Source organism: Thermaerobacillus caldiproteolyticus (genome assembly GCF_013761245.1).
Lineage (GTDB): Bacteria > Bacillota > Bacilli > Bacillales > Anoxybacillaceae > Thermaerobacillus > Thermaerobacillus caldiproteolyticus.
In genome coordinates this window covers 1-230,686 of the sequence record NZ_JACDUT010000003.1, presented here as the reverse complement: position 1 = coordinate 230,686, position 230,686 = coordinate 1, and the positions used below count along the sequence as shown (strand labels likewise).

The window sequence follows — 230,686 nt, the reverse complement described above, 5'->3', positions numbered from 1 at the left end:
TTTAATAAATGTATAGTCTTGAACGGTTTCACCGAACTGTCCAAGCAACGCCTCTAGTTCTTCCTGTGTGAGGTTGTACCGCATAAGCAGTTCATTTAAGTTTTCTTCTGTAATCGGTGTTCCAAGCCGTTCTTTTAGCTTTTCTAATGTTGCAAAATCGTTGATCGTCATGTCGTAGTCGGCCAAGTAATGCTGTAAATCTTCTATCGTCCAGCCGAAACTGCTGACATATTGCTGGAGCTCTTTTTCATTAATTTGGGCAAATGCACGATCATCAACATTTATCGTATTCAAAAATAGGCAGATGACAGCAACGAAAAGAAGTTTTTTCATCGCAATTTCCTCCATTGTCAAAATTCATACAATGGTAGTATTTTCCGACTGTCATGTTCTTATGTATAAAAAATACATCCACTCTCTTTTTACAGAGAGTGGATGTGAGATGAAAAGTATGCTTCATACAATGCACGAACAGCTTCCTTGACAACTTCTTCTTTCACGCCAAACATCATGCTCACTTCGGAAGATCCTTGATTAATCATTTCAATATTAATGTTCGCTTCAGCAAATGCCGCTGTCGCTTTCGCCGCTACCCCGACGGTTCGCTCCATTCCTTCACCGACGACCATAACAAGGGCTAACCCGTGTTCAATGTGGACTTCATCTACTTGAAGCTCGGTTTGAATGCGGTCGAGAATGCGCTTCTCTTTTTCCCCTTCTAATTGGTTCGCTCGCAAAATAACAGACATATTATCAATTCCTGATGGGACATGTTCATAAGAAATCCCTTCGTCTTCTAAAATTTGCAGCAGTTTTCGCCCAAAGCCAATTTCTCTGTTCATTAAATATTTGCTAATGTTAATACTGCAAAAACCGACATCGCTAGCAATACCGGCAACCGGTTCATCGTTATGGTTTCTCTCTGCGACAATCCATGTTCCCGGTGCTGCTGGATTATTTGTATTTTTGACACATACAGGAATCCCAGCCTTATAGACAGGCTCTAACGCTTCATCATGAAACACGGAAAAGCCCGAATACGAGAGTTCCCGCATTTCCCGATATGTCAGTTCTTTCAACTGACGTGGATGATCTACAATGGCCGGGTTCACGCAGTAGATCGAGTCAACATCGGTAAAGTTTTCATAGACGTCTGCTCCTACTCCGGCGGCAACAATCGAACCGGTAATATCCGAACCGCCGCGCGGGAATGTCACGATATGACCGGTTAAGGAATAGCCGAAAAATCCCGGGATTACTAACACCCCATGTCGTTTCCGTAAATCTTTTAGTTTTTCATATGACTCTGGTAAAATTTGCGCATTGCCCGGCTCATCGGTCACGAAAATTCCCGCTTCACGCGGGCTTACATAATGAGCCTCTAATCCTAAACTATAGAGATAAAACGCCATCAATCTAGCATTATGGTCTTCTCCGCTTGCCTTTATGGCATCCATAAGCCGATCAGGGGCGTCTCGGTATGTATCAATTTTTTGTTGCAAATCATCCGCGATGTGCGAAATGAGCGACGAAACAGACAGCTCAAGACCTCTCGCAATCTCTTCATAACGTTTTACGATTGCTTCTAGGACACTGTCATACGGTTCATCATGTATCGCGGCATCCGCTAGCTGAATTAATAAATCTGTGATTTTCACGTCGCCCTTATACCGTTTTCCCGGCGCAGAAACGACAATAATGCGGCGCTCCACATCAGAACATACGATATCAGCCACTTTTCGAAACTGCTCAGCGCTTGCCACAGAGCTTCCCCCGAATTTCGCTACTTTCATGGTCCATAACCCTTTCTCTTGAAAAATCATTTTATATCTTGTTATGATACCACACTTTTATCAAAGAGGAAGCAATTATTTTTTATGAATTCTGACAAATCCCAGCACTGTTACGATCGTCCAAGCCTGCTTCTATTGTTGAGCCACGTTTCCACTACGGACATTGGCGATGCCTTCTTTACATACCCCATACGGAAGCCATGAACAATTCGCACATAAATGCTCTAAATCATCGGGACGAACTTTACGCGCTGTTAATTGCACAAGCTCCGATTTTAAATACACCCCATTTTCTTCAATTCCAAGGTGTTCAATCACTCTTCGATCCATGGATGTCACATGTTCATTCGAATTTGGATCGGCTTGACATGTCGATTCGCCGTGGTGCGGGCATGTAAAACAGGCATCATCAAGCGCCACCACCACTTGAATCGGGAAATCTTTTTCTTCGTTGCGGATATCTTTAACAATCTCCCACATTTTTTCTACAAATGACGGACTGTAGCCCATTCCCCGAAACCCATGTACACACAATAAATGATGTCCCCTTAACCGCAATGGTTTCACTCTTTTTCTCTCCTCTTCCTTTTATACATTTCAAGAAAAACGCAATAAGCAGTTAATTCATAAGAAAAGCCGAAATATTTAGCGATTATTTATTTCCATCTTAACGGATGAGTGTTCATTCCTACAACTGTAAAAAATGGGATAAGAGACTATACATTGTATCTTGCCGTTGACTTATGGCGACTAAAAATGGCATTCTAAATGTAACATGGCATACGAATTCGAGAAAGAAAGGGACTAAACACAATGAAAATCACAAAAGAAGAGGTTGCACAAGTATTATCTGTTTTGCTTGACCAGCTTACTAGCCAGTGGACAAAAGAAAAAGTCCATTCCGACGTCACAGAAGTCATTATGAAAATGCGCGTTCAGGCAGAACATGACGATGAATATCTCCAACTATTGCTAGCAAACATCGCATTTGCAACCGAATCAACCTATGCGCTCCAACAAGTGTTAGACGTGATTTTAACAAAAAAGTCCTTTCCTTCTGCGGCGGCAGTCGAAGCAATGATGAAGGAAGCACAAACGCGCATTCATGAACGACTTGCAGAAATCACCGAGCAATACAATACGCATTTTGCTCAAATCAGCGATGAAACTGAACGTAAACAGCAACTTGAGCGCTCCTATTGCGCCATTCTTGTCGCCAATCGTATTAAAACTGATTTTATTCTTAGTTTTATTCATAAAAGTAACCAAGAGATGATGAAAGGATTTTTCGCCGCGGATCCGCGCGATGTACTTGAAGCATTTCATCACTTAACAGGTGTCTATGCTAGCATGTTGTTAGATGGGCTTGATCTTGAGTATTAACGAGAAAATGGAGATAGTCTGCCTATCCCCAATTTGCGTAATCACAGAAAATGCTCTACGATTCCTTTAAAAAACTCTGACTGCAATTACTTTTTTCATTCTTTCAAGTTCGCTTCTACTTGCACGTTTTTATAGAGCAACATCAAAAATCGATAGCATATATAACCAAAGCGATGAGTATAATAAATTCGCGGGCATAGATTAATAGTTTTATTTTGACAAAAACATCATACCATGTTAATATCAGAATTGTGAGAAATTTTTCACAAAATAACTGTATGCGTTTACAAACAAGCGCATACGAATGAAAACAAAGGGGGAATTGGAATGATTTATGCTCAGCCTGGACAGCCTGGCTCACTTGTCACTTTCAAAAAACGTTATGAAAATTTCATTGGCGGCAAATGGGTCCCACCGGTTGATGGAGAGTATTTCGAAAACATTTCTCCTGTGACGGGGCAGGTTTACTGCGAAGTACCGCGCTCCAAAGCGGCTGACATCGAACTTGCGTTAGACGCAGCTCATGCAGCAAAAGATGCTTGGGGACGCACTTCCGCAGCAGAACGGGCCCGCATTTTAAACAAAATTGCCGATCGCATGGAAGAAAACTTGGAAATGCTAGCAGTCGCAGAAACATGGGAAAACGGGAAACCGGTTCGTGAGACACTAGCTGCTGACATTCCACTCGCGATCGATCATTTCCGCTATTTCGCCGGTTGCATTCGCGCTGAAGAAGGCACTTTAGCAGAAATCGATCATGATACCGTTGCTTACCACTTTAAAGAGCCACTCGGTGTTGTCGGACAAATTATTCCTTGGAACTTCCCGATTTTAATGGCGGCATGGAAACTCGCTCCAGCGTTAGCGGCTGGAAACTGTGTCGTCTTAAAACCTGCAGAACAAACACCAACATCAATCCTTGTTTTAATAGAATTAATTCAAGACCTCGTTCCTCCTGGTGTCATCAATATTGTTAATGGATTTGGCCTCGAAGCCGGAAAACCGCTTGCTTCAAACAGTCGCATCTCTAAAATTGCTTTCACTGGCGAAACAACTACAGGACGATTAATTATGCAATACGCATCTCAAAACATTATTCCAGTTACATTAGAGCTTGGCGGAAAATCACCAAACATTTTCTTCGAAGACGTGGCGGAAAAAGATGATGAATTTTTTGATAAAGCCCTTGAAGGTTTTACAATGTTCGCTTTAAACCAAGGTGAAGTATGTACATGCCCTTCCCGTGCCCTCATTCAAGAATCGATTTACGAAAAATTTATAGAACGGGCGTTAGAGCGTGTGAAACAAATTAAACAAGGCAATCCATTAGATACGGAAACGATGATTGGCGCACAAGCTTCCTCTGAACAATTGGAAAAAATTTTATCTTACATTGATATCGGTAAACAAGAAGGAGCAGAACTACTCATCGGCGGCGAGCGCAATTTCCTCGAAGGAGACTTAAACGGCGGCTATTATGTAAAACCGACAGTATTTAAAGGTCATAATAAAATGCGTATTTTCCAAGAGGAAATTTTCGGGCCAGTCGTCTCTGTCACAACGTTTAAAGACAAAGATGAGGCGTTAGCGATCGCTAATGAAACATTATATGGATTAGGCGCTGGTGTATGGACGCGCGATATTAATACCGCTTACCGTTTCGGTCGCGGCATTCAAGCGGGACGCGTCTGGACAAACTGCTATCATGCGTATCCTGCCCATGCGGCATTCGGCGGTTATAAACTGTCCGGAATCGGCCGCGAAACACATAAAATGATGCTTGAACATTACCAGCAAACGAAGAACTTGCTTGTTAGCTATTCTCCAAAAAAACTCGGCTTCTTTTAATCCATAAATTCACAGGCAGCGAGCGAAAAAGCACGCTGCCTGTTTTATAAAGGGGGAATTGCTTTGAGCGAACAAAAGAAAGTCATTGCGACCGAAGCCGCGTTACAGTTGATAGAAAAATTGAAAGCCAAATACGGGCCGCTAATGTTTCACCAATCCGGCGGTTGTTGTGATGGAAGCTCACCCATGTGCTATCCACAAGGGGATTTAATCATCGGTGACTCCGATGTGCTCCTTGGAGAAATTGGCGGCTGCCCATTTTATATCGCAGCGGCCCAATACGAGTATTGGAAACATACACAACTTATTATTGATGTTGTTCCCGGCCGCGGCGGGATGTTCTCGCTGGAAGGGCCAGAGGGAGTCCGTTTCCTTACCCGGTCAAAAGTATTTGAGTAATCGAAAGGGGTTCACGTTCCGTATGGAAGTGAACCCCTTTTATACTCCCCCGTTTAACTTGCCGCTTTCTCCGCACGCCGTTGATCGGTAAGCTTGATTTTCCGCAATGCAAACACGAACACGACACCGCAGATCACAAACACAAGCCCAACCATAAAGACCGAATGAAGAGAGTCAACGAGCGAATGTTTTAAAATCGGAATAAGCATCTCCTTAAATTGTGGCGGCATTTTTGCTAATGCTTCAGGGCTAAGCAAAGCAGAATATAATCCTTGTGGATCATCGTGAATCATATGAGCAAACTGATTGGCCATTCCTTTTGCTTGTGCTGGGAGCGATTGTAACACCGGCATTAAACGATCCTCTAGTAAATTACTTGATCGATGGTTCATAACTGCCCCTAAAATCGTCATCCCGAACGTTCCGCCAATGGAACGGAAAAATTGGCTTGAAGAAGTGACAACACCGAGTTCAGACTTCGGAAAACTTTCTTGTAGCGCTAACGTAAGAATCGGCATAACTAAACCGACTCCGAGACCTAGAACAATCATGTAGAATGTTGCCGTCCATTTCGTCGTTTCCATATCCATCGTTCCTAATAAACCGAACCCAAGCGCCATAATCAACATGCCGATAATCAATTGCGACTTAACACCTATCTTATAAACGATTCGTCCGCCAATGATGCTGCCAATGATCATCGTAATCATCATCGGTGTCATAATCGTTCCGGATTGCGTCGCACTCACGCCGACGACCCCTTGCATAAATAACGGAACAAACATAATAGCACCAAACATGCCAATACTCATTAAAAAGCCAATGCCGTTTAACACCGTAAACGTTCGATTTTTGAAGAAATGAACTGGTAATATCGGTTCTTCTGCCTTTGATTCAACCCAAGCGAAGAGTGCTAAGAATAAGATAGCGACAGCGAACAAGCTAATGATTTGCCATGACGTCCAAGCGTACTTATCGCCGCCAAACGTAAGGGCTAAAAGCAAGCTGACCACACCAACCACCATGGTGAACATTCCAGCTATATCAAATTTAACAGGGCCTTTCGCCTGATGCTTGCTTAATCCCATCGCAATAAAAATCGTCGCTAAAATTCCAACAGGAAGGTTAATGTAAAATACCCATTTCCAATTTAAATGGTCGACAATCCATCCACCAATTTGTGGACCTAACACAGAAGCAAGACCGTAAAGCCCTCCAAAAACCCCTTGCCACTTGGCGCGCTCTTTTCCGGTAAACAAATCACCGATAATAATCATCGCCATCGGCATCATAATGCCTCCGCCAATGCCTTGCAGACCGCGGTAGATAATGAGCTCCGTCATATTATTCGCCATTCCGCAAAGAGCAGAACCAATCATAAAAATGACTAAGCCGGAAACATAAACGACTTTTCTCCCTAATAAATCTGCCAACTTCCCGGCAATCGGCACAACTGTTGTCGATGTTAACATGTAAGCCGTCGTCAACCATGTCATCAAACTTAATCCGCCCAGCTCGCCAACGATCCGTGGCATAGCTGTTCCAACAATCGTCCCATCTAAAGCGCCAAATAACATGGCAATAATTAATCCGGTAATTAAAATGTTGCGATGTTTAATCATACTTGGTTGCATTTCCAACGCATTTACTTCTGTCATCTTCTCGTCTCCTATCTATCATTTGTGATATACTCATGAACAATCTCTGTTAATGAAGCCAAATCGTTCGATAACGGTTGTATTTTTTGGCTTTCGATATATAACAATATTCCTTTCACGACATATTCCCTTGGAGCTGATTGTTCGTTTGTCAGTTCCGCTTCTAACGTGTCTAAAGCGGAGTGAAGCTGATGGTGAGTTTTTTTGTCCAACGAAATCGATGATAATGTTTCCTTTAGACGCGCAATGTGAGCGACGATTTGTTTTTTTCGTTCACGCCGTTCCCGCTCTTCGATTTCAGTAAAATAACAGATCATTTCTTTTTTTAAAAGCGGCGATTCATGCGGCTCAAAACTATCCACAATCGCATCGAGCCGACGCACAATAAAACGAGCGATTTCCTCGGAACGTAATTGTAACATATTTGGATTGAACAAAATATAAAATATATATTCTCGAATCATTCCGATTAGCATCGTCACTACATCAAACACATAGTGCTCCACTTTTTCACCGTATACTTCTATTAGTCGTTGACAATACCAATTAAATATTCGAACGCGTTGCTTGAATAAATATTGATGAATGTCGTGGCTAATTTTCGGAAGTTGCTCCGCCATCATCATTTGCACAAATTCTTTATGTTTATGCGAATGCATACCCTCAAATTGAAGCGTAATTTGCTTCACTAACATTTCTTTTTCGGACTCATTCTCTTGCTTGACATTCATAAATGCAGAATGCAGCATTTCAAAATGATGCTTCACAATAGAAAGCATTAAATCTTCTTTCGATGAAAAATGATGGTAAAAAGCCCCTTTCGAAATGCCCCACGCCTCGACAATGTCTTGAATCGATGTGGAATGATAGCCTTTTTCTGCAAATAACTTCATTGCCGTTTCGATAAATTGGGTTCTGCGCTCATTCGCCATCCCTTCCATCTCCTATACTGATGAAACTTCCTGAGCAGACAGTTCTATTTTTGTGGATGAACGTTTGTATACCGAGAGCTCCGCACGTGGCTTTGCAATTTCCGCATGCACTCCGCACTTTCGCAATTCCTCAATCAATCGTTCATAATGCTTTTGTTTTGTACGCTTCCCCATTGGCACGCACTCCTATTCATCCGATAAACGGAATTTTATGACCGATTGGTCAAAACTATTATAAACTCACGTTCAATTTTTATCAACATTTTTATAAACAAATTTATGAATGATGTTCAAAAAATATACTGACCAATTAGTCAAAGCGTTTTCATAAAAAACGACCACTTCCGTTACGTGTCATTACGCAACGAATGGTCGTAATTTCGTTTCCTACTGCTTATCAAGCGCCTGTATTGCTAATGCAAGCGCTCCGCAAATGCCAGCGTTATCCCCTAATCCCGGCGAGACGATATACTCATCTATATGCTGCAAAATCGTTTCATGTTGCACATATCCATGGAGAAAGTCGATGACATGGCGGCGAATGTTCGGCAATAACTGTTCCTGCTTCATAACACCACCGCCAATAATAATTTTTTCTGGTGATAGAATGAGGATATAGTTGGCGATGGATTGGGCTAAATAAAACGCTTCCAACTCCCATACTTCGGTGCGGCCTGCTAATTCCGCTCCCTTTTTCCCCCAACGCTTTTCAATAGCGGGACCGGACGCCATTCCTTCTAAACAATCACCATGGAATGGACAGTTCCCAGGAAATGGATCATCTGGGTGGCGACGAATAAGAATATGCCCCATCTCCGGATGCGTCAGGCCGTGTAAAAGCTGATTTTCGACAATCGCACCAACACCAATTCCCGTTCCAACGGTGATATAAATGCAGCTATCTAACCCTTGAGCCGCTCCCCATAAATGTTCACCGAGGGCCGCCGCATTGACATCGGTATCAAATCCGATCGGAACGTTGAGATGCCGTTTCATCTCGCCAACGAAATTAAAATTCGCCCACTTTTGTTTCGGCGTACTTGTAATATAGCCATATGTCGCACTGTTTCGGTTCAAATCAACCGGTCCAAATGAACCGATTCCAAGCGCCGATAAATCATACTGCCGAAAAAAGTCAATGACATGACGCATCGTTTCCTCTGGCGTCGTTGTCGGGAACGTCACCCGTTCACGTACGTTTCCGTTACGGTCGCCAACGGCGCAAACAAATTTCGTGCCGCCTGCTTCAATCGCTCCAAGATACACGTTCTTCGCCCCGCTTCCTTCATTTTCTACGTTCATTATTTTAACATATATTGGTATATTAACCTTTAACCGATCCGGCTAATAAGCCGCGAACGAAGTATTTACCGAGAAAAATATAGACGAGCAACGTCGGCAATGCCGCTAAAAGAGCTCCTGCCATTTGCACGTTCCATTGCACAATTTGGCTTCCCGACAAATTTTGCAATGCCACCATAATCGGCTGCTGGGCGGAAGTCGTAATCGTTACCGCAAATAAAAACTCATTCCATATGTTCGTAAATTGCCAAATGGCCACAACAACAAATCCAGTTAAAGAAAGCGGAATCATAATATAGCGGAAAATGCGTAGAAATCCTGCCCCGTCAATTTTGGCAGATTCAATCATTTCATCAGGAATCGCTGCATAGAAATTGCGAAACATTAACGTCGTAATCGGGATTCCGTACACGACATGCACGAATACAAGACCCGAAATCGTGTTATATAGGCCAATCTCCCGCAAAAATTGAATCAAGGGAATTAAAATACTTTGGTATGGAATAAACATTCCGAACAAAATTAACGTGAAAATCGTGTCTGCCCCTTTAAACCTCCATTTCGACAGAACATAGCCATTTAACGACCCAAGCAACGCCGATAAAAGCGTCGCCGGCACAACTAAATAAAGCGAGTTGAGAAAGTTTGGTGCAAGCTTCGCAAAGGCGGTCGTGTAGCTGCTGAAATCAAACGTCGTCGGAAGCTTCCACATATCCGCTAATGTCACTTCATCCAGCGGTTTTACACTCGTCACAAGCATGACGTATACCGGCATCAGGAAAAATAAACTGGCAATGATACAAATGACATAAAGCACCGCCTGTGACATCGTTCTTTTTTTCATCACGACTCACCCTTTCGACTCGAAATCAAGTACGGAACGATAAAAAGCGCAACAGAAAGAAGCATAATGATCGCAATTGCTGCTCCGTTTGCATAGTAGTTACCGCGGAACGTTGTTTCAAACATATACACCCCAGGTACGTCCGTTACAAAATTCGCGCCCGGTCCTGTCATCGCATAAATGAGATCAAAAATTTTCAATGAAATATGAGCCATAATAATGATGACACTCACCGTGATCGGCCGCAGGAGCGGAATAATAATTTTTCGATAAATTTGAAACTCCGTTGCTCCGTCCATGCGAGCAGCTTCTCTCACTTCATCAGGGATTGCGCGCAGCCCTGCTAAATACATCGCTACCGCAAAACCGGTCATTTGCCATACGGCTGCAATGACAACGGCAATCATCGCGACCGGCACACCGAACTCGATTTTTCCCCAATGGAGACTGGCCAAAATATTCGTATCTGTATACCATTTCGATTCGAATCCGATTTTCTTTAAAAATAAGTTTATGCCTGTTGACGGGTTTAAGAGCCACTGCCAAACAACCCCAGTGACAACAAAAGATAATGCCATCGGGAAAAAGAAAATGTTGCGGAAAATCGATTCGCCGCGCAATTTTTGATCAAGCAAAATCGCTAAAAACTGACCGAGTATAATGACAACACTGATAAACAGGATGGTAAACACAAGAGTATTGCGCAAATCGGCTTGAAAGCGAAAATCGCTGAATAAATACGCATAGTTTTTCAATCCTGCAAACGAAAAATCAGGCACAAGCGAATTCCAGCTGCTTAGCGATACATAACCAGTCCAACCGATAAACCCATATACGAAAATAAATATAAGTACAATGGATGGCAATAAAAATGAAAAAGCAAACCAATGATCAGCTGTCAACTTCCGCTTTTTTCGCGTTGCCGGTACAACTGTAGCTTTCGTTTCCGCCGTTACTTTCACCGTTTCCATAAAATCAATCCCCCTATTGTAAAACGAAAAGGGGAAGAGAATGGCTCCCGTCCCCCCTTTCCGTTTCTTACTTCTTTAACTCTGCTGAAGCAGATACAAGCGTATCAATAAACGATTTGACATCTTTTTGCGTGACGAAAATGTTCACCGCTTGGTTCACTTTTGTGACGAAGCCTTCTGGAGCAGCAGAGCCATGTGCTAAACTTGGCGCGAGTTTTGCCGTTTTAAAGTCTTCAATCGTTGCTTTTCCGTATTCGTCATATTTGGACACGTCTGCATCGATGCGGGCTGGAATGGACCCTTTCAGTGGGTTAAATGCATCTTGTCCCTCAACAGAACCGAGCACCGCTAAGAATTTTTTTACATCATCCGGATTTTTTACACCTTTTGGCAATCCAAATGTATCAGTGATAACCATAAATTGTCCGTCCGTATTCGGCGTTGGAACATAGCCGAAATCTTCATTGACTTTCAATTTTAAGTCATTCACAAAGTATCCTTTTACCCAGTCCCCCATAATGTTCATCGCCGCTTCACCTTTGGCGACTAATTGCGCCGCGTCTTGCCAGTTGCGGGAGCTATGATCTTCATTGATATAATTCAACATTTTCTTAAATGTATTGACAGCCTCTTTTACTTTTGCATCGTCAAAAGACAGTTCTCCTGTCCAGAGCTTTTTATAGTCATCTACCCCTAACGTCCCTAACAGAACAGTTTCAAATATATGCGTAGCTGCCCATGGTTCTTTATCGCCTAATGCAAGCGGTGTAATTCCTTTTGCTTTTAATTTGTCAGCAACTTGGAAAAATTCATCAAATGTTTTTGGTGGCTGAAGACCGTTTTCGTCAAAGATTTTTTTGTTATACCAAAGCACATTGCCGCGATGAATATTCACTGGTACAGAATAAATTTTGCCGTCTTTGCTGACCATGTCGATGAGTGATTTTGGAAATTTATCCATCCATCCTTCTTTTTCGTATAAATCATTGAGCGGCTCCATTTTTCCAGCAGCAACCCAACCTGCATTCAATTCCGCACCGCCATGGACTTGGAATGTCGCAGGAGGATCGTTTCCTTGCATGCGGCTAGCCAGCACGGCTTTTGCATTCGTACCGGCACCACCCGCTACGGCTGCGTTCTCAACCGGAATGTCTGGATATTTTTCTTGGAACAACTTAATGAGCGCTTTTAATCCGTCTTCTTCGCCGGCTCCGGTCCACCAGCTAAAAATCTCTAGCTTTTCTTTTCCTTTTTCTCCTCCGCTTCCGCTTGTATTCTTCGAAGCGGAATCAGAATTACAGCCGGTAAGCGCTAAGCTGAAGGTAAGTGCTAATGACAACCATAACCCCTTTTTCTTCACACCATCTTCCCCCTTCTTCCTGTTTTGAAAACCCTTTCATATACACTGTAGCATGTTTCTTTTTCTCTCGTGCCGCCAACTTCCTTCACTTTTTTGCGATATTCTTCACTTTTTTGCCAAGAAAAGCGGAGGCACACGCCTAACGCCGAAGGAAAATGTTCTTCCGACGAGAAATGCCTGGGAAGGTTATGTTCCACTAGCTGCGCCTGCGATTACTCGGCGCATGTCAACGAAGAAGTTGATTCAAGCACTAGACACGTTGCGAGCCGATCTAATTGTTCAAAATTTATAAAAAACCACATCGCTGTCATCATAGAGCGATGTGGAGCGTCTTTCGATATTCCGTCGGAGATAGTCCCGTTTGTTTTTTGAACACGCGGCTAAAATAGTTTGGATCATTGTATCCGACAAGAAAGCAAACTTCTTTTAAGCTTTTTTTCGGATCGCGCATTTCTTCTTTGGCTCTCTCGATGCGTACTTCAGTTAGGTAATCAATGAACGTCATTCCGAAACGGTCTTTAAACAATTTGCTGAAGTAATAAGGACTTAGCCCGACATGTTCGGCAACCTCCTCTAACGTCAATGGCCGGTCATAATAAGCGGCAATATACTCTTTGGCTTTTCCGAGTTTTCCGTTCGCTTGCTGGTGGCGCCATGCTTGCACATGGTGTACCATTTGCCGAAGCTGCTCAGTCGCCATTCTCTTCAGCTCATGAATAGTGGAACATTGATGAAATGTGTTCGCTCGCTCATAAAGAATCCCAAGGTCAGATAACATTCGCTCCAGCAAAATAAACGTTTCTTCGAGCGATTTCGTCACAGCTTCATATTGGTTCTTTTTTGCAACGATGATGTCGTCCATATACAATTGGAACTGTTGAAGCGCCTGTGCCATATCCCCTTGACGAACGGTATCAAACAACTGTTTTTCTTTCTCTGTTTTATCAAACGCAACCGGAACTAACGCAGCCTGTTTCGGAAGAAAGCCGCTTTTTGCTTTTTGATGGGCTGCATAATACTGCAAGGCAGAGAGCGCTTCATAATAGGAATGGCGCAAGTGGTCCATGTTAAATGCCGGAGTGCCGATTCCAATGTATAACTCTCTTCCTTTATGCTCTTGTTGAAACAGCTGGACAAGGAGATGAGCCAGCTTTTGCGCACGAACTTTTAATTCATTTACATCGTTGTTCGTTTTCGAGAATAGCAATACCGGCACTTGATCATCGATCATTTTTCCTATCACATAATCGATCTTCATCCTTGTCGCGATCACATTATCAAGCCATTCCCTTCCTACTTCTTTTGGCTCATGCGGCGGAAATTTAATGACAATAAATACACCTGCTTCGATGGAAAATGGGAGTAACTTTCTCCATTGTTCGAGCTCGGTTGGTGACACTTCCTCAAGCATAAGCACGGATAGCCATTCCTTTTCCACCAGCTTTTGCAACCGTTGAACCCGCTCTTGCAGCTGCCGGTTTTCCTGCTCTTTTTTTCGCTCTTCCATCATTTCTGCATAGACGCGTTGAAGCGCACCGATCACTTCTTCCTTTCGGCTCGGTTTCAACAAATATTCTTTGACGCCCTGCTGCATGGCTTGTTTCGCATATTCGAATGCATCAAATGCAGACACGATAATAAACTTTATGTTCGGGTGCTGCTTTCGAATGAGACGAACCGCTTCCAGCCCGTCCATCCCCGGCATTTTAATGTCCATGAGCATGACATCAGGCTTATATTCATTTGCCACTTCTACTGCGGCTCGCCCATTCGCTGCTTCAGCGACAACGTCCGCTTGCGGGAGATGCTCACGAATCATTTTTTTCAGTGCTTTCCTCTCCAATGCTTCATCATCTACAACCGCGATTTTCAACGTTACGAACCTCCTCTTTTGTCATCGGAAGTAAAAGGCGAATGGTTGTCCCCATCCCAACCGAGGATTCAATCTCGACTACATTGCGTATGCCATAAAACAGCTGAAGACGGCGAATGACGTTTCGGACTCCGATACCTGTGGAATGACCATGACCTTTTTCACTTTGAAACAATGACTCTCCTTCTCCTTTCGCGAACGAAAGCAATTTTTCCTTCGTTTCTTCGTTCATCCCAACACCGTTATCGCTGACTTCGATGATGACGCGATTGCCTTTTTTCAGCACTTTTAGCATAAGCAGCGCTCCTTCTTCATACGACTCGATTCCGTGAATAAACGCATTTTCAATCAACGGTTGCAACGTAAGCGGTGGAATCGGAAGATCAAGACATGCTTCATCGACCTCTGTAAAAAATTTAATGCGGTCAAAAAAGCGCGTTTGTTGAATAAAGAAGTATTCACGCGCAATATGAACCTCATCGGCTAACGTCACTGTACGCTGTAAATCGCCTAAGTTATACCGTAAAATGAAAGCCACTGCCTCAATGAGTCGCGATGTTTGATTTGCTTCTTCTAAATACGCCATTTTCGCAACGGTGTTTAATGTATTAAATAAAAAATGGGGATTGATTTGACTTTGTAAACTTTTTAACTCCAGTTCTTTGACGAGCCGATCCAACTCGGATTTCTGTTTGATTTCTGCTACTAAATTACGAATATTGCGACGCATTTCGTTAAACGTTTCCGTTAATAGTTTTAATTCGTCATTTGTCGTCATTGCTACATCATCGCCATCAAGTTTGCCGCTCGCAATCTCTCTTGCGGCGCGGGAAAGACGTTCAATCGGCTTCGTAATGCCACCGGAAAACCATAATGCAAGCAGCGCTCCAAGCATTAACGTTGTAACAAATAGACTCATCCCCATGTAGCGGAAATATCGATTTCGCTCCTCAACCTCGTTGTAAAAGCGCTGATACGCAGTCAGTTCCTCGTTCACTAGCGAGAGGGTCGTCTCTTGGATGAACGAAGCGATTTTCATAGCTTCGTGAAGATGAATAGAATACAGCCCTATATTTCCTGCTTGAAAATGATAAACTGTTAGTGCTCCCTCCTCTAGAAAACTTTCCATCATATGTTCATAGTTTTCTACTAAGAGAGAGTTTCGTTGATTGGAAATAAACTCTTCGACTTGCGCCCGATTTTGCTGTAACCAACGGCTTTGCTGCTCATATTCGCGCAAATAACGCGCATCTTTTTCTGCTAAATAAGCGTTTAATTGCTCGACTGCTTCATTCGTGTGCTGTGAGACTTCGTTTAATAATAAAAGTCGGCGTAAACTATAATCGTATTCATTCACAATATCTTCGCTACTTTCATATAAAAAGAACGTTACTCCATTTAATAACAGAATAAAAATCATGAAGTAAATAAATAGTTTCGTACGAATTTTAATCATGCCTCACCTCGTAGTTGCGTGCCGGCCGCAACGGTAGATCTTGTTTACGAATCACCCTTGTTTCCGTATTATTGATCGATGGAACATGATTTCCTTCAATGATATCAACCATCATTTTCACAGCACGATACCCCATTTCATACGGCTCTTGCACAACCGTTGCTTCAATTGTTCCTTTTTCTAAGTAATGAATGGTCTCCGGAAGCGTGTCAAAGCCGATGACATATGTTTCACGCTCACGATGAAACTGTTCGATCACTTTCGCAATCCCGATCGCATCTAACGCGCTCGTACCATAAAATGCGTTCACTTCTGGATGCTCTTTTAAGATTTTATACGCTTTTTCCGCCGCTTGAACACGTGTAATGTCCGATTCTTCGATGGCAATAATGTGGATGCCTTTTTCGTGTTTCGCCGCATCTTGAAACCCTTTCACGCGCAACTGCTGGTGAGATGCTTCAAAACTTCCAGTAATGATCGCGACATTCGCGTTTCCGCCCGTATCTTCCACAAGCGCGCGTCCCGCAATAAATCCGGCATAATAGTTGTCCGTGCCGATGTATGCCGTTCGCCTGCTTGTCGGCGCATCTGTATCAATCGTAATGACGGGAATATTCTTTTCAACAATGCGGTTAATGATGGGCGTAAATTGCTGTTCTGTCAGCCCTTGTGTCATAATGCCGTCCACTTTCGAAGCAGCCGCTTTCTCGAGAATCTTTACGTGCTCTTCAATGTTTGCTTGCCGCGGTCCGATATACTCCAGTCGCACCCCCATCTCCTTCGCCGCTGCTTTTGCCCCTTTTTCTACTAACCGCCAATAATCGTTATCGAGCTCTTCAGGAACGAGAACAAAATGATACGCTTTTTTTCTGTCCGCTATCGCCGGCTTCTCCTCCGGCTGATGATACATATACACTTTCCACGCACAATACACTGTAAAGGAAGCGCTTCCAGCAAATACGCTCATTCCCCCTATATACACGGCCCACTTCCACCATCTTCTCATCGGAAAAGACCTCCTTTCTCCCTCTATCCTCTATTGTAACGAATTTTCAAACAATAACAGAGTTACTTGCTTCATTGTAGCATGGAAAAACCGATCCTACTCATGTCAAAAAGGAAGATCGGCCACTATCATTAGGTGCTTTCGCTAATGAAATTGTATAATGATGATAAGTAAAATCCTATTCATTTTTGAGGTGTCGCTATGTTTACACCTGAACAACTTTCTTCGTTTTCTGACTTAGAATATATGATTTACAACTATGTCACAACGCATGCAGATAAAGTCGTATTGATGAGGATACGAGAATTAGCAGAAGCGACTCATGTTTCACCAACGACCATTCTCCGCTTTTGTAGAAAACTAGGCTGTGACGGTTTTTCCGAATTCAAGACAAAGTTAAAGTTGTATCTTCAAGAAACAAATCATCCATTCATCACAAGTGCACAAGATTCATTATTTGAGTTTTTTGAACGCACGTTGAAAACCGATTACGAGCAGACCATTCAAACAGTCGCTAAGGTTATTGCTGAAGCGGAGCATGTCATTTTTGTCGGGGCAGGCAGCTCCGGGATTTTAGCAGAGTACGGTTCTCGTTATTTTTCAGCTTTTAAAAAATTCTCGCTCCATATTAAAGATCCGTTTTTTCCGATTTACGGTCACTATTTGAGAAAAAGCGTATCCATTGTGCTGTCAGTATCAGGCGAAACCCCCCATACTCTGTCACAGGCCCATCGCCTGAAAGAGGAAGGAAGCATCATCATTAGCATTACCAACCGGAAACATTGCTCGTTAGCCCAAATGTCTGACTACAATATCGCATACTACGTAAACATGGAATTTGTAGAACAGGCGAATATCACCACACAAATTCCGGTTGTATACCTTTTAGAAAGCCTTGCAAAAGAAACATATCGTATTGTGAACCAAAAATAAAAGGGGAAATCCTCCCCTTTTTCTTCACGATCGGTGAATCGCTTCCCCATTTGACGCAATCACTTGTTTATACCAATAAAAACTTTTCTTCTTAATGCGGCGTAAATCTTTTTCTGATTCGTCATCCCGGTTGATATATACAAAACCGTATCGCTTTTGATAGCCGTTCAGCCAGCTGAGAAGATCGGTAAACGACCACGTACAATACCCTAATACTTCGACGCCATCGCTAATCGCCCGCTGAATTTCGTAAATATGACTGCGGAGATACTCGATGCGGTAGTCATCGCTGACAACATCTCCTTCTTCCAGATTATCAAATTCGCCAAGGCCGTTTTCCGTAATGAGAATCGGTAATCCATAGCGATTGGCAATGCGGCGCAGGCCGATATGAAGACCAACCGGGTCAATTTCCCAATCCCAGTTCGTCGCTTCTAAGTTCGGATTGCGAATCGTTTTAAACAATCCCGGAATTCCTGTGTCGGTCGATGTTCCTTTTTTTCCTGTCGTATTCATGACTCCTTCGCCGACACCATCAAGCGGATTTTTTTCGATCGTCATCGTCCGATAATAGTTGACCCCCATGAAATCCGGCTTTGCCGACTGAAGAAGTTCCCAATCCCCGTCGTGAATCGTTGGCGTCAGCCCTTGCTTTTCGAGGTAATTCCATATAACTTTCGGATATGTTCCCCATGCATATACATCCATCCACCAATGATTATGGAACTCTTCCGCATTTTCAAAGGACAACACATTTTCTGGCCGACAATCGTATGGATACATCGGAGAATACGCAAAACTTGGCCCAATTTTCCCATCGGGTACATATTTCCGAAACGATTGAATCACTTTTGCATTGGCCAAATTGGCGATATGGTTCGCCTCATACATTCGTTTCAAATCTTTCACACCCGGCGGATGAACGCCTAAACGATACCCAAGGCCGATAAAAATATTTTGCTCGTTCAAGGTCACCCAATATTTTACGCGATCGCCAAAGCGCTGAAAGAGAGTCACCGCATAGTTGTTGAAATCATTAATGATTTGCCGCGATTCCCATGCACCGTATTCATCCATCAATGCTTGCGGAACGTCCCAATGATACAATGTGATAATCGGTTCAATGCGATACTTCAAAAGCTCGTTAATCAAGTTGTCGTAAAACTGCAACCCTTTTTCATTGATTTCCCCTCTTCCGTTTGGAAAAATGCGGCTCCATGCCACTGAAAAACGATAAGCTTTTAACCCCATTTCAGCCATTAAGGCAACATCTTCTTTATAGCGATGATAATGGTCGACCGCGACATCCCCGTTCGTGCCTTTAAATGTCGTTCCTTCTTTTTTTGCAAACACATCCCAGACCGATAACCCTTTTCCGTCTTCGTTCCAAGCTCCTTCTACTTGATACGCCGCTGAAGCGGACCCCCATAAAAAACTGCTTGGGAACGGACGTAATTGCTTGTGTTCCATAGCGTCCTCCTCCAAATGTTCTGACTAGTTTTCATACTTTAAATAAACGTTTTCGGAGACAAAAAGTAAATACATTTGGAATGTTTAGTAATATGTACAAGCAAGAAAGAATTTGTTTCATTCCGGTAACAGAGTGTTACATAACATACAAAATGACGTTCTTTTCTCTTCCATCCTTCTGTGGAAGAGCACATAGCTAAATGTTCGAATTAAATCTGTAAAAGCATCAGGGCCAACGGAAATTTGCAACGAGCAGCATAGACGTAAGGCTCTTTTGTTGCAACTATACTTTTAGCTTCGGATAAATAATTTCAAAATTAACTGAAAAAGGATTCATTTCATTAGTCTAAGGCATCGGAGCGATAGATAATCGTTTCCCCGTTGGCTATCCAATGTTTGTCCGATTTCCATTTTCGTCGTAACGGTACGTTTCAGATGCAATTTTTTCACCATCCGCCGTACTGACCGAAAAATTTCTTACTCAGTTTCTTTATCAGTTTACGAATTAGGAAAAGTGGAGTATCTTTATCCATAGCTGCTGGTGTACTCGGGCAAAGAAGCAATGACGCACATAGCACGGAGTCTCAAGTTGCGTCCTATCTGGGAGCATTCGACAATGATTCTGTATTGCAGGTGCTTTTTATTAAAACGATTATAAAAGGAGAAAAAACAATGAACTTTACACGAATCCATCATATTGCGATCATTTGCTCGAATTACGAACGGTCTAAGCATTTTTACGTGAACATCCTTGGGCTTAACATCATTCATGAACATTATCGCGCGGAACGAAATTCATACAAATTAGACTTACAAGTAGGAGAACATACGCAAATTGAGCTGTTTTCATTTGAACATCCACCAAAACGGCCAAGTTATCCAGAAGCGTGCGGATTGCGCCACCTTGCTTTTGAAGTGGACGACATCGATGCCACGATCGCTCATTTACAGAAGCACAAGATTGCGGTCGAACCGATTCGTATCGACCCTGTGACGGGAAAACGATTTACATTTTTCCACGATCCGGATGATTTGCCAATTGAGTTGTATGAAAGGTAAAATAAGAGAAGTCGTTTCAAGTTTCTTAAGGAAGCATCGTCCATAAGGAGGAATTCATGATGATCAAATTCGCCACAATCGGAACGAACTGGATTACCCAAGAATTTATTAAAGCGGCAAAAGAAGTGTCAGACTTCATATTAACAGCGGTCTACTCGCGAACAGAGGAGAAAGCAAAAGAATTCGCTGAAAAAGTCGGGGCTTCACTCACATTTACGAGTTTAGAAGAGATGGCGAAAAGCGATGCTATCGATGCAGTTTATATCGCTAGTCCAAACTCATTTCACGCTGAGCAAGCGATTCTGCTTATGAACCACGGCAAACACGTCTTATGCGAAAAGCCAATTGCGTCCAATACGGCAGAATTACAGGCGATGATTGAAGCAGCGAAGCGAAACAATGTCGTCTTGATGGAAGCGATGAAAACGACACTGCTGCCGAATTTTCAAGCGATTCGGGATCATGTACATAAAATTGGAAAAGTCCGCCGCTATTTTGCAAGCTATTGCCAATATTCGTCACGCTATGATGCCTATAAACAAGGCACGATCTTAAATGCCTTTAACCCTGCTTTTTCCAACGGCGCATTAATGGATATTGGCATTTACTGTCTGTATCCGATGGTTGTATTATTCGGAAAACCTCTTAGCATAAAAGCAAACAGTACCATGCTTGAATCCGGTGTTGATGGAGAAGGCAGCATCATTCTTGATTATGGCGACATGGATGCGGTGGTCATGTACTCTAAAATTACGAATTCGTACATTCCTTCGGAAATCCAAGGGGAGAATGGAAGCATTATCATCGACGCCATCCATACACCAACAAAGGTGGAAATTCGCTATCGTGACGGCCGCGTAGAAGATATTACCCAATCACAAACACATCATCCGATGTACTATGAGGCAAAAGAATTCATCGAACTTATTCAAATGGGAAAAAAAGAATCGGAAACGAATTCCCATTACCATTCTCTGACCACGATGGACATCATCGAACAAGCGCGAAAACAGACAGGGATTATCTTCCCGGCAGACAAATAAGACAGGCACTTTGGTTGCTCAGCAGGCTGATCGATGTCTTTCGGTCAGCCTGCTGTTCTTACGTATCCAGCAGCTAGATAGACAATTCAATGGCGGGGTTGGACAGAACGCCTTATTCGTAAGGAAAGATGGACAACCCATAAGGCCAAGGCGGCCCCTGTCGCATCAATTAACACATCCGACGCTAACGCCGTTCGCCCCGGTTCAAACGATTGATGCCACTCATCTGTAGCGGCATACAAAACGGCAAAACTCCATGCACCAATATAGGCAAAACGGTGCGGAACAAGCACCTTCCATACAAGAACTGCCAACACGCCAAACGCTGAAAGATGAGCAAATTTCCGAATGACGAAATTCAATGAAAAACTCGTATCATTCCCTTCCGCTCCAGCAAACGACAAATCTTTTATCATATGGCGAATGATATGTTCCGTATTTTCTCCTGTGAAAAAGGAAAATTCACTAAAACAATAAATGACCGCACACCATAAAACAACTAAGCTCCACCAAAATAATTTGCTTTTCATCTTCATCACCTATCCTCTACCATAATATCTTTCTTTATAGATAGCAACACCTCTTTCCGATATTCATCCAGAAGAAGGCGGTAATGTATATTTAAATATGCTACTCACAGAAAGAATAGTAGATTTCTTCGAGACAGTGTTTCTCTCTTCATCCGCATTCTCCATCAACTTTCCACATGCAGCAGCAGGGAAAGTTGCATCACTTCTCGGACGGTGACAATTGGTGCGAGCCTTCAAAAATTAGAGAAAAATACTTATACAGAAGACAACACCTTCTGTCCTTACATAGACAGAAGGTGGTTTATCACATCAATTTCCTTTTACTAACTCCAACGGCACTGGAATAAATTTTTCCACTTTTTCACCTTTTAGTACCTTCAAGGCTGTTTTTACCGCACTTTCTCCAATCAGCTCCGGCTTTTGTGCTACCGTTGCCGCCATTTTTCCGTCTTTTACTGCCTTGACAGCGTCCTCTGTCGCGTCAAAACCGACTACGATCACATCTTTCATCCCACGGGCTTCAAGCGCTTCCAATGCTCCTAAAGCCATTTCGTCGTTATGAGCGAACACCGCCTTAATATCGCTATGGCTTTGCAAAATGTTTTCCATGACAGACAGTCCTTTTGCGCGGTCAAAATCCGCTGCTTGTTTCGCAACTACTTTAATATTGCTCGTCTTATCGATCACTTGATGGAACCCTTCCCCGCGCTCACGTGCCGCAGATGAGCCGGGGATTCCTTCTAATTCCACAACATTTCCACCATCTTTTAGCTTTTCAATTAAAAATTCTCCTGCCATCTTACCTCCAGTGACGTTATCGGAAGCAATATGGGTAACAACTTTGCCACCATCTGCACTGCGGTCTACTGTGATGACTGGGATGTTCGCGTTATTCGCCGATTCGACGGCGGATGTAATTGCGCTTGAATCAGTTGGATTTACTAAAATCAAATCAACACCTTGCTGGATTAAATCTTCTATATCATTAATTTGTTTCGCCGAATCGTTCTGGGCATCTACTACGATTAATTGCACGTTTTCTTCTTTCGCTGCTTTTTCGGCCCCTTCTTTCAATGTGACAAAAAATGGGTTATTTAACGTGGAAATCGATAAGCCAATTTTCATATCACCGTCTTTCTTTGTTCCTTCTTTTTTGTCACCTGTCGTCGTACCATTTTCTAAAGAACAACCAACTAATACCCCTGCTAACAACAGCAACGACATTACCATACTGACCAGTTTCTTCATCAATCTCTCCCTCTCCTTTAATAATAATAATTTTGTCTATCAAACTTCTTTACGGCGATCTAAAATGACCGCAAGAAGAATAACAACACCTTTGATAACCTGTTGATAAAATGAAGATACGTTCAATAAATTCAACCCATTATTCAACACACCAATAATCAGTGCACCAACAAAGGTACCGAAAATCCAGCCGCGTCCGCCCGATAAACTCGTTCCGCCAAGTACAACAGCAGCAATCGCATCTAACTCATAAGCAGTTCCTGCCGTTGGTTGCGCTGAATTCAAACGAGAAGTTAAAATGATTCCCGCTAACGCGGATAATCCGCCCGTTAGTGAATAAATCCAAATTTTTAATCGGTCGACACGAATACCAGATAAACGGCTTGCTTCTTCATTACCGCCAATAGCATATGTATGGCGGCCAAATGTCGTTTTCTTTAAAACAAAGTACAACGCAATATAAACGACGATCATAAACACGACTGGAACTGGAATTCCGAGAAAATAACCTCTCCCCATCATTTGGAACAAAATATCATTAGAAAACCCAGTGATTGGGCGACCGTCTGTATATACTAACGTTGCACCGCGAAACATCGTCATGGTTGCTAGAGTCGCAATAAATGGGGCAACGCGTCCTTTAGTAATAATCGCACCGTTAAGTGCCCCCATGAAGAGTCCGGCAAGTAATCCTACGAGAATCGCGGCCAATCCTCCCATACCGTTGGCCATCATGCCAGCTGTAATCGCACTAGAAAGCGCTAACACCGAACCAACGGATAAATCAATTCCGCCCGTTAAAATGACAAATGTCATTCCGAAGGCAATCAATGCGTTAATTGATACTTGGCGCAGAATATTTAACCAGTTATCCATGGTTAGGAAATTATCACTTAAGATAGATAGCACAATACATAACAATAAAAAGCCGATGAGCGGGCCCAGTTTCTTGATATCAAAACTCCAACCTTTTCCCATTACACGTTCCCTCCTGTCGCCGCGCGCATAATCATTTCTTGGTCAACGTTTTTATTGTCAAAAATGGCACTTACCTTGCCTTCATGAACAACCATAATGCGATCACTCATCCCCAATACTTCTGGGAGCTCCGATGATACCATAATAATGGCCGCGCCTTGCGCAGTGAGTTCATTCATAATCTCGTAAATTTCTTTTTTTGCCCCAACATCAACACCGCGCGTCGGCTCATCTAAAATCAGGATGCGTGGTTCCATTGCTAACCATTTTCCAAAAACTACTTTTTGTTGGTTGCCTCCGCTCAATGCTTTTACCTCTAATTCCGGTGAAGCTGTTTTAATGTTTAATTTCGCTATTAATAAGGAAATTAAATCTCGTTCTTTTGTCTCTTGAATGACACCAGCAACAGCCAATTGTTCCGATTTCGGCAAGGTTAAATTTTCACGCACACTCATATTTAAAATAAGACCTTTTCTCTTTCGATCTTCTGTAATCAAAGCGATACCATGCTCAATGGCTTGTCGCGGGGACTTAATATTGACGAGTCGGTTATCAATATAAATAGCTCCCCCATGCACCTTTCTAACTCCAAAAACCGCTTCCATAATTTCTGTACGCCCTGATCCCATTAACCCAGCAACGCCAAGAATTTCTCCGGCACGTACAGAAAAGGAAACTTCCTCAAATACCCCTTTTTGTGTCAATCCTTCTACTCTCAGCCGTTCTTTACCAATGTTTGTTTTTCGCTTTGGAAAGCGATCACCAATTTGCCTGCCAACCATCATATGAACAATTTCATCAAAGTTCGTTTCTGGTATATGTTTTGTGCCGATAAATTGCCCATCTCTTAGCACCGAAATCCGATCACAAATCGCAAAAATTTCTTCCATTCGATGCGAAATATAGACAATGGCGACTCCTTGCTGTTTTAGCGTGCGAATCACTTCAAACAACGTTTGAATTTCTCGTTCAGTTAAAGCGGCTGTTGGTTCATCCATAATTAAACATTTGGCATTCGTTGATAACGCCCTAGCAATCTCGACAATTTGCTGTTTACCCACTGATAAATTTCCAGCGATTTCATTAGGAGCAATTTGAACCCCAAGCTTCTGCAAATACTTTTCTGCTTGTTTTTCCATGTCCTTACTACGAATAATTCCTGTATAGCCTATTGTTCTCTCGCGCCCTAAAAAAATATTTTCGGCTACTGTCAACGTCGGAATGATATTGAGTTCCTGATGTATCACAGAAATTCCATCTATCTCGGCTTCTTTTGGATGCCGGTAATGGACTTCCCGCCCGTCTACCATGACTGTACCCGCATCCCGTTCATAAATCCCTGTTAATACTTTCATTAATGTCGATTTTCCGGCGCCGTTTTCCCCCATCAATGCATGCACTTCACCGGCACGCACTTCGAAGTCAACACCATCTAATACGACATGCTGTTGGAAAGCCTTCTTAATCCCTTTCATTTCAATGAACGGCCTTGTCATATTTCTCCCCCCCTTTTTTAAAGGTGAAATTTAAGAAAAATTGACACCTGAGTGAAGAATCACATTCGCATAAGGAGTCGCTTCTCCTGTACGGATGATGGCTTTTGCTGATTTTGTCATTTCTTTCAATCGCTCATGAGAAACGAATTGTTCTGGGACGGTCTTCAATCGCTGATGAATTTCTTCATACATCTTGATATTGTTCGTTTTAATTTCTTCTGCAAGTGTAACCGCTTCAATCTCCAACTCTTCTAAAATCGCATCTAATACAGACAGAAACGGCGGGAATCCCTTCACAAGCGATAAATCAATTCGTACAACATCATCGGGAATCGGTAATCCACAATCAGCAATGACAATCGTATCCGTATGTCCTAGAGAAGCTAAAACCGTGTTTAATTCTCGATTTAAAATGCCATGCTTTTTCATTCCAAACATCCTTTCTTTGTTTTTAGAAACTGACGAACTTCGTCTTCTGTCGGCATCCCTGTTTGCGCTCCCAATCTTGTCACAGACAACGCTGCCGCAGCATTACCAAATAAACATGCTTCTTCTAAACGCATCCCTTTACTTAAAGCTACCGCAAGCGCACCATTGAACGTATCCCCTGCTCCTGTCGTATCTACAACAGGAACGCTAAAACCCGGTATTAACGTCGGCTGTCCGTTTTTCATCATCGTTACGCCACGTGCTCCTTCCGTGACAACTAATTTATGAGCAAATTGGCTTACATCCATTCCGCCAAAAATAACGTCGCGCTCATGTTCATTTGGTGTCAGAATATCGACTTGCTCTACTAATTGTTGTGGTAGCGGCTGTGCTGGCGCTGGATTTAGAATGACGCGGACATCGTGCTTTTTCGCTAAACAAGCGGCTTTTTCAACAACGGACAACGGAATTTCCAACTGTAATAAGCAAACATCACTTTGAGCAATAATTTCTTCGCAATGTTCTATATCTTCCGGACAAAGAGCATGATTGGCTCCAGGAACAACAATGATTCGATTATCGCCATCTGATATTGTGATCGAAGCAATTCCCGTTTCTACATATGTAACCGGTTTCACATTATCGATGCAAACACCTTCCTGTTCCAGAGAGTGAAGAAGCTCCTTTCCAAATGTATCCGTACCGACCGCACCAATCATGTGAACCCTCGCTCCTAAACGAGCGGCTGCCACCGCTTGATTCGCCCCTTTTCCTCCAGGAATCAGGTGAAACTGTTCTCCGAGAATCGTTTCACCTTGTGAAGGAACACGGTTTGCTATCGTTACAAGGTCCATATTAATGCTTCCAATGACAGTAACCACTGGCTTTGTCATTTCCTTTCCCCCTTACGCGTCGATTGTCTTTCAATAAGTTCGACAGGCAGCACATAATGAATTTGCTCAAGCGGCTTCCCTTCAATTTTCTTGACTAAAATTCTTGCCGCAATCGCTCCCATTTCATAAATGGGTTGCGAAATCGTCGATAGTTCAGGCGTTGTCATCTCTGTCAGCGGAATGCCATCATAGCCGATAATTGCAACATCTTCCGGCACGCGAAGTCCAAGCTGCTGAACAGCTTTCAGAGCACCAACCGCCATCGCGTCATTTCCGGCAAAAATCCCATCAATATCATATTCTTTCAAAGCTTGTAATACCGCTTCCTTCGCTTGTTTCAGCTGATAGTTTCCAAGAATAACTAGACGTTCGTCCCAAAGACCTAACTCCTTCATTTCATCACGATAACCATTAAAACGTTCTACTGCATTGACAACGTGCGAAGGACCTTGAATATGGGCAATCCTTCGACAGCCGATTTCATATAAATGTCGCGTCGCTAGCCGCGCTCCACCGTAATTATCTGCAATCACAGATGGAAATGAATGGTTTAGTGGTCGATCCAAGACAACAACTGGAACATTGATTTCAGACACTTCATCTAGTTCCAATTGATTGGTTGTTAAAATAATGCCATCAACGTATTTCTGCTTCAATACTTCCATATATTCTTTTTCTTTTTCATTCTTCTCATCAGAATTACACAAGATCACAGTGTAATCATAAATATTCATGACATCTTCAACCGCGCGAACAAGCTCTGGAAAAAAAGGGTTTGAAATGTCCGGAACAATTAATCCGATTGTTTTTGATGTCTTTTTAAAAAGCGTCCGCGCTACTTCATTCGGTTTGTAATTTAATTTTTTAATCGCCTGTCTCACACGTTTTTCCGTTTCTTCATTTACATAACCGTTTTGATTCAACACTCGCGAAACTGTTGCGACAGAAACACCTGCTAACTTAGCAACATCTCGAATCGTTGCCATATTCATTCTCCACCTTATTTCATGTAACCGGTTACATGAAGTATATCAAAAAATATAAAAAATAATCAAGTAAGTTAATCTGCATATTTCTGAGATTAGCACATAAAAACTGTGAATATCGATGTATTAGAAACCAAAAAACTCACCCAAATTGGCAGAAACACAACTGCAATTGGAAATAGAAGCCCAATAAATTTTAGTTAATCTTTCCGTTTGACAAAAAATCTTAACATCGCCTTGTCAAAAACATCATAAAAGACGAAAGATCATGAACTTGCCCCGCATTGACCATGTGGCTACAATTTGTCCTCTAATTATGAACGGGCCAAAGCACTTTTACGTTCATATCCTTGGACTCAACATCATTCCTGAGCATTGCCGCGCGGAGCGAAAATCGTACCAAATTAGGCTTACAAGTGGGGGAACTTGCTATATAAAGCAGATTAACCAATAAAAATAACAGTAGCAAAAAAGCACTTAAACCGCTATTTATTTTATTTCTTATTCAGCTAACAGGTACGTTAATGCAACAAGGGACAAAAAATGAACACTTTCAATTTGAAGGTTTTTAATAATCCTAAAATCAACATCAAACGATAACAGAGCCAAGTATTTATAAAGCTTCCTCATCAATTTTCAACAAACTGCTTACACCTCTTTTCTCAAAAAACTCCATAACATTACAAATTTAATTACAAAATCAAATTTCACATTACATATACATCATGCAAACCAATTATTTTAACCATTCAGTTCATAAACCGTCTTTCTTTTATGCATTTTTCTTAGAGTTTTGGTAAAACTTCATTTTCTCATTCGCTATTTCTCTAAATATATCAGTTGACTACTTCAGTAAATCATGCAATAATCAAAACGTAATGTAACGTTACATTACTAATTTAGTAATCTTTCTTTTCTGATTACAAATTCATTACAAATGCATTCTAAAAAATCAGAAAGGAGAGAGGTAAATGAAGAAAAACTTTCTTAAGAAATTAGCAGCAGGATTTTTAACATCTATTTTGCTCGTTGGAACGATAGGATGTTCAAATGCATCAGATTCTGCAAATTCCAATTCATCTAAAAACGGAAAAGTGGAATTAAAAATCGGAACATGGGCTGGTGCACAAGAACTAAAAGAATTTCAAGCGATCGTAGATAAGCTTAATAAAGAATCGAAGGACTATCATTTAACCATCCAAAGCATCCCTGCTGATTACTACAAAAAAATTCAAACAATGGCAGCTGCGAAACAGGCACCTGATTTATTCTGGTTATCTCAAGAATACATACCAATGTATGCCGAGTTAGGGGTAATCGCTCCACTTGATGACTACATTAAAGGAAATCCTAAAGTAAATCTTAATGACTACTTTGAAGGTCCGTTACAAGTTGGAAAAGTCAATGGAAAACTTTACGGCTTACCTTGGATTAACCAACCTGTGATGCTTTACTATAACAAAACACTCTTTGAAAAATCGGGTGTTGAACTTCCAAAACCAGACTGGACATGGGAAGACTTTGAAAAAGCGGCAAAAGCTTTAACAAAAGATACGAATCACGACGGGAAAGTAGATCAATTTGGAACGGTTATCGATGGCTGGCCACCAATTGCAACATGGGTTTGGACATATGGCGGAGAAATTATTGATAAAAATGGGAAAGTTCGCATCGATGAGCCAGAAGCCATTGAAGGTATTAAAATGTTGAATAAACTCATTAATGTGGACAAGGTAACACCTACTAAAACTCAAGCACAAAATACGGGCGGTCCAGAAATGTTTAAAACAGGAAAGGTCGCCATGTTCTTCGGTGGTGCTGGCGACGATTTCGAAAAACAAGTCGGAAATGCTTTCGAAATCGGCATGACAAAAGTGCCTCATGCCAAAACAGAAGCAACTTTCAGTTGGATTGCCCACACAGTCATGTCGAACAATACAAAGAACAAAAAAGTCGCCGCGGAAGCATTAGTTGACTTGACAAATGCGATTCACGATTGGAAAATACTTCCTCCTACAAAATCAGACTTAGAAAAGGTAGAAAAAATTCGTCCAGATAAAAAATATGCGGTTGATATCATCAAAGAAAGTGCAAAAATGGCACGCGGCTTCAATAACCAGAAGCAGCAAAACGAACTTGATAACGCCATTTGGCAAGAATTATACGAGCCAATTCTTCTAGGCAAAAAATCCCCAGAAAAAGCAGCAAAAGACGCTGCAGAAGCACTTCGCAAAATCTTAGGTCAATAATATCCCCTTACGTAAGAATAAGCTGATGAAAGTCAGCTTATTCTTACTTTACTGAGTTAAAAAGAGGTTGATAAAAATGAAGAAGTTGTTAAAGAAATACGAAGGATTGCTGTTTATATCACCATGGATCCTTGGATTTTTCATCTTTACATTGTTTCCAATATCGTTTGCCTTTTATATCGGATTTACCGATTGGAACTCCTTCACCGCACCGAAATTTATTGGTTTAGACAATTATATCAACCTATTTAAAGATCCCAATTTCCTAAACTCGCTGAAAGTCACCGCTTTATATGCTATATTTGCTATTCCTTTAGGAATCATATCTTCCTTAACCATTGCCGCCATTGTGAATGTGAAAGTAAAAGGAATCTATTTGTTCCGTACAGCCTTATATCTTCCCGCCGTTGTATCTGGCGTATCCATTGCTCTTTTATGGAGATGGATTCTCGATCCTGATTACGGTTTGATTAATTTACTATTATCATACATTGGCATCTCTGGACCGAACTGGCTTGGCGATCCGTCTTGGGTTTTACCTTCCTATGTGATGATGGCCATTTGGGGAGCCGGCGGCGGAATGCTAACATACCTTGCAGGATTACAAGATATCCCCCGCAGTTTATATGAATCAGCGGAAATTGACGGGGCAAATTGGTGGCACAAATTCCGCCATATTACCCTTCCGATGCTGAGCCCAGTAATTTTTTACAATCTCGTCATGGGAATTATCGGCTCATTCCGGAAGTTTAATGATGCTTATATTATTGGCGGTGCTGAAAATCAAGGAAAATTTTATATGGTCTATTTATACGAAAATGCCTTTAATTTTTATAAAATGGGATACGCGACAGCGATGGCATGGGTCCTTTTTGTCATCATCTTGCTTTTAACGTTGCTTGTTTTTAAAACATCACCTTTATGGGTTTATTATGCCGGTGAAATTCAAAGCTCAAAATCAAAAAAGAAAAAGACATTCGAGAAAAACGTATTCAAAGGTTACGAAATCAACCGTTTAAAAGGTGCGGAAATCAATGGTTTAAAAGGTTCAGAAATGAATCGTTTAAAAGGGACGGAAATCAACGGTTAAGGAGGGGAATCCTCTTGACATTTACGTTAACAAACCCACAGCGAAAAAAAATTCAAGCCTTTTTTGTCTATCTGTTTCTGATCATCGCATCTGCGGCAACGGTATTGCCATTACTTTGGATGATCTCCACCTCATTAAAATCCGGAGACATCATCTTTCAAATTCCGCCAAAATGGCTTCCTGATTCTTTCTATTGGGAAAACTATCGCCGTGCCGTCACCGATATTCCATTTTTTCTATATTTAAAAAACACAGTTATCATTACAGGATGTCGAGTATTTGCCGAAGTATTTATTTCTGCCCTTGTTGCTTATGGGTTCGCTCGCTTCGACTTCCCAGGTAAAAATATTTGGTTTATGATTCTTTTATCGACAATCATGCTGCCTGGAGAAATTACGATGATTCCTGTATTTATGATGTTTGAAAAACTTGGATGGATTAACACATTCAAACCTCTCGTCGTCCCTGCCTTTTTCGGTGGGCAAGCCGTGTTTGTGTTTCTGTTGCGTCAATTCTTTTTAACGATACCAAGGGAATTAGAAGAAGCCGCCTTAATCGACGGGGCAACAAGATTCCAAATCTTTTATAAAATCTTTCTCCCATTATCCAAGCCTGCTTTAATCACCATTGGATTATTTTCCTTCCAAGGTTCGTGGAACGACTTACTAGGACCATTAATGTACTTAAATGATTCGAACAAATTTACATTACAATTAGGTCTCGCGATGTTTAACGGAATGACAAAAGTCGAGTGGGGCCCATTAATGGCCGCTTCCATTTTAGTATTATTGCCTACACTTCTCCTTTTCTTCGCGATGCAAAAATACTTTGTTGAGGGAATTTCTCTTACTGGAATTAAAGGTTAATGCGGGATTTAAAGGAGAATTCCTTTAAATCCTCTATACTTATCTTTAAAGGATTGAGGTCGGTTCTGATGCTTCCAACAGCTGATTTACAAGATAATATGTTTTACCGAATCATTCTTTATACTTACTGGTTCATCTTATGTAATGTGTACTTTTTCCTCTTATGTATCCCTGCATCCTTATTTCTGCTCTTTCAGTGGGATTACTCCAATCTATTCACGTGGTTGATCTTATTTCTTGTTACGATTCCAATGGGACCTGCCCTTACTGCATCCTTTAGTGTCATGGGGAAATTAGTGAAAGAAAAACAAGTAGAAATAACGAAAACGTTTTTTAAGAGCTTGAAAGTAAATTTCGTTCAATCCGCTCTCTTCTTTTCAATTCAGTGTATTCTTATTACAATATTAATTGCTGATATCGCATTTTTAAAAAACTATCCAATCGGTCATTATATTCTTCCACTATTATATTCACTTTTAATCATGAATGTATTAGTAGGATTATATGTATATCCTTTGCTCTCTCGTTTTTTCATTACCAATAAATCGGTGTTAAAATTATCAGTATGGTGTTCATTCACGAAATGGAAAACAACATTATTGCTACTTGCTTTGCTTTTATTTACAGGTTTCATCCTTTATTATATTCCTAAGGTATCTGTATACTTCTTAATTGGTCCTTTCTGCTTTGCTGTCATGTTGATTATCAATGACCTATTTCAAGAAATCGAGACCATGTTTCAACCGCATCATTAAACACTTGGTGCTGAGGTCTATTAGAATAGTAGGTGTTGCCATATGAAAAAGAAAGTAACGATGCAAGATATTGCCGATCAATTAAATATATCGAAGAATTCGGTATCGCAAGCCTTAAGAGGAAAAGAAGGCGTGAGCGAAGAAACTCGGGAGCGAATTAAACGTGTGGCTGAGGAAATGGGCTATCAATATCCAGGAGCACGAAAGCAAAAGAAACCAGGAAGGACAGGGAACATCGGATTAATCGCTTCCGATTTTGCATTCTCCTTTAAAAATTTTTTTGGAGAAATTTATTTGAGCATTGAAAAAGAAGTCGTAAAACGGGGCATGAACTTACACATTCAATCGATTAATCGCGATCAAAAAGAAAACCTTATTTTACCTTCGTTCATCGAAAATAAGATGGTGGATGGAATCTTAATTCTTTCGCACATCAGTACCGAATACATTAATAAAGTCATCTCTACCGATATTCCGACTGTGCTTGTTGACTACCATCACCCTAATATTCATGCAGATGCCGTGCTAACCAATAATCGCTTTGGTGCTTATCTTGCGGTACAACATTTAATTGAATTAAATCATCGTGACATCGCTTTTGTCGGCAATGTGAAATATTTGCCTAGCTATGAAGAACGTTATGAAGGATATTTGCTCGCGTTGCGGGAATATGGCATCGAACCAAACGAGGAGTTTATTTTCAAAAATGCGGAAGAAAAAGAAGAAGTCATTCTCCAGTATATTCAGCAATTAGAGCAGCAACCAACTGCTTGGTTTTGCGCTAATGACAGGTTAGGATTTTTAGTCAACTCGGGCTTAAAACAACAAGGCATTCAAGTTCCTGATCAAGCATCCATATGCAGCTACGATAATGGTCAATTATCAAAAATCTCTACGCCGAAAACGACGACGGTTGATATTGATTTGGAACTTTACGGTAGAAGAGCGGTCGAACTGCTTTTCTGGAGAATGGAAAACAAAAACGAACCGTTCCAAGAAATTCTCCTCTCTTCTAAACTCATTAAAAGAGAATCGACCGCCTTGGCGCCAAAACGATCATGAAAATACGCATCGCAAATAACATCAAGGGGCTGTCCCAACACTTTTGGGATTCAGCCCTTTCTTCATTTCATCGGCAAAAAAGAATATCAATGCAATCCTATTTTAGCCTGTTATCAGAAACAAAGACAACAGTAGAAAAGATTGAAGATATTCGAGAAAATTATGATCGCTTAGTTCAAAAAGAAATAAAAAGGAAAACCAGCTATGGGGAGCTGTTTAGAAAACAGCCTGTCGATGGAGTAAGTACTACTAATAAAATCATCCATCGAGGCGTTTACCCGGAGGAATCAATTAAGATAAAACTGTGACAGCTCATCCCCTCCTAATGCCCCCCATCGCCAATGTTACTTTCCGCACTTTTCGCGTACAGGCTACCTATTTTAAGTTGCCCGGAACAGATTTAGAAAGTCTTCCTGAGTTAGATGCTGCGATTGGGGATACAGCTGGACGCAAAATACGCATCTTTCCACCTCCTTTCTTAGTAAGTAAAAAAATTCACTGTCAAGAATTTAAAAACACTTTGTAGCGCAAAATCATCGCATCACCGTTAGTTACTTTGTTTCAGATTGTTGTGCATGAAGTAAGCGCAACACTTGTTTAATTTTTCGTTTTTCATAAGGGCAAGGACGCTTTCCTTTACGTATGCGATACAATGGGCAATGATTCCCTTGACATGCAGGACGAAAAAAGCACGCCTGACAATGTTCATCTTGTTCTTCTCCTGACGTGACCCATAAGGCTAATTTATCGAAATCAACGTCCATTGTTCCATCGGCATGAAGCCGCCCAACATGGTTATATTCCTCCTGAAGGAAACAAGTACATTTATACACTTGACCATCGGCGCCAATGACAAACGAATGTGGCTTTGCCGCATAACAAACCGCCCCAGTAGGCATTAACATCGACTCAATGATCGAACTCATATTTAACCCACGATTTATGCCAAATTCCGTAAACTCCCATATTTTCGTTTCTGCTGTACGATTGTCACATATCGGTAATCCTTCATCGTTTGCTCCCCCCCATTTACCAACAGGGCGACAGAAAATTTGAAAGCGCGAGTCTCCCGCAAAATAACAAGCTAACTCTTCTAAAAAATGCGGAATGTGTGAAAGGTTGTCTTCATCAAAATTAATGCGCAGGTAAATTTCAAACGAATCATTTAATGTTTGTATATCTTTCAAATGGTTAAGTATCGTTTCATACGTAGGTCCTCGATTCGTTAGTGCTCGGCGCGAATCATGCACGTCTTTGCTTCCATCGAGTGTCACCATAAAACGATTCACTTTATATTTCAATAACGTTTGCAGTGTTTCTTTTGATAAATAATAGCCGTTCGTTGACATTTCCGCTTGATAGGTTACGCCGTGCCGATCGGTCCATTCTACTATCGTTTCGCTTAATTCTTCGATGATATCAAGCGCTAATAGAGGCTCTCCACCAAACCAACTGACCGTAAGATGTTCCAATCTAGGAATTTTATTTTCAAAAAAATGTTTTAACCCATTGATGACATCGCGGCTCATGTTTCCGCGCGAAAAATCTTGATAACAGTATGTACAACGAAAATTACATGCTTCTGTAGGAAGTACAATAAGGTGCATCGTATCCGTCCGATGTAACGTTTGATGCAAAAATTGGGCACGCTTTTCCTCGTTCACTTGCTGTGAAACAAGAAACCCGCATTCGGCAAGCGTTTTTTCAATAGGCAGTAAGTCTCGATCAATGCCGCTCCGCTTTAATGCTTGCAACACAGTTTTTTTCTCTTCCTCTGTCACAACACCGATTGCCCCTGTATAACTATTGTAAAGAATGAGTTCACCACGTTCTGTTTGTGAAATCGCATTAAATCGAGATGGAATCCATTTCATACTTCTCATTGCTCCTACACCCTTTTTATAAAATCATATAAAGACATACACCTTTTGGCTGTTACGTAACAAGCACCCTTTTGACCACTATAGCTGTCGCTACTGAATTATTGTAAAGAAATAAACAAGTATGAACCCATCGTGGTCTTGAACGTTATATGAACATTTTTCTAAAAAAAATTGACAATGAACAAACGAAATGGAGCGTGTTTACGCTCCATTTCGTTCCAAAAAGACATCGATCTCGCTTGGCTATCCTTTCAGTGATATCGACACCTCGGTTCATTAATGCATCAAAATAATTAATGTTCAACATATGCGAAACGATGAGGAAACAGCATCTTCCATCAGAGAAAGGCAAGAATACCAAAAACGGAGAGATGAACAATTCCCGAACCACAAAATTCCTCGAAAAAAAAAGACTCCCTATTATTGCTTATAACTTTCGAGGAGTATCTCTTTATTTTTTGCTAATGTAACACTGTTGATAAACTATATACTAAACAAGGCTGCCCCTATACCTTGGGGGCAGCCTCCCGTTTTACTATTCATCTTTGTTATCTTTATCGTTCACATCTTTCTGGTCTTCAATTGGATCTTCTCGGTCTGGGACGTTATCGTTTTCATCATCGCCAGGTCCGTTGTTCGTGTCGTCTCCTGGAGGTACATTCGTGTTGTTGTTGTCATTGAGATTTTTGTCATTGAGATTATTGTTATTGTCGACGTCATCGTTTTGGTTGATATCATCAGCCGGGTTCATATCCGTATCGTTGACGTCTTGATTTTGTGATGGCGGCGGCGGATTTTGGTTGTTATCATTGTCATTGCCCCAATTACAACCAGATGCAAGCATAATCGCGACTAGTGAACCAAATAGCTTCAATAAAAGCCATTTTTTATTCATGTTTCCTTCTCCTTTCCATACATAATAAAGTGACCTATGTAAAAACCGGTCCTTGTTTATGTTGCCCAGAAAGAAGAATTTCATGCAAAAAAACCCCTCTTTCCTTAATTTTGCGGAAAGAGGGCAGACGTCTTCACCTATAATCTCATTATTTGTCTGAAATCCTTGATTTCAGTTTTCTGCTTGAGGAAGCGGAAAGAAAGAGATTCGATCATACATTCATGCCGTTCAAGTTCTTCGTTTCATTCACCGTATCGTTCAACTATATGGTTTATGATTTAATCAAAATAAGCAGCTCAACTATCAATGACATTTTTAAATAGCAGATGAACCGTTTCTTCTAGCCCCTTTTTCTCTTTTTATCAGGAAACGCACACTTTTGACAAAATTCCCCCTTTCCTCGACAGCAATAAAATGTTCCTTGGAAAGGGGGATTTGGTTAGGCGTCTTTCTTTTCTCCAAGAGCAAACATAATTTCTGTTTCGCAGACAAGTTCCCCATCGACGGTAGCGATACCTTTTCCTTTGCCGATCGGACCTTTAGCGCGGATGATTTCAACTTCGAGACGAAGCTGATCACCCGGTTTCACTTGCTTTTTAAATCGGCAATTATCAATGCCTGTGAAAAAGGCAAGACGACCGCGGTTTTCTTCTTTTTTCAACATCGCTACTGCACCAACTTGTGCCAATGCTTCAACGATTAACACACCGGGCATCACCGGATATTCCGGAAAATGACCAACAAAAAATTGTTCATTCGCGCTGACGTTTTTAATACCGACCGCACGCTTTCCTTCTTCGATTTCTAAAATACGGTCGACTAATAAAAATGGATAACGGTGTGGAATAATGTCTTGAATTTGTTGAATATCAAGCATATGTAAGCCTCCTTTGTTTTTGTACCTTTCCAATGGAGTAAATATAAAAGGAAGGTGAGAAAAATGGAAGAACGGTTAATACAGTTCGTGTAAGAAATGCGTGAATTCCGCTCGGAAGTAAGTGAGAGATTCAGTAACCTTGAAAATGCCTTCAACAAGTTAATCACCGATTGAGTAACGCCGAAAACTATTTAAGTCAATCATTGGCTTGATCATATTGAAAAATCGTTTAATAAATGTCAAACAACAGCTTGATAACTGTTGAATTTGATTAAAAGAAATAAAAAATGCATTGAAACATCACACAATGTTGAGGATTGACCCTCCAAATATAAGAAAGGACATCAGAACTGTCACAAACGATACAGACAGATATCGATCTTCTGTTTAGAGAAGTAGAAACTGTTAAGGGACAAACGAATAAAATCGCGCAACGACACTTGCTAAGTAACATTTGTTCAGTCAAACATAGGCCGTTTCTTTACAATAAGCGATGAATAACAGAAAAAAAGAAGGCATGTACCTTCCTATTCCCTGTTATTGACCTTTTCCATCTTTCTCGACAATATCAACAATCCGCTGCCATGTCGACGGTTTGAATACGTCGAACGGTTTGCCATCGCCAATGACGCCGTAGCCAATCATCGCGCCGAGCACAGTGCTTATGATCATGAGAAAAACGACAATAACGAGGCGAAGCCAGATCGGGATTAAGCGGGTACGCTGCCATGTCCAGCGCTGCTTCTTCTGTTCTGTTTGTTTTTCCTCTTGGCGTTCTTCATTCATCCCCACTTCTCCCTCACTACGAGCGAATTCCATTAATTAAGCCGAGCATTTGATCGGAAATTGAAATTGATCGGGCGTTCATTTGATACGAGCGTTGTGTAATCATCATATCAGTTACTTCGGTCGATAACTCAACGTTCGATTGCTCGAGCGCGCCTTGCTCCATACCAATTTGTTGACGTAAATTACCAGTCATATCGACTATTACATCTGCTTCATTGACATTGAGTGCATTTAAGTTCGGAAGAGCGAACAAATTCTCCCCAACGGACTGCAATAATTGCGGACGCAGGATAGTTGTAATACCAAGATCGACTGTTTGAGTGACTCTTCCGTTTGGATCAGTGACAGTCAGCGTTCCTGTGTTAGAAATGGTGATATTTTTAAACCCGTCTTGAATGAAGATGGGTTCATTGTTGCTGTTGAGAACAGGATGACCATCGCTTGTGACAAGCATGAGTTCATTCGGATTGTTAGCCGATGGACTCAAATAAAAAGCGCCGTCCCGAGTATAGCGGATCGCCCTCGTTCCATTGTCCTCTTGGACAAGGACGCGGAAAAATTGTCCTTCTTTTGTCAGAGCGACGTCTAAAGACCGCCCCGTTTGCATAATCGGACCTTGCTTGAGAACGAGATTTGTTTCCGCTAGCTTTGCACCAACACCGAGTCGTACCCCGTCAGGAGTCAAGCGATTTACCTGTTCGCGCGGCAAGTTATTAAACTGCTGCACAAGCAGTTCACCAAAACTTGCTTCACGACGTTTAAATCCGGTGGTATTGCTATTGGCAATATTGTTACTAATCACGTCAAGCTGTTGTTGCAGTTGATTCATTGTATTCGCTGCAGTAATCATTGAACGTAGCACGTAAAATCCCCCTAAGCTCGTCTCCGTTATTTGAGGCGACCGATTTCATTGACAGCCTTGTCCATGCTTTTATCGTACGCTTGTAATATTTTTTGGTTTGCCTCAAAAGCACGGTACGCAGACATCATATCAGTCATAGTGCGAGAAATATCGACGTTCGAGCGTTCGAGAAAACCTTGCTTAATTTGATATGTCGCATTTGGATTGTTAACCGCGCTTGGTAATCTACCATTTTCGCTGCGGAAAAGACCATTTCCTTCTTTCACAACCGTATTGGGATTGGCAGCAAACGCAATATCGAGCCGAGCAATACGATTGTTATTGGCAACAATCGTTCCGTCTGAAGTCACAGTAAAGTCAGCACTTGGCAACTGAATACGCTGTCCATTTTCATCCAATACGTAAAAGCCCTCGTTCGTCGTTAAAAAGCCTTGTGCATCCAATGTAAAGTTACCATTTCTTGTATAGCGAATGTCGCCATTTTCATTTTCGACAACAAAAAAGAGCGCACCTTTTGTTCCTGTTGCCGCATCAACCGGCAGTATGCCGTCAACAAGGGCGAGGTCGGTTGCTTGTCCTGTCTCTTTTATGTCACCCTGCCCAAAATTTGGAATGAGTTCTTGCATATAAACGCCAGTGTTAATGGCTCCAAGCGTTGGTCGCAGTGGAAAAGACCTCGGTTCTTTTGTAGGAATCGTTGTTTGATCTAAACGTGCGAGAAGCATTTCTGGAAACGCCCGCAATGTTGATTGGTCAGCTTTATATCCCGGTGTATTTGCATTGGCCATATTATTCGTTAGCATTTCCACGCGCCGTTGCTCAGAAAGCATGCCAGCGGCAGCTGTATAGAACCCTCGTAACAAGGACCGTCACCCCGCTTGATATTGTACACTTTTTGTCTACTCTCATTATAAGGCAAAAATCGGAAAAATGCGAATAGGTACCATTTCCATACTTACGATGAAGGCATAAGCGAGTGGTAAATTTATCACCACTTATCAGAGAAGCGGTTAATTATAGGCGATAGCCAGCAGCCTCCCTGCACACCCTGTGTCCGCTCTAAGATGATCATTGTGATCGAACTTTGTTTAGCGGTATTTGAAGTTAAATGAGGTGGCGATTAGGTACCCGGTCAATATTGTCGAGCATAATCCCTGTTCCAATGGCAACGCAATCCATTGGGTTTTCCGCCACTAATACCGGAACCTTTAACTCTTCGGACAACAGCTGGTCAATGCCGTGCAACAGTGCACCGCCTCCTGTTAAAATAACACCGCGATCGATAATATCTGCGGACAGCTCAGGTGGTGTACGTTCTAATACGCTTTTAGCAGCTTGTACAATCAGAGCGACCGGTTCACGAAGCGCATTCTCAATTTCTCTAGAACGAACGGTAATCGTTCGCGGCAACCCCGTGACAAGATCGCGGCCACGAATATCAATTTCTTCATCACGTGCGCCTGGGAATACAGTTGCGACTTTAATTTTAATTTCTTCAGCAGTACGTTCACCAATAAGCAGTTTATATTCGCGCTTAATGTAATTCAAAATTTCCATGTCGAACTTGTCCCCAGCCATTTTAATGGAAGAGGCGGTGACAATATCGCCCATGGACAGAACGGCAACATCTGTCGTGCCACCGCCAATATCGACAACCATATTTCCACTCGGCTGAAAAATATCCATGCCCGCACCGATAGCCGCTACTTTTGGTTCTTCTTCTAAGTATACTTTTTTGCCGCCGCTTTTTTCTGCTGCCTCTTTAATCGCTTTTCGTTCAACGGATGTCGTGTTCGTTGGGCAACAAATTAAAATGCGCGGTTTGGCGAAAAAGCCTTTTAAATCCAGTTTGTTCAAAAAATGTTTTAACATCGCTTCGGTGATGTCAAAATCGGCAATGACACCATCTTTTAGTGGCCGAATGGCAACGATATTCCCAGGAGTACGTCCTACCATTCGTCTTGCTTCTTCGCCGACAGCTAATACTTTGTTCGTATTTTTATCAATCGCAACAACGGACGGCTCATTTAAAACAATACCTTTTCCTTTTACATAAATCAGTACGTTCGCTGTACCGAGGTCGATACCAATATCCCTTGCAAACATATATGTTCCTCCTTGCATTCACCCTGACATTACTCCTAATTGATTATTTTACCATATTAAGAATAGGAGTAGGATACTATTTTTTTGGAAAGATGTGACGCAAGGAAGAGATTTTTTATTGAATCGTTTCTTTTTTATATTTTTTCTTTGTTGCTTCACCTCCACGCAAATGACGAATTGATTTATGATAATCAAGAATTTCTTTAACCTCGCTTGCTAGCTCCGGATTAATTTCGGGGAGCCGCTCGGTTAAATCTTTATGAACGGTACTTTTGGAAACGCCAAATTCTTTCGCGATAACGCGAACGGTTTTCCTCGTCTCCACGATATACTTTCCAATCTTGATAGTACGCTCTTTGATGTAATCGTGCACACCACTCGCCCTCCCTAAGTTGGATGTGAGAAGTGTGAAATGAGACTCGCTTCGTTGATGATAAAAAGCTCTTCCACTTGTTCATTTCGAAAGCATCTCGGACTCCATTCTTGCTGTTACAGACGATCCCCACCTCAAACACTCTCGTTGTTGTTAAGTTTGTAACATTTTATTAGACAAATGGTTCATATATGCCAGAAATATCAAGGAGGACAAGAGATTTTCCATAATTTTTTTGTAACAAGATAAAAATGGGAACGACTATAGATAGAAAGGAGTGAATCATGATGGGAAAAGGGCGAATCATTGGATGGTTGGGATTGTTTGCTGGTCTAGCCGCAGTAGGGGTGTTTTTTACTTCAAACAGCATGATGAAATCGGAGGCAAAAGATACTCCCCCGCAAAAGCAACCGCAGCATCATCACGGTGGAATTGTCGCAGGCACATTACAACCATCGCTTGTATATGAAAAGAAAAACAATCGATATGTGTTTACGTTTATGGTGAAAAATCAAACGGAACGCGTGCAAAAAATCACATTTACAAGTGGAAAAAAATATGACTACATTTTGTATCGCGATGGGAAAAAGGTCAAGCAGTTCAGCGAAGGAAAAGCGTTTATCCAAATTTACGAAGAGCGCCCATTAAAACAAGGGGAGGAACTTGTCTTTACGGAAACGTTCGAATCATTACCGAAAGGTCACTATACGCTCGAATGGTGGCTTGCCGACCCAAATTGGCCGAATGCAAAGGCCAAAGTGACGTTTACGGTGGAATAAGAAAAGCTGTGGTCATCGCTTTAACGCTGAAAGCAACGTCTGTCCCCGGCAAAGGTACGTACCGCCTCAAGAATGAAGATTAGTTTTCAACAAACATTGCGGGATAAAAAAGCGGAATGTCTTACTGATTCACATAACATTGCATTATTAAGGTTATGAAAACCTGCCTTGATGTAAAAGGCAGGTTCGTTTTTTCGTTCAACCCTTTATGCTTTTTTCACCAAACTACCAAGCAGCAACCATTCCGTCAGTACGGGCTTCTGTACCTCCAGCCAACACTCCTGTATGCGGATCGCGCCAAATAATTTGTCCGCGTCCGAATGCACCTGAATCGAGGGCGACGTGAATGTCGTGTCCTTTTCGGGCTAAGGCCTGAGCGATGTCGTGAGGAAAGTGATGCTCGACGAGAATCTTTTTCCCTTCTATCCATTGCCATCTTGGTGCATCTAACGCCGCTTGCGGGTTTAAATGAAAGTCGATCGTATTCATCACCACTTGCAAATGCCCTTGCGGCTGCATAAAGCCGCCCATGACACCGAATGGCCCTATCGGTTCCTTTCCTTTTGTAAGAAATCCCGGAATAATCGTATGATACGTTTTCTTTCGCGGTGCTAACCGATTATCGTGTGTCTCATTGAGCGAAAAATTATGTCCGCGGTTTTGCAAAGCGATTCCTGTTCCCGGCACGACTAGACCGGAGCCAAAGCCCATATAGTTGCTTTGAATAAAGGAAACCATATTGCCTTCTCGATCAGCTGTTGCTAAATAAACCGTCCCCCCTTTTGACGGCGTCCCCGGTTCAGGAAATAACGCTTCTTCGCCAATCAGCTTTCGTCTTGACCGGGCAAATTCCTCTGATAATAGCTCATCGACAGAGTGCTTCATGTAACGAGCATCGGTAATGTATGTTTGTCCATCTACAAAAGCCAGTTTCATCGCTTCGATTTGTTGATGGTATGTCTCTATTGTTGGGATATTAGGAATGTCAAATTCCTTCATGATATTCAATGCCATTAACGCAATCAATCCTTGCCCGTTAGGGGGAATCTCCCATACATCGTAACCCCGATAATGAACGGAAATCGGTTTGACCCACTCGACTTCGTATTCGGCTAAATCATCGAAAGATAAAAAACCATGATATTGTTTTGAATACGCAGCAATTTTTTCTGCTAATTCTCCTCGGTAAAAACTTTCGCCCTCTGTTTTTGCGATGGAACGCAATGTATCAGCATGGTCTTTCGAAGCCCAAACTTCCCCGATTTTCGGCGCTCTCCCTCGAGGAGCAAATATTTCAAACCAGCTTGCAAATTCGGGCCCCTTCAGATAAGTTTGAAACTCACGAAACGCGTAGTTCCAGTACTTCCCTAATATCGGTGAAATCGGATAACCATTTTCTGCATATTCAACGGCTGGTTTTAATACTTCCGTTAGCGGCAGTCTTCCAAACCTCTTTGACAAAGCGACCCAAGCCGCCGGGGCTCCCGGAACAGTCACAGGGACCCATCCATGTTTTGGCATTTCATTATATCCCCGTTCTTTTACCGCTTCAATCGATATTGCTTTTGGCGAATAGCCGCTTGCATTCAATCCATGAAGTTCCCCGTTCACCCAAACAAGTGCAAATGCATCGCCGCCAATTCCGTTTGAAGTCGGCTCAACAACTGTCAAACATGCCGCGGTGGCAATCGCCGCATCAATGGCATTGCCGCCTTTTTTTAAAATATCCAGCCCTGCTTGAGCTGCTAACGGTTGCGACGTAGCGACCATTCCATTGGCGGCAAACGTCGTCATCCGTTGTGAAGAATATGGGTAGTGCAAATAATCAAGCTGCAGCATCGTCTCCTCTCCTTTTTCTTCTCATCATCCTACTAAACAACATAGTGATTTTTCCCGTTTATGATTGGACATCGCGTATGGAATACCGACATCCTTTTGGCGGACTCACTAGATGACCTAGTTGCTTTTTCGTTTATATACCATTCCTTATTCGACTCGCGAAATGTTTTTCCTTTTCTATTTTGAGTATGTATGTTATGAAAAAAATCACCTACCCCTTCTTCATTTACGAGAAGGAGTAGGTGATTCTTTTTTGAATTAAAAATTACGCTCTTGCCATTCCAATGGAAGCGTCTGGCGTTTTAGAAGAAGATGGCTCTTGTTCATTTGGTGCTGTTGTTGTATTCTCATCTGTTGATTGATCTTTCGATTGAGTTTCTTCGTCAGATTGTGATTGTTTATCTGTTTGAGATTGTTCATCTGTTGTTTGCTCACTGTTTTGGTCAGTTGCGTTTTGCTCTCCAGCCTTTTGTTCAGTTAAAGCAGTGACCGGTTTATCAAAGTAATCGATTGGGTTTACCGGCTTGCCGTCTTTGCGAATTTCAAAGTGGGCATGAATGCCTGCCTCTTGATTAAATTGGCTTTGTCCCGCTTTGCCGATGACTTGTCCTTGTTTAACGCTATCACCAGATTTAACTTTTAGGTCTGCAAGAGATTGATAAACAGTCGTAACGCCTTTGTCATGCTCAATCTCCACCACATAACCTAAAATCGGGTCCTTTTCTGCCTTTGTCACAGTACCGCTTAAAGAGGCGGTAACATCAAATGTTTTGCCGTCCTTCGTGGCAATGTCGATCCCGCGGTTTGGATGATACGTATTATTATAAAAGACAAGGGCTGCTTCCTGTTCTTCTTTTGATGCGGTGTCATCATAGAATGGTTTTTGAATTTCGACAGTGTTTGGATCAAGGACTGGCATCACAAAATTTTCAACTGCTTCATTAACTGGGACGGCTGGATCATTGTGATGAGATGTTCCCGGAACGTCTTGGCTATATTCATACTCATCTTTTGCCACTTTTCCGTCATTTTTGTTTTGGAACCAAAGTACTCCTGCTAAAATTAACGCAGCACTCGTTAAATAAATGGCTGGAAACACCCAACGCTTTCTGAGCAAACGCTGTAAACTTGGTCTTGTCGGAGAAGTTTGTTTCTTTTCTTCCTCTCTCATTATTCATCACCTCAGCAACCATTTTGAACAGAAAGAGGAAAATATATACATGATCAAACTATTTTTTCATTTATTTTTTGAAAAAAGGGTGATTTTATGCAAAAAAAAGAGGCGGAAATACGCCTCGCTCTACTTTTTCACGGTGAGTTTGTTTAAAAAAGCTGTTGCTGAGGAAATATTCACGCCTTGATAGTAGTACTTTACAATTTGATCATATGTTTTTCCTTCCTTTGCCATAAAATTCGCTCCGTATTGACTCATACCAACACCGTGTCCATATCCTTTTGTTGTAATGACAATTTCATCCCCTTTACGTACCCATGTAAAATCCGTCGACTTTAAATCTAGTTTTTCACGCACTTCTCTTCCCTTGAACCGCTTTCCATTAATTTCAACAACATCCACACGTTTTCCCGGTGTTCGTGAAATGACAACACCGACGGACCCGTCTTTCGGCAAAGTGACTCCTAATTTTTGTTGAAATTCAGCAACCGACATAACTGTTTGGTTGTAAAATTTCGGCGACTGTTTATCCCACGGACTCGCTACACTTTTTAAGTAAGGGAATTCATTTTCCCAATATGCTTCTGAGTTCTCCGTAAAGCCGTTGCTTGTCGAGAAAAACGAAGCTTCAATAGGAACATTATTATACGTCAAAATCTGTCCACGAGTTGCTTCCACCGCTTCGGTGATTTTTTTTATTTTCCAGTCGTAGTCATTTCCCCAAAGCTGTTTTAACTCTTCATTGCTGTAATAGACTTGATGCATGATTGTATCGGTGACATTGGCTCCTTTTGGCAAACTAATTGGTTGATCATTAAGCATTTGTTTGACAATATAGGTTCTTGCTGTTAGTGCTTGCGCCTTAAGTGCCTCCATTTCAAATTCAGCCGGCATTTCCGCTGCGACGACACCGATCACATACTGCTCAAGCGGAATATGCTCAATACGTTTTTCTTTGCTGCGGTACACTGCTACCTCTACAGCCGGTCCCCTTTCTTGCGTTTTAGCTTTGACCGTCTGCACTGCCTGCTGCTTACGAAGCTCTTCAGCTAGTTTCCCGTCCTCTTTGTCGCTAAACGGAATGACTAATAGAGTCGGGATAAGTAATACAACGAAAAATAAAAAAGAAACTAGTACGATGAGTGGTTTTACACGTTTCATAGTCCGAGCCCCCAATATGAATTTTTCAAGCGCAAGCATAAGGACGAAATCATCCTTTTTCCGGCGATCTTGCAGGCGCGGTCATATGTGCTTGCATAAATAAACGGTCGCCATCAGAGTAATGGCTGCCGTTTCGTTATTACATAGTTATGGGCTTGGACAAGTATATATGACAACTTCTTTTAGTGATCTATCAATAGGATGGAAAGAACAAAAAGAACTTCTCTTTGAGTTCGTACTTCCTACTGAATTCTCGCTGCGACCAGCTCTATCACTTCCCAATACTGCTCGCCCACTTTTTCTGCATGTTTGAAACAGCTTCTCACCTCAATTCGCGTATTTCAAATTCTCTTTCTTTTATTAATCTGCCATATAATAAAAGACCGATTCCTGACGCATTCCGTGATATTATGTAGCTAATGCGCTGGGATATGACTTGCTGTTCTTCCGCTAGTAGACTAATTTCTTAGCGTTTCTTCAGTACTTATTCGTTAATATCGTCAGCACATCACTGACTGTTATGCTACTATACATTAATGTCCGTTCTTGTTCTTCTCTTAAACTTTTTCTAATACATTTAACCGAATTTCTACATTGTTCAATCAGCCAAATCTTTCATCTGCACCATAAATAAACCGCTTCAAAGGCTCTTCTATCCATTCAACCTTCTTTCCAACATAAATTGTTTTTTATAACTGTATCACAACTCTTCTTCTCTTGGCGAAAACAAACGGAAAATTAAAAACGACCATTCACTACTGTTTTTTACGTAGTTGACGGTCGTTTTTCTTTGTCTTAGAGGTTGAGATCCTTTACCTTGGCATCCTCGACAGCAATATTGCTTTCTTCATTGATACGCTCGATATCAGCACCAAGAGCAGCTAATTTTTCATGAAAACGAACATAGCCGCGATCAAGATGCTTCAACTCCGTTACACGGGTGTACCCTTCTGCAGCTAATCCTGCTAAAATTAACGCAGCCGCTGCACGCAAATCAGTCGCTGCTACTTCGGCCCCTTGTAGGTTACAAGGTCCGTTAATGATAACAGAGCGCCCTTCAATTTTAATGTCTGCGTTCATACGACGAAATTCTTCGACGTGCATAAAACGGTTTTCAAATACCGTTTCCGTAATCATGCTAGTTCCTTCTGCTTTTAACAATAATGCCATCATTTGTGATTGCATATCAGTTGGAAACCCTGGATGCGGCATCGTTTTGATGTCGACGGCTTTTAATTTTTCTGGGCCGATGACGCGTAAACCGTTCTCTTCCTCAATAATGGTTACACCCATTTCTTCCATTTTCGCAATTAGTGAGCTCAAATGCTCTGGAACAGCACCTTGAACAAGGACGTTTCCTCCTGTAATAGCTGCCGCTACCATGAACGTACCTGCTTCGATGCGATCAGGAATGACAGTATGTGTTGTGCCGCTTAACTTTTCTACCCCTTCAATACGAATTGTTCCTGTTCCGGCACCGCGCACTTTCGCTCCCATTGCGTTTAAAAAGTTGGCCAAATCAACAATTTCTGGCTCTTTAGCACAGTTTTCAATGATAGTTGTTCCTTCTGCCAACACGGCAGCCATCATGATATTTTCTGTTGCTCCCACACTTGGAAAATCTAAGTAAATCTTTGCCCCGCGAAGTTTCCCGTTTACTTCCGCATCAATAAAGCCGTTCCCGACTTTCACGGAAGCGCCCATCGCTTCAAACCCTTTTAAATGTTGGTCAATCGGACGTGAACCAATCGCACAACCGCCTGGCAAGGCCACGCGGGCACGACCATTTCTTGCAAGTAACGGACCCATTACAAGAACAGAAGCACGCATTTTGCGTACATATTCAAACGGGGCTTCTAGCTTTAGCTCTCGTGATGCATCTACAGTGATTTTATTTTCGTCTATCATTACTTCTGCGTTTAAATAACGCAGTACCTCACTGATCGTATACACATCGGAGAGAGCAGGTACATCATGAATGACACTTTTTCCTTCACTCGCTAATAAGGTTGCGGCGATGACAGGCAAAACGGCATTCTTCGCTCCTTCGACTTTTACGGTGCCGCTTAACCGGTTTCCGCCACGGACGATGATTTTTTCCAAGGTATTCCCCTCCGCGTCCAATTTCTCTATATTAATATTCAATCGTAATGATTGGGGTTCCAACTACAACCGTAGTCTTTTGGCCCAATCCTTCCTTTCGTAATGCAAGCTGAATATTCATCGGATGTCTGTTGGTCGGAAGAGCGTTCTCCCACTGCCTAGTATATGCAGATACGGAGACAAATGTCTCTTCCCGCAATGCTTCAATTGGTGTGGCTTGAAATTCATGTAGAAGGTGATAAGCTTGTTTTAACAAAACACCTTTCATCTTATCACTGAATTCCCCTTTTACACAAGAGAAAAATGTAGGCTGTTTCGTAAAGAGTTGAAATGTTGTGTTTTTTACGATTCCGCTCGCTTCTCTTCGAGTTTTTTCGCTCCAATTTAATCCCTTGACCTCATAGAGGATATACGTTTGGGGCTGTTCGTTTGTGACGGTAGTAACAAGTTGAATTTTTTCTTGAATGGAGGAATGTTTATACAACCCTGTTGCTTTACGAATGTCGTGTTCTGTTTCTAACGTCCATCGAAATTGATTATTTTGTTTCTTTAGCTCGTTTAACTTTTTCAAAAAAGCCTGATCATTTTTCACGGTTGGGATATACTCTCTTGTGTAAATGGTCCATTCTTGAATATGCGCACCGTTTTTTTGTAATACATGAGCCATTTTTTCTATTTCTTGCAGCGGCTCTTTCCCTTTAGCCTCGCCGAAGGAGTATTGACACATCACAATAATGGTCAATAAGATTGCCAATATTATCAGTTCTCTTTTTTTCATCTTCATACCGTTTCACTTCCTCTCCTTATTGTTAGTGTTGCCAGATTGGAAGTGAACATACGCGAAAAAACTCGACAAAATCAGAAAAAAGATGAGGGGTTTTTGCGTTTATTTCGGTTCAACATCATCAGCAAAAAAGGCGAGCCAATTTTTTACTCGCCTCCGAATATAAATGGCAACTGCTTCGCCCAAGATAAGTAGTCCAAGAAAAAATTGCCGACTGTTGAACCAATAGCAATCGTCAATAAAATATAGAACAGGCGTGCTTGAAATACACGGTTCGGCTTTAAAATTTTTTCAATATGCACCCCTTGCAGCGTCCACCATGTTAACGCAATAAAAACAAGGTGGGCCATAATGCTTACTAATGCTTGTTGACCAAGGCTTGGCAGCATGATGTATGACACTCCTTTCGACCGATGAAAAAAGAAGGGGGAAGTTTGCCCCTTCTATATATATTGTAACGTTACTGAAGAAAATCGCCAAAATGTTGAAATTGATCTAAAAAGTTATAGGCCAGGCTTGGGATAATCCCAAATAAAATGGTACCAACAGCGCAAACAATAACCACAATGGTTACACCAAGCGGCAACTTGATAGGCTCATGCTCAGCTGTCGCGCGGAAAAAGATTTGGGTAAATAATCCAAAGTAATATACATAGGATACGACTGTTGTGGCAATCATAATAGCAGCGAGTACATAGTGAGCTGGTTCTGTCATGAACGCCCCTAAAAAGATATTTACCTTTCCAATAAAGCCTGCGGTTCCCGGTATACCGGCAAGAGACAGTAAGAAAATGCCCATTGTCATTGCCATGAACGGATTTCGTTTATAAAGCCCCGCAAAATGGCTGATATCTTCTGAACCTGACTGATCTGAAATCACTTGTAAAATCGCAAAGGCACCAAGATTCATGAGCAAATAAGCAACGAAATAAAACCATATTGAGTCCACCATCACCCATGACATCGCTGCAAAGCCGACTAAGACGTAACCGGCATGGGCGATGCTTGAATAGGCGAATAGACGCTTGACATTTCGTTGTTTTAACGCAATCGTATTTCCGATAATCATCGTCGCTCCTGCTAAAAAGGCAATATAATCTTGCATAGATAACAACATTGATGACGGGTCTTTTCCATGCGATGGAGCAGCCGCAAATATTGTAATAAATAGGCGCAAAACAATGACAAATCCAGCTGTTTTGGACACAACGCTTAAAAAAGCCGTAACCGGAGTCGGTGCTCCTTGATACACATCGGGCGCCCACATGTGAAACGGAACAGACGCAAGCTTAAACGACAGTCCAACGAATAAAATGAGAAAAGCAAGCGCAAGCAAATATTGTTGACCACCATCAGTGAGCGTACTTAATTGCACTGCGATCTTTTTTAAGTTCGTCGAACCGGTTAATCCGAATACATAACTCATGCCAAATAACGTCATCGCTGTTGAAATTCCGCCATTAATGACGTATTTCATCGCTGATTCATTCGACAGTCTATATGTTTTCCTTAGCCCCGCCAAGATATAAGAAGACACGGATAAAAGTTCCAAACCTACAAATAACGTTATTAAATCTCCGCTTGATGTCATCATCATCGCGCCGAGTAAGGCTGTTAAAAATAAATAATAAAATTCGCCGCGATACTTTATCCCCTCTTTTGGCTTATAATCAAGCGCCAGCAACAAAACAAGCGCCGCTCCTGCTAATAAAAGGAGCTTAAAGGCTTTTGCAAATGCATCAAGGCGAAACGTATCGTATAAAATGGATGCCGTCTTAGCTGGAAGAAGTCCAATAACAGAAACAAACGCAATCGCAACTCCCACGAACGCAAACCATGCAAGCAGCCGACGATCTTTGCCTCTTGGCATGAATAGGTCGATGAGCGAGAGAATGGTCGCCACACCAAGAATGATGAATTCTGGTGTCATCATTCCCCATTTATACTGAACTAAAGTCTCCCACTTCATTTCTCTCACCCTCCTAACCCGTCTAGCATCGTTTCAATCGTTGCTTGCAATGGATGCGCTAAAATATGTGGGTATACACCAATGAAAATAATAAGCCCTAAAAGCACTAGTACAGGAACGATTTCAATCACTTGAATATCGACAACTTCTCTGTAGTCACGCTTTGCTGTGCCGTACGTAATGTTTAATACCGCACGCAATAAATAAGCAGCTGTCATAATAATGCCGATTGTACCAATAGCAGCAATGATAGGCGCTACTTTAAATAGACCTAAGAACGCGGTGAACTCACTAATAAATCCAGACATTCCTGGCAACCCGAGCGAAGCCATCGCTCCCGCTAGCAAAAATCCAGCTGTTAGCGGCATCGCTTTTGCCGCTCCCCCTAAATTCCCTAGCATGGTCGTATGAGCTCGCTCGTAAAAGATGCTTACAAGCAAGAACAGTAAAGCAGAAATGAATCCGTGTGACACAACTTGGAAAATCGCACCTTGGATTCCGGCTTCATTGAGCGCTCCTAACCCGATTAAGACAATGCCCATATGGGAAATACTTGAGTAGGCAAGTACCATTTTAAAATCATCTTGAGTGAACGCTAAAAATGCTCCATACAGCAAATTCACAACACCTAAAATGGCAATGAATAACGCAAAATGTCGAAATTGCTCGGGAAATAGTCCAAGTCCAAAGCGAATGAGACCGAATGCCCCGATTTTCAATAGCACCCCTGAGTGCAACATAACAATCGATGGTGGCGCTTGAACGTGAACGCGCAACATCCAACGATGAAGCGGTACAATGGGTAATTTTACCCCAAATGCCACCAGTAGCGCGATAAATAAACCATATTGCAAATCATTAGAAATCGGTGCAATCAGTTGTGCCTTTGCAGCCGGATTATGTAGCATCTCTTTCAATAATGAAATGTTCGATGTGCCGGTCCGAGCAAATAAAATTAAAATGACAATTAATAAAATGGCGGAACCAATTCCGTTATAAATTAAGTAGCTATACGCTGCTTTTTCTTTTTCGAAATATCCCCATTTCCCTATTAAGAAAAACATTGGAATTAAAGTAATCTCAAAGAAAATGAAGAACAACAGTAAGTTTCCAGCAGCAAATACGCCGAGCATGCCGATTTCTAAAAGAAGAAACAGCATGAAATACCCTTTCCATTCTTTTTTAATATGAATGGAGGCTACCGCTGCAAGTGTTGCCAAAAGGGCCGTAAGCACGATCATCACAAGGGCGAACCCGTCAACATTCAGCTCGTAGTCAACAGCAAACGTTGATTCTGTGAGAAACGAAAACTTCCCAAAATGAATCCAATTATGTTTTTCCGCTAACCGGTTAAGATCATAACCCCGTAAATATTGGACGAAGGCAAATAACGCTAATATGAGCGAAGGCAATGTTGCCAAAAAACCGAGTAATTTAATTGTCTGCTCTTGCGTCTTTGGTACAAATGCTAACAATATAATGCCAAGCAGCGGGGAGAAAATGATCAGCGAAAGAAAGTACGTTCCATTCATTATAAATACCCCCCTGTGAAAGCAAGAATGACGACAAGAATCGTCAAACCGATCAACGTCACCGCTCCATACATTTGTACTTGCCCGTTTTGCAGTCGTGCACCGAATGCTCCGATCGCTTTTGTTATTGCGGCAATGGCAACTGCAATCCCTTCCACCACAAAGCGATCGATGTATTTGCATAATACACTAATGAATTTCGTCACATAGCCGAACGTCATTGCATAAAACTCATCAATATAATATTTGTTGAAAAGTACATTGTATGTGAGTGGAGCTCTTGAGCTGAGCCAATCTCTTGCTAAAGAACGTCTGCCGTACATAAGCCACGCTAATAAGATCCCAAGCAGTGAGACAACCGTCGCCACAACCATAATCCAACTTGGCGCTTCTTCATGAGCGAATCCCTCATCCGTAAGCCAGTCGCCGAGAAATGTGCCAAACCACGGTGTATTGATGTATCCAGAAAAAATGGCCAAAACAGAAAGCACGATCATCGGAAACGTCATAACGGCCGGTGATTCATGAACCTCTTTCGCCTCGTGACGCCCTTCCCCACTAAAGACAAGGAAGAATAAGCGGAACATGTAAAATGCGGTAAAAAACGCTGCCAAAACGGCAATCCAAAATAATACCGAATGCCCATGCGTCCATGCCGCCACCAAGATCTCATCCTTACTAAAAAATCCCGATAGAAGCGGCACGCCGCTAATCGCTAATGTTCCAATAAGAAATAGAGGCGCTGTCAGCGGCATTTTTCGCCAAAGACCGCCCATTTTCTCAATATCTTGCGTCTGAACCGCATGAATGACACTTCCAGCTGCTAAAAACAGCAAAGCTTTAAAAAACGCATGCGTCGTTAAGTGAAATATACCTGCCACATATCCTCCAGAACCAAGAGCAAGCATCATATAGCCAAGCTGGCTTACCGTAGAATATGCTAAGACGCGTTTAATATCCGTTTGTACCAAACCGATAGAAGCAGCAAAAATTGCGGTAAAACCACCTACTATGGCAACCGTCAACATTGCTGTTTCGCTTGCTTCATAAAGCGGAAAGAGCGCGGCAACAAGGTATACACCGGCTGCGACCATCGTAGCAGCGTGAATAAGTGCCGAAACTGGCGTCGGACCTTCCATCGCATCCGGAAGCCATGTATGAAGCGGAAACTGACCAGATTTACCCACCGCTCCGATAAAGATCAAAATCGCTGATAGCGTAATCATGGTTTGTGAAACGTTTCCTGCTTTGACTGCTGCGAAAATATGATCATATTCAAAGCTACCCGCTTGCCAAAATAATAGAATCATTCCGATCAGCAAGCCGACATCGCCGATGCGCGTCATAATAAACGCTTTTTTCGCTGCCGCTTTTGCTTCCTCTTTGTAAAAGTAAAAACCGATTAATAAGAATGAACCGAGACCGACAAGTTCCCAAAATACATATGTTTGCAACAAGTTTGGTGACATGACTAGACCAAGCATTGCAAACGTAAACAGGCCTAAATAGGCATAAAATACTGAAAACCGATCATCCCCGTGCATATATCCTTTTGAATATATATGTACAAGAAAACTGACAAGCGATACAACGACAAGCATGAGCGCATTCAGTGCATTCACTTCAAAACCAGCTGTGATTTTGATGCTGCCAATGGTGAACCATACTTGTTCTGCTTTATACGTCGGTGCATCAAGCCGTTCCAAAAGCACTGCTACAGCACCGATAAACGAAAGAAACGTCATGATAATGCCGACATAAGCACTGGTTTCTTTCATTCTCTTGCCGACAAGAAGTAAAATCAAAAAGGAAAAGAGCGGAAAAAGCGGTATAAGCCAAGCATTTTCCATCATTGTATCACAATCCCCTTTTTATAAAGAGCGATCTCTTTTAGTATTAGTAAGAGAACACCCCTTTTTCATTTTCGATATACCGAACTCGTTTTTATAAAAATCCCCCATATATATGGATAGCTCCTCTATCTGACCATCTCCATTAATGCTTCATCGAATCGATTTCATCGATACGAACTGTTTTTCGATTGCGGTAGAGCGCTATTAAAATGGCTAGTCCTACCGCTGCTTCAGCTGCGGCCACTGTAATCGTAAATAGTGAAAAGATTTGTCCTGTAATGCTCGGATTTCCCCCGTATTTGCTGAAGGCGACTAAATTAATATTGACTGCATTGAGCATTAACTCAATACAGATGAGCACAATGACTGTATTTCGTTTTGTCAGTGCTCCGTATAACCCGATACAAAATAACACTAAAGCCAGCACAAGATAGGCGGATAACGGAACAGAGCTCGTCATTTTTGCGCCTCCTCATCTTCTTTTTTCGCTAACACAATCGCCCCGACAAGTGCGACTAATAGAATGACCGACGTAATCTCAAATGGAATGATATATTTCGAGTATAAGGCGACTCCGATTTGTTCCGTATTTTTTTCATGAAGGTGTGTGGCCTGCTCGCCAAAATCCAAACGATAGATGCCGATATAGACAGCAATGCCAAACGCGAACACAGCTAACGCCGTTAAGGCTTTTCGCCAAAATCCCCCTGTCGTTGTTTCCTCTTCGTCTTGATGACGCGTTAACATAATTCCAAATAACATGATGATCGTAATCGCTCCGGAATAAATGAGTACTTGGACGGCAGCGACAAATTCTGCCGATAAGAGAACATAAAGACCGGCGATGCTTACAAATGTAAACACAAGCGCAACAACCATATGCACAACTTTCGTTAAATTGAGCATCATAACTCCACCGGCAATGGCGACAAGCGCGAGCCCTAAAAATGCGAGATATTCTCCGCTCACGGTTTATTCTCCTTTCTCACATTCGTATCATTTTCGTCAAGCCACGCTAAGTCTTTAAATAGAGCATCGCGACTATATTCTGCCAACTCAAAGTTATTCGTCATCACAATTGCTTCTGTCGGACAGACCTCTGTGCAAAGGTCACATAAGATGCAAATTTCAAAGTTGATATCATACGTATCAATAATTTTTCCCTTTTTCGTTGGATCAGGGTGTTTTTTTCCTGTCAATTGAATACAGTCCGTCGGGCAAATGTTGGCGCATTGATTACAGACGATACATTTTTCTGGGTAAAACTTTTGAATACCGCGAAATCGCTCAGGAAGTGCAAGTGGCTCGTTCGGGTAATCATAGGTGACTTTTTGCTTCGTTAAATTTTTTAGGGTATACGTTAAACCTTTTGCCAAGCCTATCATGTTATGCTCACCTCATTTCATTAGAAAAATAGACCCTTTATGAGCGCGGTAATAAAAATGTTGGCCAATGCTACTGGAAGTAATACTTTCCAACCAAATTCCATTAACTGATCGGCTCGCAGACGCGGAAATGTAACCCGGAACCAAATTAGCAAAAAAACAACCGCGCTAAATTTTAATGAAAACCAAACAGCACCAGGAATAAAATCAAGGAGCATAACAGGCTGCCAGCCGCCTAAAAACAATATAGTTGTAAGTGCCGCCATTGCGAAGAAATACACGTATTCAGCGAGCATAAAGAATGCCCAACGGAATCCTGAGTACTCGACATGGAATCCAGCGACAAGCTCGGACTCCGCTTCTGGCAAGTCAAACGGTGTTCGGTTTAACTCAGCGACCGAAGCGATGAGAAAGACGAGAAAGCCGATTGGTTGAACAAAAATGTACCAAACGTGCTTTTGAGCTTCAACAATATCGTTTAAATTTAGACTGCCAGCTAACAAAACGACACCAAGCACGGACATAACGAGCGGAATTTCATATGAAATCATTTGTGCTGCTGCCCGCATGCCACCGAGCAGTGCATATTTATTGTTCGATGCCCACGCTCCAGTGACAACGCCTACCGTCGTTAATCCGGAAACAGCAATATAGTATAACAAACCGACGCCGATATCAGCAAACTGAAGCTCATCTGTAAACGGCAATGTTGCTAGCACCATAAACGCCGGCGCAAAAGCGATTACGGGCGCTAAAACAAATAATGGTTTGTCTGCTGCTTTAGGAATCGTATCTTCTTTAAGAAGCAATTTTAAGACGTCAGCTACGGTTTGTAATAATCCCCAGCGACCACCGACTTGATTTGGACCATAACGTCCCTGCATAAATCCCATCACTTTTCGTTCCGCTAAAATCCCGTATGTGACAAAGCCGAGCACAACGAGTAAAAGAGCGGTCCCAAGTCCAAAAAAGATAGCTAAGTTCGTCCAACTTGGAGCAGAATGCAATAATTCCTCCATTATCCATCGACCTCCCCGAGCACAATATCAATCGCCCCTAGAATCGCAATTAAGTTAGCAATATTTTCTCCTTTTAATAATTTTGGGAGTATTTGCAAGTTGTAAAACGATGGTCGACGGAATTTGAGACGATACGGTTCTTTTTTTCCATCGCTGGCAATATAACAGCCGATTTCACCACGTGGAGATTCAATACGGACAAACGCTTCTCCCGGCGGTGCTTTAATAATGCGCGGCACCTTCGCCATAATTTCCCCTTCTTTCGGGAATTGTTCACACGCCTGTTCAATAATTTTTAGCGACTCCTCAATTTCGGCAAGCCGGCACTCATAACGCGCAAAGCAGTCACCGGTATCGCGTACGGGCACATCGAAATCAAAGCGATCATAAATGGAATACGGCTCGTTTTTCCGCAAATCCCACTTCACACCTGTACAGCGAAGGTTAACACCGCTTAACGAATAGTTTATGGCCTCTTCTTTTGTATATTTCCCAACACCGATAACGCGCTGACGGAAAATTTCGTTCCCTGTGACAAGCTCATGGTATCCTGCAAGCTGCTTGCGCATATAAGGAACAAACTCTTTCACCTTTTCAATCCAACCGTCCGGCGCGTCCCATTTGACGCCACCGACACGCATATAGTTAAACGTGAGACGTGCTCCTGACAGTTCATTTAGTAGATTAATAATCATTTCCCGCTCGCGAAACGCATACAAAAACGGACTTACTGCACCAATATCCAATAAGTACGTTCCCCACCAAACAAGGTGGCTGGCGATGCGCCCGAGCTCCATGGCAAGGACGCGCAAATACTCTGCTCGTTCCGGAACTTTGATGCCCATCATCGTTTCGACAGCGTGGCAAATGACATAGTTATTCGTCATCGCTGACAAGTAGTCCATCCGGTCTGTATACGGAATGATCTGCGTATATTGCAAGTTTTCCGCAAGTTTTTCCGTGCCGCGGTGAAGATAACCAATGACAGGTGTAGCCTCTTGAATAATTTCCCCATCGATTTTTAATACGAGGCGAAAAACGCCGTGCGTACTTGGATGCTGCGGCCCTACATTAAGAAGCATTTCTTCCGTTCGAAGCATAAGCTACACCTCCACATCATACGGTTCGTAATCTTTTCGGAGCGGATGACCAATCCAATTTTCTCCTAAAAAAATGCGAATTAAATTTGGGTGTCCTCTAAAGCGAATGCCAAGTAAATCATACGCTTCGCATTCCGGCCAGTTCGCTCCTTGCCAAAGCGGCACAAGCGAATCAATTTCTGGATGGTCTCGATCAAGCTTCACTTTTAGGGCAACTGACTGATGATTTTTGTACGAATACAGGTGAACATACACTTCCATATGCGTTTCAAAATCGGTTCCATGTAACTCCGATAAATAGTCAAACCCAAGCTGTTCATTGTATTTTAAAAACTCTGCGATTTTGTAATATGTATCTTTTTTTGCCACAAGAGTAGGAACATCTTTAGAAAGACGATTAATATAAGCATCTTCTAACACGTCATCGCCGAGATGCTCTTTAATGACTTTCACATATTTATCGAGCAACGGTTGGTTAGGTGATGGCGTTTCCTCCCGTTCTGGCGATTCCGCCCCGCCTGCGTTTGCGGCTTTCGCCTTTGCCGCCGCTGCTGCTTTTGCCTTCGCCGCTGCAATCGCCTTCGCTTTGGCTTTTGCAATTTCATCATCACTTGCAGCTGTACCGCTTCCCTCTTGTTGTTTCGCGAGTGCTTCCGCCTTCGCTTTCGCTTTGGCAGCGGCAATCGCTTTTTGTTTCGCTATGTCATCATCCGTTTCTTCATTTGCCGTTTCTTTTGCTTTTTGTTTCGCAAGAGCGGCGGCTTTTGCTTTCGCTGCTGCGGCCGCTTTTTTCTTTGCGAGATCTAGGTCATCTTCACTTCCCACTGATGACTCGGTTTGTTCTGCTTCTTTTGCCCTCTGTTTCGCCAGCGCCGCGGCTTTTGCCTTTGCTGCTGCCGCGGCTTTTTTCTTTGCCAGTTCTAGGTCGTCTTCTTGTTCGCTGGTCTCTTTTTCAGAATGGGCCGATGTTTCTTCGAGCGTCTGTTCAGTTTGCTCGGCGGCTTTTTTAGCAGCTATGCGTTCACGAGCTAATTGTTTCGCTCGTTCTGCTGCTTCTTTTTTTTGCTGCTGTAAATCTTTTTCATCGCTCATCGACTACAGCACCTTCTTCCCTGTCTTTGCTTCATAACGAATCTTTTCTTTTAACTTATTAATTCCGTAAATCAATGCAGCCGGGTTCGGAGGGCATCCTGGAATATATACATCGACTGGCACAATTTGATCGACACCTTTCACGACCGAGTAGGATTTGATGTATGGCCCTCCCGCTGTTGCACAGGACCCCATCGCAATGACCCATTTCGGTTCTGGCATTTGATCATATAAGCGGCGAACAATCGGGGCCATTTTTTTCGTTACCGTTCCCGATACAATCATAACATCTGATTGACGCGGAGAGGCTCGGAAGAAGGAGCCGAAACGATCTAAATCGTAATGAGAAGAACCAACGCCCATCATTTCAATCGCGCAACAGGCTAACCCAAACGTCAATGGCCATAACGAGTTGCTGCGCGCCCAAGCTTTCAATTGTTCTAATGTTGTCAAAAAGACATTGCGTCGCAGTTCTTCCATTTCTTCTTCCGGTACGTTCAACAATTTTACATCCATTTTAACACCTTCTTTTTCCAAGCATAAACGAGACCAATTACCAACATAAGAACAAAAATGAGCATTTCGACCAGAGCGAATAATCCAAGCCGATCGTAAGCAACTGCCCACGGATATAAAAATACAGTTTCTACATCGAAAATGACGAATAAAAGCGCGAAAATATAGTAGCGAACATTAAATTGAATACGTGAATCATGGAATGGTTCGATTCCGCTTTCGTATGACGTCTGTTTCGCATCACTCGGTACATTCGGTCGTAAAAAACGCCCTGCCGTTAACGCAACAACAGGAAGCAAAATCCCCAAGCATAAAAACACAAAAACGATTAAATAGTTATTTAAGTATACATTGAGCACCCCTATGTCCGCCCCCTTTGCCATCTATTACCTTAAATTTTTTAAAAATATCAAATAATTATGACATGTAATCGATATCATTATAACATTTATATCCAGAAGTGTCGACAGAACGCTATTCCCTTATCTTATAAGGAATATATTGATATTGTTTAACTTTCATGAATAATAAAAGCAGAGACGATCCATTAAATGAGATGAGCAAATGTTCTTGCCTCGGAGAAGTGCTTGTCACTTCAAAACGGGCCGGTTGGCACAGAAGGGCCAGCCGCCGAACTAGACAGTTTTCTTTTCGGACAAATAAAAAAGAACGGGAGAAACCATTCTCTCCCGTTCTTTTGGATTTATTTTGTTCCAGCTACATTTAAACGATTGATTGCCCGTTTTAAAGCAAGCTCTGCACGTTTAAAATCGATGTCGTCTTGTTTGCCTTGCAAACGTTGTTCTGCGCGTTCTTTCGCCGCTCTTGCGCGAACGACATCAATATCTTCTGCTTTTTCTGCTGCTTGTGCTAAAACGGTCACTTTATCTGGACGAACTTCAAGGAATCCGCCACTTACAGCAATCAGCTCTGTTTTCCCATCCTTTTTTAAGCGTAATGCCCCGATTTCCAGTGGAGCTACTAACGGAATGTGCCCCGGTAAAATTCCGAGCTCTCCGCTTTTTGCTTTCGTGCTAACCATTTCGACGTCCGCTTCATATACCGGGCCATCAGGAGTAACGACACTGACTTTGATCGTTTTCATCATAAAATCCTCCTAGGTCCCTAAATTAAACTTCTACGCCCATTTGCTTCGCTCTTTCAACGACCTCTTCAATGCGTCCTACTAAGCGGAAAGCATCTTCAGGAATATGGTCGTATTTACCTTCAAGAATTTCTTTGAAGCCGCGAACTGTTTCTTTAACAGGCACGTAAGAACCAGGTTGACCTGTAAATTGCTCCGCAACGTGGAAGTTTTGTGATAAGAAGAATTGGATACGACGAGCGCGCTGAACGACAAGTTTGTCTTCATCAGAAAGCTCATCCATACCAAGAATCGCAATAATATCTTGCAATTCTTTGTAACGCTGTAATGTTTGTTGTACTTTACGTGCAACTTGGTAATGTTCTTCGCCAACAATTTCTGGTGAAAGCGCACGAGATGTGGATGCAAGCGGGTCTACCGCAGGGTAAATCCCCATCTCCGACAATTTACGCTCTAAGTTAGTTGTTGCATCTAAGTGCGCGAATGTTGTCGCTGGCGCTGGGTCTGTATAGTCGTCCGCTGGTACGTAAATCGCTTGAATAGACGTGATAGAACCAACAGCTGTTGAAGTGATACGCTCTTGTAATTGACCCATTTCTGTCGCAAGCGTTGGTTGGTAACCTACCGCAGATGGCATGCGTCCTAATAGCGCAGAAACCTCAGAACCTGCTTGCGTGAAACGGAAAATGTTGTCGATAAAGAGCAACACGTCTTGTCCTTGTTCGTCACGGAAATATTCCGCCATTGTTAAACCTGTTAATGCCACACGCATACGTGCTCCAGGTGGCTCGTTCATTTGTCCGAACACCATTGCCGTTTTGTTAATAACGCCGGAGTCTTTCATTTCATGGTAAAGGTCGTTACCTTCACGAGTGCGTTCACCGACCCCAGCAAATACAGAGATACCGCCGTGCTCTTGAGCAATATTGTTAATCAATTCTTGGATAAGAACTGTTTTACCTACACCTGCACCACCGAAAAGACCGATTTTTCCACCTTTAATGTATGGCGCAAGCAGGTCTACAACTTTAATTCCTGTTTCTAAAATTTCTACCTGCGTAGAAAGTTGCTCAAATTTTGGTGCTGGCTTATGAATTGGATCGCGGCGTACATCCGCTGGAATGTCGCCATCTAAGTCAATCGGTTCGCCTAATACGTTGAATACGCGCCCAAGCGTTACTTCACCTACTGGAACGGAGATTGGCGCACCTGTATCAATGACTTCCATTCCACGAATGAGACCGTCTGTTGATGCCATAGCAATGGTACGAACCGTGTCATCACCAAGGTGAAGGGCTACTTCTAATGTTAAGTCGATATCGATTTCGTTTTCGTTGCGCGCTTTGTGCTGAATTTTAAGGGCGTTGTAAATCGCAGGAAGATGTCCGTTTTCGAACTTTACGTCTACAACTGGACCCATAACTTGAATAACGCGTCCTTTTGCCATCGTTTTCCCTCCTAACTTGCTACTTGCAAAGCTTTTGGGTCATAAAACGCTGATTGTATGTCTGTTCCAAAAGCTTTTTCCGTGTTGAAGTTCCATTTGTCACATTATTGCAACGCATTCGCTCCTGCCACGATTTCTGTAATTTCTTGTGTAATCGCTGCTTGACGAGCGCGGTTGTATGAAAGGGTAAGCGTGCGAATGAGTTCCTTCGCGTTGTCGGTTGCGTTTTTCATTGCTGTCATGCGCGCGGCATGTTCGCTCGCCTTCGCATCCAATAACGCTCCGTAAATTAAGCTTTCTGCATACTGCGGCAAAAGCACTTCTAAAATCTCTTCTTGTGAAGGTTCAAATTCGTACGATGCTGACTTTTTGGTTGTCGCTAAATCGGTGAGCGGCAATAATTTTTTCTCTGCCACATCTTGCTGGATCGCACTCACAAAATGGTTGTAATACATGTACAGTTCATCAAATGTTCCGTCGGCAAACATATTGACAGTTTGGCTGGCAATCGCTTTAATATCAGCAAATGACGGTTGGTCAGGTAGACCGGTAATATTTAAAACGACGGGAATGTTGCGTTTGTTGAAAAAGCTTAAACCAATGCGTCCAATCGCGATGACAGCATACTCATCAGGCGACTGGTGGCGCTGTTGAATCGTTTGATAAACAGCACGAAGAACGTTACTGTTGTATGCCCCGGCTAGACCGCGATCCGATGTAATGACTAAATATCCTGTCTTTTTCACCGGCCGTTTTATTAGCATCGGATGCGTAGCATTAGAGCTTCCGAGCGCGATGTTGGCAACGACTTCTTGAATTTTTTCCATATACGGAACAAACGATTTCGCATTCATTTCAGCACGGTTTAACTTAGAAGCCGAGACCATCTCCATCGCCTTTGTAATTTGACTCGTTTTCTTTGTCGAGTTAATGCGTGTTTTAATGTCACGTAATGATGCCAAAGGTTTTCACCACCTTTTTAGCGCTGATTCTGTTTTCAAATATGAGGAATAGACAAGGAACAGAAGCATCGCGTCCCTTCTGTTCCGTTGCCATTGTTATTCAGAAACGACAAACGTTTTCTTGAAGTCTTCGATCGCTTTATTGAAATCTTCTTCGTTTGGAAGGTCTTTTGTTGTGCGAATATGCTCAAGCAAGTCTTGACGATTTTGATCGAGCCATTGGAAAAATTCTTTCTCAAAGCGACGAATGTCTTCAACTGGAATATCGTCTAAGAATCCACGCGTTAATGCGTAAATGATTGCCACTTGTTTTTCGACCGGAAGCGGCTGGTGTAAATCCTGTTTTAATACTTCTACCGTACGTGCACCGCGTGCAAGTTTCGCTTGTGTCGCTTTATCAAGGTCGGAACCGAACTGTGCGAACGCTTCAAGCTCACGATAAGCCGCTAAGTCAAGGCGAAGCGTACCAGCTACTTTTTTCATCGCTTTGATTTGCGCTGCACCACCGACGCGAGATACGGAAAGACCTGCATTAATCGCTGGGCGCACGCCAGAGAAGAATAAGTCAGATTGCAAGAAAATTTGTCCGTCTGTGATCGAAATGACGTTCGTTGGAATGTATGCAGAAATGTCGCCAGCTTGTGTCTCAACGAATGGCAATGCCGTTAATGAACCAGCACCTTTGGCATCGCTTAATTTTGCCGCACGCTCTAAGAGGCGAGAGTGCAAGTAGAACACATCCCCTGGATACGCTTCACGGCCTGGTGGACGACGTAATAATAGAGACAGCTCACGATAAGCCGCAGCTTGCTTGGATAAGTCATCGTATACGACAAGCACATGTCGCCCTTTGTACATGAAGTATTCGCCCATGGATACGCCTGCATATGGAGCTAGGAATAAAAGCGGAGCTGGTTGGGATGCAGACGCCGTAACGACGATCGTGTAATCTAATGCTCCGTGTTTACGCAATGTCTCAACAACGTTGCGAACGGTCGATTCTTTTTGTCCGATCGCAACATAAATACAAACCATGTTTTGATCTTTTTGGTTGATGATCGTGTCAATCGCAACAGATGTTTTACCCGTTTGGCGGTCCCCAATGATTAACTCACGCTGACCGCGACCAATTGGCACAAGCGCGTCAATCGCTTTAATCCCTGTTTGCAGCGGTTCGTGAACGGATTTACGGTCCATAACGCCAGGAGCTGGACTTTCGATTGGACGCGTTTCTGTCGTTTCGATTGGTCCTAGCCCGTCCACAGGTTGTCCTAATGGGTTCACAACGCGGCCGATTAATGCTTCTCCTACAGGCACTTCCATGATACGACCTGTACGGCGCACTTCATCGCCTTCTTTAATGTCTGTATATGGTCCTAAGATAACGATACCGACGTTATTTTCTTCAAGGTTGAGTGCCATTCCCATGACACCGTTTGCAAACTCAACAAGCTCCCCCGACATGACATTGTCAAGGCCATGAGCGCGCGCGATACCGTCACCAACTTGGATTACTGTACCTACATCGCTCACTTGAATTTCAGACTGATAATTCTCAATTTGCTTTTTTATCAGCGCGCTAATTTCTTCAGCTCTGATGCTCATGCATTTCACCCCTATCTACAAATCTTTAGCCAATAAGTTGACGCTGTAGTCGTTCTAATTTTCCGCTCACGCTTCCGTCATATATGCGGTTACCGATGCGAAGCTTCACACCGCCGATCAAGCTTGGATCAACGACATTATGGATACGGAGCGCCACTTTCCCGACTTTTTTCGCAAATACATCGGAAAGTGCCTGTTTTTCCTCTTCCCGTAACGGACGAACCGAGTACACAGTCGCCTCCGCTACACCGCGCACCTCGTTGGCAAGGGCAATAAATTCGTTTGCCAGCTGTGGGACGATGTCAATGCGATGGCGGTCAAGCAACAGCAGTAACGTATTTTGCAAAGGTGTTGATACCGACGCGAACGTTTCTTGAATGAGTGCCTTTTTCTTTTCCAGTGATATCTTCGGATGATTTAATACGGATAAAAACGCTTCATTGTCCGCAAACACTTGTCGAACGACGCGAATTTCCTCTTCTAACTGATCAAGGAGCTGCTGTTCTTTGGCGATTTGAAAAAGAGCTAACGCATATCGTTTGGCTACAACTTCTTTATTCATCGCCCTTCTCCTACCTCTTGAATGTACTCACTGATCAGCTTCGCTTGATCTTGCTCGCTCAGTTCTTTTTCAATCACTTTTGAGGCAATCAATACGGATAAAGACGCCACTTGCTCACGCAACGCAGCCACCGCTTGCTCTTTTTCGCGCTCGATTTCTTTTTTCGCCGCTTCTTTTAAGCGCTCCGCTTCCGCACGAGCCGCAGCGATAATTTCCTCTTTTTGCTCTTCGCCAAGCTTGCGTGCATTTTCGATTAATTGCTGTGCTTCTTGACGAGATTTTTTCATTAACTCACGTTGCTCTTCAGCAAGTTTTTTTGCTTCTTGATGATGCTTTTCTGCTTGTTCAATTTCATTAGCAATGTGCTCTTCGCGTTGCTTCATGATGCCCATTAGTGGACCGAACGCGTATTTACGGAGCAATGCTAATAAGATTAAAAAGATGAGTAATTGAAAGATAATATCACCGCTGTTAATGCCTGTATGATGTTCGGCAGCGCCTAACACCAACGTGTTCATGCTTATTAACACCGCTTTCACTCCCTTCAACAGCTGTCCTCTAAAACGCCAACCTTATCGCTTATGCGATGAACGTGAAACCCATCACAAGCTTCTCACATAAGGCGTTCACAGACGATCTTCCATCGTTTTTGAAAAGTACATAAAGGAATGGCGAAGGTGATTGTCTACACGAACTTCGCCATTATAAATGAGTTATTTCATTATCTGTTCATGACGATAAATGAGATAACTACGCCAATAATAGGCAACGCTTCGACTAACGCTACCCCGATGAACATTGTTGTTTGAAGTACAGGACGTAATTCTGGTTGACGAGCAATTCCTTCTACTGTACGACCTACGATAAGACCGTTACCAATACCAGCACCAAGTGCCGCTAAACCTACTGCAATCGCAGCTGCAATTAAATTCATTGTGAATATCCTCCTTCTACCTATTTGCATTTTTATATTCAAATTTTTTATGTTTAATGGTCTTGGCTAACTTTATGGGCCATATAAACCATTGTTAACATCGTGAAGATGAATGCTTGGATACAGCCGACAAAAATACTGAATGCTTGCCATACCATCATCGGGATCGCAGCGCCAATAGCACCGAAAACGCCGCCATTGGTAGCAAGCCCTGCTAGTAACCCCAGCAAAATTTCTCCAGCAAAAATATTACCGTATAGACGCAAGCCTAACGTTAAGGTATTAGCAAATTCCTCAACGATTTTTAAAGGGAATAAAAACTTCATTGGTCTAAAGTAGTCAAGGGTATATGCCTTAAATCCTTTCATCTTAATGCCATAGTAGTGGGTTAACCCAACGACCATGACTGCGAGAGTCAGCGTGATCGTGGCATCCGCCGTCGGAGATTTCCACCAAAGCTCCTCCCCTACGCGAACGGAAAACGGTAGACCAAGCATATTTGCCACGAAAATGTACATGATGAGCGTTACACCTAACGTTAAGAAGCGGCCACCCGTTTGCCAATCCATCGTACTATTAATGATCCCTTTCACAAAATCAAAGACCCATTCCAAGAAGTTTTGCATTCCTCGTGGACGAAGCTGAAGAGATCGCGTTGCGGCAATCGCAATGATGAATACGATCAAACTCGTGACCGTCGTCATTAAAACATTGGATAAGTTAAAAGTAAGCCCTAAAAACTCATAAATAGGTGCCTTGTGTTGCAACCGTTCTTCACCTCTCTTTCATACATGATATCCATTTTTTTGAAATTTTTGCAGAAGGAAATCTATTATAATGACAATATAGGATGTCATTAATCCCAGCACAACAGGAACAATGGAAAAATATTGCGGATACTGGATGGCAATGGCGGCTGCAAGAGCAGCAGCTGCTAGACGGGAGAACGTACCAATTGAGCGAACCTTCTTCCCATGAGCAACCGCTCGTCCGAATTTTTCGATTTTCCGGACTAAACTCCATAACATGAACAGGCTAACAACGGTTCCAAGAATAAGACTTAAAAACAACGTTTTATATTCCGTAAATCCCCACCCTAATGTATAAAGGGACAATAAATAAAATATGTATTTTTGCTGTCTTAGGAACATTTGTTGGAATTTTTCCATGTGGCTACTCCTCTGGGAAGTATTGACGGATTAAACGCATCATAGCGTATACCCCAGTTGCTAGTCCGAGCAGCAGACCAACAATGAGAAAAACGGGTTCGGTATGAAGTTTCTCATCAACCCATCTTCCTCCGAAAATCCCTACCAAAATCGAACCGACTAGCTGAGAAACAATGGCAGACATTAACGCCATTGCTTGAAAAGGGTGGCGTTGTTTAGGACGCATAGACATACATCCCTGTATAAAAATTTTTTTATTTCCACTTTATGAAAACCTTATCATTATATCCCCTGTAAGCATACAATAGGCACCGGTCAATGTCAATGTATTTTCAGTGAAAAAGTCAATAATTAGACGAAATTATTAATAATTTGTGACATTTATTAATTTCTTTTTCACTCTATTAGTGTATAATGATATGTTTACTTTTTTCACTATGTATTTTTTACCTTTCAAAATAAAAAGACGAATCACCTCGGTAAAGCGATCCGTCTTTTAGTATTCCCACTATTTTGTTCCAAACAAACGGTCTCCGGCATCTCCAAGTCCCGGAACGATATAGCCGTGGTCGTTTAGTTTTTCGTCTAAAGCCGCAATGTAAATATCTACATCAGGATGAGCTTGTTTGACGGCTTCTACTCCTTCTGGAGCAGCAATTAAACACATGAATTTAATGTTTTTCGCACCTCGTTTTTTCAAGGAAGTGATAGCTTCCACGGCGGAACCGCCTGTAGCTAACATCGGATCAACAACAATAAAATCGCGTTCTTCAACATCCGTTGGTAGTTTCACATAATATTCTACCGGCTTTAACGTTTCTGGGTCACGATATAAGCCGATATGCCCGACTTTCGCAGCCGGAATCAGCTTTAAGATACCGTCTACCATGCCGATACCCGCACGCAAAATCGGAATAACACCGAGCTTTTTCCCTGCGATCACTTTCGATTTCGCCTTGCTAACAGGTGTTTCAATTTCGACTTCCTCAAGCGGAAGATCGCGCGTAATTTCAAACGCCATTAATGTTGCCACTTCTTCGACCAGTTCGCGAAACTCTTTTGTACCTGTGTGCTTGTCACGGATATATGTAAGTTTATGTTGGATGAGTGGATGATCAAACACATACACTTTTCCCATTGAATATCCTCTCCTCTTTTTGCAGTCTACACTTCCCTCAATTCTACCGAAAAAGCTAGACTGATTCAATAAGAAAAGCGTAAGCGCTCTTAATGTTCTTCGGTCACTAGACGGCCTTTATCACCCCGAGGGATGGTTTGACCCCGGGTTGCTTCAAATCTCACTTTTCAAGGGATGCTTTAAGCAATTGTTCTGCTCAAGAAACGAACCAAGATAGATCGTTTTCTTTTAAACGGTATCTATAAAAAGCACCTAGCATGGTCTTATGCCTATGCTAGGTGCTTGCGTTTAAATGTAAAGTGGGAATTTTTCCGTTAAAGCAGCAACGCGTTTTCTTGCTTCTTCTAATTTTTCTTCGTCTTCGTGATTTTTTAGTGTAAATGCAATGATGCTCGCGATTTCGTCCATTTCTTCAAGGCCGAAGCCTCGGCTTGTAACCGCTGCGGTACCGATGCGAATGCCGCTTGTAACAAACGGGCTTTCTGGATCGTACGGAATCGTATTTTTATTCACCGTAATGCCTACTTCATCGAGCACTTTTTCAGCGGCTTTTCCTGTTAATCCAAACGAACGCAAGTCGATTAATAACAAGTGGTTGTCCGTTCCGCCAGATACAAGAGTAAAGCCTTCTTTGACAAGTGCTTCAGCTAGGCGTTTTGCGTTATTGACAATATTTTGCGCATATGTTTTAAAGCTGTCTTGCAATGCTTCCCCTAGAGCAACCGCTTTTGCAGCGATGACATGCATTAACGGGCCACCTTGAATACCTGGGAAAATCGCCTTATCAATTTGTTTGGCAAATTCTTCTTTGCAAAGAATCATACCGCCGCGCGGACCACGCAACGTTTTATGCGTCGTCGTCGTGACAAAATGTGCATAAGGAACCGGGTTCGGATGAAGACCTGCCGCAACAAGACCTGCGATATGCGCCATGTCCACCATTAAATAAGCGCCCACTTCATCGGCAATTTCGCGGAAACGTTGAAAATCAATAACCCTTGGATACGCACTTGCACCAGCAACAATTAACTTCGGCTTATGTGCACGCGCTTTTTCCAAGACATCATCATAATTAATGAGATGAGTTTCTGGGTCTACACCATATTCAACGAAGTTATATTGAATGCCGCTAAAGTTAACGGGACTGCCGTGAGTTAAATGCCCGCCATGTGATAAATTCATACCAAGCACGGTATCACCGTGTTCAAGAACAGTAAAATAAACGGCCATATTCGCTTGTGCACCGGAATGCGGCTGTACGTTTGCATGCTCGGCACCAAACAATTGCTTCGCCCGTTCACGCGCTAAGTCTTCTACAACATCAACATATTCGCAGCCCCCGTAATAGCGGCGGCCCGGATATCCTTCTGCGTACTTATTTGTTAATACGGAACCTTGTGCTTCCATCACTGCACGGCTAACAAAGTTTTCCGAAGCGATCAGCTCGATTTTACTTTGTTGCCGTTTCAATTCATCTTGAATGGCTTGAAACACTTGCGGATCTTGTTGTGGCAAGTAATTCATCACTAGCTCCCCCTTTTTCGAAATATGACAGTATTCTTTTCTATTTTACCAGCTTTTTATCGGATTGTTCAAAGAAAAAATGAACAAAATTATTATGATTTACATGAATCATTCGGATTTTCCCTCGAATATACAGCTCTTGCGCCGCCGATTAATTTCGGTCTTGTTTTTGCCAATGTGACATGGGCATGTCCGACTTGCTTCAATGACGTGCGTACAGGGACGGCAACATGTTTTAAATGCATGCCGATAAACGTATCACCAATATCAATGCCCGCATCAGCTTTAATAAATTCAACAACGACCGGATCGTTCATATGATTATAAGCGTACTCTGCCATCGCTCCTCCCGCTGAACGTACGGGGATAACCGAAACGATTTCTAAATTTCTCGTCAGAGCCGTTTCTTTCTCGACGACAAGCGCGCGGTTTAAATGTTCGCAACATTGAAAAGCAAGCTGGACACCCGTTTCATCATGCCATCTCTTTAGTTCTGTAAATAACATTTCTGCGACTTCCGTTGTACCGGCTGTACCAATTTTCTCGCCGATGACTTCACTTGTGCTGCAGCCGATGACGAGAATATGCTCTGAAGAAAGAGAGACTTGTTGTTGAAACTCCGCTAAAATCGTTTGCCATTGCTGCTTCCATTGTTGTAAAGGAGAAAGCACCATCGGCATCACTCCCGTTCATAGATGTTCATTTTCATATTGTTGAATTTTATTAACACGATTAGCATGACGACCGCCTTCGAATTCGGTCGTTAGCCATACTTTAGCAATCTCTCGTGCTAAACCTGGTCCGATGACACGCTCTCCCATGGCAAGCACGTTGCTATCGTTATGCTCACGCGTGACTTTGGCGCTATACACGTCATGCACCAGCGCACAACGAATACCTTTCACTTTATTGGCGGCGATGCACATGCCAATACCTGTACCGCAAATTAAAATGCCGCGGTCGACTTCTCCGTTTGCCACTTTTTCAGCAACAGGAATCGCATAATCTGGATAATCAACAGACACACCGCATTCGCAGCCTAAATCAATATATTCAATTCCCATTTCATCCATTAATTTTTTTATTTCCTCGCGAATATTTACCCCACCATGGTCAGATGCAATGGCTACCTTCATGATTTTTTCCTCCTTCGTGATCCTTCGAAAAAAGTCGCCTTTCTTTTCATTTTAGCGATTGAAGGCGACTTTTTCATTATCTTTATCTTTTTTATTATGCACTTTATTCAGACGATCACTACTTCAAAGAAAAACATTCAATCGTGCCTTTTAATTTTTTCGCTTGTTCCGCTAGTTGTTCAGCGAGTTCGTTGACATGATGAATAGCTGCTGTTTGTTCTTGCGTCGCTGCCGTTACCTCAAGAGCTCCTGCCGATGTTTCCTCCGCAATAGCTGCGACTTCCTGTGATTGAATAGACGTTTTTTCAATATGCTTCATCTGTTCTTCCACCAAATCGACAATTTGATGTACAGCATCAGCGACTTCGTGAATGGATTTTGTCATCTCAGTGATCGCGTTGTTCGTATTGGTTCCTTTTGCGGCTTCTTCGTTCGCCGATTTCACTTGTTCGTTAATTTGTGCGACAACATGAATCACTTCTTTTTGAATGTTTTTAATTAAATCGGAAATTCCTTGAACGGCTCTTGCGCTTTCATCTGCTAACTTCCGCACTTCTTCCGCCACTACCGCAAAGCCTTTTCCATGCTCACCAGCGCGCGCTGCTTCAATCGAAGCATTTAATGCTAACAAATTTGTTTGCCCGGCAATATCACCGACAAGAGAAATAATGTTCTCTACTTCTTTCGCATGTCGTTCTAAGCGGTGAACGGCGTGTAAGGAAGCCTGATTATTGTGAGCTAGATGTTGGATGCCGGTCACAAGCGAATGAATGACTTCCTTGCTTCTATGTAAGGTGTCAACCATTTCCGTCGCCAATTGCTCCGATTGTTCAGCCTTTTGCTGCACTTGATTAGCGATGCGCAACACATCGTCGACCGATTCCGCTGTTGTTTGCATCGAAACGGCAGAATCGTTTGCTCCTTTTGAAATTTCCTCAATGGTTCTTGCGATATTTTCCGATCGCTCTACAGCAATGCTTGAAGCGTTTGTAATTTCAACGACTTTTTCATTCGTATGAGAAAAGTTTTCTTCGATATTCCGAACCATCGTTCGCAAATTTCTTAACATTTCATTAAAAGCCAAGCCAAGGGAGCGAATTTCATCATCTGATTTCGCAAGCGGAACGTCTTCGTTAATTTGGCCGTTCGCTGCCTTTATCGCGGCTTCCTCTAATCGCTGTAATGGGCGTATAATAAAGCCTGCTGCCACGTAAGCGAGAACTCCTGACCAAAAAATGCCCAACAGCAACGTGATAATCGTAAACACATGTTCACTAACATAGTCGGAAACAAAATCATATAAAAAATAAATGAAAAATGCACTTGTTGAATACGTAATGACTGCTAATATGGTCGTAAACACAACTAGCTTTAACCGTAAGCTAAACCGATATCCTTTTTTCTCCCTCATCATATCGTTTCCCCCTACTCGTTTTGCTGTAACTTGTGAATCAATTGGTCAATGAGCTGTTCTAGCTCGTCTCTCGTTTGACGATAGGTTTCGACAGAACCGCCGAATGGATCAAGAATATCCTCTTCTTGTCCAGAAACAAATTCTTTTAGGGTAAACGTTTTCTCTTTAGCTTCTGGAAACCTGTCGATGACATGATGTTTATGCCCAACGGTCATCGTGAAAATGTACGTTGCCCAGTTGATATCTTCTTGTTTTAAAAACGAGGAACGGTGTGCCATCTGAACTCCTTTTTCTTCTAATACCGTTTTTGCATGACTTGACGCATCGCTTCCTTCCATCGCAAATATTCCCGCCGACTTCACATCGATGTGCGGCAGCTGCTTGCTCTTTAACAACGCTTCCGCCATAGGGCTTCGGCATGTATTCCCTGTACACACAAATAATACACGGATAGACATAAAGCCCCCCCTTGTAATCGTTGAGGATGTATATAGTACCATTATAATAATGTATATAGTACCATTATAATCGAATTACCGCTGGAAATATAGTACAAAAAGAGACAGCCGTACGGCTGTCTCTTAGAACGGAAATAATAATTTTAAACCAAAAGCCAATAATATACTGCCGCCTAACACCTCACTATATACTCCCAGCCATTGCTGAAAATGGCGACCCAGCATTAATCCTCCCCACGTCAACACTGTGCTGAAAAAACCGAACAATAAAATCGTTAGCAATGTTCGCGTCCCATAAATGCCAAGACTAAGTCCGACAGAAAAGCTATCTAAACTGACGCTCAAAGCAAAAAAAATGAGTCCAATTCCAATCGGAGAAACAAGCGGTTCATTTTCATCTTTAAAAGAGGTGACAATCATTTGTACTCCTAACAAAAGCAACAAAGCGCCGCCAATATAAGAAGCAATGCTGCCAAATTGTTGTGATAAAAAGCGGCCGACAACAATTCCTAACAGCGGCATCATAATATGAAATAATCCAATCGTTGCACCTATGTAAAAAATTTGTTTTAAACGCAACCGAAAAAAGCCCATTCCTAACCCGATAGAAAAGGCATCCATGCCTAATGCAAATGCCATCATACATAACGTAATCAGTTCGCCGATGAACATATCCATTCCGTTCCCTCCCCGGACTCGCCTTATTGCTAACATATGTATGTCCGAAAAGGTTTAGAAGGTTTATTTTTCGTGAATCACTTGATGACCCGCTGCTTTTTTCAGACGGTTCATCACCGCTGCTCCTATTCCATTAGTTGGAAATACCTCACTATAAATGATATCAACATCGGTTTCATCAAACTGTCGCAATGTGTCGTAGAGATGGCTGGCCACCGTATGTAAGTCGCTTCGTGACCCGCACGCGAGCACGACATCCGCTTCATACATATATTGACGCTCTTCGGTCGTCAGCACCCCTACCGTTTTCCCGTTTGCGCGTTGTTCATCGACGAGCTTTTGTAAGAAAAATGGCTGCCCTTCGACAAGGATGAGCGGAGATTTTGGCGCGTAGTGCGTATACTTCATCCCCGGCGATTTTGGCGTTTGTCTTTCATCCGTTAACGCATGATCCACTTCCACACAGCCAATCACCCGTTCAAGCTCTTCTTTTGTTACGCCTCCAGGGCGTAAAATCGTTGGCACTTTTGTCGTACAGTCTAACACGGTTGACTCGACACCAATCCCCGTTTCTCCCGCATCGACAATGCCGGCAATTCTCCCTTTCAAATCATCAAGTACATGAGCTGCACTTGTCGGGCTTGGACGTCCTGATACGTTGGCACTCGGTGCAGCAAGCGGCAACCCGCTTTTTTCGATTAAGGCAAGGGCTACTGGATGAGCGGGCATGCGCACCGCAATCGTTGGCAACCCTGCTGTCACCTTATCGGAAATGGCATCTCCTTTCTTTTTTACAATTAACGTTAACGGTCCCGGCCAGAAATGCTCCATTAATGTATAGGCGACATCAGGAATGTCAGAAGCGATTTCTTCAAGCTGATCGCGATGAGCGATATGAACAATGAGCGGGTTATCACTCGGACGCCCCTTCGCAAAAAAGATTTTTTTCACCGCTTCCGTCTCCTTCGCATTCGCCCCTAATCCATACACCGTTTCGGTGGGGAAAGCTACCACTTCATTCGCTTGCAATAATTTGGCTGCTTGTGAAATTTGGGGATAATCATTCATCTTGTCCACAACTTTGTCCACAACCCAAATTTTTGTTTCCAATGAATTCACCTCGACTATTTCGAAACCACAATCACGAAATATATGAATTTATCAATGATTTAGTAGAAGGTTATATACAAAGTATAAGAAAGAAGGAAAATAAACACAAGCGTTATCCACAAAATGTGAATAAAATAATTATTTTAGTGGATAACTTTGTGGATACATTGTTGTTTTGTCAATGAATTTGTTTCTTTATCCACAGATTATGACGGTATCAATTTTTCTAGTATTTCCTTAAAGAAAAACTTGACCTCTACCTTTTCCTCTTTGTCTTCCTCAACGAAAGGAGAAGGTGGGGAAGTAGTTACACTTGCTTGTTTCACTTCCTGCTTCTGTTTGTCCTCACGAACCGCTTCACTATTGGAAAAGTCCAGAAAACATAGCGGTGGAAATAATACACACCACCAGTTGGCCCCTTTCCCTGCGCCGAGCGTAATTAAAATCGCTTCATACTGTCCGGCTGGATACACATAGTTTCCATAAATTTTTGTTGGAAAATTCACTTTTCCAAATTGAACACGATATGCTTGATTACTTTTTTCTTCCCGTAAAACGTTAGCGACAATGTTCTCAATATCAGGTAAATGGGATTGAATCACCCGCTTTGCTTCGTCAAACGATGTTAAATCAGCGACCCATTGGTTAATTTCTGCATTGACTGCGTCGCGGACTTTGCGTTTTAGCGCTTGATCTTCTGCTGAATCACTATTCGCTAAAATCCGCAAGCGAATCGCTTGGTCGGGAATAGCAACCGACGCATTTGCTCCAGCTTCCGTCTGCTGCCCGTAAACATTCACAAGTACCCCGATAATAAGCAATAGTATATATAAAACAATGACAATATTTCGTTTTTTCATTTGCTTGCACCGTCCTTTCACTACCTTATTGTGGACAACACAAGCAAATTTTAAACTCTATGAATCTAAAAAAACTTCCAGATTAGTTCTGGAAGTTATTGTTTTATTTCAGCATATACCATCCGATCTTTTCCATTCATATCAAAAACGACTTCAACGATCGCTGTATGAAACGTTTCTCGTAACAATTGAGCCACCGCTTCACCTTGCCCAGCGCCGACTTCAAATGCAACTAAAGCACGGGCCTTTAATACAACCGGCAGTTCCTCCATAAAGCGACGGTAAAAATGAAGGCCGTCTTTGCCACCCACAAGTGCCCGAAGCGGTTCATGGTTTTTCACAACTGGGGAAAGAAAGGCAATGTCACTTTCGGGAATATACGGTGGATTGGAAACGACGACATCCACTTTACGTCCTGCCTGAATAAAAGGTTGTAATAAATCTCCGCAGATAAACTCGACTTCTGCACTGAAGCGACGGGCATTCTCTTTAGCTACTTGTAACGATTCGAGCGAAATATCGATTGTACTGACGCGCAATGCTGGATTTTCAAGAGCTAGCGTAATCGCAATCGCGCCGCTTCCCGTTCCAACATCCACGAGATCGATCGTCTCTCTCTCAGGAAACAACCTTTGAATTCTTGTTAAAACTCCTTCGACTAATTCCTCCGTTTCTGGTCGTGGAATGAGGACCTCTTGATTTACGAGAAAGGAGCGGCCGTAAAACTCTTCAAAACCGATTACATATTGCACAGGCACATGTTCATATACATGTCTTTTGAGATCATCGATGAACGCTTGTTTGACACGATCATCGATTTCGTCCCGCAGCCGTGCAAACAATTGCGCCCGCGTTACTTGCAAATGATGTCGCAATAACAATTCAGCGACACGTTCTTCCTTCCCATGTTCTTTTAAAAAAGAAGAAGCCCAATTTAGGACTTCGTAAATTCGATTATGATTCATTGTTTGCTTGCTCCAATTTTTTTGATTGATCGTCTAAAATGAGCGCATCGATGATTTCATCAAGCTTGCCTTCTAATACTTGGTCGAGCTTTTGAATCGTTAATCCAATGCGATGATCGGTCACGCGGTTTTGTGGAAAATTGTACGTGCGAATGCGCTCCGAACGGTCACCTGTTCCGACCGCTTGCTTGCGCGTCTGATCATATTCAGCGCGCGCTTCTTGTTGGTATTTATCGTAAATACGAGCGCGCAAGACTTTCATCGCCTTTTCTTTATTTTTAATTTGTGATTTTTCGTCTTGGCAAGAAACGACAATGCCCGTTGGAATGTGCGTTAACCGTACGGCTGACATCGTCGTGTTTACGCTTTGCCCGCCCGGTCCGCTTGAAGCGAACGTATCAACACGAATATCTTTTTCGTTAATTTCGACTTCGATTTCTTCCATTTCCGGCAAGCAAGCGACGGTCGCTGTCGATGTATGAATGCGCCCGCCAGATTCTGTTTCCGGAACACGTTGAACGCGGTGCGCTCCATTTTCGAATTTTAACTTTGAGTACGCACCTTTACCGTTAATCATAAAAATAATTTCTTTGTAGCCACCTAAGCCGGTCGGGCTTGCTTCAATCACTTCTGTCTTCCATCCTTGTGACTCCGCGTAACGCGTATACATTCGATATAAATCGCCCGCAAATAAAGCAGCTTCCTCGCCGCCAGCCGCTCCGCGAATTTCCATAATAACGTTTTTATCATCATTCGGGTCTTTCGGAAGAAGAAGAACTTTTAATTTATTGACAAGCTCCTCTTCTCGGCTTTCAAGCTCGCCAATTTCTTCCTTCACCATTTCCCGCATTTCAGGGTCAAGTTTTTCTTCCAGCATCGCTTTTGCATCAGCTAGCTGCTGGTGAACCGATTTGTATTCTCGATAGGTTTGCACTGTTTCTTCTAAATCGGACTGCTCTTTTGAGTAGTCGCGCAATTTTTTCGGGTCGTTAATGACTTCTGGGTCCATGAGTAATTGATTTAGTTTTTCATAACGTTCTTCTACTGCTTGAAGACGTTCAAACACGTTATTCACCTCTGCCTTTGTCCATACACAGTCTAATTTATAATTATACTATAGTTTTGCCAAACGGCAAAGTATCAGAAAAATAATCCTCCCTATTAGGAGAAATGTATTTAGCAGTAGAATATATTGTTTCGATTCAAGAGCAAGAGGAGAAAGATTTCCGCACCATTTTAATGCCAAGAAAAAATTGCACAACTACTGTTATAAGATCATTTAGGGAAGTTAAACCTTTCACATAAGACGTGCCAATTTTATGAGGAAAATGCCGATTATTTGTACAAATTTAACAAAATTTTGGCACAAAAAATGAAATAGATACGTATTTTATTTTATTTTAGGTTTGGCACACTTTTTGCATTATTGTTTTGTGAAACCAATGAAACGAATTTGAAAGGGGATTGGGAGAATGAAAGCAGCTGTTGTCAATGACTTTAAACAAAAACTTGAGATTAAAGAAGTAGAGAAACCAAAACTAGAGTATGGAGAGGTGCTTGTAAAAATTGAAGCTTGTGGCGTCTGCCATACCGACTTGCATGCCGCGCATGGGGATTGGCCCGTAAAGCCGAAACTTCCGTTGATTCCTGGACATGAAGGGGTAGGAATTGTTGTGGAAGTGGCCGAAGGAGTCAAATCGATAAAAGTAGGAGATCGTGTTGGCATCCCTTGGCTATATTCTGCTTGTGGTGAATGTGAATATTGCTTAAGCGGACAAGAAACACTTTGTCCACATCAATTAAATGGGGGGTATTCCGTAGACGGCGGATATGCTGAATATTGTAAAGCACCAGCTGACTATGTTGCTAGAATTCCAGAAAATTTAGATCCTGTTGAAGTCGCACCTATTCTTTGTGCAGGGGTGACAACATACAAAGCATTAAAAGTTTCGAATGCAAAACCTGGCGAATGGGTAGCTATTTACGGGATTGGCGGTTTAGGACACATAGCGCTTCAATACGCCAAAGCAATGGGGTTGAATGTGGTTGCTGTTGATATAAGTGATGAAAAAATGGAGCTTGCCAGAAAATTAGGCGCTGACATTACGATTAATGGGTTGAAAGAAGATCCGGTAGAAACAATCCAGGAAAAAGTAGGCGGCGTACAAGCAGCGATTAGCGTCGCGGTAACAAGAAAGGCATTTGAACAAGCTTATCAATCAGTAAAACGTGGCGGAACCTTAGTTGTTGTCGGTTTACCAAATGCTGATTTACCGATTCCGATTTTTAACACAGTCTTAAACGGAGTGACTGTAAAAGGTTCCATCGTAGGTACGAGAAAAGATATGCAAGAAGCTTTAGACTTCGCTGCAAGGGGGAAAGTCCGTCCAATTGTGGAAACGGCTCCATTAGATTCTATTAATGAAGTATTCGAAAAAATGGAAAAGGGGCAAATCAATGGACGGATTGTATTGACAATGAAATAAACAAAATCATTCATTTCACTTTGCAATAAATAGAGAGCGCTTTCATCATCTGCTCCTGTTATTAAAAGCGAAAAATATACTATATTTCCACAAATGAAGGATTGCCACCTCAAATATTTGATAAAATTGAAACTAACCAACAAGAAGGGACTGAATCCCAAAAGTGATTTATACTTTTGGGTCAGCCCCTTTTTCTTTTAATAAATATCTAAGTTTACGGACAGTGATATTTAACCGTTCAGACGCTTCTTTCCTATTCCCTACTGTTTCCTTTAAAGTTTTCATTACAAAAGATCTTCCTATTTGTTTCTCTAAATCTTTGACTAATGACAGCACACGTTCGAGGTCGACTTTCTTGTTCTCTTTCCATAATGAAAGAATATAGCTTGTCCATTCGTTCAGATAACGTTCTAAATCTATGTCATCTCTAGTATTTTTACCAATGGAAAATAATTTCTGTGACGGCAAGGTTCTTTCCGTTTTCAATTTTTCAGGCAAGAAATCAGGAGTGATGATTGTCGTTTCCCCTTCTGCCAATGTCACTGCCCGCTTCACCACATTAAAAAGCTCCCGCACATTTCCCGGCCAATGATATTGTTTCATTTGTAAAATAGTGTCATCCGAAAAAGATAGATGCGAATTCAATTTTTTCAAGAAGTATTCTATAAAAAGCGGCAGATCCTCTATTCGTTCTCTGAGAGGAGGAATCGTTAATTTCACCACGTCTAACCGATACAATAGGTCTTCCCTGAATGTTTTTTCAGCTACCGCTTGGGCAAGGTTGACATGAGAAGCAGCAATGATCCGTGTATTTGTTCTCCGGATCGTCTCGCCTCCTACCCGAATATACTCCCCTGTTTCCAACACCCTCAGCAATTTTACTTGAATAGCAAGAGAGGCTTCGCCAATTTCATCCAAAAACAGTGTCCCTCTGTTGGCTATTTCAAAAATTCCTTTTTTTTCTTTCACAGCCCCTGTAAACGCACCTTTCTCATGGCCAAACAGCTCGCTTTCCAAAAGGGTTTCAGACACTGCACCGCAATTGATTCCGATAAAAGGCTGATCGTAACGCATGCTCGCATGATGGATAAAATGCGCCAACACTTCTTTTCCTGTCCCTGTCTCCCCTTCAATTAGCACATTGACATTTTTTTTCGCAATTTTGTAGGCTAGTTTAATTAAATCATTCATCTCTTTGTTTTTTCCCACAATAAAACCAAGTGTTTCAGCCAGCTTATACATATCATTTTGGGATGATGTTGAACTGTTGTCTAATAACCCTTCTATTAATCTTTCTAATTCATCAATATCGTCAAATGGTTTTTCGATATAATCGCTTGCGCCATATTTAATGGCCTCCACTGCTGTTTTCACCGTGCTATAGCCAGTCATAATAATCGCTTTACAAGATGGCAAGGCTGTTTTTAGTTGTTTTAATAGATCTAAACCATTTGTATCTGGTAATTTTACATCAATCAATGCCAGATCGAATGAGTGTTCTTTGATTAATTTGGCAAAATCTTTTCCATTAAATCCGAGTTTTACGTGATAACCCTTCCCTTCTAATAAATGCAGAAAAAAATTGCCTACTTCCCGTTCATCATCAATCACTAAAATATTTTCCATGATTTCCCCCATCCCCATTTACAGTTATTGCTTTGCCGGAAGTTTTAATATAAACTGGCTTCCCTTTCCAAGTTCGCTCATCACTTCAATCGTCCCACCGTGAGCTTCCGCTATTCCCAAACTTACCGATAATCCAAGTCCAGTCCCCTTTCCTGGCCTCTTTGTTGTAAAAAACGGGTTGAAAATTTCTTGTAAATGTTGGGTGCTTATCCCTTTTCCGTTATCTTTGACAGAAAGAAGAACCCAATGTTTTTCATTTTCTAGGATTGATCTTGTTTCAATCGTTATAACTTTGTTTGGAATATTAGTATCTTCGAGTGCATCTTTTGCATTGATTAAAAGATTTAAAATGATTTGTCCAATTTGTTGAACATTCCCTTCAATGAATTCAATTGAATCATCTAATTTTTTTTGAATCATAATGTTCTGTTTTTTGATTTGGTCTCCTATTAATCCCAACACTTGTTCAACAGCCTCATTTACAGAACAATCCTCAAACATATATTCATCTTGCCGTGAGAAGGTCAATAAATTTTGAATGATGGTTTTGCATCGCTTCCCGCACGAATGGATATCTGACAGAAGCTTATACGAGCGGTCATCTTTTGGAACAGATCTTAACAATAGTTGAGCATTTCCGAGAATAGCAGTTAACGGATTATTCAATTCATGGGCAATTCCCGCTGCCATCTCGCCAATTGCAGCCAGTTTCCCGGATTGCAATAATTGAGCTTCAATCCTGCATTTCTCTGTGATGTCATTGATATAAATAATTGCAGCATACATGTTTTGACTCTCATTAAACACAGGATATGAATGAAGTTCACACACCCTTTGTTGGATGTGAATCTGCCGATGAACAGGTTTTTTGGTTTGAAGATTTTCTATTATGGGACTTTCATTGATGTCCATTGATAACAGTTGATGAACGTTTTCCCTAGCATTTTTCTGCAAATCGAATTGAAAGAATTCTTTCGCCGCATCATTATAGCGTAAAATATTTCCTTGCAGATCAACAACCAATATCATTTCGGAAACGGCCCGAAAAGTCTCCTCCCACTCTTTTTTACTTGTGAGCACCTCATTGTAAAGCCTAGCATTTTCAATACAAACAGCCAATTGATCGCAAAGTTGCTGGAAAAAGGAAAGATCGGCCTCATCATATTGAATGACCTCTTTGCTGCCTATACTTAACACCCCGATGGCTTTTCCCTTGCTAATGAGAGGGATTAACAACACGCTTTGAATTCCCAATACTTCATACACTTTATTTTCAATATAAGAATCTTTTTTTGCCTGTACCTGATAGAAAACCTTTTCGAGTGATTGAACTACCTTCCAATAAAGAGAACGTTCTTTGGACAGAACAAAGCCGATTGGAAAATATAACGAATGAGCCGGATAAACATTGGTTAAAATCAATTTTTCATTTTCATATAAAGATAAGCTGATCCTTTCTAGCGGGAAAATTTCTTTTAATTTATCAAAAATATTTTTTAACATGTCGTCCATTGACATATCGATGTTAAAACTTTTGGTTACATCATTTATAATTTCCAACTGCATATTTTTCTTTTTTAGTTCAACAACCATCTTTTTTAATTCTGTATAATAACTTTTTTTAGAAGATTGAACTCCCGTTAGAAGATTAATCATTTTTTGCCGTTCTTTAATCCCCATCATTACCATGCCTTTCTGAATATTTCTTCAATATCTTCAACCGTTATGTCCCGAGGATTTGTAATCATGCAGGCATCGTGTAAGGCAATCAGGCTCATCTTTCGTATTTCCTCTTTCTCCAAACCAATATCGGACAATCGCTGTGGAGCTCCAATATCCATTGTTAAATTCTTTACGTATTCAATTGCTTTTTTTCCTGCCTCTATGTAAGACATGCCACGAATATCAATACCAAGGAAAAGAGCAATATCGGCAAATTTTTTGGGACTTGCCAGAAGATTATATTCCATTACATATGGAAGCAATATGGAATTCACGTCGCCGTGAAGGATTGGATACTTCCCCCCTACTGCATGTGACATGGCATGTACAGCTCCCAAAATGGCATTGGAAAAAGCAAGGCCGGCTTGCAAACTTGCCATCGCCATATTTGTCTTAGCTTCCTTATTTATTTTTGACGCTACAGAAGGACGTAAATGTTCCGCTACCAAAGAAATGGCATTTTTTGCTTGAACATCGGTTAACGGAGTCGCAGCCAAACTTACATACGCTTCAATTCCATGCGTTAAAACATCTAATCCTGTTGAGGCAGTTAAATGCGCACTTTTTGTTGACAATGTTTCCGGATCTACAATCGCAATATCAGGAATAAGCGATTTTGAAATAATGGTCATCTTTTTTTGTCCTACCGTATCTACAATTACTGAAAATTGCGACACTTCTGAACCCGACCCGGCTGTTGTTGGAATCATTACTTGCGGGGGAAGGGGATTTTTAATTTTATCAATTCCCTCATAGTCATGAATTCTCCCGCCATTCGTTACAAGAATAGCAATCGCTTTTGCCACATCGATAGGGCTTCCCCCGCCAATTCCAATAATCGAATCACATTCATTTTGGATATACATCTCACATCCCTTTTCCACTTCTCTATCTTTTGGGTTAATGGTTACATCATAAAATGTCGTATATTTTAAACCAACTTGTTTGCAGCTTTTAATGACGACATCTAGCCATCCAGCTTCAATGACACCAGGATCACTTACAATGAATACATTTGTAGCCCCAAGTCTAAGACAGCTTTCCCCAACTTGGTGAATAGCTCCATTGCCAAAAATGATCTCCGGCATAACAAATTTATGGATATTCATGTTTCCCTCCAACAGAAGTCGTATCGTAACATTTCAAGCGCTTCACTGCTTCAAGTCTGTAGAAAAATCAAGAATCAAAAGATATGTTAAATGTAAAAACAAAGATAGATCGTTATAATGTCCAAAATATATTCACGTTGATATCTTTATTCCATAGACAAATTGAAAATTCCTTTTTACACAAACAGACAAAGACAAAAACAAAGCAATTCGTATAATAACTGAATAAAATGGCTTCTAGGCCCTTTCTGTAAACATGGTTCTTTCCTTCCGTATGGATTTGACAGCTATTTTTTGTTTAAAAACATTTTACTCATAAATAAAAAGCACCCTATAAAAAGGGCGCACGTATTACTTTATATTGACATGAATATCATAAGTAGGGATCGCTTTTGTGAGCAGTTCATATAGTCGGGTTCGATCTTTTTCTCTTTGTCGTGTTGAAACAGAGTCAGGAGCTTGAACACTCACCCACATATCATTGCCATTTATCCAAACAGAACTGGGCTCATAATTTGTATATTTTTCAATTACCTGAACCGCTTTACGAACATCCGCTTGATTATTTTCGCTGCCTTCCGTTAAGCTGATAAAATTTGGGTTTTGATTCGTTTTCTCCGGATCATCAAAATTGTTATATAAGTAACGATCGTAATCTTTTTGCGCTCGATCATGTGTAATGAGTCTTGTTCCATTTTTATCTTCGCTTTGCTGGTGATATTGTGAGTCATTTGGGTTCATCGTACAGGCTGAAAGTAAAATTCCTAAAAGTAACAGCAGTAAGCTTTTCATTACTTGTCGCCTCCCTGCTGTTAGCTTTTCCAGTAATTTAAAAAATATAGATGGAAGGATTCGCCGCTTATCGTGTCAGATGATTATTCACATTGCGATGTATACGCCCGGTCGGTTTATCAGGCACTTCGTGATGGTGACGGCAACGCGGTTCATACGATTCGCTCGCTCCCACTAAAATCACAGGATCATGGTAAGAAGCGGGAGAGCCGTTAATTAATCGCTGTGTGCGGCTTGCTGGAGAACCACATACTGTACAAACTGCTTGCAGCTTCGTAACCGATTCTGCAAGCGCCATTAATGTCGGTACAGGCCCAAACGGTTCACCGCGAAAATCTTGATCCAACCCAGCTACAATGACACGATATCCTCGATCCGCTAACGTTTGGACCACTTCAACAATCTCCTCTGTAAAGAACTGGACTTCGTCAATGGCGATGACATCGGTTTTTTCAGAAATGTGTTCGAAAATTTCACTAGCTGACGCAACAGGGATGGCGATAATCGATGTACCATTATGCGATACAACGGCTTCTTCGCTATAGCGGTTATCGATCTCTGGCTTAAAGACCTTTACCTCTTGCTTAGCAAACGTAGCGCGACGAACACGACGAATTAACTCTTCCGATTTTCCTGAAAACATGCTGCCACAAATGACTTCGAGCCAGCCTGATTGTTTCATTACATACATAAAACGGCCTCTCCCTTCGTTCTCTTCTATCCCATGTATGTACCTTTGTCATTATTGTTTCATTCATGTTCATGAAAAAAACAGGCAAGTGATCAGACGCCTGCCTGTTTTTCGTGTTTATCAACGGACGTAATTGTAAGCGTACGCGCGAATGAATCGCATCGGCTCCGCTTTTCTTATTTAAGGCCGTATTTTTTGTTGAATTTATCGATACGTCCTGCAGCAGAAGCGAATTTTTGACGTCCTGTATAGAATGGATGGCATTCAGAGCAAATCTCTACGCGCACTTCATCTTTCACAGAACCGCTTTCGAATTCGTTTCCGCAAGCGCATTTTACGATGACTTTTTTGTACTCTGGATGAATTCCTGCTTTCATTATCTTTCATCTCCTTCCGCCCTGAATCATTTCGAAACAGAGTTTATATATGAGTTGTGAGTCATTTCTCACCGTTTGTCAAAACACACATGACAAAATTATACCAAGGGCTGAGGTGTTTTGCAACTGCTTATTCTTTCCGTTTTTCCCCTTTTTACGAAAGTCGTTTTGCCCCTAGTGAATTCACTTCTTTCCATTCTTCATCAAGCAGCTCAAAAAATTCTGCGTTCGTTTTCGTTTGACGAAGTTTATTTAAAAAGCGTTCAACAAAATCAGGCGTATCGGACATCGTTTTTCGAATCGCCCATAGCTTTTCAAGATGTTCTTTCGGAATAAGTAATTCCTCTTTACGCGTACCAGAACGACGGATGTCGATCGCAGGGAAAATGCGGCGTTCCGCTAATGAACGGTCAAGATGCAGCTCCATGTTGCCCGTTCCTTTAAATTCCTCATAAATGACATCATCCATGCGCGATCCTGTATCGACAAGTGCCGTTGCCAAAATGGTTAAGCTGCCACCTTCTTCGATGTTGCGCGCAGCTCCGAAAAATCGCTTCGGACGATGGAATGCAGCTGGGTCAATCCCCCCGGAAAGCGTGCGACCACTTGGCGGAATGACTAAGTTATAAGCGCGCGCAAGACGGGTAATGCTGTCCATTAAAATAACAACATCGCGCTTATGTTCAACAAGGCGCATCGCTCTCTCTAATACAAGCTCTGCCACTTTAATATGATTTTCTGGAACTTCATCGAACGTGGAGCTCACCACATCACCGGCAACGGAACGTTCGATGTCGGTCACTTCCTCAGGACGCTCGTCAATAAGAAGAACAATCAATTCCACTTCAGGATGGTTGGTTGTAATACTATTAGCAATTTCTTTTAATAACATCGTTTTCCCTGCTTTTGGTGGTGCAACAATTAACCCGCGCTGACCGAAGCCGACAGGAGCAATTAAATCGATAATTCTTGTCGATAGCTTGTCAGGCGTTGTTTCTAATTTCATTTGACGATTTGGGTACAGCGGCGTAAGTGCTGGGAAATGAACGCGCTCTTTTGCAATTTCTGGATCTTCTCCATTAACAGCTTCGACATGAAGCAATCCAAAATAACGTTCATTTTCTTTTGGAGGGCGTACTTTTCCGGACACTTTATCGCCATTCCGTAAATCAAAACGACGAATCTGTGACGCAGAAATATAAATGTCTTCAGAACTTGGTGAATAGTTGATTGGGCGTAAAAATCCAAATCCTTCCGATTGAATGATTTCGAGAACGCCTTCCATGAAAAATAATCCATCTTGTTCTGCTCGCGCTTTTAAAATTGCAAAAATAAGCTCTTTTTTTGTTAGTTTACTGTAATAAGAAATTTTATATTGGCGAGCTAGTTCATACAGCTCTTTCAGTTTCATATTTTCTAATACTGAAATTGTTAAGTCCATTTCAACACCACGCTTTTACAATTTTTCATTTCCTCTCCCATGTACGCTTCGAATTGAGTAATGAAATGAATATGGATGGGATGAAAAGAAGATGATGAAGGTTTAAAAAAAGAAGCAGAATAGCAGAGCTTATTTTTATGCACACGCAGCATGACTATTTTACCCTTTTTTCTATTTTTTAATCAATATTTTTTTCATTCATGTAAAAAAATGAGCGAGAGCGATGTTCCGAGATCTCGCGCCTCGCTAATGAGTCCTTTATTTAATAACTAAATTTGGCTTTTTCTTTAAGCTATGGCGTCCATCAATAAAGCGGACCGTTCCAGATTTTGCTCGCATGACGACGGAATGGGTTTCTCCGTAAGAGCCTTTAAACTGGACTCCGCGTAATAATTCCCCATCTGTTACTCCCGTCGCAGCAAAAATCGCATCATCCCCTTTTACCAAGTCTTCCATACGTAGTATTTTATTGACATCAATCCCCATTTTTTTGCATCGTTCAAGCTCTGCATCGTTTTGCGGAAGCAGCTTCCCTTGAATTTCACCGCCTAGACATTTAAGGGCAACGGCTGCTAAAACTCCTTCTGGCGCCCCACCAGAACCGAATAAAATATCCACGCCTGTATGGTCAAACGCCGTATTAATGGCTGCGGCGACATCACCGTCATTGATGAGCTTAATGCGCGCGCCGGCTTCACGTAATTCCGCAATAATCCGCTCATGACGCGGACGGTTTAACACGATCGCCACAACGTCTTCAATATCTTTATTTTTCGCTTTGGCAACCGCTTTCAAGTTGTCAATAATCGGGGCGTTAATATCAATCATGCCCACCGCTTCTGGGCCAACGGCTATTTTATCCATGTACATATCGGGAGCATGAAGCAGATTGCCATGATCCGCTACAGCAACAACCGCTAAGGCGTTCCATCCGCCGGAAGCGACAATATTGGTGCCTTCCAGCGGATCAACGGCTACATCCACGCGCGGCCCATAACCGTTACCGAGTTTTTCACCAATATATAACATTGGCGCTTCATCCATTTCGCCTTCGCCAATGACAACTGTTCCTTTCATTGGAATCGTATCGAATACATCGCGCATCGCCGATGTGGCGGCTTCGTCCGCCTCGTTCTTTTTGCCGCGTCCCATCCAACGGGCCGCGGCAAGGGCGGCCGCTTCTGTCACACGAACAAGCTCCATTGATAAGCTTCTTTCCATCGTAATTTCTCCCTCTCCCCTTCGTTGCCTATGAATTTTGTACTTGCTCAATCTCCTCATCCGTCATTTTTTCCCGCCAAATGGTTGCGCCTAATCCTGTTAACTTTTCGACAAGATGGCTATAACCTCGATCAATATGTTCTAATCCTGTAATCTCTGTAAGACCTTCTGCCATCAACCCGGCAATGACAAGAGCAGCCCCAGCCCGCAAATCGCTTGCTTTCACTTTTGCTCCTTGCAATTGCACAGGACCTGTCACAATCGCAGAACGCCCTTCTACTTTAATATTGGCGTTCATTCTTCGCAGCTCATCAATATGCTTAAAGCGAGCGCTATAAATTGTATCGGTCACCATGCTCGTCCCTTCTGCTTTCGTTAACAAAGCCGTAAACGGTTGTTGCAAGTCGGTTGGAAAACCGGGATACACGAGCGTTTTCACATCTACCGCTTTCAAATGAGAATGACCCATGACTAAAATTTGATCATCGCTTGTTTCCACATGCACGCCCATTTCTCGCAGTTTTGCTGTGAGCGATTCGACATGTTGTGGAATGACATTATCAATAATCACTTCTTTCCCCATCGCTGCACCTGCAATCATAAACGTACCGGCTTCGATACGGTCGGGAATAATGGAGTGACGGCAGCCAGACAATGTTTCTACTCCATCAATGCGGATGACATCCGTCCCCGCACCTTTAATTTTTGCTCCCATATTGGACAGCAAGGTGGCAACATCAATAATTTCCGGCTCTTTTGCCGCATTTTCAATAATGGTGCGCCCTTTTGCACAAACGGCAGCTAACATAATGTTAATCGTTGCCCCGACGCTCACAACGTCTAAGTAAATGCGAGCACCGCGCAATTCGTCGGCGCGCAAATAAATTGCTCCCTGCTCGTTTGTCACTTTGGCTCCTAATGCTTCAAAACCTTTAATATGCTGGTCGATCGGTCGAGGCCCCAAATGACATCCGCCAGGCAAGCCGATGACGGCCTTTTTGAAACGACCTAACATGGCTCCCATTAAGTAGTACGAAGCACGTAATTTTTTCACCTTTCCGTTCGGGAGAGGCATGGATACCATATTTGTCGGATCAATGGTTGCCTGTTTTCCATCAAAATGAAATGTTCCGCCAATTTCTTCAATCAACTGTCCTAAAATCCGAACATCCGAGATATCTGGCAATCCTTCGATGGTGACCGGTGATTGGGCAAGAATCGTGGCAGGGATTAAAGCTACGGCGCTATTTTTTGCTCCGCTGATTTTCACCGTTCCTTGTAAAGGATCGCCACCGATAATTTTTAGTTTTTCCATTATGGTCTCCCTTCTAGCGAAGATGACTGCTATTTGTGCAAGTGTACAAGGAAACAGTTCGCTACTCACCGATTCACTTTACTTTACATTTTAGACAAAAATCCGCTTTTTTATCGTTTGTTCCAGTCTGCCAGAAACTTCTCAATGCCTTGATCCGTTAACGGATGTTGGAATAATTGCATTAATACTTTGTACGGAACAGTCGCAATATGCGCACCTCTTAAAGCCGCTTCCGTCACATGGAGCGGATGACGGATGGAGGCAGCGATAATCTCTGTATCGATTCCGTGAACATCAAAAATAGTAGCGATCGTGGAAATGAGTTCAAGACCGTTATGACCGATATCGTCTAAACGACCAAGAAACGGGGAAACATACGTTGCTCCGGCACGAGCTGCTAAAAGTGCTTGGTTGGCTGTGAAAATCAACGTAACATTCGTTTTAATCCCTTTCTCACTAAACACTTTAACCGCTTTTAACCCCTCTGGTGTCATCGGAACTTTAATCGTGATGTTTGGGGCGATTTTCGCAAGCTCTTCCCCTTCTTGAATCATTCCTTCCGCTTCCGTCGAAATCACCTCAGCGCTTACGGAACCGGATACAATTTTGGTAATCTCACGGAGGCGATCATGAAACGAAACGTTTTCTTTCGCCACAAGGCTTGGGTTCGTCGTGACCCCGGCTAAAACTCCTAATTCATTCGCTTTTTTTATTTCTTCTAGATTCGCCGTATCAATAAAAAATTTCATGATGAAAGTCCCCCTTGGTCTTTTTGTTTAAGAAAAAGGAAAACGCGCTAACTTGACAACGACCCGTTGTTTCCGTTATGCGGTTTTCCTTACTTATGCGAACGTTATTCGCTCGCTTTTCCTGAAGAACCAAACTCACGCATTTTACCGATAACCGTTTCTTTGATCGCGTCACGGCCAGGACCAATGATTTTGCGTGGGTCGTACACTTTCTCGTCTTTGGCTAATACTTCTCGAACAACTTTAGTAAACGCTATTTGGTTTTCAGTATTAACGTTAATTTTCGACGTACCTAAAGAAATTGCACGCTGAATTTGTTCCGTTGGAATACCTGTTCCACCATGTAAAACGAGTGGTACACGCGTTAAATCGCGGATGATTTCCATTTCTTTAAATCCTAATTTTGGCTCTCCTTTATAAGGACCGTGAACAGAGCCTAATGCAGGAGCTAAACAGTCGATACCTGTCCGTTTGACAAGCTCCTCGCATTCTTTCGGATCAGCATAAATAATTCCATCTGCGACTACATCGTCTTCTTGACCGCCGACGGTACCTAACTCCGCTTCAACGGACACGCCGCGCGCATGGGCATACTCGACGACTTGAGACGTAATCTGAACGTTTTCTTCAAACGGATGATGGGAAGCATCAATCATGACAGAGGTAAAACCAGCATCAATCGCTGCTTTACATTTTTCAAAGCTGGAACCATGGTCAAGATGGATTGCGACCGGAACGGTAATGTTCATATCTTCGATTAAGCCTTTTACCATGTTCACAACCGTTTTAAAGCCGCCCATGTAACGAGCTGCTCCCTCAGACACACCAAGAATGACTGGAGATTGTTCTTCTTGTGCCGCGGCTAAAATCGCCTGTGTCCATTCAAGGTTGTTAATGTTAAATTGACCGACGGCATATTTTTCCGCCAATGCTTTGTTGAGCATTTCTTTCATTGATACTAAAGGCATTGTAATGTCCTCCTTTTCTAGCTTCGCCTTTCTGAAAAAATCTGATGCTATGCGTAGCATCGCCGTTTGTTGTTTCATATATGTATGAAAGGCGCAATTCTACTTACGTTATAAGCATACCAACTTCCAAAAAAAACAGCAACATTATGAAGCTTGACGAATCATACAAAATTATGAAATTTGACGAATCATGCAAAAAGTTGACGAACACGGGATCATTCTTATACCGATAAATGTTTTTTTACTGCTTCACGCACCTCATCAATATCAAACGGCTTGGCAAAATGCATAATCGCGCCCAATTCTTTCGTTTCTTGAATCATGTCAAGTTCACCGTAAGCGGTCATAATAATGACTTTGATATCTTGATCAATCTCTTTAATGCGCTTCAATATTTCAATTCCATCCATACCAGGAATTTTCATATCAAGTAATACTAAGTCTGGATGATGCTTCCGAACAATCTCCAATGCCTGTACTCCGTTAGCAGCTTGAAAAGTTTCATATCCTTCCTTTTGAAACACTTCGTTTAACAAAATTCGAATCCCGTATTGATCGTCGACAATTAAAATTTTATTACTCATCCCTTCGCACCTCAATTCTTTGTTTTCGTCAAATGTATTAGTTTCACATTTGTCTACTATTTTCCTGCTGCTTTTTGCTCGATTAATGACAAATTACCGTGCAGCGGCTGTTTTATCATATAATAAAGTATACTTTACTAAATAGAAGAAAGGGGAGTACAATCTTGAAAATCTTTGTAACGCAGTTAACAGGTTATTTGCAAAAAATCGCTGAGAAAGAAGAGATGTCAATCGAAGATGGAGCGCGGTTGCTGGCCCAAGCAATCATCGGGGAAGGGCGCATTTTGCTTCACGGATTCGAAGAAATGGAAGCAGTTGTTGTGGAAGCAACAAAAGGGCAAGAAAAACTGCCAAAAGTGGAACGTTTAATGCAACATGGGCGCATTCGTGACGATATAGATGAGACAGATTGCATTTTGCTTATTACGCGCTTTTCAAACGATGAAAAAGCCATCGAAGTAGCTACACACGTAAAAGAGAAAGGCAGCCAAATAGTAGCGATATCAGCAGTAGTGCATGACGAAGGGGCATCGCTTGCGGATGTGGCCGATGTACATATTGACAGCAAACTCATAAAACCGCTTATTCCAAAAGACGACGGAACACGCTTCGGATTTCCTGCTGTCATTACCGCTTTATTCGCTTACTATTGTCTGTTTTTTACCATTAGTGAAATTCTGGAAGAATATGAAGAGATATAAAAATACAAACAACAGGACTATCTTTTTGCGAAGATAGCCCTGTTGTACACAAATTATTGTTTTAACGACGCTTTGACAAATTCGCGGAACAACGGCTGCGGTCTTGTTGGACGCGACGTAAATTCTGGATGGAATTGCGCCGCGACAAACCACGGATGGTCTTTTAGCTCAATGATTTCGACTAAACGGCCGTCTGGACTTGTACCAGAAAAGACAAAACCGTGTTGTTCCATGACCTGGCGATATTGGTTGTTAAATTCGTAACGATGGCGATGACGTTCATAAATAACTTCGTCTTGATACGCTTCATACGCGAGCGTTCCTTCTAACAATTTGCAAGGATATAGCCCTAAACGAAGCGTTCCGCCTAAATCTTCAACGTCTTTTTGTTCCGGCAATAAATCAATGATTGGGTGCGGTGTGTTCGGATTAATTTCTGCCGAATGAGCGCCCTCTAATCCGACGACATGGCGGGCAAACTCAACAGAAGCGAGCTGCATCCCCAAACAAATTCCAAGGAAAGGAACCTTCTTTTCACGGGCATAGCGAATCGCTTCAATTTTCCCTTCAATGCCACGATCGCCAAAGCCGCCAGGAACAAGAATGCCGTCAACGTCCTTTAATAGCTCTTCTACGTTTTCACGGTTCACATGCTCAGAATTCACCCATTTAATTTCTACGTCCGTATCAAAGACATACCCTGCATGACGAAGCGCCTCAACAACCGAAATGTACGCATCTTGCAGCTCAACATATTTACCAACAAGAGCGATTTTTGTTTTGTTAGAAAGATTGCGCACTTTTTCGACGAGTGCTTTCCATTCTGACATATCCGCTTCTTTACAGTTTAATTTTAAATGCTCACAAACAATTTGATCTAATTTTTGCTCCTGAAGCATTAACGGAACCGCGTATAACGTATCTGCATCACGCGCTTCAATAACGGCTTTCGGGTCAATGTCACAGAACAAAGCGATTTTATCTTTCATATCTTGAGACATCGGCATTTCCGTGCGAACAACGATGACGTTTGGTTGAATGCCGAGGCTGCGAAGTTCTTTGACGCTATGTTGTGTCGGTTTTGTTTTCATTTCTCCAGCCGCTTTAATATATGGAACGAGAGTACAATGAATGTACATGACATTTTCACGGCCAATATCGCTTTTAATTTGACGGATTGCTTCTAAAAACGGCAGCGACTCAATATCACCGACTGTACCACCGATTTCAGTGATAACAACATCAGCATTAGTTTCACGACCAGCGCGAAAAACACGCTCTTTAATTTCATTTGTAATGTGAGGAATGACTTGTACCGTACCGCCTAAATAGTCGCCGCGGCGCTCTTTTTTCAAAACAGTAGAATAAATTTTTCCCGTAGTCACGTTGCTATATTTATTTAGATTAATATCGATAAAACGCTCATAATGGCCTAAATCAAGGTCGGTTTCCGCCCCATCGTCAGTGACAAACACTTCTCCATGCTGATATGGACTCATCGTTCCCGGGTCGACGTTAATATATGGGTCAAACTTTTGAATCGTCACATTGAGCCCGCGATTTTTTAACAAACGTCCTAATGATGCCGCTGTGATTCCTTTTCCTAACGATGAAACAACACCGCCGGTTACAAAAATATATTTTGTCATTTCAAGTTCCCCCTTGCCGAAATATATGTAACACTTAAAGTGTGTACAAAATGCAAAAATAAAAAACGCTCCTCTTACATTCACTAGTAAGGGAGCGATATAATTTTTAAATCATCAATTTTTAAAGAGCCCAAATAAGATTCTACATAGTCTGGTCTATAAAGTCAAGGGGAATCATTCTTCCTCTTCTTCTGGCTCGTCAATGTCAAGATCTTCGTCTAACTCTTCGTCTGCTAAATCAAATTCATCTTCGTCGAGAAGCTCATCGTCAAATGTATCCGCTTCATCCAGATCGAATTCATCATCGTCAAGAAGATCGTCGTCAAGATCGACATCTCCTTCATCTTCATAGTCATCGAGATCATCGTAATCAAGGTCTTCGTCATCTATGATTTCATCGTAATCCTCAAACTCATCCAATACTTTCTTCTTCTTCTTCGGTTTGATGGTTGGTACTGTTTCTTCTTCAATTTGATCATATGGATACTAGGAACGTAGACCCCAACGATTTTCTCCGATACAAATAAACCGGCCGTCAATATTTAAATCTGTATAAAATTGCGCGATGCGCTCTCTTACTTCGTCTTCAGATAAGTGTATTAGCGCAGCAATTTCTTGAACAATCTGTTGAAATGGCAATGCTTCCTTTTTTTCTGTCATCACTAAATAAGCAAGTTCGACAAGTGACATTTCTCGTAATTCTTCTGGAGAGTATTGCTGCAAACTCAAATTTGGCACTCCCTTTCTATGTAATAAACTTTTCGTTACCGGTACAATATTATGAATGCGATTAGAATACATACCATTCATTATAAACAATTTCCCTTCGTTTATGCTAGTTCCTTACTTAAAAAATTGCTATTTTTCCAGTGAAAAAGGGAAATCGACAATCGATTTCCCATGTATCATTACATGTTGCGGCGATATTGGCCGCCGACTTCGTATAAAGCGCGCGTGATTTGTCCGAGACTCGCCACTTTAACTGTTTCCATTAATTCTTCGAAAATATTTCCGCCGCTTATGGCTGTGTGTTTTAACCGCTGTAATGCTTCCTCGACTTTATCTTTATTTCGTTCTTGGAATTTTCGTAAGTTGGTAATTTGCAATTCTTTTTCTTCATAGGAAGCTCGCGCAAGCTGAATATTGTTTAATTCTTCTTCGGACGGAGGATTTGGGTTTAAATATGTGTTCACTCCAATAATCGGAAGCTCTCCGCTATGTTTTTTCATTTCATAGTACATCGATTCGTCTTGGATTTTGCCGCGCTGATATTGCATTTCCATCGCGCCTAGCACGCCGCCGCGGTCATTGAGGCGTTCAAATTCTTTTAATACTGCTTCCTCTACTAAGTCGGTGAGCTCTTCAACAATAAATGAGCCTTGCAATGGATTTTCATTTTTCGTTAAACCGTGCTCTTTTGTAATGATTAATTGAATTGCCATCGCACGACGGACCGACTCTTCGGTCGGTGTCGTGATCGCTTCATCATAGGCATTCGTGTGTAATGAGTTGCAGTTATCATGAATTGCCATGAGAGCTTGTAACGTTGTGCGAATATCGTTAAAGTCAATTTCTTGAGCGTGCAGCGAACGGCCGGATGTTTGAATATGGTATTTTAATTTTTGGCTTCGTTCGTTCGCCCCATATTTTTCGCGCATGACAACAGCCCAAATGCGACGGGCGACTCGACCGATGACAGAATATTCCGGATCCAATCCGTTGCTGAAGAAGAATGAAAGATTTGGTGCAAATTCATCAATCTTCATGCCGCGGCTTAAATAATATTCGACATACGTAAAGCCGTTTGCTAATGTAAAGGCAAGTTGGGTAATTGGATTTGCTCCTGCTTCAGCAATATGGTAGCCGGAGATGGAGACAGAATAATAGTTGCGTACGTTATGTTTAATGAAGTATTCTTGAATGTCCCCCATCATCTTTAACGCGAATTCCGTAGAGAAGATGCACGTATTTTGTCCTTGGTCTTCTTTTAAAATATCCGCTTGTACCGTACCGCGAACCGCTTGTAATGTAAAGGTTTTCACTTCTTCGTATTCCGCTTCTGTTAGCGGGCGGCCTAGTTCCTCTTCGCGTTTTTCGACTTGCTGATCGATCGCTGTATTCATAAACATTGCTAAAATAATAGGCGCTGGGCCATTAATCGTCATAGAAACAGATGTGGATGGATGGCATAAATCAAATCCTTTATAAAGCTTTTTCATGTCGTCTAACGTACAAACGCTGACGCCGCTCTCGCCGATTTTTCCGAAAATATCCGGACGATAATCAGGATCTTCACCATATAAGGTTACCGAGTCAAAAGCTGTGCTAAGCCGTTTAGCTGGGTCATCTTTACATAAATAGTGGAAGCGGCGATTCGTTCGCTCCGGCGTTCCTTCCCCTGCGAATTGTCGTTTTGGATCTTCGCCTTGTCGCTTAAATGGAAAAACTCCAGCGGTATAAGGGAATGAACCCGGTACGTTTTCTTTATAGACCCACCGTAAAATTTCGCCATAGTCTTTAAACTTCGGCAGCGCCACCTTTGGAATCTCTAATCCAGCCAAGCTTTTTGTCGTTAATTCGGTCACAATTTCTTTACCGCGAATCTTGGTGACAAATTGTTTAGCTGCATATTTAGCTTTCACGTCTTCCCATGAAGCAAGAATCCGTTTTGATTCCGGGGTTAGCTGTTGTTCATAGTGCTGTTTCAATGCTTCGAGAGATGCTAGCACTTCTTCGTTTTGTTCGCGCTCTTTTACTGCCTCGATGGCTCCCTCTACTTGAAACAAGCGGCGAGCGATTTCGACTTGCCGCTCTACGTTTTTATGATAGTTGCGAACCGTTTCGGTAATTTCACGTAAATAGTAACGTCGTTCATTTGGAATAATGACATTGTGCTTTTGGACATCGGTAACTTTCTCAAGAGTAGTCGTCCAATTTGTCCCCGATTTTTTATTAATCAAATCAATCAGAGCAACAAATAGCGTATTCGTTCCCGGATCGTTAAATTGGCTCGCAATTGTGCCGTACACCGGCATTTCCGATAAATCTTTATCGAATAGCTGATGGCTTCGTTGGTATTGTTTTTGCACTTGACGTTTCGCATCTTCCGAGCCTTTGCGCTCAAATTTGTTAATGACAATGAGGTCGGCATAGTCAATCATATCGATTTTTTCAAGCTGCGTCGGCGCACCGAACTCACTTGTCATGACATACATGGAAATGTCACACACTTCTGCAATGGCTGCATCCCCTTGACCGATTCCGCTCGTCTCTATGATGACTAAGTCAAATCCGGACGCCTTGACAACATTAATCGCGTCTTTGATGGCAAGCGACAACTCCGAACGCGAATTTCTCGTCGCCAAGCTGCGCATATAAACACGCGGAGAGTTAATCGAGTTCATGCGAATGCGATCGCCTAACAGCGCACCACCTGTTTTTTGCTTCGTTGGATCAACGGATAGTATCGCTACTTTCTTTTCCGGAATTTCGTTGAGGAAGCGACGGACTAATTCGTCTGTTAACGAGCTTTTTCCAGCTCCTCCCGTACCAGTAATGCCAACGACCGGAACCGGTTTTGTGAGCGCTTTTACTTTCTCAAGGACATTCTCGGCGGTAGCGGCTGCTTCTTTGGAAACGCCAATGCGATTTTCACAAAGGGTAATCAAGCGAGCAATCGCTTGATTATCCCCGTCTGGAAGACGTTCAAGCTCATCGGTAATTTCTTTGACGGTCGGAAAATCGCATTCTTCCATCATGACATTAATCATTCCTTGCAAGCCGAGAACGCGACCGTCTTCCGGTGAAAAAATGCGAGCGATTCCATATTCGTGCAATTCTTTTATTTCCCTAGGAATAATGACACCGCCGCCGCCGCCATAAATGCGGATGTGGGAAGCACCATATTTCTGCAAGAGGTCATACATGTATTTAAAAAATTCAACGTGCCCTCCTTGATAAGAAGAAATAGCGATTCCTTGCACATCTTCTTGAATAGCAGCGTTAACAATTTCTTCGGCCGAACGATTATGACCTAAATGAATCACTTCAGCACCGCTTGCTTGCAAAATGCGGCGCATAATATTAATCGATGCATCATGGCCATCAAACAAACTCGAAGCTGTCACAAAGCGAACATGATGTTTCGGACGGTAAATGTGAACCATTCTCTCTCCCCCTTTTTTTCGTTATGACCGCTTCTCCATAATTCCCCTTAATAATAAATCTGTCTGTAATTCAATGTATTCTTCGAGCGTGTACATTTTCTGCAACGCCCAACGCCGAAACGCCCACATTTGTCCTAAGACAAAAATGTTGTGAGCAAACAGCTGAATTTCTTGCTCTGTTAGCTGAAATACTCCATTGTTCACACATGTTTGTAAAATTTTTTCAAACATCGCAACCATTTGCATTTCTTTGTTTAGCACATACGGCAACGATTCTTTGCTGAGCGACTTTGCTTCTTGATACATGACAAGCACTTCATCTTGCAAGTCATCGATGACTTTGAAATAGCGGGCAATCGCCAATTTGAAACTTTCGATCGTACCGTGATGAGTACCAATGTCTTTTTCCATTCGTTCGTGTACTTCGTCGTAAATACGGTCGCATACTAAATACAGCACGTCTTCTTTTTGGCGAATATACTCGTAAAGCGTTCCAATGCTAAAACCGGATGCCTTCGCGATCTCCCTTGTCGTCGTACGATGAAACCCTTTTTGCTTAAAAAGAGAAATTGCACCTTTAATCATTTGATTGCGTCTTTTTTTCACAAGCCGCTCATCTTTCACTGATGCTAACACTTCGCGCTTTTTCATATTTATCACCTACAAGAATAGCCTGCCGTTTACTTTGTAAGCATTCGTGAAATGACAAGCCGTTGGATTTCTTGGGTTCCTTCGTAAATTTGCGTAATTTTTGCATCGCGCATAAACCGCTCAACCGGATAGTCTTTCGTGTAGCCGTATCCCCCAAAAATTTGGACAGCATCGACTGTAACTTTCATCGCAGTATCGCCTGCGAATAATTTGGCCATCGCTGAAGCTTTTCCATATGGAAGTCCATTCGTCTCCAACCATGCTGCTTGATAGGTTAATAGACGCGCTGCTTCAATCGCGGTAGCCATATCCGCTAATTTAAAGGCAATCCCTTGTTGTTCGGCAATCGGCTTTCCAAATTGAATCCGCCCCTTCGCATATTCAACCGCCGCATCGAGCGCCCCTTGAGCGATACCGACCGCTTGTGCGGCAATGCCATTCCGTCCGCCATCTAATGTCATCATCGCAATTTTAAATCCTTCTCCTTCTTGGCCGAGAAGGTTTTCTTTCGGAATGCGGCAATCTTCAAAAATTAGTTCCGTTGTCGGTGAAGAACGAATGCCTAATTTTTTCTCTTTTTTACCGATGGAAAAGCCCGGCGTACCTTTCTCGATGATGAACGCACTAATACCTTTATGTCTTTTCTCCGGATCTGTGACGGCGAAAACAACGTAAATTTCCGCTTCACCGCCGTTTGTAATCCATACTTTAGAACCGTTCAGTACGTAGTAGTCTCCGTCCAATACCGCTCTTGTTTTCATCGAAGAGACGTCCGAACCTGCACCCGGCTCCGAAAGACCATAAGCACCAAGTTTTTCTCCTGTAGCAAGGGCGCGCAAATATTTTTGCTTTTGTTCCTCCGTTCCGAATTTATAGATTGGCCAGCTTGCCAGAGAAATGTGTGCCGATAACGTGACACCTGTGGAGGCACAAACTTTTGATAGCTCTTCAACAGCAATGACATACGCTAAATAATCGCTGCCGATACCGCCGTATTCTTCCGGCCACGGAATCCCTGTTAAGCCGAGCTCAGCCATTTTATTAAAAATTTCGCGGTCAAACCGCTCCTCTTCATCGCGCTCTGCTGCGGTTGGAGCTACCTCATTTTTAGCAAATTCGCGAACCATCTTTCGGATCATTTCATGTTCTTCGGTTAATTGAAAGTTCATGTCCCCATCCCCCGATCGTTTTTATAATTGCTTGCTAATGACAATGCGTTGAATTTCGCTTGTTCCTTCGTAAATTTCGCAAATTTTCGCATCGCGGAACAGCCGCTCTACCGGATAATCTTTCGTATATCCGTTACCGCCGAAAATTTGCACCGCTTCAATGGCTGCTTCCATCGCCGTTCTTGACGCGAATAATTTCGCCATCGATGCTTCTTTGCCGCAAGGAAGCCCAGTCGCACGTAAAAATGCGGCTCGATAGACAAGCAGTCTGGCTGCTTCTACCGCTGTAGCCATATCGGCAAGCTTAAACGCAACGCCTTGCTGTTCAGCAATCGGCTTTCCGAATTGAATGCGCTCTTTCGCATAAGCGGCCGCATATTCTAGCGCTGCCTCAGCGATGCCAAGCGACTGAGCAGCGATGCCGATGCGTCCAGCGTCGAGATTCGCCATCGCGATTTTAAACCCCTGTCCTTCTTCGCCTAACAAATTTTCAGCTGGCACTTTTGCATCTTCAAACAAAATTTGTACCGTTCTTGACCCGTGTAGCCCCATTTTCTTCTCATCTTTGCCGACAATAAAGCCCGGTGTATCTTTTTCGACAATGAATGCGGAAATGCCGCGGCTCCCCTCTTCATTCGGATTCGTACGTGCAAACACGATATACGTATCCGCCTCGCCGCCGTTGGTGATAAACACTTTTGAGCCGTTTAACATATAGTAGTCACCTTGGCGAATCGCTTTCGTTTTTAAACTTTTCGCATCTGAGCCAGCGCTCGGTTCTGTTAGACAAAACGCTCCTAAATACTCGCCGCTTGCTAATTTCGGTACATACTTTTTCTTTTGTTCCTCTGTTCCGAAATAAAGAATCGGGTTAGTACCGACGGATGTATGCACCGATAAAATGACGCCGACCGTTGCACTCACTTTCGAGATTTCGTGAATCGCAATGATATAAGAAATAAAGTCCATCCCGGCTCCGCCGTATTCTTCTGGAATCGTAATCCCCATTAAACCAAGCTCAGCCATTTTACGTAAAATGTCGCGCGGAAACTCCCCTTGTTCCATTCGCTCGACAAATGGGGCGATTTCGCTTTGTGCGAATTCTTTGACCATTTTTCGCATCATTTCTTGTTCTTCAGTAAAATGTAAGTTCATGTACATCCACCCTCTTTGCTGAATGTTAGCCGATTACTCGTACGTGTAAAATCCCCTTCCTGTTTTGCGACCGAGCCAACCAGCTTTCACATATTTTCTTAACAATGGGCATGGACGGTATTTATCATCACCAAATCCTTCATGCAATGTTTCCATAATGTATAGGCATGTATCTAAACCGATAAAATCAGCAAGCGTCAGCGGCCCCATCGGGTGATTCATCCCCAGCTTCATCACTGCGTCAATCGCTTCTTTCGTAGCTACTCCTTCGTATAGTGCGTAAATCGCCTCATTGATCATCGGCATTAAAATTCGGTTGGATACAAAACCCGGAAAATCGTGCACTTCTACCGGCACTTTGTTCAATTTTCGTGTAATATGTTCAATCGTTTCATACACATCATCGGCTGTCGCTAAGCCGCGAATAATTTCCACAAGTTTCATGACCGGAACGGGGTTCATAAAATGCATGCCGATCACTTTTTCCGGTCGTTTCGTTGCTGCGGCAATCTCCGTAATCGGAAGCGAGGAGGTGTTCGTTGCTAAAATGGTATGCGGAGGAGCAAATTCGTCTAGTTGCGCGAAAAGTTTTGTTTTGACCTCCATATTTTCAACAACTGCTTCAATGACTAAATCCACTTCGCTTGCGTTTTGTAAATCTAAAGAAGTGGTAAGCCGCCCTAACACTTGTTCTTTTTCTTCTTCCGTCATTTTTCCTTTTTCGACTTGACGGGTTACATTTCTCGTTATCGTTGCAAATCCACGATTGATATGATCCTGTGTGAGATCATGCAAAATGACATTATATCCCGCCATGGCACATACTTGTGCAATTCCTGACCCCATTTGTCCTGCACCGACAACCATGATTGTTTTTATATCCATCATTTCATCTCCTATCGCCAAATCTTTTTCGAAAATGGAATGCGCTGCTGTCTTGAAGAGCAACAGCGCTTATACGTATGGACTCATTAATCGACTTGCACCATAATCGCATCGCCCTGGCCGCCGCCGCTGCAAATCGCTGCGATACCAATTCCGCCGCCGCGACGTTTTAATTCATGAATGAGCGTAACGATAATGCGCGCACCGCTCGCGCCAATCGGATGACCTAGCGCAACCGCGCCGCCGTTCACATTCACTTTCTCCGGATCAAGCCCGGCGATTTTGATGCTAGCAAGCGCAACAGCAGAGAATGCTTCATTGATTTCAAACAAAGCAATATCATCCACTGTTTTCCCCGTTTTTCGAAGCAATTCGTTAATAACAAGTCCTGGCGTTTTCGGGAAATCTTTCGCTTCAACAGCAATGGAGGTATGCGCAAGAATGGTAGCAAGCGGCTTTCTTCCTTCACGTTCCGCTCTCTCTTCGCTCATTAAGACAAGCGCGGCTGCTCCGTCGTTTACCCCAGGAGCGTTTCCGGCTGTAATTGTGCCAGTTGGGTCAAACACAGGAGCCAATTTCGCTAACTTATCAAGCGATGTATCTCTGCGCGGAGCTTCATCGTGTTCAATAAGAAGCGGGGCACCCTTGCGCTGCGGAATTTCGACTGTCACAATTTCTTCCGCTAATAACCCAGCTTCGATCGCGGCAATCGCGCGCTGATGGCTACGATACGCCCATGCATCTTGCTCTTCTCGAGAAATCTCTAATTCTTTCGCTGTTTCACTTCCATAAATCCCCATATGAACACCGGTAAAACTGCACGTAAGCCCGTCATGCACCATTAAGTCTTTCACGGTGGAATCGCCCATGCGGAACCCCCAACGCGCCTTCGGTAATACGTACGGGGCATTGCTCATCGACTCCATTCCCCCAGCGACAATGACTTCCCCATCGCCAGCGCGGATAATTTGGTCGCCAAGCGTCACGCTGCGCATGCCTGATGCGCATACTTTATTAATCGTCTCTGTTCTTACTTCCCACGGAATATCGGCATAGCGCGCCGCTTGACGAGACGGAAGTTGGCCTTGCCCACCTTGAAGCACCGTTCCTAAAATCACTTGATCGACTTGTTCGCCGCTTACGTTCGCACGTTTCAATGCCTCTTTTATGGCAATGCCTCCTAATTGCGCGGCTGTAAGCGAACTAAGCGAGCCACCGAATTTCCCAAACGGTGTACGAACCCCACTTAAAATGACCGTTTTTCCCATAGTCCTCTCTCCCCTTCGCTTATATGTGTGAACACAGTCAGCTGACAGAGAAAGCGATTACAAAAAAATGCAGACTGAACGCTCGCTCGATGCTGACGGTCAAGAGAAGGAGCACAAATTAGCACACCTTCTCAATCCATTATACTAACTATTTTAAAAAATGAGAATTATCTATTTATTTTTTATGAAGCGATCTCGTTTTGCTCACCGAATACCGCCTTTTCTAACAACTCAGCAATATCGTAAGTAGCAACTTTGTCTTCAACTTCTTTTGCTTTTGTTCCGTCTGTTAACATCGTTAAACAATATGGGCAACCGGAACTAATGACGGTTGGATTGACCGCAAGTGCTTGCTCGGTACGAGCAACGTTAATACGATTCCCTGTCGTTTCTTCCATCCACATTAAACCGCCGCCGGCTCCACAGCACATTCCTGTTTCGCGGTTGCGCTCCATTTCGACAAGCTTGATTCCTGGAATGGCACGTAAAATGTTGCGCGGCTGCTCATACACTTCGTTGTAACGACCGAGATAACAGGAATCATGGAAGGTTACGATTTCATTGACTTCATATTTTGGAACTAGCCGACCTTCTTCCATCAGCTTCGCTAACAGTTCCGTATGATGATATACTTCCGCTTCAAAACCAAAGTCAGGGTATTCGTTTTTAAATGTGTTATAGGCATGCGGGTCAATCGTGACGATTTTTTTCACGCCCGCTTTTTCAAATTCAGCAATGTTATTAGATACTAATTCTTGGAATAAAAACTCGTTTCCTAAACGGCGCGGCGTATCACCAGAGTTTTTCTCTTTATTCCCTAAAATTGCAAATTTCACGCCCGCTTCATTTAACAATCTTGCAAACGCTAAGGCAATTTTTTGACTGCGGTTGTCAAAGGAACCCATTGAGCCAACCCAGAACAAATATTCAAATTCCTCGTTAGCTTTTTGCATTTCTTTCACTGTTGGAATATGCACATCTTCGCGCAACTGGCGCCAGTTTTCTTTCTCTTTTCGGTTGAGTCCCCACGGGTTGCCTTGACGTTCGATATTCGTCATCGCCCGCTGCGCATCCGGGTTCATTTTTCCCTCTGTCAACACAAGATAGCGACGAAGATCGATAATCTTATCGACATGCTCGTTCATAACCGGACATTGATCTTCACAGTTGCGGCATGTCGTACACGCCCAAATTTCTTCTTCGGTAATGACATCGCCTATCAAGCTTGGCATTTCTAATGTCGCCGCTTGTTCTTGCACCCCTTGTGCCGCAAACGCCAACTGGTTTCCTCGTGTATGTTTAAATGCAAACGTCGGCACCCAAGGCGCTTTTGACGTAACAGCCGCTCCTTTTTCTGTTAAATGATCGCGTAATTTTAAAATTAAATCCATCGGAGAGAGCATTTTTCCTGTCCCGGTAGCCGGGCACATGTTTGTACATCGACCGCACTCTACGCAAGCGTATAGATCGATAAGCTGTGTTTGTTTGAAGTCTTCAATTTTGCCAACACCAAATGATTCTTGTGTCTCATCTTCAAAATCAATTTTTTCAAGCTTTGGTTTAGACAAACGGCTGAAAAAGACGTTGACAGGCCCGGCAATTAAGTGAGCGTGCTTCGATTGCGGCACGTACACTAAGAACGTAAGCAAAATGAACAAATGAACCCACCATGCGACATAGAAAAGAACCGCTGCTCCTGTTTCACCAACCCATTGAAAAGTACTGGCGACCAGTGACGCGACAGGCTCGCTCCATGCCGCTTCCTCACCGTGCCAAATTATGCTCATTCCGTTTCCGAATAAAACGGAAAGCATGAGCCCGCCGATAAAAATGAGCACTAATCCCGCTTTGAAATCGCGTTTTAAACGGACAAGCTTTTCAATATAGCGGCGATAAAACGCCCAAAATACCGCGATTAAAATGAGCAATGTGACAATCTCCTGGAAAAACGTAAACCCCGGATAAAGAAAACCTAACGGGAGATGGGCATCTGGAACGAGACCTTTTATAATAAAGTCAATCGCTCCAAATTGCACAAGAATAAATCCATAGAAAAAGACGACGTGAATAATCCCGCTTTGTTTGTCTTTTAACAGCTTTTTCTGACCAAATACATTGACCCAAATTTTGTGAAAACGTTCTTTTACCTTTTCATCAAACTCGACTTTTTTGCCTAGTTTAATATAGGCAATACGCGTTTTTACCAAGTAAGCAAACAAGTAAATAGCGTAAGCGGTTACAAGTAAAAAAGCAAGAAAATTAATCACTAACAACGCACTCAAGATCCAACTCCCCTTTCCCCTTTGTTGACGAATCCCTAGCAAAAATATTTTCAAGAGATTAAATTTTCAGAATTATACCCTTGCGTTTATTTTACATAATGAATGAGCATTCAGTCAATAATGTTTTTTACAAGTTATCCTGCTATTTTTTTGCAACAAGGGTACATTAATAAGTAACGAAAAAAACAGGAGGAAACGAAATGGTTGTTTTGCTTCTTGTTATTATTATACTAGCGCTCATCATGCTTGATGAAAAGCTCGGAGAAAAAATGTATCAATCGAAAAGAATGCAAACAAAATACCCGCGACGTCACAGCGATTTTTCTTTTTTTATGAGCGGACCCCACTTATTTTCTGATTACTTTCAAACGATTCGTGAAGCAAACCACCATATACATGTGTTGTTTTATATCGTAAAAACAGATGAGATTAGTCAACAATTTTTCGACCTATTAAAACAAAAGGTGCAGGAAGGAGTTGAAGTACGCCTTCTCGTCGATTGGGTCGGAGGCTTTGAATTGCCAAAGAAAATGATTCGTTCTCTTGAAGAAAGCGGAATTCAATTTGCTTATGCTCATAAACCGACGTTTCCTTTTTTCCTTTACAAATTAAACCGACGTAATCATCGAAAAATTACAGTGATTGATGGACGAATTGGATATATCGGTGGATTTAATATTGGCAAAGAATATATTGACCAAGACCCCGACTTCGGAGAATGGCGAGACTACCATTTAAAAATGACCGGCGAAGGAGTCAATGACTTACAAGCCCAATTTTGTCACGATTGGAAAGAAGCAACGAAAGAACAGATTAAGGGTAAGAAATATTTTCCAATCCTTCCGAAAGGAGCAATTTCCCATCAACTCATCGCTACGAACGGTCATTCATTAGAGCAAAAATTTATTCGTTTCATTCACCAAGCAAAACAAGAAATTATAATTGGCACTCCTTACTTTATTCCGGGCCATGACGTCATGAAAGCATTGCTTGAGGCATTACAACGTGGGGTGAGTGTCACCATTCTCGTACCGCTGAAAGCAGATCATCCTTTTGTAAAAGAAGCGGCTTTTCCGTACTTTTACCGCTTGTTAAAAGAGGGAGCGCATATTTATCAGTTTTATCAAGGATTTTATCACGCTAAAATAATGGTCATTGACGGAGAATGCTGCGATATTGGGACCGCCAATTTTGATAAACGAAGCTTTTTCTTAAACAGTGAAATTCATTGTTATATTTATGATCAGAAGTTTGTACAGCAAGTAAAAAACGCCATTCAGCAAGACCTTGCTCGCTCAGAGCGACTTACTCTCGATTTTTGGCGGCACCGTACGATATGGCAACGAGGAAAAGAATCCATTTCGACGTTGATTTCTGGATGGTTATAAAAATAATGTTGAGGGGCCTCCCTCAACATTATTTATTTCCAAAAATAACTAATCCATTGAAATACTTTCATCCCTAAATAGACACCGATAATGCCAGAAATACCTGCTAGCGCAGGCGGAGCTGGAATAGGCAAGCGAAACAACGTAAATAAAAAACCGACGACCATGCCGGTAATCAATGATAAAATAACTTCTTTCATCATGACTTCCTCCATTTTCATTTTTATTGTCATTATGCCCATGAGAAAGAGGGATGACTCAAAAAGTTAGAGGCCATCCCCTTCTTTTCCCACTCGTTATACATAATATGGGACGAAATCTACATTTTTTCTGGGGCAGATACACCAATTAACGCAAGCGCATTTTGCAGCGTGATTTGTACGGCTTTCATTAACGCTAGGCGCGCGCGGCTTTTCTCTTTGTTTTCTGAATCCAATACTTTTTCTGCATTATAGAAGCTATGCAAAGCGGAAGCTAGTTCAAAAATGTAGTTTGTAATGCGATGCGGCATTCGCTTTAATGCTGCCTCTGCTACCGCTTCTGGAAATTCGCCAAGTTTTTTCAATAGATCGATCTCTTTTTCTGATTGAATATGATCAAGCTGCAATTCGCCTTCGTATGATAATTGTTGCTCTTCGCCTTGACGAAGAATGCTGCAGACGCGCGCATGGGCGTACTGTGCATAGTACACAGGATTTTCGTTCGATTGAGAAACGGCTAAATCCATGTCGAAGTCAAGATGCGTATCGCTAGAGCGCATCGCAAAGAAGTAACGTGTCGCGTCAAGTCCCACTTCCTCCATTAAGTCACGCATCGTCACCGCTTTGCCGGTACGTTTGCTCATTTTCACTTTTTCGCCGTTTTGATACAAACTTACCAATTGAATAATTTCCACTTCAAGCACATTAGGATCATAACCAAGCGCTTCAATCGCCGCTTTCATGCGCGGAATGTACCCATGATGGTCCGCACCCCAAATATTAATCAGCTTCGTAAAACCGCGCTGTAATTTATCTTGGTGATAAGCAATATCTGGGAGCAAGTACGTATAAGAACCATCCTGCTTAATAAGGACGCGGTCTTTGTCGTCACCGAATGTCGTCGAACGGAACCATGTCGCGCCATCTTTTTCATAAATATGACCCCGTTCCCGCAATGTCGCTAACGCTTGATCAATTTTTCCGTTTTGATATAAAGACGTTTCTGAATACCAGACATCAAACGTGACGCGGAAATCAGCTAAATCTTTTTTAATCTTGTCCAATTCATAATTTAGCCCATATTCGCGGAAAAACGCTAAACGCTCTTGTTCATCCATATGAACGTAACGGTCGCCATGCTCATCAGCAAGTTTTTTCCCAATTTCAATAATATCGTCGCCATAATATCCGTCTTCCGGCATCTCTTTATCGAGGCCTAGCGCTTGAAAATAGCGGGCTTCCACCGATTTTGCTAAGTTGTAAATTTGGTTGCCGGCGTCGTTAATATAATACTCACGCGTTACATCAAAGCCGGCCTTCTCTAAAATATTACATAATGAATCGCCAATCGCCGCACCACGAGCATGGCCTAAATGCAAATTACCCGTTGGGTTCGCGGACACAAACTCGACTTGTACTTTCTCACCTTGTCCGACATTCGTTTCCCCATAAGAGGCTCCGGCTTCAATAATCGTCGGAATTAAATCCGTTAAATAACGGTTGTTCATGTAAAAGTTAATAAAGCCGGGACCAGCAATGTCGATTTTTTCAATCGATGCCTTCGTTTTATCAAAATGATTGATAATCTCCTCAGCAATCGCACGCGGCGCTTTTTTGGCAATGCGCGCCAGCTGCATCGCCATGTTTGTTGAATAGTCCCCGTGCGCTTTCTCCCTCGGTACTTCCAAAATGACGTTCGGCATTTCCTCTTCGTTCGCAAGCCCTGCTTTTAACACCGAATTTCTAATTTCTTCCTTTATTCGTTCCTTCATTTGTTCGACAATGTTCATGACCTATGCCTCCTTAAATGTCATCGTGATCGTATGACGTCCTACTTGTTCACGTTGCAATTCAAGCATGTAAGATAAAAATAAATGCCCTTTTTTCGTTTTTTCGCTATATCGAAATTCGATATTGTCTGTTTTTGTTTTCATTGTCCAAGTACCGATTGGACTTTCGTAATGCCCAACCGTTTCTTCCTTTTTGCGAAACACATGACGCATATGAATCGCACCGGAACGAAGTATTCTCACTTCCTCATCCGTAATTTTGACAACCGTTTTCACTTTGCCTGCTTCTTGTTCTTCCTCAAAGGTTAAATACACAGCATTTTCTTTTACGTAGTATAAACCATTTGTTTCAAACACAACAGTCTCTTTGCGAAACCCATCTCGAATGTCCGTGACTTGCTTGAGATGAATCGGGATTCCGTTTGTTTTTTCCACGATAAACCCTTCCTTATAAACAAACACATTGTAACTTTATTAAGTATAAAGGAATGCTTTTACAATGTTCAAGAGTCTAGGTGCTACTTCATAAATAAAACCCCGCCTCTGACGAGAGACAGGGTTGTCAGCCATTATTTTCGTTTTTGCACCCAACCAAGAATCATTTCGCGAACGAGTTTGCTTGCGGTATTGGCAGTTTGCTCGGAGTGGTCATACACTGGCGCCACCTCTACTAGGTCGGCTCCAACCACTTTAATATCGGATTTCGCGATTTCATGAATCGCTGCCAATAGCTCTTTTGATGTAATACCACCAGCATCGACCGTTCCGGTTCCTGGCGCATGGGCCGGGTCTAATACATCAATGTCAATTGTCACATACACAGGTCGGCCCGCGAGTTTCGGAAGTACCTCTTTCAACGGCTCTAGCACTTCAAATTTGGCGATATACATACCGTTTTCTTTTGCCCATTCAAATTCTTCTTTCATTCCGGAACGAATGCCGAATGAGAAAACGTTTTTCGGCCCGATCAGTTCTGCGGCTTTGCGAATCGGCGTTGAATGAGAAAGCGGTTCTCCTTCGTACTGCTCGCGCAAGTCCGTATGCGCATCCATATGAATAATTGCTAAATCTGGATACTTTTTATACATCGCCTTAATGACCGGCCAAGAGACGAGATGCTCTCCACCAAGACCAAGCGGGAACTTGTCTGCTGCCAAAATTTTGTCAACAAACTCTTCAATCATATCTAAACTGCGCTGCGCATTTCCGAACGGAAGCGGGATATCGCCAGCATCAAAATATTTTACTTCCCCAAGCTCGCGGTCTAAATACGGACTATACTCTTCTAAACCGATAGACACTTCGCGAATGCGCGTTGGGCCGAATCGAGAACCAGGGCGATAGCTTACCGTCCAATCCATCGGCATTCCGTAAATAACGGCTTCGCTTTCTTCAAAATTCGGATGGCTTTTAATAAATACGTTCCCCGAATAAGCTTCATCAAATCGCATAAATGGTCCCCCTTATTTCACTAAATCGGCAACAAATTTTGGAAGAACGAAGCAAGCTTTATGAAGTTCTTTTGTGTAATATTTTGTATCAATATCATGGAATCGTTCGTCGCTCACTTCAAGCGGATCATATTTTTTCGAGCCGATCGTAAACGTCCACATGCCGCTTGGGTATGTTGGAATGTTGGCAATGTAAAGTCGCGTAATCGGGAAAATTTCTCGAACATCGCGTTGTACGCTGCGAATTAAATCCGCTTTAAACCAAGGATTATCGGTTTGCGCTACGAAAATTCCATCTTCTTTTAATGCTTTCGCAATTCCTGCATAGAAGCCTTTTGTAAATAAATTCACCGCTGGACCTACTGGTTCTGTAGAGTCAACCATAATGACATCATACTCGTTTTCACTTTGAGCAATATGCATAAATCCGTCGTCCACTTTCACTTCAACGCGCGGGTCATCCAATTTTCCGGCAATTTCAGGGAGATATTTTTTCGAATACTCAATAACCTTCCCATCAATTTCTACCAATGTTGCTTTTTTGACGCTTGGATGTTTTAACACTTCACGGATAACGCCACCATCGCCACCGCCAACAACAAGGACATTTTCTGGATTTGGGTGAGTAAATAACGGCACGTGAGCGACCATTTCGTGATACACAAACTCATCTTTTTGCGTTGTCATTACCATGCCATCCAAAATAAGCATGTTTCCAAACTCTTCTGTTTCCACCATATCTAATTTTTGGAATTCTGTTTGTTCTGTATGTAAAGTGCGTCTAATTTTCGCCGTAATTCCAAAATGCTCTGTTTGCTTTTCTGTAAACCATAATTCCACTTTGAACACCCTTTCTTTTATAATTCCATTTCCATTAAATGTAACAACACTTATAATATTTTATCTTTCCCTTGCTAAGAAAAAACCAAACATGAAAAAGTATAGAGCAATCTAGCAAAATTTCAAGTAAAAGTTGCTAGAAAAATGTTTAAAATAGGAAAAATCTTTTCATACTAATACAAATAACATCATGAGGTGATGAACGTTGGAAATCATCCCAAGCAGCCGGTTTCGTGGGACATTGAAATACATTCGTGCGTTCGTATTTATTAGCCTCATCCTAGCAATCTTATTCACTGTTGCCATCGGGGGCTTTATCGCGTTTGCCAAGTTCGAAGGAGCTCCTCCCTTAGCAGTGCCGCAAACAACGATTTTCTATGCTGACGACGGCACAAAAATCGGCGAAAGTGATAACGGACAAAAGCGGTATTGGGTAGGGCTTGATGAGATTTCCCCATATGTAATTGAGGCAACGGTTGCCGTCGAAGATAGGAAATTTTTCGAACATCACGGCTTTGATGTGAAACGAATTGCCGCTGCCCTTATTGCAGATATGAAAGCAATGGCCAAAGTACAAGGAGCAAGCACGATTACACAACAGTATGCGCGAAATTTATTTTTAAGCCACGATAAAACATGGACACGGAAATTGCAAGAGGCATTATATACCATTCGACTTGAAACCAATTATAGCAAAAAGGAAATTTTAGAAGGGTACTTAAATACTATTTACTACGGTCATGGAGCATACGGAATTGAAGCCGCCGCTAATTACTATTTTGGTAAAACTGCCAAGCAACTAACATTAAGCGAAGCCAGCATGCTAGCTGGTATTCCAAAAGGGCCGTTTTACTATTCTCCATTCATTAACGAAAAACGGGCAAAAGAACGACAAAAAGCGGTGCTATTATCGATGGTACAAAGCGGTTACATCAGCAAAAAGGAAGCGGAAAAAGCTTATCAAGCTCCGCTCGTTTATTCGCGTCACCATGAAGTCATTAAAAGGCAAATCGCACCGTATTTCCAAGATGTCGTCAAACATGTACTGCGGACAAAATTAGGTCTTGATGAGCGCACAATTGAGATGGGAGGATTGCGCGTCTATACGTCTCTTGACCCAAAAATGCAGGCCATTGCAGAACAGCAAATTCGTGATACGATTGACCCGAACTCGGCGATTCAAGCCGCCCTTGTCGCGATGGATCCGCACACCGGCGAAGTCAAAGCGCTTATTGGTGGAAGGGATTATGAGAAAAGTCCATTCAATCGCGCCGTACAAGCCGAGCGACAACCGGGTTCTACCTTTAAACCATTTCTTTATTATGCGGCCATTAAACACGGATTTACGCCATCCACACAAATGCGGAGCGAATTAACGACCTTTACATTTGATGATGGAAAATCGACGTATACGCCGCATAACTATAATAACTATTACGCAAATGATACAATTACCCTTGCCCAAGCGATCGCGTTATCGGATAACGTCTTTGCCGTAAAAACGCATTTATTTATTGGGGAAGAGCAGCTCGTTCACACCGCAAAAAAACTAGGAATTACAAGTAAATTAAAAGCCGTTCCGTCACTGGCGTTAGGAACGTCACCAGTCAAAGTGATCGACATGGTGAACGCCTACAGCATCCTTGCCAATAACGGAAAAAAAGTCGAACCTGTGTTTATTAAAAAGGTCGTTAATCACAAAGGCGAAACCATCTACGAATACAAAAAAAATAATGAACAAGTGCTTGATCCCGACGCGGCTTACGTAACGACTCAATTAATGACCGGCATGTTTGACCCGAAACTCAATGATTACACAACTGTAACAGGACAAACGATTTTAAAAGAAATTACCCGCCATTACGCCGGAAAATCAGGAACGACAGAAACCGATAGCTGGATGATCGGATATGCGCCGCAACTTGTCGCAGGGGTGTGGACCGGTTACGATCGAGCGGAAACAATTGACAAAGTCGCTGAAAAGCAATATGCCAAAAAAATTTGGGTACAATTTATGGAAAAAAGCCTCCAAGGAAAACCAGCGAAAACATTTAAGCCAACAAAAGGGGTAGTCGGCGTCTATATCAATCCGGATAATGGAAAATTAGCAACAAAAGCATGTCCGGTCAAACGCCTCACCTACTATATTGCTGGAACAGAACCAACAGAGTATTGTACCGATCATTTGCACAAAAAGAAGAAAAAGAAGACACACAAAGAAGAAGAAAATAAAAACTGGTTTGAAAAATGGTTTAACTGGTTTTAAAGAAGCCCCCCAAGCATTTTGCTTGGGGGGCTTCTTGTCCTAGTTTTATTGTGTTATGCATGTAGGTTTAGTTTACTCTTTTTCCAAAAAAAGCTCAAGCCTTTGCCTAAGTACGTTCACAAAATCGTCACATATATAGAAAAATATTCCTAATCAACTAAACCTAATCCATTTTTTAATTCATCACTCGAACGATTCCACATATTGATATCATGCTGTTTTAAAAAGTCAGCTAACACGCGTTTCGATTTCTCGTCCATATGATCAACAATAATGCGACGCTTTAGCGATTTATCAAGACGATTGACATGCTCCGGCAACATTTTATAACCACGGCGAGTTTCACGGTCAACCGTCATTTCGCACGCCGTCACTCCCGCATAATAAGGTCCTTCTTCTTTCCGGTCAACCGTGACCCACACGAGCCAATACGGTTTTCCATTCGGCACTTCCTCACGGTTCGGTGTAAATTTAATCCCTCTTTCTACCGCACTTCGAGCATGCATTGCCCCCATATCGACAAACGCTTCTCCTGCCTCGACATCAATAATGACCGGCGATACGTTCTCAAGGCTTAACGCTCCTGCTCCAAAACCGCCATGACCATCGGTTGGATCATCTTTAATAATGTTAAATCCAATGTTTTTCTTTTTTTGCTCCATAAAGCCCCCTCCTTACATGCATGTTAAAAAATCAACGCGGAGAAAAACGATTGTAATTGCTGAAGAACAAACGGAATTGCGACATTGAAAATCGGGTGAATTGTATATCGATCAAGCGGTGTGAACACAAGAATAAGAAAAATAAGCGCTCCATAGTTCTCCCATTGAGTCATTTTGGCTCGTATATTGCGAGGAGCTAAATCTTCGATAATTCGGTATCCATCTAAAGGTGGAAACGGAAGTAAATTAAAAATAAATAGTAACACGTTTAAGCCAATAAAAATCTGAAAAAACAAATCAAAACCAGCGGCAAACCAATCTGGTATCATCGTCATCACACCAAACCGGATCATGCTGTACCAGACGAGAATCCCCCCTGCCGCCAGCACAAGATTGCTAAGAGGACCAGCAACCGACACGAGAACCCCAGCAAGACGCGGATTCTTAAAATAATATGGATTCACCGGAACCGGCCTCGCCCATCCAAACCCTGCGATAAAAATTAACAATATCCCTAAAATATCTAAATGGGCAAAAGGCGACAGCGTCAACCTCCCTTGATTTTTTGCCGTCGGATCGCCAAACTTATAAGCAACATACGCATGAGCAAATTCGTGAACAGAAAATGCGATCGCTAACGTCATCAACACATAAGGAATTTCACCGATCGAATATGGCAAAAGATTTTCCACGTTCGTTTTTCTCCTTCTTTCTTTATTTATAATGTTTACTATCAGTATACATGATTCCTCACAAAAAGTGGACCGCGGTTATTACGTTCATGGTATAATAATTAAGTGACAATACATAATATGGAAAAGGAGACAAACGACATGCCTTACGTAACCGTAAAAATGCTTGAAGGACGCACGGAAGAACAGAAAAAAGCGCTTGTTGAAAAAGTAACAGAAGCTGTTGCGGAAACAACAGGAGCACAAAAAGAAAAAATCGTTGTCTTTATTGAAGAAATGTCAAAAAACCATTACGCTATCGCCGGAAAACGTCTGAGTGACGAATAATAACCAACAGTTAAGAAGCTACTAGATAGCTTCTTATTTTTTTATTGCATTCCTCTAAAAAAACGAATATTATAATATATGTTTTATAAAACGTTCGTTTTTTGGAGGTTCAGATGTTTAAGCTGTCAGAACATAAAACAAGCGCAAAAACAGAAATACTCGCTGGTTTAACGACTTTCTTGACAATGGTATATATTGTCGTTGTGAATCCGGTCGTCTTATCGGATGCCGGTGTCCCGTTTGAACAAGTATTTACCGCAACCATTATCGCTACGATTATCGGAACGCTTTGGATAGCGCTATTCGCGAATTATCCGATTGCCATCGCACCAGGAATGGGACTAAATGCCTATTTCGCTTATTCCGTGGTCGGTTCTCACGGAAATATTTCATACGGGGTCGCTTTCTCAGCTGTCTTTGTCGCTGGAATCATCTTTGTCATTTTATCACTAACGCCATTGCGTCGTAAGCTGATTGAAGCGATTCCAGAAAATTTAAAACATGGCATTACGGCAGGAATTGGTTTGTTTATTGCGTTTATCGGCCTTCGCTTAACAGGCATTATTCAAGCTCACCCACAAAACTTAGTGGCGCTGGGTGATTTACACTCTCCATCAGCGATCTTAACATTCATCGGCTTAGCCGTGACGCTCGTTCTCATGTCGCTTGGTGTCAATGGAGCACTCTTTTTTGGCATGGTCGTCACGGGGATTGTTGCGTATTTGACAGGACAACTCAAATTTGATAAAGGATTTGTTTCGATGCCATCTTTGCCGGAAGGACTCATCATGGCGAATCCCCTAACAGCTATCGGTGACGTTGTGCACCATGGATTATATGCCGTTGTCTTTTCTTTTTTGCTTGTCACGATTTTCGATACGACCGGAACAATAATCGGAGTCGCACAACAGGCAGGACTCATGAAAGGAAATACAATGCCACGCGCCCGTGAAGCACTCTTAGCCGACTCCATTGCCACAACTATTGGAGCCATGTTTGGAACAAGCCCAACCTCAGCCTACATCGAGTCTTCTGCTGGAGTTGCAGCCGGAGGGCGCACAGGCTTAACAGCATTGACGGTGGCCATTTTATTTGCTCTTTCTGCCTTTTTTGGGCCGCTTGTCGGTGCAGTATCAGGCATTCCCGCGATTACCGCGCCAGCCTTAATCATTGTTGGCAGCCTGATGATCGGCAACATCGCGCGCATTCAATGGGACCAATTAGATGAGGCATTCCCGGCATTTCTCATTATCTTAAGCATGCCGCTAACATCGAGCATCGCTACCGGAATCGCCTTAGGCTTTATCTCTTACCCACTTTTAAAAATTACGCGCGGAAAATGGCGTGAAGTCCATCCGCTTGTTTATGTATTTGCCGTCCTATTCTTCTATCAACTTGCATTCTTGCCACATTAAAAAAGAAGTCCGTTACATGCGGACTTCTTTTTGCACTTTATGGCGCAACTTGGCGATATACGCATACGCCTGCTCAATCTCTTCTTCCGTATAGCGCTGCTTGCTTTTTAATGAAAATACTTTTTCTTTCACTTCATCTTTACTTAAACTTTCAAAATAAAGAACAGTCGATACTAATTCCAAAAACCGCGAATTTTGCTCGTTCATATCTTGCAGACACTCTTGTAAATGAGGCATATCAATATCGTAGTGGCTTAAAAACTCCTCACCGGCTTCCGTTAATGTGTAACGATATTGAAAATAGCCGCCCTTTTTCTCTTTCACTTCATTCAAAAAGCCTAAATTGCAAAGCTCCTCAATGCGCCATGTCAATTCTTCCGAATACGGACCGTAAAAATGAAAGTCAAACTTCTCGTAAAAAGGGAACTGTAGTTTTTTCGCGATATAAATCATTTTTTGCAATTTCTTTCGACCGACGATTTCCCCTGCCGCCGCAAACGCCTTCATCACTTTTGCATGCTCTGTTAACACTCCCCGTCATCTCCTAACCCTCTAATATTTCAATAATCTTTTTCTTTGCCGCACGCTTCGTTGATAAATCATAAATGAAATCGTCTGGAAAATACAATTTATGATCCGTTCTCCTTTTTCCGGAAATCGCATCGACAATCGCTGATTCCCTCGACAACTCACGAAGCTCTCCATTTGGCATTAATAAATGAATCGGCAGCCTCTCTCCTTCTTCGCCAGGGCGGTAAAAATCATACGGCAAATCCGACGAGGAATCAACGACTAAATAATATTCCGGGTCAATGCCTGCCCTTTTAAACAGCAATGTCAGCTCCATCAACTTTTTCATCTGCTCATTCGTCGGGCTAAATTCGACGTACTTAAATAAATGCCGATGGACAAAACGACGACATAAATCGCTTAAAATCTCATCTTTTTCGTCTTGCCATTGCTGAAAATAAAACAAGATGACCGCTTCATCGAGTTTTAAATAGTCTTGTAAATTCACATTTCCCGTAAAAAGAGAATAAAAGTGGACAGGTTTCGTTTGAAAATCGTATCCTTCTTCATATAAATGTTTGGCACGATGCAAAATTTTCGTCAAGATGACTTCCGCACTGCGCGTCACTGGATGAAAGTATACTTGCCAGTACATTTGATAGCGGCTCATAATATAATCTTCGACCGCATGCATGCCGCTCCGCTTAATGACGACTTGGTCTTCTCGCGGGCGCATGACGCGTAAAATGCGCTCCATATCAAAGTTGCCGTAACTCACGCCTGTGTAATACGCATCACGAAGCAAATAATCCATTCGATCGGCATCAATTTGGCTCGAAATTAAGCTGACAACAAGCTTATTTCGATATGTTTTCGCAATCACTTCGGCGACCTTTTTCGGAAAATCATCACCCAGCCGTTTTAGAACGGCGTTCACTTCCGTATCGCCTAAAATAATCGCCTGTGTGAAATCTTCGTGGTCGAGATGAAACACTTTTTCAAACGAATGAGAAAATGGACCATGACCTAAATCATGCAACAGTGCCGCACATAAACATAACAGCCGCTCACTATGGTCCCAATGCTCCCGACCGACAAATACATCATCAATAATGCGACGAATAATTTCATACACGCCGAGCGAATGGTTAAATCGGCTATGCTCCGCACCATGGAACGTTAAATATGTCGTACCAAGCTGCTTAATGCGGCGCAAGCGCTGAAATTCTTTTGTTCCAATTAAATCCCATATTACTTTGTCACGAACATGTATGTACCGATGAACAGGGTCTTTAAATACTTTTTCTTCACTTAATTGTCCGCCGGGATACGCCATTTTATCCCCTCTTCCATTTCTAACATGAATCTATTATAAGCCGTTTCTATCTACAAAAAAATACTTGATTTTTCTCTTATAGTATTTCCTAAAAATAGAAACAAAAAATCACCTTTCATCAAAAAATGAAGGCGATTTTTTTAGCGCTTGTTTAATTTTTGGGCAATTTTTTCGATTAATTCGTCCTCATTTGCCGCAGAAATCGGGCGGTTATTCACAAAAGCGAACGCTTTTTTTCGACCGGGACCGCAATACGATTGACAACCAATTTGAATCGTAGCGTCTGGATCAAGTTTCTTAAGCCGCGGCAACAGCGTTTTTAAATTGGTGGCTTGGCAATCATCGCATACGCGAAATTCGTTTGCCATCAATGTTCATCCTTTCTATAAGCTCGACATTTTTACACTAACGTGTATTCTACCGTTTCTCTGCCGTTAATGCAAGTTATTCACACTCGCTAGTTAAGACTCTCATAATTTTTCATTCATAAAAACTAAAAGTCGTATAAAATGTCTTTTTTTTGTCTATGCTACTACTAGCAAACAAGGAAAGCGCAGGCGCTCTCTAAGTGCGGCCAGCAAAGGTTCTTCACCCGCACCCCGAGGGACTAGTTTGACACCGAACTGCTTAAAATATCACGTTTCAAGTCATACTTTGCGTTGCGCAACTTTTGCATCAATTCCGATTCAAAAAGCAAACTGGCTGGTCGCTTGCGCTAGACAGTTCTCCTTTAAAATTTATACTTTCCTATCATACAAAAAAGGGAGTTGAGAGTATGAAACAACGACAAGATGCATGGACAGAAGAAGATGATTTATTATTAGCTGAAACAGTATTGCGCCATGTGCGCGAAGGAAGCACACAGCTGAACGCGTTTGAAGAAGTAGGAGATAAGCTTAATCGGACATCCGCTGCCTGCGGATTTCGCTGGAACGCTGTTGTGCGCAGACAATATGAACAAGCGTTACAACTAGCAAAAAAACAGCGGAAGGAACGACAGCGGCTCCTTGGAAAGCATCAGCCGGTTCGCAAAAAATTGCTGTATACTCCTCCGGTTCCTTCATTAGAGGAGTTAGGAGAAATCGTAGAATTACCAACGTCACCGGCTGCTTCTACCGAATCAACAACGATGACGCTTGACCATGTCATCGCCTTTTTGCAGACATTCAAATCCATTCATACTAACCATGAAGCACTGCAAAAAGAAAATGAGCAATTAAAGAAAGAAAAAGCAGAAATTCTTGCGAAAAATGAAGAACTAGAAAAGAAAATTGCTAAACTAGAAGAAGATTCTTCTTCCATGCAAGAGGAATATGAAACATTAATGCGAATTATGAACAGAGCACGAAAAATTGCATTACAAGAAGAAGAAGAGCGACAAACACTGAAGTTTAAAATGGACAAAAACGGAAATTTAGAAAAAATTGCTGAATAATGGCCCGCCTGCCGCCCCTAAAAAACGATCGCAAGGGAAAGGCAGGCGGTGTTTTATAGCATCTTTTCATTTCGCTCGATCATTCGTTGCCAATAATATTCGTACAATGATTGCTCCTCGGCTGTCAACGAAGACGAATAAAGCTTGCCACCTAACGATTGAAGCGTCCGCAACAGTGTAAGCATCATCATTTGAATGGTCAATGGCTCCTGCAACAATTCTGACAACGAAGCCATCGTCTCTGGAACAATGCTTGGATACGTAAATTTCGTTTTCTCTCCTTTTAAACCACGCTCATAAAATTGCTGAATCAGTTCCGCCCGTGCCGAGCCGCTGCCGCTTATACATATATATATTTGCACCGCAACTCCACCTCGCACGCGGCGCTGTGAGATTCCTGCAAACTTTTTCCCACCAATGCTTAAATCGTAACTTCCGGGACAATACGAACCAACAATTTCCTTTGCTTCGATGTTCACATTGTAGGCGGAAAACATATATTTAACCAGTTCCCACATTGCATCATAGCCTTGGTGAATGTCAATCGATTTTGTCGTTTCCGGAAAAATAAGCGAGATATTTAAAACTCCCTCATCAAGAACAACCGCAAGTCCTCCGGAATTGCGAACGATGACGCGGTAGCCTTGCTTTTCTAGAAACGAAATCGCTTCCTGCAAATACGGGAGCTTCGTATCTTGAATCCCCAATACGACCGTATCGTGATGAACCCATGTGCGAACGACCGCATCGGATAACCCTTGTCCCACTGTCGTACAAAGTGTATCATCAATCGCAAACGATTGTTTCGCATCAAACATTGGACCAACATGAGATTGGTCAATAATTCGCCATTTTGGCTGTCGTAATAGTTCATGTATCATGATAAATCTCCTCATTGCCATAATCTCTACGAGAGGATTATATCATACAATTCAAAAGAAAAGGGTTCGACTCCTTAGTCAAACCCTTCCTTTTCCTTATAGAGCCTGCGCTGCAGTAATGAGGGCAAGCTTGTACACGTCTTCAGCATTGCAGCCGCGCGATAAATCGTTCACTGGCTTATTAAGCCCTTGTAAAATCGGTCCAACCGCTTCAAAGTTGCCAAGGCGTTGTGCAATTTTATAACCGATATTTCCTGCTTCTAAACTTGGGAAAACAAACACATTCGCATTGCCTTGAATGACAGAGTCCGGCGCTTTCTTTTTCGCGACAGATGGAACAAAAGCAGCATCAAATTGAAACTCTCCATCAAGCGTTAAATCAGGAGCCATTTCTTTCGCTAAGCGAACCGCTTCGACCACTTTCTCCGTTTCCGGCGATTTAGCCGAACCTTTTGTCGAAAAGCTTAACATCGCCACACGCGGCTCAATGTCAAACATTTTCGCTGTGTTGGCGCTTTCTACAGCAATTTCTGCTAAGTCTTGGCTATCTGGTGCAATATTGATCGCACAATCCGCAAACACATATTTTTCATCACCGCGCACCATAATAAACACACCTGACGTTTTGCGAATGCCCGGTTTTGTTTTAATGATTTGTAATGCCGGTCTTACTGTATCCGCTGTGGAATGAGCCGCCCCGCTCACTAATCCGTGTGCTTTGTCCATATACACAAGCATCGTGCCAAAGTAATTCTCATCTAATAAAATTGTGCGTGCCTCTTCTTTTGATACTTTACCTTTACGGCGTTCTACAAACGCGTCCACAAGCTCGTCCATTGCCTCATATTGTTCTGGATCCACGATTTCAACGTTTGGAAGCGTTACGCCGATTTCTGCTGCCTTTTTCTCCACCGCTTCTTTATTGCCAATCACAATCGGATTCAATACATTTTCATTAGCCAAACGGCTCACTGCCGTTAAAATACGTTCATCTAATCCTTCTGGAAAAACAATTTTTAGCTGTTTTCCAACCACTTTTTCCTTCAAGGCAGAAAATAGATCACTCACAAAAGCTCCTCCTCAATATATTAAAATCATCCATTTACTAGGATACTCTTATTATGGGGAAACGCAACCAAGTTAAGCCCTTACAAAAAATAGTCTTTTTATTAAAATAATTCAGTCACATTGTTGATTTTGTGACTTTCGAGCGTTTATTGGACAAACTATGTTATAGTAAAACTATAAAATACTTAGCATAGGAGTGAAAGTAATGAGCGAAGCAGCACAAACGCTCGAAGGTTGGTATTGCCTTCATGATTTTCGTTCGATTGATTGGACCGCGTGGAAAACACTTACAAGCGATGAACGTCAAGCCGCAATCCATGAGTTTTTATCATTAATAGAAAAGTGGCAAGAGACAGAAGATAAAAAAGAAGGAAGCCATGCTATCTACACCATTGTTGGCCAAAAAGCAGATATCATGTTCATGATTTTACGTCCGACGATGGAGGAACTAAACGAGATCGAAACAGCTCTCAATAAAACAAAATTGGCCGAATACCTTGTGCCAACGTATTCATATGTATCTATCGTTGAATTAAGCAACTACTTGCCTTCTGATGGCAGTGATCCGTACGAAAACCCAGAAGTGCGCCGCCGTCTCTTCCCAATTTTGCCGAAAACAAAACATATTTGCTTCTATCCAATGGACAAACGCCGTCAAGGAAATGATAACTGGTATATGCTCCCAATGGAAGAGCGCCGCAACCTAATGCGCGCTCACGGTATGACAGGACGCAAATACGCTGGCAAAGTCGTACAAATCATTACAGGTTCAGTCGGTTTTGATGATTATGAGTGGGGCGTCACCTTATTCTCTGATGACGCATTACAATTTAAGAAACTCGTCTATGAAATGCGGTTTGATGAGGTAAGCGCTCGTTACGGGGAATTCGGCTCTTTCTTTGTGGGCAATCGTTTATCAACAGAGCAAGTATCATCGTTTTTACACGTATAAATGAAAAGTGGGGATGTCTTAAGGTAGACATCCCCATAATTTTTTTTGGACAATGCTCTTTTTCTTGTCATATGACGCTGTTCTTCTCCATAAATATAAATCAGAAATTCGTTCATAAAAATTTGTTTTTCGTGTCACCCATTTTCCGCTTTTACAATAGCCTATTATTGTCGAGAAAAAGACGGGATGAGGTGACACAAAATGGCTGTTGTTGCTTGCAACGACGAGGATGTGAAATTATTAGCGAGACTGATGCGGGCAGAAGCAGAAGGCGATGGAAGATTAGGCATGTTGATGGTAGGGAACGTCGGAGTTAACCGTGTCATTGCGAACTGCCTCGATTTTCAAGGGTTGCGATCGATTCGCCAAATGGTATTCCAAAGTCCCGGCGGCTTTGAAGCTATTCAAAAGGGATATTTTTACCAACGTGCCAGAGACATCGACATTGGATTAGCCCGCCAAGTGATTCGCGGCTGGCGCTATCATCCCGCTACGAACTCACTGTGGTTTTTTAAACCGGCGGGAGATTGCCCGGCACAATGGTTTAACCAATGGAACGCCGGTCGTTATAAATCCCATTGCTTTTACGCGCCATCGCAGAACGAATGTCCAAGAGTTTATTAAATTTTTGATTTAGGAGGTTCCCGTATGACAACAAATCCGTATGAACCAACTTTGAACGTGTCTGAAGACGAACGCCAACAATCTTACCAATACTATCCATATGGTTATACGTATCCGCAAACATACTATCCGACTGCCTATCCATATTATCAACAACCTTTACCGTACCAACAACCAACAACCCCGCCGGCAACCGGTTTTGGGCTACAACCTCCATCCTTTGCAGCACAAACACCAACGACCGCAAGCCAACCAGCGATACCCGGCATGTTGCCAATTGAAGAATCGTACATTGAAAACATTTTGCGCTTGAATAAAGGAAAAATGGCCACGGTTTATATGACGTTCGAAAACAACCGTGAATGGAACGCAAAAGTATTTCGCGGCACCATCGAAGCAGCCGGACGCGACCATTTAATTTTAAGCGATCCGCAAACGGGTATGCGCTACTTATTGCCAATGATTTATCTCGATTACATTACATTTGATGAAGAAATTAACTACCAATATCCATTCGCTGGAGGGACAGCGGGACTTAGCACGTATGCTCCTCGTTAAGAAAAGCGACAAGGCACCTGCCTATGACGATGAGGAAACAAGCTCTATTGAGGAGATCTCATTCGACTCTTTTTACTGAATGCCGAACATCGTGTCTTCCCCCGCAGCGTGGGACGGAGCGACTCGAGCTGATGATGCCTAAGCTAGAAATTTTATATTTTCGTATCAATAAAAAAACAGGGTTGCCGTATCGCAACCCTATTTTCTTTACAAATATTTTACAGCGGCATATCCGATCAGCAGCCAAGCAATTAAAAAGGCGACGCCTCCAAACGGAGTAATGGCCCCCAGCGGCTTGATCTGCGTGACGCTCAATACATACAGACTTCCAGAGAACAAAATAATCCCGGCAAGCATCATCCAACCCGCAACTGTTAATTGACCAACGTTCGGCCATTTTGCCAATAAAAACGCGACGACAAATAATCCGACCGTATGGAACATTTGATAATGTACACCTGTTTTCCATATTTCCAAATAACGGTCAGGAATCTTTCCTTCAAGCCCGTGCGCCCCAAACGCACCAAGCGCCACAGCTAAAAACGCGTTGATGGCCCCAAGCAATACAAATGCTTTCATCTACTTTCGTCCCCTCGCTTATAAATTCTACCATTATCATAACGCATTCGCGTCCAAAAGAAAAACCCTTCTGCTTAAGAAGGGCGACATTATCGTTGTTTTAAGTATACTTCCAATACTTGCTTAATTGGCTCAGCCGAATCTTCATCTGTTTTAATGTCGTAATGGTCTCCATTGGCACGAGCAGTCACTTCTGAAAATCCTTGATTACGCAAAAAGTCTTCTAAATCAACAATATCTTCGCTTTAATTCAGCAATGTTTTATAACCGACAAAATCGCCGTTAACATATACTTCGCAACGATCATAGGCTAATTTTATCGGGTGATCCTCTTCGAAAAAACCAAAACTAGAAAAAAATCAAAACGTTCTTGCATATCGTCACCTCCACTTATTGAGCGTTATTCCCTCATCATCATAGATTATCGGAGGTGAACGTCTCCAATTTCTAGAAATCGAACAAAGATGGTCCGTTTGCGTCATCACCGATATCGATTCGTTCTTTTTTTATTTCCGATGAAGTCAACTCTGTGAAAGAAGGAGAAGAAGGAACAGAAATAGAAGTTTCGACTTGACTATCCCCTTCTAAAATGAGATCGCAAAGAATACGAACAGCAGCAATATGTTCGCGAAGATGTTGTACATTGTCCGTTGCATGTGCCTTTTGCACCTCTTTGGTCATTTTCGTTAAAATCGCCGTTACCGATATATCCAAAACGTTTTCACTCCCATCTTTCTTTTTCCGCTGATTCAATGGTATCCTATAGACAGTGACATTTCAAATTGAAAGCGTTTTATTGGAGGGGATACGATGAAAAAAACGTGGTGGAAAGAAGCGGTTGTGTATCAAGTATATTGGCGCAGTTTTTATGATTCAGACGGCGATGGCTACGGCGACTTGCAAGGATTAATCGAAAAACTCGATTATATCAAACATCTGGGCATCGATGTCATCTGGCTCAATCCATGTTATGAATCGCCGGATAAAGATAACGGCTACGACATTTCCAATTACTATACAATCATGGACAAAGCCGGAACGATGAAAGCGTGGGAAACGCTTCTTGACGAAGTACATAAACGCGACATGAAGCTCATTATGGATCTTGTCGTCAATCATACATCCAACAAGCATCCTTGGTTTTTAGAGTCGCGTTCATCAAAAGACAACCCGAAACGCGACTGGTACATTTGGCGCGACAAACCAAACAACTGGCGTTCGTATTTTACCCCATCAGCGTGGGAATACGATGAAACGACAGAACAATATTATTTTCACTCGTTCGCCGTCGAACAACCTGATTTGAATTGGAAAAATCCTGAGGTGCGCGAAGAAATTTATAAAATGATGCGATTTTGGCTTGATAAAGGAATTGACGGATTTCGCTTAGACGCGATCGCGTTACTAGCAAAACCAGAAGGATTCCCGGACGCCGCTAACCCGAATGATATCCGCTATTTAACCAACAACCCTGGCCTTCACGACTATTTGCGCGAAATGAACGAACGAGTATTCAAACATTACGACATTTTTACCGTCGGTGAAGTCGCATTCGCGTCGCCAGAAGAAGGGCTAAAATATGTCGCCGAAGACCGCCATGAACTGCATACACTATTCCATTTTGAAGTATGTGACGAAATGCCAAGCTGGGAACCGCTCCGCTTTAAACAAATTCAAAAACGTTGGTATGAAGCATTATGGGGAAAAGGCTGGAACTCGCAATTTTTAAACAATCATGACCATACACGACAGGTGACGCGCTACGGCAATGACAAAGAGTACCGCCTCGAATCCGCTAAGTTGCTCGGAACAATGCTGCATACATTACCGGGAACGCCATATATTTATCAAGGGGAAGAAATCGGCATGACCGGTGTTCGTTTTTCGTCGATTGACGACTATAACGATATCGCCATGAAAAATAAATACGAAGAAGAAGTCGCGAAAGGACGTGATCCACAAGAAGTGCTCGAAAGCTTGCAGCCATTGAGTCGCGACAACTCACGGACACCGATGCAATGGGACGACAGCCGACACGCTGGGTTTACAACAGGCACACCGTGGATCAAAGTTAATCCAAACTATAAGGATATTAACGTCAAGCAAGCGCTCGAAGATCCAAATTCCGTCTACCATTATTACAGAAAACTCATTCAATTACGAAAAGAGAATCCGGTCATGGTATACGGAACTTTCCGCGATTATACGGAAACAGAGCCGTATATTTATGCTTACACACGCGAACTCGATAGCGAACGCTGGCTCATCGTCTTAAATCATTGTGACCACGCCAATGACTATGAACTTCCTGCACCGCTAGCATCTTACAAACGTGAATTATTGCTCGGCAATTACGAAGATATACAAGAACATGGTGCGGTGTTACACATGCGCCCGCACGAAGCCCGCATTTACAAACTAGTATAACGATGAGACAAGGCTGGCTACTTCACTAGGACAGCCTTGTCCATACATATATGCTTAACTTTTATGTAGCAAACACCGCTTCAGCTTTCCTCATATATTTTCAATTTGCCAATCAATCGGACCGCGACCGACTTTTGTTAGAAATTCATTCGTTTTCGAAAACGGCCGGCTTCCGAAAAAACCGCGTGCCGCGGAAAACGGGCTTGGATGAGGCGCTTCGATAATGTAGTGATGCTTATTTGTAATCAGCTCTTTTTTCGCTTGCGCATGCCGCCCCCATAATATAAATACAACTGGCTCCTGCTTTTCATTGACAAGCTCAATGACACGATCAGTGAAAAATTCCCATCCTTTTCCTTTATGGGAATTTGCCTCGCCTCGTCGCACGGTTAACACCGTATTTAACAATAACACGCCCTGCTTTGCCCATTTAACTAAATAACCGTTATTCGGAATATAGCAACCTACATCATCATGCAGCTCTTTAAAAATATTGAGCAGCGACGGCGGCAAAGGAACACCCGGTTTGACGGAAAAGCTTAAGCCGTGCGCCTGATTTGGACCGTGATACGGGTCTTGCCCTAAAATAACGACTTTCACTTGTTCATATGGCGTATAATGAAGCGCATTAAAGATGTCATACATATCAGGATAAATTGTTCTTGTTCGATATTCTTCTTTTAAAAATTCTCTTAATTTTAAATAATACGGCTTCTGAAACTCCTCTTCTAATAAAGGTGCCCAATCATTTTTTAAAATAGCCATATACAAAACCCCTATTTTGTAGATTGACATTCATCATTAATGTACCACAAGAACACCTCCTATAAACAAATAAAACGGTGCAGAAAAAACACTTTCTGCACCGTTTCTTATTAAAATTGAATTTTCTCTTCTAAGAAGTTTTTCAATTCTGCGATTGGGACGCGCGTCTGTTCCATCGTGTCGCGATCGCGCACCGTGACCATGCCGTCTTCTTCAGAATCAAAGTCATACGTAATACAAAATGGAGTGCCGATTTCATCTTGACGGCGATAGCGTTTGCCGATCGAACCGGACTCATCATAATCAACCATAAAATGTTTCGCTAAATCCTCAAAAATTTTGCGCGCTCCGTCCGAGAGCTTTTTCGATAACGGGAACACAGCTGCTTTATAAGGCGCAAGCGCTGGATGTAAGCGCATGACCGTACGCGTCGTACCATCCTCGAGCTGCTCTTCCTCGTACGAATCAATCATGAACGCAAGCGTGACGCGGTCTGCCCCAAGCGACGGCTCAATGCAGTAAGGAATGTAACGTTCATTCGTTTCTTGGTCAATATAATGGAAATCCTCTCCTGAATGCTCCATATGTTGTTTTAAATCATAGTCCGTACGAGAGGCAATGCCCCATAGCTCTCCCCATCCAAACGGGAATTTATACTCGATATCTGTTGTCGCGTTGCTGTAGTGCGACAATTCTTCTTTCGAGTGGTCACGAAGACGGATGCTGTCGCGTTTCATTCCTAAGGTCAACAGCCATTGTTCACAAAATTGTTTCCAGTAATCAAACCATTTTAACTCCTCACCAGGTTTGCAGAAAAACTCCAACTCCATTTGTTCGAATTCACGCGTACGGAACGTAAAGTTACCCGGCGTAATTTCATTGCGGAAGCTTTTGCCAATTTGTGCAATACCGAATGGGAGCTTCTTCCGCATTGTACGTTGGACGTTTTTGAAGTTGACAAAAATTCCTTGTGCCGTTTCCGGGCGAAGATAAATTTCATTTGCACTTGATTCCGTTACGCCTTGGAACGTTTTAAACATTAAATTAAATTGACGAATATTCGTGAAATCTTGACTGCCGCATTCCGGACAAACTATGTTGTGCTCTTTAATGAGCTGTTCCATTTTTTCAAACGGAAGGCCGTCAACAATCATTTCAATGCCTTTCGCTTCTAACGCGTTTTCAATTAATTTGTCGGCGCGATGACGAGCCTTACAGCTTTTACAGTCGATCATCGGGTCATTGAAATTCCCTAAGTGACCAGACGCCTCCCACGTTTTCGGATTCATTAAAATCGCCGCGTCTAAACCAACATTATAAGGAGATTCTTGAACGAATTTTTTCCACCAAGCCCGCTTAATGTTATTTTTTAATTCCGTCCCTAACGGACCGTAATCCCATGTGTTCGCTAAACCACCATAAATTTCCGACCCCGGAAAAATAAAGCCCCGATGCTTCGCATGAGCAACGATTTGCTCCATTGTCACTGTCATCATGTTTCCTCCTCACTCATTTTTTTGAAAAACAAAAACGCTCTCGCCACTAGGCCTTGCGCCTAGGGACGAGAGCGTAACTCCCGCGGTTCCACCCTAGTTGATGTGAAAAAACACTTTTTCACATCCACTTTTCCATGAAAAGCAACTCCGGACTGCCGTTTCATTGACCGTCTTCACCAGGCTTCCACCATCCCCGGCTCGCTGCTAGAAGAGAGGGATCAACTACTATCCATCCATCATCGTCACAGTATATTCGTGTTTTGCTATTTATAATAGCAAAACAGAAAAACACTCGTCAATGCCAACAGTAACTTTCTTACAAAAAAACTGTGTTAAAGTATCTGTTGATTTTTGGTGTCCACGACTGAGCAAAAGTAGCTTGGCAGGTACATCTATTTACCTGCTATTGTACTTTGATTGGTCGAAAGTCACGCGAATGCGCGGCAGGTAAGCGGGAATCTTGACCTTCGGACAGTTAAAAAAGATGGCAAATCACCAAATGTTGTTCAGCGCCCCCTGCAAAAACAACGATCTATTGCTTCGCTAACGAACATAATCGAGAAATCACTGGTTTTCCGTCCCAGATGATTTGGCTTCCCGCTTTTCGCTTCGCCACTTCCGGCTCTTGAAGAAGCAACCAAAAGTTTTTCGTCGGCAATGGCCCAAGCCCGTGTTTTTCACTTAATCGGTTCAAATACATTTGCCGCTTGTCGCTCATTTGTCGCGACAAATGATCCCCCTCCTGCGAAAAAGCATACAATACGCTCGCCGCAGCGACTCGCTTGATGCGAAACGTCTCTGACACGCGCAAAAAAAAGTCCCAATCCCAGTAATTGTGCACATGAGGATCAAAATAGCCAAGCGATACATGAATGTCTTTTCGATACAAACTCCCAGATGGAACATACGTCGAAAATTTTCGCATCGCTGCTTTATCATACTCGTATGCAAATAAAAACCGATCCGTCGGTACGCGCTGCCCGTTGTCGACTTTGTAATGAAAAATTTCTACGTCAGAGTAAACAAAGTCTACATCCGTAATTTCCGACACCATTCGTTCCATATGACAAGGCAACAATAAATCGTCATCATCGCAAAGCATGACGAGCTCGCCTTTTGCTGCCTTCACCCCAATATTTCTTGCCTCGACATGTCCGATATTCTTTTCCAAGTGGATGACATTCACTTGTAATTCAGGATACAACGCCACAACCTGTTCAACACGCGCACCGCCATCATTGACAATCACCACTTCAAAATGGCGATATATTTGCCTGCTTAGCGATTCCAGCAACTCCGCAAGCGGATATGACCGATTGTATGTAGGAACGACAACGGAAACAAACGGATTCAAGTCAACATCACCGCCTCTATCCCATCAATTTTCTTTGCCCAAATGTCCGCATCATCTTAGAAAATCCCTCTTCTACAGCTCCTGATGCAAGCATAACGCCAACAACAATAAAGAAAAAGCCGAACCACTGTACAACATGAATGGTTTCTCCTAAAAATAAAGAAGAGGCAACTAGCGAAAAAAATGGTGATAAGTTAATAAAGATGGCTGATTCGGCTGCACCAAGACTGTGGATCGCTCGATTATATATCATTTGGCCTAATCCGGTCGCCAATATCGCCGAGGCTAAAAAAATGAACCAAGTTGTTATTTTCCCTTCTTTTAATCGCAATAAACCGTCCGGCTCGATAAACAAGCTCGCTAAAAATAAAACCACCGACCCAAACAACAGCATCCATCCTGTCAACAATCTCGCATCAATGGTTGCCGCTAATTTTTTAATGAAAATAAAGCTGACTGCCTGTGCCAATACCGCCAGGAAAATAAGCATGTCTCCTAGAGAAACAGCGCCGATTTTCGCAGAGCTATGAGTGACGATAAAAATCACCCCTGCAAAGCCAAAGATAATACCGATAAATTTGGCGGCCCGAAACCGGTCACGCAAAAAAATGAGGGCCAACAGCGCCGTCAACAATGGAGACATCCCTAAAATAATTCCGGCATTAGAAGCAGTTGTTTTTGTTAATCCAGTCGCTAAACAATAATGATGGGCAACGACATTCAATAGCCCTGTCACAAACATCATTAACATTTCTTTAGCGGTCACTTTTCTCCATTGTCCCGCAATGCCCAAAACTAAAAATACCGTAAGAGAAGCGATAAAAATACGAAATGCCGTAATCGTAATCGGTGCAAACGTATAAACCAGTATCTTCACGGCGACAACGTTTGCCCCCCAAAATACCATTACCATAACTAAAGAGAAATACGTAGATAATTTAGACATACGATACAACCTCTTTCACAAAAATAAAAGAGAAGAAGCAATAATACTAAAATTATAGCTCCTTCCCTTATTTGTCAATCAATTATACCAATTCCTGATGTTTCGTTTCTTTTCCTAACGCCCATACAGCAAACGCTCCGATAAAGATGGCGATACAGAAAATCGCAAAAATTGTGGTCATCGCTGTTTTTTGCGCGACGAGATAGCCGACAAGCAGCGGACCAAGAATACCGCCGATTCTCCCAAACGAAGCGGCCATGCCTGCCCCTGTGCCGCGAATAGATGTTGGATATTGTTCCGGGGTATAAGCGTACAATGCGCCCCATGCACCAAGGTTAAAAAACGACAGCAAAACGCCGGATATCATTAATAACGCGAGCGACTCTGCATTTCCAAAAAAGTACGCGCTTACTGCTGTGCCGATTAAATACACCACAAGAACAAATTTTCGACCAGCCCGTTCAATGAGCCATGCCGCGCTAAAATAACCTGGTAATTGCGCAAGCGTCATAATCAACACATACTCGAAACTTTTAATTAAGCTAAACCCTTTCATCACCATGACACTCGGCAGCCATAAAAACATTCCATAGTACGAGAACACGACACAAAACCAAAGCACCCAAAGCATAAGCGTTTCTTTTCGATACGGCGACGACCATACTTTCACGATATTGTTCCATACCGTCTCCTCTTTTTTCACGCTCATAAATCTCGGCGAATCAGGCAAGTTCCAACGTAAGTAAAGCGCATACAACGCCGGAAGCGCCGCTAATATTAGTGCCATCTGCCAGCCGTATTTCGGAATCACAAAATACGAAATAAGTGCCGCTAGTAACCAGCCGCCAGCCCAGAAACTTTCCAACAAAACAACTACCTTGCCGCGCTCCTTTGCCGGCACGCTTTCTGACACAAGTGTAGACGCTACCGGCAATTCGCCGCCTAGCCCCATTCCGACCAAAAATCGCAAAATGAGAAACACCGTTAATGTCGTCGTAAATGCTGATAATCCGCTGCCAACAGAGAACAACAAAAGCGTAACAATAAAAACATTTTTTCTTCCAATTCGGTCCGCCAGAAGTCCAAACAACAGTGCCCCTACTGCCATACCAATCGAATTGACACTGCCAATCCATCCCATTTGTTCAACCGTCAAATTCCAATCTTTTTGTAATGCCGCTATAATAAACGACAACATTCCTACATCCATCGCATCGAACAACCAGCCAAGCCCAGCAATGCCTAATAGCCTTCGGTGCGAAACTTCCTGTTGACTCATGACAACTCCTCCTTTTACAGATGTAAAGACGCTACCTTACATCATTATATTGGCTGCTCTCTGATTATTCAAATAAAAAACAAAGGAGTCTTGACCCCTTTGTTTTATTTTGAAAATACCTCTTGAATTGTATACTCTAATAACTCTTTCATCGTCTCAAACGCCAAAGGTACGTTTAACCGCTCTGTCCATTGATGCGCATCACGCCCAACCGGTCCGACATTCAACACAGGCACATTCAATTTCTTAAGAGCTTCAAGCGGCAAGTCATATCCGCGCTTCCACATCGGCATATTTGCCGTGAGCGCTTGCAAGGAAGAGAATGGTTGCTGCAAGCCGACATAGCTTAGATCAGAAATCCCACCGAAATAATGCTGTTGAACAATTTTTACCCCATGTTTTTTGGAAGCGTGCTGTTGCAAACGCTCAACCACATGTTTCACAAGCGGATCATCACTCGAGTTGACAGCTGGGTAATACGGAGGCGCATAAAATAACACGATCATCGGTGCTAAGTCCTTACAAAGAATCGCTAATCGATCAACGAATTGAATGGTCCGCTCCCGTTCGTCTTTCTTCTTTTTGTTCGTCAATATCGTCTGTTCTAACTGTTCGACTGCCTCAAGTCCGACCATTTCGACCGCCCTATGTCTTAACTCCGCAAATGTCAACACGTTCACAGAAAGCGCCCTCGATGTCGACTTTTCCAGTTGCGCAAAGCGAGTAGCTTGATGGTGATACCGTTCCTCTATCCTCCTTGCTGTGCGTTTCGCGAGTTCGACTAAAGCCCCCGTCATTTCATCCATTGATTTTTGCTGCAAAAACAAATTAAATAACGTAACAGCACGGTGCGGAATTTGAACAGAGTAGTCCTCTTTTAAATCCATTTGAAGCAAGTTTGTCGGCGGCGGGCTGATTTCCTCACCAAACACCTCGCAGAAATCGGTGTTTAACTCAAATTCATTTGTAATTTGCGAAGCCATAAAGTTTGCATTTAGCCCCGCGAGCGGTTCTCCGACATGGGTTTCCTTTCCGTAACAATAAAAGCCTGGCAGCACTTTGCCGATGGAGCCGGTATAGATGTAATTCGTTTGATCTCCCGGATAACGCGTAAACATCGGTTCGGAGTTCAACACTAATTTATACGCCAAACCATATTTCTCCGCCATTTCCAATAACGCCGGCACTGCCGCTCTCATTCCCATCGAGTTCACTTCTTCATCAGGCACGGTCAAAAGCAACAAATTGCCGCTAAATTTACCTGCACATGCCTGTTCAATAAGCGACATATGAAGCGCAAGTCCACTCTTCATATCCATGACACCGCGGCCAAATATCCATTCCCCTTCCTGCAAATCCGCTTGTACTTCTGATGGAAGACGCTCTTGATGTTTATAAAAAAGCTTGGTTAACTCCTCTGGAGAGAACGCCACATCCTTCCACGCCCCGTAATCTTGCACATCAACAACGTCAAAATGACTCACGAGAATAATGGTATCGCGAATATATTCGTTCCTTTTTACAAGCGCTGTTACAAAATAACGACCATCACCGGTCGAATGTAATTGAACTAGCTCATTATTTTCCCGGAAATAATCAAGCTCACTTAATTGCGCCGCCACATATTGCGCAAGTAACACCTCTGCCTTCGACCCGCTTATACTTGGGTATTTCACTAATTTGCCAAGCAGTTGTTTCAATTGTTGCGTCGTTTGCCATTTCATCCGCTTCCCCTCTTTTCACACTTTTCATAATATCCTTACTATTTATTGTAACTATGATCATCTACAAATTGAAGCAAGAAAAAACAGTAATAATAGTAAGGCTCTCACATTTTTTGTTACAATTAAAAAAGCAAATGATCGATTGTTTATTTCCACAAACGCCATTTAGGAAGTGAGGAGAACGATGTGACGTATCAGGATGACCCGTTCAAAGCGAATTTTGATAGCCTTGAAGAGTTTGCCGATCGAATTAGTGATTTATTACAATGCCCGATTACAATCGAAGATGCCAATCATAGACTCATTGCCTACAGCGCGCACGATGACTATACTGATCCGGCACGCACCGCCACGATCATTAGCCGCCGCGTCCCAGAAAAAGTAATTAATAGCCTATGGAAAAAAGGGGTCATCCCCGCATTATTAAGCAGCATGGAGCCTGTTCGTGTCGAAACGATTTCGGAAGTTGGCCTCGGCAACCGCGTTGCGGTATCCATTTGGAAAAATAATGAAGTCATCGGGTTTATTTGGGCGTTAGAGGCAGACCGAACGTTGTCAAAAGACGATATGGAATTGTTGAAAAAAGCGGCCAAAGCAGCGAAAAATAAAGTATTGCAGCTGTATATGCGCAAAAATAAAAGAGAAGAGCGGGTGCAAGAATTTTTTTGGAAGCTATTGACCGGTCATATTACCGCCAATGAAGAAATTAAGGAAAATTTTGCGATGATGCAAATTCCAACTGCTCCGCTATTTTCCGTACTCATCTTTCGTTTCGCCAGCGATATCACAAACGACATTGAAAAACAAATTTCGTACATTTTACAAACGACACAGCAAATTCACGTGCTCCTTTACACAGTCGACCGTCACGATTTTATTTTACTGGCCGCTCCTAAATCGACCTTACAGCCATTGCATGAACTCAATCAATTTATCATATCGTTTGGGACGAAGATGAAAGAGCGCTTTCACGTCAACAGTATCAAAAGCAGCTTTGGTGGTATTTACGAAACGTATGAACATATCGAAAAAAGCTATAAAGAAGCGCTAACCGTATTAGCGATAAAAGAAAAATTTCCGGAACAAACTTCCACCATTTATAGTTATCAACAATTAGGCATTTACCAATTTTTTGACTTACTTTTAGAGAAAAAACGCCAAGGTGAATTTATCAATTCCTCTCTCTTGAAATTACAAGCGTATGACGAAAAGCATCATACGAATCTCGTGGAAACATTTGAAGTCTTTTTTGACCACGACAGCAACGTGAACGAAACAGCAAAAGCGTTGAATATTCACGCTAATACCCTTTCTTATCGTCTCAAACGCATCGCAGAAATTGGGGAAATCAACTTACACGATATCAATCAAAAAGTAAAACTTTACATTGATATTAAACTTGCTAAATACGAAGCGCTGCATTAATTTTGTGGAAATCCACAAAATGAGGCCGCTTCTTTTTTTCTTCTAAACAAAGAAAAAACGCGTGAAACCGTTTATACTGCAAGTAAGGACATATACAAGGGAGGAACTCAACCAATGATTATTGGTGTACCAAAGGAAATCAAAAATAACGAAAATCGTGTAGCGATCACTCCTGCAGGCGTAATGTCTTTCGTTCATGCAGGTCATCAAGTTATTATTGAAAAAGATGCCGGTGTTGGAAGCGGTTTCACAAATGAAGATTACACAAGCGCTGGAGCGCAAATCATCGACAACGCCGCAGACGTATGGGCACAAGCAGATATGGTCATGAAAGTAAAAGAGCCATTACCAAGCGAATACGACTATTTCCGTCCGGGATTAATTTTATTCACTTACTTACACCTTGCGGCGGAACCAGAGTTGACTCGCGCGTTAAAAGAGAAAGGCGTCATTGCCATCGCTTATGAAACAGTACAAGTCGGCCGCACTCTTCCACTTCTTACGCCAATGAGCGAAGTAGCGGGAAGAATGGCAGCACAAATCGGTGCACAATTCCTTGAAAAACCAAAAGGCGGAAAAGGCATTCTCCTCGGCGGTGTTCCAGGAGTAAGCCGCGGAAAAGTAACAATTATCGGCGGCGGTGTCGTTGGAACAAACGCAGCGAAAGTCGCAATCGGTTTAGGGGCAGATGTAACGATCATCGACTTGAGTGCTGACCGTCTTCGTGAATTAGACGATATTTTCGGTAACCAAATTACGACATTAATGTCTAACCCAATGAACATCGCTCAAGCGGTAGCAGAGTCTGATCTTGTCATCGGCGCTGTCTTAATCCCAGGAGCAAAAGCACCAAAACTTGTAACAGAAGATATGGTCAAAGCAATGAAACCAGGTTCTGTCATCGTTGACGTCGCTATCGACCAAGGCGGAATCGTCGAAACAAGCGATCATGTCACGACTCACGACAACCCAACTTACGTCAAACATGGCGTCGTTCACTATGCTGTGGCGAACATGCCTGGAGCTGTACCAAGAACATCGACAATCGCGTTAACAAACGTAACGATTCCATATGCGCTACAAATCGCTAACAAAGGCGTTCATCAAGCAATCGCTGACAATCCGGCATTAAAACTCGGCGCAAACGTGGTCAACGGCGAAATCACATACGAAGCCGTCGCTCGCGATCTCGGCTACGAATACGTTCCAGTCGAACAGGCGTTAGAAAAACAGTTGACTACTCATTAATCCTGTCGCGCTGGTGCTGCGTACTCTCGCAGTGCCAGCTTTTTTATATTGGTAAAATGGTAAAGTCGTGTAAAATAGTGAATAGGACTTATTACTGATATAATTAGGGGGAATCCATGATGACCATGTACAAAGCATTAACGATCGCCGGCTCTGACAGCAGCGGTGGCGCAGGAATTCAGGCAGATTTAAAAACGTTTCAAGAACGCGGCGTATACGGAATGACCGCATTAACGACAATTGTCGCGATGGACCCGCATAACAACTGGTTCCATCAAGTGTTTCCAATTGATCTGGCAACCATTGAAGCGCAACTTGAAACGATTATTGTCGGCGTTGGCGTCCATGCGATGAAAACAGGCATGCTTCCAACGACCGATATTATCGAACTAGCCGCAAAAACAATCGAAAAGCATAACTTGACGAATGTCGTTGTCGATCCTGTCATGGTATGTAAAGGAGCGGATGAGGCTCTACACCCAGAAAATACGGTGTGCTATCGCGAAGTGCTCGTACCGAAAGCCACTGTTGTGACACCAAACTTATTTGAAGCTGCACAATTGAGCGGACAAGCACCGATTCGAAGCATCGACGAAATGAAAGAAGCGGCAGCGAAAATTCATGAACTTGGCGCCAAATATGTCCTTGTCAAAGGCGGCAGTAAAATCCCTCATGAAAAAGCTGTCGACGTCTTATATGATGGCGAAACTTTTGAGCTGCTTGAATCTGACCGCATTGATACAACATACACTCACGGTGCAGGCTGTACGTACTCCGCTGCGATTACAGCGGAACTTGCAAAAGGGAAACCTGTCAAAGAAGCGATCGCTACAGCCAAAGCGTTCATTACTGAAGCGATCCGCCATTCATTCCCGCTCAACCAATACGTCGGGCCAACGAACCATGCCGCTTACCGTTTGTATAAGGAACAATAAGGCAGAATGATACATTCTGCCTTATTGTTTTTGATTGAAAATGATTTTATTTATGAGAGGAATTTTTTAACTGAAAGCGAAAATCCTAAAAAGATAGAATTTTTCAGACTATCTCCAATAGTAGTGCAGTAATGATTATTATTTTTCCGTTTCATTCTCTGGTAAAAACGCAAAAAGAGAGAAATCAATCCTTAACGGGAATTGAGCCTTTAGAGAAAAACGCTCCCGTTAATCATGCTGGAGCTAATTTTTTAACGGCACAATGACCGGCGCCGATTTTGCCGCTGTAAAACTTTGATATCCATTATTTTTCTAAACAATAACAAACCAAAAACGCGACGAATAGTTAATTTTATGATAATATACGTTCTACATAAATAACTTGAAAAAGGAAGTGTGAAACCATTGCGTGTGTCAGCCGTTCAATATCACCTTCATACGATTCATTCTTACCAAGAGTTTGTTGACCAAGTTACCCATTACGTGAAAACAGCACAAGAGTTCGAGACCGAATTTGTCCTTTTTCCTGAATTTATAACAACTCAATTGTTATCCATTCCAACGAAAAAGAACCAAGCACCGACAATCGACGACTTGCCGAATTATACGGAACCATATTACGAGCTATTTACCTCGCTAGCGAAGCAAACCGGCATGTACCTCATCGGTGGAACGCATGTCATTCGCAAAGATGGAAAACTGTACAACGTCGCTCATTTGTTTACACCTGACGGACTCATTCACCAACAAGCAAAGCTGCATATTACGCCAACAGAAGTTAAAGAATGGGGAATTACGCCAGGGGAAAGCATCAATGTGTTTGAAACAGAAAAAGGAACAATCGCTTTACTCACATGTTATGATATTGAATTTCCTGAAGTAGTCAGAATCGTACGTGCCAAAGGAGCTGACGTCATCTTCTGCCCATCTTGTACCGACGATCGCCATGGCTTCCATCGCGTACGGTATTGCTGTCATGCCCGTGCCGTCGAAAATCAAGTGTATGTTGTCACGACAGGTACCGTCGGTTCGCTACCAACTGTTGATTTTATGCGCGCCAACTTCGGTCAAGCCGCAGTCATTACTCCGAACGACATCCCATTTCCGCCACGCGGCATTTTAGTCGAAGGAGAAATCAACGACGACATGATCGTCACAGCCGACTTAGACTTGTCCCTCTTATATAAAGTGAGGGAAAAAGGCTCTGTTACGACATGGCGCGACCGCCGTACCGACTTGTATCCGGATTGGAAATAAAAGATTGTAGAATAACATCCTAATTTATTTATATAAATTCCAGCTTGTCGACTTTGCCGGCAAGCTGGAAGGAATAACATTTATTCCTCTTTTCATACATCTAAATAAATAAATAAATAATAACCATTGTATGAAGGTATATAAGGGTTGTTATATTAATAAATTTAATACTCTTAAGATATTTCGATTAAGAAAACAATGGGAACACTAGTAAAGGATGAAAAAGAGGTCTCTCTAGACATATTTCTATTCAATCAACATTTGATGATGAATGATTAAGACTAAATAGATGGTTTATACAATAGAAATGTGGAAAACGAATGACTTTAGTGGCATGCTTTAAACCTCTAATCAGGCCAGCAGCCAAACGCTCATCTCAGAAGCTCCTGTCACGGCAAACCCTAAAGTCCTTCTCCCGAGCATATAACTCCGAAAGATTCGACATACACTTATATGTCCAATAATCAATAAACAACATCCCCATCATATAAATAGCCACAGAAACAAATACCAAGAGATTCTCCTCACCCTTTGTTGTCTTGTTATTTTTCAAAATTGACATCATAACGAAAGAATATTATTTATGCAATAGTAATTATATTTTTCCAACTATTATAAAACATGATGCTTAATAGGCAATAACATTAAACGCCAATTAATTTAATATAATTAATAACCTTCTGCCTCAATTACGTTATTTTATAAAAATGTATTATTTGTTATTTTTTGAATGTTCTATACATATATAAATAATAGCTATAAATAAATATATAATAGAGGATTTATATGCATATATCAATTATTCCAAAATATTCAAATAATTATTTTTATAAATACTATTGCATAAAATAAAAAATACTGATAGTATGTAATCGTCCATGAACAAAGGGTATAACAAAGGGGGATTATAATGATAAAAAAAGGTGTCATTGTTGCTGTTTTTTTCTCTTTATTTATGGCATTAGCTGGATGCGGAAAATCAGCGGAACCAACTTCCTCAGCAGGGGATGCGAAGAAAAAAGTTATTGTTGGAACAGATGCTTCATTCGCTCCGTTTGAGTATATGGATAAAGGAAAAATCGTTGGTTTTGACGTTGATTTATTAGATGCAGTCATGAAAGAAGCTGGATTAGACTACGACTTAAAAAATATCGGCTGGGATCCTTTATTCGCAGCAGTGCAGCAAGGGAAAGAAGTAAATTTAGCAATTTCCGGTATTACAATCAACGATGATCGAAAACAAACGTATGATTTCTCCGTTCCTTACTTTGAATCTACTCATATGATTCTTGTGAAAGAAGACAGCCCTATCAAAAACGCGCTTGATTTAAAAGGAAAAGTCGTTGGCGTGCAAAACGGAACAACCGGACAAGCTGCTGTTGAAAAATTGCTTGGTAAAGAAAATAAAAATATTAAAAAATTCGAAAATACGGTTGTCGCCATTATGGACCTTTTAAACGGGGGCGTAGAAGCAGTTGTCACAGACAACGCGGTAGCGAACGAATATGTAAAAAACAATCCTGATAAAAAATTAAAAACCATTGAAGACCCAACGAACTTTGAATCTGAATTTTATGGACTCATGTTCCCAAAAGGAAGCGAATTAAAACCGAAAATTGACGAAGCAATTAAAAAAGTGATCGACAGTGGCAAATACGCAGAAATTTACAAGAAATGGTTTGGTCATGAACCAAACGTAGATAACTTAACCAAACAGCAATAACATACATGTGAAAAATTGCGTAACTATCAATCGCTAGTTACGCAATTTTTATAAGAAAGGTGAGGAGAATGGACTTTCGTTTTGACATTATAAAAGAATACGCCCCATTTTTCCTGCAAGGCGTTTTATTAACGATCGGTTTATCTATCATTGCCATTATTGCGGGCTCTATTCTCGGACTTGCGATCGGGCTTGGCAAAATGTCAACAAAGCGGTTCGTCCGCCTGCCGCTTGAATGGTATATTAACTTTTTCCGAGGAACCCCTCTATTGGTACAAATGTTACTCGTTCACCTCGGGTTAATGCCTCTTCTATTTAGCCAACCGAGTGCAACTGTTTCACTGGCTGTATCTTTATCATTAAACTCTGCCGCTTATGTTGCGGAAATTTTCCGCGCAGGAATTCAATCGATTGATAAAGGGCAAATGGAAGCGGCCCGTTCGCTTGGAATGACCCACACTCAAGCAATGCGCTATGTCATTTTACCACAAGCGTTAAAGCGAATGATTCCGCCATTTACAAACGAATTTATCGTATTAATTAAAGATTCTTCTCTCGGTGCGGTCATTGCTGCTCCCGAGCTTATGTATTGGGGAAAAGCGGCACAAGGACAATATTATCGCGTTTGGGAACCGTATTTAACAGTCGCATTCATTTATTTACTTCTTACCCTTTCCCTCAGTAAACTACTACACTATTTGGAAAGGAAGTATTCGAACCAATGATTAAAGTTACGAATTTAAAAAAATCATTCGGCGATTTGCAAGTGTTAAAAGGAATTGATGCCCATATTCAGGAACGAGAAATGGTTGTTATTATCGGACCATCCGGCTCAGGGAAATCAACATTTTTGCGCTGCTTAAACCTTCTTGAAGATTTCGATGATGGAGACATTATTATCAATGGATTTCATTTAAAAGACAAAAATACCGACATTAATAAAGTACGTGAAGAAGTAGGAATGGTATTTCAGCGCTTTAACTTATTTCCACACATGACTGTACTTGATAACATTACATTAGCTCCCGTAAAAGTACGAAAGTGGCCGATCGAAAAAGCAAAAGAAAAAGCCATGGAGCTGCTAAAAAAGGTTGGTCTTCAAGATAAAGCCAACATCTACCCTGACTCGCTATCCGGCGGACAAGCACAACGTGTCGCCATCGCCCGAGCACTGGCAATGGAGCCGAAAGTGATGTTATTTGACGAACCGACTTCGGCCTTGGACCCAGAAATGGTCGGCGAAGTGTTAGCCGTCATGAAACAACTGGCGAACGAAGGAATGACAATGGTCGTTGTAACACATGAAATGGGCTTTGCTCGCGAAGTCGGTGACCGTGTCATTTTTATGGACGGCGGCTACATCGTTGAAGAAGGGACACCAAGTGAAATTTTCGACAATCCAAAACACGAACGGACAAAATCGTTTCTGTCAAAAGTATTGTAATAAAAAGTAAAAGCCCTTTTTATAGAAAAGGGCTTTTTCACTCTTAATTTGTTAATCTGTAAGTGACAGATGACGACAACTGTTTCAATTCCTCTCCTAAAAACTTCGCCACTTCAAGCATACCGAACTTCCCGGCACGTGCTTCGGCTTCCGAGTTATAGTTCGTATTGGTGTTCACGTCATAAGTAAAAATGTCACCGTTTCGATCGCGAATAAACTCAATGCCAGCAATATGAATATCATTCGCGCGCAAAAACTGCTCATATTTTTCAATGATCGGGTCTGAAAAATCGTCGATAATTTCAAATTTTGGACGAGCCGCTGTTTCTCCAACCGGACAAAATAAATCGCCAATTTGGCACGCATCGGCTGGGCAAAGTTCAAACCCTTCTGATGTATCTACTCTTACGGCATAGACAAATTTCCCGCCGACAAACTCACAGCGAGTAATAAACGGCTCAGGAGCTTGGATGTATTCCTGAACGAGCGTAATTCCATCAACAGAATCTTCAAATGCAGTGCTTTCTACATATTGTTGTAACGCCTCAACCGAGTGGAACAATTGCACCCCAAGTCCTTTTCCAGCACGGTTGTGCTTTGTAATAAATGAAGCAGAACCAAGTTGTTTTGCTGCTTCAATAATTTGTTTCTTGCCAACAGCGGCAATCGTCTTCGGCGTTCGAATCCCATGAACATTCAACGCCATATATTGATTTACTTTACTTACCTCTAACCGCAACGCCCGGCTTCCGTTCAGCACTCTGCGCCCATGTCGTTCAAGCCAAGAAAGCACAGCTTCCGTCAGTTCAGGTGCAAAACGGTGATCCCGCGTATGCGAAGAAGCGCTCATTCGGCTATAAAATACTCCCTCTGGCGGTATAACTGATAAATCAACAATTCCTTCATCTAAAAACCATTCTTCATAAGGCAAATCTAATTCTTCCAATCGTCTCGTTAAATGAATTGTCCATTCGCGGTTTTCATGGATAATATAAATCTTACTCATCTTATTTTCCTCCTTTGATTGCCGATAATTGTCTCCGTTCCTCTACTAAAGGCATCACTTGCTTTGCGAACCGCTCCATCTCCTCTAGCTGCGGAGAGAATTGTAAAAGCAATAAATCAACTCCCGCTTCTTCATAAGCTAAAATGCGCTCGGCAATTTGTTCTGGCGTTCCGACGAAATTCGGGCGCAACCCGCGGTTAGATACAGAGTAATCTTGTAGTTTCACTTGCAATTCAAGCTGCGATTTGCTGACAAAATCGTTGTATCCCGCATAACCGCTTGATTGTTTCACATCAGTAATGCGCTCTAATTCGGCGAGAGCCTCCTCTTCGCTGTCGCGGCAAATGACGAATGCAGCCATTCCAAATGACCGGAACGGCGCTTTTCCTGCATCCGCACGTCTCTTTTTCATATCGGCAATCTTTTTTGCAATTTCCTCCACTGTCCCTCCATGCATAACATATGCGTCACAATGCTCAACAATCGCCTGCTTGCCTCGCTCACTTTCACCGCCGGCATACAAAATGGGATATGGTTTTTGAACCGGCTTTGGCGCCAAATGAGCATTTTGCACCTCATAAAATTTCCCGCGGAAATGGAATACCTCTTCTGTCCACATCCCTTTTAACACTTGAACAAACTCTTCTGTACGATCATAACGCTCATCATGCGCCGTAAAAATGCCCCCATATTGGCGTGCTTCTTCTTCCCACCAAGCAGACACAACGTTTAGCGTAAATCGTCCATTGCTAATATGATCAATATTCGCAGCCATTTTCGCCGTCACTGCCGGATTATGAAATCCCGGTCGTACTGCTGTCATAATTTCAATTTTTTCCGTTACCGCTGCTAATGCCGCAGCCGTTGACCATGCTTCGAGTGAATCATGTTCAGGACCTTTAATATCATTTAAGTATAACTCGGCAATCAACGTCGTACTATAACCCCATGTTTCCGCTGCTTGAATGACTTTTTTCGCATATTCAAATGTCGCTGGCATTTGCTCATTTTCGACGTTTCGCAACCATCCGCCGAAAATAGGCATCCAAAAACCGTATCTCATTTTACTCTCCCCCTCTACTACTCTATAAAAATAAAAACTTCTTCGATAAGAAGAAGTTTGTTCATCGCTTCATCTTATCTTTCAGAACAAACGGTTCTGCTGGAATTAGCACCTTTCTGACCAATGTCAGCGGTTGCTGGGCTTCATAGGGCCATTCCCTCTGCCTCTCTTGATAAGACTTTCCCTATTAAATTACAGTAATCCTACCACAAAACTATGTTTTGAGTCAATATATTTAAAGCTGGCTTTCCTAAAATGGAAAACCAGCTTTATTATTACACTACAAACCACATTACCCAAATTGAACCAATCACAATAACAATCGCGATAAAAAAGGCATATGCCATGTTAATCGTTTGGATTTTCCCGCTATCACTTTCTGTCATATGCATAAACATAAACAACTGCAAACTCGCTTGCAACATTGCCAGTATCACAATAATGCCAATAATCAATTTCGTCGCTAATCCCGATGACAATACGACCCATAATGCCGCGAACGTTAACACAAGGGATAAAACGAATCCAATAACATGTTTCCAAGGAAATGTTTCATGGTGATCGTTCGTTGCCATCTTATATCACCATCCCTGTCAAGTAAACTAGCGTAAAGATGAAAATCCATACAACGTCAAGGAAATGCCAATACAAACTAACAATGAACACTTTTCGCGCTGTTCGCGGCGTAAAACCACGTTGGAGAAGTTGAATAATAATTAAAATCATCCAACCAATTCCAAGACTCACGTGCGCCCCGTGCGTACCGACAAGCACGAAAAAGCTCGAAAGAAATGCGCTCGTCTGAATCGTCGCGCCTTCATGGACGTAATCAATAAACTCTCTAATTTCAAACGTAATAAACCCTGCTCCTAAAAGAAGGGTGATAATCAGCCACGTCAGCAATCCTTTTAAACGGTTGCGGCGCATTTCATGAATTGCAAGCCCACAAGTGAAGCTGCTCGTTAACAGAAGAAGAGTTTCAATCATTACTTCTTTTACTTTAAACAGCTCCATAGCTGTTGGACCGTGGCCTGTGCGTTGAAATAATACGAGATAAGTGGCAAACAGGGTCGCAAAGAGCGCGACCTCTGCGCCAAGGAAAATCCAGAATCCTAAAATATTCAGGCGGCTTTCCTCTGTCCGATATTCTAACGGCATTTTTTCATCATAATGATGAGCAACTTCTGCCATTGTTACGCCCCCTTCCGTGCCAAACGCTCGGTGCGTTTAATCTCATCCACACTAATGTAGTAACCATCATCATCATCAAACGAGCGAAGAATTAAACCAAGTATAATAAATATCGTCGCAATAATCGCCATTGTATACCATTCAAACACAAGGCCGAATCCCGCAAAGAAAAAGGCAATCGAAATGAGGAACGGTCGACCAGAATTGCTTGGCATATGAATCGGTTTCAATTTCTCTTCGTCGATTTCTAGACCTTTTCCTGTTTTTTTCATGACCCAATATGCATCTAAATCAGTGACTTCTGGAATAATCGCAAAGTTATAATGTGCAACTGGTGAAGATGTCGCCCATTCGAGCGTACGACCATCCCATGGGTCCCCTGTCATGTCGCGCTCGCCGTAACGCGCGCTGTAATAAATGTTATAGCATAACACAATAAAGCCAATGCCCATTAAAGCGGCGCCCACTGTCGCGACAACGTTAAGCGGAGTCCAACCAAGTCCCGCAGAATAGGTATACATGCGTCGCGTCATTCCCATTAATCCTAAGAAATACATTGGGAAGAAGCAGATATTAAAGCCGATCATAAATAGCCAGAACGTCCATTTTCCTAAACGCTCGTTTAAAATATGACCGAACATTTTCGGATACCAGTAATGAAGTCCGGCAAAACAAGCGAACACCGTACCTGCAATTAATACATAATGGAAATGGGCAATTAAGAAATAACTGTTATGATATTGATAATCCGCCGCCGCCATCGCCAGCATCACCCCAGTAACTCCACCGATGACGAAGTTCGGAATAAACGCCAATGACCAAAGCATGGCTGTTGTAAAGCGAATTTTCCCTTTCCGAAGCGTAAATAGCCAGTTGAAAATTTTTACGCCTGTCGGAATCGCAATCGCCATCGTTGTAATCGAGAAGAACGAGTTCACCGCAGCTCCTGCGCCCATCGTAAAGAAGTGGTGCACCCATACAAGAAAGCTTAAAAAGGCGATTCCTACAATCGAAAATACCATTGCTTTATAACCAAACAGACGTTTGCGCGCAAACGTACTAACAACTTCAGAGAAAATCCCGAATGCTGGTAAAACGACGATATATACTTCAGGGTGACCCCAAATCCAGAACAAGTTCGCCCAAAGCATTGACATACCGCCATTTGCCATTGTAAAGAATTGCGTATCAAATAAACGGTCAAATGTCATAAGTGCTAACGCAACCGTGAACACCGGGAACGCAAAAATGATAATGACACATGTAATTAAAATCGTCCATGTAAACATTGGCATGCGCATTAACGTCATTCCTGGCGCACGCATTTTTAAAATGGTGACTAAGAAGTTAATCCCTGTCATTAATGTACCAATACCGGAAATTTGCAAGGCAACCGCGTAATAGTTGTTCCCTACCCCCGGACTAAACTCTTTGCTGGCAAGCGGGAAGTAAGATGTCCATCCGGCATCCGGAGAACCACCAATAACGAATGCAATATTGAACAACATCGCACCAACGAAAAATAACCAGAAACTTAACGCATTTAAATAAGGATAAGCAACATCTCGTGCACCAATTTGTAGCGGCACGACAATATTCATTAACCCAATAATAAACGGCATCGCCATGAATATAATCATGATCGTACCATGGGTTGTGAAAATTTCGTTATAATGCTGAGAATCGAGAAATTTCATATTTGGCACTGTTAGTTGCGCGCGCATTAATAACGCATCGACACCGCCGCGGAATAACATCAATACCGCGGAAATAATATACATAACACCAATCTTTTTATGATCAACAGTTGTTAACCATTCATTCCAAAGCCATTTCCATTTTTTAAAATACGTAAGCACGAAAACAATTCCAATCGCTGTCAGTACAATCGAGACATCAGCGGCATAAATAAGCGGCTCGCCTGTTACGAAAAATTCGCTCCACTTCATGCGCACATTCCTCCTTCCACACGCTGCTTATAATGGATAGCAATCGACTGAAAACCATTAATGCCTATGACCATGATGTTCTTTCTCTTTTTCATGGCCCATACTCATATGATGACTATTTTGTTTCGCATACGTCTTCTTCAAGGCTCATACTCATATGATCATGACTATTTTGTTCCGCATGATCAATCCATTCAAGATGAGTATTGGAAAACGTCATTCGACCGACAAGTCCAGGCTTTAAAATATTCGCATATTTTCCCTTATTTAACTTTGGTGCCGTCCGTTGTACCTCTTTTACCCATTTTTCAAAGTCATCTTTTGTTTGTGCAACGACTTCAAATTCCATATGCGTAAAGCCTTTACCAGAGAAGTTCGCACTTCGCCCCATATACGAGCCAGGATGATCAGCTTGAAGAATCAACTCTGTTTCCATGCTATCCATCGCATACTTTTGTCCACCTAGCTCCGGTACCCAAAATGAGTTCATTGGACCGACCGATGTTAACTTAAATTTTACTGGAACATCTTCTGGAATATTGACATAGTTCACTGTTTCGATGTTTTGTTCTGGGTAACTAAAAATCCATTTCCAGTTTGCCGCCGTCACATGGATTGTTAGCGGCTTTACATCCTTTTGAGTTGGCTTTTCAAGCGCAAACGTTGTTTTCACCGTTGGAATCGCCAGCGCCGTAACAATTAAAATCGGAATAGCCGTCCACACGATTTCCAATAACGTGTTTCCTTCCTCTTCAGGCGGCTCATAATCAGCATTTTCTGGCTTTTCGCGATAACGGATAAGAACAATCGTAAATAACACAAAAACAACAATAATAATGAAAGCCATAAAACCACACGACCAAACAATTAACTCATATTGACTTTTGGCAACAGGACCTTTTGGATGTAAAACAACCATGTTTTCGCTGCATCCACTTAGAAACAATAGTAACGATAATGGAAGCAATGAAAACCATTTCCACACCTTATTTTTCACTTGCTGCATAGGTGCGCTTCCTCCTTCATGCTCATTTACGAAGTAACATTAACACACGAATCCAAACCATTATTATATTTTCTAACATATCAAAAGTAAAAATGTTTGGAATCAGATTGAGAAAAAGTTCACAATTCGGAAAAACATTTGTCACAATATGTTCACGAATTGTTCATGAAATGTTCATTTGTATGTATAAAACATACAATCATACCAAGAAACAACTCAAATAAAAAAATTGACCTTCTCATCGCAACATGAGAAGATCAATAGGATCGTCCAAGACGTTCTTCCATCATTTTTCGAATGCGCGGCTGAAGCGTTTGCCACATCCATTTTTCATAAAGCTCTTTTTTCTCAGCGAATGTTAAATAATACGTTTCACCTGCTTGCTTGCGCGCCCGCTCGGTGACATCGTACAACGTAAGAGCCGCCGCAACCGATATATTAAAACTTTGCACAAAGCCGTACATCGGAATGATAAAGGTTCCATCCGACAAATGAACCGCCTCTTCCGAAACACCGCGGTGCTCATTCCCAAATAAGAGTGCGGTAGGTCGCGACAGATCGATGTCGTGAAGCGGAACCGTTCCTTCTCCTAGATAACTCGCTAACACTTGATATCCATTCGCTTGCAACTCCTTAATAGCAGTCACAATATCCCGCTTTTGATGAAGCGTCAGCCACTTGTCGGCATGTCGCGTCACAAACGGATTCGGCTGAAACGGCGCCTGCCCTGTGACGACATACACATCTTGCAATCCAAACGCCTCCGCCGTGCGCAATACCGCTGCTTGATTGTGCGGATCATCTACCGCCTCTGTTAACACGGTAATATAACGAGTGCGTTGATTCAACACATCATACATCCGTTTCAAACGCTCTGGAACAATCATTTCCCAAATTGGGCGATTTTCTTCCGTTAATAGTCCTTCGTGCTGCAACTGTTCAATGAACGTTTTTGCCTCTTGTTCGTTCATTGCAACCTCCTTCGTTCCATCATATTTGCCTAGAGCGAATTCCATTGTACAAAATTTCAGGAGGGTGGGCAAATGACTCACTTCTGGTGATATCCAAGCAAAAAAGAGAGAACTTCCTTCTTTTCTTTGGAGTCCTTCAATCATTACATCCAATCCCTCTCACGTACGTTGCTCGTCGACAAGTACATCTTTTCTGAGGACGAACATGAGGGTTTCAACGGTTTGAATAACGTAGCCGAGATGGGGCGATTTGTGCAGCACTTGGAAAGCATTTTGCTCAACGACCAAAGTCCGTGATGCCCTTGAATGAATTCAAAAATTGCTCGGCAACAACGGCGTAAATACGACGCATTCAAGAAGACCCTATACTTCTTGCTTTAATGTTTCAATCCTAATCACTCAGCAAAACCGTACTATTTTTCATAGTCAATAGCAATTACCAAATGCATAACCAATGCTTCCCTGCTTTACACAGAAATGATGTCATCCTATGCATGCTGCCATATATTTTTTATTAGCAAATGTAAAAATTATTGTAATATGGTCTCAATTGAAAAAATTTACCTAACTAAATTTATTTACAAACATATTTATTTTGTATATATTAAAATTAAGTTTTTGGAATGTAAGCGCTTTACAAATATATCAAAATGATTTATTTATTTTCTAAAATTAAAATAGTCTTGATGGGAGGAAACCATATGCCAAACTCTACTCCTGGCAAAGAACTACATCGAGGATTAGAAGAAAGACATATTACTCTTATGTCCCTCGGTGCAGCGATTGGAGTTGGATTATTTCTTGGCTCTGCGTCTGCTATTAAACTAGCAGGGCCAGCGATTTTAATAGCATATGCAGTTGGCGGTCTTATCATGTTCTTTATTATGCGTGCTTTAGGTGAAATGGCAATCGAAAATCCCGTTGCTGGCTCATTTAGCCGCTATGCGCGGGATTATTTAGGCCCTCTTGCTGGTTATTTAACTGGTTGGAATTATTGGTTTTTATGGGTTGTTACTTGTATGGCGGAAATTACAGCGGTTGGGGTTTACATGCAATATTGGTTCCCGGATACTCCGCAATGGATTTGGGCATTAGCAGCTCTCGTCATCATGACAACGGTGAATTTTCTTGCTGTAAAAGCATATGGAGAGTTAGAATTCTGGTTCGCACTTATTAAAATTGTCACGATTGTGTTTATGATTTTGGTTGGTCTTGGTATGATCATCTTTGGTTTTGGCAACGGAGGTGTAGCGACCGGAATCAGCAATCTTTGGAAACATGGCGGCTTTTTCGCACATGGAATCACCGGTGTGTTAATGTCTCTACAAATGGTGATGTTTGCTTATTTAGGGATTGAAATGATTGGTGTTACAGCTGGAGAGGTAAAAAACCCGAAAAAATCGTTGACTCGTGCCATTGACTCAGTATTTTGGCGCATTTTGATTTTCTATGTCGGTGCCTTGTTCGTTATTATGTCTATTTATCCTTGGAATGAAATTGGACAAAAGGGAAGCCCGTTTGTATTAACATTTGAAAAAATCGGCATACCATCCGCTGCGGGAATTATTAACTTCGTTGTCTTAACCGCCGCTTTGTCTTCCTGCAATAGCGGAATTTTCAGTACGGGTCGCATGTTATTTAACTTGGCCCAGCAAGGTGAAGCGCCACAACGATGCTCCCAATTAACCAAAGGCGGCATACCTGGTATAGCTGTATTAATTTCCGCAGCAGCATTATTAATCGGCGTTTGCTTAAACTACATTGTTCCTGACGAAGTATTCGCATGGGTGACTAGCATTGCTACATTTGGAGCAGTATGGACGTGGGCGATCATTTTGTTGTCACAACTTCGCTTCCGTAAGCGCTTAAGTGCTGAAAAACAAAAACAACTAACATATAAAATGCCGCTCTTCCCTTACAGCTCCTATATAGCACTTGCGTTTTTAATCGGCGTCATCGGCCTCATGGCATACTTTCCTGATACAAGAATCGCACTCATTGTCGGACCAGCTTGGTATGCCATTTTAATCGCCTTCTACTATGGCAAAGGATTGCATAAAAAAAATAAAACTAGCGCTTCCGAACAAAAACAAGTGAGCTAACGAAACAAACCATCCCCCTTTCACTACACGTCAAAGGGGGATGTTATTTTACTAGTGAATGTTTAAAGGCATAAATGACCGCTTGCGTCCGATCTTGTACTCCAAGTTTGCTTAATATATTGCTCACATGGACTTTGACTGTTTTTAACGCTATAAATAGTTCATCAGCAATCTCTTGGTTCGTTTTTCCTTGTGCCATTAAAAGCAAAATCTCCATTTCCCGGTTCGTTAACTCTTCATGGGGAAGGCGCGTCTGTTTTTGGCGCATTTTTACCATCATTTTGTTCGTGACTTCTGGCTCTAATACAGATTGTCCATAAAAGGTGGCGCGAATAGCGTCAGCGATTTCGTGCGCTTTCGATGTTTTTAACATATAACTTGTCGCACCCGCTTCGAGTGCTGGATACACTTTTTCATCGTCAAGAAAGCTTGTGACAATGATAATTTTTGCTTCGGGCCATTGTGCGATAATCTGCTTTGTAGCCTCAATCCCATCCATCTCCGGCATCACTAAATCCATTAAAATAATATCAGGGCGCAACTGTAAAGCTAGTTCCACCGCTTTTTTTCCGTTATCCGCTTCTCCAACGACTTCAATGTCTTGTTGCGAAGATAAAAATGCTGAAACACCGATTCGCACCATTTCATGATCATCCGCAAATAATACTCGAATCATTCTATGTCACCCCCTACTACTGGCACTCTCACTTCTAATCGCGTTCCTTGATTCGGCACGCTCACAATTTGTAACGTGCCGCCGATTTCCACGGCCCGTTCATGCATGTTTTGTAAGCCGTACGACCCTGTTTTCGTTTCTTCGACGTTAAAACCAATTCCATCATCGGATACGCGCAAAATGACAAGATTGTCCCTCTGAATTAACAGTACTTCCAATGTCGTTGCTTTCGCATGACGAAGTGTATTGGATACCGATTCTTGCAAAATACGAAATAGATGGTCTTCCACTCCTTTATCCAGTGGGATCGGTTCCACTTTCCATTGTATTTTCATTGGAACTTTTTGTTGTAATTCCATTAAAAGCTCTTGAATGCCTTCTTGGAGCGACTTTCCTTTTAATGCAACCGGACGAAGGTGAAGTAAAAGGGCCCGCATTTCGAGTTGTGATTGATGAATCATTTCCTCTACTAATTGGAATTGCTTGGCTTCTCTCTCATTTGAAAACGTCTTTGCCTCATTTATCGCCGAGATGAGCATAGAAGCAGCAAACAATTGCTGGCTAACTGAATCATGAAGCTCTCGCGCTAATCGGTGACGCTCTTGCGAGACAAGCTCTTGAATGCGTTTTTCCTGATCTTCCGCTTTTTCATTGGCAAGTCGTTGAGACAATTTGACCTGTTCCGCCATATGCTTTTGAATCTTTTCAATGCGCATCATCATTGCCTCTAACTCTTTTAACCGTAGCGTCTCCTTCCTTTCAATTGGCTGTCCTTGTTCAAGCTGACGCAATGCATCGGTTAACGCCCGCCATTGTTTTTGCCAAAAAAGACCGGAAACGATACCAAACGTCGCTCCAATGATGAGACTCATCCCAAACAAAAAAACGATAAACGGGACATCCATCATTTCTCGTTCCCATAATAAAGACCAGTGCGGCAATGGATATGTCATAAAAACAGCCGCTATCGCGACAATACACAAAAGAAGCGAAAAGCCCATTCCTATCAAAATCTGTCTCTTCAACATATTCATATACGTTTCACCTCTAAAGCTCCCGCGATCATCGAGGTGAGGATTTTGACTTTTCGCTCTGCCTTATCATACCCCGCTGTTTGGAAATGCAGTGTCTCGTTGAATAACTTTGTCTCACTGCGTTGAAACACAGAAAGTGAACCAATGATAACAGAATGATGAATACTAACTTCTACTTCATAAGGTACGAGAATTTGGATATTTCCAATTAAATGCCGAATGACAACAACAGCTTCTCCTTTAGGGAGAACAGTATAACTTAAATCAATGATCGTATCACCAATCCCCACTTGAATGTCGATATCATTCCATTCATATACATGTTCTGGCGTTTTTTGACTACCAAAAAAAGTATTTTGCAACAACGGTGTTCGCTGGAAAAGAGCTTCTTCTGTTTGGCTGCTTTGTTCTTGAATAATCGGTTGAATCCGTATAGGAGTTCGCTTTGATTGGGCAAACTGAATAACTATATATACAAAAAACAGAAACAAAAACAATCGAAACGTTACCATATGAAATAAGCAAATCACAAAACTAATGAGTCCAAACCAAAAAAGGGCGGTTCCCGACATCTTTGGCATCCGTTTTCGCCCTATATACATACATCCAACCGTTATCATCAGGAAGAAAATAGCTCCTCCATGAAACAATAGCAATTCGGCTAGAAAGAGTGTAATGGCGATGAGGATCGCCCAGCTAACCCAATCTGTTCTTTGATTACGAAGCATAACATTTCCTCCCTCCTCCGATTGGATGATTTTTTCCTCTAGAAGAAAAAAGGCGCAAAGATCTACGCCCTTTTAGAATACCACGTTTTCATTATAAATTTGAATCGGTTCCTTGTTTTTTCAATTCTCTCTCTAATTGAGCAATGCGTGCATCAATGGTGCTTGAATAATAATCAGCTTTCACTTTCTGCTCGAGACGTTCAAGATATTGTTCAATTTCAATGAATCGAGAATACGGTTTTCCGTAGTGCTCTGCTTCTAATACTCGGTTCATTCGATGATGAGCACGTGCGGCATTCTCCCGTCCCATAAGCTCCATTCGTCTAATTTGCATATCCTTTAACTTATGTTTCATTTCTTCATATTTTCGCTCTAATTCTTCAAGCTGATGAATCGTCTGCTGAAGCGACTCCTTTAGGTGCAATGCGCGTTCTTCATATTTAGCTTGCTCATGAGCGACAAATTGATACAATTCACTTTCTCCTGCCTGTGAAGCAATTTGCGCTTGATTTTTTCGCTTTTCTGCGAGCTCTTTTGCATGATGATACTCACGCGTCAATTCTTCTTTTAATAAGTAATGGCGTTCCAGAAGATGACGCGTCTTTTCTACTTCTCGTTCACATTGCCGCAAATATTCATTTAATAACGCAATGGGATTTTGCTGTTCTTTTTTGTCAAGCATCTCATGTAAATCAGCCATAATGACATTTTTAATACGAGTAAATAAATGAGTCATATCCGTTTTCCTCCCTTTTAATAGTTCCGTTTTAACTCTGCCCATTGTTTTTCAAAATTGATAAATGGATCATCCACTGGTTCCATGATTGGTTTATGTTTATTCCACTTTTTGTACACGATATACAACACATAGGCTGCAGCGACACCAATGATAGCCGGTACGTTGGAAGCAGCAGCGGAAAGCGCAATGAGCCCAAGCACCGCCCAAAATACTTTTTTTACGACTGTTTTCGCTTGCACGAATTTTTTAAAGGCATAATACATAATCACGAGGCTAATCGCTAAACCGACGATGGAGCCAAGATTAGCGACAAGCACGATCGCAGCCACTCCGCCTGCAACCAGTAAGGCGCACTTTTTCATCTCTTTTTCCTCCTTTCTTATTTCCAATATTACCAACGAAATGAGCCTTCTATAATGAGCCTGAGCTTTATTTTTCTCTAAGACTTGAGACGTAATAGAAAAAGCAGAGGAGTGTATGTATTGAAAAATAAAATCATAGTAACTATCTAGGGATTATCCTTTTTATTTATTTGCTCAATATTTCACAAATCATTCAATAATACGTTCTTCCACTCTTAAGCAAATATAGTATTCTATATTCAGAAGCTGTTATATAAAATTTCACGGCTCTGTTATAGTCTTATGGGAGGGGATATTATGAAACAAACTGTCGTGAAAGAAATTTCATTAGAACCATGGAGAGGATTTAAAGGAATAAAATGGAAGAAGGGGATTGATGTTCGCGATTTCATTTTAAGCAACGTTACTGTTTACTATGGGGATGAATCTTTTCTCGAAGGGCCTACTGAAGCTACGAAAAAATTATGGGAACAAGTGATGGAGTTATCGAAACAAGAGCGCGAAAAAGGCGGCGTTCTTGATATGGATACCGAAATCGTTTCAACGATTACTTCCCATGATCCTGGTTATTTAAACAAAGACCTAGAAAAAATTGTTGGATTTCAAACGGACAAACCGTTTAAACGCTCACTAATGCCATTTGGCGGTATCCGCATGGCAGAGCAATCATGTGAAGCATACGGCTATAAAGTAAGCGATGAAATTAAAAAGATTTTCACTGAATATCGCAAAACACATAACCAAGGTGTATTTGACGCATATACCGATGAAATGAGAGCGGCACGCAAAGCCGGCATTATTACAGGTCTTCCTGATGCATATGGACGCGGCCGCATTATCGGCGACTATCGCCGCGTTGCTTTATACGGTGTTGACCGATTAATTGAAGAAAAACAAAAAGATTTGAAAAATACAGGCGCACGAACAATGACAGAAGACATCATTCGCCTTCGCGAAGAAATTTCCGAACAAATTCGTGCCTTAAAAGAATTAAAACAAATGGCACTCAGCTACGGTTACGACATTTCTCAACCAGCACGCAATGCACATGAAGCATTTCAATGGCTCTATTTTGCTTACTTAGCAGCGATTAAAGAACAAAACGGCGCTGCAATGAGTTTAGGACGCGTTTCCACTTTCTTAGATATTTATATCGAACGCGACTTACAAGAAGGCCTGCTTACAGAAAAAGAAGCCCAAGAACTCGTTGACCATTTCGTTATGAAATTGCGTCTTGTTAAATTTGCAAGAACACCTGATTATAATGAATTGTTTAGCGGCGACCCAACGTGGGTAACAGAGTCCATTGGCGGTATAGCGATTGATGGTCGTCCGTTAGTCACGAAAAACTCATTCCGCTTCCTTCATACATTAGATAACTTAGGCCCTGCGCCAGAACCAAACTTAACGGTGCTTTGGTCAAAACAATTGCCAGAAAAATTCAAAGAATATTGCGCAAAAATGTCAATTAAAACAAGCTCGATTCAATACGAAAATGACGACTTAATGCGCCCTGAATTTGGCGATGATTACGGAATTGCTTGCTGCGTATCGGCGATGAGAATCGGTAAACAAATGCAATTTTTCGGTGCGCGTGCAAACCTTGCGAAAGCGTTATTATACGCGATTAACGGCGGTGTCGATGAAAAATTAAAAATCCAAATCGGGCCAGAATTTGCGCCAATTACATCTGAATATTTAGATTATGATGAAGTTATGCGCAAGTTTGACCATGTTTTAGAATGGCTCGCTGAGCTTTATATTAATACGTTAAATATTATTCATTATATGCATGACAAATATTGCTACGAACGCATTGAAATGGCGCTCCATGATACGAATATTTTACGAACAATGGCAACAGGTATCGCTGGTTTATCCGTTGTTGCGGACTCGTTAAGCGCCATTAAATACGCAAAAGTAAAAACGATTCGCGATGAGAATGGTCTTGCTGTCGACTTTGAAATTGAAGGCGACTTCCCGAAATACGGAAATAACGATGATCGTGTCGATCAAATCGCAGTCGATTTAGTTGAGCGTTTTATGACGAAATTGAAAAAACATAAAACATATCGCGATTCGAAACATACAACGTCTATTTTAACGATCACCTCAAACGTAGTATATGGTAAGAAAACGGGGAATACCCCTGATGGCCGCCGCGCTGGTGAGCCATTTGCTCCAGGAGCGAACCCGTTACATGGCCGCGACACAAAAGGGGCGTTAGCTTCCTTAAGCTCTGTTGCTAAATTGCCATACGAATATGCGTTAGACGGAATTTCGAATACGTTCTCGATCGTACCAAAAGCGTTAGGAAAAGATGAACAAACTCGAGTTCGTAACCTTGTTGCGATTTTAGACGGTTATGCAGAAAAAGGTGGTCACCATCTCAACATTAACGTCTTTAACCGCGAGACATTATTAGATGCAATGGAACATCCGGAAAAATATCCGCAATTGACGATTCGTGTTTCCGGATATGCAGTTAACTTCATTAAATTAACACGTGAACAACAAATTGATGTCATTAACCGTACATTCCACGAAAGTATGTAAGAAAAAAATCCCCCCTCACGGCGTACTCTCTTCGTGAGGGGGGAGCTTCTATAAGGAAGGGGAGCATCATCCGATGAAAGGGTTTATTCACTCGATTGAATCATGTGGTACCGTAGACGGTCCTGGTCTTCGCTACGTCGTGTTTACACAAGGGTGTGTGTTACGTTGCCAATATTGTCATAATGCCGATACGTGGGAAATTGGCAAAGGAAAAGAAATGACGGTAGAGGAAATTATCACAGATTTAAAAACATATCTCCCGTTTATCGAAGCTTCAGGCGGTGGGATTACTGTCAGCGGTGGCGAACCGCTCTTACAAATGGATTTTTTAATTGAGCTATTTAAAGAGTGCAAAAAAATCGGTATTCATACAACCATTGACTCATCTGGAGGCTGTTACACAACAGAAAATGCATTTCAACAGAAACTGAACGAATTGCTTTTGTATACCGACTTAATTTTACTCGATTTAAAACATATTGATGAAAAAAAACACCGCAAATTAACCGGGAAAACGAATCAACATATTTTGCAATTCGCGCAATTGTTATCCGAGAAAAACGTTCCTATCTGGATTCGTCACGTTCTTGTTCCAACGGTTACAGATGATCCAGAGGACTTACACCGTCTCGCCGCATTTATTCGCACACTCAACAACGTAGAGAAAATCGAAATCCTTCCTTATCATAAATTGGGGGTATACAAATGGAAGACCCTTGGACTTGCTTACCCTCTTGAGGGTATTGAACCTCCTTCGGAAGAAAGCATTCAAATGGCACAACAAATCTTACATGGAAATGAACCTTCCGTGCCTCTTACGTAACGTAAGAGGTCTTTTCATTGTAATTCTACTTCATGCATCAGCCGATTGGCGGGAAAGTTGACAAAAAAAAGAAAAAATCCCTGCTTAGCCGCCATAGACATATTCACCTGCAGAAGTGTTTGTGAATCAAAGTATCCATGAGTAATTTTCTACTCCCAATCTATTGATGAAATAATAGGACTCGCAGTTATTTGCACAGAAAACTCACATGGCGGTCGTTCCTCTCGCCACCATCTAATGAAAAATGCGATATTGTAATTACAATAATTTAGCTTCTATTTTTCATAAAAAAAGCTTATGAATAAGGGACCCGCTCCCTTGATTCATAAGCCTTTCTCAGAGGAGAAGCTGAGGGATCTATTACACTCCTTTAAACGCTTGGCGATAAATTTCTACTAAATCGCTGACAAGCGGGAGCTTCGGATTAGCGGTTGTACATTGATCTTCAAAGGCAAGCTCTGCTAATTTTTCGACTTTGCTTTCAAATTCTTGTTTGCTGACACCACATGCTTCAATGCTCATTGGAATCTCTAGTTCTCTTGCTAGCTTAATAATCGCTTGAACGAGGCTTTCTACCCCTTCTTCGGTTGTCCGAGCTGGCAAGCCTAACATTCTTGCAATTTCTGCATAACGTTGATCTGCAACGAAATATTCGTATTTAGGGAATGCTACGAATTTTTTCGGTTTTGTTGCATTATAGCGAATGACGTGCGGCATTAAAATGGTGTTAGCCCGTCCGTGAGCGATATGGAATTCCGCACCAAGTTTATGAGCTAAACTATGATTAATGCCTAAGAACGCATTCGCGAATGCCATACCCGCAATCGTTGATGCATTATGCATTTTTTCACGGGCAACTTCGTCATTTCCGTTTTTATAAGCTCTTGGTAAATATTCAAAAACAAGTTGGATCGCCTTCATTGCAAGACCGTCTGTATAGTCGTTTGCCATATTAGATACATATGCTTCGATCGCATGAGTTAGTACGTCCATCCCTGTATCGGCTGTTACATGTTTTGGCAATGTCATGACAAATTGCGGGTCGACAATCGCCACATCTGGTGTTAATTCATAGTCTGCCAATGGATATTTAATGTTATTTTCTTTATCGGTAATAACCGAAAATGATGTAACTTCTGAACCCGTTCCTGATGTTGTTGGAATTGCCACAAATTGCGCTTTTTGGCCTAGCTTTGGATATTTAAAAACACGTTTCCGAATATCTAAGAATTTTTGTTTCAATCCATTGAAGTCTGTTTCTGGATGTTCATAGAACAGCCACATCGCTTTCGCTGCGTCCATCGCTGAACCGCCGCCGAGCGCAATAATCACATCTGGCTCGAAGCTTCTCATCATATCGGCACCTTTCATCACCGTCGTGATGGATGGGTCGGGCTCTACTTCCGAGAAAATTTCGCAATGAACGTAATCTGGGCGTTTTCGTAAATAATATAACACTTTATCTACGTATCCCAGTTTCACCATACCTGGGTCTGTAACAATAAACGCTTTTGAGATATTCGGCATTTTCGCCAAATATTGCGTAGCATTTTTCTCAAAATAAATTTTTGGTGGTACTTTAAACCATTGCATATTGACAGTCCTTTTCGCCATTTTCTTAATATTAATGAGGTGAATCGTTCCTACGTTCGTTGATACAGAGTTTCCGCCAAATGTACCACAGCCGAGTGTTAGCGATGGAATATATGCATTATAAATATCACCAATCGCTCCTTGTGAAGATGGAGCATTGACAATAATTCGGCCTGCTTTCATTCTCTTGCCAAATTCTGTGATTACATCTTCATTATCAGAATGAATCACAGCTGAGTGACCTAATCCCCCAAACTCTAGCATTTCTTCACAACGCTTAAAACCTTCTTCTGTGCTATTTACTTTATAACAAGCTAACACAGGGCTTAGCTTCTCGCGAGAAAGTGGATACTGCGGACCGACTCCTTTTAATTCGGCAACAAGAATTTTCGTGTCTTTCGGTACGTCGACACCAGCCATTTTTGCAATTTCATATGCCGGTTTCCCAACGATATCAGGATTGACAGCACACGTATTTTCATTGATCACGAGTTTTTCTACTTTTTTCTTTTCTTCTTCATTTAAGAAATAACAATGGTTTTCGATCATTTCTTTTTTGACTTTGTCGTAAATCACTTTATCAATGATTACAGCTTGCTCAGAAGCACAAATCATGCCATTATCAAATGTTTTTGATAAAATTAAATCGTTGACCGCTCGTTTCACATTCGCCGTTTTTTCAATATAACAAGGGACGTTACCAGGACCAACACCTAAAGCTGGTTTTCCTGAGCTATAAGCAGCCCTCACCATACCTGCACCACCAGTTGCTAAAATGAGAGAAACACCTGGATGATGCATGAGTTGTTGTGTTGCTTCTAATGAAGGTGTTTCGATCCATTGGATACAGTGTTCTGGAGCGCCTGCCTTAATCGCTGCTTCACGTAAAACCCTTGCTGCTTCACTACTGCATTTTTGCGCAGATGGATGGAAAGCAAAAATGATTGGGTTACGTGTTTTAATCGAAATAAGTGCTTTAAACATCGTCGTTGATGTCGGGTTTGTTACTGGTGTTACCCCTGCAATTACACCAACCGGTTCTGCAATTTCCACAATTCCTTCATGCGGATTTTCACGAATAATACCGACCGTTTTATCGTACTTAATATTGTGGTATATATATTCGGTTGCGAAAATATTTTTAATGATTTTATCTTCATATACACCACGTTTTGTTTCTTCGACTGCAAGTTTTGCTAATGACATATGCTGATCGAGTCCAGCCAACGCCATTTCTTTAACGATTTTATCAATCGTTTCTTGGTCGTAATCTCTAAATCTTTCTAGTGCCTTTTGAGCATTCGCGACAAGCTGGTCGATCATTTTGGTCACTTCACTTTTTTTGTCTAACACTTTTTCTTCAACAGCCATGTTGACGACCTCCTATTAATTTGTGAAGAATTTCACAAACAAAAAGAAAAATTTTAGATGAGAATCATCTCATCCAGCACACTTTCATTATAAACGGTCGACTGGGATTTCGGTTTGTCAAATTTGTGAAATATTGAACAATCTTTTTTTGTAAAAAACGAGCTATCGTCCAAGATAGCTCGTTACTGCTACTCGCAAACAGGATTGCGAGGAATTTTAGTAAATGAAATATCATGATACATTCGTGTATTTCTTTTAATAATAACGACGTAATTAACTGTCCATATATAAGAAGGGATGTCATTCCCCTCTTCAAACATCATCGCTTCAAACGAGTCGCCAATCGTTTCTTCAAAGCTCTCCAGTGTATAAGTTGCTACATCAGTTGAAAAATCTCTCCACTCGCAAACAATCATGTTCTCACTCCTAATGTTACCATGTTTGCTCTTATTGTAATACGTTTTTTCAAACAGTTGTTTGTTATATATTGAACAAATTGTGAATCCTACTGTTATTGTACAATATAAAGAAAAATCATTTCTTCGTTATATAAGCTTGCCTTGGGTGATTTGGCTGATTAGGATATTTTAATTGTATTTTCCCTTCGTCTAACAACTTCGCTAAATAGTTGTTTCGCAAACCATCAGGCGTTCTTGCTAACAATGTGGCTAATTCTTTTAACATTAACGGTTTTTTGGCACAAAGCTGTAAAATGATTTGTTCCATTACACTTGGATGAAGACGTTTTTTCTTTCGTGCTAACTCCGCTATATTCCATAATTCTTCATGAATCTGTCCAGACTCAACGAACGAAGCCATCTCAGAAGATCGATCGTTTTTGTTATTTACGGAGTTAGACGGATTATTTATGAAGTTAGAATCTTTATTTACGGAGTCCATCATATCACTTATGAAATCTGGATCTTTATTTACGGACTTAACGTCATTATTCACGGAGTCGACACCTTTGTTTACGGAGTTTTTATGGTTATTAACGGAGTGTCGATTTTTGTTTACGGAGTATAAATCCTTATTTACGGAGTTTACTACTTGCTCAAACATCGGTTCATTCATATCGTCATTTTCATGCTGTTGCATATCATCAACATGAACTGTTTCATATGATGCAGCCGTTTCATCTGGAAAAAGATACTTCGATGATTGGATCGTTAATGTTAAAATCGTGCGCTCTGGATTTGTATGTTGCAAAAACTCCGGCTGCTTCCATTGATGTTGTTTCCACGTAATTTCAATATGCTTTAACCCCGAACCAGCCCGTTTACAAAGTCCAATTAAAATAAACATTTTAAATAGATTCGGATTGCGGAGATTGCTCATTCCACCCGAAAAAGCGTGATCAATTGGAATCCGAAATAATCCTGGGTTTGAAAATCGAAAGACATCCTGCTCTTTTTCAATGACAATGCCACCTTCGCCCGAGTAATCAGCGTGAACTAATGCATTGATGAGCGCTTCATGCAAAGCAGGGGACAATGTAGAATCTACGTTGGTGAAGTGTGCCATCACTTTAAAATAAAAATCATACACATTTCCTGACCATGTTCCATCTTGAGACGTAAATCGCTTTGTCCAAACACTGGTTACTATATCGCTCGAACTTTCCCGATACTCCAAAAAATATTGCGGTAAAACTTCTGTAATAATCCGCTCTTCGCTAAACATTAATAAACCTGCCAATGTGACTCCTTCTTTACTGCTGTTCCGCAGTTTTCCCCATGCGCCAATTTTGTATAAAAATTCTTTTGTCTCGAGTCCATTCCATGGATGATTTGGCTTTACAGCTGCAAATTTTTCACGGTAACTTTTTACAGATTCAAAATTTAATTCATTTAATCCGTAATGTTCCAGAATGAGACTATCGTGCAGTACGGATGAATGGTCATCTGAATGTATTGTATATTTATTCACTTCCAATCTCCCTCTTAAATTATTTTATAAAAATATTTCTGTTTACACCGCTTTCCTATAATTCTTATTTTATCATCTTTCCTCTTTAGTGAGTGTGATTACCAAAAAAAGAAAAAGACAGATTCTATTGTACACCTATCATTTTACATATTCATTTATTTCCAAAAGATTTTAAATGGTGTTTTTCGCTTCTTCCCATCTCGAGTAAAGAAGGACTAAGGCGAACTCAAACCAACGAACAGCCGTTAACAGCCGCACTTCTTACTAGATTTCTTTCTATCGTCACTTCACACATGTTGTTCATCCGATTTCCGCTCTAATCTGTTTAAGACGTTTTTCTGTCACAATTTCTATATTAATATAATTTAAAAGTATGAAGGTCTCCATGTTCCCTCTACTCTCATTGCTGCTCATTCCCTTACCAACCGTTTTAACTGTCTCATTTCTTTCTAATCAGAAAAACAGGGATAATTTTTTTATTTTAAGGAAATTTATGTATATAAGGAAAATCATCATAAGGAGGAATATCCAATGAATTCTCTTCCTACATCGCTTGAACCGTATTGGCGGACGTCCGTTTCTATTCCGTCGTTTTCAAAGCTAACAGATGATATTAACGTCGATGTTGCCATTATCGGCGGAGGTATTTCCGGAATTACGACTGCTTATTTGCTTGTGAACGAGGGCTTAAAAGTCGCGCTTATCGAAGCTGATCGTCTTGTAAATGGAACAACCGGACATACAACCGCGAAAATTACAGCGCAGCACGACCTCATCTATGACGAATTGATTAATCATCTCGGTGTAGAAAAAGCAAAACTGTACTACGAAGCTTGCATGGACGCTCTACAGTTTATCAAAAGTACTGTGAAAGAAAAGGGTATAGATTGCGACTTTGTGGAACAAGAGGCATACATATACACAAATTCTTCGTCATCGCTCAATAAGCTTATCAATGAATGGAAAGCATACGAAAAACTTGGCATTGACGGAGCATTTATCGAAACGATTCCGCTTTCCATTCCGGTCAAAGCCGCTGTCATGATGAAAAACCAAGCTCAATTTCATCCGCTAAAATACTTACTAAAACTCGTTGATGTCATTGTCCAAAACGGTGGAAAGATTTACGAGCAGACTCCCGCTGCAGATATAGAACAAGGAGAAACATTAACCGTTGTCACTCGAGATAAAAAGCGGATCACGTGCGAACATGTGGTCATTTGCTCTCATTTTCCGTTTTACGATGGCGGTTTTTATTTTTCAAGAATGTATGCAGAACGGTCGTATGTGCTAGCCGTACAGATTGCTGAAGAGTATCCTGGTGGCATGTATTTAAGCGCCGATAACCCGAAACGCTCGATTCGTTATGCCACAATGGGCGACGAAAAACTGATCTTGATCGGGGGAGAAAATCATAAAACGGGACAAGGTGTTCCCACAATTCAACATTATGAGGCGCTTCAATCGTTTGCCTCGCAGTTGTTTACAGTGTCAGCCTTTCCTTACCGCTGGTCGGCGCAAGATTTAACGACATTAGACAAAGTTCCATATATCGGAAACATGACAGCGAATACGCCAAATATTTATGTCGCGACAGGGTACCGCAAATGGGGAATGACAAACGGAACCGTCGCTGGATTGTTGCTGAAAGATTTAATTATGGGACGGGACAACCGCTATCGCGACCTATACACACCATCAAGATTTTATGCTGATCCTAGCATAAAACACTTTATCACACAAAACCTTGATGTCGCCAAACACCTTGTTGAAGGAAAAGTCGAAGTCGCAATTCGAACACCAGAGGACTTGGCGAACGGGGAAGGGGCCGTTGTTGTCGTCAACGGCAGACGAGCAGGAGCCTATAAAGACGAGAACGGGACATTGTCCATTGTTGACACGACATGTACCCATATGGGGTGCGAACTAGAGTGGAATAGCGGCGACCGCACATGGGACTGTCCTTGTCACGGGTCTCGTTTCTCCGTCCACGGTGACGTCATCGAAGGACCGGCCCAACAGCCACTAATAAAAATCAATGATGACAAACCTTGACAAAGAGCTGCCAATGAGGCGGCTCTTTCCTTATTTCCTTCCGAAAAACTGATTAACATACTTTTTACCGGAACTTCCGGTACATATTTGTTCTATTTTCCCTATCAAATCGCGTTAATATGTCTGTGAAAGGGCTTACAACCAGAAAGGGGGAAAATTATGAAACTCTTAGCGATTACTTCTTGTCCCAACGGAATTGCACATACGTATATGGCTGCTGAGAAACTAGCGAAAGCCGCTGAAAAAATGGGACATGAGATGAAAGTAGAAACACAAGGCTCCATTGGTGTCGAGAACGAATTAACCGTAGAAGACATTCAAACAGCAGACGGAATTATTATTGCCGCAGATAAACAAGTGGACAAAAGCCGTTTTTATGGAAAACGAGTGTTAGAAGCGTCCGTAACCGACGGCATTCGCAAACCGGAAGAACTCATTGCTAAATTCGAACGTAATGAAGTCCCTATATATGGAAAATCGGAGCCTGATAAGCTGAAAACGATCGAAGAAGTCAAAGAAGAAAGAACACAAAAACAGAATCCAATTTACCGCAATTTGATGAACGGAGTCTCTTATATGATTCCATTTGTCGTCATCGGTGGATTGTTAATCGCTCTTTCTCTCGCTATTGGTGGGGAACCAACAGAAAAAGGTCTCGTCATTCCGAAAGGCTCCGTTTGGAATCACATTCTTAACGTCGGGACAGCTAGTTTTACATTCATGGTCCCAATTTTAGCTGGGTTTATTGCTATGAGTATCGCTGATCGCCCTGGACTTGCCCCGGGTATGATTGGCGGTTATATTGCCGCAAACGGAAGTTTTTACGGCAGTGAAGCAGGAGCTGGATTTATCGGAGGAATTATTGCTGGATTTTTAGCTGGTTACATTGCAAAATGGATTAAAAGCATCCGTGTTCCTAAAGTGATTCAACCGATTATGCCTATACTCGTCATTCCATTATGTTCTTCCATCTTAGTGGCAGCAATTTTTATCTTCATTCTTGGACAACCGATTGCTGGAATGATGGAAGGACTTACATCATGGCTAAACAGCATGCAAGGTGCAAGTAAAATCGTATTAGCGATAATTCTCGGAGCGATGATCTCATTCGATATGGGTGGTCCTGTCAACAAAGTCGCCTTCTTATTCGGTTCAGCAATGATCGCAGAAGGAAATGCTCATATTATGGGGGCGATCGCTGCCGCCATTTGTATCCCGCCGCTTGGACTAGGATTAGCGACTTTATTAAACAAAACAAAATTTACCGCAGAAGAACGGGAAGCCGGAAAAGCGGCGCTGGCAATGGGGCTAGTCGGTATTACAGAAGGAGCAATTCCGTTTGCCGCACGAGACCCACTCCGCGTCATTCCAAGCATTATGATCGGCTCAATGGTAGGGGCGGTAATCGCCATGCTAAGCGGAGTAACAGACCATGTCCCACATGGGGGTCCAATTGTCGCCGTATTCCAAGCTGTTGATAACGTCCCAATGTTTTTTGTATCGATCATCATTGGAATGATTGTTACAGCTTTAGTAGTGAATGTGATTAAAAAGCCGGTTGAATCTGCAGAGTAACATTATATTTGTATAAGAATCTTTGCAACCAGCAACGATTCTGCCTTTTTTGTCCAATGCAAAAGAAAGAGGTGACAGTGATGCTTTCTCGCCATAAACAACTATTAAAACATTTGTTAACTACCAATGCCTATACATCTGTCACTTCATTGGCGAATGAATTGGTATGTTCTGAAAAGACGATCCGAAATGATTTAAAAGCGCTTGATGAATTTCTATTACAAAAATATCCCCATATCGTGATTGAACGAAAACCAAGTATAGGGGTCATCGTGAAAGGGGACGAAAAGGAAAAACAGAAACTTTTTCGCGACCTTTCGCTTTTGGATGAAAAAGACGTATCTCAAGACTATCGAAAGCTCCAATTGATCAAAGCGCTACTGACAGCAGATAAACCAGTAACAATGCAGCAACTAGCAAATCAATTTTATGTCAGTAAATCGGCAATTAGCTACGATTTAGAAGAAATAGAAGATTGGTTACAATCTTTTGGACTTACATTAATTCGTAAACCACACCTAGGTTTAAAAGTAGAAGGAACAGAAAAAGCGTGGCGCTCCGCCTTATCACAGCTCGTAGAGTTGCTCGTTGACCATTCCTACTACATTCTCGATGCAAAACAGCTAAAAATGATTGAAGATGTTTTACAACCATATGAATTAGCTCTCATTGAAAAAGAAATTCGTCAAATGGACGAATCTCTTGATTTTCGGCTAACCGATCAATCAGTTGTCAGTCTAACTGTGCACATTGCAATCGCGGTCAAGCGAATTAAAAAAGGGCATAGTATTCGCATGGACAAAAGCCAATTACAAGAGCTACAGACAAAAACAGAATACCTGCTCGCGGAACAGCTTGCGAAACGGATTGAACAATGGTTAGCCGTTAAAATCCCGAAAGAAGAAATTGGATACATTACCCTTCATTTTCTAGGCGCAAGAGTACGGTATGACCAAATCCACATAAAAGAAGGGATTGAGCATTTATTAAAAAAAGTAGACAGAGAATCGTTAGAAATCGTCAGAGAACTAATTAAGGAAATCTCATTACACACCAACGAACGATTGTGCGACGATAAAGAATTATTAGTAGGACTCACTATTCATTTTCATTCGACACTAAACAGATTGAGAAACGGTTTATCGGTGAAAAATCCGATGCTTAAAGAAATCAAACGAATGTATTGCTATCCATTCGAACTCGTTCTATCTTTGATCACTAAGGTTGAACAAAAAGCAAACGTTATCATTCCGGAAGACGAAGTAGCTTACATTGTCCTACATGTTCAAGCTGCCCTGGAACGGCTGCAACACAAAAAAGAAAAAACGCGAGTGGTCATTGTTTGTGCTACCGGTTCCGGGACATCACAATTGATTGAAGCAAAAATTTCCGCTTCATTTCCAGAGCTAGAGATTGTCGAAGTAACTTCGATTGCCAAACTGAACGAAGTCATCGCAGCAAAAGAACCCGACTTGTTACTTAGTACCGTTCCGCTAGACTATACGCCTGTTCCTGTTATGACTGTGAGTCCGCTATTGCCAAAACACGAACTGGAAATGCTCAAACAATTTATTTATCGCGTTTCTCATTTCGCAGAAGAAACGCATCGTTACGAAACATTACAACAATTCATCGATCCAAACTTAATTTTTCTTGATGTCTCTTTCACAGACCGATTAGAAATCATTGAATATGTGGCGAACGAGCTTTACAAACACGGCTATGTAGAAGAACCATACGGAGAAAGTGCAAAAGAGCGAGAAACACTCTCTTCCACGTATATTGGCGGGGGGATCGCGATTCCGCATGGGCAAGTGCAATGGATTAATCAATCTGTTATAGCAATTGCTCGACTATCCTCCGCTATTGATTGGGATGGAGAAAAAGTGAAATTCGTTTTTATGATCGCTCATAACTTTCACGATAACGAAACAATAAAGAAATTGTTTCAAGAATTATCCGATTTATCAGAAGACGAAGAGACGCTAAAACAATTAGCCCTTTCTACAACCATTGACGAATTTTACGAATCAGTAAACAAAAAAACAAGGGGGCTCGTTTAGCTCTCGAAGCCAAACGTTCTTCTCCTGCAGAAACACTTGTCACCGTGAAAACACGAGTTTAACAAAAAAACTCTGGACTCTGAAGCAAAACAAATTTTCTTTACACATTTAGAAGGAGTGAGAAACATGAATTTAACAGAACTTGTAACAACCAATTTAATCCAATTACAACTAGAAGGAAAAACAAAAGACGAAATCATGGAAGAAATGGCCGAAATGATTGATCGCAGCGGAGCTTTACACGATAAAGAGAAATATAAACAGTCATTGTACAAACGAGAAATGGAAGGAAGCACAGGCATCGGCTTCGGAATTGCGATTCCCCATGGCAAAAGCGATGCTGTGAAAAAAACATGTGTGGCCTTCGGAGTGAAAAAAAGCGGAGTTGACTGGGATAGCCTAGACGGCGAAAAAGCCCAACTTATTTTCATGATTGCTGTACCAGAAAAACATGCAGGAGATGAGCATTTAAAAATTCTCCAACTTCTATCTCGTAAATTAATGGATGACGAATTTCGTGAACACCTTTTACATGCCACAACGAAAGAAGAAGTGATGCAATTGTTTGATCAAGTATAAAATCGGAGAAATTTTTTGTATAATCAAAATATATAAATTATATATATCATAAAAAGGTGTGAAAACACATGCAAATAGAGCCGATTTTTTTCACTCCCATTTTCCAAGAAAGAATCTGGGGAGGAACAAAGTTAGCGCAACAGTTTGGCTACGACATTCCTTCCGAGCGGACAGGGGAATGTTGGGCAGTATCCGCTCATCCGAACGGACAAACATTTGTCAAAAATGGACCATTTGAAGGGATGCCGCTCGGACAGCTATGGGACGAGCACCGTGACTTGTTCGGTCATTTCCCTTCCGAGCACTTTCCGTTGCTTACGAAAATTTTAGATGCCAATGCCGATTTATCCGTTCAAGTTCATCCAGATGATACATATGCACGCGAACACGAAAACGGCGAACTAGGAAAAACAGAATGCTGGTATATTATCGACTGCAAAAAAGACGCAGAGCTCGTGTATGGCCACAATGCCAAAACGAAAACAGAACTAAAAGAAATGATGGACAACGGACAATGGGACAAGCTGCTTCGCAAAGTGAAAATCAAACCTGGGGACTTTTTCTATGTCCCAAGCGGAACGATTCATGCCCTTTGCGAAGGAACCCTTGTGTTAGAAACGCAACAAAGTTCGGATACGACGTATCGTGTATACGATTACGACCGCGTCGACGAAAAAGGAAACAAGCGGGAACTCCATTTAGAAAAGGCGCTGGACGTTATTACCGTCCCACATACCGATGCATACTCCCAGCCACACGTCGTCAAATACGATGGTACAACGATTACGACGTTTATTGAAAGCGACTATTTCACCGTGCAAAAATGGAATATCGAGGGAACAGCCACATTCAAGCAAAGCAAACCTTTTCTCATCGTCAGCGTTCTTCACGGAGAAGGAGAGCTGATTTCAGAAGGCCAATCGTATTCGTTAACGAAAGGAGACCATTTCATTCTTCCTTACCAATTTGGATATTTTTCGATCAAAGGAACATTAGAAATTATTTCCTCATCACCATCGCAACACCCATAACAAAGAAGCTGTCTCGTTTCGTGAGGCAGCTTCTTTGGCATTTACGAAGATATTGATCGGTTTTCATTCACTGCTACCTCATGTGATGACCGATATTCTTTTTCTAAAAACTCTATTGTTCACTTACAATAAAGTTGTTTAATTTTAATACTCTAAACACGCATAACACCATTCGATTCCGAACGGTGTTCAAAAAATAGTTATTTCATTTTAGATAACTTGAATTGTTTTAAGAAGCAGTAACAAAAAAAGTTGTTTCACAAATTTTCTGTTATTCAACTATCGCTCCCGATTGTTGAAGTTTGCTTCAGAATGTATCGGTCCTTATGGAAGTATGAAAAGCTTTGAAAGCAACCAGCTAGGAGTTATCCGGAGGCATTTGGTCCACTGAAACGGAATAAGACGGTACAACGTGTGCAGCTGCTGCACTTGCGCTCCGGCTTATGTCAAGTTACTCAACCTTTAATCTGTAACGGCATGAACCTCTTTCTTCTCCATATCCCGCTGAATTCGACTATCGCCGACAAAAGAAGCGGTCAGGACGCCGAGGGCGATAATGCCCAATCCGACAATGAAGACGAAGCTGAAGGAATCAGTCCAAGCGTGCTTCACGTAACCGACGATCTGTCTGGTCAGCTTCTCCGGCACTTCAGCACGTCCGGAGCAATCATCATACCGAACAGACTGTCGGTGTTCTCCGCAAGCTTTGCCAATACCGGGTGGACAGCCTGGTTGGAAGCGACATCCGAATCTGAGAGCACCTGCTACATATTGTCACTGATGCTGTGGTTCATTACCACGTTAAACAGCGTGACTCCGATGGTGCCCCCGATGGATCGGAAGAAGGCAGCGGCCGAGGTTACGGTACCGAGCTGGCTTTTCGGGAAGGCTTCCTGAACCACAATAGCCAAGGTTGGCATGACGAGACCCATGCCGCTTCCGAGAATGATCATATAAAGGTAAGTAATAAACGAGAAAGTGTCCACCCCCATGGTGCTCATCAGATAAAATCCCAGCGAAGTGATCAGCATCCCCGTAACAAGCACATTCTGGTACCGGGTGCGCAGAAGGATCTGGGAATCGATTATGCTTGCAGCGATCAAGGAGATCATCATAGGGGGGCGTCAGCCAGCTTTCGTCAGCGATACGCCCAAGATGGCCTGTATGAACATCGGAACGAACATAATTGCGCCGAACATGCCCAAACCCAGCACGTTCGAAACAGCGAATACGCGGTTTTGAAACAGCTTGAGATCGAGAATCGGTTCTTTGACCCAACGTCCCCCCAACCGAACAGAATGAACAAAACAGTGGATGCACCGAAAATACTGTAGCTGGCAGCAGAATCCCATGCAAATTTTTCTCCGCTGAAAGTCAGCCTAAATAGCAGCAGAACCAGTGCCGGAACGAATACGGCAATACCCAAGTAGTCGATGGGAGCATCGGTGGTGCCTGCCGCTTTTTCCCTCTTCAATCCAACAAAAATCAGAATGCCTGACAACAAGCCAAAAGGTACGTTAATTAAGAAAATCCAGTGCCAGCTGACGTGATCCACAAGGAAGCCACCGATAAACGGTCTAACGATGGAACTTAGGGCAAACAAGCCTCCGAATGCGCCCTGCCATTTGACCCGTTTCCCCTCCGAGAAGATATCCCCTATGATCGTCTGGGACAAAGACATGATCATGCTGCCTCCCAGGCCTTGCAGGCCGCGGTATAGTACCAGTTGCTCCATGGTGGTGGCAGTAGCGTACAGCCCCGAGCCCAATACGAAGATCAGAATACCCAATAAGTATAAAATCCTTCTGTCAAACATGTCGGACAGCTTACCGGCGATCGGTACCACCGTGGTAGATGTAATAAGATAAGCCGTCGTTGCCCATGAGAAAATCGAAAATCCGTTCAACTCGCCGACGATAATCGGCATGGCAGTTCCCACGGCGGTTTGCTCCAGAGCACTGAAAAACATCCCGAGTATAAGTCCCAGAAGGACTAGCTTTCTTTTGACTCCTAATTGCTCTTTCTACTTTAATCCCTCCGTTTAAGTTTCTGATAGAATGGTCAGTTAATTTTGGATTATTCAATTTAATAATGCAAAACCCCCTTTCTATTTTTAATTACAGTGATAATTTAAGACTCTAGGCCAGTCCCTTGTTAACTCTGGATCAGAAGTAAACTCCCTGGCTCAACGTTGCGCAAAAAGGGGCTCGGTTCGCCTACACTGTAAAGCTGCAAGTGATGCATAGCCCGGGTGCAGGCGGTGTAGAACAATCTGCGCAGACTCTCATCGCCATATACTTGCGCCGATGCGTTATAAATGATGACGGCGTCAAATTCGATGCCCTTGGCCAAATACGCCGGTATGACGACAACACCTTGTTCATATTCGGTAGATCCGCTCTTCACGAGCTTAATTTCTTCGACGTCGCTCAGTGCTTCGTATGCGGCGGTGCTTTCCGCAGCAGATTTGCATATAATCGCGATCGTATTATACCCCCGGTTCCGCAAGTCCTTGATTTTGGAAGCAATGCAGCGGTGCAGTTCGGCATGATTGGAAACTCTCGTCAGCACAGGCCTATCGCCGTCGCGCTCAAAAGCGATAATCCGTTCGCCGCCAGGCACGAGTCCGCGCGTAAATTCGACGATCTGTCTTGTGGATCTGTAGCTGCGGGTCAAGGTTATCACATCGGTTTCGTCCGGTCCGTATAAGCTGGTAAGTGTGTGGAAATCGACCGTTTCACTGGCATGGGCAAAGATCGCCTGGTTAAAGTCGCCGAGCACGGTCATCCTTGCCGAGGGAAACAAACATTTCAAATACTCGAATTGAAACGGAGAATAATCTTGCGCTTCGTCTACAAGCACGTGTTTGATCGAGATGTTCCTCTGAAAGCCTTGAATCAGATCTTTCAAGAATAAAAACGGAGTTGTATCTTCGTAAAACAGTTTGCCTTCGTCTAGCATTTTCACCGTCAATCGGCAAATATCCTCCCACTCCTCGGGTGTTTCCCCCTCCATCCACAGTTTGATCCGTGTTGGATCGGCGAAAAGTTGCTTGTATATTCCCTTAAAGTCGATGAAACGAAGCGCCCGGATCCGTTTGTGCAACGGCTTCATTTTTTTGCGGACGATCAATTCGCCAAGCGCTTCGGTCTCGATCTCATAATTGTCTAACGATTCTCCTTTAAAGCGGCGTTTTTTCCGTAAATGGGTGTAAGCCTTATGGTAATCCTCGTTGCTAAGCAGCTCGATTTCTTCCCGCACCCATGGCTTGGTCCGCTCAAGTTTCTCGGCTGCATCGATTTGCTTGTTTAGCCAATCCACCAACTTTTCAAGTCTGTTGTGAAAGCGGAGCGAGGTGTCGCTGCTGTAAAACCTTTCCGCGATTTGTTTGGCGGTGACGATCGGTTTTCCTCTAAATAGAATATCTTTGAATAGCATGCTGGAGGATTCCAGAGATTTCCAATATGTTTTGATCGACTCGAAAAAACGGGTTGATGCCTTGAATCGGATGCTCGCAGTCCTAGTCCGGTATGAAGGGTCATCCGCTGCAGTCAACACATATTCCAATTGCTCGTAAGGACCCTCTACTTGAAATTCGTTGCTCAGCCGATAATCCAAGTATTCCTGGAATGTGACCTGTTGCATATTCTCTTCGCCGAGTTCGGGCAACACATTGGATACGTAGCTGTTAAACATCGAATTAGGTGAAAATAAAATGATTTGATCGGCTTTCAGCCGATCCCGATACTTGTAGAGCAAGTAAGCGATCCGCTGCAGGGCGGCCGATGTCTTGCCGCTGCCAGCAGGGCCTTGCACAATGAGCAGCCGCCCGCGATCGTGCCGGATGATCCGGTTTTGTTCCCGTTGAATGGTGGCCACGATGTTGTGCATATGTTTGTCTGTGACTCTGCCAAGCACCTGTTGTAAAATCTCGTCTCCAATGGTGAGACTGGTATCGAACATCGATTTGATAACACCGCCGCGGATGATATATTGCCACTTTTTCTCCAGCATGCCACGGATTACGCCTCCGGGCGTAGCATATTCGGCCGGACCGGGCGGGTAATCGTAGTAGATACTCGAGACCGGCGCCCGCCAGTCGTAGATAAGGATGTTCTCTCCGCTTGTATCCGTGAGCGTGGAGATGCCGATATAGATTCGTTCAGCAGCGGAAGTTCCTTCTTCAGTGAAATCGATTCGGCCGAAATAAGGCACCTCCTGCATGCGGCGCAGCGCAGACAACCTCTTGAAGGCTTGTCTGTGGGTGCTTTGGCTGACAGACAGGTTCTGAGCCTGTTGTCTCAAGCTGATGATCGTCTCAAGAAAATCGTCGAAAGTATCTATATTAACCTTGACGTCATCCCAAAAGTGTTTGCGGATATCAATCACTTCTTTCCGACGCCGCAAGGTTTCGTCTTCCAGCATGCCGATTTGCTCCGCAATTGTCTCCATTATGCTGTCCAATCGTTCTTGCTCCTGCCGAAGTTCTGTCATTTCAATCACTCCTTTAAAAAAATGAAAAATGGGGGTTGACTGAAGGGGATTTATGATGTATAATTATAATGGGATATTATATTATAATTAAAAAATAAAATGTGTTTCTATACTAATTTATCATAGTTTCTCTATTTTATCAATGTATTTAACACTACCGCCGCTATGATGGATCGTACTTGTTGCAATTTTAAAGGTAGAAAAACCCTATTTAACAAGACAAATGACTCACAAAAAATGATATCCAAATATACGATCATTTAAAGTAAGGTTAGATAAATCTTATTGAGAAATCCTTCAGAGAACATATCAAGCATAATACAGTTATTCACGAGTTTCATTTCATCTAGAGCCTCATTCTGTAACTTTATTACCATTTTCATTAACTCTCCACCTTTTGTATTTTTTATCTGTCATGTTCGAGTATATTAAGTGTATATCCCCTTTCATTAAAGATCTTCTCCATTTCTTTTAAGTCTTTATTTTTAAAAGGATTTGCCGATATCTTGTAAGCTTATTAACAAAATTTTTTAAGGCTTTTTTCTAGTTCTTTCATTCCTGCCAAATATCCAAATTAACTACCAAGTGTTATTCAATTAAATGGCCCTTTAATGGAATAATGTAGCTGGAGTTTTAAACAACATTTTTGTAAATTAAACAACTTTATTTGTAATTAAACAACTTTATTATCACTTACTTATCATCTATGTCAGTAATACCTGCTTTCACTGGATCAAATACAGGAATCTTTCCCGGCTTTTTTCTTCTCCTCTTAATCTTTTATAATACTTTCAAAGCCGGATTTCTTAAAAAAGGGATCGCAATCATATTCAGCCATGCTATGCAATATCTCTAAGCATTCAAGTAAGTTTTGCTGTTTTGACGCTACCATCGAAAACAAACAACCACGAGTATCACATATTGAAACTAAGACGAAATGGAATGAAGCTAAGCGAGCGATTCGCTTGACATAGCCAAAAAATAATGGCCACTGCAATAATCACTAACCCGATTCCTATGATCGTTGGATTGATCCCAAACGCATTTTTAATTCCTGCCGCAATACTGTTGGCTTGTACTCCCGGAAGAAGCATACCAGTGGCCGATACGGTCCCAACAGCAAATCATACCGCATACCATTTGATTTTCAATATAATGGGCAGGACCTCCACAGAATTGGCCATCTTGCTTAATTTTGTATACTTGTGCAAGAGCTGCTTCGACAAACGCCAACACCGCTCCTAAAAAGGCGATGAGTCACATCCAAAACACGGCTGTTGCCACTCCAGCGATGTTGCCGGTCCCGCCCCGTCCCGATAAAGCGAGCGATAACGCTTGAAACAAAGAAATTCCCTCTTCAGAGTTACACCCGTCAAACATTTGCTTCATCATATCTTTCAAATGCCTGACTTGTAAAAAGCGGGTCATTAACAAATAAAAAAGGCCTCTCCTTCCGAGAAGCCTTTTATCTCATCCCCATTCCGATTTTGCACATTGCTGCAATTTGACGAGCTGTTTTTGTAAGATAAGGTTCAGCGTTTTCCAATGCTTTCGTAAGTGGAATAATTCCCGGCACCATGCTATAAAGGGCATCGATTCCGTGCTGTAACACAATATCGCTATCGTCTGATAATGAACCGGCAATACCAATAACGGGAATACCGTATTGTTTCGCCACTTTTGCCACACCGACGGGCGTTTTCCCATAAATGGTCTGACTATCAATACGCCCTTCCCCTGTAATGACGAGCGAAGCACCTTTTACACGTTCATGAAATTGAACAGCCGCAAGAACAATCTCTACTCCCCGTTTTAACTCCGCGTTAAGAAACGCAAGTAATCCGGCACCAAGCCCACCTGCTGCACCTGCGCCGGGAACATGGCGAACTTGTTTTCCTAACGTCTGTTCAATCATATCGGCATAGTGGCTTAAATTTTCATCAAGCTGTCGAACCATTTCCGGCGTTGCCCCTTTTTGTGGTCCAAATACTGCTGATGCTCCTTGTGGTCCCGTTAATGGGTTGTCGACATCACAAGCAACGTCAATTTTTACTTTTTTGAGCCTCGAATCGAGCTGTGAAAGGTCAATCGTGACAAGCTGCGATAAGTTTCCACCGCCGGGAGCAATCTCTTGTCCAGCCCGGTTCAGAAGCCGGCCGCCCAGCGCTTGGATCATTCCTGCCCCGCCATCATTTGTCGCACTTCCGCCGATTCCAATGATAATATGCTCCACGCCCATATCCAGAGTTGCTCGAATTAATTCCCCTGTTCCCCTCGTTGTCGTGAGAAGCGGGTTTCGCTTTTCGTTCGGAACAAGATGTAACCCTGAAGCAGCTGCCATTTCGATTACCGCAGTTTTCCCTCCACCAAGCACGCCAAGAAAGGCATTCACTGGCTCTCCTAACGGTCCTGTAACCCGTTTTTCGATGACCGTACCTCCCGTCGCGTCAACCAATGACTGAACCGTCCCTTCTCCTCCATCAGCCATCGGTATTTTCACATACTCCGCTTCTGGAAATACATCCCGAAATCCCTTTTCTATCGCATTTGCTACTTGTGACGCAGACAAACTTTCTTTGAACGAATCAGGCGCAATGACAATTTTCATCGTTCCATCTCCATTTCTCTATGATCCAAAAAACTGAAATACTCCAAAAATTAATGTCGATATAACAGTTAACGTCATCCCTACAAGCGATTCATATGGAATGAGTTTGAGACGTTCTTTGATTTCCATATGAACACTCCCAGCTGTAGCATGGAAAAAGCTTCCGTGAGGCAAATGATCCAACACCGTAGCACCAGCATGAACCATTGCTGCTCCGGCTAGCGCGGAAACATCTAAACCAATGATCGTTGCTCCAAACACGCTGCTGGCAACCGCCGTTCCTGCTGTTGTTGAAGCGGTAGCCCCGGACATGAAGATACCTGAAATTGGCGCTAATAAATACGCCGGCAATCCCGAATGAGCTAATCCGCTAATGATCACATTTTTCAGCGATGAGTTCGCAATAACCCCTGCTAACGTTCCCGTTCCTAACAACATAATGGCGACGCCGGACATTTTCGATAAGCCAGAAACAGCATAGTCATTGATATTCTTTGCTTGTTTCATCGCAATCGCACCCACAATTCCACCGACAGGAAGTGCAATCATCGGATCGATGGCAATATCAAATGCCGGACGCAATGCCAACAGTACAATCGTTACAATTGGAGCTACGATCGCAGCTAAAAATGTTGGCAATTCCTTATGTTCATTGCCTGTAGCTTTCCTCGTATTCGCAACTGGTGCTCCTTTATGAACGAGTTGCTTCGCTAGAAAATAGATTACAACAATTCCGAAAAGAGCCGGGATAATCCCAGCTGCCATCAACGAGGTTAATGAGACATGGAATGCGTCCGAGGCAGCGATTGTATTCGGATTAGGCGACATGATGTTCCCTGCTTTCCCTCCACCAATCATCGCCAAAAGAATCGCTGATTTCGATAATTTTGTCCGGCTGGCAATCGCTAACGCAATTGGTGCAACTGTAATGACCGCGACATCAATAAACACTCCGACCGCTGTTAAAATCATCGTTGCGACAGCCAATGCAAGTAGCGCTCGTGTTTCTCCGAGCTTCCGTACAATCGTTTCTGCAATCGACGCAGCTGCTCCAGAGTCAATCAGTACCCCCGCTAGCACCCCTGCAGCTAAAATGCGCAGCACAGCAGGGATCATTTCTTTGGCTCCTTCCATCATGATATTGACAGTATTTGTTACATCTATCCCACCTACGATTCCACCAATGAAAGCACCTGCAATCATCCCGTAAGCAGGTGAAACTCTTCGTAAAATGAGTATGATCGCAATAACTAATGCGACGATCGCTCCTAAAGCGCTTACTTGAATATCCACGATCCAAGCCCCCCCTTTGCTTATTTTTATCGTAAGCGCTATCCATAATAATTTCATTGTGAAACAAAACGAATTTATGAAGCGATCGTTCCACTATTTATTGTGCAAATGCACAAATTACTAACGAAGCTGATGAACAATAAGCGCTGTATATAGCTGAAGCAAATCCTTGATATTGTGAGGGTCTTTTCCAGTGATTTTCTGAATTTTTTCGAACCGATAACGCAGCGTATTGCGATGAACAAATAGTTTGCTGGCCGTCTTATTCAGTTCTCCCTTTTCTTGAATATAAACATGTAACGTCTCCTGCAATTCACCGGTTTCATCGTGTTCAAGAAGCTGCTCATAAAATTCAAACGCGCTTCCCGCAAGAGGTAACTGCCCCATTTCCGATAATAAAATTTCAAACTCAACCTCTTTATAATGATATACGTAACGTTCTGGATCCATTTTCCTCCCCACCGTTACGGCTTGTTTGGCCAGTTCATATGATTGTTTAATCGCTGGGATTTTTGAACAGCACGGACCAATCCCTGCTTTTCCGTTCGTCACTTTTTGTAAAATTCTTTCCATTTTACCGATGATGTCACCAATATCTCTTTCTTCATTGACAATAGATTTAAGCACAACGATTTCCGAGGAGTATGTGAAGGCAGCCAAATCCTCTGTTGCTAATTCATATGTAAGCGTTCGAAGCAACTGTTGGTTCACATACTGAATCTGTTCATGAGGGATTTCCACCACGATGACGAGCCGAGGAAGGGACAGATTGACACCAAACGTCTTCGCCCGCTCAAGGAATGATGATTCATCTACATAGTCGTCATAAATAAGTTGATTGACTAGATCTTCTTTTAACCGCTGCTTCCATTGAACTTGTTCTAAAAAGAATGATTGTTGCAATACCATCTCAGCAGCCATTTTTACTAGTTCCGCGTATTCCCGAATATCATTTGGATCACCTGTAATTCCAATAACGCCTACTGTTTCCCCTAAAAAATGAATCGGCAAGTTTACTCCCATTTTGACACCTTTCAACTGATTCACACTTTGCTCATCAATTTCAATCGTCCGGTTTTCCTTTAATGCTAATAAGGCTCCATCGTGAGTATGGCCGATCCTACTTCGATCTCCAGAACCAATAATTACGCCATTACGATCCATCACATTAATATTTTTTCCTAAAATTTTCATCGTGCGATCAACGATTTTTTGAGCTAATTTTGGGGTAAACCATTGCAACTTCATTCCCTCCCTCATTTTCATTTATGCTGAAAGCTACTATGCTACCAAAACATTAAATGAATCCTAACTATCCTCTTACGGAAAATCGCACTCATCATATGGAAATATATATTTTTTGTTCGTTTTATCATTGTTCTCATTATATACTGAAAATTTTCACATTAATTACATCCTCTTAATAGTCCCTTAAAAATTTTATTTTATCATGATGATTGTAAAAACAAGTCAAAGGAGTGTCAAAAATGAGCCAAAAAAAGCATCGGATCATAGGATTAACGTTAGGTGTGGCGCTAACTGTTTCTGGAGCTGTCACAACATTTGCTTTTTTCAACAATGACACGCCGAATCAATCTTCTCCTATTCAGGGAAAAGCCAAAAATGTAATTGTGTTTGTCGGGGACGGAATGGGAGCAGCCCATCGTGACGCCATTCGGCTGGCGGCCAAAGGACTTAATGGAAAGTTGGAAATGGATGACATGCCTTATGCCGGAATCGTCCATACAAATTCAGCGGATCCAAAATCGTTTGTCACCGATTCAGCCGCCGCCGCTACTGCGATTGCTACAGGAGTAAAATCGTATAATGGGGCCATCGGTGTCGATCTGAACGGAAAACCTGTTAAAACCGTCTTAGAACAAGCGAAAGAGGCGGGAAAAGCAACGGGGATCGTCACAACGAGTCAAGTAACCGATGCTACTCCTGCCGCGTTTGCATCTCATGTGGCAAACCGCTCATCACAAAGTGATATTGCCAAACAATATCTCGAAAACAGTAAAGTCGATGTGATTTTAGGGGGTGGGGAAGATTATTGGTATCCAACTGAAAATCCGGGAAAATACCCTGACCATCCCGCTGAAGATCCAACAGAAGCGAGCAAAGGAACAAACGGCAACCTCGTCGACAAAGCCAAACAATTAGGCTATACGTATGTCAGCAATGCTGATGAATTGAAACGGGCAAAATCTAACAAACTCCTTGGCTTGTTTGCCAATGAAGAAATGTTTCAGCAACGTCCAGAAGGAGAAGGAGACATCTACGACCCGGTGGTATCACTGCCTGACATGACCAAAAAAGCGATCGACATTTTGTCCAAAAACAAAAAAGGATTTTTCCTTCTAGTTGAAGAGGAAGCGATCGATGAAATGAGCCATGAAAACAATGCCGCCTTAACTATTAAAGCCGGTCAACAATTTGACCAAGCGGTAGCTGTAGGGAAAGCCTATGCGAAGCAACATCCTGATACACTTGTCATCGTCCTAGCTGACCATGATTGTGGTGGACTTACGGTTGAAACCGTGAACGACTCTGATGAATCCGGTGATGGAAAAACAACCTCATCTGAGGACGGTCCATTTCCTATCGCCCATTCCGATCAGAACTTTGTCCTAGATTGGACAACATCCGGCCATACAGGTACTGATGTGCCTTTAACAGCCATGGGCCCAGGAGCTGAGAAATTAACAGGAATCTATGAAAATACACATATACACGATGTCATCCTTCGAGCGATGCGTATCAAATGACAGGATCGTAACAGATCATTGTCATCGCTAACGAACACCATGCTTATCATTGGTGGATGCAAAGCGCATCTCCCTCTTTATTTTTAACTAGATTTAATACAAAGTAATGCTTCATACAAACGCTTAAATGTTGAATACTAATTAAAACAGAGGCTTGTCAATCTACAACAAGCCTCTGTTTCATATTTAATTACTCACTTCAAACTTTTGTTTTCTCACTATTTGTGGTACGGTTCACCGCGTTTTACTAAGTAGTACCGTCGGTAGTTGAACAAAAAAGATATCTGTTTAATATCTCTTCGATTTGATTCGGCCTCTATTATAATATCTCTAACCAGTTCCTTCTTCTGTTCGTTTATCGCTTTCAACAATTCTCTCCATTCCTCCCCTAGTCATTCGTCTATTCGTTACATCTTCAGGTTATAAGAGAAAATACTTTTCTTCGCCGCTACGCGAAAATGATATATTCCTGCCTCTCTAATTAAAAATCGGACTTTTAATAGATACCGTCTGACATACACATGTCAAAGTCATCATAAAATCCAATATGAATACTCACTGTATGATCTAAGAAAAAGGAGCGTGTTTCATGGATAATCGAACCCGAAATCAACCTGCGTATGGAAATGTGCCGCAGCCTATAAGAGATGATGGTGCTGGTGCGACCGATTTCGGTCCGCGGGACGTCATGCGAGACCTTGAAAACCCCGATATGCTCGTTCCGCCGGCCACCGACGCCGGAACGATCCCCAACTTGAAATTCTCTTTCTCCGACACCAATATGCAGTTAAATCACGGCGGCTGGTCACGGGAAGTGACGGTTAGACAGCTTCCGGTCGCGACAACACTTGCGGGTGTGAACATGCGCCTGACGCCGGGCGGTGTACGTGAGTTGCATTGGCACAAGCAAGCGGAATGGGCCTTCATGATTTTGGGCCGGGCACGCATCACCGCGATCGACCAGAACGGGCGGAACTTTATAGCCGATGTCGGCAAGGGAGATCTGTGGTACTTTCCCCCTGGCATTCCACACTCGATTCAAGGGTTGGAGGAAGGCTGCGAGTTTCTGCTCGTCTTCGACGACGGCAACTTCTCCGACCTCGACACCTTCTCCATCTCCGATTGGTTCGCGCGCACACCTAAAGACGTGCTGGCGGCAAATTTCGGCGTACCGGAAAGCGCCTTTGCCCACATCCCGACGAAACAGCGATACATTTTCCAATCAAAGGTGCCCGGTTCGCTGGAAAGTCAAAAGGTACCGGATCCTTACGGTACTGTTCCAAAGAACTTCACACATCGGCTGCTTGCACAGGAACCGATCATAACTCCGGGCGGGACGGTGCGCATAGTCGATTCCACTAACTTTCCCATTTCGACTACAGTTGCGGCGGCGTTGGTAGAAGTCAAGCCAGGTGGAATGAGGGAAATGCATTGGCACCCGAATAATGACGAGTGGCAGTATTACCTCACGGGTACGGCGCGTATGACGGTGTTTGCAGCGAATGGCAAGGCCCGAACTTTCAATTTTCGGGCTGGTGATGTAGGATACGTACCGTTCGCCTTCGGGCACTATATCCAAAACACCGGTGACCAAAGTCTGTGGTTTTTGGAGATATTCAAGAGTGACCGTTTCGCCGACGTGTCGCTGAACCAGTGGATGGCGCTGACTCCTCGGGAGCTGGTAGAGAGCAACTTGCATGTAGGACCAGAACTGATGAACGCGCTGCGGAAGGAAAAATGGCCGGTCGTCAAATACGCTGGTATCCAACGTCAAGTAGAAAAACACCTAAACAGCTGATAATTACTTTGTGCTCTCGCTCGGTCTATTTACTGTTTCCTAAAAACATGTCATTACTTATGGTAAAAGTATATATTTCTATTAAAATATTAGACCACTTCATTTGATGGAGGTGGTCTTCGTTACGTTAAATTACGTTCAAAAACGATTTACTTGTATTTTTCTAATTCTGCTCTTAAATCTCTGATTAATATATCTATCTCAACAATAGATGTATCTTTATTAGGAAATTATAAAAGCCTTAATTTTGTCCTCTTTCATTCCTTCAAGCTACTCTTCTATAAACTCATATAAATCAATACTCTCTGATAAAAACGCTTTTCATTTAATTCATCTATACAATCATTTACTTTTATATTCCATATAAATGTTACAAAAAGAGATGATCATAAATGATTGTAAATACCAGTAAATTTGATAACAAAGAGTCAGGAGCCCTTTCAACTGGATGTTAAGGATAAGTTTAAAACCGTGACTTTTTTGGTCACGGTTTCTACTCTTTTACTATTTCTATCAGTTTTTTAGTTCAGCAGGATTAAACCCTTTTACCGCTTGATCTGCTACGACAGTTACAGGCACTACTATAAACCCAAACTTTTCCACTTCCTTGTTGCACTCATTGCAGCCCTGTACAGAATAGACGATTACTTGTTTGTTCATTGGGTTAGCGCCTCCTTGGTAGACTCCCGGGTGATCTTCCAGTGGGAAGCATTCCAGCGTACTTTTCCATCCTCCAAAAGAAAAATTTGCGGAGATTCATGCTTAATTCCAAATTCCTCTGCAATTTGTTGGAAACAGGGCGATCTTCAATCATCAGGACTACAGCAGCAGGAGTGTCCGTTTCCTTCACGAATGCTTGAAATTCCTCATAGGCTTTAGCACTGATCGGACAACTGGTGCTGTGTTTAAAAAACAGTTATTGGCCCGGTTGTTGAACAAATTGATGCAAGTCTTCTATAGTATGGAGTTGTTTGATGGACATGATTTTTTACCCGCCTTAATTATTTAGACCTCTTTTAGCGTGTGCAGAAAAGCCTCAATTTTGTCACGGTCAAACACATGAAAAGCTCGATCCTCCCACACGATAAGTAGACAAAAGGAGTGGAGCCTTAGGTACCACTCCTTTTGTCTTGATTTTGATTACGCAACCAGGAACGGCCATTTATGTTAAGATTCCCACTCATCGATTCGATATTATGCAAAAAACTCATTTACTTATGATATGGCTGAGCAAGAAAATTGTAGAGAAACAGAAGGATACTAATTTTAAGGGTAATATTAAATTATTTATATACTCTTTGATTTTTGTTCTAATAGAATAGAATTATTCCCCTTTTTTAATTTTTGTTACAGGAGAAGGTAATTCGTATGATCATCCAGTTCATTCGTCTACGGTAATGTAAGGTGCAGACCATTTTTTAACCCCATCCGATTTTTTAAATGGTATGGGTTTATTTGGCTGCGCCTTTTTTCATTCACCGACTACGAATGAATTGGGGTGTTTTTTATGTCCAAAAGCAGTAAAAAGATGATAAATGCCAAACTTATGTAAGAATTTGAAGGAATTTGATCTTCGGGACATTGAACATGTGCATTATAGTGTAACTTTGGATCATACACTTATCGAACACTTGGTTCAGATGCCCCCTTATCTTGGAGAGCAACAGAGGAACGTCTACAAAAGATTCTAAAAATGGATTCAGCTGAAATAACCATTGATTTAACCATTTTGTTTGGAAAAAAACAAAAATGAATGATTTTCGAATAATAGTTGAACAACGGAAAGACAGCCTAAAGTTTCATGTATTAGGCTGTCTTTGTTTATCCTCTCTTGGTATATTCCATGCCTCTAATCTGTCAATAAAAGAGCTATGGATCACAATCACCATCTTATGCTTTAATCCACTATTTATATACGATCTAAATGAGGCTTAGTTTTAGCTTTGGATCTTTCTAAAGATTTTTATATGGATTAAATTATAAAATGTTATATCTTTCACCGTTCTCTGCAATGTGCCATCCGTATACAACCGATACACATATAAACTATGGAAGACTATATGATTTGTTAAAAGTTCTGCAAGTAGTAGTAAGGTTCCGTAATTTTTCGGTAAAAGCTTATTTTATAACTGGGATATCGTGCACTGATCAGTACAAGATATCCAATTTATGCCCGGCGCATATATACACGGACGGTGATAGGCGCAAAGATCGCCACGATGGCCGCAGCCCCGATGAGAGAGACGGCGAAATCCCAGCCAATAGTTCCATCATTGATCAGATCACGGACAGCAGTAATAATATGCGAGATCGGATTGATCTTCGCAAACCATTGGAGCCAATCGGGCATCGTCTTGACTGGCACAAAAGCATTCGAAAGAAACGTAAGCGGAAACAGCACAAGCATCGAGATTCCTTGTACGCTTGAAGCCGTACGCGCAATCACGCCAAAAAAGGCGAAGATCCAGCTGATTGCCCAAGAACACACAATCACGAAAACCGCGGCGATGACGACGTAACCCAGTCCTCCTTCTGGACGATAGCCCATGATATACCCCATAACAAAGGTGAGCACTGTCGCAATGGTATATCGGATGGTGTCTGCCAACAGAGCTCCCGCCAACGGAGCAATGCGTGCAATAGGCAGCGACTTAAAGCGGTCGAACACGCCCTTATCCATATCCTCGCGCAGTTGGACTCCGGTAACAATGGATGTCCCGATGACAGTCTGCACGAGGATGCCAGGAATGATGATCGGCAAATAGTTATGTACATTTCCCGAGATGGCTCCGCCAAAGATGTAGGTAAACATCAAGGTGAAGATAATTGGCTGAAGCGTGACATCGAATAATTGCTCGGGTGTGCGCCGAATCTTCAGCAAACCTCGGTAGGCCATCGTCAACGAGTTGCGCACCGCCTGGCCAAAGCTTGTGTTGTTTTTTAATTGGCGATTAACAGCTAGCTGCTTAGAAGTGCTTTTCATACTCTTACCTCCCCCATTTCATCGGATGTCTCTGATGTGTCCTCCTTCGCACTATGGCCAGTAATGGTTAAAAAGACCTCGTCAAGAGTCGGCTTCTGAACACTCAATTCAGCCAAGTGGATTCCTGCCTCGCGAAGAGCGATAAGCAGATCAGTAACTCGATCGGCGTCCGCCATCGGTGCAGTAATCTTCCCCGTTTCCAGCGACACATTTGACCGGACCTTGAGCACCCGTTCAACGGTCTGGCGGGCATTTTCGATATCTTTTGTATTTTGGATTTTCAATTGTAGCGACGAACTGCCAACTGACGCTTTCAGCTCATCCGCTGTTCCCTCGGCAACGACCCGGCCGCGATCAATCACCGCGATTCGATCAGCTAGTTCGTCAGCCTCCTGTAAATACTGGGTTGTTAACAGTACGGTTGAGCCCTGCTTTACCAATCGCCGGATGGTATCCCACATTCGATTGCGCGTGCGCGGATCCAGTCCTGTAGTCGGCTCGTCTAAGAAGATGAGCGGCGGCTGTGCAATAAGACTTGCTGCTAGATCCAGCCGACGCCGCATGCCGCCGGAGAAATTTTTCAGCGGGCGCTTCGCCGCTTCTGTCAAACCAAATTCCTCCAACAACTCCGCAGCTTTGCGCCGTGCCTCTGTGCGGCTCAGCCCTAGCAGCCGAGAAAAGATGACTAGATTCTCGATCGCGCTGAGTGACTCGTCAACCGATGCATACTGACCAGTCACACCAATCAACTGACGCACGATCTGCGGCTCCTTCACCACATCGTAACCAAAGATGTATGCCGAACCTGCGTCCGGTCGCAATAAGGTCGCTAGCATTCTGACTGTAGTGGTCTTGCCTGCCCCGTTCGGCCCAAGCACGCCGTAGATCGTACCAGCGCGCACATTCAAATTTACGCCATCAACCGCACGTTTGTCGCCAAAAGTTTTAACAAGTCCGTGCGCTTCAATAGCCCAATCGCCATTGTTTGGCACTGTTCGGTATATATGTCCCATTTCAATTCCTCCTCTACAACTGAGTACATGGTGATGGTAACACCTCTTTATGAACTGAATATGAACAATGAATGACCATGATTGACATCATTCAAATGCTAGGAGTCTGTCCGGCGAAAGCAAAAATGTGAATATTTTTAAGCCATTTGCAAGTTGTCTTTATTTTCTTGATAACCCCCAAATCAATATTCCACCATCTTCTCACGCATAATAAGCTTCAATAAGCAGTCCCTTTTTGTCTACATTACCCCATTATTTTATTGTTTTTTATCTATAGCGCGCGCTTAGGGATACCTTTTATAAAATTTTTAAAGCAAAAATATATTTTCAATGATATAGAATTGGTACATCAAATGAATGCATTTTGTTAAAAATGAATCATCTTTGATCTATAAAGAAACTTATTATGCATAAATGAATTTATAGGTTGTCAAGTCATTTTATTGATACTTATGAAAACGTCTGGGAATATGAACTCTATGTCAAAAATGAAGATACTATTGATTATCGTATTCATAATGGAAGGGGTGGTAGATAATAAACTTTCGTGGACTGAACTCACTGATACAGGTGTTTCTTTAAACAATTATATTTTCATCTCTGGTTAAAAATTTGCTTTGAGTATAAACAGGAAACCCTTATTGGTTTCCTGCTTCTTCTTTTAAAAGGATCTATGAAACGCACGTATGTTGAGTGTGAAATCACTTTTTCCAATGAATAAACACACCAATAATTATAACCAAAAACCTCATTTACTTATGGTACGGTTCACCTCTATTAATCCGAAACGCCCGATAAATTTGTTCAAGGAGAATGAGGCGCATGAGCTGATGGGGGAACGTCATCTTGGAAAATGATAAGGCTTCATCGGCACGTTGCATGACTTTTTTGCTTAAACCGAGCGAACCACCAATGATAAAGGCGATTTTGCTTTTGCCATAGGTGGCGAGCTTGTCCAAGCTTTCTGCCAATTCCTCAGACGATTTCATCTTTCCTTCAATAGCTAAAGCAATCACATACGTATCATCCGAAATCTTCGCTAAAATGCGTTCGCCTTCTCTTTCTTTGACTTGTTCCATTTCCTGATTGCTTAAATTCTCCGGCGCTTTTTCATCTGGCACTTCAATCATTTCGATTTTTGCATAGCCTGACAGCCGTTTTATGTATTCCTCGATTCCTTGTTTTAAATATTTTTCTTTTAGCTTACCAACAGAAATAACGGTAATATTCACAGTTCATCCCCACTTTACAAACAAACTATCCACAAGATTTATCCACATATACACAACACATATCCACATATAGTGTAAAAACATTAGTTCCCCACTATATATACAGCCTTCTTTGGACAAAAATCGCATGTTTTAGATTGGTTATCCACAGTCATATGTGCAATTTCCGGCGCTTGCTCCATTTTATCCACATACATATCAATTGCTAAGTCAATATGATCTTCACAACAGGCAAACATAACATGTCCCTCCTTATCCACTTGTGGAAAAAAGAAAACAGGAGCGTGATTTTCGCTCCTTGTTGATAACTTATTCATAAACCATTCTCGTTACATCATCTAAAAGGATTCTTTCGTTAATTTCATAGTGACTGTTCGTTTCTCTCCATCACGATAGAATGTAACGGTCATTTTATCACCAATTGATTTTTTTGTATACAAGTATTTTCTCAATTCAAGGACATTGCGAATCTTTTTACCATCTAACGCAACGATGACATCAAATTGTTTTAATCCCGCTTGTGCCGCTGGAGACATTGGCACAACTTGAATAACCGCAACCCCTTCTGTCACATCTTTTGGCAAGTGCAATGTTGCTTGTAAATGATAAGATGAGATATCACTTAATGAACGGAGCTCTACTCCCATATAAGGACGACGTACTTGACCATACTTTTCTAAATCGGAAATAATCGGTAGAGCCGAATTAATCGGAATCGCAAAGCCAATTCCTTCTACTGCTTCTTGAGCAATTTTCATCGAGTTAATACCGATGACTTGACCTTCAATATTAACAAGAGCGCCACCACTATTTCCTGGGTTGATCGCTGCGTCTGTCTGTAATACTTCGGCATTCCAGTCTGGTAACCCATCTTGGTCTAAATCAACCTCAACTGTCCGATTCGTTCCTGAGATAATTCCTTGTGTAACAGAACCAGCAAATTGAAGTCCAAGCGGGTTTCCAATCGCAATGACTGGTTCCCCTGGCTTAACCGTGTCAGAATTTCCGAATTCCGCTACTTTTTTCACATGCTTTGCATCAATTTCAAGCACTGCTAAATCGGTTAACAGATCGCTTCCTAATAACTTTGCAGGCACCCTTGTTCCATCTTTTAGGCTTACTTCTAATTGACTTGCATTTTCAACAACGTGATGATTCGTAACAATGAATGCTTTACCATTTGCTTTTTTATAAATAACACCGGAACCTGTTCCCGCTTCTTCGTCGCCTTGCGACCAAAAGTTGGCCTCTTGAATGTTGACGACACCAACAACGGCATCCGATACTTTATCAATCGCTTTTGTCACTTGGGACGAAACATTGACAGCCACATTTTGCTGTACAGCCGGCTGCTTTGTCGTTCCTGCTTCCTCTTTTCCCGCCTGTTCACTCTCTTTTGGCGTAATATCATAAGGAAGCACATTCCATTTTGAAAGTGCTGGAATTGAAATCATTATTAATAGTGCACCTAAAATGGCACCGACTAGCGCTGATAAAAACCAACCACCGCGATTTCCTTTTTGCTTTTGTCGATATTGTTCATAATGATCATCGTAATACCCCATACTCACCAATCCTTTCGACAAAGAGGGTTCGGTAAAAGGTAGTGTGTGTATCTATCCCCCATTATACTTCGTGACGATGGAAAAAATCCATTGTAAACACATTAACTTATCTTTCCCAAAATGTTGGCTACACATACACGAGGTCTGTTGGAATTTTCGGATCAGTGTCATATAAATGAAATTGCTCTCCAACGGCGAATCCCTTGCTGGTTAATGTCTGTCCGACTGTCATTCGCGCTAATTCCTTCATATTGTTATCTTGACTTAAGTGTGCTAAATAGATCCGTTTTGTCCGATCGCCAATGACATCGGCTAGAGCAAGGGCCGCATCTTCGTTAGATACATGACCTACATCACTTAAAATGCGGCGCTTAATATTCCAAGGATAATGCCCCATTCGTAACATATCTACATCATGATTGCTTTCAAACACGAACACATCCGCATTGTTAATAATTCCTTTCATGCGGTCGCTTACGTATCCAGTGTCTGTGATCAAGACAAGCTTTTTGCCGCCGCAGTGAAACACATAAAACATCGGCTCTGCAGCGTCATGGGACACGCCAAATGATTCAACATCCAAACTTCCAAACGAACGCACAGTTCCTAATGGAAATACGAATTTTTGCTCGGTCGGAATGTCACCAATCAAACCTTCCATCGCTTTCCACGTTTTTTCATTTGCATAAATGGGAAGCTTGTATTTCCTCGCGATAACACCGAGTCCTTTAATATGATCGCTATGTTCATGGGTCACTAAAATGGCCGTCACCTGCTGCAGCTTACGATCAATTTGTTGAAACAACTGTTCCATCTGCTTGCCACTCAATCCTGCATCGACAAGCAATCGATGTTCATCTGTTTCGATGTAAAAAGCATTTCCGGTACTTCCACTTGCTAGGACGCTAAACTGCATATTCATTTTTCTCACTCCAACATTTTCCCTTCATCGCTAATAATCTGTCCTTCAAACGCATTAATAAAATAATCTTCTTTTCCGTTCACTACAATATGCCATGTTGGTGTTAACACTTGTGAAGCCGTAAATTGAACAAGCGCATAGTAACCAAGTTCAATGGACGTAACATGGTCTCCCGGTTTCAAATAGTCTTTTTTATATAACGTTTCAATGGCTTTAATGGCTGGAATGATTTCTTGCTTTTTCTCATATTTCTCTAAATCATCTAATAGAGTTTGTTCATAGGAAACAACTTCATTTTTTTCATTTAGATGAAGCAACAACATGCTACTTACATTTTTATAAATAACTTTGCCATTATACTTTTGAAAACAAATAATGGTATTCGATTTTTCATCAAACGCCCAAAACGTATAATCTTTACCATTAAGAATATGGCGCTGTAAGAACTCGCTCAAACGATACGGATCTCTAAAATTAGAAAGAGATATAGGATGAATAAACGTTGCCTGCAAAATCGTTTGATTGCTTACAGTGACTTTTTGATTGAATAATTTGCTAATTTCCTGACGGGTAAACGTTTTACTCTTTCCGCTTACATATGTCGCTTTTGTAATTTCTTTGGGCAGCTCCACGTAGGTAATGCCATTTGCTTCTAACTGCTCCTCAATCGTTGTTTCTAAAATGACATCTAATTGACTGTTGCTTCGTTTTTCCATAAACTGATAACCCAAAAAGAAATCGAGGATAAGGAACGTAATAATAAAAATCGTTTTTGTTTTACTCCAATCCATTCACGTTCCCTCCTCTTTCTTTGTTTAACTCTTCCATCGGAACTTCCCGCCATGTTCCTCCATACAAATAAAACCAAGCCGGTTTCAAAATAATAACCTTTTCCCTCTCCGGATCTTTCACAAGCTCATATCCTACTGTAATCCAATTCACTAATTCTTTTTTGAATCCTTTTATTTTCTGTAGCTTTTCAATCACTTCATGACCAGATAACAGTTTCATAGGCACACTTACACGGTCTGGAATTTCCAGACGAAATAACGGACGCTGGTACTTAATCGGTTCATTATCGCCCCACGTTTGAACAATTTCAGACATTCCATAATCGTTAAACACAGGATAGTTATTCATACTCAAACGAAAAATAACTTTCCGTTCTTCATGATCCCATTCAGCAAAGTGGTACATGTCCGTCCAACCGCCATGCTCGTTGACAAAATCAATGCTTCGTTGGATCAAATTGCTATCTTCCTCACTCGTCCTGTTCATTGTATTTTGGGCAGCAGGATTGACATATAACAACAACCGCTGTAAAAAGTCCACATCCATCAGCCGTGAACCATCTGTATATTCTTCGCCAAACGTGAGCAAATCTTTTTTCACAAAGCTCGGATCGCTAAATAACGCTTCCTTAAACTTATCAGGATCAAGTTCATCTGTGTAATATTGTAACCGACTCAGCGTAACTTCTTTTTCAGGAAGGAAGATGGACTTTGTCTCACTGATGTTGTAAGCAAAATAGCGTGGATACTTGTCTGCTTTTTCATCATATAAACGTTCGATTTCCGCGAATGAAACATTGCTGGCTACAGCTTTATATACTCTTCGATTGTTCGTTGAAACAAAGTAAACAGAAATATCTTCTTGTTTCTCAACAGGGATGATGATTCGGTCAAAGCTAACTCTTTTAATTCCTTTATCTTCAATTTGAAAAATTGCACGATAAATATCAATCGGAATATCATCTGGATAAACGATTTCAATTTTCCCTCTTCCATGTAAAAACGATAAGAAATTCCCCTTCGGAATGGTCGTTGAAATATTTTCGAAATCATCGAATGTCCATTTTTTCATTTCTTTTAATAACGCGTTGATTTCTTCTTCTTCAATCATTCCATAGTGGGCATTATTTTTATGGATGAATATTTGTGAAGGCTGAACAATCATCGCCGTATCGACTTGCGTATTGCTGACTGATATGTGCTGGATATACTCATCATTTTGCATTACATCATATTTGGGGTGGTATGTCCATAGTCCCCATGTCAACACAATGCTTGTCAACACTAAAAAAGTTAATATAATCGTTTTAATTGTTTCATACTTCATACCAGTCATCCTCTTGAATCCGTTCAAACGGTAAAGTAAAGAAAATCGTTGTGCCCTTATGCTCCTTACTTTCTGCCCAAATTTTCCCTCCATGGGCAACGACCACTTCTTTAGCGATCGCCAATCCCAGCCCTGTGCCGCCAAGTTTACGTGACCGTGCTTTATCGACACGATAAAATCGGTCAAATACTTTTGCTAAATCTGCTTTCGGGATACCAACTCCTTCATCACTGACGCTAACTAAAATTTCATCGCTCAGCTCTTTGACGCGAAACGTAATGTTACCGCCTCGAGGAGAATATTTTAACGCGTTGGAAATAATGTTATCGAGCACTTGGGTGATTTTATCTTCATCGATTTCAATAAAAATCGCTTCATCAGGAATTTTCCGCACAAACGTAATATTTTCATTTTTCGTTAATTCGAAACGGTCAATTACCTTATGAAAATATCGTGAAAAATTCACCCATGACTTATTCAGCTTATAGTCCTTGCTGTCGAGTTTGGAGAGCTGAAGTAAATCATTGACTAATCGAATCATTCGCTCCGTTTCCATCTGCGTGACTTCAATAAACCGTGGGGCAATCTCTTCATCCCTCCAAGCTCCTTCTGCTAACGCTTCTAAATAACTTTTCATTGTTGTTAAAGGCGTCCGCAGCTCATGAGAAACATTGGCGACGAACTCTCGCCGTTCTTGGTCGATTTTTTCTTGCTCCGTAATATCATGCAGCACAACGATTAATCCGTTGACAAATCCAGTTTCTTTTTGAATAACGGATAAAGAAGCACGCAAGATATATAATTCGTCATCCGTACTAAAGTCTAAAATTAACGAATCGGGCTCTTCTAGTAACGTCTCAAATGTGTATTGGTCGCCGAGGCCTAATACATCAATAATTGAGCTTGAAAGAACTGTTTCACGTGAAACATTCAAAATATTCAATGCGGCATCGTTAATTAAAATAATTCTCCCGCGGCGGTCAGTCGCAATCACTCCATCGGTCATATGCGTTAACACGGAGGCTAACTTTCGGCGCTCTCCTTCCGTTGTTGCTTGGGCTTCCTGTAATTTTTTTGTCAAATTGTTAAATGTCATGGCCAATTGGCCAATCTCATCATAACCATACACCTTTACTTTTCGAGAAAAGTTCCCTTTCGACATCGCAAGGGCTTGCTTTCGCATATCCGAAATTGGGCGGGTAATCGTCCGCGATAGAAAGATGCCCAATATTGCAGTAATAGCTAGCGCGATCCCTGTTCCTGTCGCTAGAATCATATTAATTTGTCTCATTTGTGAAAATACATTTTCCATCGAAGCGATGACATAAATAACACCTTTAATTTCGCCGCCCGGCTTAATCGGTGTCGAGGAAATGTACATGCGATGCCCTGTTTTTCGATCAATGAACATTCGATCAACCATTTCTCCTGTAACGAGTGCTCGTTTCACAAAAATCTCTGTTGTCCTTTTGCCAACGATGTTTTGCATATAAGGGTTCGATGTGCCAAGCACCTTACTTTTATCATCAATAATCCGTACTTCGGAAATGTCTTGGGAGACAAAATCATGTAGAAGGGAGCGAATATCTTCCTCTAACGTCGGGCTTTTCGAATCTCTCTCTTTACTCATTGCCTGTTCCACGTTATAGGCAAGCAGCGTCACTCGCTCATTTAGAGAGTTTTTAAAGTTTTGCACAAGCTCTGTCTCTAGCTTTCTCACAAAATATACGCCAATGATTTGCATCGCAACAAGAATGAGAAGCACGTAAATCAAAACAAATTTAAAATGAATCGAACGAAATGGACCTACTTTTTTCATTGGTTTCCTTTACTCCTGTTCTGGGTTGCGCAAATAATAACCGACTCCTCGCCGCGTGACAATCCATGCTGGATGAGACGGATTATCCTCAATTTTTTCTCGTAAGCGGCGCACGGTTACATCGACGGTACGAACATCTCCGTAATAATCATATCCCCACACGGTTTGCAATAAATGCTCCCTTGTCATTACTTGCCCAATATGTTTAGCAAGGTAATGAAGCAATTCAAATTCCCGATGTGTCAATTCGATCGTTTCTCCTCGTTTTGACACAATATACGCATCAGGACGAATAACAAGTGAACCAACAGTGATCTCGTTCATGTCATTGTTCTCTTCCGACGTATTAGCACTTTGAGAATGGCGACGTAAATTCGCTCTCACGCGTGCTAATAATTCCCTTGTACTAAACGGTTTTGTTACATAGTCATCCGCCCCTAATTCCAATCCAAGTACTTTATCAATCTCTGAATCTTTCGCCGTTAACATAATAATCGGCATATCATACTTTTTCCGCACTTCGCGGCATACTTCCATCCCATCTTTTTGTGGGAGCATAATATCTAATAAAATCAGATCGGGCGTCACTTCTTCTACTTTTTGAAGTGCCTCGACTCCGTCATATGCGCAAACTACTTCATATCCTTCTTTTTGTAAATTAAATTGCAAAATATCTGCAATCGGTTTTTCATCGTCAACAACAAGAATTCGTTTTTCCATCATTGTTCACATCCTTTCTTTATCGATGGAATCGAAAAATACGTATACTATTAATTTATCACGTTATACGATTGAATTCACTTATTACCCATTGCCAATTCAAAAAGAAAAGCATAGACACATTGTATCTATGCTTGTATAAGAAGATTATGCATATACGCTACGGACAACATTCGTTTGCGAGCGGTCCGGACCAACGGAGAAAATCGATAACGGGATACCTGTTAATTGCGAAATTCGTTCGATATAATGACGGGCATTGGCTGGCAGCTCATCGAGGCTTTTAACTCCTGTAATATCCTCCGTCCAACCCGGAAGCTCTTCGTATACAGGCTCACATTCCGCTAATACTTTCAAGCTTGCTGGGAATTCTTCAATAATTTGTCCCTTATAGCGATAGGCCACACAAATTTTTAACGTTTCAATCCCTGTTAACACGTCAATGGAGTTTAACGATAAATCAGTAATGCCGCTCACACGGCGAGCATGGCGAACAACAACGCTATCGAACCAACCAACGCGGCGCGGACGCCCTGTTGTCGTACCATATTCACGCCCTACTTCACGAATGCGGTCGCCAATTTCATCGTGCAGTTCCGTCGGAAATGGTCCATCGCCAACACGGGTTGTATACGCCTTAGCTACGCCAACGACATGTTTAATTTTCGTTGGTCCTACACCTGAACCGATAGTGACACCGCCAGCAACCGGATTGGATGAAGTGACGAACGGATACGTCCCTTGGTCAATATCTAACATAACACCTTGTGCACCTTCAAATAATACGCGGCGTCCTTCGTCGAGAGCGTTGTTTAAAACAACCGATGTATCGCAGACGTATTGAGCAATTTGTTGTCCATACTCATAATATTCATCTAAAATGTCCTCTAGTTGAAACCCTTCAACGCCATATACTTTTTCAAAAAGAACGTTTTTCTCCTGCAAATTGCGGGCTAACTTTTCTTCAAACACTTCGCGATCGAGCAAATCAGCGATACGAATGCCGACGCGAGCCGCTTTGTCCATATACGCTGGACCAATTCCTTTTTTCGTCGTGCCGATTTTATTTGCTCCTTTTCGCTCTTCTTCCACTTCATCAAGTTTCAGATGGTATGGCAAAATGACATGCGCGCGATTGCTAATTCGTAAGTTATCTGTTGAAATGCCGTGATTATGTAAATATTGTAATTCCGCAACAAGCGCTTTCGGATCAACAACCATTCCATTTCCGATCACACATATTTTATCTTTATAAAAAATTCCAGATGGAATCAGATGTAGTTTGTATTTCTCTCCGTTAAAAACAATCGTATGTCCTGCGTTGTTCCCACCTTGATATCTTGCAATGACTTCTGCATTTTCAGATAAGAAATCAGTAATTTTTCCTTTCCCTTCATCGCCCCACTGCGTGCCGACAACGACGACCGAAGACATGGCGAGCACCTCCACTTTTCTCGATATAAACATAGTAAGTGTAGCAGTTTTACGAATGAAAGTCAATAAAACACGAACATTTATCAATTATTTTTATTATTTCATTCGTATTCAACCTATAAGAAAAGCGCAGGTGACCCAAATTCTCCTAAAAACTGCCGACACCCTGTGGACCAACGGCGAAATGCCGCCATTCTAGTTTCTGCGATGGACAAATGTTCTTTGCCCGCTAGAAGCTAGAAGCTCTTGCACTTCGAAAGCGGAGTTTATTTAACCCCTGAACTGCTTAAAGCATCTCTTTTCTAATCATGCTTCTCGCAAGTTTTACATGGATACCTATTCAAGAAACAAATGAGTTGAGCACTGAAACTAGACACTTTTCGTTTCCCATTTATAAAAAAGAGGACGCTCCTTATCAAAATAGCGACCCCTTTGTTAACATTATGCTCCTGGCGGAATATGGGCATCGTCAAAGCGACGCTCCAGATTCACAAATTTGTTATACTCTTTAATAAATGCTAATTGCACCGTACCAACCGGGCCATTCCGTTGTTTCGCAATAATAATTTCTATAATGTTTTTGTTCTCTGATTCTTTATCATAATAATCATCGCGATATAAAAATGCCACAATGTCAGCGTCTTGTTCAATACTTCCTGATTCACGAATGTCGGACATCATCGGCCGCTTGTCTTGGCGTTGTTCTACGCTGCGTGAAAGCTGTGATAAAGCGATGACAGGCACTTCCAATTCACGAGCTAACGCCTTTAATGAACGCGAAATTTCCGATACTTCCTGTTGCCGATTTTCTCGATTTCTTCCACTACCTTGAATGAGCTGTAAATAATCAATTAATACCATTCCCAGTCCGCTTTCTTGTTTCAGGCGGCGACATTTTGCCCGAATATCGCTGACTCGAATACTAGGCGTATCGTCAATATAAATGCCAGCATTCGATAAACTCCCCATCGCCATCGTTAATTTTCCCCAATCTTCCGGTGTTAGTTTACCAGTCCGCAAGTTTTGCGCATTAATATTTCCTTCTGCGCATAACATCCGCATAACTAATTGTTGGGCGCTCATCTCTAAACTAAAAATGGCGACATTTTCGTTTGTTTTCGTAGCAACATTTTGCGCGATATTCAATGCAAACGCCGTTTTCCCTACGGAAGGACGAGCAGCGACGATAATAAGATCGCTTCGTTGAAATCCAGCCGTCATTCGATCAAGCTCTGTAAAACCGGTCGGAATCCCTGTAATTTCTCCTTTCCGATTATGAAGCATTTCAATATTATCATAGGCCTGCACAAGCACATCTTTAATGTTTTGGAACGTACCGGAATGCTTCCGTTGCGATACTTCCATAATTTTCTTTTCTGCTTCATTCAATAAAACATCAACTTCGTCTTCTCGTGTATAGCCATCTTGAGCAATCGATGTGGCAGTGCGGATTAGGCGGCGCAGAATCGACTTTTCTTCAACAATGCGAGCATAATACTCGACATTCGCTGCGGTCGGAACCGCATCAGCAAGCTCGCTTAAATATGAGACGCCGCCTACTTCTTCCAATATTTGCGCATCTGCTAATTCTGCTGTTACTGTAACTAAATCAACCGGCTCTCCTTTATCGGCTACCTTTAGCATCGCATGGAAAATCTTTTGGTGGGAAGCACGGTAAAAATCTTCAGGAATTAAAATTTCCGAAGCTAATGTTAAAGCGGAAGGGTCAAGGAACACAGCGCCTAACACCGCTTGTTCGGCCTCAATGCTTTGCGGAGGAATGCGCTCAGCAAATACATCGTTCATCTCTTTTCACCACCTTTTTCTGTTTTTCGATCCAATTGAAACACAATAACCATAAGAAAAATGTGATTATATGGGAAGGAATGACTTCCTCATAAAATCACATTTTTATGCGTTCACTTTTGTTCACTTACATGCACTTTTAACGTTGCAGTTACTTCTGGATGAAGTTTTACCGGTACGTTTGTATACCCTAATGCGCGAATTGCATCATCTAACTCGATTTTACGCTTATCGACTTTAATTTGATATTGGCTTTGAAGCGCTTCGGCTATTTGTTTGCTTGTGACTGAACCGAATAAGCGGCCTCCTTCACCAGCTTTTGCAAATATTTGTACCGTTAATTGTTCCAATTGTTCCTTTAGTTGCTTTGCTTTTTCAAGTTCTTCCTCTGCTTGGCGTTTTTCTTTATTTTTCTGTGCCTCAAGCGCTTTTAAATTAGCTGGTGTTGCCTCAATGGCAAGACCTTGTTTGAAAAGAAAGTTTTGCGCATATCCATCAGCTACGTTTTTAATTTCACCTTTTTTTCCTTTTCCTTTTACGTCTTTTAGAAAGATAACTTTCATCACTTTTTACCCCCTTCTAAGTATTCATCAATGGCTGTTCGTAAACGCTGTTCTGCTTCTTCAATGGTCACATCAGATAATTGCACGGCAGCGTTTGTCAAATGCCCACCGCCACCTAAACTTTCCATAATTACTTGAACGTTAATATCTCCTAATGAGCGAGCACTAATGCCAATCTTATGATCAATCCGCTTTGAAATCACAAATGAAGCGACAACCCCGCTTAGTGATAATAACGTATCCGCTGCTTGAGCAATGAGAACTTGATCATACATTTCATTTGGATCGCCTTTAGCGATCGCAATTCCTCTTGCGTCAATTGACGCATTTTCAATCATTTTTGCCCGCTTCACATAGTTTGTTATATTCTCTTTCAATAATTTTTGTACTAAAACGGTATCTGCTCCTTGTGCGCGTAAGTAGGAAGCAGCATCAAACGTGCGCGAGCCGGTGCGCAACGTAAAACTTTTCGTATCGACAACAATCCCAGCAAGCAATGCTGTTGCTTCTAACATCGTTAACCTCGTACGTTTCGGTTGGTATTCTAACAATTCCGTAACGAGTTCCGAAGTAGAAGAGGCGTAAGGTTCCATATAGACAAGAATCGGATCATCGATAAATTCCTCACCACGGCGATGGTGATCAATAACAACAATATGATCTGTTCGGAATAATAATTTTTCTTCCACGACTAATGACGGGCGATGGGTATCTACCACAATTAACAACGTATCGTCTGTGACAAGCTCAAGCCCCTGCTCCGGTTTAATAAATCGTGCCCAAAGCTCTGGATGTTTTTTTATTTCCTCAATCAGGCGGTGGGCACCGGCATCAATGCGCGTCGTATCAATAACAATAAACCCTTCTTTTTGGTTAAGCTGAGCCACTTTTAAAATACCTATTGCTGCTCCCAGAGCATCCATATCCGGGTATTTATGGCCCATAATGAGCACTTTATCGCTTTCGACAATCAATTCCTTTAACGCATGGGAAATGACACGTGCCCGTACCCGTGTACGTTTCTCCATCGGGTTTGTTTTTCCACCATAAAATTTTACTTTTCCATTGGCTTGTTTAATCGCGACTTGGTCGCCGCCACGACCTAATGCTAAATCTAAACTCGACTGCGCCAGAGCCCCTAGTTCAGGTAATGAAGAGGCACCCGCACCGATTCCGATACTTAATGTAAGCTGAATATTATTCTTCATTGTCTGCTCACGAACCTCATCTAAAATCGAAAACTTGCTTTTTTCAAGCTGTTGTAATATCTGTTCATTTAATACGGCAATAAAACGATCCGATGAGGTTCTTTTTAAAAAGAGACCGTAATCGTGTGCCCATTTGTTTAGGATGGAAGTCACATGGCTGTTCATTTGGCTTTTTGCCTGGTCGTCCATCCCTTGAGTAACTTCATCATAGTTATCAAGAAAAATAATTCCTAATACAATTCGTTCGGCTTCATACTGCTTTTCGATTTCCACTTGTTCAGTTATATCAAAAAAGTAAAGAAGCCTTTCTTCCCTTCTTACGATCACTTTAAACTTTCGATCACGAATATCGACCATTTCCTCATCAACGTCTTGTTTCATCAGTGAAACGAGTTGATCTGCGATATCATACAATGACTGCCCTACAAGCGTCTCCATTCCAAAGCAAGAAGCTAAAAAGGAGTTCGCCCATTCAATCGTATAATCATCATTGATAAGCATAATTCCAATGGGCATCTCCATCAATGCTTCCTCTCCTACCTTCCTTACTCGGTAAGAGAGCGTAGAAATATACTCCTCTACCTCTTCCTGTAATTCCCGCTGTGAGCGCATAACATAATAAAGCACAAAGCCGAGGAGCAAAAAGCCAGCTATCCCTAAAATCCATTGAAAATAAAATATGATAGCAACCAAAATAAACGTTAAAACGATTAACGAATACAAGGGATAGCGATATGCTTTCTTTTCATAAAAATGAGACATTCATGTCAGCTCCTACATCATAAATAATCCGAACACATCCATTACAAGATGCGTTTCCGTAATTCAAATCCTAAATCAATTATACCTAATATCGCAATAAGATAAAGTAGAAAAGGGAGAAATAAACAAAGCACCGTTCCCCCGACGATCATCCCTTTTGGAATGTTCTTTCGGTCGCCAACATAATAAAGAAAAGAAAGGCCTTGAACGACAAACAACAACTGCAGCAAATAGTATAAATTTAGAACAACAATGTAGACAAATGTTCCTTTTTCCAATGGGAGAAACGTCACTATTAAAATCAGTAAATAATACCATAATAAGCTTTTCGGTAAACTGAAATTGCGAAACGGTGGCCAAGTCCCCACAGAAAGTTTTAATCGTTTTAAAATTGGAACAGAAACAATCATTGTCACATAGGCTAGCAGAAACGCACCTAGTACAAATAACGTAGGAGTTACATATTTGATAAGTTCCAATCCTTGTTCAAAACGTTCTTGCAATTCCTTTGGCGGTTGCTGCCCCATTCCGCGCATCATTTGTATGGCTGTGTGGAAAGATTCATTTAGCAATGAAAGCGCTTGTTTAATAATATCCATTTCAAAAAATTGAATGGAAATGATGTAGTCGATCACCATATTGAATAAAAATGCCATCGTTCCTGCCACTAAAACAACATAACGATTTTTCTGTTTTGCCAGTAGCGCACCTATGACGATGCCAGCTGTCCCAAACATAAGAACGCCGGGAAGGGAAAGTAGTGAACCAACAACCGAGGAAACAACAAGCGATGCAACAAGCAATAGCAACGCTTGTTGATAACCGTGCTTGATGGTAAAAATAATAAACGGAATCGATAAAAATAATGTTGTCACCGCTCCTAATAATGGTACATACAATGAAACTAAAAATAAAACAGTAAACAGAGCCAGCTGGATGGCAGCCTCCGTTAACGCATATGTATTTCTCAACTTTTCGCCCTCCTTACCTCACTATATTACCCTAATTCACAGAAATGATAAAACCATCACACAGCATAAAAAAAGCAGTAAGGTTTCCCCCTTACTGCTTCTTCTTTTTATTCACCTGCTACATATGGCAATAATGCCATTTGACGAGCGCGCTTAATCGCAACAGTTAACTTACGTTGATATTTTGCACTTGTACCAGTCACACGACGAGGTAAAATTTTACCGCGCTCAGAGATGAATTTTTTGAGTGTATCAACGTCTTTGTAGTCGATATGAGTAATTCCGTTCGCTGTGAAGTAGCACACTTTACGACGTTTTGCACGTCCACCTTTACGTCCTGCCATTATTGATCCTCCTTCCTCATCCTGATTTCATATATTCATTAAAACGGTAAGTCGTCATCGGAAATATCAATAGGTTGTCCATCATTGGCAAATGGATCTTCATCGATGCGACTAAAGCCATGATCGTTTGTGTTACGCGGGTTCTGATTTTGTCCAAATGGAAATGGCTCTCCATAGTAGCCACCTGCTGTTGCACCACGTTGCTCCATGCTACCTTTAGGTTCAAGAAATTGAACGCTATCAGCAACCACTTCAGTCACGTACACACGTTTTCCATCTTGGCCCTCATAACTTCTCGTTTGTAAGCGACCGTCCACTCCAGCTAAACTTCCTTTTTTCAAGAAGTTGGCTACATTTTCCGCGGGACGACGCCAGACGACACAGTTAATAAAATCCGCTTCACGCTCACCTTGTTGGTTCGTAAACGGACGATTGACAGCAAGCGTAAACGTGGCAACAGCTACTCCATTTGGAGTATAGCGTAATTCTGGGTCTCTTGTAAGTCTCCCTACAAGAATTACGCGGTTAATCATCAGAACCACTCCTTAATACTTAATAACGGAAATTATTCTTCCTCTTTCACAACGATGTGACGAATAATGTCTTCGCTGATTTTCGCTAAACGGTCGAACTCTTGTACCGCTTTTGGTTCAGACACTACGTTCACAATCATGTAGTAACCGTCGCGGAAATCTTTGATTTCATATGCTAGGCGACGTTTACCCCATTCTTTGACGTTTGCAATTTCCGCACCGTTTTCTGTTAAAATAGTATTGAAGCGCTCTACAACTGCTTTTCTCGCTTCATCATCTAAATTTGGGCGGATAATATACATGATTTCGTATTTTCTTTTCATGCTAGTCACCTCCTTTTGGTCTAAACGGCCCTATAAAAGGGCAAGGAGCAATAAAATATTACTCACATTTTTTGATTATATCACGGTTAAAAAATAGAAGCAATATTAAACATTAAAGCGGAAATAGATAATATCGCCATCTTGTACTTCGTAGTCTTTTCCTTCCAATCGCACTTTTCCTGCTTCGCGTGCCGCTGCCATCGACCCTGCTGCGACTAAATCATCATAGGAAACCGTTTCAGCACGAATAAATCCACGCTCAAAATCAGAATGGATGATTCCGGCGCATTGCGGTGCCTTCATTCCTTTTCGGAACGTCCACGCCCGCACTTCTTGTTCCCCAGCAGTAAAGAACGTCGCAAGCCCTAATAAACTATACGCAGCGCGAATAAGTTGATCTAACCCCGATTGCTCAATGCCGAGCTCCTGTAAAAATAATTCTTTTTCTTCGTCATCCAATTGAGCGATTTCTTCTTCCACTTTCGCACAAACAACAATGACCTCCGCATGGTCATTTCTCGCGAATTCACGCACTTGTTGTACGAATGGATTATCGTCCGGATTCGCTACATCTTCTTCGCCCACATTGGCAACATATAACATCGGTTTAATCGTCAGTAAATGAAGCTGTTTTACGACTTTCATTTCTTCTTCTGTAAACGATAAGGTGCGCGCCGCTTTTCCTGCTTCAAATGTTTCTTTCAATCGAGCAAGAATCTCATATTCAAACATGGCATCTTTATCTTTTTGCTTGGCCATTTTTCCAACGCGATCAATGCGCTTATCTACCGTTTCAAGATCGGCTAAAATGAGCTCTAAGTTAATCGTTTCAATATCGGCAAGCGGATCGACTTTTCCAGCAACATGGGTAATGTTTTCATCGGCAAAACAACGAACGACTTGGCAAATCGCATCAACTTGGCGAATGTGAGATAAAAACTTATTTCCTAATCCTTCGCCTTTGCTTGCACCTTTCACAATTCCAGCGATATCGGTAAATTCAAACACGGTTGGTACCGTTCTTTTTGGCTTGACTAACCCCGTTAATGTTTTCAACCGTTCATCAGGTACTTCGACAATTCCAACGTTCGGTTCAATCGTACAGAAAGGATAGTTAGCGGATTCTGCGCCCGCTTTTGTAATAGCATTAAATAGCGTCGATTTTCCGACGTTTGGTAAACCAACAATTCCTGCTGTTAATCCCATTTTTTCCACTCCTCTTAACCGTCAACATCTTTCCTCATTATAGATAGTTGAAAAGAAAATGACAAGCGCATTCATGCGCTGTCACTGTGATTCGCTGATTTTTTCAATATTGACTAAACAATCGTATAACGTACTCCCTTGACCGTTGTCTGACTCACGATCAGATGTCAGGACATTCACGCTACCGCCAAATTTTTGCCATTGTCCTTCGTCAACATTAATTGTTTTCGGATGCGCCTTGATAAGAATTTTCACTTTTCCAATAAGTTCGCCGCGATCGTTAAACACTCTTGCCATATCTCCTTCGGCTAACCCTTTTTCTTCGGCAATATCTTTTGACACTTCAATTTTCACAGACTGCATCGGCTCAATTAAATGATAATGTTGCGAATGATTGGAGCGAAGCGGATGAATCGTTAATAACTGATACGGATACTTTTCCGCTAATGTCGGGTTGGCAAATGCCGATTCTGCTGGATACATAATCTGCAATGTTCCGTTCATGCCTTTTTGTTCCGCTAAGGCTGAGGTAAATTCATATTTTCCGCTCGGTGTTTGAAATTGATAGTCACTCCATGGTACCGGTTGGACGGGAAGAAGCATATGCTTTTCTTTTTTTAATCTCTCTAACGTAATTCCGTACCGTTCTAATGATCGTAACCCCATTTTCAAAAACTCTTCCCTTGTAAAAGCAAAGTCGTCACCAAATCCGAGACGGTTCGCTAATTGTGTCCAAATCCAAAGATCGGATTTCGCTTCACCCGGCGGTTCGACAAGCGCTGGACCGTAATTGACATACGCATGATACATCGAGGAATAATAAATATCTTCTTCTTCAAACACCGTTGTCGTTGGTAAAACGTAATCGGCTAATTCCGCTGTGTCCGTCATAAATTGATCAAATACAACAACCGTTTCTACTGACTGGAACGCTTTTTTCACAAGATGAGTATTCGGCACTTGCGTAAGCGGATTTCCGCATGTAACAATAATCATTTTAATTTCCGGGTTTTTTGCCTGTAAAATTCCTTCCGCCTGCTTCATCATCGTAAACGTACGAGAGGCAGTTTTTCGCTCCGGTAATGTCAATGCTTTGATGTTAAAACTTTGACTGACTTGGAGATTGCCAAAATTAGCACCGCCTCCAGGAATGCCGATATTTCCGCTGATTGCAACGAGCGCATCAATCAATCGAATCGTATTTCCGCCATTGGCATAACGCTGCATTCCCAGCCCTAAATATGTCATCGTTGGGCGGTTGCCATATATGACAGCTAATTCGGTCATGACACTGCGATCCACTTCGGTAATTCGTTCAATCTCATCAATGGTAATACTTTCTAGCAGCGTTACCACATCGTCAAACCCGACTGTATGTTGTTCAATAAATGCGCGATCTTCAAGGCCAAGGCGTAATATCTCTTTCATAATTCCTATAGCCAAAAAACCGTCCATTCCCGGTTTGACAGACACATATAAGTCAGCCATTTGCGCTGTTTGATGAAAGAGAGGATCAATCACAATGACTTTTGTTCCGCGTTTTTTGACTGCTAGGAGATGTTGAAATAAATGCATGTTCGTCCGTGCAACGTTTCGTCCCCATACGACGACTTGTTTGCTGTTATAAATATCTTCCGGGGCATGGCTATACGAGCTGCCGAAATCCCACGTTTGTGCCTCAATTCCGGCCCCCCAACAAAGACTTCCCGCTAATTCCGTCACGCCTCCATAACAATGGAAGAAGCGTTGATCTAAATTTTTTAACAACCCGTTATTCGCATAATCGTGGCTATGAAGCACAGCCGTTGTTCCGTATATGTTCTTGATCTCTTTCATCTTTTCAGCAATTTCATCTAATGCTTGCTCCCAAGAAATGCGCACAAACTGGCCATTTACTTTTTTAAGAGGGTGAAGCAGACGCTCTTTGGAATTCGTGCGCGCTTCTAACATACGACCGCGCCCGCAAATTTTCCCTTGCGTAATCGGATGAGTTTCGTCGCCTTCAACCTTCATTACTTTCCCATCTTTTACTGTTACTTTGAGTCCGCATGTATCCCAGCAATTTAACGGGCAAGATGAAATGTGTATCTCTTCCATTCCCCACTTCTCTCCCTTTCTTACAGAAATAGCATGAGGGAACTACTCCTCATGCCTCACTAATACTTTTTTTAGTTTTCTTACGAACTCTTTTCTAGGAATTAAAACACTATGTGCACAACCTTCACATTTAATACGAATGTCCGCTCCCATACGAATAATTTTCCAGCGATTTGTTCCGCAAGGATGTGGCTTTTTCATCTCAACAATATCATGTAACCCAAACTCTTTTTCCATTTGCTCACCCCTATCACTGTTTTATTTAGGCATTTTCTTTCGCATTTTTCGGCATCGATTCTCCTTCGTCTTGACGATTATACAGGACGAGTCGTGGAAATGGGATTTCAATACCATGTTCATCTAATCGAAGTTTAATTTCCTTGCGCAATGCGCGCGCAACAAACCAATGACGCATCGGCCTTGTTTCACACGTAACGCGCATAACAATTTCTGAATTTGCAAAGTTTTGAATGCCTAATAGTTCAGGAGGAGCTACCATATCTTCATACTTCTCCGGCAACTCGGAAAGTAGCTCGCGAATGACCTGTTCCGCTTTTTCAATGTCTTCTTCGTAGGCGATACTAACATCCACAACAGCAACGCTATTGTTTAGAGAGAAGTTGGTGACTTGGTTAATGCTCCCATTTGGCAAAATATGAACTTCACCTGTCCAACTTTTAATTTTTGTGACCCTTAATCCAATCGCCTCTACATACCCTTCAAAGTTGCCGATTCGGACATAGTCGCCAACAGAAAATTGGTCCTCAAAAATAATAAAAAACCCTGTAATGACATCCTTTACCAAACTTTGTGCACCAAAACCAACAGCGAGTCCGACAATTCCCGCTCCGGCAAGAATTGCTTTTACTTCAACGCCGAACGTATCTAGCACCATAATCAAAGCAATGAAATACAGCACATACGTAATGACGTTGTCTAACAACCTTAACAACGTTGCTTCTCTTCGTTCTGAAATGCGAATGGGCGCTTTTTGTCGTACTTTAAAAATATTATGAACAGCTACTTTTAAAATTTTTGAAAAGATGGAACATAACAATATAATGGTAATAATTTTTACAGTTCCTATACCTATATTGGTCCACAACTCTTCATTGGTAAAAAAAGAAGCTATTCCCTCATAAAACTTTTCAATTTTGCTCACTTTGATTGACACCTCTTACGATTGTATATCCCCTGCTGTAATCAATTATTTATTGTATCAAGATTTTCAACAGATTTGTAGTAATAACTCTAACAAGAAACGAGAAAGGAAATGTATATAATGTGCTTTTTTTCCGTATACTGTTAATACTTAATCGGAGCTAGGAGTGAACATTTATGAATATACCGTCTATTTCTTTTCACTCAAAAGACGGAAATAAACGAATTTTTCATGATGAACAAGGCGCCTCTACTTTAGTTGCCATACAGCTCATTTCCTTACTTCCTTCTCCGCTGTCCCAGCCGATCGCTATTGTCTGTATCGGAACCGATCGTTCTACCGGAGATTCACTTGGACCACTTGTTGGCACGATGTTAAAGGAAAAAAATGTTTCTCATTTCCATGTGTACGGTACATTGGAAGAGCCTATTCATGCGATGAACTTAGAGGAAAAAATTTCTGCCATTCGTTCGATTCATGAGAACGTATTTATCATTGCTGTTGACGCGTGTTTAGGCCGATTAAAAAGTGTTGGCGCTATTACAATTGCAGAAGGACCCGTCAAACCGGGAGCCGGGGTCAATAAACAACTCCCGCCCGTGGGTGATCTCCATATTACCGGAGTCGTGAATGTGAGCGGCTTTATGGAGTTTTTTGTATTGCAAAATACTCGTCTTCATTTAGTGATGAATATGGCTAGAACGATTGCCAATGGCATTTATGAAGTAGACAAACAACTAAAGCGGAAAGATTATTTATCTCACTTTATGATGAACCAAGACTACTATCCACGATTTTAACCTACTTTCCCCTGTTTCCGCTTAGAGGCGGAGGACTTACCAACGTAAAAACAACAATCCCCTCTTTGTTACTGGAACAAGAGGGGATTGTTTATTTATAAAAAGAAATACGCAAGCGATACAAGCAAGGCCGTGACAAGAATACTAGGAAGTAAATTGGCGACACGAATGCTCGTGATGCCTAATATATTTAACCCAATTGCAATAATTAAAATACCACCAGTTGCGGTGGATTCAGAAATAAACGACTCTAGCAATCCTTTTGGAACCCACCGCTCAATCTGCGTAGCTAGTAAGGCAATCGCTCCTTCATACAACATAACAGGAATGGCAGAAAAAATAACCCCGACACCAAGGGTTGTCGTCAAAATTATACTTGTGAAGCCGTCAATGATCGATTTAGTATATAAAACGCGATGGTCACCGCGCAAACCGCTATCTAACGCACCGACAATGGCCATCGCCCCGATCACAAACAAGAGCGTGGCGGTGACAAATCCTTTAGCGATATTTCCTTGTTGATGCGCCCCTACTTTTTTCTCCAGCCAATCGCCTAAGCGATTTAATTTTTCATCAAGTCTCCATATTTCACCTAACACTCCACCAAGAACAAGACTACAAATGACAATTAAAAACTGCTCGCCTTTTAATCCCATTTGAATTCCAAGCAATGTCACCGCCAGGCCAATTCCACTCATCACCGTCGATTTTACTTGCTCAGGAATACGATGAAATAGCTTTCCTAGCAATGAGCCAAACGTAATGCAAATCCCATTGACGACTGTTCCCAGCAGTACCAACTTTATTGTCCTCCTACCACAATCAGTATGTACGACGTAAAAAAATAAACCATCAAAAATAGATGGATCTCTTTATTCATCAAGTTGCACATTCAATAACTCTAGTATTCTTTCTAAATCTTCAGTAGAAAAAAATTCAATTTCAATTTTTCCTTTTTTGCGATTTTGTTTAATTGTTACATTTGTCCCAAGTTTTTCTCTTAATAATGATTCGCTTTGTTTCACAAATACGCTTTTTTCTACTTTTTTTCTTTTCGATGTTTCACGTGAAACATTTTGATTGGTTTCTTGAACGAGCTTTTCAAGCTGGCGAACATTTAACTGTTCGCGAATGACTTTATCGACAATCGCTTTCATTTTATCTTTATTCTTTAATCCTACTAATGCTCGTCCATGCCCCATTGATAAAACGCCATCGGTTATGAGCTGCTGAATGTCTGTTGGTAGTGAAAGTAACCGGAGATGGTTGGCGATATGAGGACGGCTTTTTCCAACGCGGTTGGCTACTTCTTCTTGCGTTAGTTTGAGCTTCTGTATCAATGTTTGATACGCCGTTGCTTCTTCAATCGGGGTTAAATCTTCACGCTGTAAATTTTCTAGTAGCGCAAACTCCATCATTTGCTGTTCAGTTAAGTCACGAACGACAACAGGAACCGTTTTTAAATTCGCTTCTTTCGCGGCACGATATCGTCGCTCTCCAACGACAATTTCATACCCTTTAATGCTTTTTCGTACAATAAGCGGTTGCAAAATCCCATGTTGTAAAATCGACTGCTTTAACTCTTCAATCGCTTTCAGCCGAAATGTTTTGCGCGGTTGATAAGGATTGGGACGTAATTCTTTAATGTTGATTTCTTGAATCGAGTCCCCCTCCTTCACTTCTAAATTGGCAAATAACGCATTAATCCCTTTTCCAAGACCTTTAGCCACGCTCTAGCACCTCCTTTGCCAACTCTAAATATACTTCCGCTCCTCGCGATTTTACATCGTAAAGAATAATCGGTTTTCCATGGCTTGGAGCTTCACTTAAACGAACGTTTCTCGGAATGATCGTCTCATACACTTTTTCACGAAAATATTTTTTAACCTCTTGAATGACTTGGATACCTAAATTGGTTCGGGCGTCTAACATCGTCAAGACGACGCCTTCGAGTCTTAAATTGCCATTTAAATGCTTTTGTACAAGGCGAATCGTATTTAATAGTTGGCTTAATCCTTCAAGTGCATAATATTCGCATTGTACAGGAATTAACACGGAATCCGCTGCGGTTAACGCATTGAGCGTCAATAATCCTAGTGAAGGAGGACAATCAATGATGATGAAATCGTACTGCCCTTTCAAAGGATCAAGCGCGTTTTTCAAGCGAATCTCTCGTGAGATGACAGACACAAGCTCAATTTCTGCTCCAGCTAGTTGAATGGTGGCCGGAATCATATATAAATTTTCAATATTTGTCGGTCTTATGGCATCTTTCGCTTTCATATTTTCAACAAGAACATTGTAAATACATTCATCGACATCCCCTTTTTCAATTCCAATGCCACTTGTCGCATTGCCTTGTGGATCAATATCAACAAGCAATACTTTTTTTCCTATATGTGCTAGACAAGCGGCTAAATTGACTGCTGTTGTCGTCTTTCCCACTCCGCCTTTTTGATTTGCAATCGCAATCACTTTGCCCACGATGACACCTACCCTTATCTCTTACTCATATCCTCTATTTTATCACGAAACGAAAGAGATGGACGCGTTTTCTGCTTTTAATTTCAAATCAATGAAAAAACCTCATCAAATAAAGTTTGATGAGGTGAAACAGAACTATTTATTTTTTCGGAATACGAATGGTAATTTGATAATAGTCCTCAAACTCTTCTTCCTCGGAATCAATCGCCACTCCACTATCGGCGACCATTGTCAGCGATTGGCGAATCGTGTTTACAGCAATTCTCATATCTTTGCTAAATGCTTTCCGTTTTGGCTTTGGCTTTGGATTGGCAGCTTCGAGCAGTTTCAAAACACGGTCTTCTGTTTGTTTGACATTTAATTGTTTCTCAATAATTTCTTTTAAAAGCTTTAATTGCTTTTCTTTATCTTTTAACACAATTAAAGCTCGCGCATGGCGTTCGGTAATGGTTCTTTGTAACAATGCTTCTTGAATCTCTTTAGGCAACTTTAATAGCCGCAATTTATTCGCAATGGTGGATTGCCCTTTTCCTAAACGCTGAGCTAGAGCTTCTTGCGTTAAGTTATGTAGCTCTAATAATTTCGCATACGCCATAGCTTCTTCAATCGGCGTTAACTCTTCGCGTTGTAAGTTTTCAATTAAAGCAACAGAAGCGGTTTCTTTATCATTTAAGTTTTTGATGATAGCTGGAATTTCTGTCCACCCAAGTTTTTGGACAGCGCGCCAACGCCGCTCTCCTGCGATGATTTCGAACTTCCCATCCTCGCATTCACGAACAACAATTGGCTGAATAATGCCATGTGTGCGAATCGTTAAAGCAAGTTCTTCAATTTTTTCTTCGTCAAAAATCGTGCGCGGCTGAAAACGATTAGGCACAATTTGTGATACCGGAATTTTTTTGACTTCTTCACTTTCTGTTTTTTCTATGATTTCTTCTTGTTCCTTTTCCCCGAAATGAAAGAAGCGCGAGAAAGGATGTTTCATTCCCCTACACCACCTTTAAAAACTCTCCCCTAAATTGTAAGAAAACTATTCAATCGGAAGCTTGTTTGGTATTCCCGGTTTCCGAGGATATTTGTTTGGTGTTTTTCGCTTTTTGTTAATAAAGATAATCGTACGCTCACTTTGCTCAATCGGCAACGCAAACTGCTCAATTGCAGTAATTTCCCCACCTAGTACTTGAATAGCTGTTTTGCCCTGTTCTAATTCTTCTTGAGCGGCTGCTGCTTTCATTGCAATAAACGTCCCATCTAACTTTACTAATGGAAGACAAAGCTCGCTCAGCACCGACATTCGTGCAACCGCACGAGCGATCACGACATCGAACGATTCGCGGATTCCCTCTTTTCTTCCGAACGTTTCCGCACGATCATGATAAAACGCTACGTCTTCTAACCCAAGTTCAGCCGCTAAATGATGTAAAAATGTGATGCGCTTTTGCAAAGAATCGACAATTGATAGCTTCAAATGTGGAAAGCAAATTTTTAATGGAACGCTTGGAAAGCCAGCCCCTGCTCCAACATCACAAATCGACGTCACCTGAGAAAAATCATAGTAAAATGCCGGAGAAAGAGAGTCAAAGAAGTGTTTTAAATAGACGCTAGGCTTGTCCGTAATCGCCGTTAAATTCATTTTTTTGTTCCATTCTATCAATAGCTCATAATACTGCTCAAATTGCTGTAATGCTCGAGGAGAAAGGGAAATTCCATTCTCCTCAAGCATCGCTTGAAACTGTTTTGTATCCATACGCCAATCCTTTCACTATATATTTATTATTCATTCGACACTCGCGCAATTCTTCCTTGTTCTAAATACACTAATAATATCGAAATATCGGCAGGATTTACTCCAGAAATGCGCGAAGCTTGGGCTACCGACAGCGGACGCACTTGCTTTAATTTTTGGCGAGCCTCTGTCGCAAGACCATGAATTGCGTCGTAATCAATATCTTCTGGAATTTTTTTGTTTTCCATTTTCTTTAATCGCTCGACTTGTTGTAGCGATTTTTCAATATATCCTTCATACTTAATTTGAATTTCAACTTGCTCTACAACTTCGGCTGGAATTTCTTCGTCAGCTGGTGCAAGCATTCGAATATGTTCATACGTCATCTCTGGGCGTTTTAATAAATCAGCAGCACGAATTCCATCTTTTAACTCGCTTCCCCCAGCGTTGCGAATGACTTCTTGCACTTCAGCAGTCGGTTTAATAATATGCGCAGCAAGACGCTTTTTCTCTTTTTCAATGGCTGCTTTTTTCGCCAAAAATTTTTGATAGCGCTCTTCGGAAATGAGACCGATTTTGTATCCGATTTCTGTAAGACGTAAATCGGCATTGTCATGTCGAAGCAACAGACGATATTCGGCGCGGGACGTTAACAATCGGTATGGTTCATTCGTTCCTTTCGTAACAAGATCATCGATCAACACACCGATATAAGCATCGGAGCGACTTAAAATGAGTTCGTCTTTTCCTAATGCTTTTCTTGCTGCGTTAATACCGGCGATAATTCCTTGTCCTGCCGCCTCTTCATAACCGGAAGTGCCGTTAATTTGTCCGGCTGTATATAAGTTTTTGACAAGTTTTGTTTCGAGAGTTGGCCATAGTTGGGTTGGAACGATTGCATCATACTCAATCGCATATCCTGCTCTCATTAGTTGAGCTTTTTCAAGTCCCGGAATCGTCGCCAATATTTGTCGCTGAATATGTTCCGGCAAGCTCGTTGATAATCCTTGTACATACACTTCTTCCGTATTTCGACCTTCCGGCTCTAAAAAGATTTGATGACGCGGTTTATCATGAAAACGAACGATTTTGTCTTCAATAGATGGGCAATAACGCGGCCCCGTACCTTTAATCATTCCCGAATACATAGGTGATAAGTGCAAATTCTCATCAATAATGCGATGTGTTTCTTCAGTCGTATACGTAAGCCAGCATGGAAGCTGGTCCGTAATATATTCGGTCGTTTCATACGAGAACGCCCGTGGAACATCATCCCCCGGTTGAATTTCTGTTTTGCTGTAGTCAATGGAATGACTATTGACACGAGGCGGTGTTCCTGTTTTGAAACGGACTAGTTCAAATCCAAGTTCTTCTAAATGCTCCGATAACTTAATAGACGGCTGTTGATTGTTCGGACCGCTTGAATATTTAATGTCTCCAATAATAATTTCACCGCGTAAAAACGTACCTGTCGTAATGACGACTGTTTTCGCATAATAATGAGCTCCTGTATGAGTGATAACGCCTTTGCATACGCCATCTTCGACAATTAAGCGCTCCACTTTCCCTTGGAGTAATGTAAGGTTTTCTTGATTTTCGAGCGTCTTTTTCATTTCATGCTGATACAAAAATTTATCCGCTTGAGCCCGCAGCGCCCTTACAGCTGGCCCTTTTCCCGTGTTGAGCATTCTCATTTGAATGTAAGTTTTATCAATATTTTTGGCCATTTCGCCACCTAACGCATCAATTTCCCGGACGACAATCCCCTTTGCCGGACCACCGATGGACGGGTTGCAAGGCATAAATGCAATCATATCAAGATTTAAAGTAATCATTAATGTTTTTGCTCCGATACGTGCTGCCGCTAATCCTGCTTCACATCCGGCATGACCAGCGCCAACGACAATCACATCATAGGAACCACCATGATATTCCATTGAAACGATCCTCCTTTTCTAACCGCTTATTTTCCTAAACAAAATTGTGAAAACAGCTGATCAATTAAGCTTTCGTGGACAGTATCACCGATAATTTCCCCTAGCAATTCCCATGCTCTTGTTAAATCAATTTGCACAAGATCTATCGGCACCCCTGCTTCAATCCCCGAAATTGCATCTTCGATCGCCTTTTTCGCTTGATGCAGCAAAGCAATATGGCGAGAATTCGAAACGTATGTTAAATCATTCGCTTCTACTCTCCCAGTGAAAAATAATGCGGCAATCGCCTCTTCTAAATCTTCAATACCTTTTTCTTTTAGCAGAGATGTCGTAACAATCGGGCGTCCATTCGCTAGCTCCTTGACACGTTCCATATTGATTTTTTGCGGCAAATCAGTTTTATTGACAATGACAATGACATCCATATCCTTTACGATTTCAAAAAGCTGTTCATCCTCTTTTGTCAACTCTTCGTTGAAATTTAAAACGAGTAAAATTAAATCTGCCTCTTTTAATACTTGGCGCGAACGTTCAACACCGATACGTTCGACAATATCCTCCGTTTCCCGAATACCCGCTGTATCAATTAATTTTAACGGAACACCGCGGACGTTCACATATTCTTCGATCACGTCCCTCGTTGTTCCCGGAATATCGGTAACAATCGCTTTATTTTCATGAACAAGACTATTTAAAAGCGACGACTTTCCAACATTGGGACGACCAATAATAACCGTCGCTAGCCCTTCGCGTAAAATTTTCCCTTGTTGTGCGGTCTGCAATAGACGCTCAATTTGTCCGCGAACATATTGTGCTTTTTCCATGAGAAGTTGATGTGTCATCTCTTCAACATCATCGTACTCCGGATAATCAATGTTGACTTCTACATGAGCAAGCGTTTCTAAAATCGTCTGCCGCAGTTCGCGAATCATTTTTGATAGTCGTCCTTCCATTTGCTGTAACGCCACATTCATTGCCCGATCCGTTTTGGCACGAATTAAATCAATGACCGCTTCTGCTTGGGACAAATCGATTCGCCCGTTTAAAAACGCGCGCTTTGTAAATTCTCCTGGCTCGGCCAACCGCGCTCCGTTGGTAAGGGTAAGCTGCAAAACGCGATTGACAGACACCAATCCACCGTGGCAATTAATTTCTACAACGTCTTCTCTCGTAAACGTTTTTGGCGCACGCATCACCGTTACCATTACTTCTTCGACCGTCTGACCATTCGCAGGGTCAATAATATGTCCATAATGAATTGTATGGGATGGGACATCTTTGAGTTTCTTTCCACCCACTCCTTTAAAAATCCGATCAGCAATGGAGATTGCTTCCTCTCCACTTAACCGAACGATCGCGATCGCTCCCTCTCCCATAGGTGTAGAAATTGCCGCAATCGTATCAAACTCCATCTTTTTCTCACCTCTCTTTAGCCAAAACGTGATATCTATATTGTAAACAAAAGAATATGCGTCAATAACAAACCTATCCACAACTTTCTAAGTAATCATTTCAATTTTAACTTATCCACATGTGAATAACAACATAAAGCAACGATTTATCTACAACCTAGTAACGCCGATTACATTTCATTTCTTCGAAAGAATTGATTTTCCATTTTTGTCTTGTTTTTCTATTATAATATTAACCAAAATGTTAGAAGCCGCATCGTCTTCATAAACGAACAGAAAAAAGAGGCCGTCCCATGTGCTATGAGATAGCCCCTTTTTCTTTTCACATCTTAATATAGCACAGCCATATATCGAAAGCCGTAAGCGTCATTTCACGGGAGCTACAACTATATATCGATGTGGTTCTGTTCCGACAGAAAACGTTGTCACTTTTCTATTATCGGAAAGCACTGCGTGAATAATTTTTCGTTCATAAGCTGGAAGCGGCTCTAGTTTCACTTCTTGTCCTGTTTTTATCGCTTTTTCCGCTAACTTATGCGCCAGTTGAACGAGCGCTTCCTTTCGTCTTTCCCGATAATTTTCGGCATCAACAATAATAGGAACATAATGTTCGGCATAACGATTGACAACAAGCTGAGTTAATAACTGTAAAGAATTTAAGGTTTGACCATGCTTTCCAATCAACAAACCTATCTTTTCTCCAGATATTATCAATCGAATCTCTTTTTCGCTTTCTATTCTCTCTACTGACGCTTCAACACCCATTTTTTGAATAATATTTTTCAAAAATGTTTCTGCCTCTTCAATCGGATTTACCAAAACCTTTACCTTCACAACAGCCGGCTTATTAAACAGTCCTAAAAAGCCTTTTTTCCCCTCATCTAGCACGGTCACTTCTGCGCGATCTTTCGAAATCCCTAACTGATTTAACGCTAACTGAACGGCCTCGTCAACAGTGGCAGCGGTCGCGGTTACTTCTTTCACTTTTTCTTTCCTCCTGAATGAGTAGACTTTAAATCAGGACCTTTAATAAAATATGTCTGAACGATCGAGAAAATATTTCCGACTACCCAATAAAGCGATAAAGCGGCAGGAAAATTAATTCCAACAATGATAATCATGATTGGCATCATCCAAAGCATCATCGCCATTTGTGGATTTTGTTGTTCCGTTCCTGCCATCATCATTTTTTGTTGAATAAATGTAGCAACCCCAGCTACGACTGGCAAGATAAAATACGGGTCTTTGTCCCCTAGGTCAAACCATAAAAAATTATGGTTCGCAATTTCTCTTGTTCGCATAATGGCATGGTAAAAACCAATTAAAATCGGGGTTTGGATTAAAATCGGGAAGCAGCCAGCTAATGGATTTACACCATGCTTCTGAAACAACAACATCGTCTCTTGCTGTAATTTTTGTTGTGTTTGCATATCTTTCGAGCTGTACTTTTCCCTTAACTTTTGCAATTCCGGCTGCAATGCCTGCATCGCTTTCGCATTTCTCGTCTGCTGAATCATCAATGGTAAAATGAGTAAACGAATCAAAATCGTTACAATGATAATAGATAATCCATAATTAGAATCGAACAGTTTTGCCACGTACGTGATAAGCCATGAGAGCGGATAAACGATATAGTGATTCCAAAATCCCTTGCTCTCCGGCGTAATTGGCTGATTAACTTGCGAACATCCTGATATAAGTGCTAGCAAGGCAACTAGCGCGATCATTAACCAAATTCGCCTTTTCACCATTTTTTCCTCCTAACATATTCCAAAATGAATCCGTTATTTTCCCATATGTAATTTTATCATCATTCAATAGAAAATGGTTGTTTAAATATTTTGTTTTAATGCCCCTATCTTTCTCAATACGTGAAGCAAACTTTTTTTCACTTCCGCATAGTTCATTTCAGATGTAGGCATTCTGGCGATGATTACATAATCCTTTCCTTCTGTAATCTGGTCTTTCATTTCTAAGAAGAATTGTCTTATATATCTCTTTATTCGATTTCTTACGACCGCTTTTCCCAACTTTTTGCTGACTGACAATCCAATGCGAAAATAAGGTTGATCAGGCCGATCAAGCATATAAACAACGAATTGTCGGTTTGCCATCGATACTCCGTGCTCAAATACTTGTTGAAACTCCTCATTTTTCTTTATCCGATATTTCTTTTTCATCCCAAGGCGTAACACTCCACATTCTTCTTAGAATTAAGCACTTAGAAAAAAGACCACTGAAGTTTCAGTGGCCTATGCAGATAATACTTTTCTTCCTTTACGGCGACGGCGCGCAAGAACTTTGCGTCCATTCTTTGTGCTCATACGTGCACGGAACCCGTGAACTTTGCTGCGCTTCCGCTTATTAGGTTGATATGTCCGTTTCATTATATGACACCTCCCTGAGGAATAACTGTTACAGGCAGTCTTTCTAATTATAGTGAACAATCTAGCAAAATGTCAACCGTTCCAGGAGTGTCTTTATGCCGGTATAACTGTGGATAATTTTCAAGACCCGTTTTTACATATTCACAGCATTTATCGACATGTTTTTCACATGTTTTTCACTATGTGGATAATTGTTTTTCACACATTATGGCTATTGTGGATAATTTTAAAAAGCCATTGCAACATACCGATTTATCTGTTATTATATTGTTGTTTTTACTCTGGATAATTGTGTGCACAAACTACTTTATCCACAGAATGTGAATAAAATGTGGATATATTTTTAAACATATGTATAAAAGTTTATCCACACCTCGTGGATTTTGTCGAAATGTCTCTTTTTTTCCTTATTATATGTTATTTCCACAAATGAATTTTTATAAACATTCATTCAAGTGTATAAATGTTATACAAAACTTAAACATCCTCTTAAAAGGAGGGCCAATGGGTGGAAAATATCACTGATTTATGGAATAAGGCGCTCGCGGAAATTGAAAAAAAAATTAGCAAACCTAGCTTTGAGACATGGTTAAAATCAACAAAAGCGCATTCATTAAAGGGCGACACGCTTGTCATTATCGCGCCAAACGAATTTGCTAGAGACTGGCTAGATTCCCGTTATGCGCACTTAATTTCCGAAACTATCTATGACATTACCGGGGAAGAATTAAACATTAAGTTTATCATCCCACACAATCAAAACGAGGAAGATTTACACGTACAATCTACTTCTAAAAAGCAGCGGAAAGCCGAAGAAGAACAAACAGACTTCCCGCAAAACATGCTCAATCCGAAGTACACGTTCGACACGTTTGTCATTGGATCAGGAAATCGGTTTGCCCATGCTGCTTCTTTAGCGGTGGCCGAAGCACCAGCAAAAGCTTATAACCCTCTTTTTATCTATGGCGGTGTCGGATTAGGAAAAACTCATTTAATGCATGCCATCGGTCATTATGTTATCGAGCATAATCCGTCTGCGAAAGTTGTCTATTTATCTTCTGAAAAATTTACAAACGAGTTTATCAACGCCATTCGCGACAATCGTGCAGATGATTTCCGCAATAAATATCGCAATGTTGATGTCCTATTAATCGATGATATTCAATTTTTAGCTGGAAAAGAACAAACACAAGAAGAATTTTTCCATACATTCAACACGCTACATGAGGAAAGCAAACAAATCGTCATTTCAAGCGACAGACCTCCAAAGGAAATTCCAACCCTTGAAGATCGCCTCCGCTCACGCTTTGAATGGGGACTCATTACAGACATCACTCCCCCTGATTTAGAGACGAGAATTGCAATCCTTCGTAAAAAAGCGAAAGCGGAAGGGTTTGACATCCCAAATGAGGTCATGCTATATATCGCCAATCAAATTGACTCCAATATTCGTGAACTAGAAGGAGCCCTTATTCGTGTTGTTGCTTATTCCTCATTGATTAACAAAGAGATTAATGCCGATTTAGCTGCCGAAGCATTAAAAGATATTATTCCAAGCGCCAAGCCAAAAGTCATTACGATTCAAGATATTCAACGGGTGGTCGGACAACACTTTAATATCAAACTAGAGGACTTTAAAGCGAAAAAGAGAACGAAATCCGTAGCTTTCCCTCGACAAATTGCGATGTACCTTTCGCGGGAGCTTACGGATTACTCTCTGCCGAAAATTGGCGAAGAGTTTGGAGGACGTGACCATACAACCGTCATTCACGCCCATGAAAAAATCTCGACGTTGTTGCAAACGGATGTCCAACTTCAAAAACATATAAAAGAAATCCAAGAAAAATTAAAGCAGTAATCGCGAATAATGTGAATAACAAAGAATAGATTACACACAGTCTATCCACATGTGGACAGGCTGTGTTTCATTTGTTTTTCTCACTTGTCCACATATCAACAAGCACTATTACTATTACTACTATCTCTTTTATTATTATAAAAAAATATATTTCCTAACTTCAGGAGGGTCTCAATTATGAAAATCGTCATTGAGCGAGACGCGTTAGTCCAAAGCGTGCAAGACGTGATGAAAGCTGTTTCTTCACGAACAACGATTCCTATTTTGACCGGGATAAAAATTGTAGCTACTCAACAAGGAGTGACGTTAACGGGAAGTGATTCCGATATTTCAATTGAGTCATTTATCCCAGCAGAAGAGGAAGAAAAAATTATTGTTGACGTGGTACAACCTGGAAGCGTTGTTTTGCAAGCTCGTTTCTTTTCAGAAATTGTAAAAAAATTGCCGCAACCTACCGTAGAAATCGAGGTGCAATCTCAATTTCTTACTTTTATTCGTTCCGGAAAGGCAGAGTTTAGTTTAAACGGGCTCGATCCCGAAGAATATCCACGTCTCCCGCAAATCGAGGAAGAAAACGTTTTTAAACTACCAACAGATTTACTAAAAAATATGATTCGTCAAACGGTGTTTGCAGTTTCCACCTCAGAAACTAGACCAATCTTAACAGGTGTAAACTGGCGGGTTGAAAATGGAGAGTTAATCTGTACTGCAACAGATAGTCACCGACTAGCGTTACGAAAAGCAAAAATTGAGACGGAGAGCGAACAGTCCTATAATGTGGTCATCCCTGGAAAAAGCTTAAATGAGTTAAGCAAAATTTTAGACGACAGTAACGAATTGGTGGACATTGTCATTACGGCAAATCAAGTTCTTTTTAAAACCAAACATTTATTATTTTTCTCACGACTTCTTGATGGCAATTATCCAGATACATCACGTCTTATCCCTACAGACAGCAAAACAGATGTGGTTGTTAATACAAAAGAATTTTTGCAGGTAATTGACCGCGCTTCTTTATTAGCGAGAGAGGGGAGAAACAACGTCGTCAAATTAACTACATTACAAGACGGAATGATTGAAATTTCTTCGATCTCTCCTGAAATCGGAAAAGTGACGGAAGAGATTCAAAGTGAATCAATTGAAGGAGAGGAATTAAAAATTTCATTTAGTGCAAAATATATGATAGATGCGTTAAAAGCATTAGATGGTACAGAGATCAAGATTAGTTTTACTGGAGCAATGCGTCCATTTTTACTTCGACCATTGCACGATGATTCGATGCTTCAACTTATTTTACCAGTACGCACGTATTAGTTTGAAAACAGGCTGCTAGGGGAAGCAATTCTAGCAGCTTTCTTTTCTATCGACCAGTTTTTTAGTAAAATAAAAAAATGGACAGTTTTTCGGAAAGTGAGCGGTGAATCTATGACAAAAAGTGTCGAAATTACAACAGAAATAATTACTCTTGGTCAATTTTTAAAGCTTATTCAAGCCATTGAGACAGGCGGTATGGCAAAATGGTTTTTGCAGACAAATGAAGTGACCGTTAACGGAGAAAGAGAAGATCGCCGCGGTCGAAAATTAAAGAACGGAGACATAGTAAACATTGCTGGATTTGGTACGTTTGTTGTAACGACAGTAGAGTAGGTGAAGTCCCTTTGTTTTTAACACATTTATCATTGAAAAATTACCGAAACTACAAACAAGAAGACATTGAGTTCACTAACAATATCAATGTGATTTTAGGAGAAAACGCTCAAGGGAAAACGAATATGATGGAGGCCATTTATGTCTTGGCAATGGCGAAGTCCCATCGTACAACAAACGACAAAGAGTTGATTCGCTGGGACGAGGAATATGCTAAAATAGAAGGGAGAGCCATAAAGCGAAATGGTCCTCTGTCATTAGAATTAATTATTTCGAAAAAAGGGAAAAAGGCAAAAAGCAACCATATTGAACAACAAAAATTAAGTCAATATATCGGCCAAATCAATGTCGTTATGTTTGCCCCCGAAGATTTACATTTAGTAAAAGGGAGTCCACAAGTAAGACGACGGTTTATCGATATGGAAATTGGACAAGTTTCCCCTGTTTACATGCACGATTTAAGCCAATACCAAAAAATACTGCAACAGCGAAACCATTATTTGAAATTGCTACAGACAAAACAGCAGCACGACGAAACGGTACTAGATATATTAACGCAACAGCTCATTGAACTAGCAGCAAAAATCACATTAAAGCGGCACGAATTTTTACAGCTGTTACAAAAGTGGGCGGAGCCAATTCATTACGAAATTAGTCGGGGACTGGAAAAGCTGCAAATCAAATATCATCCTTCTGTTAATGTATCAGAAAAGATGGAATTGTCGAGAATAATAGAAGCATATAGTGAGAAGTTTGTTACAATCAAGGAGAAAGAAATTGATCGGGGAATGACGCTCGCTGGTCCGCACCGAGACGATATATCATTTGACGTAAACGAAAAAGATGTGCAAACGTTCGGTTCCCAAGGTCAGCAGCGGACGACAGCTTTATCTATTAAGTTAGCCGAAATTGAATTAATTTTTTCAGAAATCGGCGACTACCCCATCCTTTTACTTGATGATGTACTTTCCGAGCTTGATGATTTTCGACAAACTCATCTACTCGATGCAATTCGTCAAAAGGTTCAAACGTTTGTTACAACAACAAGCATTGATGGAATTGAGCATGATGTAATCAAAGAAGCAACGATTTATAAAGTGAGTTCTGGTCATATTTCTAATCGTTAAGCTTCTTGACTGTTTCTTAAAGGAAAGCGTAGGTGATGAACATGACGATGGAGCAAAAAGTCGAACATACGTATGATGCAAGCCAAATTCAAGTGCTAGAAGGGCTCGAAGCTGTTCGTAAACGGCCGGGAATGTATATCGGGTCAACTGGCTCAAAAGGCTTACATCATTTAGTATGGGAGATTGTTGATAATAGTATTGACGAAGCATTAGCTGGATATTGTACAGAAATCCATGTAACTATTGAGAAAGATAACAGCATTACGGTCGTTGATAACGGTCGCGGTATTCCGGTTGGGATTCAAGAAAAGATGGGGCGGCCAGCCGTCGAAGTCATCATGACCGTCCTTCATGCAGGTGGAAAATTTGGTGGCGGCGGTTATAAAGTATCGGGAGGGCTTCACGGTGTCGGTGCCTCTGTCGTGAATGCATTGTCGCAAGAATTAGAAGTATTTGTTTATCGGGAAGGGAAAATCCATTATCAGAAATATAAAAGAGGTGTTCCTTGCGCCGATTTACAAGTCATTGGCGAAACGGATCGAACAGGTACTACCGTCCATTTCAAACCTGATCCAGAAATTTTTACCGAAACAACAGAGTATGACTATGAGACACTAGCCAATCGTTTACGCGAACTTGCGTTTTTAAACCGCGGTATTAAAATCACGTTGGAGGATAAGCGAGTTGAAAACCGCAAAAACGAATATCATTACGAAGGCGGAATTAAATCGTATGTTCAACATTTAAATCGGACGCGAGAAGTGCTTCATGAAGAGCCGATTTATATTTCTGGTGAGCGGGATGGCATTTATGTCGAAATCGCCCTTCAATATAATGACAGTTACAGCAGCAATATCTACTCTTTCGCGAATAATATTCATACGTATGAGGGCGGAACACACGAATCCGGTTTTAAAACGGCATTAACGCGCATTATCAACGATTATGCGCGCAAATATCATATTTTTAAAGAAAATGATGCGAATTTAACTGGTGAAGATGTTCGTGAAGGGTTAACAGCCATTATTTCTGTCAAACACCCATCTCCTCAATTCGAAGGACAAACAAAAACAAAGCTCGGAAATAGTGATGCAAGAGCGGTAACGGATTCGATTTTCTCGGAACAGTTTGAAACGTTTTTACTCGAAAATCCAACCGTTGCAAAAAAAATCGTGGAAAAAGGCATGATGGCTGCCCGTGCCCGTCTAGCTGCGAAAAAAGCACGGGAACTCACAAGAAGAAAGAGCGCTCTTGAAATTTCTAATTTACCGGGAAAATTAGCGGATTGCTCTTCAAAAGATCCTTCTATCAGTGAATTGTATGTTGTCGAAGGAGATTCGGCAGGCGGGTCTGCAAAACAAGGAAGAGACCGTCATTTCCAAGCAATTTTACCGTTGCGCGGGAAAATTATTAACGTAGAAAAAGCACGGTTAGATAAAATTTTATCAAACAACGAAGTTCGTGCTATTATTACCGCTTTAGGTACAGGAATCGGAGAAGATTTTGATATCACAAAAGCGCGCTATCACAAAATCATTATCATGACCGATGCTGATGTTGACGGGGCACATATTCGGACATTGTTATTGACATTTTTTTACCGTTATATGCGTGAAATCATTGAGCGCGGGTACGTATATATCGCCCAGCCTCCTCTTTACAAAATCCAACAAGGAAAACGAGTCGAATATGCCTATAATGACCGTCAATTAGAAAAAATTCTTGCTGAATTGCCGGAAAATCCGAAACCAACGATTCAGCGTTACAAAGGTCTCGGGGAAATGAACCCAGAACAATTATGGGAAACCACGATGAACCCGGAAACACGGACATTGCTTCAAGTAAGTTTACAAGATGCGATTGAAGCAGATGAAACGTTTGAAATTTTAATGGGAGATAAAGTCGAGCCGCGAAGACAGTTTATTGAAGAAAACGCAAGATATGTGAAGAATTTGGATATTTAAGGATAGATGTTCATATCTATCCTTCTTGCTTATGTATTGGAGAGTGCTAACCAACCACCCTCCCCCCATTCTCGAAATAAATAAACAAGGGAGGTTTTATAAAATGTCAGAACAATACCATTCACGAATTCGAGAAGTGAATATTAGTCAAGAAATGCGCTCGTCATTCCTTGATTATGCGATGAGCGTCATTGTATCGCGTGCCTTACCTGATGTGCGCGATGGGTTGAAACCTGTTCACCGCCGTATTTTGTACGCGATGCACGATCTCGGTATGACAGCGGACAAGCCTTATAAAAAGTCAGCGCGCATTGTCGGTGAAGTCATCGGGAAATACCATCCGCACGGTGACGCTGCTGTATATGATACAATGGTTCGAATGGCACAAGATTTTAACTATCGTTATATGCTTGTCGATGGACACGGGAACTTCGGATCGATTGACGGTGACGCGGCAGCTGCGATGCGCTATACGGAAGCGAGAATGTCTAAAATCGCTATGGAGCTGTTGCGCGACATTAACAAAGACACGATTGATTATCAAGATAACTACGATGGTTCGGAAAAAGAACCAGCCGTTTTGCCATCACGATTTCCAAACTTGCTTGTGAACGGTTCGTCAGGTATCGCTGTCGGAATGGCGACGAATATTCCGCCACACCAACTTGGAGAAGTGATCGATGCGATTTTGGCTTTGAGCAAAGATCCCGACATGACTGTTGCTGAGTTGATGGAGTTTATACCAGGTCCAGATTTTCCAACGGCTGGACAAATCATCGGACGAAGTGGGATTCGGAAAGCATATGAAACAGGGCGCGGCTCCATTACTTTGCGCGCCAAAGTGGAGATCGAGCAAAAGGCAAACGGAAAAGAGACGATTATTGTCCGTGAACTTCCTTATCAAGTCAACAAAGCGAAATTGATTGAACGGATTGCTGAACTTGTCCGAGAAAAGAAAATTGATGGCATTACCGACTTGCGCGACGAATCTGACCGTAGCGGCATGAGAATCGTCATTGAAGTTCGCAAAGACGCGAATGCCAAAGTGATCTTAAATAATCTATACAAACAAACGGCGCTGCAAACAAGCTTTGGCATTAATATGCTTGCGCTTGTCGATGGTGAGCCAAAAGTTTTAAATTTAAAACAATGCTTGAACTATTACTTAGATCACCAAAAAATCGTTATTCGGCGCCGTACGGCATATGAATTGAAAAAAGCAGAAGCGCGCGCGCATATTTTAGAGGGGTTGCGCATTGCCCTTGACCATCTAGATGAAGTGATCAACTTAATCCGCAATTCTCAAACGACTGAAATCGCAAAAGAAGGGCTTATGCAACAATTTTCACTTACTGAAAGACAAGCTCAAGCGATTTTAGATATGCGTCTGCAACGGCTAACAGGATTAGAACGGGAGAAGATCGAGCAAGAATATCAAGATTTAGTTCGTCTCATTGCCGAATTAAAAGCGATTTTAGCTGATGAAGAAAAAGTGCTACAAATTATTCGCGATGAATTAACGGAGATTAAAGAGAGATTTAATGATGAACGGAGAACAGAAATCGTAAGCGGAGGCATAGAGGAATTTGATGATGAAGATTTAATCCCGCGCGAGAACATTGTCGTCACCCTAACACATAAGGGATATATTAAACGTTTACCTGTATCCACTTATAAAAGTCAAAAACGCGGTGGCAGAGGCATTCAAGGGATGAATACAAGCGAAGATGATTTTGTTGAACATCTTCTCATCACCTCTACTCATAATACAATTTTATTTTTCACAAATAAGGGAAAAGTATACCGTGCAAAAGGGTATGAAATTCCTGAATTTGGGCGAACGGCAAAAGGAATCCCGATCATTAACTTACTAGAAATTGATAAAGATGAATGGATTAATACCATTATTACAATTGATGAATTTGACGACAATTCCTTCTTGTTCTTTACAACAAAAGAGGGAATTGCAAAACGTTCTCCTTTATCTTCTTTTGCGCATATCCGTAACAATGGTTTAATTGCTATTAGTTTGCGCGAGGGAGATGAGTTAATTTCCGTAAAGCTGACTGACGGCTCTAAACATATTGTTGTTGGTACAAAAAATGGAATGCTTATTCGTTTCCCGGAGGATGACGTACGCACAATGGGACGAAGCGCGACAGGAGTCAAAGCAATTACCCTTGAAGACGATGATGAAGTCGTTGGAATGGAAATTTTAGAAGAGAATTGTGATGTTTTAGTGGTAACAAAGAATGGTTACGGCAAGCGTACTCCAGCTTCAGAATATCGCATCCAAAGCCGTGGTGGAAAAGGATTAAAAACATGTAATATTACTGAGAAAAATGGAACTGTTGTTGCCGTCAAAACGGTAACTGGTGAAGAAGACCTTATGCTTATTACAACAAGTGGGATTTTAATTCGTATTGCTGTAAGCGACATTTCGCGAATGGGAAGAAATACGCAAGGTGTTAAGCTCATTCGTTTATCGGGCGACAATGAGCATGAATACGTGGCTACAGTCGCTAAAGTCCCGAAAGAAGAAAAAGAAAATGAGGAAGATGAAGAAAGTTAAGCAGACTTGCTGACTCCAAGGCTCTTGGAGTCAGCTTTTTTCTTACACACTTTAAAAAGTCTCTCCCCTCTATTGTTTAAATACAAATTAGTCATAATGAACTACAACTATAGTACCTTTTAATGGTAGTATAGGAAATAAGAAAGTGTAGCTTTGACATGGGGGTGGAGAACGATGATACGCGTAAAAATCAATCAATTACAAGAAGGATGCATCCTAGCTGAAGAGATAATAGGCAAGACAAAAAAAACGATTGTGCCAAAAAATACAGTATTAAATGCGAATTTGTTACAAGTTCTAGAAAAATTTTTAATTGAAGACGTATATGTCGAGTCTGTGTTAGCGAACGGCGATATATTTAAACCCAACGAAATCATTGAACAACGTCATCATAGTAGTAATGAAAAGAAAGAAGAGATCGTACCACTTTACTTAAAAGCTGTTCAGCAATATAAAAAAGTATTTCAAACTTGGCAATCAGGCTCTCCTGTCGATATCGGAAAAATAAGAGCCATTATCATTCCATTGTTAGATAAATTAATTGACAATAGAAGTGAGCTACTGACATTATATCGTTATACAACAAAAGAAGAATACTTGTATCATCATGCCATTAGTGTTGGGGTATTGTCAGGTTTTTTAGCGAAACACTTACATTATAGCAAGGGAGATTGTTATCAAATTGCCCTTGCAGGAATTTTATGCGACTGTGGAATGGCGAAAATCAGCGAAAAAATCCTTATGAAAAAATCAGCTCTTACTGCTGAGGAATATAAAGAGATAAAGCAGCATACCGTTTTTGGTTACAAAATGATACAAAAAATTCCGTCGCTGAAAGAAGGAGTAAAACTGGCTGTTTTACAACATCATGAAAGAAATGATGGAACTGGTTATCCGTTTGGTATTCATGAAAAACAGATTCATCCATATAGTAAAATCATAGCTGTCGCTGATATTTATCATGCGATGATTTCTGAACGTCTTTACCGAAGAAAACAATCTCCTTTCAAAGCTCTCGAGCAAATTCAAATAGACAATTTTGGAAAGGTAAGCATGGAAGCTGCTCAAATATTGCTCGACAGTCTTACAACATTTAATGTTGGAACAAAAGTAAAATTATCGAACGGTGAAATAGCAGAAATTATCTTTATCCAACGAAAGGAACCGACGCGTCCAATTGTCAAAACGATAAATACAAATGAGTTTATATCATTAAGCGAACAGAGAAATATGTATATTGAGGAAGTCATTTACGATCATTAAGACAATGATTGAAAAAAATCATTGTCTTTTTAAAAAATATCCTTGCAAAATCGAAAAAAGATAGATAAAATAAAGCATGTCTGAAACGATATAAAGCAATAGTTTCTTAAAAAAATATGTTGACATTGAATTTTTAATTTGCTATTATTTAATAGCTGCTTAATTAATGAAGTTCCTTGAAAACTGAACAAAACGCAAGCGTCCACGTCAATTTGCTAGGTTGTTTAACTTTCTATGGAGAGTTTGATCCTGGCTCAGGACGAACGCTGGCGGCGTGCCTAATACATGCAA

At 41.8% G+C, this 230,686-nt stretch carries 213 protein-coding genes, 1 rRNA gene, 4 pseudogenes and 1 riboswitch (1 of these 219 cut by a window edge); of the genes and pseudogenes, 51 read left to right on the top strand and 167 right to left on the bottom strand.

Features of this window, described 5'->3' with window-relative positions; translation table 11 throughout:
* The 3 genes from HNR31_RS06470 to HNR31_RS06460 form a co-directional block, all read right to left on the bottom strand.
* On the bottom strand, positions 1 to 333 hold the beginning of the coding sequence (locus HNR31_RS06470) for a processed acidic surface protein (protein WP_181555443.1). The gene continues 633 nt to the left of window position 1, outside the view; the window shows 333 of its 966 coding nt (coding positions 1–333); it begins with the start codon at positions 331 to 333; the stop codon falls past the left edge of the window.
* 89 nt (positions 334 to 422) lie between these two features.
* On the bottom strand, positions 423 to 1,793 hold the full coding sequence (locus HNR31_RS06465) for an aspartate kinase (protein ID WP_181555442.1): 1,371 nt from the start codon (positions 1,791 to 1,793) through the stop codon (positions 423 to 425).
* 132 nt (positions 1,794 to 1,925) lie between these two features.
* On the bottom strand, positions 1,926 to 2,360 hold the full coding sequence (locus tag HNR31_RS06460) for a DUF1284 domain-containing protein (protein ID WP_181555441.1): 435 nt from the start codon (positions 2,358 to 2,360) through the stop codon (positions 1,926 to 1,928).
* 246 nt (positions 2,361 to 2,606) lie between these two features.
* Here HNR31_RS06460 and HNR31_RS06455 point away from each other — a divergent pair, with 246 nt between their 5' ends.
* The 3 genes from HNR31_RS06455 (at position 2,607) to HNR31_RS06445 (ending at position 5,423) form a co-directional block, all read left to right on the top strand.
* Positions 2,607 to 3,176: a hypothetical protein gene (locus HNR31_RS06455; RefSeq protein WP_181555440.1), complete on the top strand. Its 570-nt coding sequence runs from the start codon at positions 2,607 to 2,609 to the stop codon at positions 3,174 to 3,176.
* A 327-nt stretch (positions 3,177 to 3,503) separates the two neighbouring features.
* Entirely contained in the window at positions 3,504 to 5,024 is a 1,521-nt protein-coding gene (adh, locus tag HNR31_RS06450; RefSeq protein ID WP_181555439.1) for an aldehyde dehydrogenase, read from the top strand.
* A 63-nt stretch (positions 5,025 to 5,087) separates the two neighbouring features.
* The gene (locus tag HNR31_RS06445; protein WP_181555438.1) at positions 5,088 to 5,423 is read left to right on the top strand and encodes a DUF779 domain-containing protein; all 336 of its coding nucleotides are present in this window, start codon (positions 5,088 to 5,090) and stop codon (positions 5,421 to 5,423) included.
* A 53-nt stretch (positions 5,424 to 5,476) separates the two neighbouring features.
* Here HNR31_RS06445 and HNR31_RS06440 read toward each other — a convergent pair whose 3' ends face one another.
* The 10 genes from HNR31_RS06440 to HNR31_RS06395 form a co-directional block, all read right to left on the bottom strand.
* Positions 5,477 to 7,081 carry an MDR family MFS transporter gene (locus tag HNR31_RS06440; RefSeq protein WP_306465180.1) on the bottom strand — a complete coding sequence of 535 codons (1,605 nt, stop codon included), beginning with the start codon at positions 7,079 to 7,081 and terminating at the stop codon, positions 5,477 to 5,479.
* Between the two features lie 11 nt (positions 7,082 to 7,092).
* On the bottom strand, positions 7,093 to 8,013 hold the full coding sequence (locus tag HNR31_RS06435; protein WP_181555437.1) for a TetR/AcrR family transcriptional regulator: 921 nt from the start codon (positions 8,011 to 8,013) through the stop codon (positions 7,093 to 7,095).
* A 12-nt stretch (positions 8,014 to 8,025) separates the two neighbouring features.
* Positions 8,026 to 8,187 (bottom strand): hypothetical protein, encoded by a 162-nt coding sequence (locus tag HNR31_RS06430; RefSeq protein ID WP_181555436.1) that lies wholly within the window; start codon positions 8,185 to 8,187, stop codon positions 8,026 to 8,028.
* Positions 8,188 to 8,400: 213 nt separating this feature from the next.
* Entirely contained in the window at positions 8,401 to 9,279 is an 879-nt protein-coding gene (locus HNR31_RS06425; protein WP_309505634.1) for an ROK family protein, read from the bottom strand.
* A gap of 58 nt (positions 9,280 to 9,337) precedes the next feature.
* Positions 9,338 to 10,159, bottom strand: coding sequence for a carbohydrate ABC transporter permease (locus HNR31_RS06420; RefSeq protein ID WP_181555434.1), 822 nt, complete (start codon positions 10,157 to 10,159; stop codon positions 9,338 to 9,340).
* Complete coding sequence (locus tag HNR31_RS06415) at positions 10,159 to 11,130, bottom strand: carbohydrate ABC transporter permease (protein ID WP_181555433.1); 972 nt, start codon at positions 11,128 to 11,130, stop codon at positions 10,159 to 10,161. Before HNR31_RS06415 ends, HNR31_RS06420 begins: the two co-directional genes overlap by 1 nt.
* Before the next feature lie 67 nt (positions 11,131 to 11,197).
* Positions 11,198 to 12,490, bottom strand: coding sequence for an ABC transporter substrate-binding protein (locus HNR31_RS06410; protein WP_181555432.1), 1,293 nt, complete (start codon positions 12,488 to 12,490; stop codon positions 11,198 to 11,200).
* 310 nt (positions 12,491 to 12,800) lie between these two features.
* A complete protein-coding gene (locus tag HNR31_RS06405; protein WP_181555431.1) occupies positions 12,801 to 14,363 on the bottom strand; it encodes a response regulator transcription factor in 1,563 nt (520 codons plus the stop codon).
* Entirely contained in the window at positions 14,341 to 15,816 is a 1,476-nt protein-coding gene (locus HNR31_RS06400) for a sensor histidine kinase (RefSeq protein ID WP_181555538.1), read from the bottom strand. The genes HNR31_RS06405 and HNR31_RS06400 overlap by 23 nt, the downstream gene beginning before the upstream one ends.
* Positions 15,812 to 16,825: a sugar-binding protein gene (locus HNR31_RS06395; protein ID WP_181555430.1), complete on the bottom strand. Its 1,014-nt coding sequence runs from the start codon at positions 16,823 to 16,825 to the stop codon at positions 15,812 to 15,814. Before HNR31_RS06395 ends, HNR31_RS06400 begins: the two co-directional genes overlap by 5 nt.
* A 201-nt stretch (positions 16,826 to 17,026) precedes the next feature.
* Here HNR31_RS06395 and HNR31_RS06390 point away from each other — a divergent pair, with 201 nt between their 5' ends.
* Positions 17,027 to 17,758: a MurR/RpiR family transcriptional regulator gene (locus HNR31_RS06390; protein WP_181555429.1), complete on the top strand. Its 732-nt coding sequence runs from the start codon at positions 17,027 to 17,029 to the stop codon at positions 17,756 to 17,758.
* A 24-nt stretch (positions 17,759 to 17,782) separates the two neighbouring features.
* On the opposite strand, the gene HNR31_RS06385 is transcribed toward HNR31_RS06390, so the two are convergent.
* Entirely contained in the window at positions 17,783 to 19,228 is a 1,446-nt protein-coding gene (locus HNR31_RS06385; RefSeq protein ID WP_181555428.1) for a glycoside hydrolase family 1 protein, read from the bottom strand.
* A 672-nt stretch (positions 19,229 to 19,900) separates the two neighbouring features.
* Here HNR31_RS06385 and gloA2 point away from each other — a divergent pair.
* Together gloA2 and HNR31_RS06375 are read left to right on the top strand one after the other, a co-directional pair.
* Positions 19,901 to 20,287, top strand: coding sequence for an SMU1112c/YaeR family gloxylase I-like metalloprotein (gene gloA2 / locus HNR31_RS06380; RefSeq protein ID WP_181555427.1), 387 nt, complete (start codon positions 19,901 to 19,903; stop codon positions 20,285 to 20,287).
* A gap of 59 nt (positions 20,288 to 20,346) precedes the next feature.
* Complete coding sequence (locus HNR31_RS06375; RefSeq protein WP_181555537.1) at positions 20,347 to 21,330, top strand: Gfo/Idh/MocA family protein; 984 nt, start codon at positions 20,347 to 20,349, stop codon at positions 21,328 to 21,330.
* 86 nt (positions 21,331 to 21,416) lie between these two features.
* Here the strand turns inward: HNR31_RS06375 and HNR31_RS06370 are convergent, their stop codons facing one another.
* The 7 genes from HNR31_RS06370 to HNR31_RS06340 form a co-directional block, all read right to left on the bottom strand.
* Entirely contained in the window at positions 21,417 to 21,860 is a 444-nt protein-coding gene (locus HNR31_RS06370) for a VanZ family protein (protein WP_181555536.1), read from the bottom strand.
* A 309-nt stretch (positions 21,861 to 22,169) separates the two neighbouring features.
* On the bottom strand, positions 22,170 to 23,108 hold the full coding sequence (rbsB, locus tag HNR31_RS06365; protein WP_181555535.1) for a ribose ABC transporter substrate-binding protein RbsB: 939 nt from the start codon (positions 23,106 to 23,108) through the stop codon (positions 22,170 to 22,172).
* 39 nt (positions 23,109 to 23,147) lie between these two features.
* Positions 23,148 to 24,086: a ribose ABC transporter permease gene (gene rbsC, locus HNR31_RS06360; protein ID WP_181555426.1), complete on the bottom strand. Its 939-nt coding sequence runs from the start codon at positions 24,084 to 24,086 to the stop codon at positions 23,148 to 23,150.
* Positions 24,086 to 25,582, bottom strand: a complete 1,497-nt coding sequence (locus HNR31_RS06355; protein ID WP_181555425.1) for a sugar ABC transporter ATP-binding protein — start codon at positions 25,580 to 25,582, stop codon at positions 24,086 to 24,088. The genes rbsC and HNR31_RS06355 overlap by 1 nt, the downstream gene beginning before the upstream one ends.
* A 30-nt stretch (positions 25,583 to 25,612) precedes the next feature.
* Entirely contained in the window at positions 25,613 to 26,011 is a 399-nt protein-coding gene (rbsD, locus tag HNR31_RS06350; RefSeq protein WP_181555424.1) for a D-ribose pyranase, read from the bottom strand.
* Positions 26,008 to 26,904, bottom strand: coding sequence for a ribokinase (rbsK, locus tag HNR31_RS06345; RefSeq protein ID WP_181555423.1), 897 nt, complete (start codon positions 26,902 to 26,904; stop codon positions 26,008 to 26,010). Before rbsK ends, rbsD begins: the two co-directional genes overlap by 4 nt.
* Positions 26,901 to 27,890 (bottom strand): LacI family DNA-binding transcriptional regulator, encoded by a 990-nt coding sequence (locus HNR31_RS06340; protein WP_181555422.1) that lies wholly within the window; start codon positions 27,888 to 27,890, stop codon positions 26,901 to 26,903. Before HNR31_RS06340 ends, rbsK begins: the two co-directional genes overlap by 4 nt.
* Before the next feature lie 971 nt (positions 27,891 to 28,861).
* On the opposite strand from HNR31_RS06340, the gene HNR31_RS06335 reads away from it, so the two are divergent.
* The 6 genes from HNR31_RS06335 (at position 28,862) to HNR31_RS06310 (ending at position 34,220) form a co-directional block, all read left to right on the top strand.
* The gene (locus HNR31_RS06335; RefSeq protein WP_181555421.1) at positions 28,862 to 30,139 is read left to right on the top strand and encodes an ABC transporter substrate-binding protein; all 1,278 of its coding nucleotides are present in this window, start codon (positions 28,862 to 28,864) and stop codon (positions 30,137 to 30,139) included.
* Positions 30,140 to 30,215: 76 nt separating this feature from the next.
* On the top strand, positions 30,216 to 31,229 hold the full coding sequence (locus HNR31_RS06330) for a carbohydrate ABC transporter permease (RefSeq protein ID WP_181555420.1): 1,014 nt from the start codon (positions 30,216 to 30,218) through the stop codon (positions 31,227 to 31,229).
* A gap of 14 nt (positions 31,230 to 31,243) precedes the next feature.
* Positions 31,244 to 32,095 (top strand): carbohydrate ABC transporter permease, encoded by an 852-nt coding sequence (locus tag HNR31_RS06325; RefSeq protein WP_258561021.1) that lies wholly within the window; start codon positions 31,244 to 31,246, stop codon positions 32,093 to 32,095.
* Positions 32,096 to 32,163: 68 nt separating this feature from the next.
* Positions 32,164 to 32,850, top strand: a complete 687-nt coding sequence (locus HNR31_RS06320; RefSeq protein WP_181555419.1) for a DUF624 domain-containing protein — start codon at positions 32,164 to 32,166, stop codon at positions 32,848 to 32,850.
* A 42-nt stretch (positions 32,851 to 32,892) separates the two neighbouring features.
* Positions 32,893 to 33,912, top strand: coding sequence for a substrate-binding domain-containing protein (locus tag HNR31_RS06315; RefSeq protein ID WP_181555418.1), 1,020 nt, complete (start codon positions 32,893 to 32,895; stop codon positions 33,910 to 33,912).
* Positions 33,909 to 34,220 (top strand): hypothetical protein, encoded by a 312-nt coding sequence (locus HNR31_RS06310; protein WP_181555417.1) that lies wholly within the window; start codon positions 33,909 to 33,911, stop codon positions 34,218 to 34,220. The genes HNR31_RS06315 and HNR31_RS06310 overlap by 4 nt, the downstream gene beginning before the upstream one ends.
* A gap of 243 nt (positions 34,221 to 34,463) precedes the next feature.
* On the opposite strand, the gene HNR31_RS06305 is transcribed toward HNR31_RS06310, so the two are convergent.
* The 8 genes from HNR31_RS06305 to spoIIID all read right to left on the bottom strand — a co-directional run bounded on the left by HNR31_RS06305 (position 34,464) and on the right by spoIIID (position 41,697).
* A complete protein-coding gene (locus HNR31_RS06305; protein WP_181555416.1) occupies positions 34,464 to 35,795 on the bottom strand; it encodes a radical SAM/SPASM domain-containing protein in 1,332 nt (443 codons plus the stop codon).
* A gap of 535 nt (positions 35,796 to 36,330) precedes the next feature.
* A complete protein-coding gene (locus tag HNR31_RS06300; RefSeq protein ID WP_181555415.1) occupies positions 36,331 to 36,690 on the bottom strand; it encodes a hypothetical protein in 360 nt (119 codons plus the stop codon).
* 439 nt (positions 36,691 to 37,129) lie between these two features.
* Entirely contained in the window at positions 37,130 to 37,567 is a 438-nt protein-coding gene (fabZ, locus tag HNR31_RS06295; protein ID WP_181555414.1) for a 3-hydroxyacyl-ACP dehydratase FabZ, read from the bottom strand.
* 537 nt (positions 37,568 to 38,104) lie between these two features.
* Positions 38,105 to 38,353, bottom strand: a complete 249-nt coding sequence (locus tag HNR31_RS06290) for a DNA-directed RNA polymerase subunit beta (RefSeq protein WP_181555413.1) — start codon at positions 38,351 to 38,353, stop codon at positions 38,105 to 38,107.
* Positions 38,354 to 38,369: 16 nt separating this feature from the next.
* Positions 38,370 to 39,218, bottom strand: a complete 849-nt coding sequence (locus HNR31_RS06285) for a flagellar hook-basal body protein (RefSeq protein WP_181555412.1) — start codon at positions 39,216 to 39,218, stop codon at positions 38,370 to 38,372.
* 26 nt (positions 39,219 to 39,244) lie between these two features.
* Entirely contained in the window at positions 39,245 to 40,081 is an 837-nt protein-coding gene (locus HNR31_RS06280) for a flagellar hook-basal body protein (protein ID WP_181555411.1), read from the bottom strand.
* Between the two features lie 241 nt (positions 40,082 to 40,322).
* Complete coding sequence (gene mreB, locus HNR31_RS06275; RefSeq protein WP_181555410.1) at positions 40,323 to 41,324, bottom strand: rod shape-determining protein; 1,002 nt, start codon at positions 41,322 to 41,324, stop codon at positions 40,323 to 40,325.
* Between the two features lie 115 nt (positions 41,325 to 41,439).
* Entirely contained in the window at positions 41,440 to 41,697 is a 258-nt protein-coding gene (gene spoIIID, locus HNR31_RS06270) for a sporulation transcriptional regulator SpoIIID (RefSeq protein ID WP_181555409.1), read from the bottom strand.
* A gap of 287 nt (positions 41,698 to 41,984) precedes the next feature.
* Here spoIIID and HNR31_RS06265 point away from each other — a divergent pair, with 287 nt between their 5' ends.
* Positions 41,985 to 42,476 carry a BsuPI-related putative proteinase inhibitor gene (locus tag HNR31_RS06265; protein ID WP_181555408.1) on the top strand — a complete coding sequence of 164 codons (492 nt, stop codon included), beginning with the start codon at positions 41,985 to 41,987 and terminating at the stop codon, positions 42,474 to 42,476.
* Positions 42,477 to 42,701: 225 nt separating this feature from the next.
* Here HNR31_RS06265 and HNR31_RS06260 read toward each other — a convergent pair whose 3' ends face one another.
* The 38 genes from HNR31_RS06260 to prfA all read right to left on the bottom strand — a co-directional run bounded on the left by HNR31_RS06260 (position 42,702) and on the right by prfA (position 78,136).
* A complete protein-coding gene (locus HNR31_RS06260) occupies positions 42,702 to 44,315 on the bottom strand; it encodes a gamma-glutamyltransferase family protein (RefSeq protein ID WP_220129423.1) in 1,614 nt (537 codons plus the stop codon).
* A gap of 265 nt (positions 44,316 to 44,580) precedes the next feature.
* A complete protein-coding gene (locus tag HNR31_RS06255; protein ID WP_181555407.1) occupies positions 44,581 to 45,486 on the bottom strand; it encodes a M23 family metallopeptidase in 906 nt (301 codons plus the stop codon).
* A gap of 129 nt (positions 45,487 to 45,615) precedes the next feature.
* Positions 45,616 to 46,650 (bottom strand): stage II sporulation protein D, encoded by a 1,035-nt coding sequence (gene spoIID, locus HNR31_RS06250; RefSeq protein WP_181555406.1) that lies wholly within the window; start codon positions 46,648 to 46,650, stop codon positions 45,616 to 45,618.
* Between the two features lie 795 nt (positions 46,651 to 47,445).
* Complete coding sequence (murA, locus tag HNR31_RS06245) at positions 47,446 to 48,753, bottom strand: UDP-N-acetylglucosamine 1-carboxyvinyltransferase (protein WP_181555405.1); 1,308 nt, start codon at positions 48,751 to 48,753, stop codon at positions 47,446 to 47,448.
* A gap of 31 nt (positions 48,754 to 48,784) precedes the next feature.
* Positions 48,785 to 49,537, bottom strand: a complete 753-nt coding sequence (locus tag HNR31_RS06240; protein ID WP_233414473.1) for a YwmB family TATA-box binding protein — start codon at positions 49,535 to 49,537, stop codon at positions 48,785 to 48,787.
* Positions 49,538 to 49,683: 146 nt separating this feature from the next.
* On the bottom strand, positions 49,684 to 49,926 hold the full coding sequence (locus HNR31_RS06235) for a DUF1146 family protein (RefSeq protein WP_181555404.1): 243 nt from the start codon (positions 49,924 to 49,926) through the stop codon (positions 49,684 to 49,686).
* Between the two features lie 71 nt (positions 49,927 to 49,997).
* On the bottom strand, positions 49,998 to 51,506 hold the full coding sequence (gene nuoN / locus HNR31_RS06230; protein ID WP_181555403.1) for an NADH-quinone oxidoreductase subunit NuoN: 1,509 nt from the start codon (positions 51,504 to 51,506) through the stop codon (positions 49,998 to 50,000).
* 5 nt (positions 51,507 to 51,511) lie between these two features.
* Entirely contained in the window at positions 51,512 to 53,038 is a 1,527-nt protein-coding gene (locus HNR31_RS06225) for an NADH-quinone oxidoreductase subunit M (protein WP_181555402.1), read from the bottom strand.
* A complete protein-coding gene (gene nuoL / locus HNR31_RS06220; protein ID WP_181555401.1) occupies positions 53,038 to 54,891 on the bottom strand; it encodes an NADH-quinone oxidoreductase subunit L in 1,854 nt (617 codons plus the stop codon). Before nuoL ends, HNR31_RS06225 begins: the two co-directional genes overlap by 1 nt.
* Before the next feature lie 142 nt (positions 54,892 to 55,033).
* Complete coding sequence (gene nuoK / locus HNR31_RS06215; protein ID WP_181555400.1) at positions 55,034 to 55,351, bottom strand: NADH-quinone oxidoreductase subunit NuoK; 318 nt, start codon at positions 55,349 to 55,351, stop codon at positions 55,034 to 55,036.
* The gene (locus HNR31_RS06210) at positions 55,348 to 55,860 is read right to left on the bottom strand and encodes an NADH-quinone oxidoreductase subunit J (protein ID WP_181555399.1); all 513 of its coding nucleotides are present in this window, start codon (positions 55,858 to 55,860) and stop codon (positions 55,348 to 55,350) included. Before HNR31_RS06210 ends, nuoK begins: the two co-directional genes overlap by 4 nt.
* Positions 55,857 to 56,276 (bottom strand): NADH-quinone oxidoreductase subunit NuoI, encoded by a 420-nt coding sequence (gene nuoI / locus HNR31_RS06205; RefSeq protein ID WP_181555398.1) that lies wholly within the window; start codon positions 56,274 to 56,276, stop codon positions 55,857 to 55,859. The genes HNR31_RS06210 and nuoI overlap by 4 nt, the downstream gene beginning before the upstream one ends.
* A gap of 20 nt (positions 56,277 to 56,296) precedes the next feature.
* A complete protein-coding gene (nuoH, locus tag HNR31_RS06200; RefSeq protein ID WP_181555531.1) occupies positions 56,297 to 57,298 on the bottom strand; it encodes an NADH-quinone oxidoreductase subunit NuoH in 1,002 nt (333 codons plus the stop codon).
* Entirely contained in the window at positions 57,295 to 58,395 is a 1,101-nt protein-coding gene (locus HNR31_RS06195) for an NADH-quinone oxidoreductase subunit D (protein ID WP_181555397.1), read from the bottom strand. Before HNR31_RS06195 ends, nuoH begins: the two co-directional genes overlap by 4 nt.
* A 3-nt stretch (positions 58,396 to 58,398) precedes the next feature.
* Positions 58,399 to 59,487: an NADH-quinone oxidoreductase subunit C gene (locus HNR31_RS06190; protein ID WP_181555396.1), complete on the bottom strand. Its 1,089-nt coding sequence runs from the start codon at positions 59,485 to 59,487 to the stop codon at positions 58,399 to 58,401.
* Positions 59,488 to 59,490: 3 nt separating this feature from the next.
* Positions 59,491 to 60,003, bottom strand: a complete 513-nt coding sequence (locus HNR31_RS06185; protein WP_181555395.1) for a NuoB/complex I 20 kDa subunit family protein — start codon at positions 60,001 to 60,003, stop codon at positions 59,491 to 59,493.
* A complete protein-coding gene (locus tag HNR31_RS06180) occupies positions 59,994 to 60,386 on the bottom strand; it encodes an NADH-quinone oxidoreductase subunit A (protein ID WP_220129421.1) in 393 nt (130 codons plus the stop codon). Before HNR31_RS06180 ends, HNR31_RS06185 begins: the two co-directional genes overlap by 10 nt.
* 320 nt (positions 60,387 to 60,706) lie before the next feature.
* Positions 60,707 to 61,108, bottom strand: coding sequence for a F0F1 ATP synthase subunit epsilon (locus HNR31_RS06175; protein ID WP_181555394.1), 402 nt, complete (start codon positions 61,106 to 61,108; stop codon positions 60,707 to 60,709).
* 25 nt (positions 61,109 to 61,133) lie between these two features.
* The gene (gene atpD / locus HNR31_RS06170) at positions 61,134 to 62,555 is read right to left on the bottom strand and encodes a F0F1 ATP synthase subunit beta (RefSeq protein WP_181555393.1); all 1,422 of its coding nucleotides are present in this window, start codon (positions 62,553 to 62,555) and stop codon (positions 61,134 to 61,136) included.
* Positions 62,556 to 62,659: 104 nt separating this feature from the next.
* Positions 62,660 to 63,517 carry a F0F1 ATP synthase subunit gamma gene (locus tag HNR31_RS06165; protein WP_181555392.1) on the bottom strand — a complete coding sequence of 286 codons (858 nt, stop codon included), beginning with the start codon at positions 63,515 to 63,517 and terminating at the stop codon, positions 62,660 to 62,662.
* A gap of 96 nt (positions 63,518 to 63,613) precedes the next feature.
* A complete protein-coding gene (atpA, locus tag HNR31_RS06160; RefSeq protein ID WP_181555391.1) occupies positions 63,614 to 65,122 on the bottom strand; it encodes a F0F1 ATP synthase subunit alpha in 1,509 nt (502 codons plus the stop codon).
* Between the two features lie 25 nt (positions 65,123 to 65,147).
* Positions 65,148 to 65,684, bottom strand: a complete 537-nt coding sequence (locus tag HNR31_RS06155; RefSeq protein ID WP_181555390.1) for a F0F1 ATP synthase subunit delta — start codon at positions 65,682 to 65,684, stop codon at positions 65,148 to 65,150.
* Positions 65,681 to 66,202, bottom strand: coding sequence for a F0F1 ATP synthase subunit B (gene atpF / locus HNR31_RS06150; protein WP_181555529.1), 522 nt, complete (start codon positions 66,200 to 66,202; stop codon positions 65,681 to 65,683). The genes HNR31_RS06155 and atpF overlap by 4 nt, the downstream gene beginning before the upstream one ends.
* A gap of 203 nt (positions 66,203 to 66,405) precedes the next feature.
* Positions 66,406 to 66,618 carry a F0F1 ATP synthase subunit C gene (atpE, locus tag HNR31_RS06145; RefSeq protein WP_017436872.1) on the bottom strand — a complete coding sequence of 71 codons (213 nt, stop codon included), beginning with the start codon at positions 66,616 to 66,618 and terminating at the stop codon, positions 66,406 to 66,408.
* Between the two features lie 53 nt (positions 66,619 to 66,671).
* Complete coding sequence (gene atpB / locus HNR31_RS06140; RefSeq protein WP_181555388.1) at positions 66,672 to 67,385, bottom strand: F0F1 ATP synthase subunit A; 714 nt, start codon at positions 67,383 to 67,385, stop codon at positions 66,672 to 66,674.
* Positions 67,386 to 67,403: 18 nt separating this feature from the next.
* On the bottom strand, positions 67,404 to 67,787 hold the full coding sequence (locus HNR31_RS06135) for an ATP synthase subunit I (RefSeq protein WP_181555387.1): 384 nt from the start codon (positions 67,785 to 67,787) through the stop codon (positions 67,404 to 67,406).
* A gap of 4 nt (positions 67,788 to 67,791) precedes the next feature.
* A complete protein-coding gene (locus HNR31_RS06130; RefSeq protein ID WP_181555386.1) occupies positions 67,792 to 68,013 on the bottom strand; it encodes an AtpZ/AtpI family protein in 222 nt (73 codons plus the stop codon).
* A gap of 282 nt (positions 68,014 to 68,295) precedes the next feature.
* Positions 68,296 to 68,925: a uracil phosphoribosyltransferase gene (gene upp / locus HNR31_RS06125; RefSeq protein WP_181555385.1), complete on the bottom strand. Its 630-nt coding sequence runs from the start codon at positions 68,923 to 68,925 to the stop codon at positions 68,296 to 68,298.
* Between the two features lie 288 nt (positions 68,926 to 69,213).
* The gene (glyA, locus tag HNR31_RS06120; protein ID WP_181555384.1) at positions 69,214 to 70,449 is read right to left on the bottom strand and encodes a serine hydroxymethyltransferase; all 1,236 of its coding nucleotides are present in this window, start codon (positions 70,447 to 70,449) and stop codon (positions 69,214 to 69,216) included.
* A gap of 92 nt (positions 70,450 to 70,541) precedes the next feature.
* The gene (locus HNR31_RS06115; RefSeq protein ID WP_220129420.1) at positions 70,542 to 71,123 is read right to left on the bottom strand and encodes a TIGR01440 family protein; all 582 of its coding nucleotides are present in this window, start codon (positions 71,121 to 71,123) and stop codon (positions 70,542 to 70,544) included.
* A gap of 15 nt (positions 71,124 to 71,138) precedes the next feature.
* The gene (gene rpiB, locus HNR31_RS06110) at positions 71,139 to 71,585 is read right to left on the bottom strand and encodes a ribose 5-phosphate isomerase B (protein WP_181555383.1); all 447 of its coding nucleotides are present in this window, start codon (positions 71,583 to 71,585) and stop codon (positions 71,139 to 71,141) included.
* Between the two features lie 118 nt (positions 71,586 to 71,703).
* Positions 71,704 to 72,999 (bottom strand): methyl-accepting chemotaxis protein, encoded by a 1,296-nt coding sequence (locus HNR31_RS06105; protein WP_181555382.1) that lies wholly within the window; start codon positions 72,997 to 72,999, stop codon positions 71,704 to 71,706.
* An 11-nt stretch (positions 73,000 to 73,010) separates the two neighbouring features.
* On the bottom strand, positions 73,011 to 73,457 hold the full coding sequence (locus HNR31_RS06100) for a low molecular weight protein arginine phosphatase (RefSeq protein ID WP_181555381.1): 447 nt from the start codon (positions 73,455 to 73,457) through the stop codon (positions 73,011 to 73,013).
* A 123-nt stretch (positions 73,458 to 73,580) separates the two neighbouring features.
* Positions 73,581 to 74,135 (bottom strand): manganese efflux pump MntP, encoded by a 555-nt coding sequence (locus HNR31_RS06095; RefSeq protein WP_181555380.1) that lies wholly within the window; start codon positions 74,133 to 74,135, stop codon positions 73,581 to 73,583.
* Between the two features lie 63 nt (positions 74,136 to 74,198).
* Entirely contained in the window at positions 74,199 to 75,203 is a 1,005-nt protein-coding gene (locus HNR31_RS06090; RefSeq protein ID WP_181555527.1) for an L-threonylcarbamoyladenylate synthase, read from the bottom strand.
* 248 nt (positions 75,204 to 75,451) lie between these two features.
* Positions 75,452 to 76,105 carry a stage II sporulation protein R gene (gene spoIIR / locus HNR31_RS06085; protein WP_181555379.1) on the bottom strand — a complete coding sequence of 218 codons (654 nt, stop codon included), beginning with the start codon at positions 76,103 to 76,105 and terminating at the stop codon, positions 75,452 to 75,454.
* A gap of 95 nt (positions 76,106 to 76,200) precedes the next feature.
* Entirely contained in the window at positions 76,201 to 77,070 is an 870-nt protein-coding gene (gene prmC, locus HNR31_RS06080; RefSeq protein ID WP_181555378.1) for a peptide chain release factor N(5)-glutamine methyltransferase, read from the bottom strand.
* Positions 77,060 to 78,136: a peptide chain release factor 1 gene (prfA, locus tag HNR31_RS06075; protein WP_181555377.1), complete on the bottom strand. Its 1,077-nt coding sequence runs from the start codon at positions 78,134 to 78,136 to the stop codon at positions 77,060 to 77,062. Before prfA ends, prmC begins: the two co-directional genes overlap by 11 nt.
* A gap of 406 nt (positions 78,137 to 78,542) precedes the next feature.
* Here prfA and adhP point away from each other — a divergent pair, with 406 nt between their 5' ends.
* Positions 78,543 to 79,556, top strand: a complete 1,014-nt coding sequence (gene adhP, locus HNR31_RS06070; RefSeq protein WP_181555376.1) for an alcohol dehydrogenase AdhP — start codon at positions 78,543 to 78,545, stop codon at positions 79,554 to 79,556.
* Positions 79,557 to 79,724: 168 nt separating this feature from the next.
* Here the strand turns inward: adhP and HNR31_RS06065 are convergent, their stop codons facing one another.
* From HNR31_RS06065 to HNR31_RS06010, 12 genes are all read right to left on the bottom strand, one after another.
* Positions 79,725 to 81,182, bottom strand: coding sequence for a sigma-54-dependent transcriptional regulator (locus HNR31_RS06065; protein WP_181555375.1), 1,458 nt, complete (start codon positions 81,180 to 81,182; stop codon positions 79,725 to 79,727).
* Between the two features lie 24 nt (positions 81,183 to 81,206).
* A complete protein-coding gene (locus HNR31_RS06060) occupies positions 81,207 to 82,865 on the bottom strand; it encodes a sensor histidine kinase (RefSeq protein ID WP_374058290.1) in 1,659 nt (552 codons plus the stop codon).
* A complete protein-coding gene (locus HNR31_RS06055; RefSeq protein WP_181555374.1) occupies positions 82,865 to 84,013 on the bottom strand; it encodes an iron-containing alcohol dehydrogenase in 1,149 nt (382 codons plus the stop codon). The genes HNR31_RS06060 and HNR31_RS06055 overlap by 1 nt, the downstream gene beginning before the upstream one ends.
* A gap of 351 nt (positions 84,014 to 84,364) precedes the next feature.
* On the bottom strand, positions 84,365 to 84,805 hold the full coding sequence (locus tag HNR31_RS06050; protein ID WP_181555373.1) for a hypothetical protein: 441 nt from the start codon (positions 84,803 to 84,805) through the stop codon (positions 84,365 to 84,367).
* A 67-nt stretch (positions 84,806 to 84,872) separates the two neighbouring features.
* Entirely contained in the window at positions 84,873 to 85,496 is a 624-nt protein-coding gene (locus HNR31_RS06045) for a thymidine kinase (protein ID WP_181555372.1), read from the bottom strand.
* A gap of 176 nt (positions 85,497 to 85,672) precedes the next feature.
* Positions 85,673 to 85,873: a 50S ribosomal protein L31 gene (gene rpmE, locus HNR31_RS06040; protein ID WP_181555371.1), complete on the bottom strand. Its 201-nt coding sequence runs from the start codon at positions 85,871 to 85,873 to the stop codon at positions 85,673 to 85,675.
* Between the two features lie 154 nt (positions 85,874 to 86,027).
* Positions 86,028 to 87,314 carry a transcription termination factor Rho gene (gene rho, locus HNR31_RS06035; RefSeq protein ID WP_181555370.1) on the bottom strand — a complete coding sequence of 429 codons (1,287 nt, stop codon included), beginning with the start codon at positions 87,312 to 87,314 and terminating at the stop codon, positions 86,028 to 86,030.
* Positions 87,315 to 87,572: 258 nt separating this feature from the next.
* The gene (gene glpX, locus HNR31_RS06030) at positions 87,573 to 88,535 is read right to left on the bottom strand and encodes a class II fructose-bisphosphatase (RefSeq protein WP_181555369.1); all 963 of its coding nucleotides are present in this window, start codon (positions 88,533 to 88,535) and stop codon (positions 87,573 to 87,575) included.
* Positions 88,536 to 88,563: 28 nt separating this feature from the next.
* Positions 88,564 to 89,850, bottom strand: a complete 1,287-nt coding sequence (locus tag HNR31_RS06025) for a UDP-N-acetylglucosamine 1-carboxyvinyltransferase (RefSeq protein ID WP_181555368.1) — start codon at positions 89,848 to 89,850, stop codon at positions 88,564 to 88,566.
* A 110-nt stretch (positions 89,851 to 89,960) separates the two neighbouring features.
* Positions 89,961 to 90,599, bottom strand: coding sequence for a fructose-6-phosphate aldolase (gene fsa, locus HNR31_RS06020; protein ID WP_181555367.1), 639 nt, complete (start codon positions 90,597 to 90,599; stop codon positions 89,961 to 89,963).
* Between the two features lie 104 nt (positions 90,600 to 90,703).
* On the bottom strand, positions 90,704 to 91,567 hold the full coding sequence (locus tag HNR31_RS06015) for a class II fructose-bisphosphate aldolase (protein WP_181555366.1): 864 nt from the start codon (positions 91,565 to 91,567) through the stop codon (positions 90,704 to 90,706).
* Between the two features lie 221 nt (positions 91,568 to 91,788).
* Positions 91,789 to 92,151, bottom strand: a complete 363-nt coding sequence (locus tag HNR31_RS06010; RefSeq protein ID WP_181555365.1) for a response regulator — start codon at positions 92,149 to 92,151, stop codon at positions 91,789 to 91,791.
* 164 nt (positions 92,152 to 92,315) lie between these two features.
* Between HNR31_RS06010 and HNR31_RS06005 the strand changes: the two genes are divergently transcribed.
* Positions 92,316 to 92,852: a DUF2529 domain-containing protein gene (locus HNR31_RS06005; protein WP_181555364.1), complete on the top strand. Its 537-nt coding sequence runs from the start codon at positions 92,316 to 92,318 to the stop codon at positions 92,850 to 92,852.
* A gap of 53 nt (positions 92,853 to 92,905) precedes the next feature.
* Here HNR31_RS06005 and HNR31_RS06000 read toward each other — a convergent pair whose 3' ends face one another.
* The 9 genes and pseudogenes from HNR31_RS06000 to HNR31_RS05960 form a co-directional block, all read right to left on the bottom strand.
* Positions 92,906 to 94,501, bottom strand: a complete 1,596-nt coding sequence (locus HNR31_RS06000) for a CTP synthase (RefSeq protein ID WP_181555363.1) — start codon at positions 94,499 to 94,501, stop codon at positions 92,906 to 92,908.
* A gap of 174 nt (positions 94,502 to 94,675) precedes the next feature.
* Positions 94,676 to 95,230, bottom strand: a pseudogene (rpoE, locus tag HNR31_RS05995) (DNA-directed RNA polymerase subunit delta).
* Positions 95,231 to 95,409: 179 nt separating this feature from the next.
* A complete protein-coding gene (gene icmF / locus HNR31_RS05990) occupies positions 95,410 to 98,667 on the bottom strand; it encodes a fused isobutyryl-CoA mutase/GTPase IcmF (protein ID WP_181555362.1) in 3,258 nt (1,085 codons plus the stop codon).
* Between the two features lie 21 nt (positions 98,668 to 98,688).
* Positions 98,689 to 99,318, bottom strand: coding sequence for a TetR/AcrR family transcriptional regulator (locus HNR31_RS05985; protein ID WP_181555361.1), 630 nt, complete (start codon positions 99,316 to 99,318; stop codon positions 98,689 to 98,691).
* Between the two features lie 29 nt (positions 99,319 to 99,347).
* Positions 99,348 to 100,487 (bottom strand): acyl-CoA dehydrogenase, encoded by a 1,140-nt coding sequence (locus tag HNR31_RS05980; RefSeq protein WP_181555360.1) that lies wholly within the window; start codon positions 100,485 to 100,487, stop codon positions 99,348 to 99,350.
* Positions 100,488 to 100,508: 21 nt separating this feature from the next.
* Complete coding sequence (locus HNR31_RS05975; RefSeq protein WP_181555359.1) at positions 100,509 to 101,642, bottom strand: acyl-CoA dehydrogenase; 1,134 nt, start codon at positions 101,640 to 101,642, stop codon at positions 100,509 to 100,511.
* A gap of 33 nt (positions 101,643 to 101,675) precedes the next feature.
* Positions 101,676 to 102,527 (bottom strand): 3-hydroxybutyryl-CoA dehydrogenase, encoded by an 852-nt coding sequence (locus HNR31_RS05970; protein ID WP_181555358.1) that lies wholly within the window; start codon positions 102,525 to 102,527, stop codon positions 101,676 to 101,678.
* An 86-nt stretch (positions 102,528 to 102,613) separates the two neighbouring features.
* Positions 102,614 to 103,795 carry an acetyl-CoA C-acetyltransferase gene (locus HNR31_RS05965; protein WP_181555357.1) on the bottom strand — a complete coding sequence of 394 codons (1,182 nt, stop codon included), beginning with the start codon at positions 103,793 to 103,795 and terminating at the stop codon, positions 102,614 to 102,616.
* A gap of 182 nt (positions 103,796 to 103,977) precedes the next feature.
* Entirely contained in the window at positions 103,978 to 106,077 is a 2,100-nt protein-coding gene (locus HNR31_RS05960; RefSeq protein WP_181555356.1) for a (Fe-S)-binding protein, read from the bottom strand.
* A 200-nt stretch (positions 106,078 to 106,277) separates the two neighbouring features.
* On the opposite strand from HNR31_RS05960, the gene cls reads away from it, so the two are divergent.
* Positions 106,278 to 107,465 carry a cardiolipin synthase gene (gene cls / locus HNR31_RS05955; protein ID WP_181555355.1) on the top strand — a complete coding sequence of 396 codons (1,188 nt, stop codon included), beginning with the start codon at positions 106,278 to 106,280 and terminating at the stop codon, positions 107,463 to 107,465.
* A 32-nt stretch (positions 107,466 to 107,497) separates the two neighbouring features.
* Here cls and HNR31_RS05950 read toward each other — a convergent pair whose 3' ends face one another.
* The 5 genes from HNR31_RS05950 to speE form a co-directional block, all read right to left on the bottom strand.
* A complete protein-coding gene (locus tag HNR31_RS05950; RefSeq protein ID WP_181555354.1) occupies positions 107,498 to 107,665 on the bottom strand; it encodes a XapX domain-containing protein in 168 nt (55 codons plus the stop codon).
* Between the two features lie 119 nt (positions 107,666 to 107,784).
* Positions 107,785 to 109,455 carry an arginine--tRNA ligase gene (gene argS / locus HNR31_RS05945; protein ID WP_181555353.1) on the bottom strand — a complete coding sequence of 557 codons (1,671 nt, stop codon included), beginning with the start codon at positions 109,453 to 109,455 and terminating at the stop codon, positions 107,785 to 107,787.
* A 3-nt stretch (positions 109,456 to 109,458) separates the two neighbouring features.
* The gene (locus tag HNR31_RS05940) at positions 109,459 to 109,890 is read right to left on the bottom strand and encodes a YwiB family protein (RefSeq protein WP_181555352.1); all 432 of its coding nucleotides are present in this window, start codon (positions 109,888 to 109,890) and stop codon (positions 109,459 to 109,461) included.
* A 134-nt stretch (positions 109,891 to 110,024) separates the two neighbouring features.
* Positions 110,025 to 110,906 (bottom strand): agmatinase, encoded by an 882-nt coding sequence (gene speB, locus HNR31_RS05935; RefSeq protein WP_181555351.1) that lies wholly within the window; start codon positions 110,904 to 110,906, stop codon positions 110,025 to 110,027.
* Positions 110,907 to 110,918: 12 nt separating this feature from the next.
* The gene (speE, locus tag HNR31_RS05930) at positions 110,919 to 111,746 is read right to left on the bottom strand and encodes a polyamine aminopropyltransferase (protein WP_181555350.1); all 828 of its coding nucleotides are present in this window, start codon (positions 111,744 to 111,746) and stop codon (positions 110,919 to 110,921) included.
* Between the two features lie 205 nt (positions 111,747 to 111,951).
* On the opposite strand from speE, the gene HNR31_RS05925 reads away from it, so the two are divergent.
* Entirely contained in the window at positions 111,952 to 114,012 is a 2,061-nt protein-coding gene (locus HNR31_RS05925; protein WP_181555349.1) for a transglycosylase domain-containing protein, read from the top strand.
* Between the two features lie 149 nt (positions 114,013 to 114,161).
* Here the strand turns inward: HNR31_RS05925 and HNR31_RS05920 are convergent, their stop codons facing one another.
* Positions 114,162 to 114,674: a YwhD family protein gene (locus HNR31_RS05920; protein WP_181555348.1), complete on the bottom strand. Its 513-nt coding sequence runs from the start codon at positions 114,672 to 114,674 to the stop codon at positions 114,162 to 114,164.
* 23 nt (positions 114,675 to 114,697) lie between these two features.
* On the bottom strand, positions 114,698 to 115,366 hold the full coding sequence (locus HNR31_RS05915; RefSeq protein WP_181555347.1) for a site-2 protease family protein: 669 nt from the start codon (positions 115,364 to 115,366) through the stop codon (positions 114,698 to 114,700).
* A 120-nt stretch (positions 115,367 to 115,486) separates the two neighbouring features.
* On the opposite strand from HNR31_RS05915, the gene HNR31_RS05910 reads away from it, so the two are divergent.
* Positions 115,487 to 115,693, top strand: coding sequence for a 2-hydroxymuconate tautomerase (locus HNR31_RS05910; RefSeq protein ID WP_258561019.1), 207 nt, complete (start codon positions 115,487 to 115,489; stop codon positions 115,691 to 115,693).
* A gap of 113 nt (positions 115,694 to 115,806) precedes the next feature.
* Complete coding sequence (locus tag HNR31_RS05905) at positions 115,807 to 117,108, top strand: NCS2 family permease (RefSeq protein WP_181555345.1); 1,302 nt, start codon at positions 115,807 to 115,809, stop codon at positions 117,106 to 117,108.
* A 12-nt stretch (positions 117,109 to 117,120) separates the two neighbouring features.
* On the opposite strand, the gene HNR31_RS05900 is transcribed toward HNR31_RS05905, so the two are convergent.
* From HNR31_RS05900 to HNR31_RS05890, 3 genes are all read right to left on the bottom strand, one after another.
* Complete coding sequence (locus HNR31_RS05900; protein WP_181555344.1) at positions 117,121 to 117,639, bottom strand: YwgA family protein; 519 nt, start codon at positions 117,637 to 117,639, stop codon at positions 117,121 to 117,123.
* A gap of 13 nt (positions 117,640 to 117,652) precedes the next feature.
* Positions 117,653 to 118,954 (bottom strand): HD domain-containing protein, encoded by a 1,302-nt coding sequence (locus HNR31_RS05895; protein ID WP_181555343.1) that lies wholly within the window; start codon positions 118,952 to 118,954, stop codon positions 117,653 to 117,655.
* Positions 118,955 to 119,094: 140 nt separating this feature from the next.
* Complete coding sequence (locus HNR31_RS05890) at positions 119,095 to 119,322, bottom strand: YuzB family protein (RefSeq protein WP_181555342.1); 228 nt, start codon at positions 119,320 to 119,322, stop codon at positions 119,095 to 119,097.
* Between the two features lie 407 nt (positions 119,323 to 119,729).
* On the opposite strand from HNR31_RS05890, the gene HNR31_RS05885 reads away from it, so the two are divergent.
* Positions 119,730 to 120,389, top strand: coding sequence for an RsfA family transcriptional regulator (locus HNR31_RS05885; protein WP_181555341.1), 660 nt, complete (start codon positions 119,730 to 119,732; stop codon positions 120,387 to 120,389).
* 53 nt (positions 120,390 to 120,442) lie between these two features.
* Here HNR31_RS05885 and HNR31_RS05880 read toward each other — a convergent pair whose 3' ends face one another.
* Positions 120,443 to 121,270 carry a lipoate--protein ligase family protein gene (locus tag HNR31_RS05880; RefSeq protein WP_181555340.1) on the bottom strand — a complete coding sequence of 276 codons (828 nt, stop codon included), beginning with the start codon at positions 121,268 to 121,270 and terminating at the stop codon, positions 120,443 to 120,445.
* A gap of 96 nt (positions 121,271 to 121,366) precedes the next feature.
* Positions 121,367 to 122,338 carry a phosphate acetyltransferase gene (gene pta / locus HNR31_RS05875; protein ID WP_181555339.1) on the bottom strand — a complete coding sequence of 324 codons (972 nt, stop codon included), beginning with the start codon at positions 122,336 to 122,338 and terminating at the stop codon, positions 121,367 to 121,369.
* Between the two features lie 205 nt (positions 122,339 to 122,543).
* Between pta and hemQ the strand changes: the two genes are divergently transcribed.
* The 3 genes from hemQ (at position 122,544) to gerQ (ending at position 124,472) form a co-directional block, all read left to right on the top strand.
* Positions 122,544 to 123,290, top strand: coding sequence for a hydrogen peroxide-dependent heme synthase (gene hemQ, locus HNR31_RS05870; RefSeq protein WP_181555338.1), 747 nt, complete (start codon positions 122,544 to 122,546; stop codon positions 123,288 to 123,290).
* A gap of 201 nt (positions 123,291 to 123,491) precedes the next feature.
* On the top strand, positions 123,492 to 123,914 hold the full coding sequence (locus tag HNR31_RS05865; protein WP_181555337.1) for a cell wall hydrolase: 423 nt from the start codon (positions 123,492 to 123,494) through the stop codon (positions 123,912 to 123,914).
* Between the two features lie 24 nt (positions 123,915 to 123,938).
* Positions 123,939 to 124,472 carry a spore coat protein GerQ gene (gene gerQ, locus HNR31_RS05860; RefSeq protein ID WP_181555336.1) on the top strand — a complete coding sequence of 178 codons (534 nt, stop codon included), beginning with the start codon at positions 123,939 to 123,941 and terminating at the stop codon, positions 124,470 to 124,472.
* Between the two features lie 207 nt (positions 124,473 to 124,679).
* On the opposite strand, the gene HNR31_RS05855 is transcribed toward gerQ, so the two are convergent.
* The 3 genes from HNR31_RS05855 to HNR31_RS05845 form a co-directional block, all read right to left on the bottom strand.
* On the bottom strand, positions 124,680 to 125,051 hold the full coding sequence (locus HNR31_RS05855) for a DUF423 domain-containing protein (protein WP_181555335.1): 372 nt from the start codon (positions 125,049 to 125,051) through the stop codon (positions 124,680 to 124,682).
* Positions 125,052 to 125,140: 89 nt separating this feature from the next.
* Entirely contained in the window at positions 125,141 to 125,266 is a 126-nt protein-coding gene (locus HNR31_RS18595; protein ID WP_258561018.1) for a hypothetical protein, read from the bottom strand.
* 232 nt (positions 125,267 to 125,498) lie between these two features.
* Positions 125,499 to 125,765, bottom strand: coding sequence for a YwdI family protein (locus HNR31_RS05845; RefSeq protein ID WP_181555334.1), 267 nt, complete (start codon positions 125,763 to 125,765; stop codon positions 125,499 to 125,501).
* A gap of 96 nt (positions 125,766 to 125,861) precedes the next feature.
* Between HNR31_RS05845 and HNR31_RS05840 the strand changes: the two genes are divergently transcribed.
* Positions 125,862 to 127,478, top strand: a complete 1,617-nt coding sequence (locus tag HNR31_RS05840) for a glycoside hydrolase family 13 protein (protein WP_181555333.1) — start codon at positions 125,862 to 125,864, stop codon at positions 127,476 to 127,478.
* Positions 127,479 to 127,568: 90 nt separating this feature from the next.
* On the opposite strand, the gene HNR31_RS05835 is transcribed toward HNR31_RS05840, so the two are convergent.
* The 6 genes from HNR31_RS05835 to HNR31_RS05810 all read right to left on the bottom strand — a co-directional run bounded on the left by HNR31_RS05835 (position 127,569) and on the right by HNR31_RS05810 (position 135,042).
* Complete coding sequence (locus HNR31_RS05835) at positions 127,569 to 128,243, bottom strand: uracil-DNA glycosylase (RefSeq protein WP_181555332.1); 675 nt, start codon at positions 128,241 to 128,243, stop codon at positions 127,569 to 127,571.
* Between the two features lie 110 nt (positions 128,244 to 128,353).
* A complete protein-coding gene (locus HNR31_RS05830; RefSeq protein WP_181555331.1) occupies positions 128,354 to 129,736 on the bottom strand; it encodes a glycine--tRNA ligase in 1,383 nt (460 codons plus the stop codon).
* 535 nt (positions 129,737 to 130,271) lie between these two features.
* Positions 130,272 to 131,093: a glycosyltransferase family 2 protein gene (locus HNR31_RS05825; RefSeq protein ID WP_181555330.1), complete on the bottom strand. Its 822-nt coding sequence runs from the start codon at positions 131,091 to 131,093 to the stop codon at positions 130,272 to 130,274.
* 16 nt (positions 131,094 to 131,109) lie between these two features.
* Positions 131,110 to 132,039, bottom strand: coding sequence for a DMT family transporter (locus HNR31_RS05820; protein WP_181555329.1), 930 nt, complete (start codon positions 132,037 to 132,039; stop codon positions 131,110 to 131,112).
* An 82-nt stretch (positions 132,040 to 132,121) separates the two neighbouring features.
* Positions 132,122 to 133,318, bottom strand: a complete 1,197-nt coding sequence (locus HNR31_RS05815) for an MFS transporter (protein ID WP_181555328.1) — start codon at positions 133,316 to 133,318, stop codon at positions 132,122 to 132,124.
* Positions 133,319 to 133,422: 104 nt separating this feature from the next.
* A complete protein-coding gene (locus HNR31_RS05810) occupies positions 133,423 to 135,042 on the bottom strand; it encodes a M20/M25/M40 family metallo-hydrolase (protein WP_181555327.1) in 1,620 nt (539 codons plus the stop codon).
* Positions 135,043 to 135,228: 186 nt separating this feature from the next.
* On the opposite strand from HNR31_RS05810, the gene HNR31_RS05805 reads away from it, so the two are divergent.
* The 7 genes from HNR31_RS05805 (at position 135,229) to HNR31_RS05775 (ending at position 143,074) form a co-directional block, all read left to right on the top strand.
* The gene (locus HNR31_RS05805) at positions 135,229 to 136,467 is read left to right on the top strand and encodes a PucR family transcriptional regulator (protein WP_181555326.1); all 1,239 of its coding nucleotides are present in this window, start codon (positions 135,229 to 135,231) and stop codon (positions 136,465 to 136,467) included.
* Positions 136,468 to 136,581: 114 nt separating this feature from the next.
* Complete coding sequence (gene ald / locus HNR31_RS05800; protein ID WP_181555325.1) at positions 136,582 to 137,715, top strand: alanine dehydrogenase; 1,134 nt, start codon at positions 136,582 to 136,584, stop codon at positions 137,713 to 137,715.
* A 119-nt stretch (positions 137,716 to 137,834) separates the two neighbouring features.
* The gene (gene pdxK / locus HNR31_RS05795; RefSeq protein WP_181555324.1) at positions 137,835 to 138,650 is read left to right on the top strand and encodes a pyridoxine/pyridoxal/pyridoxamine kinase; all 816 of its coding nucleotides are present in this window, start codon (positions 137,835 to 137,837) and stop codon (positions 138,648 to 138,650) included.
* 405 nt (positions 138,651 to 139,055) lie between these two features.
* A complete protein-coding gene (locus HNR31_RS05790) occupies positions 139,056 to 139,907 on the top strand; it encodes a carbon-nitrogen hydrolase family protein (protein ID WP_181555525.1) in 852 nt (283 codons plus the stop codon).
* A gap of 910 nt (positions 139,908 to 140,817) precedes the next feature.
* The gene (locus HNR31_RS05785; protein WP_181555323.1) at positions 140,818 to 141,630 is read left to right on the top strand and encodes a basic amino acid ABC transporter substrate-binding protein; all 813 of its coding nucleotides are present in this window, start codon (positions 140,818 to 140,820) and stop codon (positions 141,628 to 141,630) included.
* Positions 141,631 to 141,698: 68 nt separating this feature from the next.
* Complete coding sequence (locus HNR31_RS05780) at positions 141,699 to 142,355, top strand: amino acid ABC transporter permease (RefSeq protein WP_181555322.1); 657 nt, start codon at positions 141,699 to 141,701, stop codon at positions 142,353 to 142,355.
* Positions 142,352 to 143,074, top strand: a complete 723-nt coding sequence (locus tag HNR31_RS05775) for an amino acid ABC transporter ATP-binding protein (protein ID WP_181555321.1) — start codon at positions 142,352 to 142,354, stop codon at positions 143,072 to 143,074. The genes HNR31_RS05780 and HNR31_RS05775 overlap by 4 nt, the downstream gene beginning before the upstream one ends.
* A gap of 43 nt (positions 143,075 to 143,117) precedes the next feature.
* Here the strand turns inward: HNR31_RS05775 and HNR31_RS05770 are convergent, their stop codons facing one another.
* The 7 genes from HNR31_RS05770 to HNR31_RS05740 all read right to left on the bottom strand — a co-directional run bounded on the left by HNR31_RS05770 (position 143,118) and on the right by HNR31_RS05740 (position 150,260).
* The gene (locus HNR31_RS05770; RefSeq protein ID WP_181555320.1) at positions 143,118 to 144,080 is read right to left on the bottom strand and encodes an ATP-grasp domain-containing protein; all 963 of its coding nucleotides are present in this window, start codon (positions 144,078 to 144,080) and stop codon (positions 143,118 to 143,120) included.
* A 1-nt stretch (position 144,081) separates the two neighbouring features.
* Positions 144,082 to 145,143, bottom strand: a complete 1,062-nt coding sequence (locus HNR31_RS05765) for an LLM class flavin-dependent oxidoreductase (protein ID WP_181555319.1) — start codon at positions 145,141 to 145,143, stop codon at positions 144,082 to 144,084.
* Between the two features lie 71 nt (positions 145,144 to 145,214).
* Positions 145,215 to 145,322: riboswitch (SAM riboswitch) on the bottom strand.
* Positions 145,323 to 145,418: 96 nt separating this feature from the next.
* Entirely contained in the window at positions 145,419 to 145,718 is a 300-nt protein-coding gene (qoxD, locus tag HNR31_RS05760) for a cytochrome aa3 quinol oxidase subunit IV (RefSeq protein ID WP_181555318.1), read from the bottom strand.
* A gap of 1 nt (position 145,719) precedes the next feature.
* A complete protein-coding gene (gene qoxC / locus HNR31_RS05755) occupies positions 145,720 to 146,334 on the bottom strand; it encodes a cytochrome aa3 quinol oxidase subunit III (RefSeq protein ID WP_181555317.1) in 615 nt (204 codons plus the stop codon).
* Positions 146,335 to 146,336: 2 nt separating this feature from the next.
* Positions 146,337 to 148,283, bottom strand: a complete 1,947-nt coding sequence (qoxB, locus tag HNR31_RS05750; protein ID WP_181555316.1) for a cytochrome aa3 quinol oxidase subunit I — start codon at positions 148,281 to 148,283, stop codon at positions 146,337 to 146,339.
* Between the two features lie 115 nt (positions 148,284 to 148,398).
* A complete protein-coding gene (gene qoxA, locus HNR31_RS05745) occupies positions 148,399 to 149,289 on the bottom strand; it encodes a cytochrome aa3 quinol oxidase subunit II (RefSeq protein ID WP_181555315.1) in 891 nt (296 codons plus the stop codon).
* 257 nt (positions 149,290 to 149,546) lie between these two features.
* The gene (locus HNR31_RS05740) at positions 149,547 to 150,260 is read right to left on the bottom strand and encodes a TrmH family RNA methyltransferase (protein WP_181555314.1); all 714 of its coding nucleotides are present in this window, start codon (positions 150,258 to 150,260) and stop codon (positions 149,547 to 149,549) included.
* Positions 150,261 to 150,961: 701 nt separating this feature from the next.
* Between HNR31_RS05740 and alaP the strand changes: the two genes are divergently transcribed.
* A complete protein-coding gene (gene alaP / locus HNR31_RS05735) occupies positions 150,962 to 152,362 on the top strand; it encodes an alanine permease AlaP (RefSeq protein ID WP_181555313.1) in 1,401 nt (466 codons plus the stop codon).
* 43 nt (positions 152,363 to 152,405) lie between these two features.
* On the opposite strand, the gene HNR31_RS05730 is transcribed toward alaP, so the two are convergent.
* The 5 genes from HNR31_RS05730 to HNR31_RS05710 form a co-directional block, all read right to left on the bottom strand.
* The gene (locus HNR31_RS05730) at positions 152,406 to 153,038 is read right to left on the bottom strand and encodes a response regulator transcription factor (protein ID WP_181555312.1); all 633 of its coding nucleotides are present in this window, start codon (positions 153,036 to 153,038) and stop codon (positions 152,406 to 152,408) included.
* Positions 153,035 to 154,072: a sensor histidine kinase gene (locus HNR31_RS05725; protein ID WP_181555311.1), complete on the bottom strand. Its 1,038-nt coding sequence runs from the start codon at positions 154,070 to 154,072 to the stop codon at positions 153,035 to 153,037. Before HNR31_RS05725 ends, HNR31_RS05730 begins: the two co-directional genes overlap by 4 nt.
* A complete protein-coding gene (gene liaF / locus HNR31_RS05720) occupies positions 154,069 to 154,800 on the bottom strand; it encodes a cell wall-active antibiotics response protein LiaF (protein ID WP_181555310.1) in 732 nt (243 codons plus the stop codon). Before liaF ends, HNR31_RS05725 begins: the two co-directional genes overlap by 4 nt.
* 91 nt (positions 154,801 to 154,891) lie before the next feature.
* A complete protein-coding gene (locus HNR31_RS05715) occupies positions 154,892 to 155,536 on the bottom strand; it encodes a PspA/IM30 family protein (protein ID WP_181555309.1) in 645 nt (214 codons plus the stop codon).
* Between the two features lie 17 nt (positions 155,537 to 155,553).
* A complete protein-coding gene (locus HNR31_RS05710; protein WP_181555308.1) occupies positions 155,554 to 155,901 on the bottom strand; it encodes a lmo0954 family membrane protein in 348 nt (115 codons plus the stop codon).
* Positions 155,902 to 156,198: 297 nt separating this feature from the next.
* Here HNR31_RS05710 and pflB point away from each other — a divergent pair, with 297 nt between their 5' ends.
* Positions 156,199 to 158,457: a formate C-acetyltransferase gene (pflB, locus tag HNR31_RS05705; RefSeq protein ID WP_181555307.1), complete on the top strand. Its 2,259-nt coding sequence runs from the start codon at positions 156,199 to 156,201 to the stop codon at positions 158,455 to 158,457.
* A gap of 73 nt (positions 158,458 to 158,530) precedes the next feature.
* Positions 158,531 to 159,280: a pyruvate formate-lyase-activating protein gene (gene pflA, locus HNR31_RS05700; protein WP_181555306.1), complete on the top strand. Its 750-nt coding sequence runs from the start codon at positions 158,531 to 158,533 to the stop codon at positions 159,278 to 159,280.
* 360 nt (positions 159,281 to 159,640) lie between these two features.
* On the opposite strand, the gene adhE is transcribed toward pflA, so the two are convergent.
* The 3 genes from adhE to HNR31_RS05685 all read right to left on the bottom strand — a co-directional run bounded on the left by adhE (position 159,641) and on the right by HNR31_RS05685 (position 164,173).
* Positions 159,641 to 162,244 (bottom strand): bifunctional acetaldehyde-CoA/alcohol dehydrogenase, encoded by a 2,604-nt coding sequence (gene adhE / locus HNR31_RS05695; protein ID WP_181555305.1) that lies wholly within the window; start codon positions 162,242 to 162,244, stop codon positions 159,641 to 159,643.
* Between the two features lie 188 nt (positions 162,245 to 162,432).
* On the bottom strand, positions 162,433 to 162,660 hold the full coding sequence (locus tag HNR31_RS05690; protein WP_181555304.1) for a hypothetical protein: 228 nt from the start codon (positions 162,658 to 162,660) through the stop codon (positions 162,433 to 162,435).
* A 118-nt stretch (positions 162,661 to 162,778) separates the two neighbouring features.
* Positions 162,779 to 164,173: an ATP-binding protein gene (locus HNR31_RS05685; protein WP_181555303.1), complete on the bottom strand. Its 1,395-nt coding sequence runs from the start codon at positions 164,171 to 164,173 to the stop codon at positions 162,779 to 162,781.
* A gap of 531 nt (positions 164,174 to 164,704) precedes the next feature.
* Between HNR31_RS05685 and HNR31_RS05680 the strand changes: the two genes are divergently transcribed.
* From HNR31_RS05680 to manA, 5 genes are all read left to right on the top strand, one after another.
* Positions 164,705 to 166,228 carry an FAD-dependent oxidoreductase gene (locus tag HNR31_RS05680; protein ID WP_181555302.1) on the top strand — a complete coding sequence of 508 codons (1,524 nt, stop codon included), beginning with the start codon at positions 164,705 to 164,707 and terminating at the stop codon, positions 166,226 to 166,228.
* 159 nt (positions 166,229 to 166,387) lie between these two features.
* Positions 166,388 to 167,803, top strand: coding sequence for a PTS fructose transporter subunit IIC (locus tag HNR31_RS05675; RefSeq protein ID WP_181555301.1), 1,416 nt, complete (start codon positions 166,388 to 166,390; stop codon positions 167,801 to 167,803).
* Positions 167,804 to 167,883: 80 nt separating this feature from the next.
* Positions 167,884 to 169,866, top strand: a complete 1,983-nt coding sequence (locus HNR31_RS05670) for a BglG family transcription antiterminator (protein WP_181555300.1) — start codon at positions 167,884 to 167,886, stop codon at positions 169,864 to 169,866.
* A gap of 126 nt (positions 169,867 to 169,992) precedes the next feature.
* A complete protein-coding gene (locus HNR31_RS05665; RefSeq protein WP_181555299.1) occupies positions 169,993 to 170,445 on the top strand; it encodes a PTS sugar transporter subunit IIA in 453 nt (150 codons plus the stop codon).
* A gap of 68 nt (positions 170,446 to 170,513) precedes the next feature.
* Positions 170,514 to 171,476: a mannose-6-phosphate isomerase, class I gene (manA, locus tag HNR31_RS05660; protein ID WP_181555298.1), complete on the top strand. Its 963-nt coding sequence runs from the start codon at positions 170,514 to 170,516 to the stop codon at positions 171,474 to 171,476.
* 462 nt (positions 171,477 to 171,938) lie between these two features.
* Here the strand turns inward: manA and HNR31_RS18590 are convergent, their stop codons facing one another.
* The 8 genes and pseudogenes from HNR31_RS18590 to HNR31_RS05630 all read right to left on the bottom strand — a co-directional run bounded on the left by HNR31_RS18590 (position 171,939) and on the right by HNR31_RS05630 (position 181,113).
* Positions 171,939 to 172,124, bottom strand: coding sequence for a hypothetical protein (locus tag HNR31_RS18590; RefSeq protein ID WP_233414477.1), 186 nt, complete (start codon positions 172,122 to 172,124; stop codon positions 171,939 to 171,941).
* 116 nt (positions 172,125 to 172,240) lie between these two features.
* Positions 172,241 to 172,591, bottom strand: coding sequence for an MFS transporter (locus tag HNR31_RS18585; protein WP_258561017.1), 351 nt, complete (start codon positions 172,589 to 172,591; stop codon positions 172,241 to 172,243).
* Positions 172,592 to 172,614: 23 nt separating this feature from the next.
* Entirely contained in the window at positions 172,615 to 173,403 is a 789-nt protein-coding gene (locus HNR31_RS18580) for an MFS transporter (RefSeq protein WP_258561016.1), read from the bottom strand.
* Between the two features lie 227 nt (positions 173,404 to 173,630).
* A complete protein-coding gene (helD, locus tag HNR31_RS05650; RefSeq protein ID WP_181555297.1) occupies positions 173,631 to 175,970 on the bottom strand; it encodes an RNA polymerase recycling motor HelD in 2,340 nt (779 codons plus the stop codon).
* Between the two features lie 946 nt (positions 175,971 to 176,916).
* Positions 176,917 to 177,416: pseudogene (locus HNR31_RS05645) on the bottom strand (alanine:cation symporter family protein); the annotation flags it as partial.
* 19 nt (positions 177,417 to 177,435) lie between these two features.
* Positions 177,436 to 178,578, bottom strand: coding sequence for a glycerate kinase (locus HNR31_RS05640; protein ID WP_181555296.1), 1,143 nt, complete (start codon positions 178,576 to 178,578; stop codon positions 177,436 to 177,438).
* Between the two features lie 18 nt (positions 178,579 to 178,596).
* Positions 178,597 to 179,871 (bottom strand): GntP family permease, encoded by a 1,275-nt coding sequence (locus tag HNR31_RS05635; RefSeq protein WP_181555295.1) that lies wholly within the window; start codon positions 179,869 to 179,871, stop codon positions 178,597 to 178,599.
* 120 nt (positions 179,872 to 179,991) lie between these two features.
* Entirely contained in the window at positions 179,992 to 181,113 is a 1,122-nt protein-coding gene (locus HNR31_RS05630) for a CdaR family transcriptional regulator (RefSeq protein WP_181555294.1), read from the bottom strand.
* A 245-nt stretch (positions 181,114 to 181,358) separates the two neighbouring features.
* Here HNR31_RS05630 and HNR31_RS05625 point away from each other — a divergent pair, with 245 nt between their 5' ends.
* Positions 181,359 to 182,639, top strand: coding sequence for an alkaline phosphatase (locus HNR31_RS05625; RefSeq protein WP_181555293.1), 1,281 nt, complete (start codon positions 181,359 to 181,361; stop codon positions 182,637 to 182,639).
* 589 nt (positions 182,640 to 183,228) lie between these two features.
* Positions 183,229 to 184,437, top strand: coding sequence for an oxalate decarboxylase family bicupin (locus HNR31_RS05620; protein WP_181555292.1), 1,209 nt, complete (start codon positions 183,229 to 183,231; stop codon positions 184,435 to 184,437).
* Between the two features lie 513 nt (positions 184,438 to 184,950).
* Here the strand turns inward: HNR31_RS05620 and HNR31_RS05615 are convergent.
* The 4 genes and pseudogenes from HNR31_RS05615 to HNR31_RS05600 all read right to left on the bottom strand — a co-directional run bounded on the left by HNR31_RS05615 (position 184,951) and on the right by HNR31_RS05600 (position 188,433).
* Complete coding sequence (locus HNR31_RS05615) at positions 184,951 to 185,097, bottom strand: thioredoxin domain-containing protein (RefSeq protein ID WP_181555291.1); 147 nt, start codon at positions 185,095 to 185,097, stop codon at positions 184,951 to 184,953.
* Positions 185,094 to 185,353 (bottom strand): annotated as a pseudogene (gene ytxJ / locus HNR31_RS05610) (bacillithiol system redox-active protein YtxJ). The gene HNR31_RS05615 and the pseudogene ytxJ overlap by 4 nt, the downstream one beginning before the upstream one ends.
* 1,251 nt (positions 185,354 to 186,604) lie before the next feature.
* Positions 186,605 to 187,420: an ABC transporter permease gene (locus tag HNR31_RS05605; protein ID WP_181555290.1), complete on the bottom strand. Its 816-nt coding sequence runs from the start codon at positions 187,418 to 187,420 to the stop codon at positions 186,605 to 186,607.
* Positions 187,417 to 188,433, bottom strand: a complete 1,017-nt coding sequence (locus HNR31_RS05600; RefSeq protein ID WP_181555289.1) for an ATP-binding cassette domain-containing protein — start codon at positions 188,431 to 188,433, stop codon at positions 187,417 to 187,419. The genes HNR31_RS05605 and HNR31_RS05600 overlap by 4 nt, the downstream gene beginning before the upstream one ends.
* Positions 188,434 to 188,851: 418 nt before the next feature.
* On the opposite strand from HNR31_RS05600, the pseudogene HNR31_RS05595 reads away from it, so the two are divergent.
* Positions 188,852 to 189,017: pseudogene (locus tag HNR31_RS05595) on the top strand (phenolic acid decarboxylase); the annotation flags it as partial.
* A gap of 168 nt (positions 189,018 to 189,185) precedes the next feature.
* On the opposite strand, the gene rlmH reads toward HNR31_RS05595, so the two are convergent.
* The 20 genes from rlmH to HNR31_RS05495 form a co-directional block, all read right to left on the bottom strand.
* Positions 189,186 to 189,665, bottom strand: a complete 480-nt coding sequence (gene rlmH / locus HNR31_RS05590) for a 23S rRNA (pseudouridine(1915)-N(3))-methyltransferase RlmH (protein WP_181555288.1) — start codon at positions 189,663 to 189,665, stop codon at positions 189,186 to 189,188.
* 83 nt (positions 189,666 to 189,748) lie between these two features.
* Positions 189,749 to 189,904: a CxxH/CxxC protein gene (locus HNR31_RS05585; RefSeq protein WP_181555287.1), complete on the bottom strand. Its 156-nt coding sequence runs from the start codon at positions 189,902 to 189,904 to the stop codon at positions 189,749 to 189,751.
* Between the two features lie 99 nt (positions 189,905 to 190,003).
* The gene (locus HNR31_RS05580) at positions 190,004 to 191,230 is read right to left on the bottom strand and encodes a S1C family serine protease (RefSeq protein WP_181555286.1); all 1,227 of its coding nucleotides are present in this window, start codon (positions 191,228 to 191,230) and stop codon (positions 190,004 to 190,006) included.
* A gap of 127 nt (positions 191,231 to 191,357) precedes the next feature.
* Positions 191,358 to 192,152 carry an MBL fold metallo-hydrolase gene (locus HNR31_RS05575; protein ID WP_181555285.1) on the bottom strand — a complete coding sequence of 265 codons (795 nt, stop codon included), beginning with the start codon at positions 192,150 to 192,152 and terminating at the stop codon, positions 191,358 to 191,360.
* Positions 192,153 to 192,157: 5 nt separating this feature from the next.
* Entirely contained in the window at positions 192,158 to 192,943 is a 786-nt protein-coding gene (locus HNR31_RS05570; RefSeq protein WP_181555284.1) for a two-component system regulatory protein YycI, read from the bottom strand.
* Positions 192,930 to 194,279, bottom strand: coding sequence for a YycH family regulatory protein (locus HNR31_RS05565; protein WP_181555283.1), 1,350 nt, complete (start codon positions 194,277 to 194,279; stop codon positions 192,930 to 192,932). Before HNR31_RS05565 ends, HNR31_RS05570 begins: the two co-directional genes overlap by 14 nt.
* Positions 194,260 to 196,089: a cell wall metabolism sensor histidine kinase WalK gene (gene walK / locus HNR31_RS05560; RefSeq protein WP_181555282.1), complete on the bottom strand. Its 1,830-nt coding sequence runs from the start codon at positions 196,087 to 196,089 to the stop codon at positions 194,260 to 194,262. The genes HNR31_RS05565 and walK overlap by 20 nt, the downstream gene beginning before the upstream one ends.
* 9 nt (positions 196,090 to 196,098) lie before the next feature.
* Complete coding sequence (yycF, locus tag HNR31_RS05555; protein WP_181555281.1) at positions 196,099 to 196,809, bottom strand: response regulator YycF; 711 nt, start codon at positions 196,807 to 196,809, stop codon at positions 196,099 to 196,101.
* 147 nt (positions 196,810 to 196,956) lie between these two features.
* Complete coding sequence (locus HNR31_RS05550) at positions 196,957 to 198,243, bottom strand: adenylosuccinate synthase (protein ID WP_181555280.1); 1,287 nt, start codon at positions 198,241 to 198,243, stop codon at positions 196,957 to 196,959.
* Between the two features lie 441 nt (positions 198,244 to 198,684).
* Positions 198,685 to 200,049 carry a replicative DNA helicase gene (dnaB, locus tag HNR31_RS05545; protein WP_181555279.1) on the bottom strand — a complete coding sequence of 455 codons (1,365 nt, stop codon included), beginning with the start codon at positions 200,047 to 200,049 and terminating at the stop codon, positions 198,685 to 198,687.
* Between the two features lie 113 nt (positions 200,050 to 200,162).
* A complete protein-coding gene (gene rplI, locus HNR31_RS05540; protein ID WP_181555278.1) occupies positions 200,163 to 200,612 on the bottom strand; it encodes a 50S ribosomal protein L9 in 450 nt (149 codons plus the stop codon).
* Positions 200,612 to 202,582, bottom strand: a complete 1,971-nt coding sequence (locus tag HNR31_RS05535; protein WP_181555277.1) for a DHH family phosphoesterase — start codon at positions 202,580 to 202,582, stop codon at positions 200,612 to 200,614. Before HNR31_RS05535 ends, rplI begins: the two co-directional genes overlap by 1 nt.
* Positions 202,583 to 202,623: 41 nt before the next feature.
* Positions 202,624 to 203,553 carry a YybS family protein gene (locus tag HNR31_RS05530; protein WP_181555276.1) on the bottom strand — a complete coding sequence of 310 codons (930 nt, stop codon included), beginning with the start codon at positions 203,551 to 203,553 and terminating at the stop codon, positions 202,624 to 202,626.
* 107 nt (positions 203,554 to 203,660) lie between these two features.
* On the bottom strand, positions 203,661 to 203,897 hold the full coding sequence (gene rpsR / locus HNR31_RS05525) for a 30S ribosomal protein S18 (RefSeq protein ID WP_027408127.1): 237 nt from the start codon (positions 203,895 to 203,897) through the stop codon (positions 203,661 to 203,663).
* Positions 203,898 to 203,935: 38 nt separating this feature from the next.
* A complete protein-coding gene (gene ssb / locus HNR31_RS05520) occupies positions 203,936 to 204,430 on the bottom strand; it encodes a single-stranded DNA-binding protein (protein WP_181555275.1) in 495 nt (164 codons plus the stop codon).
* A gap of 32 nt (positions 204,431 to 204,462) precedes the next feature.
* A complete protein-coding gene (rpsF, locus tag HNR31_RS05515) occupies positions 204,463 to 204,753 on the bottom strand; it encodes a 30S ribosomal protein S6 (RefSeq protein WP_181555274.1) in 291 nt (96 codons plus the stop codon).
* 105 nt (positions 204,754 to 204,858) lie between these two features.
* A complete protein-coding gene (gene ychF / locus HNR31_RS05510) occupies positions 204,859 to 205,959 on the bottom strand; it encodes a redox-regulated ATPase YchF (RefSeq protein WP_181555273.1) in 1,101 nt (366 codons plus the stop codon).
* An 81-nt stretch (positions 205,960 to 206,040) separates the two neighbouring features.
* Positions 206,041 to 208,056, bottom strand: a complete 2,016-nt coding sequence (locus tag HNR31_RS05505; RefSeq protein WP_181555272.1) for a molybdopterin-dependent oxidoreductase — start codon at positions 208,054 to 208,056, stop codon at positions 206,041 to 206,043.
* Between the two features lie 42 nt (positions 208,057 to 208,098).
* Positions 208,099 to 208,293, bottom strand: coding sequence for a DUF951 domain-containing protein (locus tag HNR31_RS05500; protein WP_181555271.1), 195 nt, complete (start codon positions 208,291 to 208,293; stop codon positions 208,099 to 208,101).
* Between the two features lie 25 nt (positions 208,294 to 208,318).
* Positions 208,319 to 209,218 (bottom strand): mechanosensitive ion channel family protein, encoded by a 900-nt coding sequence (locus HNR31_RS05495; RefSeq protein WP_181555270.1) that lies wholly within the window; start codon positions 209,216 to 209,218, stop codon positions 208,319 to 208,321.
* Positions 209,219 to 209,394: 176 nt separating this feature from the next.
* Here HNR31_RS05495 and yyaC point away from each other — a divergent pair, with 176 nt between their 5' ends.
* Positions 209,395 to 210,018 (top strand): spore protease YyaC, encoded by a 624-nt coding sequence (gene yyaC, locus HNR31_RS05490; RefSeq protein WP_181555269.1) that lies wholly within the window; start codon positions 209,395 to 209,397, stop codon positions 210,016 to 210,018.
* A 95-nt stretch (positions 210,019 to 210,113) separates the two neighbouring features.
* Here yyaC and HNR31_RS05485 read toward each other — a convergent pair whose 3' ends face one another.
* The 11 genes from HNR31_RS05485 to rpmH form a co-directional block, all read right to left on the bottom strand.
* Positions 210,114 to 210,818: a DUF554 domain-containing protein gene (locus tag HNR31_RS05485; RefSeq protein WP_181555268.1), complete on the bottom strand. Its 705-nt coding sequence runs from the start codon at positions 210,816 to 210,818 to the stop codon at positions 210,114 to 210,116.
* A 72-nt stretch (positions 210,819 to 210,890) separates the two neighbouring features.
* Positions 210,891 to 211,748: a ParB/RepB/Spo0J family partition protein gene (locus HNR31_RS05480; protein ID WP_181555267.1), complete on the bottom strand. Its 858-nt coding sequence runs from the start codon at positions 211,746 to 211,748 to the stop codon at positions 210,891 to 210,893.
* Entirely contained in the window at positions 211,741 to 212,502 is a 762-nt protein-coding gene (locus HNR31_RS05475) for a ParA family protein (protein WP_181555266.1), read from the bottom strand. Before HNR31_RS05475 ends, HNR31_RS05480 begins: the two co-directional genes overlap by 8 nt.
* A gap of 139 nt (positions 212,503 to 212,641) precedes the next feature.
* Positions 212,642 to 213,487 (bottom strand): nucleoid occlusion protein, encoded by an 846-nt coding sequence (gene noc / locus HNR31_RS05470; RefSeq protein ID WP_181555265.1) that lies wholly within the window; start codon positions 213,485 to 213,487, stop codon positions 212,642 to 212,644.
* Positions 213,488 to 213,532: 45 nt separating this feature from the next.
* Positions 213,533 to 214,249: a 16S rRNA (guanine(527)-N(7))-methyltransferase RsmG gene (gene rsmG, locus HNR31_RS05465; RefSeq protein ID WP_181555264.1), complete on the bottom strand. Its 717-nt coding sequence runs from the start codon at positions 214,247 to 214,249 to the stop codon at positions 213,533 to 213,535.
* 26 nt (positions 214,250 to 214,275) lie between these two features.
* The gene (gene mnmG, locus HNR31_RS05460; protein ID WP_181555263.1) at positions 214,276 to 216,165 is read right to left on the bottom strand and encodes a tRNA uridine-5-carboxymethylaminomethyl(34) synthesis enzyme MnmG; all 1,890 of its coding nucleotides are present in this window, start codon (positions 216,163 to 216,165) and stop codon (positions 214,276 to 214,278) included.
* A gap of 26 nt (positions 216,166 to 216,191) precedes the next feature.
* Complete coding sequence (mnmE, locus tag HNR31_RS05455) at positions 216,192 to 217,577, bottom strand: tRNA uridine-5-carboxymethylaminomethyl(34) synthesis GTPase MnmE (RefSeq protein ID WP_181555262.1); 1,386 nt, start codon at positions 217,575 to 217,577, stop codon at positions 216,192 to 216,194.
* Between the two features lie 366 nt (positions 217,578 to 217,943).
* Positions 217,944 to 218,561, bottom strand: coding sequence for an RNA-binding cell elongation regulator Jag/EloR (gene jag / locus HNR31_RS05450; protein WP_181555261.1), 618 nt, complete (start codon positions 218,559 to 218,561; stop codon positions 217,944 to 217,946).
* Positions 218,558 to 219,328, bottom strand: coding sequence for a YidC family membrane integrase SpoIIIJ (gene spoIIIJ, locus HNR31_RS05445; protein ID WP_181555260.1), 771 nt, complete (start codon positions 219,326 to 219,328; stop codon positions 218,558 to 218,560). The genes jag and spoIIIJ overlap by 4 nt, the downstream gene beginning before the upstream one ends.
* An 81-nt stretch (positions 219,329 to 219,409) precedes the next feature.
* Entirely contained in the window at positions 219,410 to 219,757 is a 348-nt protein-coding gene (gene rnpA, locus HNR31_RS05440) for a ribonuclease P protein component (protein WP_181555259.1), read from the bottom strand.
* A gap of 72 nt (positions 219,758 to 219,829) precedes the next feature.
* Positions 219,830 to 219,964 carry a 50S ribosomal protein L34 gene (gene rpmH / locus HNR31_RS05435; RefSeq protein WP_003397591.1) on the bottom strand — a complete coding sequence of 45 codons (135 nt, stop codon included), beginning with the start codon at positions 219,962 to 219,964 and terminating at the stop codon, positions 219,830 to 219,832.
* A gap of 508 nt (positions 219,965 to 220,472) precedes the next feature.
* Between rpmH and dnaA the strand changes: the two genes are divergently transcribed.
* The 8 genes from dnaA to HNR31_RS05395 all read left to right on the top strand — a co-directional run.
* Positions 220,473 to 221,822, top strand: a complete 1,350-nt coding sequence (dnaA, locus tag HNR31_RS05430) for a chromosomal replication initiator protein DnaA (RefSeq protein ID WP_181555258.1) — start codon at positions 220,473 to 220,475, stop codon at positions 221,820 to 221,822.
* Positions 221,823 to 221,999: 177 nt separating this feature from the next.
* Positions 222,000 to 223,136 (top strand): DNA polymerase III subunit beta, encoded by a 1,137-nt coding sequence (gene dnaN / locus HNR31_RS05425; protein WP_181555257.1) that lies wholly within the window; start codon positions 222,000 to 222,002, stop codon positions 223,134 to 223,136.
* A 111-nt stretch (positions 223,137 to 223,247) separates the two neighbouring features.
* Positions 223,248 to 223,469 (top strand): S4 domain-containing protein YaaA, encoded by a 222-nt coding sequence (gene yaaA / locus HNR31_RS05420; protein ID WP_181555256.1) that lies wholly within the window; start codon positions 223,248 to 223,250, stop codon positions 223,467 to 223,469.
* Positions 223,470 to 223,480: 11 nt separating this feature from the next.
* The gene (recF, locus tag HNR31_RS05415; RefSeq protein WP_181555255.1) at positions 223,481 to 224,596 is read left to right on the top strand and encodes a DNA replication/repair protein RecF; all 1,116 of its coding nucleotides are present in this window, start codon (positions 223,481 to 223,483) and stop codon (positions 224,594 to 224,596) included.
* Positions 224,597 to 224,637: 41 nt separating this feature from the next.
* Positions 224,638 to 226,560: a DNA topoisomerase (ATP-hydrolyzing) subunit B gene (gyrB, locus tag HNR31_RS05410; protein WP_181555524.1), complete on the top strand. Its 1,923-nt coding sequence runs from the start codon at positions 224,638 to 224,640 to the stop codon at positions 226,558 to 226,560.
* A 103-nt stretch (positions 226,561 to 226,663) separates the two neighbouring features.
* Positions 226,664 to 229,132, top strand: coding sequence for a DNA gyrase subunit A (gene gyrA / locus HNR31_RS05405; RefSeq protein WP_181555254.1), 2,469 nt, complete (start codon positions 226,664 to 226,666; stop codon positions 229,130 to 229,132).
* 174 nt (positions 229,133 to 229,306) lie between these two features.
* The gene (locus tag HNR31_RS05400; RefSeq protein WP_181555253.1) at positions 229,307 to 230,395 is read left to right on the top strand and encodes an HD-GYP domain-containing protein; all 1,089 of its coding nucleotides are present in this window, start codon (positions 229,307 to 229,309) and stop codon (positions 230,393 to 230,395) included.
* A 231-nt stretch (positions 230,396 to 230,626) separates the two neighbouring features.
* Positions 230,627 to 230,686: ribosomal RNA gene (locus tag HNR31_RS05395) — 16S ribosomal RNA — on the top strand; the annotation flags it as partial.

Bases quoted from the DNA above. Each gene is read 5' to 3' on its own strand.
- HNR31_RS06465 (WP_181555442.1), bottom strand. From the start codon at position 1,793: ATGAAAGTAGCGAAATTCGGGGGAAGCTCTGTGGCAAGCGCTGAGCAG.
- HNR31_RS06455 (WP_181555440.1), top strand. From the start codon at position 2,607: ATGAAAATCACAAAAGAAGAGGTTGCACAAGTATTATCTGTTTTGCTT.
- adh (WP_181555439.1), top strand. From the start codon at position 3,504: ATGATTTATGCTCAGCCTGGACAGCCTGGCTCACTTGTCACTTTCAAA.
- HNR31_RS06440 (WP_306465180.1), bottom strand. From the start codon at position 7,081: ATGACAGAAGTAAATGCGTTGGAAATGCAACCAAGTATGATTAAACAT.
- HNR31_RS06435 (WP_181555437.1), bottom strand. From the start codon at position 8,013: ATGGCGAATGAGCGCAGAACCCAATTTATCGAAACGGCAATGAAGTTA.
- HNR31_RS06430 (WP_181555436.1), bottom strand. From the start codon at position 8,187: ATGGGGAAGCGTACAAAACAAAAGCATTATGAACGATTGATTGAGGAA.
- HNR31_RS06420 (WP_181555434.1), bottom strand. From the start codon at position 10,159: ATGAAAAAAAGAACGATGTCACAGGCGGTGCTTTATGTCATTTGTATC.
- HNR31_RS06415 (WP_181555433.1), bottom strand. From the start codon at position 11,130: ATGGAAACGGTGAAAGTAACGGCGGAAACGAAAGCTACAGTTGTACCG.
- HNR31_RS06395 (WP_181555430.1), bottom strand. From the start codon at position 16,825: ATGAGAAGATGGTGGAAGTGGGCCGTGTATATAGGGGGAATGAGCGTA.
- HNR31_RS06390 (WP_181555429.1), top strand. From the start codon at position 17,027: ATGTTTACACCTGAACAACTTTCTTCGTTTTCTGACTTAGAATATATG.
- HNR31_RS06385 (WP_181555428.1), bottom strand. From the start codon at position 19,228: ATGGAACACAAGCAATTACGTCCGTTCCCAAGCAGTTTTTTATGGGGG.
- gloA2 (WP_181555427.1), top strand. From the start codon at position 19,901: ATGAACTTTACACGAATCCATCATATTGCGATCATTTGCTCGAATTAC.
- HNR31_RS06375 (WP_181555537.1), top strand. From the start codon at position 20,347: ATGATCAAATTCGCCACAATCGGAACGAACTGGATTACCCAAGAATTT.
- HNR31_RS06370 (WP_181555536.1), bottom strand. From the start codon at position 21,860: ATGAAAAGCAAATTATTTTGGTGGAGCTTAGTTGTTTTATGGTGTGCG.
- rbsB (WP_181555535.1), bottom strand. From the start codon at position 23,108: ATGAAGAAACTGGTCAGTATGGTAATGTCGTTGCTGTTGTTAGCAGGG.
- rbsC (WP_181555426.1), bottom strand. From the start codon at position 24,086: ATGGGAAAAGGTTGGAGTTTTGATATCAAGAAACTGGGCCCGCTCATC.
- HNR31_RS06355 (WP_181555425.1), bottom strand. From the start codon at position 25,582: ATGACAAGGCCGTTCATTGAAATGAAAGGGATTAAGAAGGCTTTCCAA.
- rbsD (WP_181555424.1), bottom strand. From the start codon at position 26,011: ATGAAAAAGCATGGCATTTTAAATCGAGAATTAAACACGGTTTTAGCT.
- rbsK (WP_181555423.1), bottom strand. From the start codon at position 26,904: ATGACAAAGCCAGTGGTTACTGTCATTGGAAGCATTAATATGGACCTT.
- HNR31_RS06340 (WP_181555422.1), bottom strand. From the start codon at position 27,890: ATGGCAACGATTCGAGATGTTGCTAAGTTAGCAGGTGTTTCTGTCGCA.
- HNR31_RS06335 (WP_181555421.1), top strand. From the start codon at position 28,862: ATGAAGAAAAACTTTCTTAAGAAATTAGCAGCAGGATTTTTAACATCT.
- HNR31_RS06330 (WP_181555420.1), top strand. From the start codon at position 30,216: ATGAAGAAGTTGTTAAAGAAATACGAAGGATTGCTGTTTATATCACCA.
- HNR31_RS06320 (WP_181555419.1), top strand. From the start codon at position 32,164: ATGCTTCCAACAGCTGATTTACAAGATAATATGTTTTACCGAATCATT.
- HNR31_RS06315 (WP_181555418.1), top strand. From the start codon at position 32,893: ATGAAAAAGAAAGTAACGATGCAAGATATTGCCGATCAATTAAATATA.
- HNR31_RS06310 (WP_181555417.1), top strand. From the start codon at position 33,909: ATGAAAATACGCATCGCAAATAACATCAAGGGGCTGTCCCAACACTTT.
- HNR31_RS06305 (WP_181555416.1), bottom strand. From the start codon at position 35,795: ATGAGAAGTATGAAATGGATTCCATCTCGATTTAATGCGATTTCACAA.
- HNR31_RS06300 (WP_181555415.1), bottom strand. From the start codon at position 36,690: ATGAATAAAAAATGGCTTTTATTGAAGCTATTTGGTTCACTAGTCGCG.
- fabZ (WP_181555414.1), bottom strand. From the start codon at position 37,567: ATGCTTGATATTCAACAAATTCAAGACATTATTCCACACCGTTATCCA.
- HNR31_RS06290 (WP_181555413.1), bottom strand. From the start codon at position 38,353: ATGAATGAAGAACGCCAAGAGGAAAAACAAACAGAACAGAAGAAGCAG.
- mreB (WP_181555410.1), bottom strand. From the start codon at position 41,324: ATGTTTGCAAGGGATATTGGTATCGACCTCGGTACAGCGAACGTACTG.
- HNR31_RS06265 (WP_181555408.1), top strand. From the start codon at position 41,985: ATGGGAAAAGGGCGAATCATTGGATGGTTGGGATTGTTTGCTGGTCTA.
- HNR31_RS06260 (WP_220129423.1), bottom strand. From the start codon at position 44,315: ATGCTGCAGCTTGATTATTTGCACTACCCATATTCTTCACAACGGATG.
- HNR31_RS06255 (WP_181555407.1), bottom strand. From the start codon at position 45,486: ATGAGAGAGGAAGAAAAGAAACAAACTTCTCCGACAAGACCAAGTTTA.
- spoIID (WP_181555406.1), bottom strand. From the start codon at position 46,650: ATGAAACGTGTAAAACCACTCATCGTACTAGTTTCTTTTTTATTTTTC.
- HNR31_RS06240 (WP_233414473.1), bottom strand. From the start codon at position 49,537: ATGAAGATGAAAAAAAGAGAACTGATAATATTGGCAATCTTATTGACC.
- HNR31_RS06235 (WP_181555404.1), bottom strand. From the start codon at position 49,926: ATGCTGCCAAGCCTTGGTCAACAAGCATTAGTAAGCATTATGGCCCAC.
- nuoN (WP_181555403.1), bottom strand. From the start codon at position 51,506: ATGAAGTGGGAGACTTTAGTTCAGTATAAATGGGGAATGATGACACCA.
- HNR31_RS06225 (WP_181555402.1), bottom strand. From the start codon at position 53,038: ATGAATGGAACGTACTTTCTTTCGCTGATCATTTTCTCCCCGCTGCTT.
- nuoL (WP_181555401.1), bottom strand. From the start codon at position 54,891: ATGATGGAAAATGCTTGGCTTATACCGCTTTTTCCGCTCTTTTCCTTT.
- nuoK (WP_181555400.1), bottom strand. From the start codon at position 55,351: ATGACGAGCTCTGTTCCGTTATCCGCCTATCTTGTGCTGGCTTTAGTG.
- nuoI (WP_181555398.1), bottom strand. From the start codon at position 56,276: ATGATAGGCTTGGCAAAAGGTTTAACGTATACCCTAAAAAATTTAACG.
- HNR31_RS06195 (WP_181555397.1), bottom strand. From the start codon at position 58,395: ATGCTTCGAACGGAAGAAATGCTTCTTAATGTAGGGCCGCAGCATCCA.
- HNR31_RS06190 (WP_181555396.1), bottom strand. From the start codon at position 59,487: ATGAGCGATGAAAAAGATTTACAGCAGCAAAAAAAAGAAGCAGCAGAA.
- HNR31_RS06185 (WP_181555395.1), bottom strand. From the start codon at position 60,003: ATGGATGTAAAATTGTTGAACGTACCGGAAGAAGAAATGGAAGAACTG.
- HNR31_RS06180 (WP_220129421.1), bottom strand. From the start codon at position 60,386: ATGGCAAAGGGGGCGGACATAGGGGTGCTCAATGTATACTTAAATAAC.
- HNR31_RS06175 (WP_181555394.1), bottom strand. From the start codon at position 61,108: ATGAAAACGATCAAAGTCAGTGTCGTTACTCCTGATGGCCCGGTATAT.
- atpD (WP_181555393.1), bottom strand. From the start codon at position 62,555: ATGGCAAAAGGACGCGTTATTCAAGTTATGGGTCCAGTTGTAGACGTA.
- atpA (WP_181555391.1), bottom strand. From the start codon at position 65,122: ATGAGCATCAGAGCTGAAGAAATTAGCGCGCTGATAAAAAAGCAAATT.
- HNR31_RS06155 (WP_181555390.1), bottom strand. From the start codon at position 65,684: ATGAATAAAGAAGTTGTAGCCAAACGATATGCGTTAGCTCTTTTTCAA.
- atpF (WP_181555529.1), bottom strand. From the start codon at position 66,202: ATGAACACGTTGGTGTTAGGCGCTGCCGAACATCATACAGGCATTAAC.
- atpE (WP_017436872.1), bottom strand. From the start codon at position 66,618: ATGAATTTAATTGCAGCTGCGATTGCAGTAGGTTTAGCGGCACTTGGT.
- HNR31_RS06135 (WP_181555387.1), bottom strand. From the start codon at position 67,787: ATGGAAAAATTCCAACAAATGTTCCTAAGACAGCAAAAATACATATTT.
- HNR31_RS06130 (WP_181555386.1), bottom strand. From the start codon at position 68,013: ATGCGTCCTAAACAACGCCACCCTTTTCAAGCAATGGCGTTAATGTCT.
- upp (WP_181555385.1), bottom strand. From the start codon at position 68,925: ATGGGAAAAGTGTATGTGTTTGATCATCCACTCATCCAACATAAACTT.
- glyA (WP_181555384.1), bottom strand. From the start codon at position 70,449: ATGAATTACTTGCCACAACAAGATCCGCAAGTGTTTCAAGCCATTCAA.
- HNR31_RS06115 (WP_220129420.1), bottom strand. From the start codon at position 71,123: ATGGTGCTTTCTCCTTTACAACAATGGAAGCAGCAATGGCAAACGATT.
- rpiB (WP_181555383.1), bottom strand. From the start codon at position 71,585: ATGAAGGTAGCCATTGCATCTGACCATGGTGGGGTAAATATTCGCGAG.
- HNR31_RS06105 (WP_181555382.1), bottom strand. From the start codon at position 72,999: ATGATGAGGGAGAAAAAAGGATATCGGTTTAGCTTACGGTTAAAGCTA.
- HNR31_RS06100 (WP_181555381.1), bottom strand. From the start codon at position 73,457: ATGTCTATCCGTGTATTATTTGTGTGTACAGGGAATACATGCCGAAGC.
- HNR31_RS06095 (WP_181555380.1), bottom strand. From the start codon at position 74,135: ATGGATATGTTCATCGGCGAACTGATTACGTTATGTATGATGGCATTT.
- HNR31_RS06090 (WP_181555527.1), bottom strand. From the start codon at position 75,203: ATGAATGATTATCCCCAAATTTCACAAGCAGCCAAATTATTGCAAGCG.
- spoIIR (WP_181555379.1), bottom strand. From the start codon at position 76,105: ATGAAAAAACGAAATATTGTCATTGTTTTATATATACTATTGCTTATT.
- prmC (WP_181555378.1), bottom strand. From the start codon at position 77,070: ATGAATCATAATCGAATTTACGAAGTCCTAAATTGGGCTTCTTCTTTT.
- adhP (WP_181555376.1), top strand. From the start codon at position 78,543: ATGAAAGCAGCTGTTGTCAATGACTTTAAACAAAAACTTGAGATTAAA.
- HNR31_RS06065 (WP_181555375.1), bottom strand. From the start codon at position 81,182: ATGGAAAATATTTTAGTGATTGATGATGAACGGGAAGTAGGCAATTTT.
- HNR31_RS06060 (WP_374058290.1), bottom strand. From the start codon at position 82,865: ATGATGGGGATTAAAGAACGGCAAAAAATGATTAATCTTCTAACGGGA.
- HNR31_RS06055 (WP_181555374.1), bottom strand. From the start codon at position 84,013: ATGAATATCCATAAATTTGTTATGCCGGAGATCATTTTTGGCAATGGA.
- HNR31_RS06050 (WP_181555373.1), bottom strand. From the start codon at position 84,805: ATGAAAAGCTTACTGCTGTTACTTTTAGGAATTTTACTTTCAGCCTGT.
- HNR31_RS06045 (WP_181555372.1), bottom strand. From the start codon at position 85,496: ATGTATGTAATGAAACAATCAGGCTGGCTCGAAGTCATTTGTGGCAGC.
- rpmE (WP_181555371.1), bottom strand. From the start codon at position 85,873: ATGAAAGCAGGAATTCATCCAGAGTACAAAAAAGTCATCGTAAAATGC.
- rho (WP_181555370.1), bottom strand. From the start codon at position 87,314: ATGGACTTAACAATTTCAGTATTAGAAAATATGAAACTGAAAGAGCTG.
- glpX (WP_181555369.1), bottom strand. From the start codon at position 88,535: ATGGAAAGAAGCTTATCAATGGAGCTTGTTCGTGTGACAGAAGCGGCC.
- HNR31_RS06025 (WP_181555368.1), bottom strand. From the start codon at position 89,850: ATGGAAAAACTAAAAATTATCGGTGGCGATCCTTTACAAGGAACGGTG.
- fsa (WP_181555367.1), bottom strand. From the start codon at position 90,599: ATGAAATTTTTTATTGATACGGCGAATCTAGAAGAAATAAAAAAAGCG.
- HNR31_RS06015 (WP_181555366.1), bottom strand. From the start codon at position 91,567: ATGCCTTTAGTATCAATGAAAGAAATGCTCAACAAAGCATTGGCGGAA.
- HNR31_RS06010 (WP_181555365.1), bottom strand. From the start codon at position 92,151: ATGAGTAATAAAATTTTAATTGTCGACGATCAATACGGGATTCGAATT.
- HNR31_RS06000 (WP_181555363.1), bottom strand. From the start codon at position 94,501: ATGACAAAATATATTTTTGTAACCGGCGGTGTTGTTTCATCGTTAGGA.
- icmF (WP_181555362.1), bottom strand. From the start codon at position 98,667: ATGGTTCACATTTACCGTCCGAAACATCATGTTCGCTTTGTGACAGCT.
- HNR31_RS05985 (WP_181555361.1), bottom strand. From the start codon at position 99,318: ATGAAAAAGCGCGAAGTGTTAGCATCAGTGAAAGATGAGCGGCTTGTG.
- HNR31_RS05980 (WP_181555360.1), bottom strand. From the start codon at position 100,487: ATGAACTTTCAATTAACCGAAGAACATGAAATGATCCGAAAGATGGTT.
- HNR31_RS05975 (WP_181555359.1), bottom strand. From the start codon at position 101,642: ATGAACTTACATTTTACTGAAGAACAAGAAATGATGCGAAAAATGGTC.
- HNR31_RS05970 (WP_181555358.1), bottom strand. From the start codon at position 102,527: ATGGATATAAAAACAATCATGGTTGTCGGTGCAGGACAAATGGGGTCA.
- HNR31_RS05965 (WP_181555357.1), bottom strand. From the start codon at position 103,795: ATGGGAAAAACGGTCATTTTAAGTGGGGTTCGTACACCGTTTGGGAAA.
- cls (WP_181555355.1), top strand. From the start codon at position 106,278: ATGGTTGTTTTGCTTCTTGTTATTATTATACTAGCGCTCATCATGCTT.
- HNR31_RS05950 (WP_181555354.1), bottom strand. From the start codon at position 107,665: ATGAAAGAAGTTATTTTATCATTGATTACCGGCATGGTCGTCGGTTTT.
- argS (WP_181555353.1), bottom strand. From the start codon at position 109,455: ATGAACATTGTCGAACAAATGAAGGAACGAATAAAGGAAGAAATTAGA.
- speB (WP_181555351.1), bottom strand. From the start codon at position 110,906: ATGCGATTTGATGAAGCTTATTCGGGGAACGTATTTATTAAAAGCCAT.
- HNR31_RS05920 (WP_181555348.1), bottom strand. From the start codon at position 114,674: ATGGAGCAAAAAAAGAAAAACATTGGATTTAACATTATTAAAGATGAT.
- HNR31_RS05910 (WP_258561019.1), top strand. From the start codon at position 115,487: ATGGAAAAGGAGACAAACGACATGCCTTACGTAACCGTAAAAATGCTT.
- HNR31_RS05905 (WP_181555345.1), top strand. From the start codon at position 115,807: ATGTTTAAGCTGTCAGAACATAAAACAAGCGCAAAAACAGAAATACTC.
- HNR31_RS05895 (WP_181555343.1), bottom strand. From the start codon at position 118,954: ATGGCGTATCCCGGCGGACAATTAAGTGAAGAAAAAGTATTTAAAGAC.
- HNR31_RS05890 (WP_181555342.1), bottom strand. From the start codon at position 119,322: ATGGCAAACGAATTTCGCGTATGCGATGATTGCCAAGCCACCAATTTA.
- HNR31_RS05885 (WP_181555341.1), top strand. From the start codon at position 119,730: ATGAAACAACGACAAGATGCATGGACAGAAGAAGATGATTTATTATTA.
- HNR31_RS05880 (WP_181555340.1), bottom strand. From the start codon at position 121,270: ATGATACATGAACTATTACGACAGCCAAAATGGCGAATTATTGACCAA.
- hemQ (WP_181555338.1), top strand. From the start codon at position 122,544: ATGAGCGAAGCAGCACAAACGCTCGAAGGTTGGTATTGCCTTCATGAT.
- HNR31_RS05865 (WP_181555337.1), top strand. From the start codon at position 123,492: ATGGCTGTTGTTGCTTGCAACGACGAGGATGTGAAATTATTAGCGAGA.
- gerQ (WP_181555336.1), top strand. From the start codon at position 123,939: ATGACAACAAATCCGTATGAACCAACTTTGAACGTGTCTGAAGACGAA.
- HNR31_RS05855 (WP_181555335.1), bottom strand. From the start codon at position 125,051: ATGAAAGCATTTGTATTGCTTGGGGCCATCAACGCGTTTTTAGCTGTG.
- HNR31_RS05840 (WP_181555333.1), top strand. From the start codon at position 125,862: ATGAAAAAAACGTGGTGGAAAGAAGCGGTTGTGTATCAAGTATATTGG.
- HNR31_RS05835 (WP_181555332.1), bottom strand. From the start codon at position 128,243: ATGGCTATTTTAAAAAATGATTGGGCACCTTTATTAGAAGAGGAGTTT.
- HNR31_RS05830 (WP_181555331.1), bottom strand. From the start codon at position 129,736: ATGACAGTGACAATGGAGCAAATCGTTGCTCATGCGAAGCATCGGGGC.
- HNR31_RS05820 (WP_181555329.1), bottom strand. From the start codon at position 132,039: ATGTCTAAATTATCTACGTATTTCTCTTTAGTTATGGTAATGGTATTT.
- HNR31_RS05815 (WP_181555328.1), bottom strand. From the start codon at position 133,318: ATGAGTCAACAGGAAGTTTCGCACCGAAGGCTATTAGGCATTGCTGGG.
- HNR31_RS05810 (WP_181555327.1), bottom strand. From the start codon at position 135,042: ATGAAATGGCAAACGACGCAACAATTGAAACAACTGCTTGGCAAATTA.
- ald (WP_181555325.1), top strand. From the start codon at position 136,582: ATGATTATTGGTGTACCAAAGGAAATCAAAAATAACGAAAATCGTGTA.
- pdxK (WP_181555324.1), top strand. From the start codon at position 137,835: ATGACCATGTACAAAGCATTAACGATCGCCGGCTCTGACAGCAGCGGT.
- HNR31_RS05785 (WP_181555323.1), top strand. From the start codon at position 140,818: ATGATAAAAAAAGGTGTCATTGTTGCTGTTTTTTTCTCTTTATTTATG.
- HNR31_RS05780 (WP_181555322.1), top strand. From the start codon at position 141,699: ATGGACTTTCGTTTTGACATTATAAAAGAATACGCCCCATTTTTCCTG.
- HNR31_RS05775 (WP_181555321.1), top strand. From the start codon at position 142,352: ATGATTAAAGTTACGAATTTAAAAAAATCATTCGGCGATTTGCAAGTG.
- HNR31_RS05770 (WP_181555320.1), bottom strand. From the start codon at position 144,080: ATGAGTAAGATTTATATTATCCATGAAAACCGCGAATGGACAATTCAT.
- HNR31_RS05765 (WP_181555319.1), bottom strand. From the start codon at position 145,143: ATGAGATACGGTTTTTGGATGCCTATTTTCGGCGGATGGTTGCGAAAC.
- qoxD (WP_181555318.1), bottom strand. From the start codon at position 145,718: ATGGCAACGAACGATCACCATGAAACATTTCCTTGGAAACATGTTATT.
- qoxC (WP_181555317.1), bottom strand. From the start codon at position 146,334: ATGGCAGAAGTTGCTCATCATTATGATGAAAAAATGCCGTTAGAATAT.
- qoxB (WP_181555316.1), bottom strand. From the start codon at position 148,283: ATGAAGTGGAGCGAATTTTTCGTAACAGGCGAGCCGCTTATTTATGCC.
- qoxA (WP_181555315.1), bottom strand. From the start codon at position 149,289: ATGCAGCAAGTGAAAAATAAGGTGTGGAAATGGTTTTCATTGCTTCCA.
- HNR31_RS05740 (WP_181555314.1), bottom strand. From the start codon at position 150,260: ATGAACGAACAAGAGGCAAAAACGTTCATTGAACAGTTGCAGCACGAA.
- alaP (WP_181555313.1), top strand. From the start codon at position 150,962: ATGCCAAACTCTACTCCTGGCAAAGAACTACATCGAGGATTAGAAGAA.
- HNR31_RS05730 (WP_181555312.1), bottom strand. From the start codon at position 153,038: ATGATTCGAGTATTATTTGCGGATGATCATGAAATGGTGCGAATCGGT.
- HNR31_RS05725 (WP_181555311.1), bottom strand. From the start codon at position 154,072: ATGAATATGTTGAAGAGACAGATTTTGATAGGAATGGGCTTTTCGCTT.
- liaF (WP_181555310.1), bottom strand. From the start codon at position 154,800: ATGCTTCGTAATCAAAGAACAGATTGGGTTAGCTGGGCGATCCTCATC.
- HNR31_RS05715 (WP_181555309.1), bottom strand. From the start codon at position 155,536: ATGACTCATTTATTTACTCGTATTAAAAATGTCATTATGGCTGATTTA.
- HNR31_RS05710 (WP_181555308.1), bottom strand. From the start codon at position 155,901: ATGAAAAAGTGCGCCTTACTGGTTGCAGGCGGAGTGGCTGCGATCGTG.
- pflB (WP_181555307.1), top strand. From the start codon at position 156,199: ATGAAACAAACTGTCGTGAAAGAAATTTCATTAGAACCATGGAGAGGA.
- pflA (WP_181555306.1), top strand. From the start codon at position 158,531: ATGAAAGGGTTTATTCACTCGATTGAATCATGTGGTACCGTAGACGGT.
- adhE (WP_181555305.1), bottom strand. From the start codon at position 162,244: ATGGCTGTTGAAGAAAAAGTGTTAGACAAAAAAAGTGAAGTGACCAAA.
- HNR31_RS05690 (WP_181555304.1), bottom strand. From the start codon at position 162,660: ATGATTGTTTGCGAGTGGAGAGATTTTTCAACTGATGTAGCAACTTAT.
- HNR31_RS05680 (WP_181555302.1), top strand. From the start codon at position 164,705: ATGAATTCTCTTCCTACATCGCTTGAACCGTATTGGCGGACGTCCGTT.
- HNR31_RS05675 (WP_181555301.1), top strand. From the start codon at position 166,388: ATGAAACTCTTAGCGATTACTTCTTGTCCCAACGGAATTGCACATACG.
- HNR31_RS05670 (WP_181555300.1), top strand. From the start codon at position 167,884: ATGCTTTCTCGCCATAAACAACTATTAAAACATTTGTTAACTACCAAT.
- HNR31_RS05665 (WP_181555299.1), top strand. From the start codon at position 169,993: ATGAATTTAACAGAACTTGTAACAACCAATTTAATCCAATTACAACTA.
- manA (WP_181555298.1), top strand. From the start codon at position 170,514: ATGCAAATAGAGCCGATTTTTTTCACTCCCATTTTCCAAGAAAGAATC.
- HNR31_RS18585 (WP_258561017.1), bottom strand. From the start codon at position 172,591: ATGATGATCTCCTTGATCGCTGCAAGCATAATCGATTCCCAGATCCTT.
- HNR31_RS18580 (WP_258561016.1), bottom strand. From the start codon at position 173,403: ATGCCGATTATCGTCGGCGAGTTGAACGGATTTTCGATTTTCTCATGG.
- helD (WP_181555297.1), bottom strand. From the start codon at position 175,970: ATGACAGAACTTCGGCAGGAGCAAGAACGATTGGACAGCATAATGGAG.
- HNR31_RS05640 (WP_181555296.1), bottom strand. From the start codon at position 178,578: ATGAAAATTGTCATTGCGCCTGATTCGTTCAAAGAAAGTTTGTCTGCG.
- HNR31_RS05625 (WP_181555293.1), top strand. From the start codon at position 181,359: ATGAGCCAAAAAAAGCATCGGATCATAGGATTAACGTTAGGTGTGGCG.
- HNR31_RS05620 (WP_181555292.1), top strand. From the start codon at position 183,229: ATGGATAATCGAACCCGAAATCAACCTGCGTATGGAAATGTGCCGCAG.
- HNR31_RS05615 (WP_181555291.1), bottom strand. From the start codon at position 185,097: ATGAACAAACAAGTAATCGTCTATTCTGTACAGGGCTGCAATGAGTGC.
- HNR31_RS05605 (WP_181555290.1), bottom strand. From the start codon at position 187,420: ATGAAAAGCACTTCTAAGCAGCTAGCTGTTAATCGCCAATTAAAAAAC.
- HNR31_RS05600 (WP_181555289.1), bottom strand. From the start codon at position 188,433: ATGGGACATATATACCGAACAGTGCCAAACAATGGCGATTGGGCTATT.
- HNR31_RS05585 (WP_181555287.1), bottom strand. From the start codon at position 189,904: ATGTTTGCCTGTTGTGAAGATCATATTGACTTAGCAATTGATATGTAT.
- HNR31_RS05580 (WP_181555286.1), bottom strand. From the start codon at position 191,230: ATGGGGTATTACGATGATCATTATGAACAATATCGACAAAAGCAAAAA.
- HNR31_RS05575 (WP_181555285.1), bottom strand. From the start codon at position 192,152: ATGAATATGCAGTTTAGCGTCCTAGCAAGTGGAAGTACCGGAAATGCT.
- HNR31_RS05570 (WP_181555284.1), bottom strand. From the start codon at position 192,943: ATGGATTGGAGTAAAACAAAAACGATTTTTATTATTACGTTCCTTATC.
- HNR31_RS05565 (WP_181555283.1), bottom strand. From the start codon at position 194,279: ATGACTGGTATGAAGTATGAAACAATTAAAACGATTATATTAACTTTT.
- walK (WP_181555282.1), bottom strand. From the start codon at position 196,089: ATGAAAAAAGTAGGTCCATTTCGTTCGATTCATTTTAAATTTGTTTTG.
- yycF (WP_181555281.1), bottom strand. From the start codon at position 196,809: ATGGAAAAACGAATTCTTGTTGTTGACGATGAAAAACCGATTGCAGAT.
- HNR31_RS05550 (WP_181555280.1), bottom strand. From the start codon at position 198,243: ATGTCTTCGGTCGTCGTTGTCGGCACGCAGTGGGGCGATGAAGGGAAA.
- dnaB (WP_181555279.1), bottom strand. From the start codon at position 200,049: ATGAACGATGTATTTGCTGAGCGCATTCCTCCGCAAAGCATTGAGGCC.
- rplI (WP_181555278.1), bottom strand. From the start codon at position 200,612: ATGAAAGTTATCTTTCTAAAAGACGTAAAAGGAAAAGGAAAAAAAGGT.
- HNR31_RS05535 (WP_181555277.1), bottom strand. From the start codon at position 202,582: ATGTCTCATTTTTATGAAAAGAAAGCATATCGCTATCCCTTGTATTCG.
- rpsR (WP_027408127.1), bottom strand. From the start codon at position 203,897: ATGGCAGGACGTAAAGGTGGACGTGCAAAACGTCGTAAAGTGTGCTAC.
- ssb (WP_181555275.1), bottom strand. From the start codon at position 204,430: ATGATTAACCGCGTAATTCTTGTAGGGAGACTTACAAGAGACCCAGAA.
- rpsF (WP_181555274.1), bottom strand. From the start codon at position 204,753: ATGAAAAGAAAATACGAAATCATGTATATTATCCGCCCAAATTTAGAT.
- ychF (WP_181555273.1), bottom strand. From the start codon at position 205,959: ATGGGATTAACAGCAGGAATTGTTGGTTTACCAAACGTCGGAAAATCG.
- HNR31_RS05505 (WP_181555272.1), bottom strand. From the start codon at position 208,056: ATGGAAGAGATACACATTTCATCTTGCCCGTTAAATTGCTGGGATACA.
- HNR31_RS05500 (WP_181555271.1), bottom strand. From the start codon at position 208,293: ATGGAAAAAGAGTTTGGGTTACATGATATTGTTGAGATGAAAAAGCCA.
- yyaC (WP_181555269.1), top strand. From the start codon at position 209,395: ATGAATATACCGTCTATTTCTTTTCACTCAAAAGACGGAAATAAACGA.
- noc (WP_181555265.1), bottom strand. From the start codon at position 213,487: ATGAAACATCCTTTCTCGCGCTTCTTTCATTTCGGGGAAAAGGAACAA.
- rsmG (WP_181555264.1), bottom strand. From the start codon at position 214,249: ATGGATACAAAACAGTTTCAAGCGATGCTTGAGGAGAATGGAATTTCC.
- mnmG (WP_181555263.1), bottom strand. From the start codon at position 216,165: ATGGAATATCATGGTGGTTCCTATGATGTGATTGTCGTTGGCGCTGGT.
- mnmE (WP_181555262.1), bottom strand. From the start codon at position 217,577: ATGGAGTTTGATACGATTGCGGCAATTTCTACACCTATGGGAGAGGGA.
- spoIIIJ (WP_181555260.1), bottom strand. From the start codon at position 219,328: ATGGTGAAAAGGCGAATTTGGTTAATGATCGCGCTAGTTGCCTTGCTA.
- rnpA (WP_181555259.1), bottom strand. From the start codon at position 219,757: ATGAAAAAGAAATATCGGATAAAGAAAAATGAGGAGTTTCAACAAGTA.
- rpmH (WP_003397591.1), bottom strand. From the start codon at position 219,964: ATGAAACGGACATATCAACCTAATAAGCGGAAGCGCAGCAAAGTTCAC.
- dnaN (WP_181555257.1), top strand. From the start codon at position 222,000: ATGAAAATCGTCATTGAGCGAGACGCGTTAGTCCAAAGCGTGCAAGAC.
- yaaA (WP_181555256.1), top strand. From the start codon at position 223,248: ATGACAAAAAGTGTCGAAATTACAACAGAAATAATTACTCTTGGTCAA.
- gyrB (WP_181555524.1), top strand. From the start codon at position 224,638: ATGACGATGGAGCAAAAAGTCGAACATACGTATGATGCAAGCCAAATT.
- gyrA (WP_181555254.1), top strand. From the start codon at position 226,664: ATGTCAGAACAATACCATTCACGAATTCGAGAAGTGAATATTAGTCAA.
- HNR31_RS05400 (WP_181555253.1), top strand. From the start codon at position 229,307: ATGATACGCGTAAAAATCAATCAATTACAAGAAGGATGCATCCTAGCT.